Origin of the sequence: Streptomyces xylophagus, assembly GCF_000716435.1 — a bacterium.
GTDB lineage: Bacteria > Actinomycetota > Actinomycetes > Streptomycetales > Streptomycetaceae > Streptomyces > Streptomyces xylophagus.
Genome location: NZ_JNWO01000003.1, coordinates 228,576 through 453,668, shown reverse-complemented (window position 1 = coordinate 453,668; position 225,093 = coordinate 228,576). Strand labels below are relative to the sequence as shown.

The window sequence follows — 225,093 nt, the reverse complement described above, 5'->3', positions numbered from 1 at the left end:
CTCGATCAGAGCCGCAGCGCGGGGTGAGCTCATGCTCGCGCCGCATGTGATTCACCGGGTCGTCGAATGGCTCAAGGATGACGATTTCGATCAGAAACCGGAACCCGATCCCCAGGTCACCGCCCTCACCCAGCGCGAGCGGGAAATACTGCTGCTGGTGGGCGAGGGCCTGTCCGTCAAAGAAATGTCCGTCAAGCTTTTCATCGCCGCCACCACGGTTCGGACCCACATATTTCGACTGCGGCACAAACTCAATGTGCGGGATCGTGCGCAGATGGTCTCGTTCGCCCACACGTCGGGGCTGATGCGGCTGCCGACCGCCATGTGACGTTCACTGGACGCCGGCCGTGGGACCGCGTGCCTCGGCATCGGGCACCGTTGTGGCGGTGCCGACGGACGCCTCCTCCGGTGTCGCCTCCCCGGACGAGGTACCCGAGAGCTCGATCAGATACATCGCGGCCACGACGAGGCCGCCGCCGGCGATGGTGGACATGGTCAGGGACTCCCCGCCGAAGACCACCGCGGAGATACCGGCGAAGACGGGTTCCATGGTCAGCACCACGGCCGCCTGGGTGGGAGTCACGTGCGCCTGCGCCCAGGTCTGCACCATGTAGGCGAAGGCCGACGCCAGGACCGCGGTGATGAGTACCGCCGTCCACTCGCTCCTGCCTCCGGGGGACCGCAGTCCCGGGCCCTGGAAAAGGGCCCCCACGAAGCACATCGCGGAGACGGTGGCCATCTGGATCACCGTCAGCGCGTAGGGATCCCGGCCCGGGGACCAGCGACCGAGCGCCACGATGTGCAGGGCGAAGCAGACCGCGCACAGCAGGGTGAGCAGCGCGCCCGAGCCGAAGGCGACGCCGTTCAGGGTCATGAGCGCCAGGCCCGAGGCGGCGATCACCACCGCCACCCAGACCAGCGGGCGCAGCCGGGTCCGGAAAAGAAGGCACGTCAGGAGGGGGGTGAACACGACGAACAGGCCGGTCAGGAAGCCCGAGACGGCGGCCGACGTGGTCTGGAGCCCCATGGTCTGAGTGATGTACGCGAGGCCCAGCAGCAGACCGATGGCCGCTCCCCGCCCCGCGACTCCGCGATCCATTCGCCGAAGGGCCTGCGGCCGGAGGACGGCCATCAGCACCGCGGCGATCCCGAACCTCCACATCAGGAAATCGAACACGGGCAACCGTGCTGTCGCGTCCTTGACGACCACGAAAGTGGCCCCCCAGATCGCCGTGACGACCAACAGTCCGGCGATGGCCCCCATCTGCGACCGGTTCAGGCGGGTCCGGGCAGGCGAATCCGCCGACAGGTCCGGCGAGTTCGACAGGGGCGGCGAGTCCGGCGGATTCGGCCGGCTCGGTGGGTTCGCAGACAAGACGGTTCCTTCCGCTTGCGGATCCTCGCGGGGGCAGGACGGGAACCGGGTACAGGTCGGTGGGTCCGCGCGCGTCACGGGTTCCCAGCGGGGCGTGGATTACGCGTACCTTGCGCCTGTTCGTCCCGGGCTCGCGGTCACCGACGTGCCTCCCGCGTACCCGGCGAACTCCTCGGCGGCCGAGTGTCGCGCATGGCCGGGGGCGGTCAATCCGTCGGTGACCCGACCGCCGTGGTGCGGACGGGCAGGCAGTGGCGGAGCAACTCCTCGTAGTACGGCACCTGTTGGCGGTGGAGCTCGGCAAGCGGCGGGTGATTGTCCACGGTGAACTCGTACTGACGCGCCGCGCGCTCGAACCCCACGCTCTCACCGGCGTCCTTGTGCCACTCGGCCGCCTTGAGCCACTCCTCCCGTGTCCCGTTCGACCAGTTCAGCGTGCCGGGCAGGAAGGTGAGCCCGACTCGTGCGCAGTACGCCTCGACGGTTTCCGCGGGCCGGTCGAGCAGTCCGTCGGAGTCGATCACCACCGGAACGGTTCCGGTCGCGGCGCGGACCGCCTCGAACAATTCATACAGCCGCCGGAAGCCGATCTCATCGGCCGTGACATCGGGATTGAGTGCGTAGTGCGAGGCGATGACCTCGGCCGGCTTCCGGATGATGAACGTGTGCTGGACCTCCTTCAGAAAGCGCTGGTCCTCGAGTACGCCGGGGTAATAGAAGTCCGTAGTGTCCTTGAAAAAGACCCGCCACCCCGGCGAAAAATCGCGTATGGCCTCGATCAAGTCCTTTTCCGTCTCGATCCTGCGGTCCCCCACATCGGTCGATCCGAAGTCCGAGAGATGGGAGAAGGGTTCATGGAGTGTGACGACGTCGTCGCGCTCCATCATCATTCGCAGGAAGGCGGTGGAACGCGATCGTGGCGCACTCCAGAGTGCGATGACACGCCGTCCGCCGGCCTCGCTCGCCTCTAAATTCGTCGCGACATTCGTCTCGATCATTTTTCCTCCACGGTTTCCTGGGCAAATTGACGTTACCATCCGAGCCCCCGGCTCCGTCGTGACGGAGTACCGGATTCCCTCCGCTCCCGCAGCCAGGGTAATTACCGTGCTCACGGCCTGAACTGGGCTTCTTTCCCAACTACCGGCTCAACCTCCGTCCGGCGTCCCGGAATGTAACTGGTACACGTACACGGTCGTCAACGGTCCGTTGGTCCGGAGGTGGATTCCGTAGCGAAACCTGGAGGTGTCAAGTAATCACCTGGGAGGAAGACGCCCGGTGCCCCGACGCGATTGGATCGTAGCAGTGGAATTCCTTACCGTGAAGGACGTGAAAGGAGAGAGAATTTGACTGCGATACCCGGACCGCCCACCGAAGAGTCACCGTACGATCCCGTCGACCTGACGCCCTGTTTCAACAACACCGGTATATCCCCGGCCTCGGACACCGGGCGCGGATCATTCAACGTCTGGGGCAACTCGTTTCCCGCCGAATCCCTGCCCTCCGGCCGGGCACCGGTCACGGTCGACGGCGTCCCGTTCCGGTTCCCTCCGGTCGGCCGAGGCAATGACAATGTGCGCTGCGCCGGCCAGTTCGTCCCGGTGGAGACCGGGCGCTTCGACTGGCTGCATCTGCTCGCCGCGGCGGAGCGGCGCACCGAGGACACGATGGCCATGCACTTCGAGGACGGCACCGTCGACCCCGAATGGATACGCGTCTCCGACTTCTGGGCGGCACCCGCGCGGTTCGGTGAGACGAAGGCGTTCGAGACCCCGGTGATGCACTACCCGCATCACGTCCAGCAAGGCGTGAGCGCCCTGCTGTGGGCCCAGCGGGTCCCGGTGACGCGCAGAGCGGATCTCAAGGGCTTTCGCCTGCCGCGCAATGTCGCACTCCACATCTTCGCCGCCACCCTGCAACAGACGGCGGTCGTCGCATCGGAGCACAGCCATGCCCAGTGAACTCGCGCATCGACCCGCCATCGTGGCACCCCCGTTGTGGTACCGGGATCCGATCAGCTGTCTCCAGTCGACGTTCGGGACGGTCCTCGCGCAGCACGGCGAGAACCCGCTGTTCGTCCTCGGAGCCGGCTGGGAATTCCTGTACATCCCCGACGACGTCAGGCCGGAGGAGTTCTACTACCCGTGCCGGTACGACGGTGACCTCGGTCGCGCCCTGGCCCCCCACCACGCGCTCAACTCGTCCTGGTGGCGCCCCGCGGACCAGCGCGATCCCCTGCGCGAACTGCGGCGGGCGCTGTCCGAGCAGCGACTCGTCATCGCCGCCGTGGACAACTTCCACCTCCCCTTCCGGCCGGCGTTCGGCGATGTCCACGCCGCGCACCTGCTGGTCGTCCACGGGCTGGACGACGAGCTGGGCCTGATCCATGTGACCGACGCCATGCCGCCCGCCTTCCAAGGGCCCATTCCGGTCGAGGACTTCCTCCGTAGCTGGGGATCGGTCAATCCGCAGGACGAGCAGGACGCGTTCTTCAGCGAATCCCGGATCCAGCAGCGGTGCCTCTCGGTGACGGTGGACGCGCCCTACCCGGACCTGACCCGCGAACGGCTCGCCGGCTGGCTGCGGGCGAATCTGACGGGCTTCGAGCAGCCGGACACACCGGTCGGCTGGGGCGGCTCGGCCGGACTCGACCGCTACACCCGTGACCTTGTGTCCCGGGCACGGGCCGGAGAGACCGGTGCGCTGCAGAGCCTCTACACGTTCGGCTGGGGGATGCAGGCGCAGGCGGCGCTGCACGGCGAGTTGCTCCGGGACCGCGGGGCCGCCTGGAACTGCCCGGGGCTCGCGGAGGCGGGACGGGCGGTGGAAGGCGTGGCCCACGCGTGGACCGCGCTGCGGATGACCGGAGCACACGGATTCGGCGCCCCCGCCGAGGTCGCGGACGACCTGCGGTGGCACGCGGGAGTACTGCGCCGCCGCTACGCCGAGGCGCTCGCGTCCGTCGAACGGGCGGTGGGCGAGCTGTGACCGAACTCCCGGACGCCTCCCGGACCCCGCACCGGAAACTCGCGCTCACCGAACCATGAAGGAGGACCACATGAGCAAACTCGCAGTCCTCGGCGGAACCCCCGCCGTGCCACGGACGCGACGCGCCGTCGAGTGGCCGGTGATCCAGGACGAGGACCGCAAGGCCGTGCTCGACGCGCTCGACGGAGGGCGGCTGGTCTCCGACACCAACGGCGAAACGCCGGTGACCGTGCTGGAGCGCCGGTGGGCGGAGCGGTTCGGCCACGCCCACTGCGTGGCCGTCACCAACGGCACGGCGGCCCTGCAACTCGCCCTGGCCGCGCTGGGCGTAGGGCCGGGGACCGAGGTCATCGTGCCCGCGCTGAGTTTCATCGCGACGGGCCTGGCTCCGCTGCACAACATGGCGGTACCGGTCTTCGCCGACATCGATCCGGTCACCTTCAACCTCGACCCGAGGGACGTCGAACGGCGCATCACACCGAGGACGGCCGCGATCATCCCCGTCCATCTGCACGGCGCGCCGGCGGACATGGACGGGATCACCGACGTGGCCCGCCGCCACGGCCTGGCCGTGGTGGAGGACGCCGCCCAGGCCCCGGGCGCGACCTATCGGGGGCATCCCGTGGGCAGCATCGGCGACATGGGCGCGTTCAGCCTCCAGGTCACCAAGAACATCCCGACCTGCGGCGAGGGCGGTCTGCTGGTGACCGGCGATGCCGGTCTCGCCGAATCCGCCCGCAGGGGACGCCAGTTCGGCGAGGTGATCGAAAGCGGCAGGGACCGGGACTACGTCTCCCACCAACTCGGCTGGAACCACAAGATGAACGGCCTGCAGGCGGCCTTCGCCTGCGCGCAGCTCGACCGCTTCGACCGCTACGAGCAGGCCCGGCAGACGAACGTCACCCGCTTCCTTGCCCGCCTGGAAGGACTGCCCGGCCTCACCGTGCCCACGCCGCTGCCCGGCACCACCCATGTATGGCACATCCTCCGGTTCCGGTTCGACCCGGCCGCGGCCGGACTGCCCGGGATCACCGACACGGCTTTCCGGAAGGCACTGCGCCGCGCACTGCGGGCCGAGGGAGTTCCGATGTCCCAGTACCAACTGATGCCGCTGCCCGACCAGACCGTGTTCCGCGATCACCTCGGCTTCGGCCGCGACTACCCGTGGGCGGCTCTCGAGCCCTCGGCAGAGCCCGTACCGGAGCAGGTACCGGCGGATTCCCGGGCTGAGTATCCGGTTGCCCACGCGGTGATCCGTGATTCCCTCACCCTCCAGAAGCGGCACCTGAGCCCCACGAGCGGTGAGCTGCTGGATCGTTACGCGGAGGCCTTCGAGAAAGTGTGGGAGAACCTCGACACGGTCGCCACGCTCGCCGGGGCCCGATCATGACCGCCACGAGCCCGACCCCGGCCCGCCTCTCGGCCCTGCGCGCCACCGCCACGCGGGTGCGTGAACACGTCGCCGACATGTGCGCGGGCCCCGAAGGAGGGCATCTCGGCGGCTCGTACTCGGCCACCGAAGTACTGACCGCGCTCTACGGCGATGTCATGACCGTGGACCCGGCACGGCCGACAGCCCCTGAACGGGACCGTTTTGTGCTCAGCAAGGGCCATGCCGCGGTGGGCCTGTACGCGATCCTCGCGGAGAGCGGCTTCCTGCCCGTCGAGGAACTGCGTGAATACGGCCATCCCGGCAGCAGGCTGATGGGCCATCCGGTGAGGGCAGTCCCCGGAGTCGAGGCCGCGACCGGCTCACTCGGCCACGGACTCGCCCTGGGATGCGGTTTCGCCCTGGCCGCGCGCCTGGACGGCAGGAGTTCGAAGGCCTTCGTCCTCATGGGGGACGGCGAACTCCAGGAGGGTTCCGTATGGGAGGCCGCCATCGGCGCCGCCTCCCTGGGACTGGAGAACCTGGTCGCCGTGGTCGACCGCAACTCCCTCCAACTGACCGGCCCCACCAACGGAATCGCCGCCATGGAACCACTGGCGGAGCGGTGGCGGAGCTTCGGGTGGGCCGTGCGGGAGGCCGACGGACACGACGTCGGAGAACTCGTCCGGAACCTGGGCAGCACCCCGTGGGAGCCGGGCCGCCCCAGCCTCCTGATCGCGCACACCGTGAAGGGCAACGGCGTTCCGTTCCTGGCGGGCCAGGTCGCGAGCCACTACGTCACCCTCACCGAACGCAAACACACCCGGGTCAGAGCCGTACTGCGCGACGCGCCCGTGTCCCACAACACAGGGAAGGATGAAGTCCGTTGACCACAATCCCGGCCCCGGCGGCGACCCGCCACGCGTACCGCGACCGTCTGATGCGACTTCTTCAGCAGGACCCCCGGCTGATCTGCCTGGACACCGACACCGGCCTCTTCAGCCCGGACGACATCAGCGCCGCCGGCGACCAGTACGTCAATCTGGGGATCGCCGAACACAATCTGATGGGCATGGCGGCCGGGCTCGCGGCCTGCGGGCGGATGCCGTTCGTCAACACCATGGCCGCCTTCGCCAGTGCGCGGGCGCTGGAAGCCGTAGAACTCGACATCGCCTACCCGGCTCTGCCGGTACGCATCATGGCGACGCACGGCGGCCTGGCCGCCGGGCACCTGGGCCCCACTCACCACGCGCTGGCGGATCTGTCGGCGATGCGCACCCTGCCGACGATGACCGTGGTCGTACCGGCCGACGCCGCCGCCACCGAAGCCGTCGTCGAACAGAGCCTGGACCTGCCGGGCCCGTTGTACGTACGGCTGGGCCGCAAGGCCACGCCGGCGATCGACACCGACGAGCCCATGATCATCGGCCGGGCCCAACTGCTGCGCCGGGGAACGGACGTGGTGCTGGTCGGCTGCGGACCGTATCCCGTGGCGGCCTGCGTGGAGGCGGCGCAGCTGCTCTCCGAATGCGGAGTCTCCGCGACCGTGCTCAACATGCACACCCTGCGACCGCTCGACACCGAGACGCTCCTCGCGGCCACCGCACAGGTCTCCCTCGTGGTCACGGTGGAGGAGCACTGGCGCAGCGGCGGACTGGGCGGCGCGGTCTGCGAGGCCCTCTGCGAGGAGCAGCCGACCCGCGTGGTGCGGATCGCCATGCCGGAGAAGTTCGCGGACATCGCCGGCGGCCACGAATACCTGCTGGACCACTACGGCATCAGCGCCGCCCGAACGGCTGCCGCGGTCTGCGCGGCACTCGACACGGACGCGCCCCACACCCCATGGACCGACGAGAAAGAGAGGGAACTGTCATGACGACCGCGACCCAGACGTGCCCCGAATGCGACGGAGCACTGACGATCGACGACTCCGTCCGGATGAGCGAAGTGCTCGAATGTCCCGGCTGCCGCAGCGAGTTGGAAGTGGTGGCGACCGCCCCGCTGCTGCTCGCGCTGGCCCCCGAGGTCGAAGAGGACTGGGGCGAGTGACCTTGGGAAAGCCTTCCACGGCACCCCGGACCGCCCTGTTGGCCTCCAGGATCCGCTTCGAGGAGAAGCGGATCCTGGAGGCCCTGGAGCGCCGAGGAGTCCCGTGCACGCACATCGACACCCGGACCGTACGACACCACATGGAGGGGCCGCCGCCGGCCTGGGACCTGGTGCTCAACCGGGAGATCTCGGCGACCAAGGCCCTCTACGCGGCACTGACCTTCGAGGCGAGCGGCGTCACCGTCGTCAACTCCTCGGCCGCGATCGAGACTTGCGGTGACAAATGGCGGACGTCGCTCGCCCTTCACCGGGCCGGCATCCCCACGCCGCGCGCTTCCCTCGCCCTGACGACCGAGGCCGCCCAGCAGACGGCCGAGGAGATCGGGTACCCGGTCGTCATCAAGCCCCTGGTCGGTTCCTGGGGCAGGCGGGTGGCACTGCTGCCGGACGCCGAGGCGACCCGGACCGTACTGGAGCACTGCGACGCCATTCCCTCGCCGCAGGCACAGATCATCTATCTCCAGCGCTACGTGGACAAGCCCGGCCGCGACATCAGGGTGATCGTCGTGGGTGGGGTGCCGATCGGTGCCGTCTACCGGATGTCCGACGAATGGCGCACCAACGTGGCGAGGGGCAGCCGGACCGAGCCGTGCGCCCTCACCGACGACATCGCCGGCCTCGCCGTGGCCGCCGCCGCACAGACCGGGGCGGAGATCGCGGGCGTGGACCTGGCCGAGGACGTGGACGGCGCCCTGTACGTCCTGGAAGTGAACCACGGAGTCGAGTTCAAGGGCTTCCAAGAAGCCCTGGAGGGCCGGGTCGACGTCGCCGAGGAGATCGCCGACCGACTGGTCACGGAGGTGTGGAAGTGATCAGGACCGCGGTGTTCGGTGCCGCTGGCTACATCGGCGGCGAAGTGCTCAGGCTGCTCCTCGGCCACCCCGAGACAGAGGTGACCGCCGCGGTGTCGTCGCGCTTCCCCGGCAAGCGCGTCGACAGCGTCCATCCCAATCTGCGCTCGGCCACGGACCTCACGTTCTGCGACGCCGAGCAGGTGCCGGAGTGCGATGTCGTCCTCCTGGCGACACCGCACCGGTCGGCCATGGCCCTGGTACGGCAATGGGCGAGCCGTACGGAACTCCTGATCGACCTCTCGGGGGACTTCAGGCTCAAGGACGCCGACGCGTACAAGCACTACTACGGCGTCGCCCACGAAGCTCCGGAACTGCTGGACTCGTTCGTCCCCGGCATTCCGGAACTGCACCGCGACGAGCTGCGCACCGCACGGCTGATCAGTGTGCCCGGCTGCATGGCCACGGCCGGACTGCTCGCGCTGCGTCCGCCGGCCGCCTGCGGACTGATCGCCTCGCGGGTCCTGGTGGACGGGCGTACCGGATCCAGCGGCTCCGGAGCGACGGCCGGCGAGGGCAACCTGCACGCCGAACGCAGCGGCGCCATGCGCGTCTTTGCCCCCGTGGCCCACCGTCACGAGGCCGAGATCGCCCAGCACACCGGCCTCGACGTACGGATGACCGCGACCGGGGTCGAGGCGGTGCGCGGCGTCCAAGTCGTCTGCCACACCGAGCTGGCGCCGGGCGCCGACCACCGGGCGGTGCGCGCGGCCTACCGCGAGGCGTACGCGGACGAGCCGTTCATCCGCATGGTCGCCCACAAGCGGGGCGTCTACCGCTATCCGGAACCCAAGATCCTGCTCGGTTCCAACTTCTGCGACATCGGCCACGCCGCCGACGAGGGCTCCGACCGCCTGGTCGTCATCGCCGCCCTGGACAACCTCGTGAAGGGCGGCGCGGGCAACGCGGTGCAGTGCCTCAACGTCCGCATGGGGTGGCCCGAGTCGTACGGACTCTCGTTCCCGGGGCTGCATCCGATGTAGGGCCCACCCGAACATCCCCGAACACGAACTGACATGACTGGAGGCCGGGTTGAACGCGAACCAAGTACTCGTCGTCAAATGCGGCGGCAACCACGACGTCAACGCGACCGAGATCTGCGCCGATATCGCGGACCTGACCCAGGACGGCCATCAGGTCGTCGTGGTGCACGGCGGATCCGCCGACATCGACAGCCTGGCGCAACGCCTGGACGTCCCGCAGCGCCGGATGGTCTCGCCCGACGGCGTATCGGCCCGCTACACCGACGAGGCGACCATGGAGGTGGTGACGCTGGCCCTGGCCGGGGCCGTGAAGCCGAGGCTGGTGGCCGAACTGCAGCGCAGAGGTGTGCCGGCCGTCGGCATGACCGGGATGGACGCCGGGATGCTGCAGGCGAGCCGCAAGACCGCGCATCGCGCACTGATCGACGGACGCACGGTGGTCGTGCGCGACGACCACAGCGGGCGGATCGGCGAGGTCCGCAGCGAACTTCTCACCACGCTGCTGTCCGAGGGATACGTTCCCGTGATCTCGCCGCCGGCGGCGGACGAGCACGGGTTCCCGGTCAACGCGGACGCGGACCGCGCCGCGGCGGCGCTGGCCACGTCCCTGAACGCGGACCGGCTGGTGCTCCTCACCGGAGCTCCGGGCGTACTGACCGACGCGGACGACGAAGACAGCGTGCTGGACGAGTACGAGGTGTCCGGGACTGCCGCCCCGGGGGAGTTCGCCCGTGGCGGCATGGCGCTCAAGCTCGTCGCCGCGCGCGAAGCCCTCCAGGGCGGGGTCCCGCAGGTGACCGTCTCCGACGGCCGCCACGAGAACGCGGTCACCGACGTCCTGCACGGAGCGGGCACACAGATCGTGCTGACGCCCGGTCAGGAACAGGCTCCGGACCGGAACCCCGAGCAGAACAGGAGCAGTTGATGGGCACCGCGACCGTCCTGCCAGAGGATCTGGGACGAGCCCTCACGGGCGTGGACCCGGTCTCGGCGACGAACATGCTGGAAGCCATGGTGGCGATCCCTTCGCCGTCGGGGGAGGAGAGCCGGCTGGCCGAACATCTCGTCGTCGTCATGCGGGGACTGGGCCTGGCCACCCGGATCGACGAGGCCGGAAACGTGATCGGCGAGACGCCTGATCGCCCCGGCCCGAAGATCATGCTCCTCGGTCACATGGACACGGTCCCCGGCCAGTTGCCGGTGCGGTGTTCGGACGGCCGTATCCACGGACGCGGCTCGGTGGACGCCAAGGGCCCGCTCGCGGCCATGGTGCAGGCCGTCGCGGCGAACCCCGACTTCCCCGGCCGGTTGACGGTCGTGGGGGTGGTCGAGGAGGAAACCCCCCGATCCCGCGGCGCGGTACACGTCGGACGCACACTCGCCCGGCCGGACGCGCTGGTGGTGGGCGAACCGAGCGGATGGTCGGGAGTGGTCCTCGGGTACAAGGGGAAACTCGACCTCTCCTACCGGGTCACCTGTCCCGCCACCCATCCGAGCAACCCCGTGGAGAAGGCGACGGAATCGGCTGCCGCGTTCTGGCACGACGCCCTCGAACTGCTCGGCCCGGACCAGGGCCACGGTTCGTTCGGAACCCCCGGCGCGACCCTGGTCGCGATGCGGGGCGACGCGACGGACGCCGAACTCGAGATCAGCGTCCGCACCCCGGTCGGCTTCGACCAGGACGGATTCGTCACCGACCTCAGGAACCGCGCCCACGGCGGCACGGTCGATGTCCTCAACGGGGTCGCCGCGGTGCGCGTGGAACGCCGCAGTCCCGTGGTCCATGCCCTGTCCGCGGGGATCAGGCGAGTCGGAGGCGTTCCGCGTCCGACGGTCAAGACCGCCACCTCCGACATGAACACGCTCGCGGAGTTCTGGGACATACCGATGGCCACCTACGGCCCGGGGGACAGCGCGCTGGACCACTCGGACGAGGAGCACATCCTGACCGACGACTACCTGCGCGGCATCGCCGTCCTCTCGGCCGCGCTGCGCGAACTGACCACGCTGCCGGTGAGTACGGATCGAGCGGCATCCGAGCCCGCGGTGAGGAGCCCGGCATGACATCCCACTCGTTCTGCACGTGCCGGCCCGGCGCGACCGTATGGCTGACCGGCCTGCCGAGCGCGGGCAAGACCACCATCGCCCACGGGGTCGCCGAGCGGCTACGACATCACGGACGACGCGTGGAGGTCCTCGACGGCGACGAGATCCGGCGATTCCTCTCCGCCGGGCTGGGCTTCAGCCGTGCGGACCGGGACACCAACGTCCAGCGGATCGGCATGGTCGCGGAGGTGCTGGCACGCAACGGCACAGCCGTCCTGGTACCGGTGATCGCGCCGTACGCGGACAGCCGGGACATGGTCCGCGAACGGCACGCGAAGTCCGCGACGCCCTATCTGGAGGTGCATGTCGCGACACCGCTCGATGTCTGCTCGGTGCGGGACGTGAAGGGCCTGTACGCGCGGCAGGCCGCGGGCGCGATATCCGGGCTCACCGGTGTCGACGACCCGTACGAGGTGCCGAAGACGCCGGATCTGCGGCTGGGCACCCGTGCCGAAGGCGTCCCGGAGTCCGTCGACGCCCTGTACACGCTGCTTGTGGAAAGGGAGTTGGCATGACGGTCGTCCACCACCGGTCAGCAGGGGGTTCCACCGGGAGTTCCGCCGGGAGGCCGGCGAATCCCCACCCTTACGCACTGTCGCATCTGGAGACGTTGGAGTCGGAGGCGGTGCACATCTTCCGTGAGGTGGCGGGCGAGTTCGAGCGGCCGGTGATCCTCTTCTCCGGCGGCAAGGACTCCATCGTCATGCTGCACCTGGCACTGAAGGCGTTCGCCCCGGCGGCGGTGCCCTTCTCGCTGGTGCACGTGGACACCGGGCACAACTTCCCCGAGGTGCTCGCCTACCGGGACCGGACGGCGGCCGGGCACGGGCTGCGGCTGCACATCGCCTCGGTGCAGGAGTACATCGACGACGGACGGCTGCGCGAACGTCCCGACGGCACCCGCAACCCGCTCCAGACCGTGCCGCTGCTGGACGCGATCGCCGAGGGCAGGCACGACGCGGTGTTCGGGGGCGGCCGCAGGGACGAGGAGAAGGCGCGCGCCAAGGAGCGGGTCTTCTCGCTGCGGGACGAGTTCGGGGCGTGGGACCCGCGCCGCCAGCGCCCGGAACTGTGGGCGTTGTACAACGGCCGGCACGCGCCCGGCGAGCACGTCCGCGTCTTCCCGCTCTCCAACTGGACCGAGCTGGACGTGTGGCAGTACATCGCCCGCGAGGGCATCGAGCTGCCGCAGATCTACTTCGCCCACAAGCGTGACGTCTTCGCCCGGGACGGTATGTGGCTCGCACCCGGCGCATGGGGCGGCCCGAAGGACGACGAGACCACCGAACGCCGCCGGATCCGCTACCGCACGGTCGGCGACATGTCCTGCACCGGCGCGGTGGACTCGGACGCCGGCACGGTCGAGCAGGTCATCACCGAGATCACCACGTCCCGGATCACCGAGCGGGGCGCCACCCGCGCCGACGACAAACTGTCCGAGGCCGCGATGGAGGACCGCAAACGCGAGGGGTACTTCTAATGACCACGGATACAGACACTGACACCGGCACCGATACGGACAGGGACACGGGCATGAGCAGCGGTGCCGAACGGCTCCCGACCACCACCGCCCTGCTGCGCTTCGCGACCGCCGGTTCCGTGGACGACGGCAAGTCCACCCTGGTCGGACGGCTGCTGTACGACTCCAAGTCGGTCCTCGCCGACCAGTTGGAAGCCGTCGAGGCGGCCTCCGTGCGGCGCGGCCAGGAGACTCCGGACCTGGCGCTGCTCACCGACGGTCTGCGCGCGGAGCGGGATCAGGGCATCACCATCGACGTCGCCTACCGCTACTTCGCCACCACCCGGCGGAGGTTCATCCTCGCCGACACACCCGGACATGTGCAGTACACCCGCAACATGGTGACGGGTGCCTCCACGGCCGAGTTGGCCGTGGTCCTGGTCGACGCCCGCAACGGCGTCGTCGAACAGACCCGCCGCCACGCGGCGCTGGCCGCCCTGCTGCGGGTTCCGCACGTGGTGCTGGCCGTCAACAAGATGGATCTGGTCGACTACGCCGAACCGTCCTTCACCGCTATCGCCGAGGAGTTCACTGCGTACGCTGCCTCGCTCGGCGTACGCGACATCACCGCGATACCGATCTCGGCACTCGCCGGGGACAACGTGGTGACCCCTTCCGCGCACATGGACTGGTACAGCGGCCCGACGATCCTGGAACACCTGGAGACCGTGCCGGTCGGCGACGACCCGACCACCGCCCCGGCCCGTCTTCCCGTCCAGTACGTCATCCGGCCCCGGACCGCCGAGCACCTCGACTACCGGGGCTACGCGGGCCGGATCGCGTCAGGCGTACTGCGGGTCGGCGACGGGGTCACCGTCCAACCGTCGGGCCTGACCAGCACCATCACCGGGATCGACGCGCTCGGTGAGAGCGTGACCACGGCCTGGGCCCCGCAGTCGGTGACCGTGCTGCTCGCCGACGACCTCGACGTCTCGCGGGGCGACGTCATCGCGCCGACCCTCGACGCCCCCACGATCACCCAGGACGTCGAGGGCACCGTCTGCCACCTCCACGAGCGGCCGTTGACGGTCGGCGCCCGGGTGTTGCTCAAGCACGGCACCCGCACGGTGAACGCGATCGTCAGGCAACTGCCTCACAAAGTCGACCTCACACAGGGCCTGACCCGCCAGGACCACCCCCACGAACTTGCCGTCAACGACATCGGCACGGTCGTCCTGCGAACTTCCCAGCCCCTGCCGCTGGATGCCTACGCCGACTCCCGGCTCACCGGTTCCTTCATCCTCATCGACCCGGCCGGCGGCACCACCCTCACCGCCGGCATGTGCCATGACACGACGGCCCGCTCGAGGACGAGCGCCTGAGCGAAGCCGACCGAGCCGACGTCGGCGAACTCCCGCTGCCGGGACCGTATTTCCTGTCGCGTGCCGTGCCGTTGAGCGGAACGGCGGAACACGGCACGCATCGCCGCGATGAGTTCTGGCCGCGGCGCCAGTCTGTTGTGTGGTGACCGTCGTACGACGCCGCCCGGAACGAGACACCACGGAGGACCCCATGACGACCACACCCGGCAACGCGAGCAGTGACAGCCCCGGCAAGCGACCGGCCGTAGACCTGGCCACCTGGGAGGCGGAGCGCGCGGAACTGCTGTTGCGGGAGAAGGCGCACACCCGTGAGGGCGACGCGATCGCCGCGGCCCGGCGTCGGCTGCCCATGGTCGAGCTCGACGGGAAGGTGGAGGTGACCGGCGCCGACGGGCCGGTCCCGTTCCTGGACCTGTTCCAGGGGCGCGACGAACTTGTGGTCTACCAGCACATGTGGCACGACGGCGCGCCGCACCAGGGACAGTGCGAGGGCTGCACCACCACGGCCTGGCACCTGCAGGACGCCGTCTACCTCAACGCCCGGGGCGTCTCGTACGCCGTCCTGACCACGGGCCCGTGGAGCGAGGTGGCTCCCTACGTCGAGTTCATGGGCTACACCCAGCCCTGGTACTCGGTGCGGGGCGTGGACGCGCCGATCGGCGGCGGAATGGGGCACATCGTCTCCTTCCTGCGCGACGGCGACCGTCTGTTCCTCACCTACTCCACGACGGGCCGCGGCAACGAAGTGGTCAACGGCTCCCTCGGCCTGCTCGACATGACGCCCTACGGCCGCAGCGAGGCGTGGGAGGACAACCCCGAGGGGTACCTGCCCGAGAGCCGCCCGGCCTGCTGGTACTGGCGCTCGGACGCCGACGGCGCCCCCACCTGGGGTCCGACCAGCCGCCCCGTCCCGCAGTGGACCCGCCCCGGCGCCACCCCCGTGGAGACCCTGGGCCGGCACGGCCACCACCACTGACGGGAGCCGTTCGCTCTTGACGGCCGTCACACCCGCACCTAGCCTCGACTAAACACGTCTAGACAGGTAGGTCGACGATGGCGGACTCCCAGACTTCCCAGTCCCGGCAGCTCCAGGTCGAGACGCACGGTCTCGACGTGATCGGCGACGCCGAGCGCAAAGGCACCCCACGCACCCTGTTCTGGCCCTGGTTCGGCGCCAACGTCTCGATCCTGGGCCTGAGTTACGGCGCCTTCGCGCTCGGCTTCGGGATCTCGTTCTGGCAGGCGCTCGTCGCCGGCGTCATCGGCATCGTCTTCTCCTTCCTGCTCTGCGGCTTCATCGCGGTCGCCGGCAAGCGCGGCTCCGCGCCGACGATGGTGCTCAGCCGCGCCGCCTACGGCGTGCGCGGCAACCGGCTGCCGTCGGTCATCTCCTGGGTGCTGACCGTCGGTTGGGAGACCGTCCTCACCGCCCTCGCGACGATGGCCACCGCGACCGTCTTCAGCAGACTCAGCTGGGGCGGCGGCACCGAGACCAAGGTGGTCGCGCTGATCATCGTCGGCGCGCTGACCGTCATCGGCGGAGTCATGGGCTTCGACCTGATCATGCGCCTGCAGACGGTCATCACCGTGGTCACCGGCGTCCTCACGATCGTCTACATCGCCCTCGTCGCCGACCACATCCACTGGAGCACGGTCAGCGCCGTACCGGCGGGCTCCGCCCAGGAGTTCATCGGCGCGCTGGTGTTCATGATGACCGGCTTCGGCCTCGGCTGGGTCAACGCCGCCGCCGACTACTCCCGTTATCTGCCCCGGAGTTCGTCCAGCAGAGGCGTGATCGGCTGGACCACCTTCGGCGCCTCCGTCGCCCCGCTGCTCCTGCTCGTCTTCGGCCTCCTGCTCGCCGGCTCCTCCAGCACGCTCAACAAGGCGGTCGCCGCCGACCCGATCGGCGCGCTGACGACGATCCTGCCCACCTGGTTCCTGGTCCCGTTCGCCGTGGTTGCCGTCCTCGGCCTGGTCGGCGGCGCGGTCCTCGACATCTACTCCTCCGGCCTGGCCCTGCTGTCGGCGGGCCTGCGGGTACCCCGCTACGTCGCCGCGCTCGTCGACGGCGTCCTGATGATCGCGGGCTCCGTCTACATCGTGTTCTTCGCCGACAACTTCCTCGGCCAGTTCATGGGCTTCCTCACCACCCTCGGCGTCCCCATCGCCGCCTGGTGCGGCATCATGCTCGCCGACCTCGCCCTGCGCCGCCGCGACTACGACGAGGGCGACCTCTTCCGCCCGAACGGCCGCTACGGCGACGTGGCACTCACACCGCTCCTCCTCACCCTCGCCGCCACCGCGATCGGCTGGGGCCTGGTCACCAACACGGCCGCCAGCTGGCTGACTTGGCAGGGCTATCTGCTCGACCCGTTCGGCCTCGGCGGCAAGTCCGGCTCCTGGGCCTACGCCAACCTCGGAGTCCTGGCCGCCCTCGCCCTCGGCTTCCTCGGCACCCTCGCCCTGGGCCGCGCCCGCGTCCAGCGGCAGGAAGCCGAGGCCGCGAGCCCGGAGGCGGTGGCCGCCGTATGACCACCGCACCCGGCCACCTCGCCGTCATCGACATGCAGCGCGTCTTCGCCGAACCCGACAGCCCCTGGGCCACCCCACGCTTCGGGGAGGCGGCCACGGGAGTACGACTGCTGCTCCCGGCCTTCGGTGAGCGAGTCACCTTCACCCGCTTCGTGGCGCCGGAGAAGCCCACCGGAGCCTGGCGCGCCTACTACGACCAGTGGCCCTTCGCCCTTCAGCCGCCGGATGCCCCGCTCTGGCAGCTGACAGACGAACTCGCCGCGCGGGCGCGGCACTTGGTGGACGCGCCCACCTTCGGCAAATGGACCCCGGAACTCGCCGAACGCGTCCGCCCCACCGGCAGGCTCGTCCTCGCGGGCGTCAGCACCGACTGCTGTGTTCTCTCCACGGCACTGGCCGCCGCCGACGCCGGAGTCGAGGTACTGGTCGTCGCCGATGCCTGCGCCGGCGTGGACGACGACTCCCACGCCAAGGCGCTGCACGTCATGGACCTGTACCGGCCCCTGATCCGGGTGGTCAGCGTCGCCGAGGTGGTCGGGGAGACGTCGTGACCGGTGTCCGGCTCAAACACCAGCGGATCACCGAGGTTCTCGCCAAGGAGATCCGCAGCGGCCACCGCCCCGCCGGCGAGCAACTGCCCGGCGAACACGCCCTGGCCCAACGCTTCGGCGTCAGCCGTACGACTGTCCGCGCGGCCCTCGCCGAACTCAGCGAGGCCGGCCTGATCGCCACCCGCACCGGCAAGGGCTCCTACGTCCTCTTCGACGGCCGCCCCCTGGACGACCACCTCGGCTGGGCCCACGCACTGGCGGGCCACGGCATCGACACCCGTGTACGGACGCTCGTCGTACGGGAGCTGCGCGACGACGAGCTGGCGGCTCAACTCACCCTGAAGGAAGCGCAGTTCGTGTGCGTGGAGCGCATACGCGAGCTGGCCGCGGACGCGGTCGTCGTGTCGTACGAACGCAGCTTCCTGCCCCCCGTACCCGGAGTGCGGGACCTGCCGTCACGCGGACTGGACCAGGAGTCGCTCACCGACGTGATGCTGCGGGCCGGGCTGCGGCCCGACCACGGCGAACAGCGGGTGAGCGGGCGGCGGATCGACGGGCGGGAGGCGGAGTTGCTGCGCCGCGAACCGGGTGACTGGTTCCTCGACACGCGGCGCACCAGCCGGGCCGCCGACGGCTCCTTCGTCGAACATGTCGTGAGCCTCCTCGACCCCGACCACTTCCAACTGACCCTCGCCTTCGGCTGAACCGCCGAACCCGCCCCGGAAAGTACCCATGACCCTCCAGAGCCGCGCCGCCGGAGCCCTCTACGGGCTCGCCCTCGGGGACGCCCTCGGCATGCCCACCCAGATGCTGTCCCGCCCACAAATCACTGCACGCTACGGCCCGTTCCTCACCGGCTTCCACCCTGCCGACCCCGACCATCCCCTCGCCGCCGGGATGCCGGCCGGTGCCGTCACCGACGACACCGAACAGGCCCTGCTTCTCGCCGAGTTGCTGCTCGACGGCAAGGGTCGCGTCGACCCGGCGGAACTGGCCCGGCGCCTGGTCGCCTGGGAGGACGACATGCGGGCCCGCGGCTCCCTCGACCTGCTCGGCCCGTCCACCAAGCGCGCGGTGGAGCAGGTCCTCGCGGGCACCCCGGTGGACGAAGTCGGGCGATACGGCACCACCAACGGCGCGGCGATGCGGATCGCCCCCGTGGGCATCGCGGTGTCCGCCGCCGATCCGGCCGTACTGGTGGACCGGGTGGTGGAGGCGAGCAGCCTGACCCACAACACCGGGGTCGCGCTCGCCGGTGCGGCAGCGGTGGCCGCCGCTGTGAGCGCGGGACTTGACGGAACGTCGGTTCCCGAGGCGGTCGAAGTGGCCGTGTCGGCAGCCCGGTTGGCGGCGGGGCGCGGGCACTGGGTGGCCGCCGCCGACGTCGCCGAGCGGATCGTCTGGGCGACCGGGCTGGTGCGGGGTCTCACGGAGGCCCAAGTCTGCGAGCGGGTCTACGCGTTGGTGGGCACCAGCCTCGCCACGCAGGAGTCCGTGCCCGCCGCCTTCGCCGTACTCGCCGCCTGCCCCGACGACCCCTGGCGTGCCGCACTGCTCGCCGCGTCCGTCGGCGGTGACTGCGACACCATCGCGGCGATCGCGGGCGCGGTCGGCGGAGCGTGCCACGGAGTGGACGCTTTCCCGGCCGACGCGCGGGAGACGCTCGTCCGCGTCAACCCGGCGCTCGACCTGGATGCCACGGCGGCAGCCCTGCTCGGCCTGCGGGAGCGGTCGTGAGTGGGGGGCTCTGGCACCTCGGTACGGTTGTGGTCGTCCGGGATGCCACGGCCATGGCCACGCTCGGCCTGCGGGAGCGGCCATGAGCGCGCGGCTCTGGCACCTCGGCAACGTCGTCGTCGACCTCGTCCTGGAGGTACCCGCCCTCCCCGAACGCGGCGGTGACGTCCTCGCCACCCGCACCGAGCGCACCCCGGGCGGCGGCTTCAACGTCATGGCGGCCGCGGCCCGCCAGGGACTTCCGGTGACCTACGCCGGAGCGCACGGCACCGGCCCCTTCGGTGACCGGGCCCGCGCCGCACTGCACGCCGAGGGCATCGACGTCCTGCTCGCACCGCGCCCGGAACCGGACACCGGCTTCGTGGTCTGCCTGGTCGACGCGGAGGGTGAGCGCACCTTCGTCACCAGCCCCGGCGCCGAGGCCACCCTGACCTCCGCCGACCTGGCCGAACTCCGGCCCGGGGAAGGCGACTTGGTGTACGTCACCGGATACAGCCTGCTGTACGACAGCAACCGGGCCGCCCTGCTCGACCTCCTGCCGCGATTGGACCCGGCCGCCACGCTGGTCACCGACCCGGGCCCGCTGGTCCGTGAAATCCCCGATGCCGCCTTGGAGTTGCTGCTCGCCCGCTCGGACTGGTGGAGCTGCAACGCCCGCGAGGCGGCGCTGATCACCGGCATCGACGACCCGGCCGAGGCTGCTCGCGCGCTCCAATCCCGCCTGGGGCGCGGCTCGGTGCTCGTCCGTACCGGCCCCGACGGGTGTCTCCTGCACCACGACGGGCGCCTCGTCACCGTCCCCGGGTTCGCCGTGGACGCCGTCGACCTCAACGGCGCGGGTGACGCGCACACCGGAGTGTTCATGGCCGCCCTGGCCCAGGGGGTGGACCCGGTGACCGCCGCCCGCCGGGCCAACGCGGGCGCCGCCCTGGCCGTCACCGCGCCGGGCCCGGCGACCGCACCGGACGCGGCACGACTCGACGCCTTCCTGAACTAGGGCCTCTCCTCGGTCAGTTGGCGTCCCGGCGGGAGACCTCGACGTTCTCCAGGATGCCGAGCGCGTCCGGCACCAGGACCGCCGCCGAGAAGTAGGTGCTGACCAGGTACGAGATGATCGCCTGTTCGTTGATGCCCATGAAGCGCGCGTTGAGGCCCGGCTCGATCTCCTCCGGGATGCCCGTCTGGTAGAGGCCGATCACGCCCTGGTCGTCCTCGCCGGTGCGCATGGCGATGATCGACGACGTACGGGAATCGCTGACGGGGATCTTGCCGCACGGCAGCAGCGGCACCCCGCGCCAGGCGGGCAGATGGTGGCCGCCGACGTCGATACCGCTGAAGTAGACGCCCCGTTTGTTGCACTCCCGGCCGAACGCGGAGATCGCCCGCGGATGCGCGAACAGGAAGCGGGTGTCGCGTCGCATGCTCAGCAGTTCGTCCAGGTCGTCGGGGGTCGGCGGCCCGGAGTGGGTGGAGATCCGCTGGTCGTAGTCGGCGTTGTGCAGCAGGCCGAAGTCCCGGTTGTTGACCAGCTCGTTCTCCTGCCGCTCGCGCAACGCCTCGACGGTCAGCCGGAGTTGCTGCTGGGTCTGGTTCATCGGCTGGTTGTAGAGGTCGGTGACGCGGCTGTGCACCTTCAACACGGTCTGGGCGACGCTGAGTTCGTACTCGCGCGGGGCCAGATCGTAGTCCACGAACGTGGCCGGCAGATCGGGCTCGCCCACATGCCCGGCGCTGAGGGAGATCGCCGCCTCGCCGAACGGGTTGAGCGGGCCGGGTTCGTCCGCGCCCCGCGCCTCGACATGTGCGCGCAGCTCCGCGTGCCGGTCCGCGACCGTCCGGTACGCCGTGTGCGGGAGCGTCAGCACCGTGGTGGCCGTCGCCGCGCGGGCCGTGAACTCCCAGGTGCCGTCGGGGTCGGCGAGCACCTGGCCGCCGAAGGTGTCGCCGTCGGCCAGCAGACCGACGACCGCCTCGTCGCCGTAGGGACCCTCGCCGAGCTGCTCCACCTTGCCGTGCGCGATCAGGACCACCTGGTCGGCGGGGTGGCCCGCCTCCGCGATCAACTGCCCCGGTGTGTACTCCCGTTGCTCGAACCGCTCGGCCAGCGCGCCGAGCGCGTCGGTGTCCGTGAAGCCGCGCAGCAGCGGGAGTTCGGCCAACTCCGCTGGGACGACCCGTACTTGGGCGCCGGTCTGGACGAACGTCACCCGTCCGTCGCCCCACGTGTAGGTCAGGCGGCGGTTGACGCGGTAGGTGCCGCCGGGCACGTTCACCCAGGGCAGCATGCGGGTCAGCCACCGGGAACTGATGCCCTGCATCTGGGGTTCGGACTTGGTCGTGGTCGCCAGGGTGCGTGCCGCGGCGGTACCGAGGCTCTGCTGTTCCCGCTCCTCGGCGCCCGCCTCGGGCGCGGTACCGGTCTCGACCGACATGGTGCCTTCTCTCCTGTACGCGCGAGTGACGGAATGCGTGCGTCCCGTCACGTTCCGTGCGTACAGCTACCCGGCATCGGTGGTGATGAGTGATGACTTCGGACGGCGGTCGAGGCACATGCCAACCGCACGTGCTCCCGCACCACCCCCGATTCCTTCACCCTCACCCGTTCGGCGGTATCCGATCCGGGGTGCCTCAGAGGGTCTTGCCGGGATTGAGGATGCCCCGGGGATCGAACGCCTCCTTCAGTCGCCGCTGCAACGCGTGGGCAGTGGGCCCGAGTTCGTCCGCCACCCACTGCCGCTTCAGCACCCCGACACCGTGCTCACCGGTCAACGTCCCGCCGAGCCGCAGCGCCAGCGCGAAGATCTCACCGGCCGCCTCCCAGGCCGCGTCCGGCAGCCGGTCCAGGGCGGGGTCGACCACGATGATCGGATGGAGGTTCCCGTCCGCCGCGTGCGCGAGGGTGTAGACCGGCACGTCGTGCCGCGCCGAGATGGCACGGATCTCGCGGGCCGCTTCCGCCAGCCGGGAGCGGGGCACGGCGATGTCCTCGATCAGCGGCCGGCCCAGCCGCTCCAGCGCGGGCAGGGCGAGCCGACGGGCAGCCAGCAGGGACTCCGCCTCGACCGGGTCCGCCGTGGTCTCCACGCTGGTGGCGGTCGGCGCGAGCACCCGCGCGACCTGCTCCGCCTCGACCGTCGCCCCCGCCCCGTCGCACTGCACCAGCAGCAGCGCCGCCCCGCGCTCGCCCAGCGCCGGATCGACGGCGCGCAGCACCGGCCCGTCGAGCAGTTCCGCGAGCGCCGGTACGACGCCGGCCCGCCCGATCGCGTACGACGCCTCGGCCGCCGCCTCGAACGAGTCGAAGTAGGCGGCCACCGTGGCGGTCGCCACCGGCACCGGGCGCAGCCGCAGCGTCGCCGACGTGATGACGGCGAGCGTGCCCTCGGAGCCGGTCAGCAGCGCGGTGAGGTCGTAACCGGTGACGCCCTTGACGGTACGGCGGCCGGTCGTGACCACCGTCCCGTCGGCGAGCACGGCCTCCAGACCGAGCACGCTGTCCCGCGTCACCCCGTACTTCGCGCACCGCAGCCCGCCCGCGTTGGTCGCGATGTTCCCGCCGATCGTCGAGATCGCCGCGCTCGCCGGATCAGGTGCGTAGCGCAGTCCGTGTTCGCCTGCCGCCCGGTCCAACTCGGCGGTGATCACGCCCGGTTCGACCACCGCGAGCTGGTCGTCGGCCGACAGTTCGAGGATGCGGTTCATCCCGGACAGGTCCAGCACGAGCACCCCCTCGCCGGCCGTCGCCCCGCCCGACAGACCGGTGCCCGCACCGCGCGGCACCACCGGCACGCGCAGCGCGTTCGCGTGCCGGAGCGTCACGGTCACGTCCTCGGTGCGCCGGGCGTGCACCACGGCGAGCGGGACACCGTCAGGCCGGGTGCCCGACCGGTCCGTGGCGAACGCGGCCAAGGTGCGTGGCTCCGTGGCCAGTTGATCGGGCGGCAGATCCCGGGCGAGCAGACCGAGAAGCCGGGCGGCGGCGGTGGTCGGGGGCGCTGTGGTCACGGGTTCCGCACCTTCACCTTCACTGTGCGTGCCGTCATGGGTTCCGTCACAGGTTCAACGCCTTGGTTCCGATCGCGAGCAGGGAGATGTCCTCCTGGGGCGCGTGCACGGGTGCGCACTGGATGTCCCGGAAGTGCCGCTCCAGCGGATTGCCCCGGGCGAGCCCGGGATTGCCCAGTAGCCGTACCGCCAGCTCAACCGACCGCACACCGTTCCGGTCCGCCAACACCCGTGCCCCCAGGGCCTGTTCGGGGGTGTACGTGGAGTCGGCGGCGTCCACCCGGGCGGCTCCGTCGAACACCAGCTGCTCGGCGGCGGCGAGCAGTACCTCGATCTCCCCGGCGGTCCTGCGGAAGCGCTCCGTACGGGCCACCGGATGACCGAGGTTGGCGGGCACACGCTCGTGCGCGAACGTGTGGAAGAAGGACTGCGCCGCCCGCGCCACCCCCAAGTAGAGGGCGGCGAGGGGGAGATGGAGGGCCGCGCCCGCCCGGTTGTCCTGCTCGGCGGACGCGCCGTACGGGCCGATACCGATGACGTGCTCGTACGGGATCTCCACGTCCCGGAACGTCACGTCGTGACTGCCGCTGGCCCGCAGCCCCAACTGGTCCCAGCGGCCGGTGATCTCGATACCGGGGGAGCCACCCGGCACCAGGAAGGTGCCGACACGCGGCTCCCGCTCGTCGGTGGTGGCCCACACGAGGAACCAGTCCAGGCCCTCCGCGCCGGTCACGAAGCGCTTGGTGCCGCTCAGTGACCAGCCGTCGGGGGTGCGCCGGGCGAGCGTCGAGGGGAGTCCGCCGCGCGCGGGGGAGCCCAACTCGGGCTCCACGCGCGCGTGGTTGACGAGCACCGGCCGCTCGAACGACTCCTTCACGACACGCGCGTACAACTCCTCGGGCCAGTGCGGCTGCACGGCCTGCCGCGCGTGCGTGTTGAGGGTCATCGCCGCGATCAGGGCGACGGACGGGTCGCCCCGGCCGATCCGGTGGAGGATGCGCGCGGACTCCTCGACCCGGGCGCCCCGGCCGCCGTACTGCTCACCGATGGTCGCGGTGAGCAGCCCGGCCTCGTGGGCGATGCGGAGGGACTCGGCGGGGAAGGCGCCCGACTGGTCGTAGCCGGCGGCCAGTTCGGCGATGCGCGCGGTCACAGGGCCTTCTTCAGGTCGGAGTTGAGTGCGGTGGTCCAGAAGGACTTCACGTCCAAGTGCTTCTTGAGCGCGCCGAGTTCGGTGAAGGCGTCGGCCACCTTCTGCTGGGAGGCGATCGTGTCGTCGCCGACTGTCCTGGCCTGCGTGGGCCGTTGCTTCTGCGCGGCGATCAGGTCCGACTTGGCCTGCGCCAGCGGCTGATGGGTGGCGTCGGCGGTGACCTTCGCGAAGCCGTCCTCGTGGCCGTCGCGGACGTAGGCGTACGCCTTGGTGATCCGGGCGATCAGGTCGGCCGCGGCGGCCTTCTGGGCGGGGCTCTTCAGGACGCTGTCACGCGCGGACCAGAGGAAGTTGCCGGACAGGATGTCCGCGCCGGAGCCGATGGTGGTGGCGCCCTGCTGATGAGCGGTGATGATCGACGTGCCGTAGGAGGCGAAGGCGTCGATGGAGCCGCCGTTCAGGGCCGCGAGGCCGTCGTTGGGGAGCAGCGGCTTGGCGTCGATGTCCGACCACTTGAGGCCGGCCCGCTTCAGCAGCTCGTACAGGAAGTAGTGGGCGGTGGTGTTCTGGACGTAGCCGACCTTCTTGCCCTTCAGGCCGGCGATGTCGGTCACCTTGGAGCCCTTGGGGACGACGACTTCTTGGTTGAGGGTGGTGCCGCGCTGGACGGCGACGACCTTGAAGTTGGGTTTGCCGTCGGCGGCCGAGAAGAGGGGCGGGATCTCGCTGGAGGAGGCCAGGTCCAGTGCTCCGGCGCGGATCGCCTGGAGTTGCAGGTCGCCGCCCTGGAAGAGGTTCCACTTCACTTTGTACGGGGTGTCGTCGAGGTGGGCGTACTTGAGGACGGCCTCGCTGACCTTCCAGCCGGTGTCACCGACGCGCAGGGTCACGGAGGAGACGTCGGACGAGGACTCGGCCTTCGCGCTCCCTCCGCAGGCCGCGGCGAACGGCAGGAGAAGGGCGAGGGCGGCGGCGGACGCGCGCAGGGTGCTTCGGAACAACACGGAGTCTCCATAGGGGAGTTCGCAATCAGGAAGGGGGAGTGGTTCAGGCGGCCTGTGAGGTCGTCGCCCGGTGGGCGAGTTCCTGGCGGACCAGGGGCAGGACGTGACGGGCGTAGTCGATCGCGTCGTTGAGCGGGTCGTAGCCGCGGATCGACAGCAGGTCGCAGCCGATGTCGACGTAGTCGAGGAGTGCCTGCGCGACGGTCTCGGGCGTGCCCACAAGGGCAGTTGACGCGCCGGCGGCATTCGTGGCGACGGCGGGGGCGGTCCACAGGCAGCGGTCCTGGACCTCGCCGCGCTCGGCGATGTCGAGCAGCCGCTGCGAGCCGACGTTGGCAGGGCGGCCGGTGGTGCGGTAGTGGCGGAGCAACTCGGTGTTCTTCGCCTGGTCCTTGAGGACGCCGAGGGTGCGGTGGGCCTTCTCCCAGGCCAGTTCCTCGGTGGGCGCGATGATCGGGCGGAACGACACCCAGATACGGGGATGGGGGCGCCCGGCGGCGTCCGCGACCGCGTTGACGGAGGCGATCTGCTCGGCCGTCTCCTTGAGCGGCTCGCCCCACAGGCCGAAGATGTCGCCCTGCTGGCCGCCGACCCGGTAAGCGTCCTGGGAGGAGCCGCCGACGGAGATCGGGACCAGCCCGTTCACCGGCTTCACATCGGAGTAGTAGCCCTCGAAGCGGAAGTGCTTGCCCTCGTGCGAGACGGGCCCCTCGGCCTCCCACACCTTCCGCAGGATCTGGATGTACTCGTCCGAACGCTCGTACCGCTCCGCCTTGTTGAGGTAGTCGCCCTCCCGGCGCTGCTCCTCGTCGCTGCCCCCGGAGATGATGTGCAGGGTGAGCCGGCCGTTGCTGATCTGGTCCAGCGTGGCCAGGGCACGGGCCGCGTGCGTCGGGAAGATGACGCCGGGCCGGTGCGCGAGGATCGGGCGGATCCGCTCGGTGTGGGTGGCGACGAACTGGGCGATCTGGAAGGCGTCGGGCGAGGCCGAGTGGTAAGCGACCAGGGTGTGGTCGAAGCCGCCGTCGTCGAGCGCCCGGGCGTACTTGCGCAGGTGGTCGACGTCGAGGCCGGTACGGCTCGACGCGGCGGGACCCGAGGCCCCGGAGTCGGTGTGGACGGCGCTGATGAACTCGACAGACATGAGCAACTCCTAAGAAGCGAAGGTCACTTGAGCAGAGAGGTGTCGGCGGTCTTCGCCACGTCCACGTTCGGGTCGAGGACCCCGATGCTGTTCATGAGGTCGGCCACCTGCTGGACCGTCGTGTTGACGTCCGACGTGATCGGCAGCACCTGGCTGTAGGCGGCGGAGGCGAGCGTCTTCGCCACGGAGGCGTCGGCGCCGTTGCGCTCCTCGATGGCCTTCGCGTAGGCGTCCTTGTGGGTGCTGGTCCACTTCAGGGCCGTGCTCAGCCGCTGGAGGAAGTCGCTCAGGGCGGTCTTCTTCGCGGAGTTCGCGAGGGCCTTGTCGGAGGCGTTGATGTAACCGATGCCGCTGACCCGGCCGTCCCCGCCGTCGACGAGGAGCTTGCCGCCCTGCTCCAGGCCGACGGCCTGGTAGACGCCGAAGGTCGCCCAGATCTTGACCTTCCCGGAGGCGAACGCGGCCTGCGCGTCGGTCGGCAGCAGGTACTGGACCTTGACGTCCTTGTAGCTGAGCCCGTTCTGCTTGAGGACGTTGGCCAGCAGATACTCCGAGACGCTGCCCTTCGCCGAGGACACCACGACCTTCTGGCCCTTGAGGTCCTTCACGCTGTCGATGCCGGAGTCCTTGCGGACGACGATCCCGACGTGCGTGCCGTCGTTCTTGAGGGCGGCGACGTTCTTGATCTTGACGCCACCGCTGAGCGCCTGGAGCGCGGGCAGGTCGGCGGAGAACCCGGTGTCGGCGGCGTCCGCCTGCACGGCCTGGTAGAGCGGGGCAGCACCCTGGAACTCGGCCCACTTCACCTTGTACTTGGCGCCCTTGAGCGCGTCCGACGCGGCGATGATCGTCTGGAGCGTCTTGGCCTGGTCGCCGATGGTGAGAGTGACCTGCTTGCCGGCGGAGGTGTCCGCCGAGGAGTCGGCGCCGCAGGCGCTCAACGCCAGCAGGGAGGTCAGGCTCAGGGTGGCGGCGGCGATTCTGCGGATCACGAGGGGGTTCCTTCCAGGGTGCGGGTCACGCCGAGCCAGTTCAGGAGGCGGGCGCGCAGGGTCACGAACTCGGGGGCGGTCAGGTCACGCGGGCGGGGCAGGTCGACGGTCAACTCGTGGGCGATACGGCCCTCGTCCATCACCAGGACCCGGTCGGCGAGCAGCAGCGCCTCCTCCACGTCATGGGTGACCAGGAGGATCGCGCATCCGTGCAGCCGCCACAGCTCGGCGACGAGCGCCTGCACCTTGCCCCGGGTCAGCGCGTCCAGCGCACCGAACGGCTCGTCAAGGAGCAGGAGTTCGGGCTCACGGACCAGAGCACGGGCGAGGGAGACCCGCTGTGCCTGACCGCCGGACAGCGTCTTGGGCCATACGGTGGCGCGCTCCGCGATGCCGACCTCGTCGAGCGCCTTGAGGGCGAGGTCCCGGTCCGGGCGGCCCGGCAGTCCGAGCACCACATTGCGCCACACCTTCAACCAGGGCAGCAGCCGGGGCGATTGGAAGGCCGCGCTGCGCCGCGCCGGCACGGTCACCTCGCCGCCGATCTCGTCGTCGAGCCCGGCGAGAATCCGCAGCAGCGTCGACTTGCCGCAGCCGCTGTGCCCGAGCAGGGCCACGAACTCGCCCTCACGGATGTCCAGATCGAGTGCGTGCAGCACGGTGTTGCCGTCGAAGGCCCGCGAAAGCCCCCGTATTTCCACGGAGTTGGCCATCTCTACGCCTCGCCCTCGAAGTTGGCCCGCCAGGTCAGCAGGCGGCGCGACAGAATCCGTACGGCGAAGTCGCAGGCGAGGCCGAGCAGCGCGTACACGACGAGGCACAGCACGATGACGTCCGTACGGAAGTACTGCTGGGCGTTGCTCATCAGATAGCCGAGCCCCGCGTCCGCGTTGACCTGCTCGGCGAAGACCAGCGCGAGCCACGCGGTGGACAGCGCGTACCGCAGGCCCACGAGTGCCCCGGGCAGCGCGCTCGGCAGGATGACGTACTTGATCAGACCGAAGCGGCCGAGCCCCATCATCCGTGCGGCCTCGACGAGTTGGGCGTCGGTGGAGCGGATGCCGCCGTAGATGTTGAAGTACAGCGGGTACGTCACGCCGAGCGCCACCAGTGCGATCTTCGGGGTCTCCTCGATGCCGAACCAGACGATGAACAGTGGGATGAGACCCACCCAGGGGATCGCCCGGAACATGCCCATCGAGGAGTCGATGACGTCCTCGCCGAGCCGGAACAGCCCGGCCACCAGCGACAGTGTCAGCGCGACGGTCGCGCCGATGAGGAATCCGATGGCGGCGCGGCGGCCCGACGCGGCGATGGCGCTGGGCAGTTCACCGTTCTTGGTGAGGTCGACGGCCTGGCGCAGGACGTCGACGGGGGAGGCCAGCACGGACTCGGGGAGCACACCGGTGGCCGAGGTCAGGAACCAGAGCAGGACGAGGCCCACAGGTCCGGCGGCCCGCCGCACGGAACGGGGGACGGTGAAACGACGCGAGGTCTTCGCCCTGCCCCGGATCGTGACGCGCGCGGTCGGCTGAACCGTGTCCGCGGGCGCCGACTGCACAGGCAGTACGGCCGCGTTGAGGGGTTTCGTCGTCATGGCCGGTCTCCCGTCGCCGCCGGGCGCGCGGGATCGGCGGACCAGGCGGACCAGGAACCCGGGAAGAGCGTCGCCTCGAACCCGGCGATCTCCAGCGCCGCGATCTGATGGGCGGCGGTGACACCGGACCCGCAGTACACGCCGATGCGCTCCGCGTCCCCGGCCCCCCGCTCCTCGAACCGCTTGCGCAGCAGCTCGGGCGACAGGAACGTCCCGTCCGCCGCGAGGTTCTCCCCGGTCGGCGCGGACACAGCCCCCGGAATGTGCCCGGCACGCGGGTCCACCGGCTCGACCTCACCCCGGTAGCGCTCACCGGCACGGGCGTCCAACAGCAGCCCGGACACGGCGAGTTCGGCGGCACCGTCGGCATCGGTGACCGGCAGCGCACCCGCGCGGAGTTCGACGTCACCGGGAGTCGGATCGGCGGGAATCCCGGACTCCAGTGGCAGTCCCGCTGTCCGCCAGGCACCCAACGCCCCGTCCAGCAGGGTCACTTCGGTGACTCCCGCGTACTGCAGCAGCCACCAGGCGCGTGCGGCGGCCGTGTTGCCCAGGTCGTCGTAGACGACGACGGACCGTCCGTCGCCTATGCCCCAACGGCGGGCGGATTCCTGCAGTTCCGCGAAGTCGGGGAGCGGATGCCGGCCGCCCTCGGGGCTCGGCGGTGCGGCCAGCTCGGTGTCCAGGTCGACGTAGACCGCGCCGGGGATGTGTCCGTCGGCGTAGTGGTCGCGGCCGTACGGATCGCCCAGGGCCCAGCGGACGTCGAGCAGTACGGGCGGTCGCTCGGAGCCGAGGAGCCCGGCCAGCTCGGCGACCGTGGTCGTGACGCGGGCGCTCATGCCAACTCCTCGGCGATCAGGGGCAGTTCGGAGCTGTCGGTGGTGAGCCGGAGTCGTTCGAGGAAGAGCACGACCGTCGCGGCGACGGTGCGGTGCAGGGCGTCGTTGAGGACGTCGTGCCGGCCGTCGTGGAAGACCACGGTGTGGACGCCCGGGTGACCGTCGTAGACGTTCAGTGCCTGGTCCAGGGGGCTCACCGTGTCGTCCTTGCCGTGCAGGGCGAGGACCGGGACGCGCACCAGGTCGAGGCGCGGTTCGGGCAGGTCGGGGGTCTCGCCGATGGCACCGCGCCGGAAGGCGGGGTCGTTGGTGAGGCGGCCCTGATGGGTCGGGCAGGCGGTGCGTGCCGCTGCCTCCTCCTCCCAACTCCCCGATGCCCAGGCGCCGGTGGGCAGCCCGGCCAGGATCAGCGCGTCGACGCCCGCGGTCTGCTCGGCGGCGAGCTGAAGGGCGTAGCGCGCTCCCGTGTCGGAACCGACCAGCACCTTCGGGCCGGGCAGCGACTCGTCGGCGAGCAGCTTGGCGGCCTGCTCCAGTACGGCGGGGTCGGCGGTCGGGTCGCCGAGGGCACGGACGCGGTAGGCGTCGAAGGCGAGCCGGCGGCCGAACCGCTCGTAGACACCGCCGTGTTCGCCCCGCCCGGCCAGCACGATCAACGTGCCGCGCGCGGCGAGGCCTTCGGGTTCGTCCCAGGAGGAGAGGGCGGAAGAGGGCATGGGGTGACAGCTCCCAACGAAGGGAAAGGGGGAAATGAGCAGAGAGGGAGAACAGAGCAGGCCGGAGCCGCCGTCACGTGTCAGTGCGCAGGGCGGACGTGATCAGCGAGAACTCGGGAAGGGTGCCGGAGAACGGCGACAGGTCAACGACAGCGCGCGCTGCACGCCACGCCGAAGTCAATGACTCGGCGCTGCGTCAGAAGGGCAGCGAAAGCGGTCGTGTGCAGCATGCGCCCATCATGACCGGCTACGACCGATCGCGTCCAACGATGATTCCGCATCGAAATCGATCAGGGATCGCGATCGATGACCGAAACAGGCTACCGTCACCGGCATGCCCCAACCTGTCCTCGACATCGTGGCCCTGCGCAGCCTGACCGCGGTGGCCGACTGCGGCGGCTTCCATCGCGCGGCCCGGGCTCTCGCCCTGAGCCAGTCCGCGGTCAGCCAGCATGTGCGCAGGCTGGAGAAGACGCTGGGCCGGCCGATCGTCGAGCGGGAGGGGCGCGGCACCCGGTTCACGACCGAGGGGCGGCTGCTCCTCGAACAGGCCCGCCGCATCCTCGCCGTGCACGACGAGGCCGTACGCACGCTGCTGGATGTGGACGGCGACACCGTCACCATCGGGTCGACCGAACACGCGGCCGACCAGTTCCTGCCACGGCTGACCGCGGCCGTCCAGGAGGTGCGGCCCGGCTGTCGGGTCCGTTTCCGCATCGACCGCTCGGCCCGGCTCGTCGAGGCCGTCGAACGCGGCAGCGTCGATGTCGCGGTGTACGTCACCGAGGCCGCCGCCACCGAGGGCACACCGGTCGGCGGGCTCCCGCTCACCTGGCACGCCACGCCCGGCTGGCAGCCACCGGCCGCGCCCGCGCCCGTCCCGCTCGTCGCCATCGAGGACCCGTGCGCGATCCGCCGCCGCGCCATCTCCACCCTCGCCGCACACGGCGTACCCGCCACGGTCGTCGGCGACGCCGGCTATCTCGCCGGCGTCCTCGACATCGCCCGCACCGGTCAGGGCGTCGCCCTGCTCGCCGCCGTCGGCACGTCCCCCGACGGCCTCACTCCCTACGACGGCCTGCCCTCGGTCACCCCGATCCCCATGAGCGCGCTCGCCCGCCCGGGCGCCGACCCGGCGACGGTCGACGCGGCGTTCGCGGCCGTACGGGATCTGCTGCGCTGAGCCGGGTGGGGTGGCCGGCCTGGACGGAGATCGGCCTGAACTGCCCCCTGCGGTGGGATAGTCCGGCCCGTTTCGGAGGAAAGATCCCTCGGGGGGATTCGCTGGGGTCAGTCGGTGATGTGGCAAGGGGGAGCGATCGTCGTGAGGGTCGTCCTGCTCGGTACCGCCGCCGGGGGCGGATTCCCGCAGTGGAACTGTGCCTGTGCGCTGTGTGCCGCCGCCCGTGACGGGAAACTGCCCTCGCGGACCCAGGAGTGCGTGGCCGTCACCGGCAACGCGCGCGACTGGTGGCTGCTCAACGCCTCACCCGACATCCGCCCCCAGCTCACCGCCACCGCCGCACTCTGGCCGGGCCCCGGCCCGCGCGACATCCCCGTGCGCGGCGTACTCCTCACCGACGCCGAGCCCGACCATGTGGCGGGCCTGACCGTGCTGCGCGGGGCCGCGGGCCTCAAGGTGTACGCCCCGTCACCCGTCCTCACCGCGCTCACCCCGGCCCGGGCCGTCCTCGACCGCTACGCCCCCTGGGAGTGGGCAGACAGCCTGGCCGAGGGCGGGTTCGTACTCGCCGGAGGCCTGGTCGTCACGGCCCACCCGGTGGGCACCAAGGCCCCGAAGTACCTGCCGCCCCGCCCACCGGACGACCACTGGGTGACGGCGTACCGCATCGAGGACCTGGCGACCGGCGGGGCCCTCGTCTACGCACCGTGCGTCGAAGCCTGGACCGACACCTTCGACGACCTGCTGACGACGGCGGACTGCGCGGTGCTGGACGGCACCTTCTTCACTGTCGACGAGATGGGCCCGCCGGTACGCGCAGGCACCGGCGCCGGTCGACCGAGGCCGGCACATCTGCCGGTGTCGGGCCCCGGCGGAAGCCTCGGCCGCCTCGCCGCTCACCCGGGCGTCCGCCGGATCTACACCCATCTCAACAACACGAACCCGCTGCTCGACGCGGGCTCGGCGGCGCGGGGGCAGGTGAACGGGGCGGGCATCGAAGTGCTCATGGACGGAGCCGAATTCGTGGTGTGAGGCGGCTTCGGGGGCGACTACTCCTGCGCGTCGTCCAACATCCGCGCCAGCACGCCCCGTTGCAGGGGCAGCACCTCCGCGTGCAGGTCACGACCCTTGCGGGTGAGCGCGACCCACACCCCGCGTCGGTCCTCCATGCAGACCGAGCGCTCCACGAGGCCGTCCTTCTCCAGGCGTCCGATGAGACGGGAGAGCGCGCTCTGGCTGAGGTGCACCCGCCCGACCAGGTTCTGCACCCGGCACTGGTCGCCCGTTTCGGGCGCCTCGGACGCGAGCATGTCGAGCACCTCGAAGTCGCTCGCACCCAGGCCGTGCGGGTGCAGTACACGGTCGATCTCGCACATCGTGCGCGCGTGCACGGACAGGATGTCCCGCCACTGTTCCTCTAGCCGCCGGGCGCCGGCCGTCTTCACTGCCATATCTGCACGGTAACACCGATCCGGCCAATTATTGAGTGCGCAACTAGTGCACGTGCAAGTAGCGGGCCCGGTGCCACGGCCGGTGCGGCACCGGTGTCAGGCGGCCGGATTCTGTGTGAGCCCGACGAAGTTCCCGTCCGCGTCCTTCACGTATGCGATCAGCTTGCCGCCGCCGACGTCCTGGACGTCCTGCACCAGCTCGGCCCCCGCCTCCACCATGGCCGCGAGCCGCGTTCGGATGTCGTCCACGGTCCAGTACGGCACCGGTCCGGTCATGCCCCTGGAGTGCCCGTTCGGGTCGAGCCCGACGTCCTGTCCGGCGGCCTTGTAGCCGACGTAGTACGGCTCGTCCGCGTACGGTTCGACTCCCAGCAGGGCGCCGAACAGGGCCTTCGCGGCGTCGAGGTCCTTGACGGGGTAGATGATCGTGTTCAGTCCGTCGGTCATGGCGAGCTCCTCCGTGAAGCGTGGTCCGACGGATTTCGTCGGTGAATTCAGGCTAGGGCGGAGGAGGGGGCGGGGGCTTCTTCAATCCTGACCGAGTGCCCCGACCGGCCTGGCGGGCTGCCCGACCGGCGCTGTGCAAGAGGACGGTAAGAACCTCCCGCCACACGCGCCCCTCCTACAACCTTCCGTCCAGCCACCCCGTCCAACTCCCGCCCGGCACCGATCAGTTGCCGGGGTTTCCATTGTCCCAACTGGGGGATTTCATGAGTTCTGTCTCCGTCGGACGCGTGCTGCGTCGCGGGGCCTGTGCCGGGGCCGTGGGGGCGTTGGTCGTCGCCGGTCTCGGGAGCGGGGCGGCCGTCGCCGACGACGTGCCGCAGACCGATGCGCTGGCGATCCATTCGCCGTACGACGTGGCGGCGACCGTCGCCCCGGACGGCGGCACGGCGCAGTACCGGCCGCTGGTGCTGGGCCTGACGCACAGCAACGACGCCTTCACCGTGACCGACGGACAGCTGACCGTCGATGCCTCCGGGCTCGCGGGGGTCGCCGAGGTGGCCTGGCCCGACAACTGCACACCGGACGCCACCGGCACCGTCGCCGTCTGCGACACCGGGGACGTGCCGATCCGCTACAGCGCGCAGGTGCGGCTGAAGGTGCGGGCCGTCACCGGCGCCGCCGTCGGAGCGCAGGGCACGGTCACGTACTCCGCCGAGGCCACCGGCGGCCCCGACGGCACGCTCGTCGCCACGCGCAGCGACGACACCACCGTCACCGTCGGCTCCGGCGTGGACCTCGGAATCCCTGCCCCGCAGGACGCCACCGGCATCGCACCCGGCACCAGCCTCACCGTGCCGTACTCGGTCACCAACACCGGCAACGAGACAGCGCACGGCTTCAGCGTGAGCATGTGGGCGACGTACGGCCTCGACGTCTCCACCCGCTACCCGCAGTGCACCTACACCGGTCCGGACGCCAACGGCACGACCTACGTGACCTGCTCCTTCGACACCGAGATCGCGCCCGGCGCCACCGTGGAGCTGCCGGAACCGCTGCTGCTCGCCGTCACCGACCACGCGCTGTACGACCGGTTCGACTATGAGGTCGAGCCCCTGGCCGACGTCACCGACCTCGACAGCTCGGACAACAGCCGCTCCTGGCACATCACCGCGGACAACACCGCCGACTTCGCCGTCTACGGCACCGTGGCGAGCGGCGCGGCTGGCGACACCGTCACCTCCGGCTTCCGCTTCGTCAACCACGGACCTGCCTGGGCCGGTGACGTCAGCGCCGGCGACCCGATCACCACGATCGACTTCTACGCCCCGCAGGGCACCGTCGCCACGTCCATGCCCAGGACTTGCCACGGCGCCCACACCGCCGGCGACGACCCGACCATCGCCCACTACGCCTGCACCCTGCCGACGTGGGCCAAGCCCGACCTGGACGTCAGTTTCCCGTTCCAACTGCGCATCGACACGGTGGTGCCGGACGCGACGGGCCACGTCACGACCCGGGCCTACAACGGCACGCCCCTCGCCTTCGACACGAACACCGCGAACAACACGGCTGACGTGATCGTCAACCCGTCCGCCTGACGGCCGTGGGGAGGGGCGCGCTCACCACAAGAGCGCGTCCCTCCTACGTCGACTCGCGCTTCACCAGTTCCGTCGGCAGTATCACCGCCGCCGTGTCCTCGCCCCCGATCTGCGCCAGCAGCACCCGCACCATCTCCGCGCTGATCCGGTCGAACGGCTGCCGCATCGTGGTGAGTTCGGGACTGGAGGCCAGCGCGGCGGGGGAGTCGTCGAAGCCGCCGACCGCCACGTCCTCCGGCACCCGCCGCCCGGCCCGCTCCAGTGTGGTCAGCACGCCCCGCGCCATCAGGTCGGAGGCGACGAACACGGCGTCCAGGTCCGGGACTTGGGCGAGCAGTCGCTCGGCGCCGCGTTCACCGCTGAGCCGGCTGTAGTCGCCGGAGACGACGAGATCGTCGTCCACCGCGATACCAGCTTCGGCGAGCACCTCCTTGTAACCGGCGAGGCGCTCGACACCGCCCGGGGTGTCCAGCGGCCCGGTGACCATGCCGACGCGGCGGCGGCCGAGGGAGAGCAGATGCCGGGTCATGTCCCGGGCGCCGTCCCGGTCGTCGGCGGCGACATAGCTGATCTTGGAGCCGAGCCCGATCGGCTTGCCGCACGCGACCAGCGGTACGCCCGCCTCGCTCAGCTCCTCCGCGACCGGGTTCCCGGAGTGGCTGGAGACCAGCAGCACCCCGTCGACGTGCCCGGAGGTGATGTACCGCGTGATGCGCCGTCGCTCGTCCTCGGTGCCGGCCAGCATCAGCAGCAGGGGGATGTCGTGCGCGGCCAGCGCCTGGGTGCAGCCGCGCAGCAGGACGTTGAAGTTCGGGTCCTCGAAGAACTTCTCCTGCGGTTCCGTCAGCAGGAAACCGACCGAGTCCGAGCGCCCGGTGATCAGCGAGCGGGCGTGCCGGTTGACGACGTAACCCGTCCTGCGGATGGCCGCGTTGACGGCCTCCTGCGCGGCCGGGCTCACATAGTGCCCGCCGTTGAGGACCCGCGACACCGTGCCCCGCGAGACGCCCGCCTCGCGTGCCACGTCATGGATCGTCGGCGGCCTGCGCCGACCCCCCGTATTGCTCATGGTCAGACTCTACGGCTCCCGGGGCCGGGGCCAGAAGCACCGTGCTGGGAGCGTTCACAGCAGAGAAACATCAAGGACACTTGTCAGCAGTCACGGGGGTGCGGTTATGTTGGGGCGGCGCCTTCGGGCGCGTTGTGTGCACGTTCCCAAATGATCGACTACGGGAGAGATCCATGCCGGAGACCACCCCCAGGGGCCTCACCAGCCTCGCCTTCGGTGGGGACTACAACCCCGAGCAGTGGCCGGAGAGCGTCTGGCAGGAGGACGTCCGGCTGATGCGGGAGGCCGGCGTCACCATGGTGAGCGTCGGGATCTTCTCCTGGGCCCTGCTGGAGCCCGAGCCCGGTGTGTACGACTTCGGCTGGCTCGACCGGCTCCTGGACCTGCTGCACGAGCACGGCATCCGCGCCGACCTCGGCACCCCCACGGTCGCCCCGCCCGCCTGGTTCTACCGCGCCCACCCCGAGGCCCTCCCCGTCACCGCCGACGGCACCCGCTACGAGTTCGGCTCACGCGGCGCGATCTGCCACAGCAACGCCGACTACCGCGCCGCCGCCGCGAACATCACCACGCGGCTCGCCGAGCGCTACGGCACGCACCCCGCCCTCGCCCTGTGGCACGTCTTCAACGAGTACGGCGTCCCCGTCTCCGCCTGCTACTGCGACAACTGCGCCGCCCACTTCCGCCGTTGGCTGACCGCGGCCTACCGGACCGTCGACGGGGTCAACGAGGCCTGGGGCACCGCCTTTTGGGGCCAGCGCTACGGAGACCTCGGCCAGATCAACCCGCCGCGCCTTACCCCGACCGCCGTCAACCCGGCCCAGGCGCTGGACTACACGCGGTTCGCGGACGCCACCATGCGCGAGAACTTCGTCGCCGAACGGGACATCCTGCACCGCCTCGCGCCCGGCATCCCGGTGACGACCAACTTCATGGCCGCCCTCAGCCAGTGCGAGTCCGTCGACTACTGGGCCTGGGGCCGCGAGGTCGACCTCGTCACCAACGACCACTACCTGATCACCGACGGCCGCCGCACCCACGTCAACCTGGCGATGGCCGCCGACCTGACCCGTTCGGTGGCGGGCGGGGCCCCGTGGCTGCTCCTGGAACACTCCACCTCGGGCGTCAACTGGCAGCCCCGCAACCCCGCCAAGGCCCCCGGCCAGATGGCCCGCAACGCCCTCTCGCACGTGGCCCGCGGCTCGGACGGCGCGATGTTCTTCCAGTGGCGGCAGTCCCGGCGCGGCGCCGAGAAGTTCCACTCCGCGATGCTCCCGCACGGCGGCACCGAGACCCGTGTCTGGCGCGAGGTCGTCCAACTCGGCCAGTCCGTCGAGGAGTTGAGCCGGATACGCGGCACCCGCACGCAGGCCGACGTGGCCGTCGTATGGGACTGGCAGTCGTGGTGGGCGCAGAAACTGGAGTGGCGTCCCAGCGAGGACCACGACGCCCGCGAGCGCGCCGACGCCTTCTACGAGGCTCTCTACGACCGTCACCTCACGGTCGACTTCGCCCACCCGGAAGCCGACTTGTCGGCCTATCCCCTTGTCGTCGTACCGGCGCTGTATCTGATGACGGAAGCGGCCGGGCGCAACCTGAAGCGGTACGTCGAGAACGGCGGCACCCTCGTCGTCTCCTACTTCTCCGGCATCGTCGACGAGCACGACGCCGTCCACGAGGGCGCCTACCCCGGAGCGCTCCGCGACGTACTCGGCCTGACCGTCGAGGAGTTCTCGCCCCTGCTGGCGGGCGACCGCGTCCGTATCACCGGCGCGGACGGCTCCGAACTCACCGGCGACGTATGGACCGAGTTCGTCGTCCCGCGCGGCGCCGAGACCGTGTGGACGTACGCCGAAGGCCTCACCGCCGACCACCCGGCCGTCACCCGGCACCGCCTCGGCGAGGGCACCGCCTGGTACGTGTCGACCCGTCTCGACGCCCACGGCCTGGACGCCCTGCTCGGCTGGGCGACCGAGGACGCCCGGATCACCCCGCGCGCCGACCTGCCGTACGACGTCGAAGTGGTGCGCCGAGAAGGCGAGTCGGGAACCTTCCTCTTCGCGATCAACCACAGTGCCTCGGACGTCAAGGTGCCCCTCGGCGCCGACGGCACCGAGCTGCTGACCGGCGAACGTGCCGCGGGCGGCCTCGCGGTCCCCGCCGGAGCCGTCCGGGTCGTCCGACTCGACGGCTGAGCCGAACTCCCCTCCGCCCGCGCGAGCCGTGAGCCGCGGGTGGAGGGGGACGTCCGCCACCCGGCGCCCGTGCGTTCTTGTTCGGCTACGACGGTGTGCTTCGGCCAACTCCGGTTCCGGAACCCGGAGTTCGTCCCCGGTGGTCTCGCTGCGTCCCGCCCGTTGCCGCACGCCCCAGCGGTGACGGCCGCGCCGAACAGGAACGGTCGGTCCCGGACAAGGTCCCCGAGTCCGGGACGCGGCGGACCGTGCTGCCGAAACCCACCTCGAACTCCTCGTGTCCCTGGGCCTGTTGCGCACCCGGCGGATCCGGCTGCGCACCTACCACCGGCGCGACGAGGTCCGTATCGCCGAGGTGGCCCGGATGTTCGAGAAGGGCTGGTAGCGGGCCAGCCGGGCCGAGCGTCACACCGGGTCCTGCCCGGCGTCCGCTCCCTCCGGTGCCTCCGACTCCGTGCGGAACGACGCCTCCGGGTCCCCGAACCGCTCGCACAACAGCCTGCCCACCAGCGCGCCGCCGTAGAGCACGAAGCCCACGCCGACCAGCCAGGACTCCACCACCAGGACCGTGCCGACCGGGCCGTAGCTGACCGCGTTGGTGACCAGGAGCGGGGTGAACACGAGGTACGAGAACCAGCGCAGGCCGACCAGGCCCGCCATCGTGGCGAGCGCGCCCGGGAGCAGATACCGCCAGCGGACCTGCCGGTTGAGCAGGAAGTGCGGGCCCCACCAGAAGAACAGCAGGCCGGCCGCCATGCTGAGCAGGATGCGGGGCGTGCCCTCGATGACGTTGCGGGTCTGCACCTGCGCGTACAGATAGCCCATCAGCATGACCAGCCAGATCAACTGCCGCCGCCAGATGCGATGCCAGGGCGCGCCGGCCGGCCGCCACACGTGCTCGTAGCCGCTCTGCACACTCGACGCGAAGGACAGGCCGAACAGCGCGAGCAGCGCCACACTCCACGCGCTGGTGGCGCCGATCACCTTGCGCGGCGGCGTGAAGACATCGGTGAGCGCGCGGGCGGATCTGCCGGACAGGTCCATGCCGTCCACCAGCCACAGCGCGAACCCGCCGTGCCCCAGCGGATCCGCGGCGGCCACCACGATCAGCAGCGGCGCCAACGTGACCAGGGCGAGCGTCGCGAACCCCATGGCCCGGTGCAGCAGCTCCAACTCCCGCCCGCGCCGGTTGAGTTCGGCGAGTCCCAACCGCTGCCACATCAGGCGGACCCGTCTCACCGCGGACCTCCCGAACGGCGGGCGGCCGACCACGACATGAGGGCCCCCTTCTCACCGACCGGCAGCGCGCTCCGGGTCACCAGGAATACGCTCGGCAAACGCGACCGTGTGGGCGATGACCGGGAGGAAAAGCAAGCGTACGCGTGCCGACCCGAACCGTGGAGGATTTCATGGACCGACCCGAGGCCCTGCTCGCCCGCCGTTACGTCGCGATCGGCGGCCGCGGCCCGGAGGACGTGGTGGCCGACGCCCGCGGCCGGGTGCTGACCGGCGTCGAGGACGGCCGCATCCTGCGCCTCGATGGTCTGATCGATCCCGAGGCGGTACGGGTGGAGACCCTCGCCGACACCGGCGGTCGGCCGCTCGGCCTCGAACTCCTCCCGGACGACGCTCTGTTGGTGGCCGACGCGGAACGAGGGCTCCTGCGCGTCGACTTGGCGGACGGAACCGTACGCGTCCTCGCCGACTCCGTGGCGGGGGAGCCGCTGCGGGGCGGCAGCAACGTGGTCGCGCTGTCGGACGGCAGTGTGTACTTCACCGTCTTCAGCCTCCGCCACCCGATGGAGCGGTGGATCGGCGACATCGTCGAACACACCGGCACGGGACGGCTGTTGCGCCTCGCACCGGGCGCCGACAGTCCCGAAGTCCTCCTGGACGGACTCCAGTTCGCCAACGGGCTCGCCCCGAGCGCCGACGAGTCCTTCCTGGTCGTCGTGGAAACCGGCGCCCGCCGCCTGACCCGCTACTGGCTCACCGGACCGAAGGAGGGCCGCAGCGAGTCCTTCGTCGACGACCTCCCCGGAATGCCCGACAACCTCTGGCGCGCCGGCCCGGACGGGCCGATCTGGGTGGCGCTGGCCGGCCCGCGCGTCGCGCCGCTCGAGCTCCTCCACCAGGCTTCACCCGCCGTACGGCAGGCCGCGGCCCGTGTCGCCGTGCGCGTGCCCTTCCGCCCCACCGGCACGATCGGAGCCATGGCGTTCGACGACGACGGGACCGTCGTCCATCACCTCGCCGCGCGCGGCTCGGCGTACCGGATGGCCACCAGCGTGTGCGAGGCCGCCGGGCACCTGGTGCTGGGCAGCGTGTGGGAGCGCGGGATCGCGCTGTGCGAGCCGCCCGCCCCGAAGTGACCCCGGCACGCCCCCGGCGTTAACCTGATGCCCGGCCGTGATCAGTTCTCGCGGCGCGGCGGTGGGGCCCGCCGTACCCGAACCGCGGCAGAGGTGCCGCCAACGGTCCCTACTTGTACAGGCGTGTGCCCCCAGGGCCCCCGACGAGTAGGAGACGTACGGCCATGTCAGCCCCCGAAGCCGAGAGCCTGCGCACCCGCCCTCAGGCCCCGCGTCCGTCCGTCTGGCGCGGGCAGGGACCCGTCGTCGCGGTGGTCGCGCTCGGCGGCGCGCTCGGCGCCACGGGACGCTACGCGGCCTCTGTGTGGTGGCCCGCGCAGAGCGGCGGTTTCCCCTGGACGACGTTCTGGATCAACGTCGTCGGGTGTGCCGTGATAGGCGTGTTCATGGTGGTGATCACCGATGTGTGGGCCGCGCACAGGCTGGTGCGGCCGTTCTTCGGCACCGGTGTGCTCGGCGGCTTCACCACCTTTTCGACGTACGCCGTCGACATCCAGAAACTGGTCGACACGGGCCATCCCCGCACCGCGCTGGCCTATCTCGCCGCGACCCTGTTCGCGGCGCTCACGGCGGTGTGGCTCGCGGTGACGGCGGCCCGTCGGGTCCTGAAGTGGAGGCAGCGATGACCAGGCTGACCGGCAGTGCCCTGCGGGTGACGATCTTCATCGGCGAGAACGACACCTGGCACCACAAGCCCCTCTACACGGAGATCGTCCACCGCGCCCACAAGGCCGGGCTGGCCGGCGCCAGCGTCTTCCGGGGCATCGAGGGCTTCGGCGCCTCCTCCCTGATCCACACCACACGGCTGTTGTCGCTGAGCGAGGACCTGCCGGTGGCGATCGTGATCGTGGACACCGAGGAGCGCGTACGGGAGTTCCTGCCGCAGCTCGACGAACTCGTCGGCGAAGGACTGGTGATCCTCGACGAGTGCGAGGTCATACGGTACGTGGGCCGTCTCGACGACTCCGGCGGAACGGGCCGGAAGGGTAAGAGGTCGTTGTGAACTGGCTGTTGGTCGTCGCGGGGGCCGTCGTAGGTGCTCCGCTCCGCTATCTCACCGACCGCGCGGTGCAGACCAGACACGACACCGTGTTCCCCTGGGGCACCTTCGCGGTGAACGTCTCCGGCTGTCTGATTCTCGGCGTGCTGACCGGTGCCGCGTCGGCCGGCGCGGCGAGTTCACATCTCCAACTCCTCGTGGGGACAGGCCTTTGCGGGGCCCTGACGACGTACTCCACCTTCTCGTACGAGACACTGCGGCTGACCGAGACAGGGGCGGGCCTCTACGCTGCAGCCAACGTCGTCGGCAGCGTGATGGCGGGCCTCGGTGCGGCATTTGTCGGGGTGTCGATCGCGCAGGCCCTGTGGGCGTAAGAGATCGGGCGGATCCCGCGCCCGAGCAGGACCGCTCCCAGCGCTATTGTCTACAGCACTGTCGACCAACTCCCAAGAACTGGATCTCATGAGCGTCATCAGCGTCGGTCAGGCCGCCGTCCTCGGAGTCGTCGAGGGGGTGACCGAGTTCCTTCCGGTCTCCTCGACCGGCCATCTGAAGATCGTCGAGGGGCTGATGAAGATCCCCGTCGACGACGATTCCGTCGTCGGGTTCTCGGCCGTCATCCAGGTCGGTGCCATCGCCGCCGTGCTCGTGTACTTCTTCAAGGACATCGTGCGGATCGTGTCCGCGTGGGGCCGTGGTCTGCGCAATCGCGAGGAGCGCTATCACCACGACTACAAGTTCGCCTGGTGGGTGATCTACGCGACGATCCCGATCGTCCTGGTGGGCCTGGCCGCGAAGCCCCTCATCGACGGGCCGCTCGGCTCGCTGTGGGTGGTGGCCGCCTCACTGATCGTCGGTAGTGGTGTCATGTGGGCGGCCGACCAGATGGGCCGCCACAAGCGCGGTGAGGACGACGTCACGTTCAAGGACGCGATGCTGGTGGGCAGTTCGCAGATCCTCGCGCTGCTCTTCCCCGGCTTCTCGCGTTCCGGCGCCACCATGTCCACCGGGCTCATCCTCGACCTGGACCGCGTCGCCGCGACCCGGCTCTCCTTCTTCCTCGGCATCCCCGCCCTCACCGGCGCCGGTATCTACGAGCTGAAGGACGCCCTGGGGGCGGGAGTGGGCGCCGCCCCGCTGGCCGTCGGCACGATCGTGTCGTTCGTGGTGGCCTACGCCTCCATCGCCTGGCTGCTGAAGTTCGTCGCCAAGCACTCCTTCAACGCGTTCGTGATCTACCGGATCGTCATCGGTCTGCTGCTGTTCGGGCTGCTCGGCACAGGTGTGCTCGACAGCTGACAGGCACTGACACCGCGCGGACGATCATCACAGCGGGCGTGAAGCCGGATTTTCAGGCTTCACGCCCGCTGAATTTTTCTTTTCCGATCGCTTGACAGCACTGTCCTGTCACCCGCAGGATCACGTCCGTGAACCTGTCAGACAGCCAGACAGGTGGAGTCGGGCCGCGGCGCGTCAGCGCCATGGAAGCGGTGCTTGTCCACCTCCGCGGCGCCATCGAGCGCGGCGACTACGCCATCGGCGACAAGCTCCCCTCCGAGGCGGAGCTGTGCCGCACCCTGGAGATCAGCAGGCCCGTGCTCCGCGAGGCCCTGCGGGCCCTGCAGACCATGGGGCTGACCGTCTCCAAGACCGGCAAGGGCACCTTCGTGGTGGCCAACGCCGTGGAGGACCCGACCTTCGGCGACTACGCGGCCAGCGACCTGCTGGAAGTGCGCCGCCACGTCGAGATCCCGGTCGCCGGGTACGCGGCGGTGCGCCGCACCCCGGAGAACCTGGACCACCTGGCCCACCTCCTGGACCGCATGGAACGGGAGACGGACACCACCGCGTGGGTCGCGATGGACACGCTCTTCCACCTCGCGGTGGCGGAGGCCGCCCAGAACCCGGTGTTCCGCCGGGTCATCGAGGAGATCCGTGACGCGCTGGCCCGCCAGTCCGCGTTCCTCAACGAACTCGGCGGCCGTCGCGAGCAGTCCAACCGCGAACACCGGGCGATCGTCGAGGCGCTGATCGACGGCAGCGAGGCGGACGCCGTCGAGGCCATGTCCCACCACCTCGACCGGGTCGAGACGACCCTCACCGACATCGTGCGCCCCGCGCGCACGGACACCCCCACGGAAGGCGGACCCGAGGCGTGAGCGAGCAGTCCCTGCACGACAGCGAGCAGCCCCTGCACGACGGCGTGCAGAAACGATCCGGGCATGTCGACGCCGGAGACGCCGGCTACAGCAAGTCCCTGAAGTCCCGGCACGTCAACATGATCGCCATCGGCGGCGCGATAGGCACCGGCCTCTTCCTCGGCGCGGGCGGCCGCCTCGCCGACGCCGGCCCCTCGCTGTTCATCGCGTACGCGGTCTGCGGACTCTTCGCCTTCCTCGTCGTCCGCGCCCTGGGCGAACTCGTCCTGTACCGGCCCTCGTCCGGCGCCTTCGTGTCGTACGCCCGGGAGTTCCTCGGAGAGAAGGGTGCGTACGTAGCGGGCTGGATGTACTTCCTCAACTGGGCCACCACCGGCATCGCCGACATCACCGCGGTGGCCGTCTACACCCACTACTGGGGCATGTTCTCCGACATCCCTCAATGGTTGATCGCGTTGATCGCCCTCGCGGTCGTCTTGACGGTCAACTTGATCTCGGTGCGGATGTTCGGCGAGCTGGAGTTCTGGTTCGCGATCATCAAGGTCAGCGCGCTCGTCGTCTTCATGCTGATCGGCATCTTCCTGCTGGTCACCCAGCACCAGGTCGACGGCACCACCCCCGGCCCGTCCCTGATCACCGACAACGGCGGCATCTTCCCCAACGGCCTGCTGCCCATGCTCCTGATCATCCAGGGCGTCGTCTTCGCCTACGCCTCCGTCGAACTGGTCGGCGTCGCCGCCGGCGAGACCGAGAACCCCGAGAAGATCATGCCGAAGGCGATCAACTCGATCATGTGGCGCGTCGGCCTCTTCTACGTCGGCTCGGTCGTCCTGCTGTCGATGCTGCTGCCGTGGAACAAGTACAGCGCGGGCCAGAGTCCCTTCGTGACCGTGCTGTCGAACATCGGCATCCCGGCCGCCGGCGGCGTCATGAACCTCGTCGTCCTCACCGCGGCCATGTCCTCCCTCAACTCCGGCCTGTACTCGACCGGTCGCATCCTCCGCTCCATGGCGATGTCCGGCTCCGCCCCCAAGTTCACCTCAGTGATGAGCCGCAGCCAGGTCCCCTATGGCGGCATCCTGCTCACCAGCGGCATCTGCGTCCTCGGCGTCGGCCTCAACTTCGTGGTCCCGGCGGACGCGTTCGAGATCGTCCTGAACTTCGCGGCGATCGGCATCCTCTCCACCTGGGGCATGATCATGCTCTGTCACCTCCTCTTCTGGCAGAAGACCGAGAAGGGCGAACTGACGCGCCCCGGCTACCGGTTGCCGGGCTCTCCCTGGACCGAACTCGTGACGCTGGCCTTCCTCGCCTCCGTCCTGGTCCTCATGTACGCCGACGGCGGCGCCGGACGCACCACCGTGCTCTGTCTGCCGCTGATCGCCGCCGCGCTGGTCGCCGGATGGTTCGCCGTCCGCCGCCGCGTGGCGAGCACGTCCACCTCCGCAACCGACGCGTGAGACCCACGTCGTCCTGACCCCGACAGGCAGAGATGTACAGCAGTCCCCTCGCGGACCCACCCCTCGTCCGTGAACCCCTCCACGCACCCGTCGCCCACCTCATACGCGGCGGAATGATCGAGGGCATCCACTACGGCTCGGTCGTCGTCCTCAATGCCGACGGCCAGGTCCAGCTCCAGATCGGCGACATCGAGGCGGCGTTCTATCCGCGCTCGGCGATCAAGCCGGTGCAGGCCGTCGCCATGGTGCGCGCCGGGTTGCCGCTCGACGGTGAGCTGCTCTCGCTCGCCGCGGCCAGCCACTCCGGCGAGGAACGTCACCTCGCCGGGGCCCGGCGGATTCTTGAACTCGCCGGGCTCACCGAGTCCGATCTGCGCAACGTTCCTGACCTGCCGTTCGACCCGGTCGTGCGGGATGTCTGGGTGCGCGAAGGGCGGCCCCCGTCCCGGCTTGCCCAGAACTGTTCCGGGAAGCATGCGGCGATGTTGTACGTGTCGAAGCTCAATGGCTGGTCGCTCGACGACTATCTCGACCCCGGGCATCCGCTTCAGCAGGCGATCGCGGAGATCGTCGAGGATCTCACCGGGCAGCGGATTGCTCGGGTGAGTGTCGATGGGTGCGGGGCTCCTTTGTTCTCCATCTCCCTGCACGGGCTTGCTCGGGCTGTTGCTCGGATCACTACTGCGGAGCCAGGTACGCCTGAGGCGCGAGTTGCGGATGCGATGCGGGAGTATGCCGAGATGGCGTCCGGGGCCGGGCGGGACGTGGCCGCGTTGATGCGGGCCGTGCCGGGGCTTCTCGCCAAGGACGGGTTCGAGGGGGTTGAGGTTGCCGCGTTGCCTGATGGGCGGGCCGTTGCTGTGAAGATCGCGGACGGGGCTAATCGGGCGCGAGTGCCTGTCGCTGCCGCTGGGCTTGCGCGGGCCGGGGTTTCGGCCTCTCTGCTCGGCGAGTTTGCGGGGGAGTCGTTGCTCGGTGGTGGGGAGCCGGTGGGTTGTGTTCGGCCGGTGCGTGCATTGGACCCGGTGTCGCCGTTGTCTGCGTGTGCCTAGATCGGTTATTGGGTCGCTGCGGGTCCGTTGTGGCTGGTCGCGCAGTTCCCCGCGCCCCTAAATGACCTGAACGCTGTTGGAAAGAGGACCCCATGTCTGCTGTTACCCGTCGCGAACATGATCTGCTCGGGGATAGGGACGTACCCGGCGATGCCTACTGGGGTGTTCACACCCTGCGGGCCACCGAGAACTTCCCCATCACCGGGACGCCGATCTCCGTCTACCCGCACTTGATCAATGCTCTTGCCGCCGTCAAGGAGGCCGCCGCTCTCGCCAATGAGGAGTTGGGGCTGCTGTCGCCGGAGAAGACGGCCGTCATTGTCGCCGCCTGTCGGGAGATTCGGGACGGGAAGCTGCACGACCAGTTCGTCGTGGACGTGGTGCAGGGTGGGGCCGGTACCTCGACCAACATGAACGCCAACGAGGTTGTCGCGAACCGGGCGTTGGAGTTGCTGGGGCACGGCAAGGGGGAGTATCAGTTCCTGCACCCGAACGAGGACGTCAACCTTGGCCAGTCAACCAATGACGTGTATCCGACCGCGGTCAAGATAGCGACTGTCTTTGCCGTACATGGATTGATCGCGTCAATGTCTGTACTGCAGGACGCTTTTGCCCGTAAGGCCGTCGAGTTTCGTGATGTGCTCAAGATGGGCCGTACACAGTTGCAGGACGCGGTGCCGATGACGCTCGGTCAAGAGTTCTCGGCGTATGCGGTCATGATTGACGAGGATCGTCAACGTCTTGACGAGGCCGTCAAGTTGATCCATGAGATCAACCTGGGGGCCACAGCCATCGGGACCGGGCTCAATGCACCGGCAGGGTATGCCGAGTCGGCGCGGCGGCACCTCGCCGAGATCACCGGGCTGCCGCTCGTGACGGCGGCCAACCTGGTCGAAGCCACGCAGGACTGCGGGGCGTTCGTCCAGATGTCGGGTGTGCTGAAGCGGGTCGCGGTCAAGCTGTCCAAGAGCTGCAACGATCTGCGGCTGCTGTCCTCGGGGCCGCGTGCGGGGCTGGGGGAGATCAACCTGCCGCCGGTGCAGGCCGGTTCGAGCATCATGCCCGGGAAGGTCAACCCGGTGATCCCCGAGGTCGTCAACCAGGTCGCCTTCGAGGTGATCGGCAACGACGTCACCATCACGATGGCCGCCGAGGCAGGACAGCTCCAGCTCAACGCCTTCGAGCCGATCATCCTGCACTCGCTGTCGGAGAGCATCACGCATCTGCGGGCTGCCTGCCTCACGCTTGCCGAGCGCTGTGTGGACGGCATCACCGCCAACACCGAGGCGCTGCGCGCGAGCGTGGAGAACTCCATCGGTCTGGTGACCGCGCTGAACCCACACATCGGGTACACGGCCGCCACCGACATCGCCAAGGAGGCCCTCGCGAGCGGCCGGGGCGTGGCCGAACTGGTGCTGGAAAAGGGCCTGTTGCCCGCCGAGACGCTTGCCGCCCTGCTGCGGCCCGAGGTCCTGGCCGGCAGTGGATCCGTAGTCGTCTGATCCGCGCTGTCCGATCCACGGACGCGCACCAGGACCCGCCCGGAGGCACAATGGTGATCATGTCCCCATCCATGACCTTCCAGCCGGTCCTGGAGCGCATCGCCGGTGAGATCGAGCGGATGCCCGGCCGTGGCCAGGCCGCCGACTACATCCCGGCGCTCGCGGCCTGCGACCCGCGTCGCTTCGGCATGGCCGTCGCGGAGCTGGACGGCACGGTGTACGGCGTGGGTGACTGGCGGCAGCCGTTCTCCACGCAGTCCATCACCAAGGTGTTCACCCTCGCCCTCGACCTGGCCCGCGAGGGCGACGAGCTGTGGGAGCACGTGGGCCGCGAGCCCTCCGGCAACCCCTTCAACTCCCTTGTCCAGCTGGAGTACGAGAGCGGCATCCCGCGCAACCCGTTCATCAACGCGGGCGCGCTCGTCGTCACCGACCGCCTCCAGACCCGTACCGGCGACGCGGCCGGCGAACTGCTGGCCTTCCTGCGCACCGAGAGCGGCAACCCGTCCCTCGACTTCGACAAGGAGGTCGCCGCCTCCGAGTCCGCGCACGGCGACCGCAACGCGGCCCTCGCCCACTTCATGAAGTCCTACGGCAACATCGACAACGAGGTGCCCGTCCTCCTCGACCAGTACTTCCGGCAGTGCTCCATCATGGCGTCCTGCGCCGACCTCGCCCTCGCCGCCGGTTTCCTGGCCCGGCACGGCAGCCGCGCGGACGGCACCCGGTTGCTCACCCTCACCCAGGCCAAGCAGGTCAACGCGGTGATGCTGACGTGCGGGACGTACGACGCGGCGGGCGAGTTCGCCTACCGGGTGGGCCTGCCCGGCAAGAGCGGGGTGGGCGGCGGCATCATCGCGATCGTCCCGGGCCGGTGCACCCTCGCCGTGTGGAGCCCGGGACTGGACGAGCGGGGGAACTCGGTGGCCGGGGTCGCCGCGCTGGACCGTTTCACGACGCTCACCGGGGTGTCGGTGTTCTGACGGCACCTCGAATTCGTCGGTGCCGAGGCCCGATCACACGGAGGTCATGCGCAGTCCGCCGCCCGGAGAGCGGTACGTCGCTTTCCCGCCATCCTGTGTTGACACGCTGACCGAGTGTTGGCCATGGCTTTTCCTGTCGATCTCCGCCGCTGCCAGGTGCTCGGTCTGGCCGGAACCGCCGTCCTCGCGTTGGGCGGTGAGACGGCCGGAGCGCTCCCGGCCGCCGACCTCTTCTCCCCGGCCTCCGCGCAGGCGGCACTGGGGCTCGTCGGGGTCTACTTCGGCGTCGTCCTGCTGATAGCGGCCTGGCTGCTGTTGGGCAAGCTGATCCGCAGCGCCGAACCGCCCACCCCGCGCTCGCTGTTGCTGGTCCTCGCCGTGTGGGCGGCCCCGCTGCTGCTCGCGCCGCCGCTGTTCAGCCGGGACGTCTACAGCTATCTCGCGCAGGGCGCCATGGTCGACGCCCACATGGACGTGTACGCGCACGGCCCCGCCACGCTCGGCGGTCCCCTCGCCGACGAGGTCGCCCCGCTGTGGCAGCACACCGGGGCGCCGTACGGCCCGGTGTTCCTCGCCATGGCGTCGGGGCTGTCCGGACTGACCCGCGGTGAACTCCCCGCCGGGCTCTTCGGGATGCGGCTCGTCGCCCTCCTCGGGGTGGGTCTGATGGCCGCCGCGCTGCCCCGGCTAGCCCGGCACAGCGGCGCAGACCCGGCGGCCGCGCTCTGGCTCGGCGCCCTCAACCCGCTCGTCCTGCTGCACCTCGTCGCGGGCGCCCACAACGACGCGATCATGCTCGGTCTGCTCGGCATGGGCCTGGTCGCCGCCCTCGGCCGCTGGCCGATCCTGGGCGCCGTACTCGTCACGCTCGCCGCCCTGGTGAAGGCACCGGCCGCGCTCGGTCTCGCCGCCGTCGTGCTCCTCCAGATCCGCGCGGGCCACCGCCCGGCCAAGGCCGTCACGACGACCGTCGTCGCGTCCGCCGCCACCACGGTCGCCGCCACGGCCATCGCCGGCACGGGCTACGGCTGGATAGGCGCCCTCGACACGCCCGTCTCGGCGCACAACTGGGCGCTCACCAGCCTCCTCGGCCGCGCCACCGGCGCCCTGCTGGAGCACCTCGGCAGCGACCTCGCCCCCTTCGCCGTCCCGGCCTGGCACGCCCTCGGACTCGCGGTCACCGGCGCGGCCATCCTCGCCATATGGCTGCGTCTGCGCCCCAGCCCGGTCTACGCCCTCGGCCTGAGCCTCGCCGTCGTCGCCGCCTTCGGCCCGGCGATCCGCCCCTGGTACGCCCTGTGGGGCCTGTTCCTCATCGCCGCCGCCGCACCCAGCACGTCCGTACGACACCGAGTGGCCGCCGTCACGGGCGTCCTCGCCCTCGCCGTCCTGCCCAGCGGCGGCCCCGCCGACATCGGACAACTCGTGCTGGCCGTCTCCGGCGGCGTCCTCGCGATCGTCGTCCTCTGGCAGGCCCGCCAGGCGGCGGAGGCCCCTGCCCTGGGACGTACGGCATGAGAACACCCACCACCGACCGCGGCCGACTCCTCGTGGTGCTGTCCCTCGCCGCAATCGTCACCGTCTTCACGGCGACCGTCCCCCTGCTGCGCGACTGGTTCGACCTGCGCGTCTACTACGGCACCGTCCACACCTGGCTCCACCACGGCGGCCGGATCTACGACTACCAGGTGCCCGGCACGACGTACGGCTTCACCTACCCGCCGTTCGCCGCGGTCAGCATGGCCCCGATGGCGTACGTCGGTCTCGGCACCGCGATCGTCGCCGCGCTGGTGCTCAACCTGGCGGCTCTCGCGTTCGTGCTGCGCATCCTGGTCGGGCCCGGGTGGCGGCGGTACGGCTGGTTCGGGTGGGCGTTGGCGGCCTGTGGGCTGGCGCTGTTCGAGCCGTTGCGTGACACCTTCAGCTTCGGGCAGGTGAACCTGCTGCTGCTGGCTCTCGTGCTCGGCGACGGCTGGCTGCTGTCCTCCGGCCGGGGCCGCTGGGCGGGCGTCGGCATCGGACTCGCGGCGGCGATCAAGCTCACGCCGGCCCTGTTCATCGTCCTGTTGCTGCTGGCCAGACGCTGGAAAGCCGCCGCGGTGGCGACGGCTGTGGCGCTCGCGGCGACCGGGTTCGCCGCTCTGGTGGTCCCGGACGCCTCGCGGTTCTACTGGACCCGGGCGATGTGGGACACCACCCGCGTGGGTCGCCTCGACTACGTCTCCAACCAGTCCCTGCAAGGAGTCCTGGCCCGGCTCGGCGAGACCGGCCGCCCGCTGTGGGCGACGGTCGTCCTGCTCGTGCTGTGCGTGTGGGCGGTACGGGCACGCCGTGCGGTCGTCGCGGGGGACTGGATCGCCGCGTTCGCGCTGACCGGGCTGACCGCTTGCCTGATCAGCCCGATCACCTGGGTGCACCATCTCGTGTGGCTGCTGCCGTCCTTCGCCGTACTGGTCCGCGCCGGGCACCCGCGCATCGCGGGCGCCCTCTACGCGGTGATGTGCACGAGTGTCGTGTGGCTGTGGTTCCACGACGCCTCGGGCATCGACGGCTTCCTCGGCAGCAACACGTACACCTGGATCACGCTCGGCCTGCTGCTGTGGCTGCCGACCGGTCAGGCCCGGGGCAGCCGCGCGCCCCTGAACCGCAACGCCACCACCACCGCACCCGCGCCGAGCACCGCGGCGGCCACGATCGCCGCCGTCTCCGCCCAGCCCGGCCCGTCGTCCGCCACGACCTCGGCGGCGACCGGCACGGCGACGGGACCCGGCCTCGGCCTCGGCCTGGCCCGCAACGCGTCGAGCGATCCCACCGGATCGACCCGCCCGGCGGCCGCGAAACCCCAGTCGAGCAGCTCGCGCGCCTCCTCGTACACGGTGAAACCACCGCCCGCCTGAGGATTCATCACCGTGACGACGAGCGACCGCCCGCCCCGACGCGCCGCCGCGACGAGCGTGTTGCCCGCGTGCGTGGTGTAGCCGTTCTTCACACCGATGAGCCCCGGATACGGCTCGACGCCGTCGTTGCCGGTCAGTAGCCGGTTGGTGTTCTGGATCGCGTACGACGACCCGTCGCCCGGGAACTCTGCCTCGGCGGTGGAGCAGTACTTCGCGAAGTCCGCGTTGCGCAGTCCGGCCCGCCCGAACACCGCGAGGTCGAAGGCGGAGGAGACCTGGCCGTCGGTGTCGTAGCCGTCCGGCGAGATGACATGGGTGTCGAGCGCGCCCAGCGAGCGCGCCTTGGCCTGCATTTCGGCGGCCGTGGCGTCCCAGCCGCCGTTGAGGGCGGCCAGGACGTGCACGGCGTCGTTCCCGGAGTTGAGGAAGACCCCGCGCCACAGGTCGGCTACGCGGTACGTGTGGCCTTCCTCGACCCCGACCAGGCTGCTGCCCTCGCCGATGCCGGACAGGTCCTCCTCGGTGACGCGGTGCCGGAGCCCTCCGGGGAGCGTGGGGAGGACGGTCAGGGCGAAGAGGGTTTTCAGGGTGCTGGCGGGTGGGAGTTTGCGGTGGGCGTCGTGGGCGGCCAGGAGTTCGCCGGTGTGGGTGTCTGCGACCAGCCAGGAGAGGGCGGAGATGTCCGGGAGTTGGGGGGCGCCGGGGTGGGGGTGGACCTGGGTGCTGGGATCCGACCCGGTGTTGGCTGTCGCCGTGGCGGGGGTGAGCGCGAGGACGGCCGTCAGGCAGAGGGCGCAGGCCGACATAGCGGTCCGGGGTGAGAATCCGATTGTCATACCGCAAACGTAGGAACGTCGTCGTTGTTCAGGGTGATGGCGGGGCCGGGCGGGGTGAGTGTGCACCCGGATGCGCTAGTGGTTCGCCTGCGGGCCGGTGGGGGCTGGTCGCGCAGTTCCCCGCGCCCCTAAAAGAACAAGCTCACGTCAGTTGGAAGGCAGCGTGGGCTGGATACGTCGTAGGAACGTTGCATTGTCCGGGGTCTCCCGCATGCGCTCCAGCAGCGTTTCCGTGCTGCTCTGGCCGTCCCTGTTCTGGAGGACGCGGCGCAAGCCCCGCACTGCTGTCAACTCGGCCTGGGTGAGCAGGAGTTCCTCGCGGCGGGTGCCGGACGGGTTGATCTCTACGGCCGGGAAGACCCGGCGGGAGGCCAGCTCGCGGCTGAGGCGGAGCTCCATGTTGCCGGTGCTCTTCAGTTCCTCGAAATAGAAGTCGTCGGCACGGGAGCCGGTCTCGACCAGTGCGGTGGCGAGGATGGTGAGGGAGCCGCCCTCCTCCGCGAGGCGTGCGGCGCCGAAGAACTTCTTCGGGCCGATCAGCGCGGTCGCGTCGACGCCGCCGCTGAGGGTACGGCCGCCGGAGGCCGCCGCGTTGTTGTGCGCCCGGCAGAGGCGGGTGAGGGAGTCCAGGAGGATCACTACGTCCTCGCCGGCCTCGACGAGCCGCTTGGCCCGCTCGATCACGAGCTCGGCCAGCGCGATGTGCTGCTTGGGGGCCTTGTCGAAGGTGGAGGCGTAGACCTCGCCGCGCACGGAGCGCCGCATGTCGGTGACCTCTTCGGGGCGTTCGTCGAGCAGTACCACCATGAGGCGGGCCTCGGGGTGGTTGCCGGCGACGGCTGCCGCGATCTGCTGGAGCAGTACGGTCTTGCCGGTCTTGGGCGGGGCCACGATGAGCCCGCGCTGGCCCTTGCCGACGGGGGCGATCAGGTCGGCGACGCGTCCGGTCAGGCCGGCCGCCGGGTGTTCGAGGTGGAGCCGCTCACGCGGGTGCAGCGGAGTGAGGTCACGGAAGTGGCGTCGGCCACGCAGTTCGTCGGGCGTGTGCCCGTTGACGAACGCGACCTCGGTCAGGGCGCGCTGCCCGCCGCGGACGCCTTCCACGATGTCGCCCTTGCGCAGGCCGTGACGGCGGATCAGCGCGGGGGAGACCTGGAGGTCGGTGGGCGAGGGCTGGCAGTCCAGCGCCCGCAGGTGCCCCTTCCCGTTGCCGTCGATGTCGAGGACACCGGTGGCGGTCTGGGTGCGGGGCTGTTCCTGTACTGGGGGGTGTTCGAGTGTGGTGGTCATGAGAGGTGGTCCTTTCAAGGACGGTTGCATGTGTCATGCGGAAGGAAGGGGGGAGAAGCCGCAGACGGAGGGCGAACGAGCGCTCCTCGGGGCGGCGGGAACATCACCTCGGGTACGGCGGAAACACGCCGGTCGTGAGGTGGTGCGGGAAGCCGGTGTACCGGTCGGAAGTCGACGGGCTGTTCGGCGAAGGTGAAATGAAACTCGCACCGGCGCCCGGAACGGGGCGTACACAAGTGCTGACCGCACCGTAGCACACCCGGCCGGGCTCTGGCTGTGAGGTACGGCTCAGCGGCTCGCCAGCAAGCCGTACAGGAGGGGGATCCGGGGCTCGGGCAGGCGCCACCAGCCACTCGGAGTCCGGACCATCTGCGGCCAGCGCGGCCACGGCAACTCGTCGCTCTCGCGGAGCCGCCGGATGTTCAGTCCTGCCGTCGTCAACGCGTTGATGACCTCGTCTATTCCGTGCATCCACTCGTAGCTGTCGGTCGCCCCTGCCACGGCCGGGCCGTCGGTGTACGTGAACGTGGCGTCCCTGTGCACGGGACCGCCGCCGCCCAGGTAGTCGTGGCGCAGCAGCAGTTCGGGCCCCTCGCCCGGAGCCGGTTTCGGGCCGAGCGAGTTGAGCAGGGGATGGAACTCGACGAGGTACAACAGGCCGCCGGGGCGCAGGAGTCGGGTGACCGTGTCCGCCCAGCGCGGCAGGTCGGGCAGGTAGCACAGGGCGCCCTTGCCGGTGTACACGACGTCGAACTGCCGTTGCCCCAGGGCCTCCACGGCGTCGTACACGTTCGCCTGTACGTAGTCGACGTCGAGGCCCGCCTTCGCCGCGATGCCGGTCGCTGCCGTCACGGACTCGGCGGAGAAGTCGAGGCCCACGGCACGTGCCCCGCGCTGCGCGAACGCGAGGGTCTCGGTGCCGAGGTGGCACTGGAGATGCAGCACGTCACGGCCGGTCAGGTCGCCGAGGTCCTCCCACTCGAAGGCGGCGAACCAGCGGGCCGGGTCCGGGTCGCCGTCGAGGCCGTAGAAACGGCTGGCGAGGTGGACGGGGGTGCGGGCGTCCCAGTTCGCCTGGTTGGCCCGCATCAGCCGTGCCTGCTCGTCGGTGGTCATGGGGTCATCCAACCGTGATCGGGTGGTGGACGGCGGGAAGAACACCGGTTCCGCGCTGGTTGCCCCGAGACGAGTGACCTACGACGAGAGGGGCAAGCCGTGCGTGCACTGATCGTGGATCCGGAGGCGGCGGGTGGGCTGCGACTCGGGGAGGCACCCGACCCGGTGCCGGGTCCGGGCCAGGTGTTGGTGGAGGTCCGGCACACCTCCCTCAACTCGGCCGAGCTGTACTTCGCGGAGCGGGGAGCGCCCGGTGAGGTGATCGGCTTCGACTCCGCCGGTGTCGTCGTGCGGGCCGCCGTCGACGGGAGTGGGCCCGCGGTGGGCAGTCGGGTGGTGGGATTCGGGGAGGGCGGCGGGTTCGGCGCCCTGCGGGCCTTGGACGTCGCCGATGCGGCCGTGGTGCCGGACGGGGTCGACCTCGGCGAGGCCGCCACCCTGCCCGTCGCGGCCGGCACCGCCCTGCGCGCGCTGGAACAGGCCGGGCCGCTCCTCGGGCGCCGGGTGCTGGTCACCGGGGCGTCCGGCGGGGTCGGTGGGTTCGCCGTGCAACTCGCGGCGCTGGGCGGGGCGTACGTCGTCGGTGTGGCCGGTTCCGCGGACGGTGCGCGGTGGGTCGGTGAGTTGGGGGCGCACGAGGTGGTGGCCGGGGTCGACGAGGTGAAGGAACCGGTCGATGTCGTGATCGACAGCGTGGGCGGGGCCCAACTGATGTCCGCGTACGGCCTGTTGGCCCCCGGCGGCAGTCTCCAGAGCGTCGGCTGGGCCGCGGGGCGGGACGCCGTGCTGCCCGTGGGGGTCACACTGGGCAGCAGCACGCCGAAGTCGATCGTCTCGGTGTACAACGGCGTCGGACTCACCGACAGGCAGGCGCAGTTGAGGCGGCTGCTCACGCTGGTCGGCGACGGTCGGCTGCGGGTTCCGGTCGGCTGGCGCGGGTCGTGGGACCGGATCGCCGAAGCGGTGGAGGCGTTGAGCGGTCGTAGCCTGCGGGGGAAGGCCGTACTCGACATGTCGTGACGTTTCCTGTGAATCCTGGGACGGGTCCTCCGCTCCGCGCCTCATACCAGCCATACGAACCCCCGATGGCCCTTCGCTGACCCATTTCTTGTTCTCGCCAATGGCCGTACCTACGCTGCCACCACCGCACCACGGCGGCACGGGACAAGGGACTTGGCAATCATGGGTCGACTGGCCGGGAAAATCGCTTTCATCAGTGGAACGGGGGCAGGAATAGGGCGGGCCGCGGCGCAGATATTCGCGGCGGAGGGCGCCGAGGTTTTCGGCTGCGACATCGACGAGGACAGCGCGGCCGAAACCGTGGAACTCGTCGAGAAGGCCGGCGGAATCATGCGGTCCCTCGCCCCCGTGGACCTGTCCACCCAGGACGGCGCCCGGGAGTGGATCGACGCCGGGATCGCGGCCTTCGGCGGGATCGACATCCTCTACAACAACGCCTCCGCGCTGCGGAACGGCCCGTTCGAAACCATGCCCGCCGAGGACTGGTACTTCACCATCAAGAACGAGCTGGACATCCCCTACTTCTGTACCCAGGCAGCCTGGCCGCACCTGATCGCCCGTGGCGGCGGGGCCGTTCTCAACGTCGCCTCCGTGGCCGCCGTACGCGGGGCGCCGTTCATGCCGATGGTGCCCCACGGGGCCGCCAAGGGCGGGGTGTTGGCGATGAGCCTGCACCTGTGCGCGGCCGGCGCCCCGCATCGCATCCGCGTCAACACCATCGCCCCCGGAATGACCCGCACCTCCGCCACCGCGCCCTTCCTGGACGATCCGGACGGGCCCAAGGCCCAGTTGGAGGCGCGGATCCCGGTCGGGCGGGTGGGACAGCCCGAGGACATCGCGCGGGCCGCCGCCTTCCTCTGCTCCGACGAGGCGGCCTTCGTCAACGGCGCCAACCTCATGGTCGACGGCGGCGACAGCGCGATGGCGGGCTGAGCCGCCGTGACCACCCGACTCGACCACGTGGGCGTCAACGTACGCGACCTGACCGCCCAAACCGCCTGGTACCAGGGCGCGTTCGGCCTGAAGACCGTCTTCGAGTTCCACCTCGAAGGGCCCGGTCTGCAAGGTGTCGTCCTGGAGCATCCGCGGGGCTGGCGCATCGAGCTGCTCGCCAGACCCGGCTCCGCCCCCGGCCTTCGCGCGCCGGACCCGCTGACCGCCGCCCTCACCGAGGGATACGGGCACTTCGCGGTCACCACCCCCGAACTCGACCCCGTCCACGGCGCCTTGGTGGCCCATGGAGCGGGCGAGGTCATGGCACCCGGGCCGTCCCCCGAGCCCGGAGTGCGCATGGCCTGGGTCAGTGACCCCGAGGGAAATCTCATCGAACTCATAGAGAAAAACGCAGAGTGAGGGCACGCACGATGACGGATTCGATCTCCTTGAAAAGACTGGACCCCGGAACGCTCATAGCGTGCTGTCTCGCGGTCGCGGCGGCACAGTTGTGCATTACCGTTCCCTCGCCCATCAATGGGGAAATTCAGGCCGCATTCGGTGCGTCGGGTTCGCAAGTAGCCTGGGTCACCTCCGCCTTCATTCTCCCCACCGCGATTCTGGAACTGAATTTCGGTGTGGTGGGCGATCTCTTCGGCCGCAAGCGGCTCTTGGTGCTCGGCGGCCTCGTCCTGGCGCTCGGCGAGCTCCTCAACGCCACCTCGCAGAACATCACCATGATGTGGACCGGGCAGGCCCTGGCCGGCATCGGTGCCGCCGCGCTGTTCCCCAGTTCCCTCGCGGTCATCGCGGCGGCCACACCGGACGGCAAGGACCGGGCGAAAGCCGTCTCCACCTGGGCGCTGTCCATCTCCCTTGCCTCCGCCCTCGGCCCGCTGTCCTCCGGGATCCTCGCCACGGTCGCCGACTTCCGCTGGGCGTTCGTGCCGCCGGTCGTCCTCGGTCTCATCGTCGCCGTGGCCTCCTGGAAGCTCGTCACCGACTCCAAGGCGCCCGAGGGCCGCGCGCTGGACTGGCCGGGCCAGATCACCATCGCCGTCGGCCTGACCGCCCTGCTCTGGGGCGTCATCGAGGGCGGTGACCGCGGCTGGGGCAGCGCGGCGATCGTGGGCTCGCTGACCCTGGCGGCCGTCGCGCTCGTCGGGTTCGTCGTCGCGGAGACCCGCGCGGCCTCTCCGATGTTCAACCTCGGCCTGCTGAAGATCCCGTCGTTCGCGGCGGCGGCCGTCGTCGCCCTGGCCGGCATGTTCGGGTTCATCGGCACCGCCTACTGCGTCTCGATCCGCCTCGGCGCCGTGATGCACCTGAGCCCGCTGCGGGCCGGAATGCCCTTCGTGATCCTCCAGTTGATCCCGCTGCTGCTGGCGCCCGTGCTCAGCAGGATGCTCACCCGCATCGACGCCCGCTGGCTCCTGATGGGCGGCCTGCTGCCCATGGCGGCGGGACAGTTCTGGATCGCAGCCCTGCCCATCACCACCACCTCCCTCGCCGCCTTCATCGGCCCGGTGCTGCTGCTCGGCGTCGGCTTCATCTGCGTGGTGTCCTCGCTCACCTCCGCCGCCGTGAACGCCGTACCGATCAACATGACCGGCATGGCCAGCGGCGCGACCAGCCTGGTCCGCGAGTTCGGCCAGGGCCTCGGCCCGGCCGTCATCAGCACCATCGCGATGAGCGCCGCGTCCTCCGCCCTCGTCGGCAAGCTCAGCGGGGCCGACGCGGGCATGGAGAAGGCGGCTGGCCCCCTCGCCGTCGTCAACGCGGGCAGCGCCCAGGCCAAGGCCGCCGCGCAGACCGCCCTCGGCCACGGCATGGCCCTCGGCGTGGTGATCTGCGGCTGCGCCTCCCTGCTGGGCGCGGTGGTCACCCTGCTCCTGGTCCGCAAGAACACCGAGCGCGCGGTTGTCGGCGCGGGGGAGCCGTCGGTACAGGCAGCCACCGCGTAACAGGTACGTCGTAGCGGAAGGCCGGGGCCTCGTGGCCCCGGCCTCTTCGTGTTTTCCCGAAGGGAGTGTCGATTCGGCGCGGCACCGTTCGTCGGTGGGGTGTAGGAAGCTCATGAGGACCGGGAGGATCCATGAAGTACATGCTGCTCGTGTGCGGAGACGACACCGCCGACGCCTCCGGGATGGCACCCGTCGAACCCTGGGTTGAGGAGCTGGGCGACCGCGACGTACGGCTGCACGGACACCGGCTCGCGCTGCCCGCCGAGGCCGTCACCGTGCGGGTACGGGGCGGGGAGGTGCTGCGGACGGACGGGCCGTTCGCGGAGACCAAGGAGTACGTCGCCGGATTCGACATCCTGGAGTGCGACACCTTGGAGGAGGCCGTCGAGGCCGCCGCCAAGCACCCCGTGGCCACCATCGGGGCGATGGAGGTGCGCCCCTTCTGGCCGATGGACGGCGAGGAGGACGCCGAGACGGAGATCCGCGCGCTCGACGCCGAACTGATCGAAGCGGTCCGCGAACGGGACGTCGACCGCATCCTCGCCTGCTACGCCCCGGACATCGCGGCCTTCGCGGGCGGCGCCGAGCACTTCGGGACCGCCGCCTTCCGCAAAGCCGTGGAGAACGTTCTCGCGGGCGTGACCGGACCCCTGACCCGCGAGGTGCTGCAGTTCCGAGTCCACGTCGACGAGTCCATCGCCTTCGGCCACGCCCTCGTACGACTCCGCGGCACCCGCATCGACGGCCGGCCGCTGGACGACGTACTGCGCGTGACCACCGGCTACCGCAACGCCGGCCTGCGCTGGCTGATCGTCCACGAGCACCTCTCGACCCCGGCCGAGAAGACCGAGGAGCGGTCATGAAGTACGTCCTGCTGATCTGCACACCCGTGGCCGGCGAGGAACTCAGCCCCGAGGAGATCGCCACAGACCCCCGCTTCACCTCCTACATCGATGAGGTCCGCAGCCGCGACATCATGCGCGGCGGTGCCCGGCTACGGCCCGCCTCCGACGCCACCACCGTGCGCGTCCAGGGCGACGAAGTCCTCCTCAGCGACGGGCCGTTCGTCGAGTCCAAGGAGTATGTGGCGGGCATCGACATCATTGAGGTGGCCGACCTGGACGAGGCGATCTCGCTCGCCTCCCGGCACCCCGCCGCGCTCGCCGGCGGCTCGGTCGAGGTGCGGCCGGTCTGGGAGTGAACGTGCCGGACGTCGAGGAGGCCGTCGCCGCCGCCTTCCGCGAGGAGTGGGGCCAGGTCGTCGCCACCCTGATCCGGGTGACCGGCGACTGGGACCTCGCGGAGGAGTGCGCACAGGACGCCTTCGCCCAGGCACTCGACCGGTGGCGGCGCGACGGAATCCCGCGCCGCCCCGGCGCCTGGCTCACCACGACCGCCCGCAACCGCGCCCTCGACGTCCTGCGCCGGGAGGCGGTCGGGGCGGCGAAACTGCGGGAGGTCGCGGTGCTGGGGCGGGACGAGGGACCGTACGACCCGGAGTACGACGGCGACGACAGCGGGGTCGAGGACGACCGGCTGCGGCTCGTGTTCACCTGCTGCCACCCCGCGCTGCCCATCGAGGCCCGGGTGGCCCTCACCCTGCGCACACTCGCCGGACTGACCACCCCCGAGATCGCCCGCGCCTTCCTCGTCCCCGAGGCGACCATGGCGCAGCGGCTGGTGCGCGCCAAGAAGAAGATCCGCAACGCCGGCATCCCGTACCGGGTGCCGCCCGCGCATCTGCTGCCCGAACGCACGACGGGCGTACTGGGGGTGGTCTATCTCCTCTTCAACGAGGGCTACGCGGCCACCTCAGGCGCCGAGTTGGTCCGCACGAACCTGTGCGCGGAGGCGATCCGCCTGGCCCGCGTGCTGGCCCGCCTGATGCCGGACGAGCCCGAAGTGCTCGGTCTACTGGCCCTGTTGCTGCTGCACGACGCCCGCCGCCGCACGCGCGTGGACGCGGCGGGCGAGTTGGTGACGTTGGAGGACCAGGACCGTACGGCGTGGGACCGGGCCGAAGTCGACGAGGGCGCCGCCCTGTTGGAGACCGCGCTGCGCCGGGGCCGCCCCGGGCCGTACCAGATCCAGGCCGCGATCGCCGCCTGCCACACCACCGCGTCCACGGCCGAGGACACCGACTGGGCCGATATCGCGGGCCTGTACGGCGAGTTGGAGCGCTTCGTGCCCTCCGCGGTGGTGCACCTGAACCGGGCGGTGGCCGTGGGCATGGCCCAACACCCGGATGCGGGGCTGGAGTTGGTGGCCGAGTTGGAGAGGTCGGGCGAACTCGCCGACTATCACCTACTGCCCGCGACCCGCGCCGATCTGCTGCGCCGCAGCGGTCGTACGGCGGAGGCGGTGGTCGCGTACGAACGGGCGCTGGAGTTGGTGGAGAACGCGGCGGAGCGAAGGTTTCTGGAGCGGCGGCTCGCGGAGTGTCGATCCGTCTAGGGGGCGTTCGTCGGTGGGGTGAAAGCAGCTCACGACACCGGAGGTTCCGATGACCGCCCTCGCCCTCGTACTTCTGCGCCGCGCACGGCAGATCCTGGCCCGGTTGGCGGCCGAGGAGCCGGAACCCGGTACCCCTGAGGTCTGGCTCGCGGGGCTCCGGCTGGGCGGTTGACCGGGGGCCGTCCTCAGTGGACGTCGAGCAGGCCCGCGAGGAGTTGGAGTCGCTCGGCGTCGAGGCTGCCCTCGGCGGCGGTGCAGACCATGAGCGCGGGGCCCGGGTTGCCCGGTATCGGGTAGGCGTCCCAGTCCAGGTTGAGTTCGCCGACCCGGGGATGGTTGAGGCGCATCTGGCCGCGGGTCGGCTCCTCCACGTCGTGGAGGGCCCACAGGGCCGCGAACTCGTCGCTGCGGACGGCGAGTTCACCCACGAGTTCGACGGCGCGGGGGTTCCCCGGATCGGCGGCGACCTGCGTCCGCAACATCCCGATCAGCTCGGCGACGGTGGCCGCCCGGTTCGGGCACGTCCGGTCGGCCTGGGGGTGCAGGAACAGCGCCAGCATGTTCCGTTCCTTCTGGGGCTGGCGGGTGAAGTCGCCCAGCAGGGCGCCGCCTAGCGGGTTCCAGGCCAGCACGTCCAGGAAACGGCCGACGACCAGAGCGGGCGAGGTCATGGTGTTCAGCAGTCGCAGCGTGGTGTCGGGTACCTCCTCCGGCTCGTAGGTACGCGGCAGTTGGACCGGGGTACGTGCGGCGGCGGCGAGGCTGTGCAGGTGGCGGGTCTCCTCGGCGGAGAAGTTGAGGGCGCGCGCGAGAGCGTCCAGGACCTGTTCGGAGGGGCGTACGTCGCGGCCCTGCTCCATGCGCTGGTAGTAGTCCGAACTCACCCCCGCCAGCAGGGCCAGCTCCTCCCGCCGCAGTCCCGCGACGCGCCGTCTCGGGCCGGGCTCCAGGCCAACGTCCTCCGGCCGCAGCCGAGTTCGGCGGGTGCGCAGGAACTCCGCGAGTTCGCGTCGGGGGTCGTCGCTCATGGCGTGGGAGGAGTCGTTCACCGCGCCAGTATGCCGTCGGCACGGCCCGCGAGGGTGGGTCTGCCAGACCCAGGAAAAGGAGAACGACCGTGATCTCGCGTGCGGGGTCCACCATCGGATCAACCACACAGCGGGCCACGGAAGGAACAGCGACATGAAGGCCGTTCAGATCACGAGTTTCGGCACGGCGGACGCACTGCAGGTCAACGAGGTCGACCGTCCCGCTCCCGGCGCGGGTGAGGTCCTCGTGTCGGTCGAGGCGTCCAGCGTGAACGGGCACGATGTGATCGTCCGGTCGGGGGAGTTGAAGATGGTGTCGGGGCGCCGGTTCCCGATCGGTGTGGGGCTGGACTTCGCCGGCGTGGTCGCCGCGACCGGCGCCGGTGTCGAGGCCTATCGGGTCGGTGACCGGGTGTGGGGCATGGTGCATCCCCGGCAGCGGCACTCCATCGCCGGTGCGGCCGAGTACGTCGTGGTCCCCGCGGAGCGCGTCTCACACGCCCCGGCGGACCTCTCCTCGGTCGAGGCGGCAGCCCTGGTGGTCGCGGGTTCCACGGCGCTGATCGCGCTGCGCGACAGCGTGCGACTCGCCGAGGGGGAGCGGGTGTTGGTGCGGGGCGCGGCCGGCGGAGTCGGCACGGCCGCCGTGCAGTTGGCGCACGCGATGGGCGGCCATGTGACCGCGCTGGCCCGCGACCGTCACGCCAAGATCCTCACCGACCTCGGCGCCGACGAGGTCCTCGACTACGGCTCCACCACCTCCGACCGGATCGGGCCGTTCGACGTCATCGTCGACACCGTCGGCACCGAACTGCACTGCTACCGGGGCCGATTGGCCAAGGGCGGCCGGATGGTCACCGTCGGACTGTCCCCGTCCGCCATCGCCGCGATCGCCGCTTCGAGCGTGCACGGCTCCCGCCGCATCCGCACCTTCAGCGCCAACCCCGAGACCCCCGTGCTGCGCGACGTGGCCGACCGTGTCACCTCGGGCGCGCTGCGCCCGGTGATCGACAGTGTGTACCCGCTCGCGGACATCGCCGCAGCGCACCAGGCGTTCGAGCGCGGCGGCGTCGTGGGCAAGCACGTGGTGACGGTGCCGCGCAGCTCCGTCTGACGGAGTCCGGTCAGCGGGGCGTGGTGCGCAGGTCGATGCCACGGTCACGGGCGTCGGTGGTCACGATGCGGGTCGCCATGCGGGACAGCCGCTTCCGGTCGGCCTCGGTCAGCGGCGCGACACACCGCTCGATCCGCTCGGCGAACTCGGCGGCGACCTGCTGGACGAACTGCCGGCCCGCGTCGGTGATCGACACCTGGAACGAGCGCCGGTCCACGGAGCTGGCGGTGCGGGTGACCAGACCCCGGCGCTGCGCCCGGTCGACCAGGCCCGTGATCGAGGACTTGTCGAGGCCGAGATGGCGGCCGAGCTGGTTCATCGTCGGCTCCCGGTCCCGCAGTATTCCGAGCATCCGGATCTGGACGACCGACAGGTCGTGCTGCCCGGCGATCTCGGACAGGGCGCTCTGCACCAGGAACGACAGCTGGGCGAGGCCGTCGACCAGGCCGAGATCCTCGTCTGCGGGCGACGGTGCGGGCGGGGGTGGCATGTCGTGGGATGAAGTCACCTCTTGATTCTACTTGCAAAGGTACGTGGCACCTACTAATTTGATTCGTGTCACGTACTAAATCCTCCGTGGCGCCTACTAAATCCTTCGTCCCGCGTACCAAATCTGAGGAGAGCAGCCATGGACATCCACGCCGCGGTGGTCGGCTCGTTCGGCACCCCGCCCCGCTACGAGCCCTTCGACCTGCCCGCGCCGACCGACGAGGACCAGGAAATCGTCGACGTCCTCGCCGTGGGCCTGCACCCCCGGGTGCGCACCGGAGCGTCGGGCAGCCACTACACGAGCACCGGGAAGCTGCCGATGGTGCCCGGCGTCGACGGCGTCGGCCGGCGTGCGGACGGCAGGCTGGTGTACTTCGTCGCCGACGACGAACTGGTCGGCCCGATGGGCACCCGCACCGTCATCGACAGTCGGCACAGCATCCCGCTCCCCGACGGCGCGGACGTCGTGAAGATCGCCGCCGCGATGAACCCGGCCATGTCGTCGTGGGTGGCGCTGCGCCGCCGCGTCCCGATCGAGGCCGGGCAGTCGGTACTGATCCTCGGCGCCACCGGCAACGCCGGACAGATGGCCGTCCAGGTCGCCAAGCGTCTCGGTGCCGGGCGGGTCGTCGGCGCCGGTCGCGACCAGGCCCGCCTGGCGACCCTGCCCGGGCTCGGCGCGGACGCGACCGTCGCGCTCACCGACGACGCTGACGCCACCGCGACGGCGCTGGCCAAGGAGGCCGCCGAAGTCGACCTGGTCATCGACTACTTGTGGGGCAAGCCCGCCGGTGACGCGATCATGGCGGTGCTGCGCGCCCGCTCCGACCGTGGCCGCGCCCTGAACTGGATCCAGATCGGCGCCATGGCCGGCCCGACCATCGAACTGCCGTCAGTGGCACTGCGCTCGGCCAACTTCCGCCTTCAGGGCAACGGCCAGGGCGCCGTGTCGACCAGGACGTACCTGGAGGAACTCCCGTCCCTCGTCGAGGAGATCGAGAGCGGCGGCATCGCGGTCACCGCCAAGGCGGTACCCCTCGCGGACGTCGAGAGCGCCTGGAACGCGCCCGAGGTCCCGGGCGTACGCACCGTCCTGGTGCCCTGAACTCGCCCCGACCGTCGTGCAGTTCGTACCGGAATTACCCAAGGAGCCTGGAGCCATGTCCCCCACCACAGACACCGACGTCATCATCTGCGGCACCGGCGCGGCCGGTCTGACCCTCGCCCTCGACCTCGCCCGCAGGAACATCGCGTTCCTGCTGATCGACAAGGCGCCGCACCCGTTCGTCGGCTCCCGCGGCAAGGGCATCCAGCCCCGCAGCCAGGAGGTGTTCGAGGACCTCGGTGTGATCGACCGGATCGTCGCCTCCGGCGGTGAGTATCCCGTCCAGCGCATCTACACCGCCGACGGGCCCATCGACCAGGTCGGCGTGGAGATGCCGGAGCCGACGCCGGAGGAGCCGTACCAAATACCGCTGCTCGTCCCGCAGTTCCTCACCGAGCGTCGGCTGCGCGAACGCCTCGCCGAGCTGGGCCACGCCCCGCACTACGGCCACGAACTCGTCGGCTTCGACCAGGACGGCGACGGTGTGACCGCGCGCATCGCCACCCCGGACGGCGAACAGGCCGTACGGGCAAGGTACTTGATCGGTGCCGACGGCGGTTCGAGCTTCGTCCGCAAGACGCTCGGGATCGGCTTCCCCGGCAAGACCCTCGGCGTACGGGCGATCGTGGCCGATGTATACGTGGACGGCGTCTCGACGGACGCCTGGCACCGCTGGGGCGAGGACACCGCCGGGCAGGTCTCGATGTGCCCGCTCTACGGCACCGACATGTTCCAGCTCCAGGCCCCCGTCCCCTTCGACGTCGACCTGGACCTCTCGGCCGAGGGACTCACCGCGTTCTTCCGCGAGCGCACCGGCCGCGACGACGTCGTGATCCGCTCCGTGTCCTGGGCGTCCGCGTTCCAGATGAACGCCCGGCTGGCCGACACCTACCGCCAGGGACGCGTCTTCCTGACCGGGGACGCGGCGCACTGCCACCCGCCGACCGGCGGACAGGGCCTCAACACCAGTGTCCAGGACGCCTACAACCTCGGCTGGAAGCTCGCCGCCGTGCTCGACGGCGCCCCGGAATCCCTGCTGGATTCGTACGAGCAGGAACGCCGGCCCATCGCCGAAGCCGTCCTCGGCCTGTCCGAGCAGCTGCTCGAAGCGGCCAAGAACCGCGACATCCACCGGGGCCGCGAGGTCAGCCAGCTCGACCTCGGCTACCTGAACTCGCCCCTGTCACTGCACAGTTCGGCGCGTGACAAGGGCGTGCTGGCCGGAGACCGCGCGCCCGACTCGCCCGTGACCGGCACGGGCGGCCTGCCCACCCGCCTGTTCAGCCTGTTCCAAGGGCCGCACTGGACCCTGCTCGGCCACGACGTCGACGAGGCCTCGGCGCCGGCGGCGCGCCCCGGCCTGCACATCCACACCATCGGCGCCCGGGGCGACATCCTCGACAGCGGCGACCGCGTCCAGAATGCCTACGGACTGTCCTCCGAGCAGTGGGTGCTCGTCCGCCCGGACGGATACGTCGCCGCCGTGGTCGACACCGCCGAACTGGGCGCCGTAGAAGCCTATTTGGACACTGTCGGCGTCCGTCCCCTCGCGGCGACGCGACCCACCACCACGGAAGCGAGCACCGACATGCCCACAGAGACCTCTTCCGAGAGCACAGGCGCTCCCCGCACCCGACGGGAGCACCGACAGGTCCGAACCGCCGCCGAGCAGCGGCTCGCCACCGCCCAACGCGAACTCCACCAGCTTTCCCGCCAGGTCCAGCGCGACCTGCGCAGCGTCCGCCGGCACGGCGAGACAAGCGCCATAGTCGCCCGCTCGAACTTCGCCGAACTCGCGGTCAAGAGCATCAACCGGCTGACCGCCAACTTCCGTACAGACCGCACCGATCAGTAGCGCCACGCTCCTCACCCACGACGGCCGGTGTCGCTCAGGAGCCGGCCGTCACGTGGCGTCGAGGGCGTTCGTGATCGCCTTCACCCCGCCGTGCGCCGCGTATCCGCCGTCGACCGTGATCTCCGCCCCATTGACGTACGACGCCTCGTCCGACAGCAGGTAGACGACCAGCGGCGCGACATCGTCGACCGTGCCGGCCCGACCCTGCGGGGTCAGTGACAGGTGGGCCTGGACGAACACCGGGTTCGCGGACGCCATCAGCGGGGTCTCGATATAGCCGGGGTGGATCACGTTCGTACGGATGCCGCGCGGAGCCAACTCCAGCGCGGCCACTTTGGACAAGCCCCGAAGCGCCCACTTGCTCGCGGTGTACGCGACAGCGTGATGCGCGGTGAGCCCCGCGACCGAGCCGACGTTCACGATGGACGATCCGGCCGGCATCAGCGGGGTGAGCGCCTGGATGCCGAGCAGCGCGCCCGTCGTGTTGACGGCGAACGCCCGGTTCCAGTCGGCGAGTTCGACGTTACCGAGCCGTGCCCGCATGGGAATGCCGGCGTTGTTCACGAGACCGTGCACTTCCGTGAGCGAGGCCGCGAGGTCTGCCCAGTCGTCCTGGGACGACACGTCGAGGTGTCGATAGGTCACGTGGAGGCCCTCGGCGCCCAACGACGCGGCCAGCTTCTCGCCCGCCTCGTCCAGGACGTCCGTCGCGACCACCGTCGCGCCCTCGCGGGCCGCGGCCGCCACCTCGGCGGCTCCCTGGCCCTGCGCGGCCCCGGTGACGACGACGGTACGACCGTCCAGACGCGTGCGGCTCACGGTTCCTCCTGGGGGTGCGGGCTGTCTCCCGTCCACGCTAGGAAGCCGGGGTCAGCTCCGGAAACGCACGATCGGCATGGGTGGCATCCGCGCCGGCGATCTCCCCGACCACCGGCTCGGCCGGCGACAGCACCACCGGGTCGTCCAGGGACGCGCCCACCTTGCGGACCGTCTCCCGCAGCCAGCGGTGCGCCGGGTCCGCGTGCCGGTTGTGGTGCCAGTACATGGCCTCCACCAGCGGTACGTCGGGGAAGGGCGTCGGTACGACGGCACAGCGTGCGAAGCCCTCGTAGCGCCGGGCGAGCCGTTCGGGGACCACGGCGACCAGGTCGGTGCCGCCCACCAGGAACGGCAGCACGTTGAAGCCCGGCGTGCTGACCTGTACCCGGGGTGTGATGCCGAGGGTCTCCAACTGCCGGTCGGCGGGCGTGAGTTTGCCGATGACGCAGGCCGCGTGGGGCATCTCGGCGAGGTCGTGCAGGGAGAGCCGCCCGTCCACCAGACGCGGGTTGTCCGGATCGACGAGACACACGAACCGGTCGTGCATCACCGTCTCGCTGACGCCCGGCAACTGGTAGCCGAGCGGCACGACCATCAGGTCGTGGCAGCGCAGATGCGTCTCCGTCTCCAGCTGCCCGATGACGATCGGGTGGAAGTCGATACGGATGCCGGGCGCCTCCTGCGCGAGGGCCCGCAGCAGCGGTTCCACGAACACCGTCATGACGTAGTCGGACATCACGACCGAGAACCGCTGTCGGCTGCGCGACGGATCGAAGTGCCTGGTCAGTGACAGGGCCTCCTCCGCCTTGTGCAGGGAGGACTGCACGACCGGCAGCAGTCGCTCCGCGAGCGGGGTCAGCTCGTACTCGCGGCCCACCCGCACGAGCAGCTCGTCGTTGAAGTGCCGCCGCAGCCGTGCCAGGGAGCCGCTCATCGCGGACTGGCTGGTGGACAGCCGCACCCCCGCGTGGGTGACGTTCTTCTCCTCCAGGAGGGCTTCCAGAGCCACCAGAAGATTCAGGTCGATTGCTCCCAGACCCATGCGTGTGTCCTTCCGGCCGCATCGTTGAAGCTCGGTGAAACCGGAGCGTAACGACCGGGTTCCCGCCGAGGAAGGGGCCGGGAGGGAAGTCACAGGGATCCGATAGCTGCCATCGGATCCCTGGATGTGTGCAGGTCGGACCGTATGCCGAGAGGGGCTACGGCCGCGGCGTCCGGCCGCGCTTGCGGGCGCGCGGAAGGTATACGTCCGTACGGCCGGGCACGACGCGGTTGGAGAGGGTGCCGAGGCGCTCCACCGCCAGGGTCACCTCGTCGCCGGGCTCGAGCGGCGGCGGGGTGCGTTCGCCGACCCGGCCCCAGAACTCCGCCAGCGCGCCCCAGCCGCAGGTGCCCGAGCCGAGGATGTCCCCGGGGCGCACCCAGGCGTCACGGGAGGCGTAGGCGATCATCTCCTCGAAGGTCCAGGAGACGTTGGCGAGGGTGTCGCGGCCGATCAGCTCACCGTTGAGGGTGACCGTCATCTCCAGGTCCAGGAAGCCGTCCGGGTCGCGCCGGTCCTCGACCTCGTCGGCGGTGACCAGACAAGGACCCAGCGTGTTCGCGAAGTCCTTGCCCTTGGAGAAGCCGAGCCCGAGGTTCTTCTCCGGTTTCTGCAGGTCGCGCGCCGACCAGTCGTTGAAGACCAGATAGCCGACGATGTGCTCGCGCGCCTGCTCCGGCGTGAGATCACGCCCGCTGCGACCGATGACCACGCCGACCTCCAACTCGAAGTCGAGCACCGAGCAGCCCGCCGGGACCGGCACCTCGTCGTGCGCGCCGTATGCCGCATGGGGGTTGGTGAAGTAGAAGTTGGGTGCCCGGTACCACTCCTCGGGCACGTGCTCCAGCCCGTCCAGGGACTTCGAGACCCCCTCGATGTGCGCCTCGAAACCGACGAAGTCCCGGATGGACGGCGGCTTCAGCGGAGGGAGCAGCCTGACCTGATCCACCGTCAAGTCGCTTGGTGCACGCAGTGCTTCGGTTCCGGCCGCGTGCAGCACGTCCTGTTCCAGGAGGGTCAGGACGGTGACTCCCTCGGGCAGCGGGTGAATGGTCCCGTCCCGGACGGCCCCGGCGCGCTCCACGCCCTCGTACTCATATGTCGCGAACCGCATCGCTCACTGCTCCCAGTGGTTGGTGTTGGTGACGGACTCCGTGCTCAGATGGCCGACGAAGAGGCCCTTCGGGTCACGCGCGGCCCGGATCTCCCGCAGTCGCCGCCACTGTTCGTCGCCCATGAACCTCAACTGCCGCACGGTGAAGTCCGAGTCCCCGAGGTACTGGCCGGCGGTGACCGGCTGCATGTCCGCCATCACCTCGTCCAACCAGGTTCGCAACTCGGCGTCCCGTGACGGGTCGTCGTGGATGACGTAGGTGGCGCAGTAGATCTCCGACTGCAACGAGAAGGCCATGTCGGGGAGTTGGCGCAGCGGGGCCATGGAGAACCAGATGGTGAAGGTCTGCCGGGTGGGCTGCTCGGTGAAGACCTTGCGGATCGCCGGTACGACCTCTTCGGCGGGGCCGGTCAGCCAGGCGTTGTCGACCAGGTAGCGGTGGCCCTCGGGGTTGGCGATGCGCTGACCCGCCAACTGCTCGGCGAACGTCGTCTGTTGCGCCTCCACGCGGAACAGTGCTCGGTCCGCGTACGGGTTGGCGTGCAGCGGTGCCAGCGCCTCGGCCGCCTCCTTGGCGGTGTCGGTCATCGACACGCCCGTGACCAGCAGCACCGGCTCGTCCAGGTCGGGTGGTGTCTGGGTGAGCGCGACGATCTCCACCAGGTCCGAGACCGTGTGGTGCATGCCGTGCAGCCAGGTCATGACCTCGTCGAAGAGGTCGAGCGGATACGCGTGCACCGTGTGTCCCAGGTACCGCGGGAGCGGGCGTGTGCGCAGATGGAAGCGGGTCACGATGCCGAAGAAACCGGGGCCCGCGCCGCGCGCCGCCCAGAACAGGTCGCTGTGTCGGGTTTCGTCGGCGCGCACCAACTCGCCCTCGGCGGTGACGACATCGATGGCCACGATGTTCTCCGCCGCCCAGCCCCAGCCCCGCGCGTTCCAGCCCTGGCCGCCCTGGAGCAGGAAGCCGCCGATGCCGACGGACGGGCAGTGCCCGCCGTTGAAGAAGCGGCCGAACTCGCCCAGATACGGGTTGAGTTCGTCGCCGCCCTTCACACTGGGCGTCGCCGTCACGATCCCGCTCTCCGGGTCGTACGCCATCTCGCGGAAGCCGCCGAGGTCGATCAGCAGCGCGTCCTGGCGCACGGACCAGGCGGCCCAACTGTGCCCGCCGGAGCGGACGGCGACCTGCCAGCCCCGCTCCAGGGCGAGCCGTACCCCCTCCACCACGTCCTGCTCGGACTCGGCCATCAGCACGGCGGCCGGTGAACGGTCCGACGGGCGGCGGGCGTTGAAGACCCGGCCGAAGCACGCCGCCTCGAAGTCCTCGTCGCCGGGGAGGTGGAGGGTGCCGGAGAATCGGTTCAGGTTCAAAGGTGTACTCACTTGATCGCGATCGGGTTGACGGGGGCGCCCACCGCGCCGGTCACCGGCAGGGGCGCGGCGACCAGCAGGAACTCGTAGACACCGTCCGCCGCGCAGTCCTCGGCCAGTGCCTCCAGGTCCCACATCTCGCCCAGCGGGAGGCCCATGTTGGGGATCGCTATCTGGTGCAGCGGGGACATCGCGGGCTGGGGGAACTCGTAAGGCCGTACCTCGAGTCCCCAGGTGTCGGAGGCGATCGCCGCGATCTCCGTGCGGTGCAGCCAGCCGAGGGTGGTGAAGGAGAGGCCGGGTGCGTCACCGGCGGCGTAACCGCCCCACGCGCCGACCCGGCGTACGCGGCCGAGTTGCCCGGTGCGGATCAGGACGAGGTCGCCGCGCCGGACCGAACTGGTCGCGCCCTGCGCCTCGATCGTGGCCCGCAGATGCTCCTCCAAAATGGGGAATCCGTCCGGGAGTTCACCGTGCTCGTCGCCGACCGCTCGGCCCACGTCGAGGAGGACCCCGCGGCTGGTGAAGGCGTCCTTCATGTGCTCGATGCCGGTGACCGAGTCGCCGTCGCCGTTGACGATGGTGCACGGACGGCCGTTCCACGCCTGCTTGTTGTCGTAGATGTGGCCCAGACCGTCCCACTGCGTGGAGGCCTGCAAGGGCATCACGATGTGGTCGTCGGCGCCGCCGAAGCCGTGCGGGAAGCCCTGGGTGCCGGCCGCCGCGTCGGAGCCGGTGTCCTTCATGTAGTGGACCGGGTTGATACGGCCGCGGAATCCGCGCTGCGGACCCTGCTCGTTGAACTCCTGGGCGAGCGAGAAGGACCGCCCGCGCCGCACCAGGCCCACCGCGTGGGCGCGGATCGCGTCGTCGATGAAGTTCAGGGTGCCGAGCACGTCGTCCTCACCCCAGCGTCCCCAATTGCGGTAGGCGGAACGGGCCTTGGCGAGTTCCTCCTCGATCGGACCGAGGGCACCGGCGGCGGTCATCGCGTACGTCCTTTCAGCAGCAGGTCGAGGGCGTTGCCCCCGGCGACGGCGGCCCGGTCGGCCGGGGCGAGCCCGGCCGCGTCCAGCCGGGCCACCGGGTCGTCGACGCCCATGTCGAAGGGGTGGTCCGTGCCGAGGACGACCCGGTCCGCGCCCACCGCCTCGACGAGGTGACGCAGTGCGCCCGGGGTGTACACCAGCGCGTCGAACCACATCCGCCGCAGATAGGCGCTGGGCAACTCGGCGCAGCCGCGCGCGTCTTCGCGTACCTGCCAGGCATGGTCCGAACGACCGATGTACGTCGGCAGATAGCCACCGCCGTGCGCCGCCACCAGCTTGAGGCGCGGGAAGCGGTCGAGGACGCCGGTGAAGACGAGGTGGGAGAGAGCGACCGTCGTCTCCACCGGCTGACCGACCGTGTTTCCCAGGTAGTCGGTCGCCAGGCGCTCGCCGAGGGAGCAGCCCCACGGGTGCACGAAGACGATCGCGCCCAGTTCCTCGGCCCGCTGCCACACCACGTCGTGTGCGGGGTCGGCGAGTTCGCGACCGTCGACTGTCGTGGAGACGCTGATGCCGTACAGGCCGTGGTCGTTGACCGCCTGGTCCAGCAACGCGACCGCGAGGTCCGGGTGTTGGAGCGGGACGGTGCCCAGGCCGTACAGCCGGTCGGGTGCGGCAGAACAGTGGGCGGCCACGGCCGCGTTGACGGTGCGGGCGAGGTGGATCGAGAGGTCCGGGTCCGCCCAGTAGTGGTGCATCGGCATCGGGCCCACCACCTGGATGTCGACACCCATCGCGTCGAGGTCCGCGAGGCGGGTGGTGACGTCCGTCAACTTGGGTGCCAGGCGCTGGAGTTGGGCGCGGTTGACAGCGAGGGACGCGGGGGAGTGGGCGCGCTGCTCGGCCGCCAGCTCGGCGGCCAGACCCGGGGTGCCCGCGACCAGGGCGTCGGCCGCGGGGACGGCGAGGTGGCCGTGGAAGTCGACCACGGGCGAGCTGTTCACGCCGCCGCCGTCAGGTTGTCCAGGGTCTCCGACATGATCCGGGCGGGGTCGGCGCCCGGTGTGCCGGGGTTGATCTCCCAGTCGGCGAGCTGGAGGGAGTTCTCCAGGACCATCCGGACGCGGGGCAGGCGCCGGTCCATGAACCGGTCCAGGGCCTTCTCCGTCGGCTCGTCCGCCGTCACCAACTCGGCGAGCAGCACGGCGTCCTCCATGCACATCGCCGCACCCTGCGCGATCAGCGGCGGACAGGCGTGCGCGGCGTCGCCGATGACCATCGCGCGACCGCGATGCCAGGGCTCGTCGACGAGGATCGACTCGATCCAGCGGTAGTCGACCGCCGTGTCGTCGGGCAGCGAGGCGAGGATCTTCCCCCAGGTACCGCCGTACCCGGCGCCGCGTTCGCGCAGCAGGGCGAGGGGTGCGCGGGGGCCGATCAGGGAGGTGTCGAGATTCTCGTCGAGGAGGTAGGCGTAGCACTGGTCCGGCGAGATCGGGCTGTAGCCGGCCTTGAAGCGGGGGCCGCCGTAGTACACCTCGGCGCAGTCCATCTCGGCCGGGCGGTCGGCGACGACCCGGAAGATCGACATGCCGACGGGGCGGGGCTCGGCGTCGATGCCGATCAGCGAGCGCATCGCCGAGTTGATGCCGTCGGCGCCCACGACGAGGTCGTAGCGACCGGTCGTACCGTCCGTGAAGGCCACGTCCACATGGTCCGGCGACTGGTCGAGCCGGTCCACGCTCAGCCCGAGGCGCACCCGCACCCCGTGCGCGTGCACCGCGTCGCAGAGCGCGTCCTGCAGATCCGAGCGCAACGCGCCCGCCGTGGACGGCAGTTCGGGGCCGCCGGTGTGCGGAGTGTTCAACTCGGTGATCAGCCCGCCGTCGGCGCGGCGCAGCCGCATGATGTCGAACGGCACCGCCCGCGCCAGCACCCGGTCCAGGACACCCACGGAACGCAGCGCCTTGAGCGCGTTGCCCTGGACGGTGATGCCATGGCCCACACCGAACCACTGCGGAGAGATCTCGACGAGCTCCACCTCGGCGCCCCGCTGGGCGAGCGCGAGGCAAAGCACGCTTCCGGTGATGCCGCCGCCGACGACGAGCACCTTTTGTACGGGCATGGGCGATCCTTGCGAACGTAGACAGCAGAGTGGGGGCTATCGGGAGAAGCGCGCGCCGAGCTCGTGGAAGTGCTCGACGGTCGGCGGCTCCGCGAAGAACGGTCCGACCAGGGCCCGCCAGCGTGCGAAGGCCTCCGACTCCCGGAAGCCGACCGTGTGGGCCTCGACCGAGTCCCAGCCGACCAGCAGCAGGAAGGTCGTCGGCCGCTCCGCACCGCGCAGCAGCTCGGCCCAGCGGAACCCGTCGGCCTCGGCCAGCACCTCGCGGGCCTTGCCGAACACCTCCGCGAACTCCCGCTCACGACCCGCCTCGACGGTCAGCTCGGCATGCTCGACTATCACGTTCTTCTCCTCGGGAAAGTGGGTGCTCCGAGCCTGCGTGGGCGGCCGACGGACGGTCAACGGATCGAGGCATCGGCAAGGGGGACGTCATGCATCCCGTACGGCGATGGAGCCCCAGTTGAGGGCCTGCGCGGCCGGTGATGGCAGGCATCGCGGATCGCCATTTCCGCCCGGTGCCCGGGCTGCCTAGCGTCGAGGGCGAGCCCCCACCCGTACGAGGAGAGCGCCGTGCCCGATCCACTGCCCACCCATGCCGGACCCTTCGCGCTCGGCACGTTCGCTTCCGGCGCCTCCGGTGAGGAGGTCTTTCCCGGCCTGGTAACTGGCGACCGGGTGCGCGACCTCTCCGACCTCGTGCCGTCCGTCCGCGCGCTCGTCGAGGACTGGGGCGACTGGCTGCCCCGGCTGGGTGACCTCGCCCGGTCGTCCGACGGCACCTGGCACGAGCTGGCCGCGTTGCGCGTCCTGACCCCCGTCGAGCCCGGCCAGATCCTGCAGAGCGGCGCCAACTACCGCAAGCACGTGGTGGATCTGGTCGCCGCCGAGAAGGAGAGCGTGCACGGCGCCACTCCCGAAGAGGCGCGTGCCGACGCCGAGTCGATGATGGACGAACGCGCCCGCAACGGAGTGCCGTACGTCTTCCTCGGCTCCCCGCGCGCGATCAGCGGCCCCTACGACGACATCGTGCTCCCCGCGCTCGGCGAACAGCACGACTGGGAACTCGAACTCGCCCTCGTCATCGGCAAGTCGGGCAAGAACATCCCGGCCGAGGAGGCGATGGAGTACATCGCCGGATACACGATCTCGAACGACCTCACCACCCGCGACCGCCTCTATCGGCCCGACCTCAAGGCCATCGGCACCGACTGGTTCACCGCCAAGAACGCCGACACCTTCCTGCCCACCGGGCCCTTCCTGGTACCGGCGGCCTTCGTCGGCGACCCCGGAGATCTGCGGATCACCCTGCGCCACAACGGAGTTGTCCGCCAGGACGAGTCCACCAAGGACATGATCTTCGACATCCCGAAGCTCATCGCGTACGTCTCCACGACCACCACCCTGCGCCCCGGCGACCTGCTGCTCACCGGTTCCCCGGCCGGCAACGGCGCGCACTGGGGCGTCTTCCTGAAGCCCGGCGACGTCGTCGAGTCGGAGATCACCGGCCTGGGCCACCAGCGCAACACCGTCAGGAGCGGACAGTGACCTTCCAGCCCATCACCCATCTGCGCCATGTCGACCTGGCCGTACCGGACTTCGCCCGCCAGCGCACCTTCTACGGCACCACGTGGGGCCTGACCGAGGTCGCGAACGACAGCGGAGTCGCCTTCTTCGCCGCCGAGGGCAGCCCGGAGCAGTACATCGTCCGTATCCGCGAGGACGAGCGGAAGCGGATGGACCTGGTCGCCTTCGGGGCCGTCTCACCGGCCGCGGTGGACGAGCTGCACGGGCGGCTCGGGCGGGCCGGGATTCAACTCGTCGGAGAACCGGGGGTGTTGGACACGCCGGGCGGCGGCTACGGCTTCCGGTTCTTCGACCCGGACGGGCGGGTCGTCGAGGTGTCGGCCGATGTCGCCACCCGCGCCCACCGGAAGATCGAGGAGCGCGAGGCCATCCCGGTCCGGCTCTCGCACTGCGTGGTCAACTCGCAGGACCCGGAGGGGCTTCGGGACTTCTACGTCCAACACCTGGGGTTCCGGCTCACCGACACCCTGTACTCGACGCACATGGGTGACCTCATGTACTTCCTGCGGTGCAGCCCGCTCCACCACTCCTTCGCGATCGCCCGGGGACCCCATGTCTCCCTGCACCACGCCTCGTTCGAGATGCGCGGGGTCGAGGAGTACATGCGCGGCACCGGGCGGGCGCTGCGCGCCGGGACCCGGCTCACCTGGGGGCCCGGCCGGCATCTCGCGGGCGACAACACCTTCTCGTACTTCCACGACCCGCACGGCAACACCGTCGAGTACACGACCGAACTCGCCGTCCTCGAAGAGGACTTGTGGCACCCGGGCCGCCATGACGTCGACGACCCGATCACCCAGGACCAGTGGGGCACCGCCGACCCGATGAGCGAGTCGGTGGCCAAGGAGCAGTTCAACGACCCCGACGTGCTCTTCGTGGCACCCCCCGTCTGACACCTCCCGTCCGACACCCCCTCTGTCGCGAACGACCTGCAGAAAGGCCGCAGTTGTGGCAACGATCCTGAAGCACGCCGTGCCCAAGTCAGAGGTGACCGCCTCCCTCGACCAGGTGCGCGAGACCGTGACCGGCGTCATCGCGGACATCCGTGCGCGCGGTGACGAGGCCGTGCGCGCCTACTCCGAGAAGTTCGACAAATGGAGCCCCGACTCCTTCCGGCTCTCCGACGAGGAGGTCGAGAAGATCGTCGCGTCGGTACCGCAGCAGGTCATCGACGACATCCGCTTCGTCCAGGACCAGGTGCGCACCTTCGCCCGCCACCAGCTGGACTCCCTGCGGGAGTTCGAGGTCGAGACCCTGCCCGGTGTGAAGCTCGGCCAGAAGCACATCCCCGTGCAGGCGGCGGGTGCGTACATCCCCGGTGGCCGCTACCCGCTCACCGCCTCCGCCCACATGACCATCGTGACTGCCAAGGTCGCGGGCGTGCCCCGGGTGGTCGCTTGTACGCCGCCCATCCACGGCGAGATCCCGGCCGCCACCGTCGCCGCCATGCATCTCGCCGGAGCCGACGAGATCTGGCTGCTCGGCGGAGTGCAGGCCGTGGCCGCCATGTCCGTCGGAACGGACACGATGCGGCCGGTGAATCTCATCGCCGGACCCGGCAACGCCTACGTCGCGGAGGCCAAGCGGCAGCTCTTCGGCGAGATCGGCATCGACCTGTTCGCCGGGCCGACCGAGATCCTCGTCCTCGCCGACGACCAGGCCGACCCGTTCGTGTGCGCCGTCGACCTGCTCTCCCAGGCCGAGCACGGCCCGGACTCCCCGGCCGTCCTCATCACCACCTCCCGCGAGGTCGCCGAGAAGACCATCGCCGAGGTGGAACGCCTCCTGCCCGACATGCCCACCCGCGACTTCGCCGGCCCCGCCTGGCGCGACCACGGCCAGGTCCATGTCGTGGACACCCTCGACGAGCTGTACGCCCTCGCCGACGAATTCGCTTTCGAGCACGTCGAGGTACTGACCGCCGAACCGCGCCTCGCGCTGGAGCGCATGACCCAGTACGGCGCCCTGTTCCTGGGCGAGGGCACCTGTGTGTCGTTCGGCGACAAGGTCATCGGCACGAACCATGTGCTGCCCACACGTGGTGCCGCGCGCTATACCGGCGGCCTGTGGGTGGGGAAGTACCTCAAGACGGTGACCTACCAGGAGGTCACCGACACCGACTCCCAGGCGCTGCTCGGCCGACTGTGCGGGCGGGCGGCCCGCGTCGAGCTGTTCGAGGGGCACGCGCGCTCCGGTGACGTACGCGCCGCGAAGGCCGCGGGTGACGAGCTGCCCTGGAACACCGCGTGAGCTCGGAACACCGGGGGACCTCGGACCGCCGTAGGACCCTCGACGGCCGTGCGGCACTGGTCACGGGCGGCGGTGGACCGCTGGGGCGCGCCTTCGCGCTGGCCCTCGCGGATGCCGGGGCCCGGGTGATCCTGGTCGGCCGCAACGAGACGGCGCTCGCGGAGGCGGCGGCACAGGTGGAGAAGGACGGCGGACAGGCCCGTACGGGAGTGTGCGACGTCTCCGATCCGGCGGCCGTCGATGCCCTGGCCACCGAACTCGCCGACGAGGACGTGTCGTTGCTCGTCAACAACGCCGGGGTCGCGGGACCGGTCCGGCCCCTCGTCGACATCGAGCCGGGCGAGTGGGACGAGGTGTTCGCCGCCAATGTCCGGGGTGTCTATCTGATGTGCCGGGCCTTCCTGCCGCCCATGCTCGCGGCCGGGCGCGGTGACATCGTCAACGTCGCCTCGGTCAGCGGCAAGCGCCCCCTCCTCAACCGCACCCCGTACACCGCCTCCAAGATGGCGCTGCTGGGCCTGACCCGGACCCTCGCCGGGGAGGTCGGCCCGCAGGGGATCGCGGTCAACTCCCTCTCCCCGGGCCCGGTTCGGGGGCCGCGCATGGACCGCAACTTCCGGCTCACCGCCGAACTGACCGGCTGCACGGTGGCCGAGGCCGAACGCGACTTCGCCTCCCGGGCCGCCCTGGGCCGGCTCGTCGAGGAGCACGAGGTCGCGCAGGCGCTGGTGGCGATGCTCGCGATGCCCGGCCTGTGCGGGGCCGACATCGACCTGTCGGCGGGGATGATCGCCCCGGCGTAGCCGAACAGCACGTACCAGAACGGCGAGGTGGACGGCCGGTGAGCCGCCCGCCTCGCCGTCGTGGGTACGGACACGCATCCCCTATGACGACTCTGTGTGACTGCCATGAAATGGTCGGCGTGATCCGAGGCATCGGACTCCCATATGTGTGTGCCGACCGCCTATTCCCTGGTTCTCCTGGCTGCTTCACTCCCTCGTGCGCACCTTCGGTGCCTCCGCCGGGCCGTCCGCATCCCGCGTTCGACGGCCGGCCGGTCACACTGCGCAACGGCGCATCGATCCCTGGGAAGGCAAGCAATGACGCTGATCACCCGACGCTCGGTCCTGATCGCCGGTACCGCCACGGCCGGAGCCGTACTGGTGCCGGCGGTCTCCGCCACCGCCGCGCCGACGACCAAGAAGGCTTCGGGCACGCGGATCTCGGTCGCATCCGGTGAGACGTACACGGTCTCGGCGACCACCCGCGTGAGCGAACTGTCCATCGCGGACGGCGGCACGATCGTCGCCCCGGACGGCGCCGGCCTCTCGCTGACCGTCGACGGCGTGGAGACCGGCCAGCTGCTCACCGCCACCGGCGCCACGGCCACCCTGATCCAGGCCGGCACCTACCGGGGCGATGTCGTCCTGACCGTCACCGCGGCCAACGAGGTGACGTACCAGACGCTCACCTTCCCGTTCCGGCAGGCGGTGTACGTCGACGGTGACGGCGTGGTCAAGGACAAGTCCGTCCTCGCGGCCGTCCTCGGTGGCAAGCTCACCGACGCCTACGCGAAGAACGTGTCGATCACCTCGACCGGCGAGTGCTTCGACGGCGTGTACGTCCAGGACGCCACCTACACGCTGGACCGGCCCTCCATCTCCCTTACGGGCAACGGCCGTTGCGACTTCGCGGGCTACGGCGCCGCGGTCGTCGGCGACGGCTCGGCCACCACACTGGTCGTGGACGGCGCCCGGATCGACAACAAGGGAGTCGTCCGTACCGCCGTCATCGCCAACGACGGCGCCAATGTCATCGTCAAGGACTCCGTCCTCCGCGCCCGCAACGGCGTACTACCTTCCGACTACCAAGCCACCGTCGAGACGCCGTACATGGAGTCCGTGCCCTGGATGCTCGGCCTCGACGGCAATGTCCGGGCCACCAACCTGATCGGCAAGAACACCAAGGCCACCTACCTCAACTCGACCATCTTCTCGGAGACTTGGGGCGCCCTGTCGGTGGAGGGCGGCAGCGGACTCAAACTGACCGCGATCAACAGCCACTTCGGCAACACGGGGGAGTACGGCTACGGCACCTACGCCATCGGTGACGCGACCGTGCGGGTGCTCGGCTCCCGGCTCGACGTCGGCAGCTACGCGACCATCATCGCGGGCCCGGCCGCGGTCGTGCACTACGGCGACAGCACCAGGGCCGCCGTCTCCGCGCTCAACACCGAGCTGGAACTCGGGCTGTCCAAGGCCGAGTTGGCGTCGATACCGGTGCGCAGGACCGTCGTGAACTCCGGGCACTTCGGCTACATGTTCTTCGGGACCGGCCAACTCACCCTGGACGGCGGCACGCAGATCAACTCCGAGCGGGCCACCTTCCTCAACAAGGGCCAGCAGACGACGATCAGCGTCGACGGCTCGCAGGGTGCCCGGCTCAACCCGCGCGACGGCATCATCCTCCAGATGATCGAGCTGGACGACCCGGGCCCGGTCCCGGTCAACGGCAAGATGATGAACGTCGGCGTCTACACCGAGCCCACCGGCGACCCGACGAAGGACGCGACCTTCGACCCGACCGCCGTCCACACCACCGACGGAGCCGCCACCTTCAACTCCATGGCTTTGAAGGGCGACTTCTACAACGGCATGCGCAAGGGCAAGAACATGGTCCTCACCTTCGAGGACGCGAGTGTCGAGGGCGTCATCTCCGCGACGGCGGCCAAGCACCGCGTCTCCAGCATCGACGCGTCGACCTTCTACGAGCTCGGCATCGTCACCAACACCGCGCAGGCCGCCGTCAACAACGGCGCGATCGTGCAGCTGAACAGCGGCTCGACCTGGACGGTCACCGGCACCTCGTACCTGACCCGGCTCGCCCTCGCCGCCGACGCGACCGTCAGGGCACCCCGGGGCAAGAAGGTCACCCTGACGGTCGACGGGACGGCGACGGCCATCACGCCCGGCCAGACGTACGCGGGCGCCCTCACGCTGACCGTCGCGTGAGCGAGGGCGGAGGCGCGGCTCACGCTTCACGCCGGCCGCGCCTCCGCCTCCTTCGCGATCCGCTCGAACTGCCCTGCCATGGCCTCCTGGAGAGCCTGGGCGCCCGACAGGGGGCGGACCATGACCGTCAACTCGTCGATCAGACCGTCCTCGTCGACGTGGATGAAGTCGCAGCCGGTCAGCTCACGGTCGCCGACCCGCGCGGCGAACACCAGCGCGTGGTCGGGGCCGTCCGGGTCGCCGATCTCCCGCTCGTACCGGAAGTCCTCGAAGACCCGCGCCACCCCGTGCAGGATCGCCGCGGTGATCGCCTTCCCGGCGTACGGCTTGAACACGACCGGACTGGTGAAGACCACGTCCTCCGCCAACAGCGCCTCGACGGCGTCCATGTCCTGCGCCTCGACCGCCTCACGGAACGCACGCATCGGCTCACCCCATAGTCAATTAGTTGAGTAGGTGTGGATGAGACTAATCAACGGCTGTTAGCGTGTCCACATGTCCCTCAAGTACGCGGTCCTCGCGGCCCTCCTGGAAGGCGAGGCCTCGGGCTACGAGCTGGCCAAGGTGTTCGACGTGTCGCTGGCGAACTTCTGGCCCGCGACACCGCAGCAGCTCTACCGCGAACTGGAGCGCCTCGCACAGGACGGGCTGATCGAGGCACGGGTCGTACAGCAGGAACGCAGGCCCAACAAAAGGATGTTCACGCTCACCGAGGCCGGTCGGCGCGATCTCGACACCTTCGCCGCCGAGCCGCCCCGGCGACCGACCGCCATCCGCGACGAACTCCTCATCAAGATCCAGGCGATGGACGGCACGGACCCCGCCGTCACCCGCGAGCTGATCGAAGAACGCAGGTCATGGTCGCGCGGCAAGCTCGACCGCTACGAGCGCGTACGGGACCGTCTCCTCGGCGGTCGGACCGAGGAGGACTACCTCCGGGACGCCGACCGCATCGGGCCGTACCTCACGCTGATGGCCGGGATCACCTTCGAGGAGGAGAACCTGCGCTGGTGCGAGCGCGTTCTCGCCATCCTCAAGCAGCGGGTTGCCCTAGGCTGACCCGGATGTTCAGCCCCGAAGGTCCCAGTCTGCGCGAACTCGCCGTCCAGGCACTGTCGTCCGTCGAGCACGGCTACGACCGCCTCGCGCCCAAGTTCGACCACACCCCCTTCCGGACACCGGCCCCGCTGCTCGACGCGGTCGCCGCGATGCTGCGGCGCATCGGCCCCTTCGACGACGGACTCGACCTGTGCTGCGGCACGGGCGCGGGTGCCGAGGTGCTGACGAAGGTGTGCCGGGAGAGCGTCACCGGCGTCGACTTCAGCGCGGGCATGCTCGCGGTCGCGCGGGAGCAGGTACGGAGCAGCGGACCCCGGGTGGCGTGGGTGCGCGGCGACGCCCGGGCCCTGCCGTTCGCGCCCGCCTTCGACCTCGTGGTCAGCTTCGGGGCGTTCGGCCACTTCCTGCCCGGCGAACTGCCGGGGTTGTTCGCACAGGTGCACTCGGCACTGCGGCCCGGCGGATGCTTCGCCTTCCCGGTCATCGCACCGCCGCGTCCCACATCCCCCGCGTACTGGATGCTGTCCGGCTTCGATGCGGCGATGAAGGTGCGCAACGCCGTCTGGCGACCGCCCTTCGTCATGTACTACCGGGACTTCCAACTCGGATTCGTGCGACGGGAGTTGGAGCGGACCGGCTTCGCCATCGACCTCTACGCCCTGCCCGAGTTCGGGAGTCGCGGCGATGGCAGCCCCCGCGTCCGTATGGTCGCGGCGCGACGGCTGCCGTAGCCGATGGGGCGGTATCGGGTTCAGGCGTAGCGGCGCACGAACGACAGGGCGGTGTCCGCGACTTCCTGCCAGCCGTGGTCGATGGTCAGCGCGTGACCCCGGTCCTTGATCTCGGTGATCTCGGTGACGCCCTTGTTGCGCTGCTGCTTCTTGTAGGAGGCGTTGGCGATCGACCAGGGCACAGTGTGGTCCTTCTCGCCCGAGATGATCAGGAGCGGGCCGCGATCGGGGTTCTCCGTGTCGACCTTCGCCTCGGTCCACGGGTTGAGGTTCGCCGTGGCCGCCTGGAACAGCGGGGCACCGGGCGCGGGCACCGCGAACGTCTCGTACAACTCCCGCGCCTCCTCCTCACCGACGGCGTTGGCGAAGCCGTAGCGGAACTGGTCGTAGGTCAAGGGGACCGCGCGGTTGCGGTTGGCGGGGTTGCTGAGGACCGGTGCGGAGGAGCGCAGCGCGGACACCGGCAGTGGCAGCACGCCCCGGAACGGCGCCGGGTCGATCGCCACGGACACGGCGGACAGTCCGCGGCCAGCGAGGATCTGAGTGAGCAGTCCGCCGAAGGAGTGGCCGACGATCGCCGGCTTGCGCGTGAGTGTGCCGATCAACTCCGTGAGGTGGTCGGCGACTTGGCCGACCGTCTTGCCGGCCATGACCTCGGGGTGCTCGTTGGCCTCCTTGACCGTGTCAGGGTCGTCGGGCCAGGACAGGGAGACCGGCGCGTACCCGGCCTGCTCGAAGTGGGCCGCCCAGCGGTCCCAACTGCTCGGCAACAGCCACAGACCGTGGACGAAGACGACCGGAGTACGTTCGACGGCGTTCGCCCGCTCGATCTGTTGTACGTCGGTGTGGGTCATGCCCGAAGTATGCGTCCGCGGAATCCTGGAGTCTGTCGTATGGCCGCACTTGGTGGCGGATGGCGCCATTGTCGCCACATGGGTGATCTCCTACGCTGAGCGTCGAGTGGTCAAAGGTGTTGTCCGGGAACGGAGTTGCGGATGCTCAGCAAGGGTGAAGCCGGCGAAGCCGTCCGACAGGCCAAGGTGAAGACCGGTGTCACATGGGCCCAGTTGGCCGAGGCAGTGGGCCGGCCGCTCGCGTGGACCACGGCGGCCCTGCTGGGTCAGCACCCCATGACCAAGGACGAGGCGGCGACGGCCGCGTCCCTCCTCGAACTCGGCGAGGACGCAGCCCTCGCCTTCCAACTCCAGCCGACCCGGGGCGCGTTGGACGCGGCCGTGCCCGTGGACCCCACGATCTACCGGCTGTACGAGGTCATCCAGGTCTACGGTCCCACCATCAAGGAACTGATCCACGAGCAGTGCGGCGACGGCATCATGAGCGCCATCAACTTCCGCCTCGACGTCAGCCGCGTCCCCGACCCCGCCGGTGACCGGGTCGTCATCACCCTCGACGGCAAGTACCTGCAGTACCAGTGGGAGTGACCACGAGATGCTCCTCGGCCCAGACGGCCAGCGCGGCGAGGGGGATCAGGAAGGCGTTCCCGTGCGGGGTGAGGGCGTAGGAGGAACGCAGCGGCGGGCCGTGGCGCACGGTGCGGGTGAGGAGGCCGGCGGCGGCCAGTTCGTGGAGGCGGTCGGCGAGCATACGATCGCTGATGCCCGGCACCCGTTCGCGCACCTCGCCGAAGCCCGCGGGGCCCTTGGCCAGCGCGGCGAGGACCAGGCCGCTCCAGCGTTTGCCGACCAGGGCGAAGGCGCGGGTCAACGCGTCGACGGGCGGCGGGAGTTGAGGGCGCCGAGGCGCCGCTGAGGTGGGTTGGTTCGTCATGCTGGACTCCAGCGGCGCGAAGACCGCGTCCGCGGTCTTCGCGCCGGTTCGACGCGGTGGTGCCTGACTGTGTGGGCTCAGCCCATGTGGACCGGTGCTGCGCCTTCGGTGTGTTGCTGCCGGTCGGCGTTCACTGCGAACACGGTCACGGCGGCACCGGCCACGAACACCACCCCGGCGGCGACGAACGCCATCGTGTAGCCGTGCGTCAAGGCGTCCCCCGCCTTCGAGACGAGTCCCAAGTCCTTGGTGGCCAGGCCCCGGTAGAGGGCGCCGGCCGCTTGAGGCAGCTTGTCGTCGGCAGCTGAGGTCGAGATCGTCGACAGGACGGCGAGGCCCAGGGCGCCACCGATCTGCTGCGCGGTGTTGAGCAGGGCCGAGGCGATACCGGTGTCCTGGTGGGCGACACCGCTCACCGCGCCGAGCGTCATCGGGACGAAGCTCATGCCCAGGCCGAGCGCGGTGACGAACATGGCCGGCATGAGGTGCCCGGCGTAGGACGAGTCCGGCTCCAGGGTGGCGAACCAGAACATGCCAACTGCCGCTACCAGGAGGCCCGGTGCGGCGATGAGCCGGGGCGCGATGTGGGCGACGAGCTTCGAGCTGATGCCCGCCGCTGCCGCCATGCCGAAGCTGAACGGCAGGTAGGCGAAGCCGGTCCTGATGGGGCTGTAGCCGAGGATCAGCTGCATATAGAGGGTCAGGAAGTAGAAGAACGCGAACATGCCGGAGCCGATGAACAGCATGGTGGCGTAACTGCCCCACCGATTACGGTCCTTGAAGAGTCGCAGCGGCATCATCGGGTCCGGCGTACGGGCCTGGAGGAACAGGAACGCCACCAGGAGGACGGCAGCGACCGCGAAGCAGCCCAGGGTGAGGCCGTTGGTCCAGCCGTGCTCGCCGCCGCGCGTGATGCCGTAGACGAGGGCGATCAGACCGCCGGTCCCGGTGACGGCACCCGGTACGTCCAGGCGGCCGGGGTGGCGCTGTGCCTCGACGAGGCTGCGGGTGCCGGCGAGGACGGCGAGACCGATGGGGATGTTGACGAAGAACACCCAACGCCAGTCCAGCACATCGGTGAGCAGACCACCGAGGAGCAGGCCGACCGTGGCACCCAGACCGCCCATCGCGGCGTACACGCCCATCGCCCGGTTGCGCGGCTTCCCCGCCGGGAACGTCGTGGTGATCAGCGCCAGCGCGCTGGGTGCGGCGAGTGCCGCGCCGACGCCCTGGAGAATGCGTGCGCCGATCAACAGGCCCTCGTTCGGGGCCAGTCCACCGAGCAGGGACGCCAGGGTGAAGACGGCAATGCCCACTTGGAACATCCGGCGGCGGCCGAACAGATCCCCGGCCTTTCCGCCGAGCAGCAGCAGACCGCCGAAGGCCAGCGCGTACGAGTTGACGATCCACGCCAGATTCGCGTCGGAGACGCCGAGGTCGGTCTGGATGGCGGGCAGGGCGATATTCGTGATGGTGGCATCGAGGATGACCATCAACTGGGCCGCCGCGATGACGAACAGGGCGAGACCGAGATGCCGGTCTCTGGGGGAGGCACCGGAATGCTCCGGTGCCGTGGAGGTGACGGTGGCCACGCTCTCAGCAGACATGGTTCAAGAACTCCAGGGAGTGCCGCGAACAGGGAAAGGTGAGAGTGAACGGAATCCGGTGAGAAGCGGAACACTCGCTGTGCAATTCGAGGTCAGGGTGCCGATACGGCACATCGCTCGGCCTCGGGACGAGTGCTCACCGTAGCAGCGATTCGCAGCCTTTCGTGACGCGACAACTCCCTTTCCGGTGTTGCGAATATCGCCCTTGACGAACTCTCCTCGGGTGTGGGCAACGGGAATGGGAGAGGTCCGAGAATTGCCCACACTCATCGAGAAAAAGCAAATAGCTCAGAGAGATCCGCGGGTATTGAGCCGGGCCGCCTGACGGGTCAGGTGGTCGCGCTCGGCGAGGTTGGGGGCCTTGTGCGCGGCCTCGGCGTACAGCCGGGCCGCAGTCCTCAAGTCGCCGTCGCGTTCGTGCAGATAGGCCACCACCGCGGTGTACCGGGGGAGCGAGTCGTCCAGTGCCGCGAGTGCGGCCAGACCGGCGCGCGGACCGTCGGCCTCGCCGACGGCCACGGCGCGGTTGAGGCGGACGACCGGGCTGTCGGTCAGGCCGACGAGTTCGTCGTACCACTCGACGATCTGCACCCAGTCCGTCTCCTCGGCGGCGGGCGCGTCCGCGTGGAGCGCCGCGATCGCGGCCTGGGCCTGGAACTCGCCCAACTCGTCGCGGTTAAGCGCAAGTTGGAGGATCGTGACACCCTCGGCGATCGCCTTGGTGTCCCACCGGCCGCGGTCCTGCTCGGCGAGCGGCACCAGGCTGCCGTCGGGCGCGGTCCGGGCGGCGCGCCGGGCGTGGTGGAGCAGCATGAGGGCGAGCAGCCCCGCCACCTCGGGGTGGTCGATCGCGGCGGCGAGCTGCCGGGTGAGCCGGATGGCCTCGGCGGCGAGGTCGACGTCACCGGAGTAGCCCTCGTTGAAGACCAGGTAGAGCACGCGCAGCACGGTCGCGACATCGCCGGGCTGGTCGAACCGCACCCCGGAGACGGTGCGCTTGGCCCGGCTGATCCGCTGCGCCATCGTCGCCTCGGGCACCAGATACGCCTGCGCGATCTGGCGCGTGGTGAGCCCGCCGACGGCACGCAGGGTGAGCGCGACCGCCGACGACGGCGTCAACGACGGGTGGGCGCACAGGAAGTAGAGCTGCAGGGTGTCGTCCGTCGCGGGGGCGGGGCCGGGAGCCGGCTCCTCGTCGAGACGGTCCTCACGCCTCCGGCGGGCGGTGTCCGCCCGCGTCGCGTCGAGGAACCGCCGCCAGGCCACCGTGACCAGCCACCCCTTCGGGTCGCGCGGCGGATCGTCCGGCCACACCCGCACCGCCTCGACCAACGCCTCCTGTACGGCGTCCTCGGCCGCCGCGAAGTCTGCTCCGCGGCGGACGAGGATCCCGAGCACACTCGGCGTGAGGCTCCTCAGCAGAACCTCGTTCACTTAAAGGTGCACTCCGTAGTCGTGGAATGCGTGCCCAGGAACGGGCGCAGCTCCAGCCACTCGTGGATCGGCTTGCCCCCGGCCCCGGGGGCGGCCGACAGCTCGCCGGCCAGTTCTACGGCGCGCTCGTAGCTGTCGACGTCGATCACCATCCAGCCGGCGATGACGTCCTTGGTCTCGGCGAACGGCCCGTCGGTGACCGGAGGGCGCCCCTCGCCGTCGTAGCGGACGAACGTCCCCTCGGGGGAGAGTGCCTGGCTGTCGACGTACTCGCCGGTCTTCTCCAGCCGGGCCGCGAAGTCGTTCATGTACTGCACGTGGGCTGTGATCTCCTCGGGCGCCCACTGGTCCATGGGGACGTCGTTCACGGCGGCGGGAGCGCCGCGGTAGTGCTTCAGCAGCAGGTACTTGGCCATGGTCGTTCTCCTCGGTGCTGGTGCGACCCATTGTGGGCGCGTTCACCTCGGGGACGGAGCCGGACGCGGGTTCTCGACATGGTCGGCGGATTTTTTCGCCGCGAGTTTCGCGAGATCCGGAGGGAGGGCGGAAAGGGAGGCGTACCCACTCCTCTTCCCTTCTTAACGTATAGCGCACCGGGGGGCTTGCGGCAAGGCCCCCGTCGTGCCGCAGAATGTCCGGCCTGAGGCCATGACCTGCGGAAACGGGAGTCGCGGAATGCGTGTGTTGTTGTCGACGTGGGGATCGCGCGGGGATGTCGAGCCCATCGCGGGACTCGCGGCCCGTCTGCTGGAACTCGGCGCGGAGGTACGTGTCGCCGCGCCGCCGGACGAGGAGTTCGTGGAGCTGCTGGCCAGGGCCGGTGTGCCGTTGGTGCCGCTCGGCCCGTCGGTGCGCTCGGTGGTGACCGCGGCGAAGCCGCCCTCGGCGGAGACCGCGTTCCGGCTCGCGCCCGAGCTGGTCGCCGCGCGGTACGAGACGTTGATGCCGGCGGCCGAGGGGTGTGACGTGCTGCTGGCGAGCGGCCTGATGCCGACCGGCGCGCGCTCGGTGGCCGAGAAACTGGGCATCCACTACGTGTTCGCCTGTTTCCACACGGCCGGGCTGCCGTCGTCCAGGCACCGGCCGCCGTCGCGGCCCGGCCATCAGTCCTCGCCGGAGGAGAAGGACATCAAGGTGCTGTGGGACGAGGACGCCCAGCGGGTGAACGCGCTGTACCGCGAGGCGGAGAACCGGCACCGGGCGGCGATCGGCCTGCCGCCGGTCGACAACGTCCGCGACCACGCGTTCACCGAGCGGCCGTGGCTGGCCTCGGACCCGGACCTGTTCCCGTGGCAGGAGCAGACGGATCTCGACCTCGTGGTGACCGGATCGTGGATCCTGCCCGACGGGCGTCCGCTCCCGGCGGATCTGGAGGCGTTCCTGGACGCCGGCGAGCCGCCGGTGTACGTGGGCTTCGGCAGCATGGCCCTGCGCACCTCGCCGGACGTGGCCAGGGACGCCGTCCAAGCGGTCCGGGCGCAGGGCCGCCGTGTCGTTCTCGGCCGCGGCTGGGCGGAGCTGGCCCCGATCGACGATCGGGACGACTGTTTCGTCGTGGGCGAGGTCAATCACCAGGCGCTGTTCGGGCGGGTGGCCGCGGTCGTGCACCACGGCGGTGCGGGCACCACGACGGCGGCCACGCTGGCCGGGGCGCCTCAGGTGGTCGTGCCGCAGATCGTGGACCAGCCATACTGGGCGGCACGGGTGGCCGAGCTGGGCATCGGAGTGGCACACGACGGTCCGACGCCGACCTACGACTCCCTGTCGGCCGCGCTCACCACTGTCCTGGCCCCCGAGACCCGGACCCGGGCACGGACCGTGGCCGGCCTGCTCCGCACCGACGGGACGACGGTGGCCGCGAAGATGCTCCTCGACATGGCCGGCGGGGAAAGGCCGCCCACGCGCGCGTGAACCGGCCCGACCACGCACACGAGAACCCGTACGCACCGGTCCGCACGGCCTGCCGCCCGCACGGCCGTGAGCGACCTCAGATCGGAATTGATGCCGTGAACCCCCTCACCGCCAGCGCCTTCGACCTCCCCGACCGCCTCTCCGCCAAGGCCGACCCGACGCAGATCGCCGGCGACGAGCAGCACTTCGCGGCCATCGCGGAGAGCCTCGACCGGTCGATCGCGGAACTGACCGAGCGCCTCGACGCCGAGCGCAGGGCGCCCGGGGGCATCGGCCGAGCGGCGATGGACCGGGACACGGAGATCCACCGGCTGACCACACGGCTGCGCGCACTACGCCGTTTCGGCCTGGACCTGTGTCTGGGCCACATGGTCGACGCCAACACATCCGAGCCCGTCTACATCGGGCGGCTCGGCCTCACCGACAGCACGGGCCGACGTCTGCTGCTCGACTGGCGCTCGCCCGCCGCCGAGCCGTTCTTCGGGGCCACCCACGCCAACCCGATGGGCCTCGCGAGCCGCCGCAGGTACCGCTGGACCCGAGGCCGGATCAGCGACTACTGGGACGAGGTGTTCACGGCGGACGGTTTCGTCGGCCACGCCGCCCTCGACGACCAGTCCGCCTTCATCGCCAGCCTTGGCGGCAACCGGTCGGGCCGGATGCGCGATGTGCTCGGCACCATCCAGGCCGACCAGGACGCCATCATCCGCGCGGGATCACGCGGCGCCCTCGTCGTAGACGGCGGCCCGGGCACCGGCAAGACCGTCGTCGCCCTGCACCGCTCCGCCTACCTCCTCTACTCCGACCCGCGCCTCGGGCACCGCAGGGGCGGCGTCCTGTTCGTGGGTCCGCACCGGCCCTACCTGGACTACGTCGCCGACGTCCTCCCCAGCCTCGGCGAGGAGGGCGTGCAGACCTGCATCCTGCGGGACCTCGTCGCCGAGGGCGCCGCCGCGGCCGTCGAGGCCGATCCGGAGGTGGCCCGGCTGAAGTCGTCCGTGGAGCTGGTGCGGGCGATCGAGCCGGCTGTCCGGTTCTACGAGGAGCCGCCCACCAAGGGGATGAACGTCACCACGCACTGGTCCGACATCTGGCTGAGCGCCGAGGACTGGGCCGTGGCGTTCGAGGCGGCCGAACCCGGCACCCCGCACAACGAGGGACGTGAGCAGGTCTGGCAGGAACTGCTCACGATCCTGGTGGACAAGCACGAGGACACCGCCTCCGCTCCGGACGGCGCGGTCACCCCCGCCCTGCTCCGCAAGTCGCTTCGGCAGAACAGGGAACTGCTCACGGCCTTCAACCGCGCGTGGCCGCTGCTCGAGGCGGCCGACCTCGTCGGCGACCTGTGGACGGTACCGGCCTACCTGCGCAAGTGCGCCCCCGCACTGAGCCGCGACGACGTCCAGCGGTTGCAGCGCGCGGACGCCCAGGCCTGGACGGTGTCCGACCTGCCGTTGCTCGACGCGGCGCGGCAACGCCTCGGCGACCCGGAGGCGGCGCGCCGCAAGCGCCGCCAGGAAGCCGCCGTCGCCGCCGAACACGCCCGCAGGACCGACGTCATCGACAGCCTGCTTCAGAACGTCGAGATCGACGAGAGCGAGGGCGCGATGGGCATGCTGCACGGACAGGACGTCCGCGACGCCCTCATCGACGAGGCCGCCCAGCCCGGCATCGAACCCGACCTGCTCGCCGGGCCGTTCGCGCACATCGTCGTGGACGAGGCCCAGGAACTGACCGACGCGGAATGGCAGATGCTGCTCCTGCGCTGCCCGTCCCGCAGCTTCACCGTCGTCGGTGACCGCGCCCAGGCCCGGCACGGATTCACGGAGTCGTGGCAGGAACGGCTGAAGCGGATCGGTCTCGACCGGATCAACCTGGCTTCGCTGACCGTCAATTACCGCACCCCGGAAGAGATCATGACGGAGGCCGAGCCGGTCATCCGTGCCGTGCTCCCGGACGCCAACGTGCCGACCTCCATCCGCAGCAGCGGCATCCCTGTCGTCCACGGCCCCACCTCGGACCTGGAGTCGGTCCTCGACACCTGGCTGGCCGCGCACGCCGGCGGGATCGCCTGCGTCATCGGAGATCCGACGTTCCGGGCGACTTCACGCGTCCGGTCGCTGACTCCCGAACTGTCGAAGGGACTTGAGTTCGACCTGGTCGTGCTCGTCGACCCGGAGACGTTCGGCGAAGGCATCGAGGGAGCCGTCGACCACTACGTGGCGATGACCCGGGCGACCCAGCAGCTCGTCGTCCTCACGAGCGAGTAACACCGGGCGGCGCGCGGCGAGTTCGGCATCGGCCCGCCGCGCGCCATGGTCCGGCCCGGGCTTCAGCCTGCCGAGGGCACCGTGAACTCGTAGATCAGGGCGTCCTGTTGGGCCTCCACGACCAGATCGGTGATCTCCAGCGGGCGTGCGTACTGGTCGTGGACGCGGCGCGTCACCCGGACCGAGGGCGCGTTCGCGACCTGGGTGATGGCGTCCCGATGGTGCAGGGTCAGACCGGCCTGGCGCATCCAGTCGTAGGCGCGCCGGAGTTGGGCGGACGCGGAGCCGTCGGCGCGGTCGCGGTAGCGGGCCAGTTCCTCCACCTCGGCCAGCGCCACCGCGGAGAAGGACGTGACGGCCGTACGCAGTCCGCTGCCGTCGGCCGCGGCGGACGCGTACCGGTGCACCAGTGTCGGCCGGTTCGGGGCGATTCTCAGGGCCTCCGCGTGTTCGGGCGGTGGAGTCTCCCAGGTCACGGTGGTCCGGTCGAAGCCGGTCGGGTCCGTGCTGCGGGCGCCGACCGGGAAGGTGAGGGAAGACGGGGTCTCGACGGGCAGGCCCGACAGGGTGGCGTGGCTGCCGCGCCGGTCGGTGGCGACCAGACCGTCCCTGCGCAGTACCTCCAGCGCCTGCCGTACGGTCTCCCGGCTGACCTGGAAGTGTTCGGCCAACTGCCGTTCCGCGGGCAGGCGTTCGCCGGGCGGGATGGTGCCGTCGTGGAGTTCGGCGAGCAGCTGGGTGGCGACCTTCCCGTAGAGGGGCTGGTCGTCGGCGGTCGGGTGGTGGGGGGTGGTGCGGGCCATGCCGCGCCTCCTGTTGGTGACAAGACTGAGGGCAGAACTGGTGACAAGACGTAGCCGTGCGGGCTCGTTGCGCGACCAGATCTAGCATTGGTCTAAACCACCAGGGAAGGGCGGCAGGGCAGTTAGGCCGAAATCGACCCGTGGTGATCACCCGTCACAGTGCCCCGTACAGGGCGTCGACGAGCGCCATCTTCCGTGGGTCGTCGGCGATATGGGGCCCCATCCGGTTCATCACATAGCCCAGCGACACCCCCGCGTCCGGGTCGGCCAGACCGCAGGAGCCACCGAAGCCGTCGTGTCCGAAAGCCCTCGGGTCGGGACCGTACGAGCCGTTCGCCCCGCTGAGCCAGAGGCCGAGCGCGACCTCCGTCTCGTGCGCGAAGCCCGCGCCCAGCACCAGGTCGCGGCAACTGCCCTGCCCTTCGCGCACCCGCTCGGCCGCCTCCGGGGAGAGGACGCGGTGGCCGGCGTAGGAACCGCGCCCGGCGAACACGCCGTAGAGGGCGGCGATCGCGCGTGCCGTGCCGTGGCCGTTCGCGGCCGGGATCTCCGCGGCGCGCCACTCCGGGGTGTTGGCCTCGGTCGCGCCCACGATCGGGTTGGTCAGCGCGGCGATGGCCACGGGCGCCAACTGGCTGAAGATCGCGGCCTGTTCACTCGCCGACGCGGCGGGCGGATGCACCAACTCGGCCGCCCGGTCGGCCTCCTTCTCCGGCAGCCCGATGGTGAAGTCGATCCCGAGCGGGCCGGTGACCTCCCGCTCCAGGAACGCCCCCGGGAGCAACCCCGAGACCCGGCGCACGACTTCGCCGACGAGGAAGCCGTAGGTGAACGCGTGGTACCCGGACCGCGTCCCCGGCTCCCACCAGGGCTCCGTGGCCGCGAGCCGCCGCGTGGTCAACTCCCAGTCGTAGAGCTGCGCGAGGGAGTGCGGCTCGCGCAGACCGGCCAGTCCCGCGCGGTGCGACAGCAGGTGTCGTACGAGAACGTTCTCCTTGCCGGCGGCGGCGAACTCCGGCCAGTACGTGGCCACCGGGGCGTCGAGGTCGAGCAGGCCCCGGTCGGCGAGGATGTGGGCGCAGAGGGCCACCGGGCCCTTCGTGGTGGACCAGACATTGACCAGCGTGTCCTGCTCCCAGGGGCGGGTGCGGGCCGCGTCGGCCCAGCCGCCCCACAGGTCGACCACGGTCTCGCCGTCCACCGTGACGGTCACCGCGGCGCCCAGCTCGTCCCGGTCCCGGAAGTTCTCCTCGAACGCCGTCCGCACCGCCGTGAAGCGGGGGTCGCAGTGGCCGTCGATGGCTGGCTGGTGCTCGGACATGGTGCCTCCGTGGTCCGCCGTGAGCCCGGGCCGCGACGCTGCGACCCGGGCCGTCCGAACATACCGACTGGTCGGACTGGGGGGAAGGTGTGCGACGCGGGGCGTCATGACCGGGACGTCGGTAAACCGGGCTCCATTACCGTGGAGTTTCGCAGGGAAACACCTGCCTCACCTGTATCCCGAACTAATAGAGGATGCCGAACCGTTGTGCCCGAGGTGCCCGTTTCCGGCGTTTCCCTTCCTCGGTCACAGGGGCAGGCGCATAATCCTGCTACCGGTCGGCCGAGTGCCGCCGGGAGGGGGAAGAACGATGACGGGGACAACGTATTTACGGCGCTCTTTGTCTGTGATCGCGGCGGCTGCGCTGGCGACCACCCTCAGTTGTGGAACCCCCGGGCAGAACCGGTCCACCGCAGGCTCTTCGGACACGGTGGGCACTGCGAGCGGTGTCCTGTCGGCGGGGACGACCACGACCGCAACCTCTTCCACGGGCTCCAGCGGGCCGGGGCCCGGACCTGGGACACCAGTCCCCACCACGGCGCAGAAAAGACCTCGCATAGGCGTGAGCTGGCCGGGTTTCGGACCGAGTTCAGAGCCGACCCAGTCCTCGACCTCGCCGTCCTCGCCGGTCGAGAGCAGCTCGGACGAATCCAGCTCCGAGGAAAGCGGCCAGGATCTCTCGGGCGCCGCAGTGCGGGAATTCTCCCTGGACTGGTACACACACCTGGTCGACGCAGAGTGTGATCAGATCCAGGACGAACAGGCGCAGGACGGCCTGGCTGTTCTGCTGCGCGGTCTGCGCGCCGCCTGCCCCGCCATCACCCCCGACGGCGCCGCGGACTGGAATTCCGCACAGGACGCCTATGACGCGCTGTCCGCCGCCGGGGGAGTGACGGGCGAAGGGTGCGAAGGGCAGAACGGATATCTGCTGCTCGAGGAACTGGTGACCCTGCACCGCGCCCACCCGAACGCGAACTTCCAGATCGCCACGGGCGAGACCGGCCCCTACAGTGGTTGCTAGCCGCCGCCCATGAGCACTCCCGGACCGCCGCAGCCCGCACCGCGTGGACCCGCGTCCATCAGGTCCTTCGTTCTCCAGGCGGGAGCAGCTGTCGCCGCGCAGGTGTCACTTCTCGCGGCGCTGCTGTTCTATTTCGGCTGGAAGCGGAACCAGGCGTTCGCCGATTATCTCGGCTACGCGGAGAGCCAGCTCAATTCCTCGGCCCAGAGATATGTGCTCAGCAGCATTCCCGCACTCTTCGATCCGCTGCTGATCGCCGTCGGCGTCGCGCTGGTCTGGCGGATCGCCGATCCCGTGCTGGTGGGCCTGTGCACGGACAGCAGGAGATTCCGCAGCCGACTGTGTCTGGGACTGGTGTCGTGCGTCGTGACGGTTCCGCTCGGCACCTGGGCGTTCCTCAGGCTTTCTCCGGGGTGGTGGGAACTGGGGCTCCCCGCCTCGCTCACCGTCGGGGTCCTGCTGGCCTGTTGGGGTGGCGCCCTGTGGTCGAGAACGCCGGAGAGCCCGGACTCCGACGACACCTCTGACGGGGATGACGAGGGCTCTCCGGCGTCCCGGTGGGTGCTCTGGAGCGCCTCGACGGGCCTCTACGTCCTCGGGCTGGTCGTCGTCCTGCTCTTCTGGACGGCCGGCACCTTCGCCGAGATCCAGGGCCGAGGGGCCGCCGAGAGCCTCGTGGCCGGCCTCGGCCATCGCGTCAGCGTGACCGTGTTCAGCGACAAGAACCTGCGGCTGGACGGTCTCCCCGGTGTCCGCCCCACCACGTTCCCCACCCCGGGGGCGTACCGCTTCCGCTACGAGGGACTCAAACTCGTCGCCTACTCCGACGGGAAGCTCTTCCTGATCCCCAGCGGATGGACGTACGACCACCCCGACGTCATCGTGCTGCCCGAACAGAACGGCATCCGCGTGGAGTACGTCTATCCATGACCTGTCCGGGCCGAACACGACGCACCCCTCAGACGTACGACCGCAGCCAGTCCAGCTTGGTCGCCTCCTGGTAAGGGCCGCCGCCCTCATGGTCGTTGAAGTCGTACACCTCGATCTTCTTGTCCTCGTGCGCCCACGCGTTGAACGCGGCGAACACCGTGGAGGGCGGGCAGGTCTGGTCCTCCAGGGCCGTCGAGAAGAGGGCGGGGGCGCGGCCCCGGGACGCGAAGTGGACGCCGTCGAAGTACGAGAGCGTGCGCAGGGCGTCCTCGGTGCGGCCGCGGTGGGTCTTGAGGTAGCTGCCGATCTCGCGGTACGGGTGGCGGTCCGTGAGGGTCGCGGCGCGCGGGTAGTCGCACAGGAACGGCACGTCCGGCGCGATCCCGGCCAGGTCGCCGACCAGCCCGCCCACGGCGAGGGTGATGCCGCCGCCCTGGCTCGCGCCGAGCGCCACCGTGCGCGCGGGATCGACCAACGGGTGCGAACGGGCCGCCTCGACGGCCCGCACGCCGTCCGTGAACACCCGGCGGTAGTAGTAGTTCTCGGGGGCGTCGATGCCCCGGGTCATGAAGCCGGGGTACGCGGGCGCGCCGCCCACCGGGTCCGGGGTGCCACCGCCGCCGCCCCACGCGCTGCCCTGCCCGCGCGTGTCCATGATGAAGTGCGTGCGGCCCGTCGACGCCCACAGCAGGTTCTCGTGCGGGAGGCCCCGCCCGCCGCCGTAGCCGACGAACTCCACGACCAGCGGCAGGGGTCGGGCCGCGTCGGCCGGCAGCCGCAGCCAGCCCTTCACCGGGTGACCGCCGAACCCGGCGAACGTCACGTCGTACACCTTCACCGTGGACAGTCCCGTGTCGACCGGTTCGAAGCGGGCGTCCAGATCGTGCTCGCGGGCCTCCTGGAGGGTCTTGGACCAGAAGGCGTCGAAGTCCTCGGGCTCGGTGGACGCGCTGCGGTACTCGCGGAGTTCGTCGAGCGGAAGGTCGAACAGGGCCATCGATGACCGCCTTTGTGAAGGGTGAGTGCGGATGATCACACCGTACGTGTGACATCGGAGGACTCGCCAGGCTCGTGCGGCGTCCCGCGCCTACCATGTCGGCATGTCGTCAGCCGTGGATCTGCTGGTCAAGGATGCCGAACTGCTCGTCGTGGACGGTGAGCGGGAGATTCCGGGCGGCTGGGTCGCCGTCACGGGTGGTCGGGTCACCGCCGTCGGCCCGGGAGGTTCCGAACCTGAAGCCGCTACGACCGTCTCGGCAACCGGGCGGCTCGTCACTCCCGGCCTGATCAACACCCATCACCACATCTACCAGAACCTCACCCGCTCCTACGCCCCCGCCGTCAACGGCACCCTCTTCGACTGGCTGACCACGCTCTACCCGCTGTGGGCGAGCCTGGACGAAGAGGCCGCGTACGTGTCGGCGTACGTCGGTATGGCGGAACTCCTCATGGGTGGCTGCACCACATCCTCCGACCACCTCTATGTGCATCCACGCCCCTACCTGGTCGACGCCGAGATCCGCGCCGCCCGCGACATCGGCTTCCGCTTCCACGCGACGCGCGGTTCGATGACCCGGTCCGTCGAGGACGGGGGACTGCCGCCGAGGAGCGTCACGCAGAGCACCGACGAGGTGCTCGCCGACAGCGAGCGGCTGATCAAGGCCCATCACGACCCGGAACCCGGCGCGCTGATCCGGGTCGCGCTCGCACCCTGCTCGCCGTTCTCGGTCACCAAGGACGTGATGACGGCGACCGCGGAACTCGCCGAGCGGTACGACGTGCGGCTGCACACCCACCTCGCCGAGGACCGGGATGAGGACACGTACTGCCTTGAGACCTACGGCTGCCGGCCCGTCGAGTACTTCGAGGACACCGGCTGGATGAGCGACCGCACCTGGGTCGCGCACTGCATCTACCCCAACGACGACGAACTGCGCCGGCTTGCCGCCGCGGGCGTCGGCGTGGCGCACTGCCCCAGCTCCAACATGCTCATCGGGGGCGGCACGGCCAGGGTGAAGGAGATGCGTGAACTCGGCCTGCCCGTCGGCATCGGCTGCGACGGCTCCGCCTCCACCGATCACGCCTCGCTCTGGATGGAGACCCGGGGCGCCCTGCTGCTCGGCCGCTACCGGGGCGGACCGGGTGCGATGACCGCGCGCGACGCCCTCGACATCGCGACCCGCGGTTCGGCGCGCTGCCTGGGCCGCGCCGACGAGTTGGGGCACCTGCGGCCGGGCGCGTGTGCCGACCTGGTCGTCTGGGACCTGCACGAGGTCGCGCTGGCCGGGGCGCTCAGCGATCCCGTCGAGGCGTGGCTGCGGTGCGGGCCTGCGCGGGCGTGGACGACGGTCGTCGGCGGGCGGGTCCTTGTCGAGCGGGGTGAGCCGGTGTTGGCGGCGTTGGGGGATGTGCTGCGGGATCATGGGCGGGTTGCGCGGAGGATGCAGCGGGGGGTGGAGTAGCGGCCGAGGGGCGCTCTACTGCGGATGGCTCAACTTCCTTGCAAGGATGTGCTGTTGAGCTTCGTCGGTGCGTACTGGTGCCGTCATGATGCGTGTTTCACGCCCGCCGCCGAGTCCACTCCGGTTCCGTCAGTGCCCAGTCCCGCTCCCACTCGGCCAACCGGTGTCGCAGCGCGACCCGTCGGATCACGGCGGACGCGAGGAGGGCAAGGCCGACCACGCCGCCCGCGACCCACACGCCGACCGTCAACGTGTGCTGCCAGACGGCCACTTCACCCACGGGCGGGGACACGGTGTGACCCTTCGCGTCGAGCCACACGTCCACCACGTCACCCCGTGCCGTACCCGCCGGGACCTCGGCCGTGGCCGTACGCGGCCCGTCGCCCGGCTGCGTCCAGCGCACCGTCACCCACACGGAGCGCTGGCGGGTGTCCTCCACCGAGGTGAGTGCGGCGGGCGGTTTTCCGATGACCTGGGCGTGGACGCGATGGCGGTCGGCGCGCTGGGTGGCGGCGATCGTGCGGGCCTGCTCGTGGGCCCACAGGCCGGCGGTGGCGCCCGCCAGGGGTGCGCCGACGAACAGGATGACGGTGACGGCCAGTGCCGTCCACGTCTGCACGACATCCGACCGGCGCCGCAGCGGATTGTGCCGGCGTCGACTCCGTACCCGGGTCCGCATAACGACCTCCTCGCCGTCACCGGAGCCGAGGAACGGAGGACCGGAAGCCCCGGGTGGGGCCGGTAGGCCGCTGCCTCGACGCCGCGCACGCATGCGAGCGTCCACACAGAAGTCGTACCCCCTCCGAGGCACTTCCCTCAACCGGAGCGGCTACCGCAGCCGTGCGGATCGATCACCGGTCCCGGTTGCGCCCCCGAACGAACCTCAGCCGAAGCGCTCGATGCGGATGCGGTCCACGGGCTGCCCCGCCTCGACCAGCAGCCGCGAGGCGTGCTCGGCGAACCCGTTGGAGCCGCACACATAGGCCTCCCACCCACCAGCAGGCTGCTCGGCCAGGAGCGGTGCCACATGTGCGGCGGCCATACGTCCCACCGGCACACCCTGTGGCGCGCTGCGCGTGAACACGGCCGTCGTCTCCGCGCCGTACTCCCGCGCGTAGATCAACTCCTCGGGACTGCGCGCCGACACCACCAGTCGCAGCGGCACGGACAGACGTCGCGCCCGGTGCTGCCGGATCATCGACATCAGCGGTACGACACCGGAACCCGCGCCCAGCAGCAGTGCGGGCCGGTCGCCGGGCCAGGCGAAGAAGCCGCTCAGCGGGCCGCGCACCTCGACCTCGTCACCGGGCTCGGCCACCGTGTGGAACCAGCCGGACACTTCGCCGCCCTCGACATGGTCCAGGGTCAGCTCGACGTGCCCGGCGTCGTCCGGGTGCGAGGCGATCGAGTAGTGGCGCTGCGCCACATAGCCGTCCTCGGCCCGCAGCCGCAGCATCAGGTGCTGGCCGGGCAGATGTCCGGCCCAGCCGGGCACGGCGAAGCGGAACGTCGAGGCGTACGGGGTCTCCCGGCGGATCTCGGTGAGCGTGGCCGTCTGCCACACGGCGGCGGCGCGGTTGCTCACGGCGATGCGTCCCGGCACCGCGAACCTCGTGGTGGGCGCGAAGGTCTCAGTCACCGGAGTACCGCTGTTCGTCCCAGGGGTTGCCCCGGGCGTGATAGCCGTTCTGCTCCCAGAAGCCCGGCTCGTCGTGGTCGAGGAGCCGCAGGCCCGCGATCCACTTGGCGCTCTTCCAGAAGTACAGGTGCGGCACCAGCAGCCGGGCGGGGCCACCGTGCTCGGCGGGCAGCGGCTTGCCGTCGTACTCCCAGGCGATCCAGGCACGTCCGCCGGTCACGTCCTCGAGCGGGAGGTTCGTGGTGTACCCGGTGTGCGAATACGCGACCACATGTGTGGCGGACACATGGGGTCGCACCACATTGAAGAACGCGTCCAGCGAGACGCCCCCGAAGCGCACCCCGAACTTCGACCAGCTCGTCACACAGTGGATGTCACCCTCGTAGGCGGAGGCCGGCAGTTCGTGCGCCTCCGTCCAGTTCCAGGTGCGCGGCTGGGCCACCAGTCCGTCGACGCGGAACGTCCAGTCGGCCGGTGCCAGGTCGGGGGTGACCTCGGCGGACAGGACGGGCCAGTCGTCGCCCGCGTCGTACTGGCCGGGCGGCAGTCCGGCGTCGGGGACACGGGGGCGTCCGGTGAAGCCTCGGGTGACGTGCATACGGGTGGAGCCTCCAGGCCGCTGCGGCGCGGGTCCGCCGGGCGAGCGTGATCAGTGGTTTCTCGTTTCAACGGTACGCGTCCACGAGGTATGCCCAGGTCCGAGGGTGACCGCCGATCATTGCGGCCGTATGAACTCTGCGCGCCCGAGGGAATAGCCGCCCGGGGGTCGACCTTGGTCTTCAGTGCGGCTTGAGTGCGGACAGCCCGTGGTCGTGCTGGTGTGATGAGCATCGGTGATCACCACCGGTGATCCGGTGACTGCGAAGGAGAGTGAGGGACCAGATGCCGAAGGCGTACGTCTTCACGCGTTACGGGGGACCCGAGACCGAGGCGCTCGTCGAGGTCGAACGGCCCAGCCCCGGCCCCGGTGAAGTCCTCGTCGCCGTGCGCGCGGCCGGGGTGAACCCCGTCGACTGGAAGCAGCGCACCGGCTACCGCCGCCCCGGCGAGACCGACTCGCGAGTCTTCCCCGCCGTCTTCGGCAACGAGGTCTCCGGGGTCGTGGAGGAGATCGGCGCCGGAGTGGACGGACTCGCCGTCGGCGACGAGGTGTTCGGCAGCGCCCTGACCGGCGGATACGCCGAGTACACCCTGCTGCCCGCTACGGTCACCGCGCACAAGCCCGCCGAGCTGTCCTTCCTCGACGCGGCCACGCTCCCGGTCGCCGCGGCGACCGCATACGACGGCGTCCGCCAGCTCGACCTGCCCTCCGGCTCGACCGTGCTGGTCACCGGCGCGGGCGGCGGGGTCGGCTCCGCGGCCGTGCAGATCGCCCGCGCCCTCGGGCTGCGCGCCGTGGGTGTGGCGAGCGAGGGCAAGAAGGACTTCGTGGAGTCGCTGGGCGCGGTCCACGTCCCGTCCGGACCGGACCTGGCCGCGCGGGTACGGGCAGCCGCCCCGGACGGCATCGACGGCGTCTACGACCTCGTCGGCGGCGACGTGCTCGCCGAGGTCGCCACCCTCCTCACCGACCGCACGAAACTCGTCACCGCCGGAGCCCCCGCCCCCGTGGTCGAGAAGCTCGGCGGCGCCCGTGTCGAGCGCGCCCGCAACGCCGCAGTCCTCGATGAGGTCGCGCAGCTCGTGGTCAGCGGCCGACTGGACCCGCACGTGACACAGACCTTCCCGCTCGACGAAGCCGGCGACGCCCTGCGCACCGTCGAGGAAGGCCACGCGCGCGGCAAGATCGTGATCGAGGTCGCCGCATGAGTGCCGTCGACGAGAGCGTTCTCGACAACCCCGCCCGTGCCGCCCTCACCGGCCCGCACGCCCACTTCGCCGAGCGGCGCGGCCGTATCCTGCGCTACCCGGTCGACGTGACCCCGTGGCTGGCCCTGCCCGACGAGCCCGACGCCGAGGACTGGGCCGACGTGGCGGCGCTCTCCGGACCGGGCGCCGAGATCCCGCTCCTCGGCTTCCGAAACCGGGTGCCGGACGACTGGGAGATCACCTTCCACATCGACGGCGTGCAGATGGTCGACGACGGACTGGCCGCCGCGCCGGACCCGGAGGCGGTCCGCCTCGGCCCGGCCGACGTCCCCGAGATGCTCGACCTGGTGGAACGGACCAAGCCCGGCCCCTTCCTGCCCCGCACCATCGAACTCGGCACCTACCTCGGCATCCGCCGCGACGGCGCACTCGTCGCCATGGCCGGCGAACGGCTCCACCCGCCCGGCTGGACCGAGATCAGCGCCGTCTGCACCGACCCCTCCGCCCGCGGCGAGGGCCTCGCCAGCCGCCTCATCCTGGCCGTCGCCCACGGCATCCGCGAACGCGGCGAGACCCCGTTCCTGCACACCGGCGCGGGCAACGCCACCGCGATACGGCTCTACGAGTCCCTGGGCTTCCGCCTGCGCCTCAACACAGCGTTCCTCGCCGCACGGGCGCCGGAACACCTGACCCAGACACGGGCCGTCGGGGTGTCGTAGGGCCGAACCCCTCAGCCCTCCTCGGCCGGCACCTCGCCCGACCACGCGTTGTACCGCTCCAGATAGCCGGCGAACCTTGTCAGATCCTCCTCCGGCCAACCCGCCAGCCGTTCCCGGAAGGCGGCCTGGCGGTTTTCGGTGACCTGGGCGAGGATCCGTCGGCCGGCGTCGGTGAGGTGCAGTACCTGGACGCGGTGGTCCTCGGTATCGAGGCGGCGCTCGATGAGGTCGGCGCGCTCCAGGGCGGCGACCTGACGGCTGACCGTGGACTTGTCGAGGGCGTAGTGCGCGGCCAGGTCGGTGGCCCGACACCCGTCGCGCTCCTCCAGGTGCCCGAGCAGGGTGTACGACACCAGCGACAGCTCGGGGTGGAGGCGGCCCGCCGAGGCGCGGGCGCGGCGGGCGAAGGTGGTCATCTCGCGCTGGATGGTCTCCACGGCCTGGTCCGCTCGCACCGGAACCTCCCTGAGTTCTCCTGGTTGCACAGTACAACTCACGGAGGGAGTCGGCTCCTCGCGGGCCGTGCGGTTCGGGTACTGTTCCCTTCGGTCGCGGACGATCCCGGCCCTGAACTCCCTGGGAGGTGAGACCCATTACCGCTGTGTCAGGTCGGGTGCTCTCTCCTCAGGACAATTCGGATCACCGGTAGTAGGTGACCGCGAGAGCATCCTTCGGCTAGCTTCCGAAAGGCTCTCGGCTTTCATGCCCTCTCTTTCCCCCGCCTCCGTCGTCGCCGCGCTCCGTGCCGCGGGCTGTGTCTTCGCCGAGGACGAGGCGCGACTGATTCTCACCGCCGCCCGCACCCCGGACGAACTCGCCGCGATGGTGGACCGCCGGGTAGCGGGCCTGCCCCTCGAACACGTCGTCGGCTGGGCTGAGTTCAGCGGTCTGCGCATCACCGTGGAACCGGGCGTCTTCGTGCCCCGCCGCCGTACCGAGTTCCTCGTCGAACAGGCCCTCGCGCACGCCCCGGAGGCGTCCGTCGTCGTGGACCTGTGCTGCGGTTCCGGCGCGGTCGGCGCGGCTCTGGCCGCCGCCCTCGGCCGGGTCGAACTGCACGCCGCCGACATCGACCCCGCCGCCACCCGCTGCGCCCGCCGCAATATCGCCGCCTTCGGTGGGCACGTGCACACGGGCGACCTGTTCACCGCGCTGCCCGACGCGTTGCGCGGCCGCGTCGACATCCTCGCGGCCAATGTGCCCTACGTCCCCACCGACGAGGTCGGTCTGCTGCCCGCGGAGGCGCGCGAGCACGAACCGCTGGTCGCCCTCGACGGCGGCACGGACGGCCTCGACATACTCCGCGCGGTCGCCGCCGGGGCGCCCGACTGGCTCGCCCCCGGCGGCTGCCTGCTCGTCGAGACGAGCGAACGTCAACTCCCGTCAGCGGTCGAGGCGTTCACGCGTGCGGGGCTCGAGACACGGTCGGTCGCATCGGAGGAGTTGTACGCGAACGTCGTGATCGGTGTCAGGCCGGTGCGGCCGGTCAGGTCGTAGCGCCGCTGCCGGACGGGCTGGGCGAGGCGCTCGGGCCGCGGGCGCCGTGTCCCCAGGGACCGTGGCCGCCGCCCGGGAACCCGCTCGGGGCCCCGCTCGGCCGGTCGCCCGGGCCCTTGCGGTCGAAGGTGCCCGTGAAGGCGCGGTCGGCGGTCCGGGTGCCGTCGTCGGAGCGGGTGCCGATCAGGGAGGCCGTGTCGCCCTTCTTCAGGGTGCTGGAATCCTGGGCCGTGGCGTCGGAACCCACGGTCCAGGTCCACGAGGTCCCGTCGTCGCTCTTGACGGTGACCTGGTCGCCGTCCACCTTCGTGACCGTTCCGCGCTGCCAGATCCGTACGACCCACTTGCCGGTGGAGTCGTCCTTGACCGTCGCCTCGCCGTGCACGGCCTTGCCGCCGACCCCGAACCCGAACCACATCCCGCCCCCGTGCCGGGAGCCGGGCCCACCGGGCGAGGGCGAACCGGACGGGGTTCCCGCGGCGGCGGGCAACGCGTCGCTCCCCGAACTCCCGGAGGTCGCCGCGTAGGCGACGGTCCCGCCGAGTGCCAGTACACCCACGGTGGCCGCGGCGATCACCGCACGGGCCCGCCGCGACCGCTGCCGCCACAACCGGTCGAGACCGTGATCGCGCTCCGCGCCACCGGGTCCCGTGAGCACCTCCATCTCGGGTGCGTGGTCGGGCATCGGAGGCACCGCCGGGTTGTCGCCGGCTTCGTGCTCAGGATCGTGCGTCACGGCTCGCTCCCTAGGCCACGCGCGCGCGGCATCCCACCGGCACGCCTGTCCTCGATTCTCGGGTGCGACGAATAAAGAACCGGTAATGGAACCCTGTGAATCCGGCGCGGGCCCGGCCGCCCTCGATTATGCAACTAGTTGCACAAACACCTGTCCGTCCTCTACAAAAGAGGCACGACACCGCGCACGGAGGGCCCCATGAGCCGTTACCCGCACCTGCTGAACCCGCTCGACCTGGGCTTCACCACCCTGCCCAACCGTGTCCTCATGGGCTCCATGCACGTGGGACTGGAGGAGGCCGAGCGCGGTTTCGAGCGCATGGCGGAGTTCTACGCGGCACGCGCGCGTGGCGGAGTCGGCCTGATCGTCACCGGCGGCATCGCGCCCAACGAGGCCGGCCGGCCCTACGAGGGCGGCGCCAAGCTGACCACCGACGCCGAGGCCGCGCAGCACGCAGGGATCACCGCCGCCGTGCACCGCGAGGGCGGGCGGATCGCGATGCAGATCCTGCACTTCGGCCGCTACGCCTATCACCAGGACCTCGTCGCGCCGAGCGCCGTGCAGGCGCCGATCAGCCCGTTCCCGCCCCGCGCGCTCACCGACGCCGAGGTCGAGCAGACCGTCGAGGACTACGTCCGCGCGGCCCGCCTCGCCCGGCAGGCCGGGTACGACGGCGTCGAGATCATGGGCTCCGAGGGTTACCTCATCAACGAGTTCATCGCCGTGCAGACCAACCACCGCGACGACCGCTGGGGCGGCTCCTACGAGAACCGCATGCGCTTCCCGGTCGAGATCGTGCGCCGGGTGCGCGAGGCGGTCGGCGAGGACTTCATCATCGTCTACCGGCTGTCGATGCTCGACCTCGTGCCGGGCGGTTCCACGCTCGACGAAGTCATCAGCCTGGCCAAGGCAGTTGAGGCCGCCGGGGCGACCATCATCAACACCGGCATCGGCTGGCACGAGGCCCGCATCCCCACCATCGCGACTTCTGTGCCGCGCGGGGCGTACACCTGGGTGACCAAGAAGCTCATGGGTGCCGTCTCGATCCCGCTGGTCACCACCAACCGCATCAACACCCCTGAGTTGGCAGAGCAGTTGCTCGCCGACGGGTACGCCGACATGGTGTCGATGGCCCGCCCGATGCTCGCCGACCCGGACTTCGTCGCCAAGGCCGCGGCCGGCCGCTCCGACGCCATCAACACCTGCATCGGCTGCAACCAGGCCTGCCTCGACCACACCTTCAGCGGCAGGATCACCTCCTGCCTGGTCAACCCGCGCGCCTGCCACGAGACCGAACTCGTCCTGGCACCGACGCGGTTGCGTAAACGGGTCGCGGTGGTGGGCGCGGGTCCGGCAGGTCTGGCCTGCGCGATCTCGGCCGCCGAACGCGGCCACGAGGTGACGCTGTACGACGCCGCGAACGAGATCGGCGGGCAGCTCAACGTCGCCCGACAGGTCCCCGGCAAGCAGGAGTTCGACGAGACGCTGCGCTACTTCCGCACGCAGCTCGACGAACACGGAGTGGACGTACGCCTCAACACGCCCGTTGCGGCAGGGGACTTGGGTGACTACGACGAGGTCGTCGTCGCCACCGGCGTCACCCCGCGCACCCCCGACATCCCCGGCGTCGACCACCCCAGCGTCGTCGGCTACCTCGACGTCCTGCGCGACCGCGTCCCCGTCGGCGACCGCGTCGCGATCCTCGGCGCGGGCGGCATCGGCTTCGACGTCGCCGAGTTCCTCACGGACGGCGGCGACAAGGCGAGCGAGGACCCGGCGACGTACTTCCGCGCCTGGGGCGTCGACATGGACTACGCGGGCCCCGGCGGCCTCGCCGCACCCGAGCGGCCCGCCCCGCCGCGCAGCGTCCACCTCCTCCAGCGCAAGGCGACCAAGGTCGGCGCCGGACTCGGCAAGACCACGGGCTGGATCCACCGCACCGAACTCAAGCACCGGGGCGTCACCATGGTCCCGGGCGTCCAGTACGACCTGATCGACGACGCCGGACTGCACGTCACCGTCGACGGCACGAGCACCGTCCTGGAGGTCGACACGGTCGTCCTGTGCACCGGCCAGGACCCGCGCCGCGACCTCTACGACGAACTGGCCGCCGCCGGACGCAGCGTGCACCTGATCGGCGGTGCCGACGTGGCCGCCGAACTGGACGCCAAGCGGGCCATCAAGCAGGGCACCGAGGTCGCGGCCGCCCTCTGAGGGCCGTCCCTAGGATGACCCCATGTCACTCCCGCACGCGATCCTCACCGCCCTACTGGAGAAGCCGTCCTCGGGTCTCGAACTGACCCGGCGCTTCGACCGGTCGATCGGTTACTTCTGGTCGGCGACGCACCAGCAGATCTATCGCGAGCTGGGAAAACTGGAGGCCGAGGGCCAGATCAGGGCCCTCGCGTCCGAACAGCCGGCCCGCGGCCAGAAGAAGAGTTACGAGGTCCTGCCCGCGGGCCGCGCCGAACTGGCCCGCTGGACCGCGTCCTCCCAGGACCCCAAGCCGCTGCGCGACACCATGCTGCTGCGACTGCGCGCGGCGGCCGTGGTCGGCACCGACGGCATCGAGGCCGACCTGCGCCACCATCTCGCCCTGCACCAGCGGCAGTTGACCGAGTACGAGAAGATCGAGAAGCGCGACTTCCCGCCCGACCGGGACAGCCCCCAGGACCGGCTCCGGCATCTCGTGCTGCGCGCGGGCATCGACCTGGAGACCTTCTGGACGCAGTGGCTCACGCACGCGATCGAGGAGTTCGCCGAGCTGCCGTAGGGCATGAGTGAGCCGTAGGACATGAGTGAGGGGCCGTCCCGGGCTGGGCGGCCCCTCATGGTTCTGGACGATCAGAGGCGGTACGGCTTCGCGCGTCTGCGCAGGAACCAGGCCGTCGCGATGACGCCGACTCCCACCAGGCCGCCGCCGGCCGCCAGGGTGAGAGGGCCGTAGTCCTTGGTGGCCCCGCCGAGGCCGCCCATGACGCCGCGCGAGGGCGAGGCCGTGACGGTGGGGGTAGTGGTGCTGGACACGATCACGGACTGGGTGCCCGCGGGTGTGCTGACGTTCTGGCACATGACGATGACGGTGTAGGTGCCCGGAGTGACGTTGGTCCAGGCGGTGGACTGGCTGACGGTGGTCCCCGCCAGGGTGGCCTTGCGGCCCTCGGCGAAGCTTCCCTGGCTGCTGGTGAGCAGGGAACCGGTGCCCCAGACGCCGGTGGTGCGGTTCTGGGAGCACGCGCTGGTCGTGACCGAGACCGTGGTCCCGGTCGTGCTCACGGAGATCCCCGAAGCCGCACCGGCGGTTCCGGCGGTCAGGGCGAGCGGAAGAGCGACGGCGGCTGTCACGGTCAGGCCGGAGCGGAGTAGTAGCTGAAAAGTGCGCATGGGACTGCCCTCCGGCGGCACGGTTGGCGGAACATCCCTTGCGCCGCCGGGATCGGGAAACGGCCGTGCTGCCTCCAAGGAAGCCAACGCGCCCCCGGCCCGTCCCGCATGCGGACGGCGACCGGGCAGGTGACGGATTCCTTCGTCCGGCTCAGGGATGAGGCGCCGTCAGGGTCGCGCGCGTGCTCACCAGGCGGGCGCCGCCCGCAGCAGCCGCTCCCTTACGAGCGTGACGTGCGGGTTGTCCGGCGCACCGGGGCGCCGGGTGAGGTACGACGTGTTGATCGGCGGGTCCTCGGGGACCAGCAGCGGCACCAGCGCCCCGGACGCCAGCTCGTCCAGGCACAGATAGCGGGGGAGCACGGTGAACCCGGCACCGGCCACGACCGCCGCCAGCACCCCGCGCAGATCGGGCACCGTGATCGCGGCCTGCCCGCCGAGCCGGGTACCGAAGACGTGCCGCCAGTAACGGCGCGCGATCGGCAGATCCTCCGCGTACGACACCAGGGGCACTACGTGCAGCGCGGCGGGCCCCTCGGCCGCGACCCGCCCGGTGCCGACGCGCTCCGCCCACGCGGGCGAGGCGACCAGCACGAACTCCTCGTCCGCCAACGGCTCCCAGGTCAGCGTCCGCCCGCGCGGCCGGGCGGTGGCGATCACCAGGTCGAAACGGCCGCCCCGCAGCCCGTCGAGGAGGTCGTCCGTCAGCCCCGGACTGACCCGCAGCCGTACGCCCTCCTCGGTCAGCGGTGCCAGGGCGGGCAGGACGCGGGTGCACCGCAGCTCGGCCGGGCCCGCCACGTGCACGGGCTCCGGCGGCTGGTCCGCGCCGAGGGCGCCGCGGTCCGCCACGACGGCCAGCGCGTCCAGGGGCCCCGCGACCTGCGCGGCCAACTGGTCCGCCACCGAGGTCGGCACGACACCCCGCGACCGCCGCTCGAACAGCTCCCGCCCCAACTGCTCCTCCAACGACCGGATTTGAGTCGTCACCGTCGGCTGCGACAACCCGAGCAGCCGCGCAGCCGCAGTGAACGAACCGGCCCGGTGCACGGCGAGGAACGTCCGCAGGAGGGAGAGGTCCAGCGGCGTGGCGGGTGTGGCGGGCCCCGGCGAGCCATTGGAATTCCCATGGATCATGGGATTCATCCTAGAGAACAGCTATGGCTTGGCGGCGCCCGTCGTCACCGTCCGCTGCGCCGAGAAACCGCCCCACGTACCGTCCGGCAACCGCGCCCTGAGCCGTACCCGGTGGCTGACCCCGGCGTCCCCGCCCGCGTAGAAGCTGTACGTCGCATGGTCGCGCGGCGCGGTCCCGCCCCAGATCAGTGAGGTGGCCGGCTGTCCGTCGAGGTTGATCTGGTACTCCGTGACCACCCCGTCCGTGCGCGGCGGTACCCAGGACAGGTCGATGTAGTACGCCCCGTCGTCGCCCCGGTGAGTCGTCGCGCGGAAATCCGTGGGGGCGGTGCCCTGCCCGTCGTCGCTGCCCGGCGCGGTGGTCAGCGGGACGGCCGTGCTCGCCGGGGAGAGGTTGTCGGCGGCGTCACGGGCCCGCACGGTGAAGGAGTAGCGCGTATGGGGCCGCAGACCGGTGACCACGGTCGCGGTCTGTGCCCCGCCCACACTGTGGATCTTCGCCCCGCCCTGATAGATGTCGTACGACACCACACCCCGGTCGTCCGTCGAGGCACCCCAGGACAGCTGGACCGCCCGGCTGCCGATCGCCCTGCCCTGCGGTGCGCGCGGACGGGTGGGCGCCGAGTGGTCCGCCGCGACGGCGACCGGTGTCCGCGCCCGGACCTCCCGGCTGCGCGGTCCCAGGCGGCCGTCGGTGTCCCGGGCCCGCACGGTGAAGGCGTACACGGTGGCGGGCCGGAGCCTGGTGACATCCACCATGTGCTCGGAACCCGGCACTTCCTTCACTTTCGTGGTGCCCCGATATATCTCGTAGGTGCCGACGCCCGGGTTCGCCGTCACCGCGTCCCACATGACGTGCACGCTGGTCGCGCTCCCTGCCGCCGCCGTGACTCCGGCCGGGGCGCCGGGAGCGTGGCCGTCCTCCTCGACGCCGGTGCCGCAGGAGGCGAGCAGCAGGAGCGCGGCGCACGTCAGGACGGTACGGGGGAGGGCGAGGGCGGCACGGACGCGTCGCACGATTCTGCCTCCCCGGCATTACGTGGGCACCACACGACGGAAAAGGTCCGGACCAATATGACCCGGGTGGTGCGACCGCATCAAGAGGGGCGCCGTTGCCGACCCGCCGGGAGGGTTACGTATGCTGGTGCTCTCACGGCTGAACTGGCCCCTGGGAGTGGGTAGTTCATGCCGGTGGCGCGGACCGCTGTCGTCGCTGATCCCGCGCCGGCGCGGGCGGCCGGGTGGCCGGGGTCGACACAGGCTCGGGCCCCCGGTCCCCGTCGAGAGCGGCGCGGGTTCGGAGCCGCGGTTTCCGTCAGGAGTGACAGGGGCTCGGCTTCCGTCAGGAGTGACGCGAACTCAGGGTCTCCGCTTCTCTCGGGAGTTCGGGGTGTGCACCGTCCGGCCCCCTACCGGTGGCCGCGTGATCGGACCGGTACCAGGGTGGGCTGAGTGTCCGTCAGATCCCCCAGGAGAGGGTCCTCTATCGTGCGTGTCCAGTCGCTGACGCTGGCTGCGGCCGGCGCCGCCCTGCTCGCCCCGACCATGCTTCCTTCCGCACCTGTCGCCTTCGCGCGGCCTCAGTCGGGGCCGGTGGCGCTGCGTGAGGGTGATGTCGCCGCCGCCGACCTGCTGGCCAAGGTGCGGGACTGCGCCCCCGTCTCGCGCGGCCGGTACCGCAGCGACGACGGGGAGCCCGCGACGATCCCGGTCTGCGGCACCAAGGAGGCCGTCTTCTGGAAGGCCGACATGGACATCGACTGCGACGGACAGGCCGGCGCCCGCTGCAACGGGCGCACCGACCCGCTCTTCTCGTCCATGACGGCGTACCAGCAGTCCGACGGCCGCTATCTGAACGCCGAGCAGCTCCCCTACATCGTGGTCCCCGCCGCGAGCGCCCTCTGGAACCACCGGGACCACCGCGTCGGCGGCGGTTCGGTGGCCGCCGTGATCTACCGGGACCGGGTGCAGTACGCCGTCGTAGGAGACGTCGGTCCGCACGACATCATCGGCGAGGCGTCGTACGCGACAGCCAAGGGTCTCGGTATCCGTGCCGATCCGCGCGGCGGCGGAACGGACACCGGGGTCACCTACATCGTGTTCAAGGACTCGCGGGTGAAGCCCATCGAGGACCACGCGGCCGCCGTGGAGACGGGGCAGCGGCTCGCGCGGCTCTTCGTGCAGGGTGCTGCCGAGCGTCCGGAGTCGTAGGGCGCAGCCTGTCGAGCCCTCCGGGGCGGGGTCGTCAGACCGCCGACCAGCCGTCGTCGACGGGCAGGATCGCGCCGTTGATGTTGCTCGCCGCGTCCGAGGCGAGGAACAGGATCGCCGCGGCCTGCTCCTCGGGCTGGGCAAGGCGACCGACGTTGACGAAGTGCGGGCCGAGCGCCGCCGGACCGAGGGCGGCCCGGTCGGCGTCCACGGTGATGCCGGTCGCCGTGCCGCCCGGGGCGATGGCGTTCGCGCGGATGCCCTGCTTGCGGTACATGACGGCGAGGGACTTGGTCAGGCCCACGACCCCGTGCTTAGAGGCCGTGTACGCGGCGCCCGCCGCGCTGCCGCGGAAGCCCGCCTCGGAGGCGGTGTTCACGATCACGCCCTTGCCCGCCGCCAGCATGTGCGGCAGCACGGCGCGGGTGAGCAGGAAGGGCGCGGTCAGGTTGACCCGGATGACCCGCTCCCACTCCGCGTCGTCCACGTCCGCCAGCGCCGACATGCGGTCCATGATCCCGGCGTTGTTCACCAGCACGTCGACCCCGCCGAACCGCTCCACGGCGGTCGCGGTCACCTCGTCGACGATCGCTTGCTCGCTCAGGTCGCCCGTGACGGCGACGGCGGTGCCGCCCGCCTGCGCGATCTCCTTGACGACCGCCTCGGCGCCGTCGGCGTTGAGGTCGGCCACCACGACCTTGGCACCCTCCGCGGCGAAGGCCAGCGCGGCGGCGCGCCCGATGCCCGAACCGGCTCCGGTGACGATGACGCCGCGTCCGTCGAATCCACTGGCCATGAGGTGCTCCTGTTCGTCGTGCGGGGGCTCCGCGCCCCGTTGTCCCCTCACCATACGACTTAATGTCGTCGAGTGACATAAAGTGACGGCGGGGCCATGGTGCAGAATTCCGGGAGGTCACGACCGCAGCCGGAGGGGAACTGATGACCGCACCCAGCGGACGCACGGGACGACCGCCTCTCACCGAGGCGCGCAAGGCCGAGATCCGGCTGGAGATCGCCCGGGCCGCGGTGGAGCTGTTCGTCACCCAGGGCGTGGCTGCGACCACCGGCGAGCAGATCGGCCAGGCGGTCGGCGTCTCCGCACGCACGGTGTGGCGGTACTTCCCGAGCAAGGAGAACTGCGTACGGCCGCTGTTCTCGGCCGGTATCGACGTGATCGCCGCGAGGCTGCGGGAGTGGCCGCCTGGCCGCCCCCTCGAAGAACTCTTCGACCCGGGCCTCGCGGCCGGCCTCCTCGCCGCCACCGGCCCCGACGGCGCCACCGGCAGCGCCCTGGTCCGCCTCACCCGCACCGAGCCGGGCCTGCGCGCGATCTGGCTCCAGACCTACGCCGAGGCGGAACCGGCCTTCGCCCGCGCCCTCGCCGACCGCGCCGGCCTGCCAGCCGACGACCTGCGCCCCATGATCCAGGCCGCGATGCTCAACGCTGCGCTGCGCGCGGCGGTCGAACGGTTCGCCTGGCGCTCGCTCGAGACCGGGACGGACGCGGCGCCGGGGGACGCCGAGGTGGCGGAGACGCTGCGTTCGGCGCTGGCGATCGCGGCGGAAGGGGTGTCGTAGGGGAGGGGTGGTGCTCGGGGTGGGTGAGGCGCGGGCGAGGGTCGGGCGAGGCATGTGGGGCCGGTGCGCGGGTCCGTGTCGGGCGGTGCGACTCTCCGGTGTGCGGCCGGAGTTGGGCAGCGCGACCCGCCAGTGCGCGGATCAGTGTCCGACGGAGTGACCCGCCGGCGCGCGGAGGTGGCGGTTCGCAGCGGATGCGCTCCGACGAGCGGTGCGCAGCGGGCACGCTCGGCCAGGGGGGCTCAACCGGAGGTGTTCAGCGGGCGCGCTCTGCCGGAAGCGCTCGGCCCATGGCCCCCGCCTGCACCGCAGGCCTTCCGCCACGCCCCCGCCTCACCCCGCCCGACAGACAGGCGTGTGCCTCACACCTTCCGATAGCTGTACGCCTCCACCGCCGCCGCCTCCACCGCGTCCAGGTCCGCTCCCGTCGACGCCGTGACGACCGCGGCCACCGCGCCCTCGACGAACGGGGCGTCCACCAGGCGGGTGCCGGCCGGGAGTTCGTCGCCCTCGGCGAGCAGGGCCTTCACGGTGAGTACGGCGCTGCCGAGATCGGTGAGGACGGCGACCCCGGCGCCGCGGTCGACGGACGCGGCCGCCGCGGCGATGAGTTCGGAACTGGTGCCGAGCCCGCCGCCCTCGGTGCCGCCGGCCGGTGCGAGCGGGACCGCCGCGCCGCCGCCCGCGAGGCCCCGCGCCAACTCGGCCACGGAGGCGGCGACTTCGGCGCTGTGCGACACCAGCACGATCCCCACGAGCTTGTCGCCGCTCACGTCACTCACCGGTCGCCTCCGCGGCTTCCTGGAGCGCGGCGATCAGCAGCGCCGAGGAAGTGGCGCCCGGGTCCTGGTGCCCGATGCTCCGCTCCCCGAGGTAGCTCGCCCTGCCCTTGTGGGCCTGCAGGGGCGTGGTGGCCACAGCGCCCTCCTCGGCGGCGGCCCGCGCCGCGGCGAAGCCGCCCGGGAGCGCGTCGACCGCCGGTACCAGGGCGTCGATCATGGTCTTGTCGCCGGGCGCGGCCCCGCCGAGCGTCATGACCGCGTCGACTCCGGTGCGCAGCGCGGCGGCGAACTCCTCCTCGCTCACCTCGGCGGCGTCCCCGAGCGCCTTGCCGGTACGGCGCAGCAGCGTGCCGTAGAGCGGTCCCGACGCTCCGCCGACCGTGGAGATGAGCTGCCGTCCGGTGAGGGTGAGGACGGCGCCCGGGGTGTCCGGCGCCTCCTTCTCCAGGGTGGCCGCCACGGCGGTGAACCCGCGTTGCAGGTTCGCGCCGTGGTCGGCGTCGCCGATGGGGGAGTCGAGGTCGGTGAGGTGTCCCGCCTCGCGGGCGACGGAGGCGGCGGTCGCCGTCATCCAACGGCGGAAGAAGTCGGCGTCGAGCACTGGATCTCCTTGCGTGGTGGGTGAGTTGGCCGGACGTACCGCCGTGTCACATGCCCCAGCGCAGTCCCGGCGTCCTCACCGGCGCGTCCCACAGCCGCAGCAGCTCCTCGTCGATCTGGCACAGGGTGACCGAGGCACCCGCCATGTCGAGGGACGTGACGTAGTTGCCGACCAGTGTGCGGGCGACGGCCACCCCGCGCTCGGCGAGCACCCGGTGCACCTCGGCGTTGAAGCCGTACAGCTCCAGGAGCGGGGTCGCGCCCATGCCGTTCACCAGGACCAGGACCGGATTGCGCGGCGTCATGTCCTCCAGGATCGCGTGGACGGCGAAGTCGGCGATCTCACCGGAGGTCATCATCGCCCGCCGCTCCCGGCCCGGCTCGCCGTGGATACCGACGCCCAACTCCAGCTCGCCCGGCGGCAGATCGAAGGTGGGGCTGCCCTTGGCCGGGGTGGTGCAGGCGCTGAGCGCGACGCCGAAGCTGCGGGAGTTCTCGTTGACCTGCCGGGCGATGGTCGCCACCCGGTCCAGCGGCTGCCCCTCCGCCGCGGCGGCACCGGCGATCTTCTCGACGAACAGCGTGGCGCCGGTTCCGCGACGCCCGGCGGTATAGAGGCTGTCGGTGACGGCGACATCGTCATTGACCAGCACCTTGGCGGTCTGGATGCCCTCGTCCTCGGCGAGCTCGGCCGCCATGTCGAAGTTGAGCACGTCCCCCGTGTAGTTCTTCACGATGAACAGCACCCCGGCCCCGCTGTCCACGGCAGCCGCGGCCCGCACCATCTGATCGGGCACCGGCGACGTGAACACCTCACCGGGACAGGCCGCGGTCAGCATCCCCGGTCCCACGAATCCGCCGTGCAACGGCTCGTGCCCCGACCCCCCACCGGAAATCAGCGCCACCTGCCCGGCCACGGGAGCGTCCCGCCGTACGATCACTCGGTTCTCCACGTCCACGGTCAACTCGGGGTGGGCGGCCGCCATGCCTCGCAGCGCGTCCGTGACGACGGTCTCCGCGACGTTGATGAGCATCTTCATGGGTACCTCCTGGCGAGACTGGCAGATGAGCCTGTGGCCTGTGTCTTTGCTGCTCGGAGTGGGTTACGTCAGTTGTCGGTCTCGGTGGTCCTGAGCGGTCGGTGGCGGTCGGTCGTGGTCGGAAGCGGGTGCCGGCGGAGTACCCCTGTGGAAAGTATCGACCTTGCAGCGGTGAAGGTCACGGGCTCGGACGCGCACGGGCGTGCCAGGCGGGAGAGCGGCGTCCTCGTCGAGCGCGAGGTGGCCGCCGCCTACCGTTCCGTGGCCCCGGGACGGTCATCGAGCCAGGACAAGAACACGCTGACGAGGGCAGGCTGTCGGAATGAGATCTCGAACCGGTGGCATGTGGTGGGGAACGACGATCGAGGCACCGGACCCCAGCGGCTTGGCGACGTTCTACGCCGAACTCCTTGGCTGGAACATCGGACACGAAGAGCCGGGAACGGCCATCGTCGCCGCCTCCCCGCAAGGACCGTTCTTCGTGTTCCAGCAGGCGGACGGCTATCAGGCTCCCGTCTGGCCTCCGATCGACGGGGAACAGCGCCCCATGATGCACTTCGACTTCCAGGTCGGCGATCTGGACTCGGCGGTCGCCGAGGCGATCGCCCTGGGCGCCACCGTGGCGGACGTCCAGCCGCAGGAGAACGTCCGGGTGCTGTTCGACCCCGCCGGACATCCCTTCTGCCTGTGCTTCGAAGAGACATGACCAGGCGGGCCTGACTGATCAGAACAACTGCACCACCTCCTCAGGCGTGACTCACGTCGTCCGTTTGTAGTCCCTCTATGAACGCGGGCCCCCAGACCACTCAACAACTTCACATTGGCGGCGGAAAGGAAGACCGCACCTCGCGGAGCTGCCATGCTCGCAACCCCCGAAGGAGGTGGCTGTGACCTCGACCGCGGAAACCCTGGGATCGCCCGTGCCCGTCGCGCGTACAACGGCGGCACGTCTCGCGGACCTCGCCGCCCGACAGCAGCGGGCCCTGGCGGGCGGCTCCGCGTCGGCCGTCGCCCGGCAGGCCGCTCGTGGCCGGCTCACGGCCCGTGAACGTGTCGCCCGGTTGCTGGACCGGGGGTCCTTCGTCGAGACCGGCGCGTTGGTACGCGCTCGCACTGGTGCCGATGACACGGCGTACGGCGACGGTGTGGTCACTGGCTCAGGCACCGTCGGCGGGCGCCCGGTGTGTGTCTTCGCGCAGGACGCCACCGTCTACGGCGGCAGCATGGGCGAGGCGTTCGGGGAGAAGGTCGTCAGCACGATGGACCTGGCCCTGAAGACCGGGTGCCCCATCATCGGCCTCAACGACTCCGGTGGCGCCCGCATCCAGGAAGGCGTCGCCTCGCTCGCCCTCTACGCCGAACTCGCCCGCCGCAACGTCGAGGCCTCGGGCGTCATCCCGCAGATCTCCGTGATCATGGGCCCGTGCGCGGGCGGCGCCGCCTACTCGCCGGCGATCACCGACTTCACCGTCATGGTCGACGGGACTTCGCACATGTTCGTCACCGGCCCGGACGTCATCGAGGCGGTGACCGGTGAGCGTACGACGGCCGAGGAACTGGGCGGCGCCCGCGCCAGCAACTCCGGCAACGGCAACGCCCATTTCCTCGCCGAGGACGAGGACGACGCCCTGGACATCGTCCGCGTCCTGCTCGCCTACCTTCCGGCGAACAACCGTGACATCCCACCCGAGTACGCCTTCACGCCGCGCACCCTCGACCCCACCCCCGACGACCTGCGCCTGGACGGACTCATCCCCGACCGTCCCGAGACCGCGTACGACATGCGCGAGATCCTGCGCACGGTCGTCGACGACGGCGAACTGCTCCAAGTGCACGAGCTGTTCGCGCCCAACATCGTCTGCGCCCTGGCCCGGGTCGAGGGCCGTTCCGTCGGAGTCGTCGCCAACCAGCCCCTGCACAGTGCCGGCGCGCTCGACATCGACGCCTCCGAGAAGGCCGCTCGCTTCGTCCGCTTCTGCGACGCGTTCGGCATTCCGCTGCTGACCTTCGCCGACGTTCCCGGCTACCTCTCGGGCACGCAGCAGGAGCAGACCGGGATCATCCGGCGCGGCGCCAAGCTGCTGTACGCCTACGCCGAGGCCACCGTCCCCAAGGTCACCGTCGTGGTCCGCAAGGCCTACGGCGGCGGATACGCCGTCATGGGCTCCAAGCACCTCGGCGCCGACGTCAACCTCGCCTGGCCCACCGCCAGGATCGCCGTGATGGGCGCCGAGGGAGCGGTCACCGTCCTGTACCGCCGTGAACTCGCCGCGGCAGCCGCAGTCGGCGAGCAGGCCGCGGCGGACCTGAGGGCGAAGCTCGTGGAGGAGTACGAGACGGCCTGGGCCACCCCCTACGCGGCTGCCGCACGTGGCTACATCGACGCGGTCATCGCGCCGAGCACCACCCGGGCGCACATCACCCGGGCCCTGCACACGCTGCGCACCAAACGTGCCGCCGTCCCCGAGCGGCGGCACGGCAACATCCCGCTGTGAGTGAAGCGAAGCCGTAACCGCATCACCCCGGACGGGGACACCACCTGTGACGTGAGGAGTTCCCCCATGCCCGCGCACGCCCTTCCGCACGCCCCCGGCACATCCTCAGCAGCACCGGACCGCCCGACCACGCTCCCCGCCCACGTCGCGCACTGGGCCCAACACGCCCCCATCCAACCGGCGTTCACCTTCGTCGACCACACGTCGTCCGGGTTACGGCGCAGCCACCGCACCCTCACCTGGCAGCGCGTCGACGTACGGACCCGGGCGGTCGCCGCCCGGCTCGCGGACACCGTGGCTCCCGGCGAACGCGTCGCCGTTCTCTGTCCCCAGGGCACCGAATACGTCATCGGCTTTCTCGCCGCACTGACCGCCGGCACCGTCGCCGTACCCATGTTCACCCCCGATCTGCCCGGACACGGCGACCGCCTGGCCGGAGTCCTGGACGACGCGCAACCCTCGGCCGTGCTCACCACCAGCGCCGCGGCCGAGACCGTAGGCACTTTTCTGGACGCGCACGGCCTGCGCCACCGTCTGATCGTCACCGACTTCGTCTCAGATGATCAGGCCGACGCATGGCAACCGCCCGTTCTGGACGAACAGTCGACCGCGTATCTCCAATACAGCTCCGGATCGACCCGGTTTCCCACCGGCGTCGAGATCTCGCACGCGAACGTCGTCGCCAACGCCCGCCAGGCGCTCACTGCGTACGGCGCCGACGACCGTCGCCTCACCATGGTCGGCTGGCTGCCGCTCTACCACGACATGGGGCTGGTGCTCAGCGTCGCCACTCCCGTCGTACGCGGACTGCTGTCCGTCCTGATGGATCCCCTCGCCTTCCTCCAACGGCCCGCCCGCTGGCTGCAGTTGCTGTCCGAGCACCCCAATGCCCTCAGCGCCGCACCGAACTTCGCCTACGACTACTGCGCGGCCGTCGTCACCGAGGAGGAGAAGGCAGGGCTACGGCTGGACCGGATCGCCGCGCTCATCAACGGCAGTGAACCCGTGCGGCCCGAAACCGCCGATCGGTTCGGCGCGGCCTTCGCCGGACAGGGCCTTCCGGCCGACGTCCACTGCCCGTCGTACGGGCTCGCCGAGGCCACCGTCTTCGTCAGCGCCCACCGGCCCGGTCAACCGTTGCGCCGCTACGCCCTGGACCGGGAGGCCCTGGCGGCCGGCAAGGCCCTGGCCGTTCCGCCCGGTGACCCCGCCGCGGTGCTGCTCGCCGCCTGCGGTGAACCCGTCGGTCAGGCGGTGCGCATCGTCGACCCCGTCACCGCCACCATGCTGCCCGCGGGGGAGGTGGGCGAGATCTGGGTGCAGGGACCCAACATCGCGCGTGGATACCTGGAGCACGGCGCGCAGCATCGCAAGACCTTTCAGGCCCGACTGGCGCACGCCCCCGGCTACTGGCTGCGCACCGGCGACCTCGGCACGGTCCTCGACGGACAACTCCTGGTCACCGGGCGCCTGAAGGACCTGATCATCGTCGACGGACGCAACCACTACCCGCAGGACATCGAGAACACCGCACAGGCCGCCCACCTGGCGATACGCCCCGACCGACTGGCGGCCTTCGCCGTACCCGCCGGGCACGCTCCCGGCGCCGGAGCCACCATCGTGGCGGAGGGCGCCGTGATCATCGCCGAGTACGCGCGCGGTCTGGATGAGCCGGCCCGTGACCCCAAGGAGGTCGCCGCCGCCGTGCGCGCCGCCGTCTCCGCCCGGCACGGCCTGCGACTGGCCGAGGTGCTGCTCCTCCCACCAGGCACGGTGCCCCGCACCTCCAGCGGCAAGATCTCCCGCACGCTGACCCGCGCCCGCTACCTCGACGGTTCCTACGACCGCCCCGAGGGAGGCACGGAGTGAGCGCGATGCCGGCCGATGCCGCCGACCTGCGGCGCCTGGTCGTCGAACGGATCGCCCACTGGTCAGGAGTCCCCGGCGCGGACATCGCCGTGGACCGGCCGCTGGCCGAACTCGGCATGTCCTCCCGCGACGCGGTCGTGATCGCTGCCGAACTCTCCCACGCACTCGGCCGGGACCTGCCCCCCACCCTGCTGTGGGAGACGTCGACCGTCGACGGTCTGGTCGCTCTGCTCAGCAACAGCCTGGAGCCCGTTCCGGAGACCGCGTTCGTCCCCCGGGAGATCGCCGTCGACGACGACGAACCGGTCGCCGTGGTCGGCGTCGGCTGTCGCCTCCCCGGCGGTGTGCGAGGGCCCGCTGACTACTGGCGGCTGCTCGTCGAGGGCGCCGATGCCATCGGCCGGGTACCCGAGGGACGCTGGCGGGACTTCGCCACGCAGGTCCCGCCGGACGCCAACACCTGGGGCGGATACCTCGACGACGCCACCCTCACCGGGTTCGACTCCACCTTCTTCCGCATCTCCCCGCGCGAGGCCGACGCGATGGACCCGCAGCAGCGCATGCTGCTGGAGGTCACCCAGGAAGCCCTCGACCACGCGGCCATCCCCGCCGCGTCCCTGGCGGGCACCGCCACCGGGGTCTTCGTCGGTATCTCGGCCCACGACTACGGCCACCTCACCGGCGCCGACCCGGCGACCGTCGACCCCTGGGCGACCACCGGAGCCGCCACCTCGGTCTCGGCGGGCAGGCTCAGCTACGTGTACGACCTGCGCGGCCCCAGCGTCGCCGTCGACACCGCCTGCTCGTCCTCCCTCGTCGCCGTCCACCAGGCCTGCACCGCATTGCGCGGCGGTGAATGCGACACGGCGCTCGTCGCCGGGACCAACGTGCTGCTCTCACCCGCCGTCACCGTCGCGTTCGGCCGCGCCGGAGCCCTGGCGCCCGACGGCAGGTGCAAGCCGTTCTCCCAGTCCGCCGACGGCATCGGCCGCGCCGAGGGCTGTGCCGTGGTGGTTCTCAAACGGTTCAGCGACGCGCTGCGCGACGAAGACCGGGTCCTGGCCGTCATCACAGCCACCACCGTCAACTCCGACGGCCGCTCCAACGGCCTCATGGCACCCAACCCGACGGCCCAACGCGCGCTCCTGGAAGCGGCCTACGCGCGAGCCGGCCTCGACCCGGCGACCGTGGACTACGTCGAGGCACACGGCACCGGCACACCCCTCGGCGACCCCATCGAGGCGGGTGCGCTGGCCGACGTCCTGGGCCGCGACCGCCACCCGGACCAGCCGCTGCTGCTCGGCTCGGTCAAGAGCAACCTCGGCCACCTGGAGGCAGCCGCCGGAGTCGCGGGGCTGGTCAAAACCGTCCTCGCCCTCCACCACGGCATCATCCCCGGCTCGTTGCACTGCGACCGGCCCGCCCTGGACGACGAGCGGCTGCGGGTGGTCACCGAACCCGAACCCTGGCCCCGCTACGGCGGGACCGCGACCGCCGGAGTCTCCGCCTTCGGCTTCGGCGGCACCAACGCGCACGCCGTACTGGAGGAGTGGCAGCCCACCCGGCCCGCCGAACGCGCCCTCAACTCCCATGGTTCCGCAGGCCTGTTGCAGCTCAGCGACGCCGATCCGGCCCGGGTCCGGGACACAGCCGCCGGGCTCGCCGACTGGCTCGACACACCCGCCGGGAGCGCCGCCCGGCTCCAGGACGTCGGACGCACACTCGCCGGACGCACCGGCCGCGGCCCCGCCCGCGCGGCCGTCGTCGCCCACGACCGCGACGGCCTCACCACCGCCCTCCGCGCACTGGCGGCCGGCCGCCCCCACCCGCGCGTCAGCACCGGCGACCGGGACCGACTCGGTCCCGGCCCGGTCTGGGTCTTCTCCGGCTACGGCACCCAGTGGGCCGCGATGGGACGTCAACTCCTCGGCCGGGAGCCCGCGTTCGCCGCCGCCGTGGAGAAACTGGAACCGGTGCTCGCGGCCGCGTGCGGCATCTCCCTGTACGAAATGCTCGACGACTGCACGGACGACGACCTACGCCAGGTGGAGACCGCCCAACCCCTCCTCTACGGAACCCAGTTGGCGCTCGCCGAACTCTGGCGCTCCTACGGCGTCGAACCCGCCGCCGTCATCGGACACTCCATGGGCGAGGTCGCGGCGGCCGTCGTCTCCGGGGCACTCGATCCCGCCGAAGGCGCCCACATCATCGCCGTACGGTCCCGGCTGCTCGCCACACTGCGCGGCGGGTCGATGGCCGTCGTGGACCTGACCGACGACGAACTCGACGACCTGGAGCGGGAGTTCCCCGGTGTGCACCTCGCCGTGGACTCCTCGCCCGCACAGAAGATCGTCACCGGCGAGGCAGCCGCCGTGGCGGGGTTCGTCAAGCATCTCTCCGTACAGGGCCGCGAAACCCGCACCATGCCCGTCCGGGGCGCCGGGCACTCGCCCCAGGTCGAACCGCTGCTGCCCGAACTGACCGCCGCCCTCGGCGGGATCGGGGGCCGGAGCGGCGGCACCGTCCGCGTCTACTCCACCGTCCACGACGACCCCACCCGACCTTGTGTCTTCGACGCCGGGCACTGGGCGGAGAACCTGCGCCGCCCGGTCCGGTTCGCGGGTGCGGTGGCCGCCGCAGCGGCCGACGGGCACACCGCGTTCATCGAGATCTCCCCGCACCCCGTACTCCTGCACGCCCTCGCCGAGACCCTGCCCGACGCCCTCCACCTGCCCACCCTGCGCAGAGGCAACGACCCCGCCCTCACCTTCCGCCTCCAACTGGCCGCCCTGCACGCCGCGGGCCATCCCCTCCCGACCCGCCTCCTCCACCCGCACGGCGAAGTCATCGACGTCCCCCTCCCGGCCTGGCGCCACACCCGCCACTGGTGGACGGCCGAGCGACCCCTGCTGGACGGCGGGCGCAGACTCCCCGAACTGCCCGCCGCACCGGTCCCGTTGGCCGTCGACGGCACTGTCACCGAGCGGCTCATCCGCCATATCGCCGCTGTCGCAGGCCACTTGCCGGAGCGGATCACCCCCGACACCCCGCTCACCGACCTGGGCCTCGACTCGCTCATGGCCGTCCGCCTGCGTGCCGCCGTGGAGCGCGAGTTCGGCGCCGCACCCTCGACGCGCGACCTGATGCAGGCCTCCACCGTCCAGGCCGCCGCCGACGCGATCACCCGCGTCGCACACCACGACGAGTTGGAACACAGGCCCCCGTCCGCCGCGATGGTGTCTGCTCCGGCCGACCGTCGCATGCCGTACCCCTTACGCGTGCTGCGTCCGGCAGGCGACCGCCCGCCGCTGATCCTGGCCCACGCGGCCGGCGGCACCCCGGACGTCTACCGGCCGCTCGCCGGGCTGTTGGCACCGGACGTACCGGTGTACGGGCTGGACCGTGTCGAGGAAGCGGACACCGTCGCCGCGAAGGCGAGGCTGTGCGCGGAGGCGATCCGGAAAGCGTGGCCCGACGGCCGCTATTGGATCGGCGGATGGTCGTTCGGCGGGTTCGTCGCCCAGGAGACCGCCCGGCTGCTCGCCGCCGAGTACGCACCCCCCGAGGCGGTGGTGCTCATCGATGCCGTACGTCCGCTGCCCCGACCGCTCGGACGGACTGCATGGGACGTGGCGCGGCAGCACTTCGAAGGATTCGCCGCGTACGCGTCCCGCACCTTCGACGTACAACTCGACCTGCCCTACGGGGAGTTGGCAGGCCTGGACGACAGGGGCCGTATCGACCTGGTACTGGAGACGCTCAGCTCGGTCGCCGACATCCCGCCCGCCGCGCTCCGTCACCAGCGCGCCTCCTACCTGGACCTGCGGACCGGCGAGGCGCACACCCCTCGTTCCTACGACGGCCGGGTGATCCTCTACCGCGCCACCGAGCCCGCGCCGCACACGGTGCGTGACCCGGCGTACGAGCGCACGGACGACGCCCTCGGCTGGGACGAGCTGTGCCCGGACCTGGAGATCGTCCGCATCCCCGGACACCACCTGTCGCTCCTCGACCCGCCGCACGCCCAGGCCATCGCCGACCACCTCAACCGGGTGCTCGGCTGAACACCCCGCTCCCCGCCGCCACTTCACAAGGAGCCGCCCGCCATGTCCGACCACCCGTCCCTCCCCCGCCGAGGTCCGTCCCGTCGCACTGTCGCCATGGCCGCGGCCCTCGGTGTCGCGGGCGTGCTGACCGGGGCCTGGAGAGCCTCGGCCGCCGACGTCACCGTCACCCAACTGGGGCCCCGCACCTATGACTTGGGCGTCCCCTCCGCCGCACTGGGCCGCACCGCGCCGGTACGGATCATCCTGCCGACCTCGTACGCCGCGCGGCCCGATGCCACCTGGCCGGTGCTCTATCTGCTGCACGGCGCGCACGACGACTACAACTCGTGGACCCGAGAGACCGACATCGAGGCGTTCACCGCGAACCGGGACCTGATCGTCGCCATGCCGGACGGAGGGCCCACCGGCATCCCCACCCGCTGGCAGACCGGCCTCGACTACGAGACCTTCCAGCTCCAGGAAGTGCCGGCGGTCCTGCGCGCCGGATACCGGGCCTCCACCGTGCAGGCCGTCGCCGGGGTCTCGACCGGCGGATACGGCGCCATGGCACACGCGGCCCGCCACCCGGGAACGTTCGTGGCCGCCGCGTCGTACAGCGGAATCCCCGACACCACCACGACGACGATGCCCACGATCATCGAGGCGATCGTGGGCCGGGAGAACCTCAACCCCCTGTCGTTGTGGGGCGACCCGACGCTCAACTCCGCCACCTGGCAGGACTTCAACCCCCTGACGCACGCGAGCGCCCTGCGCGGTACCGCGCTCTACGTCTCCGTCGGCACCGGCAGTCTCAGTGGAGGGCTCGGCACCATCCTCGCGCTCGCGCAGCTCATCAGCAGCGGCATCGGCTCCCTGCTGCCCGGGGTCCTGGAGAGTCTGGTGGCACCCTCCACGCAGAGCTTCGTCACCGCGCTCGGGCAACTGGGCGTCCCGGCCACCCAGCACCTGTATCAGGGCGGCGGACACCAATGGAGCGACTGGAAGCGGGAGTTCGCCACCTCGTGGCCGGTTCTCGCCGGAGCGCTCGGTCTGCCGGCCTGACCCGTACGGGGTTTGTCACGCACGGACAAAATCGCAGCGCCGCCTTGTAACTCGCGTACAGGCCAACGGAGTTCGGCGGGGGATATCGTCATCGTTCGGGCCGCCTTGACCGAGCGGTAGGAGCACGCCACATGGATCCTTTCGTCGCCGTTCCCCAGCGACTGGCAGAATTTCTGCGCCCCCATCTCGACGACATAGCCGCGGAGGTGGCGCGCGAGGTACAGCTTCAGGTACCCGAGTACACAAGACCGGCCGACGACGCCTACGTGCGCACGATCAGAGCCGGAGTCCGCCAGGCACTGACCCTCTTCGTGGACCGCATCGCCGACACCGGCCGCGAAGGGAAACACGTCGTCCACACCTACCAGCAGATCGGGCGTGGCGAAGCCGGCGAAGGACGCGGCCTCGAAGTACTCCAGGCCGCGCTCAGGCTCGGCGGACGGGCCGCCTGGCGGCGGATGATGAAAGCCGCCGAGGAACTGGAGCTGGACTCGAGCGAGGTGGCCGCACTCGCGGACGCGGGCTTCACCCACATGCACGAGATCATGCAGGCGGCCACCGAAGGCCACACCGAGGCCCAACTGCGCAGCACGGGCGAGTTGCAACGGCGCCGGATGCGCCTGCTGGACCTGCTGTTCGCCGATCCGCCCGCCTCCGCGGAGGCCGTCGCGGAACTCGCCCGCACCGCGAGCTGGCCCCTGCCGCAACGGGTCGCCGTCATAGCGGTGGGCGGTACCGAGCAGCAGCAGGGTGACGAACTGCTGCTGCCCACCGCGGTGTTGGCCGACATGACCGCCCGCCCGGCGCGCCTCGTCATCCCGGACCCGGACGTGCCCGGCTCCTCGCGCGGACACGCTCTCGCCTCGGCGCTGCGGGGTCGGCCCGCCGCGGTCGGGCCGACGGTCCCGCTCTCGCAGACCGCGGACTCCTTACGCCTGGCCGCCCGGGCCCTCTCGCTCATGCGGCGCGGTGTGCTGCCCGGCGAGGGCGTGCTCCGGTGCGCCGACCACCTCACGACGCTGATCCTCTACGCGGACGAACCGTTGGTCCGGGCGCTGTCGTACCGGGTCCTGGCACCGCTGGCCGGAATCCCGGCGCCGCAGCGCGACCGGCTGGCGGAGACGTTATTGGCATGGCTGCAGTGCGAGAGCAGCGTCAACAGCACCGCCCTGCGACTGCACATCCATCCGCAGACGGTGCGTTATCGCATGCGTCAGTTGGAGAAACTGTTCGGTGAGACCCTGCAGGATTCAGAGACCCGTTTCGAACTGGAACTGGCCCTGCGGGCGAATTCCGCCTCCGCGTCGGAATCGGCTCGCCCATTGCTCACGGACGAACAAAAACCGGGCTCGACTTTGTCACGCCACTGACTAACTCCATTCGCCATTTTTTGCATTCCTGGCAGCTATCTCTCGTGACGGCCCGTCGGTTCATCCGACGGGCCGTTTCTGCTGTTCAGGGCATGATCGAGGCAAGTATTCAGCAGGTTCCAGACACTCTTTTGCGGTATGGACCAATGGTATTCGGGGGGTGCGGTCGCCGGGGTTGCCCGACCATGGAATGGCGCGCTGACCTGCATTTAAATCCTCGCGCCCATCCCGTCCCATCGGCACCCCTGAAGTGAAAACGTCCGAATTGGTTTCCGGTCAATCCGTCGAGTGCATCGATTTTCCGCCACGGTTCACAAGATGGACACAAGACGCGCACAGTCTCTCCACTACATTGGCGCACCAGAAAGCGGTTACGGCCGGGCCCTTCGCGGGATACCGGCGTCCCGCTAGGGAGTACGTCCGCTCCCCGAGAGCCGTACTCACCCCCCATGCCTGGAGAGGGAACTGCACCGCATGAAGCGGACCACACGCACTGCCGTCCTGACGGCGGGCGCGCTCATCGCCGCGCTCGGCCTCCCCGCCGGTACGGCACAAGCCGCCGTGACGCCCCGAGTGGACCTGCGGGTTCTCGTGGTGAGCGACGGAGGACCGGCGACCGACGCCATCACGGCGGAACTCGACACCGCCGGCACGCCCTACACCGAGATAGACCTCACCGCGGCCGGCCGGCCGACCATCAACGCGGCGTTCCTCGCGGACACCGTGCTCGGCGTACCCCGCGCCAAGTTCCAGTCCGTCGTCCTGCCCAACGACAACCCGTTCCCGGCCGGTTCGGCCGAGATGGCGGCGCTCGCGGCCTACGAGCAGACATACGCGATCCCGCAGGTCGACGCGTACACCTACGCCCGCCCGGCGGCGGGACTGCAGGACGCCGCCCAGGGCGGCTACTCCGGCACCGTCGACGGCGTACAGGCCGCGGTGACCACCGCAGGCAAGGCGGGCCCCTTCGGCTACCTCGACGGCCCGGTCCCCTTCGAGAACAACGACCCGGCGGTGAGCGAGAGTTACGCCTACCTGTCGACCCCCGCGGCGGGCGCCGACTTCACGCCGTACGTGGACGCCGCGATCCCCGGGAAAGCGACGCGGGGCTCGCTGGTGGGCGAGTACCGGCACGACGGACGACGGGAGTTGGTCGTCACCTTCGTCTACAACCAGTACCAGCAGCAGTTCCGCCTGCTGGCGCGCGGCATCGTGGAGTGGATGACCGGCGGGGTCCATCTCGGCTCCACCCGCAACTACTTCGCCGTGCACGTGGACGACGTGTTCGCGTCCGACGACCGCTGGAACAGCACCCTCAACTGCACGCCCGGCGACGTCGACTGCACCGACCCGAACGCCACCCCGGACCCGATCCGCATGAACGCCGCGGACGTCACCTTCGCGGCCGACTGGCAGACCCGGCAGGGCATCACCTTCGACCTGGCCTACAACGCGGTAGGCACCGTCGACCAGCGCGCCGACAACAACAACGTGGACCTCCTGGCCGACGCGCTCCTGGCCAAGAAGACCCAGTTCCGCTGGATCAACCACACCTACACCCACGCCTTCCTGGGCTGCGTGCAGAACATCACCGTGGTGCCGTGGAAGTGCGACACCGTGGGCACCGCCATCAAGTGGGTCAGCACGGCCGACATCTCCAACGAGATCGCCACCAACCGCACCTGGGGCCAGGCCAACGGACTCCCGCTGAACACCAAGGAGTTGATCACCGGCGAGCACTCCGGCATGAAGGTGCTGCCGCAGCAGCCGGTCGACAACCCCAATCTGTCCCTCGCCCTCAGCCTGAACGGCGTCACCTCGCTCGGCGCGGACAACTCCCGTGAGCCCGCCCAGCGTCAGCTCGGCCCCGCCCTCACCGTCCCGCGCTACCCCGTCAACGTCTTCTACAACGCGGGCCGCGCGGCCGAGCAGGTCGACGAGTACAACTGGATCTACACCAAGCGCGCCCAGGGCGGCAGCGGCATCTGCGAGGACAACCCGGCCACCAGCACCTGCCTGCCGGCACCCCTCAACACGGCCACCGGGTACACCGGTTACATCGTGCCGCTGGAGACCCGCGCCGCGCTCGGACACGTGCTCTCGGGCGACCCCAAGCCGCACTTCATCCACCAGTCGAACCTCACCGAGGACCGCCTCGCCTACCCGGTCCTCAACGGTGTCGTCGACGGCTACCGGGCCCTGTTCGCGGACAACACCCCTTTGGTGAACCTGCGGATGGAGGACATCGGCATCGAGCTCCAGCGCAGGGCCGCCTGGCAGACCGCCCTCAGGGCCGGTCAGGTGACCGCCTACCGCATCGGCAACGCCGTCACCATCCAGGCACCGTTCGGGCTGGCGGTCAACGGCTCCGCGCCGATCGGGACCACCATGGGCGGCGTCACCGTCGGCACGGCGTACGCGGGCAGGCTCTCCGGCTGGAACATCTCCAACGGCCTCCCGGTCACGCTCACCCTCCCGGCCTCCGCCACGGCCACGGCCGCCGTCACCTCCTCCGGAAGTCTCGCGGCGACGAAGCCCGCCCCGGCCACCCGCGTCCCCGCGGGCGTCACCGAGCAGGTTCCGGACACCGCGGCCAACTGAACGGCGCACCGACCGACTGCACAGGACCGAACGGTGCGCCCCTCCACCAGGGGCGCACCGGGCGGGAGCCACCCCCACACCTCGGCCGTGGAGCCCATCGATGTACGTTCCCTACGACGCGCGACGCCCCAGCAGCGGGGTACGCGTCACCCTGCTCACCGAAGGCACCTACCCGCACAGTCACGGCGGTGTGAGCGTCTGGTGCGACCAACTCGTCCAGGGCATGCCCGAGATCGACTTCGCCGTCATCGCCGTCACCGGCACCGGACGCGAACCGCTCGTCTGGGAGCTGCCCACGCATGTCTCGCAGGTCCTGTCCGTCCCGATGTGGGGCGACCCGCCCGCGGGCCGCGCGCCCCGGGGGAGTGCCCGCGCCCGACTGAGCGACGCCTACGAGGAGTTCCTCACCGCGCTGCTCGACCCGCGCGCCGAGGCCCGCTTCCCGCGCGCCCTCTATGTGCTGGCCCGGGCGGCGGCGGGCCGCACCCTCAGTCCCTTCCTGCGCGGCGACAAGGCGATCGCGATCCTCACCTCGGTGTGGAACCGTCCGGGACTGGCCGTCCGCGAGGCCGCCCCGAGCCTGCACGACGCGCTCACCGCGACCTCCCTCCTGGAACACGCCCTGCGCCCGCTGGCCGTACCGCTCCCACGCACCGGTGTCACGCACGCGGTCAGCGGAGGCCTCGCCACCCTGCCGGGCCTCGCGGCACTCGATCAGCACGGGGTGCCCCTGCTGCTGACCGAGCACGGCGTCTACCTGCGCGAGCGCTACCTGGGCTACCGCATCGCGCCCTACCGCTGGCCGGTGAAGGCGGTCGTGCTCGGCTTCTTCCGGCTCCTCGCACAGGAGGGCTACCGGCGGGCCGCCCTGATCACCCCCGGCAACCGGTACAACCGGGTCTGGGAGGAACAGGGCGGCGCGGCACCGGAGTCGATCCGCACGGTCTACAACGGCGTTGACCCGACGGCCTTTCCCCCCGCCGGACCCGAGCCACAGGGGCTCACCCTCAGCTGGGCCGGCCGGGTCGACCCGATCAAGGACCTGGAGACCCTGATCCGCGCCTTCGCGCTGGTACGGGCTCAACTCCCGCACACCCGGCTGCGGTTGTTCGGCGGTACACCGCGCGGCGGCGAGGCCTACCGGGAGCGCTGCGAGGCGCTGGCCGCCGCACTCGGGCACGCCGACGCCGTCACCTTCGAGGGCCGCGTCGACGACATCCGGGACGCCTACGCGGCCGGCAACGTGGTGATGCTGTCCAGCATCAGCGAGGGCTTCCCGTTCACCCTGATCGAGGCCATGTCGTGCGGACGGGCGACCGTCTCCACCGACGTGGGCGGAGTGCGCGAGGCGGTCGGCGACACCGGGTTCGTGGTGCCACCGCGCGATCCCGCGTCGATGGCCGCGGCCACGCTGGAACTGCTGGGCGACCCGGAGCGGCGCCGGGCGATGGGCGAGGCGGCGCGTCTACGGGTCATCGAACAGTTCACGCTCCGCCACACCATCGACACCTTCCGCGCGATCTATCGCGAACTGCCCACGCTGGAGCGGCAGTCCGAGCGCATACCGGTCCTGGCGGAGCACTTCGTCGCGGTCGCCGGATGAGCGGGCCCATGTCCCTGGAGCCCAGCGGTTCCGAGCCGGACACGCTGATGTTGCGCCTCTCCGACATCCATCCGCCACGCGGTCGACCGCGCTGGGCCGTCAACGACTCCACGCTCACCATCCGGCTGCCCTGGCACGGTCCCGACCAGGAGGCGGTCAACTGGCTCGCCGCCGAACTCGCCGACCGGGTCGGACCCGCCGTCCACCCGTACGAGGTGGCCGCTCTCTTGGAGGCGGAGGGCCTGACGGCGCCGATGGTCAGGGAACGGTACGGCCATCCCAACCTGTTCTCGCTCGCCGCCGCGCTGTACGAGCAGGTGCCGCGAACCTTCCCGGAACCGGCCCCGGCGGCCGACCCATGGCGCCCGGACACCGTGCGCTGTCTGCTGCGGGGTGTGCTGTTCGCCCTCCCGGGCCTCGCGTACCTCCTCACCGCTCCGCTGTGGAACGTACGGGAGCACGCCTCTCCGCTGATCGTGGCGGGGCTCGTCTCCTGGGCCTGGGGCCAGGCCCTCGGGCACCGCGCCCACCTGCGGATGGCTACCGGACGGCGGGAAGGAGCCCGTACGCTGCTGGTCGGCGCACCCCTGGGCGCACTGGTGGCCACCGCAGCGGCCGCACCGCTCGCCGGCAGCGGGCTCCTGCTCCTGGCTACGGCAGCGCAGTCGGTGTATCTGGCGGCGGCCGGGGTGCTGCTGGTGCTGGCCCGCGAGCGGCTGCTGCTGGCCGCGCTCTCCCCGCTGGTCGCCGGGGCCGCCGTACTGCCCTGGTGGGAACCTGGCGACCTCGCGAGGGCCGAGCTGCCGACGCTGACCCTGGTGGCGACGATCTTCGCGGCCGCCTGGGCGCTCAGGGAGCCCCTCGCGGCGCCCGCCGTGCCCGGCGCGGCCCTGCCGCCCGTGCTGTCCTCCCTGCCGTACGGCCTGTTCGGGCTGGCGGCCGGGGTGCTGGTGCTGCTGGAGGCGCGCCGGGAGCCGTACGCGGTGATCGTGCTGACCGTCAGCATGGGGCCCGCGGAGTGGCTGCTGTACCGCTACCGCGGTCTCTCGGTGGCCGCACTGCGCGCCGCCAGGACACCGGCCGGGTTCCTGCTGCGCTCGGTCGACAACCTCACGCTCTGTCTGCTCGGCTACCTGCTGCCGCTGTGGCCGGCGGCCCTGCTCACCGGCGTCGGACCGGTCGCGCTGCTCGCGCTCGGGGCGGCCCTGTGGACCGCCCTGCTGCTCCAGGCGTTCGGGGCGGCCTGGCTGTCGGCGCTCGTCTCTCTCGCAGCGGCGGGAGGTGCCGGGGCGGTGACGCTCCTTGATCTGCCGCCGGGCCCGGTGGCCGCGCTCACCCTGTGCAGCGCCGCCGCCGCGCTGTGTCTGTACGCGTCCGTGCTGTGGCTGCTCGGCCGTCCCGCGCCGCACGCGTAGGCGGCTCACCCCGCACACGTTCACCTTCACCCCCCACCACGCATCAACTCATGGGAAGGACAACCGAGTTGACCTCCGCACCACTCGCCGCCGTCACCGGAGCCGAGGGGTTCATCGGCTCCCATCTCACCGAGGCGCTGGTCGCCTCCGGGCACCGGGTACGAGCCATGGCCCAGTACAACTCCTTCTCCTCCTACGGCTGGTTGGAGACCCTGCACCCGGACGTCCTCGACCAGGTGGAGATCGTCCTCGGTGACGTCCGCGACCCGGGCTCGGTCCGCGGTCTCCTCGAAGGCGCCGACACCGCCTACCACTTGGCCGCGCTGATCGCGATCCCGTACTCCTACCAGGCGCCGCACAGTTACGTGGACACCAACGTCACCGGCACCCTCAACGTGCTGGAGGCGGTACGCGCGTTGGGAACGCCCCGACTGGTGCACACGTCCACCAGCGAGACGTACGGCACCGCCCGGACCGTACCGATCACCGAGGACCACCCCATCAACACCCAGTCCCCGTACGCCGCTTCGAAGGCGGGCGGCGACCGGCTGGCCGACAGCTACCACGCGAGCTTCGGGACGCCCGTGGTGACACTGCGGCCCTTCAACACCTTCGGGCCGCGTCAGTCGATGCGGGCCGTCATCCCCACAGTCATCGGCCAAGTGGCCGCCGGGGAACGGACGATCACCCTCGGCGACCTGCGCCCCACCCGGGACTTCACCTACGTCAAGGACACCGCACAGGCGTTCCTCGCGGTCGGCACCGCGCCCGCCGAGCAGGTGGTGGGGCGCACCTTCAACGCCGGTACCGGCGGCGAGATCTCGGTCGGCGACCTGGTCGCGCTGATCGGCAAGGTGATGGACACCGCACTCGACATGCGCGAGGACACCGCGCGCATCCGGCCCGCCAACTCCGAGGTGATGCGGCTGGTCGCGGACGCGAGCCGGCTCACCGCCGCGACCGGCTGGCAGCCCGCGCACACCCTGGAGGAAGGGCTCGCGCACACCGTGGAGTTCTTCCGCGACCCGGCCAACCTCGCCCGGTACAAGACCGGCATCTACAACATCTGACCGTCGGGCACCGCCCTCACGAACCCCACTCATCTCACGAAGGAGGAGTCCCATGCACGCGGTGATCCTGGCGGGAGGCAAGGGTGTCCGGCTGCGGCCCTACACCACGGCGCTGCCCAAGCCGCTCGTCCCCATCGGCGACCAGCACGCCATCCTGGAGATCGTGCTGCGCCAGCTGGCCACGGCCGGCTTCACCCATGTCACCATCGCCATCGGCCACTTGGGCGAGATCATCCGCGCCTACGTCGGCGACGGCTCCCAGTGGGGCATGGACATCGACTACGCCACCGAGGAAAGCCCGTTGGGCACCCTGGGCCCGCTGCTCACCCTGCGCGAGAAGCTGCCCGAGACGTTCCTCGTGATGAACGGCGACGTCCTGACCGACCTCGACTACGCGGACATGCTGCACACGCACGAGGAGTCGGGGGCACCGCTGACCATCGCCACGTACGCCCGCAAGGTGCACATCGACTTCGGGGTGCTGACCACCGACCTGTCCAGGGTGGTCGCCTTCACCGAGAAGCCGAGCATCGACTACCGCGTCTCCATGGGCGTCTACGGCGTCTCCCGCGACACCCTGGACGGCTACACGCCCGGGCTGCCGCTGGGCTTCGACGAGCTGGTCCTGGACCTGATACGGGATCAGAACCAGCCGCACGCCTACGACTTCGGGGGCTACTGGCTCGACATCGGGCGCCCCGACGACTATGACCGGGCCAACGCCGAGTTCACCTCCCGCAAGTCCCATCTCCTCAAGGGGGCTTGAGCACCCCATGCGCATTCTCGTCCTGGGCTCCACCGGCTATCTCGGAGCCCATGTCGCCGAACGGCTGCGCGCCTTGTCGGACGCGCAGGTCCTTACCGCCGGTCGTTCCCCCGACGCGGACCACGGCGTCGACCTCGCCTCCGTCCGTCCGGAGGAACTGGCCAAGACCCTGGCCTCGGTCGCGCCCGACGCGGTGGTCAACTGCGCGGGCGCGACCGGCGGCGACGCCGTGGCCCTGGCCGAGCTCAACTCCCGTGGCCCGGCGGTACTTTGCGCCGCGCTGCGGGAGGGGGCCCCGGCGGCCAGGCTGGTGCACCTGGGCTCGGCCGCCGAGTACGGGCCGGGCGAACCGGGGATCCCGGTGACGGAGTCCGCGGCGACCCGCCCGGTCGGCCCGTACGGGGCGACCAAGCTGGCGGGCACGGCCGTGGTCACCTCGTCCGGGCTCGACTCGGTGGTGCTGCGGGTGGGCAACCCGGTGGGCCCCGGAGCGCCGACCGCCGGGCTGCCGGGCCGTATCACCGCGCTGCTGCGGCAGGCTGGCCCCGACACAGTGCTGCGGCTCGGTGACCTGTCCGCCCACCGCGACTTCGTCGACGTACGCGATGTGGCGCGGGCGGTCGAACTCGCCGTCACCGCGCCCCCACCGCTGTTACCGGTGCTGAACATCGGCTCCGGCCGGGCCGTCCCGGTGCGTGAACTCGTGCACGGCCTGGCCGAGTTGGCCGGTTTCCGGGGCCGCACGGAAGAGAACGCGGAGGGCGGAGGCTCGATCCGCTCGGGCAAGGTGTCCTGGCAGTGCTCCGCGATCGGCGCCGCGGAGGAGGCCCTGGGCTGGCGCCCCCGCCACACCCTCGACGAGGCGCTCGCCGCCCTGTGGGAAGCCGACGGCTCACCGTGAGCCTGCTCGTTCCGCTGTATGTGCACCCCGCCGAAGACCCGGGCGCCTGGCACCAGTTGATCCAGGCGGCCGGGCGCACCTACGGCGTGGTCCTCAACCCCGCGAACGGGCCCGGCGAGCGCCCCGACCCCGCGTTCACCGCGGCGGCCGGTGCCCTCAAGGACGCGGGCGCTCGACTCCTCGGCTACATCGACACCGACTACGGGACACGCGCACGGGCCGACGTCGTGGCGGACCTGCGTCGGCACCAGGAGTGGTACGCGGCCGACGGCTGCTTCCTCGACCGGGTGACGGCGACACGGCACGCGCTGCCCGCCTGCCGCCGGCTGGTGCGGACACTGCGCAAGCTGGGCGCCGGGACGGTGGTCCTCAACCCCGGGATGCACCCGTCGCCCGGCTACGCCCGGCTGGCCGACGTGACCGTCACCTTCGAGGGCCACTGGTCGACGTATGTCTCGGTGTTCAGCCGCCCGTCATGGGCCATGCGCCTGCCACCCGAGCGACTGTGCCATCTCGTCTACGGCGTCCCCGCGGTGCTGGTGCCGCTCGCGGTGCGCACAGCGCGTCAGCGGGGCGCCGGGATCAGCGGCCCCGTGACCGGCGAACTACCCAACCCCTGGGCAGAGTTGACGCCCGCCCTGACCGGAATGGATCGATGAGGTACACGGCACGAGTGATCCTGTTGGCGCTGACCCTGGCACTGGCGGGCTGTTCCGGCTCGGAGCCGGAAGGGAGCCGCTGGCAGCCCCACCCCGGGCTGGCCTGGCAGTGGCAGCTCGACACCAGGGTGGACCCGTCGGTGGACGTGCCCGTCTACGACATCGACGGCTTCGAGAACGCGAAGGCGGACGTGGCCCGGCTGCACCGCGACGGGCGCAAGGTCATCTGTTACGTCAACGTCGGCGCGTGGGAGAACTTCCGGCCCGACAAGGCCGACTTCCCCCGCTCGCTGCTCGGCAAGGAGAACGGCTGGGCGGGCGAACGCTGGCTGGACATACGCAAGTTGGCCGTACTACGGCCGATCATGGAGCGGCGCTTCGACATGTGCCGCGACAAGGGCTTCGACGCGGTGGAGCCCGACCTGGTGGAGGGCTACAGCAACGACACCGGGTTCCCGCTCACCGCCGCCGACCAGCTCCGCTACAACCGGATGATCGCGTCGATCGCCCACGAACGCGGGCTGTCCGTGGGCCTGAAGAACGACCTGCCGCAGATCGCCCAACTCCTCCCCGATTTCGACTTCGCGGTCAACGAGGAGTGCGCCCAGTACCACGAGTGCGCGGAACTCACCCCGTTCATCGCGGCCGACAAGGCGGTGTTCCACGTCGAGTACGCCGTACCGACGGGCCGTTTCTGCGCCGAGTCGCGGAAGCTGAGGCTGTCGTCGATGCAGAAGAAACTGGAGCTGGGGGTGTGGCGCAAGCCGTGCTGAAGCGGGTGCGAACGCGAACAGGTTCCTCGGATCAGACGTCCGGGGTCAGACAGGCGGCGGCGCGTTCCGGGCCCAGGAAGGGTGCCAGCACGGAGAAGGTCAGACCGGGCAGCAGGCCCGGCAACTCCGCGGCCCGGCCCGCGGCGATCCGCCGGTAGATCGCGGAGTACACCCCACCGACCACCGTGTCGATCAACTCCTCGGTGGGGATGGGCAGTTCCGTCTCCGGCAGGTCGGTGAAGAAGTCCCGGAAGCGGGCCAGCAGCCCCTCCCGCGCCTCTCGCCCGGCGGGGCCGACCGCGTCGATCTCCACGATGGCCATGACCGCGAACGCGGGCGCGTCGGCGAGTATGCCGAGCAGCGCGCCGAGCCCGGCACGCACCGCGCTCGGCCAGTCCGGGGCCTTGGCGTGGGCCTCCTCCATGGCACCGATGACCATGGTCGTGCCGTACCGGTGCGCGGCGAGGAAGGCGTCCTCCTTGCCCTTGAAGAGGTCGTAGAAGACCGGCCTGGTCACGCCCGCCGCCTGGCAGATGTCGCTGACCCGGGTGTGGGCGTAGCCGACCTGGGCGACGGTGCGGACGAAGCCGTCGAGCAGCCGGTCGCGCTGGTTGGCGGCGACCACCTCCGGTGAGGTGCGCCTCGGCCCTCGCCGCAGCGAGCGCTCAGGGTCGCGTGCCATGCGGGTACCGGGCAGCACGAGCGCGGGCGGCACCGACGGGCCTGTCGCCATTCCACGTCCTTCCTCGCGAACTTCCCCGCATTGTATTGACTTGAATACCCGTCAGGTTTACAACTCTCACAGGTTTTCTTCTTGCGCGGACCTGCGGCGGGACGCCGCCGGAGCCGTCAGTGTCACGTACCCGCAAGGCCGCCAACAAGTGCCCTCGCGCCCCTGACGTCAGGTCAGAGGCGTGCACCGGTCCGGTGGTTCCCGCAGTCCGGGAACCACCCTGCGCGGGTCGCTGCCTTCACCCCTGAGCCGGGGGAGCGACCCGTCCTCGCCACCCACACCCCTGTATGTCAGAGGACCCCGCATGCGCAGAAACACCGCTTCCGCCCTCGCCGCCACCGCTGCCGTCGCGGCCCTGGCGCTCCTCCCCGCCACCACCGCCTCGGCGGACAGCGCCGTGCTCACCTACGGCAGCGCCGCCGGCACCGCCGTCTCCGTCGGCGACGTACTCACCGCCTCCCTGGCCAGCGGCACCAACGCCACCCTCGCCACCAGCAGCGGCGGCACATCAGGCATCACCTGCACCGGTTCGACGCTCTCCGCCACGGTGACGGACAACCCCGCCGCCCCGGGCACCGCCACCGAGTCCGCGACCGCCCAGACCTTCAGCGGCTGCACCAGCAACGTCCTCGGCGTCACCGGGGTGCGGAGCATCACCGTCAACAACCTGCCCTACAGCACCGCCGCCTCCTCCGACGGCACCGTCACGGTGACCCCGGCCTCGGGCAGCACGATCCAGACCACGGTGGTGCTCTCCACCCTGCTGGGCTCCGTCACCTGCGTCTACCGGGCGCCCAGCCTCGCCGCCGTGAGCTCCAACAGCGCCACCAGCCTGAGCTTCACCAACCAGGCGTTCACCAAGTTCTCCGGCTCGGTGCTGTGCGCGGGCAACGGCTACTTCACGGCCACCTACGCCCCCGTGGTCGACAGCAGTGTCAGCGGCGCCCCCGCCATCTACGTCAACTGACAGCGCGTCCGGGAGGACTTCCGTGAAACTGCTCCGCCCCCGAGCGCTCATGACGATCCTCGCGATCGTCGCCTCGATCGCCCTCGGCTTCATCGCCCCCGCCCAGGCCGCCGCCGGCAATCCCTACCAGCGCGGCCCGGCCCCGACCCTGGCGAGCGTCACCGCCGAGACCGGGCCGTTCACCGTCGCCTCGGTCGTCGTCCCCTCGGGCAGCGGCTCGGGCTTCAACAACGGCACCATCTACTTCCCGACCGACACCAGCCAGGGCACCTTCGGCGCCGTGGTCATCATGCCGGGCTTCGTCGCACCGCAGGCGGAGATCGCCTGGTACGGGCCCCGGCTCGCCTCCCAGGGCTTCGTGGTGATGACCCTGGACAGCAACGCGCTGTGGGACTTCCCGACCGACCGCAGCAACCAACAACTCGCCGCGCTCAGCTACTTGACGACCAAGAGCGCGGTGAAGAACGAGATCGACCCCACCCGGACAGCCGTGATGGGCTGGTCGATGGGCGGCGGCGGCACGCTGGAGAGCGCGGCGAGCACCCCGTCGCTCAAGGCGGCCATCGCGCTGGCGCCCTGGGACGTCGTCAACGTCGGCGACCAGATCACCGTGCCCACCATGATCTTCGGCGCCGACGGGGACACCGTCGCCCCGGTCGACACCTTCACCCTGCCCGCCTACAACGCCCTGACGAACGACCACGACAAGGCGTTCATCGAGCTGAGGAACGCCGACCACTTCACCTTCGCCAGCCCGAACACCACGGTCGCCGAGTACAGCATCGTCTGGCTCAAACGCTTCGTCGACAACGACACCCGCTACGACCAGTTCATCTGCCCAACTCCCAACGACGCCAACACCGTTGCCTTCCAGAACACCTGCCCGATGTAGGCCTCCCCGGAGAGCGCGGCAGGCACGGGCCCTGACGGCCACCCGTGCCTGCCGCGCCACCACGTCCGGAGCGGTTACCTCTCCGACAGCGGGGTGACCGCGAGCTGGTCGATCACCGGTGCGTACGGGGACCGTTGGTCGTACTGGTTGTAGGTGTCGCCGTTGAAATCGGGCAACTCCTCGGCCGTGAAGGTGAGTTGGTTGGTCCCCTTCTTCAGCGTCACCGGGACGGTCAGCTCCCGGAAGGCGTTGAAGTGGAAGGTGGTCGGGAACAGCACCCGCTTCGCCGGTCCGCCGTTGACCGAGAGGTCGGCGTGACGGGTGATCGGGTCGGGGTTGTAGTGCGTGGCCGGTGCCTGTTCGGCGTTGGAGTAGCGGATGGTCACCGCGTGCCGTCCGGCCCGCTCGGCGAAGACGTCGACGGTGAGGGCGTTGGCCTTGCCGTCCCCGATGCCGGTGACCGCCTTGCCGCCCTTGGCGAACGTGTACGCGTCGGTGACCTTGGCGGCTCCACTCGGCGTGCCGTCCTCCGCCTGGTACACCTTCGTCGCCGACGAGTCGCTGGAAGGTGCGACCCGGAGCCGGTCCAGCACAACACCGTGGGAGGCGCCGGTCACGGTGACCTTGTTGATGCCGCCGGACAGGAACGCCCGCACCACGTCAGTGCCCTTCTTCCCGTGGCCTGCCTTGGCAACACCCAGCTTCTCGCCGTTGAGGGACAACTCCGCCCGCCCGTCGCCGAGTTGGTCGAGCGCCAGGGTCGCTTCACCGTCGGTGGGGGAGTAGACCCAGAAGGTCGCGGACGCGCCCTTGGACAGGGGTACGGCGCCCGGTCCGGAGGCACCCCGGTACGTGTACTGCGGCCGGGTCCCGGTGAGAGTGGCGTACTCGGCCTCGTAGATCGCGGGGCTGGTCACGTTCTTGTCGCGCAGGGACAGGTCCATCTTGTCGATGATCGCGTCGCCCTTCGTGACGCCCAAGTCGGCGTCCTGCGCCGAAAGCGTGATCCGGTGCCGGCCGGCGGTCAACTGCACGGTGGTGTCGGTGTGTCCCCAGACCACCCACTTGTAGCCGAGCGGCAGGAGCAGTTCCTGCGGGTCCGTGCCGTCGACGCGCAGGAAGACGTTGGTGGGGCCCTGCTCCTGCACCAGGCCGTACAGGTTGTAGGAGTTGGCGAAGACACTGAGGTCGTACGTGCCGTCCTTCGGGACGTCCACGTCGAAGGCGAGCACCCCGTCCGATCCGGTGCGCAGACCGCCGACGTTGTAGTTGCCGCTGGTCGCGAACCCGCCCACGTTCGAGGGTGTGCCCTCGGGCCCGTTCTTGGAGTAACCCTTGCCGGTGTAGGTGGCGTTCTCAGCCTCGTACGTCCCCCGCCAACTGACCGAAGGCTGGGCCGACGTCCCGCCGTGGCCGCCGGGGGAGAGGATGACCTGGTAGGCGGACATCTCGTTCATGCCGGTCATCGGCAGGGTCACCGAGCCGTCCTCGCCGACGGCGACCTCCTGGTCCGCGAGCCGCAACGGCTGCGCCGAGTCACCTACCTGTCCGGTCCACGGGATCTCCTGCACGGTGGCGTGCACCGTCGTACCGAACAGCTTGGGGTCGATGTTCCGGAAGACGACGTCGGCGTCTCCGCTCTTGCCGCCGAAGAGGGCACGCGACTGCTTCTTCTTCGTGTCCAGCGTGGCCACGCCCTGCAGGGTGTACTGCTGGTTGGGGTGCGGGGCGGTCACCTGCACGGTGTGTCCGGACATCTGGCCGTAGGCGTTGAACAGCCACCACTGGCCGTTGCCCCGATTGGCGTCGACGGCAGAGTCGTTGAGGTTGCCGTCGATGTTCCAGTAGGCCAGGTCCGCGTCGATCTTGGACTCCTCGATGGCGGAGACCCACTGGACGACCTGGCCGGGCACGGAGAGGTGGTAGTTGTGGCCGTACTCGTTGACGTTGATCGGCAGCGGGCCGATGCCCGCGTCCTTCTCCCACTGCCGGTACTTGGTCACGTTCGTACGGACCGCGGCGGGTGAGGACAGTTCGTGCCAGGTCATCACGTCCGGGACGACGTCGTTGGCCTTGGCGTACTGCAGGAAGCCCTTGACCTGGTCGTAGAGGATCGAGGTGTTCGGGCCCGCGATCCTGGCGTCCGGGTCCTCGTCCTTGATGAGGTGGTAGACCTCCTTCCAGGCCGCGAAGAAGTACTGCGGGTCGTTGAGCCAGGAGACGTTGTTGTAGCTCCACGCGCCCGAGCCGAACATGTTCCCCTCGGGCTCGTTGAAGGGGACGTAGACGACGTGGTCCTTGTAGGCGCCCATCGTCCTGACCTGGTCGACCTGCTTCTTGATCTTCGCCTTGAAGTCCGCGAGCCGCTCGGGGCCGCTGTCGCCCGGCCACTGGTACGGGAAGCCGCGGTAGATGTCGGTCATGTAGATGTAGACGTCCTTGCCGCCCGAGTCGACGAGCGGTGGCAGGACCTCCAGCGCGTCCGCGCCCGGGTGCTGGGGGCCGTCCTGCGCTTTGGTGGACACGGTCTGAAGGTGCATGCCCTCGATGAGGTTGCGGCTCGGGGCCCCGTCGCCGTAGATCCCGTACAGCGAGCCGGCTGCGCCGCCGTGGAAGGCACCGGTGTCGGCGGCCAGATCGATGGAGAGGCGTTCCGCGTCGGCGGCGTGAGCGGTGCCGGCGGAGGGGGCGGCGAGCAGGGTGGCGAGGATCGCCGCCACCGCGGCGCCGGCTCCCGTCGTTCTCTTTCGTCTTCGTCGCACTGGGGTCTCCGTGGTTTCCGTGCGGGTGCGGACACCGGACGAGCGTTGTCGAACCGGTTCGATAGTGCTGGGCCGGGAAGCTAGCACCGCGGAAATCCGGCGGCAATACCTCTGACGCGAGGAGTCGTGTCAGCTCACCCTGGATTCCAGGGGAGTTACGAGAAGATGCGGTGCGAGGTGTTGACAGCCGCCGGGGTTGTTCCTACCTTCACTTCACGCGAACCGGTTCGATGACCGGCTGTCGCCCTACGCAACGTCGAACCGGTTCGATCCATCCAGGGAGTGCCCGTGAACATCGGTGAGATCGCCCGGCGGGCCGGTGTCTCGCGGAGCACCGTGTCCGTCGCACTGAGCGGCAAGCGCCCGGTGTCGGAGGAGACCCGCCGGAAGATCCAGCGTGTCATCGACGAGCTGGGCTACCGGCCCAATGCCAGTGCGCGCGCCCTGGCCAACGGCCGGACCAACACGATCGGCCTGGTCTTCCCGCCGGCCGGCAATCACTACACCGGTATGCAACTCGACTTCATCGGCAGCGTGGTGGAGGCCGCCGCGGCCCACGACTACGACGTGCTGCTGTCACCCAGCGGCGTCGACAGCGACCGCTCGTTCCAGCGGATGCTGGGGGAGCGGCGGGTCGACGGCGCGATCCTGATGGAGATCCGGCTGGAGGACGACCGGGTCGATCACCTGGCCGCCCTCGGCTTCCCCTCCGTCGCCATCGGCCGCACCGCGCATCCCGAAGGCACCTGGTGGGTCGGCCTGGACCACACCGCGCTGGCGGCGGCCTGCGTGCACCACCTCGCGGACCTCGGCCACCGCAGGGTCGCCTTCGTCAATCGTCCCGAGCAGTTGCTGCGGGCCGGATACGAGTCGGCCCACCGCGGGTTGGACGGCTTCACCAAGGCCGCGGCCGAGCGCGGGCTGACCGTGCGGACGTACTGCTGTGGGGACGACGCCGCGTCCGGCCAGGCGTGCCTGGAACAGATCCTGCTCGACGACCCGGCCACCACGGCCCTGGTCACCCTCAACGAGGCCGCGCTCGGCGGCCTTTACCGCGGACTGGCCCAGGCCGGCCGTCATGTACCGCGCGACTTCTCCGTCACCGGAGTCGTGGCCGGCCGGTGGGCGGAGACGGTGACCCCGCAGCTCACCGCGGCGGACGTACCGGCGGAGGAGATGGGCCGACACGCCGTCGACCTCCTCGTCGAGCGGATCGACCAGCCCGACGCGCCGCCCCGGCACCACCTGCTCGCGCCGCCGATCTCGCTCCGTGCCAGCACGGGGCCCGGCACCGGTACGCCGTCCACCGAGACGCGCTGACCTCGACCCCCGACACCACTTTCTGATCACCTTTCACGGGCGTACTCCCCCCTCACCGTGGCTGTTCGGCATGCCCGCTTCCCCCCTCGTCACCCTCCCTCGGCACACCCGTGCCAAAAACGAAGGAACGCGCAATGCACAGCTCCCTCAGACGACTCCGCCTCACCGCCGCGACCGTGACGGTCCTGGCCGTCGCCGGCACCGCCACCGCCTGTTCCTCCGGTTCGGGCAGCACCGGCACGAAGGCCGCGGACACCGGCACCTACACGATCTGGGACCCGTACCCGCAGTTCGACAAGACCTCTGCCTGGGCGAAGCTGCTCGACGCGTGCGGCACCAAGGCCGGGGTGAAGATCAAGCGGACCGCGTTCGACACCAGTGACCTGGCGAACAAGGCGCTGCTGGCCGCCCAGCAGGACAACTCCGCCGACGTCCTCATCGTCGACAACCCCGTGGTGTCGACCCTGGCCGAGGCAGGCGTCCTCACCACGACCGCGGACAACAAGCTGGACACCTCGAAGGTGAACCCCAACCTCCTCGCCGCCGGACAGGCGGGCGGCAAGACCTACGGCATGCCGATCGGCGCCAACACCCTTGCCCTCTACTACAACAAGGCGGTGCTGAAGAAGGCCGGAGTGGACATCGCCTCGGTCAAGGACTGGAAGTCGCTGACGGCGGCGCTCGCGAAGGTCAAGAAGGCGGGCAAGAAGGGCATCACGTTCTCCGCGATCGGCACCGAGGAGGGCACCTTCCAGTTCCTGCCCTGGTTCTGGGGATCCGGCGCCGAGCTGACCGCGGTCGACTCCGACAAGGCGGTCTCCGCCCTGACGCTGTGGAAGGACTGGCTGAAGAACGGCTACGCCCCGAACTCGGTCCTCAACAACACCCAGACGACCAGCTGGCAGGAGTTCGCGACCGGCGACTACGCGTTCAGCGAGAACGGCACCTGGCAGCTCGCCAACGCCAAGAAGGCCGGCTTCGAGTACGGGGTCGTCCCCGTTCCCGCAGCCGACGGCGGCAACGCGGCGGCCCCGACCGGCGGCGAGTTCGTCACCATCCCCGTGCAGGGCAAGACCGACCGCTACGCCACCTCCCAGAAGATCGTCACCTGCCTGACCAGCACCGACAACCTCCTCAACACCGACACCACACTGTCGTACGTGGCACCCACCACCGAGGTCCAGGACAAACAGATCGCCGCGAACGCCGAGTTGAAGCCCTGGGTCGACGCGGTCAAGGCCGCCAAGGGACGCACCAGCGACGACCTGGGCACCAAGTACCCCAAGATTTCAGAGCAGTTGTGGAAGGCGGTCCAGTCCGCGCTCAGCGGTTCGCAGTCGCCGAAGGACGCACTGTCCGCCGCCCAGTCGGCCGTCAAGTAACCAGAGACCAGGGCCAGTTGATGAGTCACATGACCCAAGTGCCACACCGACGGCCCGTGCGCCACCACAGCGGTGCGGCCCCCACCGCACCGCCCCGGGCACGGCGTCGCCCCACCTCCCAGCAGTGGGCCGCCTGGGGCTTCCTCACCCCGGTGACCCTCTACCTCGTCCTCTTCTACGCCTATCCCCTCTACCGCAACATCGACCTGAGCCTGCGCAACTACACGGTCCGGTCCTTCGTCCAGGGCGACGCACCCTTCACGGGCCTGGCCAACTACCGCACGGTCATCGACGATCCGACCTTCGCCCCGGCCCTGCTGCACACCGTGGTCTTCACCACCGTGTGCCTGGTCTTCCAGTACGCGATCGGGCTGGCCCTGGCGGTCTTCTTCAACCAGCGCTTCCGGCTCTCCGCGACCCTGCGGGCCCTCTTCCTCGTACCGTGGCTGCTGCCGCTGATCGTGTCGGCGTCCACCTGGTCGTGGATGCTCAACAGCGACTCCGGTGTCGTCAACGCCGTACTGCACGCCGTCGGCATCGGACCGGTCAACTGGCTGACCGCACCGGGCTGGTCGCTCGCCTCGGTGATCATCGCGAACATCTGGATCGGCGTCCCGTTCAACCTGGTGGTCCTCCATAGCGGCCTCCAGTCCATCCCCGCGAGCCTCTACGAGGCCGCGGCCCTCGACGGGGCGAACGCCTGGCAGCGGTTCTGGCGGATCACCTTCCCGCTGCTGCGCCCGGTGTCCGCGATCACCCTCCTCCTCGGCCTCGTCTACACGCTCAAGGTCTTCGACATCATCTGGATCATGACCAAGGGCGGCCCGGCCGACTCGTCCACCACCTTCGCCACCTGGTCCTACCAGCTCGGCTTCGGCAACCTGCTGCCGGCCTTCGGACCGGGAGCGGCCGTAGGAAACCTGCTCGTGGTCGCCGCCCTGGTGTTCGGCCTGGTCTACGTCCGAGTCCAGCGGAAGCAGGCACTGTCATGAGCGGCACTGTCATCAACCGACGCACCAACCGCACGTGGTGGCAGACGGCCATCGGCGTCCTGTTCACCGCGGTGATGCTCTTCCCGGTCTACTGGATGCTCAACGTGTCCTTCACCCGCGACCAGGACATGCGCAAGAGCCCACCGGACCTGATCCCCCTGCACGGCACCCTGGCGGGCTACCGAGCCGTCCTGGACCAGCAGTTGCCCTACCTCGGCACCAGCCTCGTCATCGGCCTCGGCACGGTCGTCGTCACCGTGGCACTGGCCGCACCCGCGGGCTACGCACTCGCCAAGCTCCGCCCGCGCGGCGGCGGTGTGCTCAGCTTCCTCTTCCTGGTCGCCCAGATGATCCCCGGCATCATCATGGCGATGGGCTTCTACGCCATCTACCTCAGCCTCGGTCTGCTCCAGTCGGTGCCAGGGCTGATCGTCGCCGACTCCACGCTGGCCGTGCCGTTCGCCGTGCTGATCTTCACCGCGTTCATGTCCGGCATCCCCGGCGAACTGCTCCAGGCCGCACAGATGGACGGCGCCGGACCTGTGCGTACCTTCCGGTCGATCGTGTTGCCGATGAGCCGCAACTCCATCGTCACGGTGTCGCTGTTCGCGTTCCTGTGGTCCTGGTCCGACTTCGTGTTCGCCAGCACCCTCGCCAACGGCGGCGCACACGAGCCGATCACCCTCGGCATCTACCACTACATCGGCAACAACAACCAGGAGTGGAACGCCATCATGGCGACCGCCGTCGTGGCCTCGCTGCCCGCCACGGTGATCCTGGTCCTCGCCCAGCGCTACGTCGCCGCCGGCGTCACCGCGGGCGCCGTCAAGGACTGACGTCTCCCTGATTCCTGCTCGCCCGTGTGCCGATCACCCCTGCCCACGTGCCGATCACCCCTGCTCCAGAAACGAGTCACGCTGCATGACCGCCGCCCCGTCCGGCCCGGCCTTCTCCGTCCACGACATCCCGTTCAGCACCCGCGGGTCATGGTTCGGTATCTCGCCCGTGGTGGCGGAGAAGACGATCGCCGACGACCTTCATCTCGTCTCGCACCAGAACGGCATGCATGCCGTGCTGCGTCTGGTCCCGTTCGACCCGACCACCGGGGACCGCGCCGACACCGGGCCGCACGCGACCCCGAGCCTGCTCAGTTGGGTCAGTGCTGACGGCCGCATCGACCTCGCCTACGAGTCGCCGGACACGGTACGGCTGCGCGGTGACGGGCTGGGCCTGCACATCGGCGCGGCGGCGACCACACTCACGCCGTTCAGCGGCACCTATTTCTACCCCGAACCCGGCACCGGGGCCTATGTGTTCACCTCGTACGAGACCGGGCGGCGCTACCGCGTCACCGTGCTGTCCGGGACCGTGACCGAGGCGTCCGGCACACAGAGCCTGGGCAGCGCCACGCGAGGTGTCACGATCGGCCCCGAAGCTGGCGCGGTCTGGGAGATCGCGGTCGAGGAGTACGAGGCCGCCCGCCGCCCGTACGCGTCCTCGGCATCCTTCGACGCGGTCGTGGACGCCGCGCACGACGACTTCGCTTCCTTCGTCGACACCGTCGCACCCTGGCGCTCGTCCAGGACGCCCGCCGCCGAACTCGCCGCCTACGTACTGTGGTCGGCGACCGTCCGGCCCCGCGGCTTCGTCACCCGGCCCGCCGTGCTGATGTCGAAGCACTGGATGGACAAGGTGTGGAGCTGGGACCATTGCTTCAACGCCCTTGCCCTGGCGCCCGGTTCGCCCGGGCTCGCCCTGGACCAGTTCTCGTTGCCCTTCGACCACCAGGACGAGACCGGCGCGCTGCCCGACTCGGTGACCCACTCGGAGATCCTCTACAACTTCGTCAAGCCACCCATCCACGGCTGGGCACTACGCCACCTGCGCAGACGACTGCAAGAGCCGCTAGGCGAGGCGGAGTTGACCGAGGTCTACGACCGACTCGCCCGCTGGACGGACTTCTGGCTCACCATGCGGCGCGCACCCGGTTCCGCCCTCCCGCACTACCAGCACGGCAACGACAGCGGCTGGGACAACGCCACCACCTTCGACCCCGAACGCGTGATAGTCAGCGCGGACCTGGCCGCCTTCCTCATCCTCCAACTGCGCGAACTCGCCGTACTGGCAGAGGAGTTGGGGCTGCCGGACGACACGCGCAAGTGGACCCGGACAGCCGACGCGACGCAGGCGGCGCTGTTCGACGAGCTGTGGACCGGCGACCGGTTCGTCGCCCGCTCGGCACACAGCGGGACCACCTGGACCAGCTCCAGCCTGCTCGACCTGATGCCCGTGGTGCTCGGCGAGCACCTGCCCGAGCACATCGGCGACGCGCTGGCCCAACGTATCGAGGCCCACCTCACCGCGCACGGCCTCGCCACCGAACTGCCCACCTCACCGCACTACTTGGACGACGGCTACTGGCGCGGACCGATCTGGGCCCCGTCCACCGTCCTGATCGAGGACGGTCTGCGCCGCGCGGGACACGACCGTCTCGCGGACGAGATCAGCAACCGATTCCGGGCGCTGTGCGAGACCTCGGGTTTCGCGGAGAACTTCGACGCCCTCACCGGCGCGGGCCTGCGCGACCGCGCCTACACCTGGACCGCCAGCAGTTATCTGCTCCTCGCCGAGGCCCACGAGCTGAGGCGCGCCGAGGCCACGGAGGCCGTCGGCTGACAGACCCCCTGGGCGAGCCGCGCCCAGGAAGTTCCCCCTTCGGGAGACCCGCACATGCGTATACCTCGCTTCCTTTCCCCAGCCGGACGCACCGGCAGACCACCCGTCCCGAGAGGCCGCAGGACGGCCGTGGTCGCGGCGATCCTCGCCTCCTTCGCCGCTCTCACGCTCCCCGCGACCACGGCCCACGCCGCGGACACCTCCGTCACCGTCGACTTCTCCACCGCCGGCGGCGCCCCCACCTACCACGCCTCCGGCATGATCTACGGGATGACCCCGGACGGCTCGCTGCCGCAGGACCACTTCTTCACCGACATCAAGTGGCACTTCATGCGGGCCGGCGGCGCCCAGCTCAACAGCGGCGGCTACGCCACCAGCCTGGCCGACTACCAGACCCGGTGGGCCTCAACTCTCGCCCAGTACAAGCGAACCGCAGCCCTCGGCGGCACCTTCGTCCTCCTCCCGCACGACCTGTGGGGCGCCGATGGCACCACCAGTCAGGGCTGGCCCGGTGACAACGGCGACTGGACGCAGTTCGACGCCTTCGTCACCCAGCTCATCAGTGACGTCAAGGCCAACAACATGACGGTCCAGTGGGACCTGTGGAACGAGCCCGACGGCAGCGGCTTCTGGGGTGCGTCGCAGACGCAGTACCTGGCGATGTGGTCGCGTTTCTACGCCAAGGTGCGCGCCGCCTTCCCCGCCCAACTCATCGTCGGCCCGAGCATCGCGGGCCAGCCGAACTCCTCCAACAGCTGGTGGACGACGTACCTGACCTACGTCAAGGCGAACAACGTCGCCCCCGACATCTACAGCTGGCACGACGAGCCCGGTGACCCCGCCACCGACGTCGGCCGCGCCAACTCCACCCTCGCGACAGCCGGGTTGACCAACACCCGCGCCTACCAGATCAACGAGTACGCCACCCTGTCCATGCAGTCCCCGGGCGGCGGCGCCTGGTTCATCGGCCGCCTGGAACGCGCCGGCGCCGACGGTTTGCGCGGCAACTGGGCCTCCGGCACCGCACTGCACGACAACGAGGCCAACCTGCTCACCAAGAACAGCGCGGGCCAGTACCTGCCGCTCGGCGAGTGGTTCATGTACCGCTACTACGGCTCGCAGACCGGCAACATCGTCAAGCTCACCGCCGGTACGGGTACCGACGGCCTGGCCACCAAGGACAACTCGGCAGGCAACGCAAAGGTGTTGCTCGGCAGCAGCGGCAACACGGGCACCGTCACCGTCAACCTGACCGGGCTCAACACCACGTCCGTCGTGACGAACAGCCAGGTCCGCGCCGTCGTCCAGCGCATCCCGTACAACAGCGGAGCCGCGGTGACCGGCCCTGAGACGATCTCCGACACGACCCTCACGGTCAGCGGCAACGCCGCCTCGGTGAGCCTCCCTTGGACGAACGCCAAGGACGGCTACACCGTCACCCTGCTGCCCCCGTCCAACACCACCGTCTCCACGGTCGCCGTCAGCCAGAACAGCGGCCAGTGCCTGGACGACACGGGTGTCAGTACCGCCAACGGCACGCAGTACCAGCAGTACTACTGCGAGGGCGGCTACCAGCAGATGCTCGACCTCAAGCCGGTCAGCGGTACGACCAACACCTACACGGTCGTCGACGAGTTGAGCGGAAAGTGCCTGGACGTCTCGGGCGCGTCCACCGCCGACGGCGCCGCCGTCATCCAGTACACCTGCAACGGCGCCACCAACCAGCAGTTCACCCTCAACCCCGTCACCGCGCTCGGCAACAGCCACGACTACCAACTCGTCGCCGTCCACAGCGGCAAGTGCGTCGACGTCACCGGCGTCTCGACCACCGCCGGCGCGCTGATCCACCAGTGGACCTGCGACGCGGCGAGCGCCCTGAGCACCAAGAAGAACCAGATCTGGCGGCTGCTCGGCAAGAGCTGACCGCTGTCACGTATGACGATGTGGAGGGACGGTTCACCTGTCCCTCCACATCGTTCGACCGGAACAGATCTTGATTCGCCTCGGGATCCGATGACTATACATTGAGCGTATACGTCATGTGTATAGTACGCGGTCATGGCTACCACAACCGCGTCCCGACGTGACGCCCCTGCCACCGTCCTTGCCGCGACCGTGGCCTTCGGGCTGCTGCTCGGCTGGGCGACGTACGACCTGCACGGGGCGACACCCCTACTGGAGCGGGCGACCAACTCGGTGTCCACCTGGATCATCTGGACCGCCGTGGCCGGTGCGCTGATCCGCGCCCGGCAACTCGCCGTCTGGGGCGGCGCGTTGATGATGCTCGCCACCTGCGGCGGCTACTACGGGGCGTCCACGCTCGGGGACACCTTCGGAGCCGGAGGGCTCGGAACCGCCGCGGTGTGGTCGGCGGCCGGGGTGGCCGGAGGACCGTTGCTGGGCTGGGCCGGATGGACGGTGCGGCGTGGGCGGGGGGACATACGGGCCGTGGCCGGGGCGGCCATCGCGATGGTGGTTCTGGGGGAGGGGCTCTGGCTGGGGTTGGCGCTCCACTACTGGGGAGAGGCGGCCGTCTTTCTGGCAGTCGGCGCGCTGATCACCGTTGTCCTGACCGTCTGCCTGGCGCGCGCCGGGGTGCACCGTTACTGGCTGTGCGCCGTGCTCGCTCCCGTGAGTGGTCTCGCCTTCTACCTCGCCGAGGAGGGCATCCTCAACGGCCTGCTCGGCTCGCTGTGAATCCGGCGGATCGGCAGAACGATCGCGGAAGGGCGAGCGGGGTCGTGGAAGACCTGCTGGTCGGCCGGGCGGAGGGTGACGGCGGTGGCGCGGGGTTCACCGGTGCCGGGGTTGCGGTTGAAGCGGGGGAACGCGCCGCTGGAGACCTGGACGCGGATGCGGTGGCCGCGCTTGAACAGGTAGGCCGTAGGCCACAGTTGTACCGCCGCGCACGTCGTCTCGTCGGAGTCGGCATCGGTGAGGCTGATCAGGCCGTCGCAGACGTTCGTGGACTTCTCCTTCTCGTCGACGTCGCACAGGCGGACGAAGACGTCGGCGTACGGCAGGCTGGAGCGGAAGAAGATCTCCGCGCTCACCTCGCCGACTACCTCAACATCCTCTTGTAGCGGGGGAGTTGTGTACGTCAGGACGTCGGACCGCGCCTCCAGCTCGGCGTTGTCCACACGGCCGTACTTCTGCAGGGTCCACATCCGTACACCGCCGAGCGCGGGGGTGGGGTCGGCCGGGTCGTAGCGGTACTCGTCCGGGGTGGACTCGCCGGGCAGGTCGGCGGCCAGGGCGCCGCCGGGCTGGAGGTGGAAGCGCTGCGGCTCGTATCCCGGGGGCGGCCAGGCGGGGAAGTCGCGCCACTTGTCCTCGCCCATGACGAACAGCCGTACCGGAGCGCGCTCCGGCGGTGTCTCGCCCTTGGCGAGGGCCAGGCCCCACTCCAGCGCCTCGCGGGTGGCCAGTCCGTCCATCGCCATCGCCCAGTGCGCCCAGGGGCCGATCGTGACCCGGTGCGGGGTGTCCGGGCTGGTCCGGCGCAGGGTCTGGAAGTCGCGCAGTTGGTTGGGCAGGAACAGGTCGTACCAGCCGCCCACCAGACTCGCCGGGACGGTGATGTCGGCGACCTTGTCGACATGGTCGGCCGCCTGCCAGAACGGGCCGTCGCCGTCGTGGTCGAGGACGTTCTGGAAGTAGCTGTTGCGGTGCCCCAGGAGTCCGACGTCGGCCTGGCTCAGCGGGAGGGTGCGCATGGCGCGCAGGATCTCGCGCTCCTCGAGCGCGTTGCGCACGTTGGCGAACCGGCGTTCCTGCCGTTCGACCTGGACCGCCCAGGTGAACGGGGTCTCCAGGGCGAAGCCGCCCTCGCGGTTGAACGCCATGGTGAAGGTGGCGTTGGACACCACCGGAACCATGGCCTTGACCTGCGGCGGTACGGCGTCCGCCACCGACCATTGGGTATAGCCGACGTAGCTGGCGCCGACAAGCACGATCGAGTCACCGGCCCACGGCTGCTTGACCACCCAGTCCAGGACGTCCAGACCGTCCTTGCGCTCGCACAGGAACGGGTTGAACGGGCCGTCGGAGCCGAAGGTGGCCCGCGAGCTCACGATCAGCGCCTGGAAACCGCGCTCGACCAACGGCTTGGCCGCCCCCAGTGCGAGCGTGCCGGCTCGGCCGTACGGGGTACGGATCAGCGCGATCGGCAGGCCGTCACCGCCGCCCTTCGGACTCCAGCGGTCGGCCAGGAGGACGGCGCCGTCCCGCACGGGCACGGGCAGATCGCGCTCGACGGCCAGGTCCCGGGTCTGTGGCGGGGGGAGTTTCTGGAGGTACTGGGTGACGTAGCTGTTGAGGTTCATGGGGGAGGCCCTGTTGTTCGCGGTGGTTCGGATGGGGCAGGTGCGGGGTGAAACGCGAAGGGGAGGCAGCCGGCGAGATCAGCCGGATCAGCGGGTTGCATGCCGTCAATCAGGGAGATTGTCACGATCAGGCCCGTCCTGCCTGCGCAGAACTGACGGGTCACTCGGGAACAGGGCGCGAGCGCGGTCCGGGTCGGGCGAGACGAAGACACCGTCTGCGGTGACCACGACGGTCGACGGGTCCTCCTCGGTGCTGATCGAGCCGGCTACGAAGACCTTGCGGCCCTCGGTGCCCGTGACCCGGGCGTGGACCCACAAGGGCGTCTCCAGGGGGACGGGCCGGCGGTAGCGCACCTGGAGGGAGACCGTCATGCCGGGTAGTCCGGCGGCGATGCAGGCCCGGCCCATGAGTTCGTCCAGCAGCATGGCGCTCATGCCGCCGTGCCCGTAGCCGGGCGGTCCTTCGTGGGCGATACCGAGGGTGCAGCGGCCCACGGCGCCACCGCTGTCAGCGGTCACCTGCATGGGCGGAGCGAGCGGGCTCCCGGCTCCCGTCACGGGGCTGTACATCCGTATCTCTCCGGGGAACTCGTCGACGGCAGGGATCTCCGCCCTGGTACGTCGCCGACCGGTCAACTGCCCCCTGAGAAGGCGGACTTCGTCCGCGATCCGGTGCAGGACCTCGACCGGGGCCGCGGTGCGTACGGTGGCGTCCACGAGGGCCCGCAGTTCGTGGCCGAGGGCGGCAATGGCCTCCCGTTGGAGGTCCAGCTCCGCTCCTGTCGTGCCTGCTGTGTCGTGGGTCGTCGCCGGGAATTCGGTCGGTATCGCGTTCATCAAGTTTCTCGGTCGGGGTGTCGTGGTCGCGACGCGGTCAGCCGTCGGCGCGGACGAAGACGGGCTTGAGGCGCCTCTCGGGCAGTTCGTCGGGGAGCTGTTCCCAGTCGAGGACGTGGGAGACGACCCGTGCCGGGTCGACCTTGCCCGAGGCGGCCAGTTCGAGGGCGTCGGGGATGTGGTTGCGGACGTTGTCGCGGGCGATGCGCAGGGTGACGCCGGTGAGGTACATGTCGAGCAGGGGCAGCTCGCCGGGCCGGAAGTGGTTGCCGGCGGACTCACAAATGCCTTCCGGAGCAAGGGACTTGACGGCCAAGGCGAGCTGCTCGACGCGGCCGGTCGCCTCTACGGCGATGTCGAAGCCGTGCCGGACCGGCTCCAGCGTCTCGGCGGTGGCGGCGCCGTAACTGCGGGCGAGTTCGCGGTGTTCGGGGTCCGGGTCGACGTACAGAACGTCCGAGGCGCCGAGCGCGCGGGCGATGTCGCACACGTACAGGCCGATGCTGCCGCGGGCGACGACCAGGACGCGGGCGCCGGGCTTGTTCTTGAGGTGGGGTGCCACCAGGCGCCAGGACAGGGACCAGTTGTCGCTGGCCGAGGCCATCGCGACCGGGCTGAGGCCCTCGGGCAGGGGCACCAGCATGGCGTCCGCGTACGGGACCCGGACCAGGTCGGAGAAGAGACCGCCCCAACTGCCGCCGATCGGCGCGCCGTACATCGCCATGTGCGGTACGGCCGAGCAGTGCGCGGTGAGTCCGGCACGGCAGTGGTCGCAGGTGCCGCAGTTGATGGACCAGGGGACGACCACCAGGTCGCCGGGGGATACGGCCGTCACCGCGTCGCCGATGTCGACGACCCGGGCCACGCACTCGTGGCCCAGGGCGAAGGGCGGTTCGATGAAGCCGTGTCCGGCCAGGATCGCGGAGTCGACGTCACAGGAGGTGGCCGCGACCGGGGCGACGATCGCCTCCTGGTCGGACTGGAGCTTGGGGTCGGGAGCCTCGCGCCATTCGACGGTGCGCTTCGCGACGTAGGTCAGTTCACGCATCGGCGCGCTGCCCCTTCGCGAGGGCGACGAGGTCGGCGTAGCGGATGACCGAGCCGCCCGCGCCCCAGGTGCCGTCGGGCTGTTCGTGCACCAGCACCCACACGCGCAGTGCGTCGTCCGGGGTGAGTCCGGCGGCGGCCAGCACGGTCTTCGTCGCGTCCTCGACCAGGCCCGCCTTGCGGCGCTCCGACAGCGCGCCCTGCGGGACGGTGACGTCCACGAGGAAGCGGGGCGCCTCGTCCTCCGCGGTGGTCTGCGCGCCTTCGGGGAGTTCGACGAGGTAACTCCACGCCTGGGCGCGGAAGAACGCCGTGTCGGGCGCTCCCTCCCAGCGGAGCAGGACGGCGGCCAGGTCGCGCTGGACTGTCTTGCGGCCCTCCTCGGTCAGCGAGGCGGGCGGGACGGTGAGCCGGATCATCGGCATGGCGGAGTCTTCCCTTCGGTGGACACACGGTCTATGACGAGCGTTATAACCGGAGATCAAGCTAGACTATGACGAGCGTTATATCCAGATGGGAGTGCGGCCTTGGCCAAATCCAGCGCGCCGTCGCGTGAGCGCATCGTGGCCGGTGCGGCCGACATGATCAGCAGGCGCGGCCTGAGTGCCACGAGCATCCGGGACCTGGCCAAACACGCCAAGGCGCCGCTCGGTTCGACGTACCACTACTTCCCCGAGGGCAAGCAGCAGTTGGTGACCGAGGCGGTGCGGTATGCGGGGGGAGCGGTTGCCCGCATTCTGCGTGCCGAGCTGAAGGCGGGTCCGGTCGCCGGCGTGCGCGCCTTCCTGGGACTGTGGCGCGGCATCGTCGTCGAGAGCGATTTCCGCGCCGGCTGTCCCGTGCTGGCCGTCTCCGTCGAGGAGCCGCCGCTGGACGAGGTCTCACCGGCACTCACTGCCGCCGCCGAGGCGTTCGAGGGCTGGGAGCGGCTGCTCGCCGAGTCGCTGAGGGAGCACGGAGTGACCCGCGACCGGGCCGAGGGTCTCGCGGCCCTCATCGTGGCATCGGTCGAGGGCGCCACCGCCATGTGCCGCGCCAAGCGCAGTGCGCAGCCCCTGGACCAGGTCGCGCAGCAGCTCGAGGAGCTGATCGTCGGCGCGATCGACCGTCCGGCCTGACGGTGGGGGAGCGGCTCCGGGGCTCAGCCGTCGATCGCCGCGCGGATCGCCTTGGCCTTGTCCTCCGTGAACACGCCGCTTTCGAGGAGCGAGAGGACGGAGAGTACGCCGCCGCCGGCGCCCCAGCTGCCCTCGTCGATGACACGGAAGGTGACCCACCAGGCCGGTGACGGCGCCGGCAGCCGGCAGGCCTCGGCAAGCGCTGCCAGGACGCGCTCGATGACCTCGGCCCGGACCTCCCGGCGCCAGTCCCCGTCCATGACCGCCACGTCGATCACCATGACGTCGAGCCCCGGACCGGTGTCCGCCAGCAGACGTCCGCCGATGGCCATCATGTCGGGCTCACGCTCCACGAAGTGCACCTGGAACCCGACCCGCGCGGCCGGCGCGAACCGACCGACCTCGGGCACGAGCACCGCGTCCGTCAACGTCTCGGCCAGCGCGCGGCGCTCCTCAAGGCTCAGGCGCCCTTTGGGAGTGTTGACGGTGATGACGGTCACGGCTGCCTCCTATGACGATCGTTATAGCGTGACTCTACATCAGCTCTATAACGAGTGTTCTACTCGCTGGGCTCGCCGGGCCCGCTGCGCGATCAGGCCCGGGGTCGGGCGACCCGAACTGTCCCGCCGCTGCCGAGCAGGCTCGGGCTGACGGCGAAGAGCTCCCGCAGCGCGGCGGTCGCCGCCTCGACGGCCGCCGCGGGCACGCCGTCGAAAAGGGCGTCGTGAGCGGCCGCGTTCGCGAGGACCGCCCGCTCGGCCAGCGCGACGCCGTCCGGTGTCAGCCGGAGCCAGGTGCTGCGGGCGTCGTCCGGGTCGTCCTCCCGCTCGACGACGCCGCGCGCCACCAGGCGGTGGGTGACATTCGTCGTGCCGCCGGTGGTGAGCATCACGGAGCGGGCGAGCTGGTTCGGCTTCATGCGGTACGGCGTACCGGACCGGCGCAGGGTCACCAGCACGTCGAACTCGGCCGGTGTCAGCCCGAGTTCGGTCAGCTCGCGCCGCATGACGCCGTCCAGTACGCCGGACATGAACATGATCCGTTTGGTCAGTTCCGAGGAGGAGCGTTCGACCTCGGGCAGTTCCGCACGCCATGAGTCCATCCAGGCGTCCACGGGATCCGGTGTTGTCGTCACGGTTGCATGCTAGGTCACTGTCGATATAGCTTTCGAGATAGCTTTTCAAAAAGCTACTGCTCGAGAGAGGTTGGCAGCGCCATGCCCGACACCCGCATCCTGATCCGCAACGGCCACGTGATCGACACCGAGCCGGAACCGATCGCCCACTCCGGTACCGACGTTCTGATCGAGGGCGGCCGGATCACCGCCGTAGGACGCGACCTGGCCTCGGAGGGCGCCACCGTCATCGACGCCACCGACCGGATCGTGCTCCCGGGCTTCGTGGACACCCACCGGCACCTCTGGCAGTCGGCGCTGCGCGGCGCGGCCGTGGACACCGATCTCGGTACCTACCTCGGCCTCCTGGCGCGGTGCGGCCCACGGATGCGGCCGCAGGACGTGCACATCGCCACCCTGGCAGGCGCGTTGGAGTGCCTCGACTCCGGTATCACGACCCAGCTGGACTACTCGCACATCGCGTACTCGCCGGAGCACGCGGACGCGGCCATCGACGCCCTGCACACGGCCGGGCTGCGCGCGGTCTACGGCTACGGCACTCCGGTCACCGGGGGCGGCGACCTCGGCGACGTCCGCCGCCTGCGCACCGAGCGCCTGTCCGACGACAGCGCGCTCGTCACCATGGCGTACGCCCCGCTCGGACCGTCGTTCGCGCCGATCGAGACGGTGACCGAGGAATGGCGCATGACGGACGAGCTGGACCTGCCGCTGACGTTCCACGTCGCCAGTACCCCTGTCAGCCCACAGCCGATCTCCGCCCTGCGCGATGCCGGCCTGCTCCGCCGGAAGATCCTCTACGTGCACGGCAACACGCTCGCCGACGACGAACTGAAGCTGATCGCCGACTCGGGTGCCACCGCCTCGGCAGCCCCCGGCGCGGAGGCGATGCTGGGCAACAACGCACCGGTGGCGGGCCGTCTGCGGCGCGCCGGCGTCACCACCGGTCTCGGCGTCGACGCCGTCACCTCGGCCCCCGGTGACATGTTCTCCCTGATGCGGGCGGCACTGCTCGCCAGCCAGATCGCCGACGACCCCAGGATGACCGTCGGGGACGTACTGCGGATGGCCACGCTGGACGGTGCCGCCGCGCTGGGCCTGGCCGACCGGATCGGCTCACTGCGCCCCGGCAAACAGGCCGACGTCGTCCTGCTCCGCCTGGACGACATCAACCTGCTCACCGCAGAGCGTGACCCCATCGCGGCCGTGGTCACGGCGGCGCACCCCCACAACGTGGACACGGTCCTCGTGGCAGGACGGGTCGTGAAGGCCGCGGGCCGCCTGCTCCACGGAGACCTTGCCCGGACCGCCCGGGCGCTGCGGGACACCGCGGCCACCGTCGCCGGCGGCTGAGTTCCCCCTCGGACCCGATCCATCAGAGCAAGTCCGTCAAAAACTAAGGGAGTTGTGTCATGGCTGGACGTCTGACCGGTAGGACCGCCGTGGTGACCGGTGGGAGCGCCGGAATAGGCCGAGTGATCGTGCAGAAGCTGTCCGCCGAGGGCGCCGACGTCGCCGTCGCCGATCTCGACCCGGCGGACGAGACGCGGGCGCTCGTCGAGGCGAACGGGCGCCGCTTCTTCAGCGCGAAGGTCGACGTGTCCGACGAGGCCCAGGTGAACGCGTTCGCCGCGCAGGTCCACGCGGCACTGGGCCCTGTGGACATCGTGGTGAACAACGCGGCCGTCGCCATGCTGCGCGACTTCGAGAACACGTCGTTCGAGCAGTGGAGCAACCTCTTCTCCATCAACGTGAACGGCTACTTCCTCGTCACCAAGGCCTTCCTGGCGGACGTCAAGAAGTCACCGGCCGGTCGCGTGATCAACATGTCGTCGTCGAGCTACTGGGAAGCCCCGCCCATGTTCCTCGCGTATGTCTCCGCGAAGGGCGCCGTCAACGGCTTCACCCACGCGCTGGCGACCGACCTCGCGCGCTACGACGTCACGGTCAACGCCCTCGCCCCGAGCGTCGTGCGTACTCCGACCACGCTCCGCGAGCTCGACGACGACTTCTTCGCGCATCACGCGCAGTTGCAGAACCTGAAGCGGGAGCAGACGCCCGAGGACGTGGCGAACCTGGCCGCGTTCCTCGCCTCCGACGAGGCCGCGTTCATCACCGGTCAGGTCATCCTCGTCGACGGTGGGCTGATCCGCCGCTGATGGAGATTCCGCACGCGCGCGACCTCGGCCGTACCGAACACAGGTGAATTGCAGGTCCGTAGGCGTGAGCGGAGAATGTGGGGGCAGACGGCAGTTCGGAGGTTGACAATTATGATTCCCCTGATTCTTGTTCTTCTGCTGGCCCTCATTCTCTTCGGTGCGGGTTTCGCGCTGAAGATTCTGTGGTGGGTCGCGATCGTCGTGCTGGTTCTTTGGCTCGTCGGATTCGTTGCTCGTCCGAAGGGCGGCAGTGGCCGTTGGTATCGCTGGTAGTTGCGGATTCTTTCGTGAATACGGGGCGTGCGACCCCGGATGACGGGCACCCGCAACTGTGGCTGTCGAATAAACCGAGGAGTTGTTTTCGCGTGACTGAGAATGTGTGGAGTTACAAGTCGACCGCGGGTCGTCTGGCGGACGCCGACCTCAGTGGATACAAGGTCGAGGCGACCGACGGCGGTATCGGCAAGGTCGACAAGCACTCCGACGAGGTCGGTGACGCCTATCTGGTCGTCGACACCGGTGTGTGGATCTTCGGCAAGGAGGTTCTGCTCCCGGCGAGCACGGTCGTGAGCATCGACCCGAGCGAGAAGAAGGTCTTCGTCGGCCTCACCAAGGAACAGATCAAGGACGCCCCCGACTTCGAGCGTGAGAAGCACCTCGGCGACCGGGGTTACCACGACCAGGTGGGCACGTACTACGGCACGGGCGGCGGCGGCCCCTTCGGCGGCCCGCGCGTCTGATCCGGCGTCTGCCGCGAGCACCACGGCCCCGGGATTCCGCAAGGAGCCCCGGGGCTCTCGCGTGCCCAGGGTTACGAGTTCGCCCGCCGACGAGGCTGCCCGCCTACGAGAACAGGGCAGCGATCAGGGCGATGTCGTCGTCCTTGTTGTGTCCGAACCGGGCGAGCAGCAGATCGCACAACTCCTCCAGATCGGCCGGGCCTTCGGCGACGGCGGTGCTGAACTCGCCGAGTGTGGTGTCGAGATGAGCGGTGCGTACCTCCACGAGGCCGTCCGTGACCAGGAGCAGGCGGGTGCCGGGCGGGGCCGGCAGGACGGTGGGCGGCGGATGCGGGAGACCCAGGCCGAGCAGCGGACCGTGGGGGTGGTGGAACCGGGGTCCGCTTCGCGGGTCGATCAACAACGGGGGGATGTGACCCGCGTTGGCGATGTGCAGGTGGCGGTCCTCCGCGGTGACGAGGACCAGGCAGAGGGTGACCGTGACACCGGGTTGCGACTGGCCCAGCAGGGTTTCCAGCCGGTCCAGGATGTGGTGGGGAGGGTGGCCCTCGATGGCGTAGGCGCGCAGGGCGTGTCGTACCTCGCCCATGACGGTCGCGGCCGTCACCGAGTGCCCGACGACGTCTCCGATGGCGAGGAGCAGGCCGTTGACCGTCCGCACCGCTTCGTAGAAGTCCCCGCCGATCTCGGCGTGTTCGGAGGCGGGGAGGTAGCGGAAGGCAAGCTCGACGCCGGGGACCGTCGGCAACTCCTTGGGGAGGAAGGAGCGTTGCAGGGCCAGGCCCAGGGCGTGTTCCTCGTTGTATGTGCGCAGGGCCTCCAAGGCCAGGGCGCTCGCGTTGGCCAGTTGCTGGAAGAGCTGCTCGTCGTCGGCGCTGCCCAGGGCGGACGCGGGGACGGCGAGGCAGACGGGGGGACGGCCGCGTTTGGTGCGGGCGACCGCGAGCGCGATCTCGCCGGACAGGTGGTCGGCCGGCAGCAGGGCTCGCCACCGGTCGTGCGGGACACGGACGACCGCGACCCCGGTGTCCTGCTTCAGGCCCTGCGCCGCCAACTGGTCCAGGAGACCGGGATGGGCGGCAAGGGTGCGTACGGGGGTCCGCGGGTCGTCGATCATGCTGTGCACGGCCTGCGCCTGGGGCGACAGGAACACCGCGCTGGCCGGACTCTCCAGGACTCCGGCCGCGCCGCCGGTGGCCGCCGAGGCGAAGGAGTGGAAGCCCACGGCGCTGTAGACGTCCAGCGTCGCCGCGTTCAGCGCGATGAGGCGTTGCGCGAGCCGTTCGGCGCGCTGGCGGGCCCTGGCGTAGCGCAGGGTGGCGGTGACGGTGGCGAGGAGTTCGCCGGGGTCGATGGGCTGGTCGAGATAGGCGTCCGCACCCCGGCGAAGTCCCTCGGCGTGGTCGTCCGCGCTGGTGGCGGCGGCCGAGATCTGGATGACCGGCAGATGGACCGTCCGCGGGCTGTCCTTGAGGCGTTCGCTGACCTCGAAGCCGCTCATGTCGGGCAGCCGCACATCGATGATCGCGAGGTCCGGAAGCGCGCTCTCCGTGGAGTTCAGCCGTGCGAGCCCCTGTTCGCCGGTGGCGGCGCCGATCACCGTGTGTCCCGCGCGCCGGAGCCAGCTGGTGAGGACGTAGCGGTTCGTCTCGTTGTCGTCGATGACCAGGACGGTCGCGGGGGAAGGATCCTGGACGCTATCGGTCATGGCCCGACCCTCCGGTTTCCGGTTCTTTCGCGGGTTCCCGGCCGAGATCCGGCAGGCGTACCTGTACCCGGGTGCCGACCCCCACGGTGCTGGTGAGGGTGAGGGAGCCGCCGAGCAGTTCGGTGAGTGTGCGGGCGTAGGGCAGGCCCAGGCCGGTACCGGGGCGTCCCCTCTGGTGCGGGCCGCGGACCTGGTAGAACGCCTCGAAGACCCGCCCGAGTTCGTCGGGAGGTATCCCCACTCCCGTGTCCGTGACGGTGAACAGGAGGGCGTGCGGCGGCAGTTCGGGGTCGACGGCGACGTCCAGGCGTACCTCGCCCCGCTCGGTGAACTTCAGGGCGTTGGACAGGAGGTTGCGCAGGACGCGGATCAGCAGCGTCTCGTCGGTCACCAGGTCCGGCTGCTGTTCGAGACCAGGGGTGACGAGGGTGACCTGGTCGTGGTGGGGGCTGTTCCGAAGGAGGCTGCCGAGGTGGGCGAACAGCAGCCGTAGATCCACCGGTTGAGGATGGATGTCGAGGTGGCCGGCCTCGGCCTTGGCGACGTCCAGCAGGTCGTTCACCAGCGACAGGAGGGTGTGGCCGGAGGACGCGATGAGGTCTACTTGTTCCCGCTGCTCCTCGGTGAGCGGTGGTGAACCGGTCGCCAGCAGCAGGTGGGAGAGCGCGACCACGGAGTTGACCGGAGTGCGCAGTTCATGGCTGATGTTGGTCCAGAACCGGGTCTTGGCCTCGCTCGCCTCCAGCAACTGGTGCCGCTTGTCCTCCAGTTCGGAGTGCAGGGCCAGCACACCGCTGTTGGTGGTCTCCAGTTCCTGGGTCAACTCCGAGTAGAGCGCGAGCACTCCGCGGTTGGTCTCCTCCAACTCCTCGTTCAGCTGGAGGAGTTCCTCGCGCTGGGCGCGCGTCTCCTCCAGCGTGGCGACCAGGTCGCGGGTCTGGGCGCGCAGATCGTCCGCCTCGGTGGACCGGGCACCGCCTGCGAGCACCTTGACCAGACGTGCGCGCAGTTCGGCGGCCGTCAGCCCGTGTGCGGTGAGCGGCTGGGTGACGACGATACGGCTGACCGCGGCACCGGCCTCGTGGTCGACCCGCACGAGCTTGGCCGCCAGGTCGAGCGTTTCCTGGGCCGGCGGCGGTCCGCCGATCCAGACGAACGTGATGACGAGGGCCATCGGCTGCGCCGTGACGTCCAGGCCGAAGGCGACCTCCAGGCCGCGGCAGCCGAGCCGGTCGCGGCCCAGTTCGCTCAGCGCGGTGGCCAGCCGGACCTGGTCCTGACGGTCCAACGCCACGGCTGCCGCGGCCTGTTGGGCGCTGCGCCGAAGACCGAACACGTCCTGGGGCGTGGCGAGACCGAGGGCCGCCACCCGTCCGACAGCGTCCGGCGAGCGGTCATGGCGTACCGCCCCGCCGCGCGGGCCCGGCTCAGACGCGTCGGTCGGCATGCCCGCTCCTCTCCCCGGTCACCAGGCGCCCTTGACCACGACCACACACGCGTCGTCCAGCCGCACCGCCGCCTCGCGCAGCAACTGGCCTGCCATGACGAGCGGTGAGTGACCCAGAAGGCCCGGCAGGACTGCCGGATCCCAGCGTTCGGTCAGCCCGTCGGAGTGCATGACCAGGGCGCCGTGCGCGGGAAGGGGCTCCTCGAACGTCCGCAGTCGCCGCATGTGCGCGCCCACGATTCCGGGGGCCGACAACAACGCACGGCGCCCGCCGTCGTGGACGAGGAAACCGCTGACGTTGCCGATCCCGCAGTACAGCACCCGTCCTGCGGCGGGCTCGATCCGTGCCACCGCGACCGCCCCGCCACGCGTCCCGCTCAACGCACGGTGAACGGCGCCGAGGACACCCTCCGGACTGAGATCGTGCGCGGCGTGGAACGCCCTGACCGCGGCCTGACTCGCGCGCTGCGCGAGCGGCCCGTGGCCCAGACCGTCGCACAGCATGACCAGGAGCGCGGGGTGACCTCCGTCGCCGTCACCGGCCACCGTGCGTACGGCCCAGGCGTCCCCGCACACGATCTCCCCGCTGATCGGCCTGGTCACACCGGCGGCGGGGGAGTCGCCGGGGGAGGCCACGACGGCCCTGCCGTTCCCTCCGCGCGGCCAGAACCGGGCTGCCATGACCGTTCCGCGGCCGGGAACGGAGTGCAGGTCGAAGTGGTCCGCAAGGCGGGAGACCGCGCCAAGGCCGATGCCCAGGGTGCCCGCGCTGGACGCCCCGTCGGCGAGGGCGGCGGGGACGTTCGTCATCCCGGGTCCCGAGTCGACGGTGAGGAACTCCACCCCGGCCTCGTCCCCGGAGCGCACCGCGCGCAGCAGCAGGGCGCCGTCGACCGCGTGTCGCTGTACGTTCGTCGCGGCCTCGGTGACGGCGAGGGCGACCTCGGCCGCCCGATGGTCGCTGAGGCCGATGCGCCGGGCCAGCGCGGTGGCCGCGCCCCGGGCGGCCACCGAGAGGGACGGCCCGTCCCGGAACCAGGCCAGGTCCTCGGACTCCAGGGGGGTCGTGGTACTCATCGCGCCCACTTGATGATGGTGACGGCCGTGCCCTCGCCGGGCGCGGTGCGGAGCCGGAAGTCGTCGACGAGCCGCTTGGCACCGCTGAGGCCCAGCCCCAGCCCGCCGCCCGAGGTCCAGCCGTCCGTCATCGCCTGTTCGACGTCGGGGATTCCCGGGCCGGTGTCCTCGAAGACCGCGCCCACTCCCCGTCTGCTGTTCGCGCTCACCAGCCCGGCCCTGACCGTGCCCCCGCCGCCGTAGGTCAGCGTGTTGCGGGCGAGTTCACTGGCCGCGGTGATCATCTTCGTCTGGTCGACCAGGGACAGACCGCACCGCTGGGCCAGTGCCCGGATCGCCTGGCGGACGTGGACGAGATCACCGCTGCGCTCGACGGCGTAGACCTGCGGCTCTTCGTCGGCTGTCCAGGGCGCTGTCACCTGGGGCCCGTACTGGTGGACCGGCTCAGTTTCGCCAGCCCCTTCTCCAGATCGAGAGCGGTGCTGACGCCACCGAGCGAGAGACCCAGCTCGACCAGGGTGATGGCGACGGCCGGACGCATGCCCACGACCACCGTCCTGGCGTCGAGCACCCGCGAGATGGCCGCCACCGTCGCCAGCATGCGCCCCACGAAGGAGTCGACGATCTCCAGAGCGCTGATGTCGATGATGACGCCCTGGGCCGACTTCGCCACGATCTGGTCGGCGAGATCCTCCTGGAGATTGAGGACCGTCTGGTCCTCCAGGTCGAACTGGACGGACACCACAAGGATGTCCCCGATCCGCAGGATCGGAATGCGGTCGCTCATCGCTGCGCACCGGTGTGCGCGACCAGATCCACGCCGGACCTGCGCAGGGCCAGCTTGAGGGCGTCCGCCAGACTCGCCTTCGTCACGATGCCGTCGAACTCGATCCCCAGCGCCACGATGGTCTGCGCGATCTGCGGACTGATGCCGGACACCGTGCACTCGGCGCCCATCAGCCGGGCGGCGACGATGGTCTTGAGCAGGTGCTGGGCGACCTGGGTGTCCACCGCGGGAACCCCCGTGATGTCGATGATCGCCTGCTCCGAACCGGTGTCCACGAGCGCCTGCAGCAGCTTCTCCATCACCACCTGGGTCCGCGCCGAGTCCAGCGTGCCGACCAGCGGTACGGCGATGACGCCGTCCCACAGGCGCACCACCGGCGTGGACAGCTCCAGCAACTGCTCGGCCTGCGCGGTGATCAGCTCGTCCCGGGTCTGCGTATAGGTCTCGATCGTGAAGAGTCCCAGACTGTCGAGTATTCGGGCGAGCCGCAGATAGGCGCGGATCTCGTCGGCGGTGCCCTTTTCCAATACGGGTTCCAGGACGCGTTTCAGCGCGAAGACACTGACGGCGGTCTCACTCGGCGAGAATCCCTGCCGGGCCCGATTCCTCGACAATTCTGTCAAATGGGCGCGGACTTCGGACATGTGCTCCGAGTGGACGTCCGTGGCGCCCTTTCGCAAAGCCTCCACCAGGGCTTCGTACAGCTCTCGCAGTTCACGGTTGAGTTCTGCCGCGCCGACGCGACCGCCGAGTGATCCTGTCACCTCTCCGACCCATGAAGCGGCCAGATCCTGCCCTTCGACCGACAGGAGCCCCACCAGGTCCACGGCATTGTCTCGCTTCACCATTCAGGTACTCCTTCGATATTCACGTGTAGGTATTCACATGGAGGTGTCAGGATTGACCGGCGCAGACTACGGCACATGTGTGGAGGTGATTTCTCGAGCGCCAGGTGCAAGGTGTCCCGGCAGGAAATAAGGGCGACGGTCCGCGGTGGGACGTCGCCGGCCGGCGGCCTCAGCGCCTCCTCGGCGAAGTCCCGCGCCGCATGGTCGAGTTCGCCGCGCAGGGCGACGATCCGGACGCCGTCCCGCGCGAGGTGACGGGCCGTCAGATATCCGGGCTGGGGTGGGTGTACGTCTGTCACCGTGTCCTCGACCGCGTTCGCCGGCAATTCGACTGGCAAGAACATGAGGTACGTCGTGCCGGGTAGGCGTCGGCCGACGAGGGGAACGAAGGTGACGCAGAGTGGAGCCTGCCGACAATGACGGCGACGGCGAGCCGAGCACTCGCCCCATGACCATCGCCGTCCCGCTGAGCGGCGACGACACCTGCATCGCCGAGGCACGCCACCTCGCGGCGGACTTCCTCGGCCGTGCCGTGGCGGAACGCGGGGTGACCGTCTCCACCCGGGCCATGGACCTCACGCGGCTGGTGGTCAGCGAACTGGTCACCAACGCCCGCAAACACGCCCCCGGCCCGCTGTGGATGGAACTGCGCATCCTGGACGACGCGGTGGAGGTGACCGTAAGGGACACCGCCCGTGTGCAGTTGCTCGCCCGCCGGGTCGATCCGCGCAGGGTCGGTCAGCACGGCCTGGAGATCGTCATGGCCGTCGTGCAGGCCTTCCAGGTCCGCCTCGAACCGACCGGCAAGACCGTCACCGCCCGCATCGCCCTGGGCGACGGGGTGCGCCGCACCGACTCCCCGCCCGGCGATTTGTGAGACTCGTGTGCTCATCCGGCCAGCAGTCCGCTGCGGAGTTTGGTGAGGGTGCGGTTCAGCAGGCGGGAGACGTGCATCTGGGAAACGTGCAGTTCGCGGCCGATCTCGGCCTGGGTCAGCTCCTGGCCGAAGCGCATCTCGATGATCGCTCGTTCCCGGTCGTCGAGCTGTTGCAGCAGCGGGCCGAGCGTGTGCAGGTCCTCGAACAGCTCCAGGGCGGGGTCGGCGTCGCCCATGGTGTCCGCGTACTTCGGCGCGCCGTCGTCGGTCTCGGCCTCTCCGCCCGGGGTGTCGATGGACCCGGCGACATAGCCGTTGGCGGCCACGATGCCCTCGATGACCTCGGCGTCGGTCAGATCGAGGTGGGTGGCGAGCTCCTTCACGGTGGGGTTGCGGTCCAGCGTGGAGGTGAGTGCCTCCCTGCTCTTGGCGAGGTCGACACGGAGTTCCTGGAGGCGCCGGGGGACGTGTACGGCCCAGGTGGTGTCACGGAAGAAACGCTTGATCTCGCCGACGATGTAGGGAATCGCGAACGAGGTGAACTCGACCTCGCGCGACAGGTCGAACCGGTCGATGGCCTTGATGAGGCCGATCGTGCCGACCTGGACGACGTCCTCCATGTCACCGCTGCCGCGGTTGCGGAAGCGGCGGGCGGCGAAATGCACCAGGGACAGGTTCATCTCGATGAGCGTGTTGCGCGCGTACTGGTACTCCTGGGTGCCCTCCTCCAGGTTCCGCAGCCGGTCCAGGAACAGCCGGGACAGCACGCGTGCGTCCTTGGGGGCGACCTTGCCGCCCTCCTCGATCCAGGGCAGGTCGTTCGTCACTTCCGGGGTTTCCGAGGTGACGGCGACGGTCGGTCGGCGGACATTCACGGGATGGGTCACGGTGCCGCCTCAGGTGGAAAGCAGGATGGGCATCTCCTGCCCCCGCCGACCGCATACATGTTCGGGCGGCTGCGAGGGACAGGGAGCGGAGATCACTTGTGCCGCTGATGGCCGCCGCCGTCGCCCCGTTTCCGCACGCGACCGACGCCCCGGACGGGAACCGCTACTCGTCCGATTCATCCGATACGGCAGCCTGCGCGTCCTTCTCAGAGGGCTGCCCCTCGCCGCTGTCCGACGCGGAAGCCTCCTCCGGTGTGCGGGGACGTACGGCTTCCTCCGCCTCTTCCCGGGCCTCCGGGTCGCCGCTCTCCCCGGGCGCCTGCGACGGAGGGGTGGGCCGTGCGTGCTCGTGCTTGGTCATCGTTGCTCCAGGTGGTGCGTGAGGGCTGTCCGACCCGGGTGCGGGCCGCCGTGCCGAGGACTACCAGCGGTACCAGCGGCCCCGGCTTCCGCTCGCGCTCGTTCCGCGCATCAGGAACCCGAGCAGCCAGAGGACGAGGACGACCAGAGCGATCCACCAGAGAATCTGGACCGCGAAACCGGCGCCGAAGAGAATCAGCACCACGAGCAACACCAGCAGGATGGGAATCATGAGCGAACCTCCTGGTCGCCGAGTGCCCTGAAACCGTCCGGTCAGACGCCCGGACGGCAGTTGATCCCGGCAGGCGGCGGCGACAGGTAGGTCGCGGATATGTGGGCACTCGGCCGTCAGCCGTCGTCATGTCCCCCGGGGGAATGTGATGGTCAGGCCCTTCCGGTTCGGACCGTGTGCCGGAGGGGTCGCCCTCGACGGCCACGCCCGCGAGGTTGTCCCGGCGGCCCCGGGGTACCCGGCACCGATGAACACACCGAACACGGAAATGGTCGCGTCGAGCGGAGCGGCCCTCGGAGTCTTTCCGCTGGTCGCCGGTTTGATCCTCGTCGTCGGACTGGTCTGGGCCGTACGGCTCGGGATCAAGGCCCGCCGTCGGGAGTCGGCGCCGCCGCGCCCGGAGGAGCAGCCCCGGCTGCCGGAGTCCGGGCCGACCCACGAGGTCCAGGAGATGCGCGAGCCCGACGAGATGCCGCACGCGAAGGACGACAGCGAGCGGCTGACCCCGCAGCAGCTGTCCGGGGGCGGGAGGTCCGGCGGCAGGCGCAGCGAGGACCAGCGGCGACCGCGGTGGGGTTCGCGTTCGGGGTGACCACGGGTTCCCCATGTGGAGTGTCCGCCGAGTGTGCGGAGCCTCCATGTGTGCCAGGGGCACTCCTCCGGCGTAGACCATGGAGTGTACGAAGCCACCATGTGCGCCGGGAACACTCCTCCGCCACGGACCGTGTCAGTTCATGCGGCGCTGGTCCTCCTCGCTCCAGGCACGGGTGTCACGGGGCGGGAGGTAGGGCTCCGCATCCTTCGGGAGTCCGCCGGCGACGGCACGTTGACGTGACAGCTCCGCGTCGAACTCGAGCCCGAGCAGGACCGCGATATTGCTGAACCACAGCCACATGAGGAAGACGATCACGCCGGCGAGCGTGCCGTAGGTCTTGTTGTACGACGCGAAGTGCGCCACGTAGAAGGCGAAGCCGCCCGAGGCGATCATCCAGACCACCAGGGCCAGCACACTGCCCGGAGTGACCCAACGGAAGCCGCGGCCCTTCACGTTCGGCGCCGACCAGTACAGAATCGCGATCATGAGCGTGACCAGGACGACCAGCCCCGGCCACTTCGCGATCGACCACACCGCCAGCGTGGCGTCCCCGACGCCGAACGCGGAACCGGCCGCGCGGGCCAGGCCGCCGGTGAACACCACGATCAGCGCGCTGACCACGGTGAGGACCAGCAGGACAACGGTGACGCCGACGCGGATGGGCAGCACCTTCCACAGGGGGCGTCCCTCGGGCATGTCGTAGACGACGTTGGCGCTGCGGATGAAGGCCGCGATGTAGCTGGAGGCCGACCACACCGCGAGCACGATGCCGACCACGGCGACGATCGACCCGAGGCCGCCGGGTGCCTGGAGCTGCCGTACCGCGTCGCGGATGATGTCCCGGGTCGAACTCGGCGCCAGTTTCTCGATGTTGTCCAGCACCTGCTGGGTCGTCGACCGGCCCGCGACACCCAGCAACGAGACCAGGACCAGCAGCGCCGGGAAGAGCGACAGCACTCCGTAGTACGTCAACGCCGCCGCGCGGTCGGCGAGTTCGTCGGCCTGGAACTCCCTGATGGTGCCCTTCAGTACCGCCCACCACGACCGCTTCGGCAGTTGGGTGGGCCGGTCCGGCGCGTCGCCCTGGTGATCCGGTATCGGTGTCCGTGCCATACCACTGGGGTTACCCGGCTCGGCCCGACCATGCGTCGGCGACGCCCCCGCCGTTCACCACCCGCTCACCGCCCGCCGCGTGCCCCACACGGCGAACGCCCCGATCAGCGCGGCCAGCGCGCCCATGACGAATTCCTTCGAGCCCACTGCGCGGATGAACACCAGCCACAGCAGGGCGAGTAAGGCCCACCAGGCCAGAACCTCGGCCACGCCGAGGAGTGTTGTACGCCGGTTCACCTGACACCTCCACCGGCGAGGCCAACTCGCCCTGTTCGATTGGTTGTTCCGCTGCGTCGTCCGAGCGGCGCGCGACGACCTGGCAACCGAAGTGCCCTGAGAGGGCGAAAGGAAACCGGTCGGGGTCTCAGGCCGCGTCGTGCATCACCTGATCACGCAGTCGGTCGCAGCAGAGGCCGAGCAGCCGGGAGACGTGCATCTGTGAGATGCCGAGCCGCTCGGCGATGCCGGCCTGTGTCATGTCGCCGAAGAACCGCAGATAGAGGATGACCTGATCGCGTTCCGGGAGATCGTGGAGGCCGGGTTTGACGGCCTCACGGTCGACGACGATGTCGAGGGCCGGGTCGGGTGCCCCGAGGGTGTCGCTCAGGGAGTAACCGTCCTCGCCGCCGGCCAGCTCCGCGTCCAGCGAGAGGGCGGTGAAGCTCTCCATGGCCTCCAGCCCGACCAGGACGTCCTCCTCGCGCAGGCCGGCCTGCGCGGCGATCTCGGCGGTGGTGGGCCGCCGGCCCGGAACGGTCTGCGACAGATCCTGTACGGCGAACCGCACCTGGTTGCGCAACTCCTGTACCCGGCGCGGCACATGCACGGTCCACATGTGGTCGCGGAAGTGCCGTTTGATCTCGCCGGTGATGGTCGGCACGGCATAGCTCTCGAACGCGTTGCCGCGCGCGGGGTCGTACCGGTCGACGGCCTTGAGCAGGCCGAGGGCCGCGACCTGACGCAGATCCTCGGAGCTCTCACCCCGGTTGCGGAACCGCCCGGCGAGCCGGTCGGCCATCGGCAGCCAGGCCTCCACGATCTCCCCGCGGACGGTGTCGTGCCGCGGTCCGGGGGCGAGGAGCGCGAGCGCGCGGAAGGACTCCGCGGTGTCGGGGGCGTCGTCGTGCGGATGCTGCTTCGTGCTCAGTCGAGCGGGCATGGTGCCTCACGCTTCCCCTGCTCTGGGGTGGTGGACGGTCACCGTGGGGAGCGCACCGGTCACACGGAGGGGCACACCCGGCGCGACGGTTCGTCGCTCCCACGGACGTGCCTACTTCTCCGAAGCACTTACCTGGCGACTACCCCCCTCCCTCCAGGCCAAACCCCCGGCCGGACCCGCGGCGGACAGCGCCCTTCTGCGGCCCGACGTTAGGCACCCCGATCACCGGGAACCCGGCCCAAGGCATCCGAGCGGCCTCCGCGAAGGGGCGAAGACGAGAGGAACTCCCGTGTCCATCAAGGTGTCCGACTACGTTCTCCAGCGGCTCCGCGAATGGGACGTCGATCACGTCTTCGCCTACGCCGGTGACGGCATCAACGGCCTGCTCGCCGCCTGGGGCCGAGCCGACAACAAGCCGAAGTTCGTCCAGTCGCGGCACGAGGAGATGTCCGCGTTCGAGGCCGTCGGCTACGCCAAGTTCTCCGGCAAGGTCGGTGTCTGCGCGGCGACTTCGGGCCCCGGGGCGATCCATCTCCTCAACGGGCTCTACGACGCGAAGCTCGACCACGTGCCGGTCGTCGCGATCGTCGGGCAGACCAACCGCAGTGCCATGGGCGGCAGTTACCAGCAGGAGGTCGACCTGCTGAGCCTCTACAAGGACGTGGCCTCCGCGTACTGCGAGATGGTGACCGTCCCCGAGCAACTCCCCAACGTCATCGACCGCGCCATGCGCACCGCGTACGCCAAGCGCACGGTGACCGCGGTCATCATCCCTGCCGACGTACAGGAGTTGACCTACTCGGAGCCCACCCACGCCTTCAAGATGGTGCCGTCCAGCCTCGGCCTGACGCACTCGGCGCCGGTCCCGCCCGTGGCTGAACTCGCGCGCGCCGTCGAGGTGTTGGACGAGGGCGAGAAGGTCGCGATCCTGATCGGGCAGGGCGCGCGCGGTGCCCGGGCCGAGGTGGAGGAGATCGCCGACGTGCTCAGCGCCGGGGTGGCCAAGGCGCTGCTCGGGAAGGACGCCCTGCCCGACGATCTGCCGTACGTCACCGGATCGATCGGCCTGCTCGGCACCCGCGCCTCCTACGAGATGATGCGGGACTGCGACACGCTGCTCGTCGTCGGCTCCAGCTTCCCGTACACCCAGTTCCTGCCGGAGTTCGGGCAGACCCGGGCCGTGCAGATCGACATCGACCCGTTCATGATCGGGCTGCGCTACCCCTTCGAGGTCAACCTCGTCGGGGACGCGAAGGAGACGCTTCGGGCACTGCTGCCGCACCTGAAGCGCAAGAAGCACGGCTCGTGGCGCAAGAAGACCGAGATGGCGACGGCCCGTTGGTGGGACGTCATGCAGCGGCGGGCCGCCGTGGACGCGGACCCGATCAACCCCGAGTACGTCGTGCACACCCTCGACGCGCTCCTGCCCGACGACATCATCCTGGCCGCGGACTCCGGCTCCGCCGCCAACTGGTACGCACGGCACCTGCGGATGCGCGGAAACATGCGTGGCTCCCTGTCCGGCACCCTCGCCACCATGGGGCCCGGTGTGCCGTACGTCATCGGCGCCAAGTTCGCCCATCCCGACCGTCCGGCGCTGGCGATCGTCGGGGACGGGGCCATGCAGATGAACGGCATGGCCGAACTCATCACCGCCGCCAAGTACTGGCCCGAGTGGGAGGACCCGCGGCTGATCGTCGCGGTCCTCAACAACCAGGATCTGAACCAGGTGACCTGGGAGATGCGCGCTCTGGCCGGCGCCCCGCAGTTCCTGCCCTCGCAGGCCCTCCCGGACGTGCCGTACGCCGACTTCGCCCGCTCGATCGGGCTCGACGGAGTACGGGTGGAGAAGCCGGGAGAAGTGGAGGAGGCCTGGCAGCGGGCCCTCGGCGCCGACCGGCCGTTCGTCATCGACTTCCGCACCGACCCCGCCGTACCGCCGATCCCGCCGCACGCCACCCTCGAACAGATCGAGGCCGCCGCCTCGGCCGTCCTCAAGGGCGACAGCGACCGCGTCGGCATGATCCGCCAGGGCCTGAAGGCGAAGGTCCAGGACATGCTCCCCGGCGCCAGGCAGCGCCAGGACAATCCGGGGGAGTGACGGGCCTGGGGGTTGTCCCGACGGCCGGCTCGGTCGGCCGGGTGTGCGGCTGCGGCGCCTGGATGATCGTAGAAGTGTCCGTTGTGCGGTGTGAGGGGCGTTTCGCCGGGCACTCGGAGCTGTGACGCATTGGTCGGGTGTGCCCTGTGAGGTTCGCCCGTGAGGCGCCCCCTCGCATTGAGCCACCCGGACGGGTGCGTCCGGTGACACGCTCGGGGCGCGGGCTGCGAGGTGTACGTGTGTTTGACCTGATGACCCGGAACGACAGTGAGGGCGGTTCGGTGCTGGCCCCGTGGCGGGTGTACACCCCCCAGCACGACACCCAGCTGTTGACCCGGGCCCTGGACCGGGAGCACGTACCCGCTGGAGCCGCCGTCCTGGACGTGGGAACCGGTACCGGGGCCCTCGCCCTGGCCGCGGCCCGGCGGGGCGCCCACGTCACCGCCGTCGACAGGACCTACCGGGCCGTCCTCACCACCCGGCTCAACGCCCGGCTCGCCCGGCTGCCCGTCGAAGTCCTCCACGGCGATCTGTTCGGGCCGGTAGGCGGCCGCCGCTTCGACCTCGTCGTGAGCAATCCGCCCTACGTCCCGACGCCCGGGGCCGACCCGCGCCGTCACCGTGCCGCGGTGGCGTGGGACGCGGGCGTTGACGGACGTCTCCTGCTGGACCGGATCTGCCGGAGCGCGCACACGTCGCTGCGTCCCGGCGGCGTGCTGCTGCTCGTGCACTCCGCCCTGTGCGGCATCGCATCGACGCTGGCCGCGCTGGAGCGGTCGGGGCTCGACGCCCGGGTGACCGACCGGTGTCTCGTGCCGTTCGGTCCCGTGCTCCGCTCACGAGGGGCGTGGCTGCGGGACCGGGGACTCGTCGACGCCGACGAGGAGAAGGAAGAGCTGGTGGTCATCCGTGCCGAACGCATCCGCTGACCAGCCGAACGCCCCCGGTGAACAACCGCGCCGCGTCACGCTGGCGAATGACGGGCCGCTCCTCGTCGAAGGGCCGGTCGAGGTCGTACTCGACGACGGCAGCACCGCGCGCTCGGACCGCTTCACCGTCGCGCTCTGCGTCTGCCGGCGCAGCCGGTCCTACCCCTGGTGCGACACCAGCCACCGTCCCCGGGACAAGAGGCGGACCGCATGACCACCACCGCACCGCTCGCCCGTGGCCAGACAACCGGCCCCGCGCTGCCGCGCAGCAGGGGCGAACTCTCCCGCACGGTCCGCCAGGCACTGACCCGGCCCGCCGGGACACCGTTCCCGCAACGGGTGACGGCAGCGCACGCCGAGCCGTACGGCGACGATCTCCAACTGGCGCTCTACCTCTGCTACGAACTGCACTACCGAGGCTTCGCCGGTGTCGACCCCGGGTGGGAGTGGGAGCCCGGACTGCTGCGGCTGCGCGCGGAGCTGGAACAGCGCTTCCTGACCGCGCTCCGCGCCGACGCCGGCCCGCCGAGAACGGCCGGGGACGCCCTCGCGGACCTTCTCGTGGAACCCGTCGACGGCGACGGCCCCTCCCACTTCCTCGCGGAACAAGGGGAGTTGTGGCAGTTCCGCGAGTACGCCGCCCAACGCTCCCTCTATCACCTCAAGGAAGCCGACCCGCACGCCTGGGTCATCCCGCGGCTGACGGGACGCGCGAAGGCCGCGATGGTCGCCGTGGAGTACGACGAGTTCGGCGCAGGACGGCCCGAGCGCATCCACGCTCAGCTGTTCGCCGACCTGATGGCGGACCTCGGCCTGGACACGGCGTACGGACAGTACGTCGACACCGCCGGCGCGGAGATGCTGACGAGCGTCAACCTCATGTCCCTGTTCGGGCTCCACCGGGCGCTGAGCGGAGCCCTGGTGGGCCACTTCGCGGCCGTGGAGACGACCTCGTCGCCCGGCTCGCGACGCCTCGCCAACGGACTGCGACGGGTCGGCGCGGGCTCTGCCGCCGTCCACTTCTACGCCGAACACGTCGAGGCCGACGCGGTCCACGAACAGATCGTCCGCCGGGACGTCGTAGGCGGCCTCCTCGAAACCGACCCCTCCCTCGACGAGGACATCGCCTTCGGCGTCGACGCCACCGAACGGACCGAGAACCGGCTCGGCAACCACCTCCTCACGGCCTGGCGCGCCGGCCGCACCTCCCTGCGCACACCGCTGTGACCCACCGGCGGCGGCCGGGACATGGCCGTTGACGCCGGTCGACGCCCACAGCGGGCGCTGCGGATGCGCGCCGTCCGCCGCGAGCCGGTGCCCCTTCGCAGTGCGGATGCCCGGCCCTGGACGCCGTACGAGCGGAGTGCCTGGGTACCCGGCGACGGTGCCACCGTTCGAGACAGTCGAGGAGAGGCGTCGCGATGTCTGCGCAGTCCGAGCCCGAGTCCGCTCGGGAGGAGCACGGCACGCCGGAAGGGACGGGCGTGAACGGCTCGGACCCCGGAACGGCGGACGGCGTACAGGCGCAGGCGCCCTGGAAGCCGCCGCACCAAGAACCACGCGGCGGGCGCAGGCGGTCATGGGTGACCGTGGGGTTCGCTCTGGGACTGGGCGCGAGCCTGGCGTGGCTCGCCGTGCAGACCGTCATGCGGGTCAGTTCGATGCTGACCTTGCTGCTGCTGGCCGTGTTCATCGCGATCAGCCTGGAACCGCTCGTCCTCTGGTTCACGCGCCGGGGTCTGCGGCGCGGCTGGGCCGTCGCGATCGTGCTGACCGGCTTCCTCGTCGTACTGGGCGGATTCCTGGCCCTGGTCATTCCACCGGTGGCCAAAGAGATCACGGCACTGGTCGACGCGGTGCCCGGCTGGCTGGAGCAGGTCCACAACCACCAGTCCACGCTCGGCCGCCTGGAGGACCGCTACCACCTCGTCGAGAAGGCCAAGCAGCAGATCGGCTCGGGAGGCGGGGCGAGCGGCCTGGCGGGAGGTGTCCTGGGCGCGGGTCAGATCGTCCTCAGTACCGTCACGTCCACGGCGATCGTGATCACGGTGACCCTGTACTGCATGGCGGCCCTGCCGACCATGAAGCAGTTCGGCTACCGCTTCGTGGCGGCCAGTCGCCGTGAGCGTGTCGAGGGCGTCGCCGAGGAAATCATGAACCGGATAGGCAAGTTCATGCTCGGCAACCTCGTCACCTCGGGCATCGCCGGAGCGGCGACCTTCGGCTGGTGCGTGGCCACCGGCGTGCCGTACGCCGCCGCGCTGGGCGTCTTCACCGCCCTGATGGACCTGATCCCGATCGTCGGCTCCACCCTGGCCGGAGTCGTCGTTAGCCTCGTCGCACTCTCCGTGTCCCTGCCCATCGCGATCGCGACCGCGGTCTTCTACGTCGTCTTCCGGGTCGCCGAGGACTACCTCATCGTGCCCAGGGCCATGAAATTCGCCGTCGACGTCCACCCGCTGGTCACCGTCCTCGCGGTGCTGGTCGGCGGGGCGCTCCTCGGCATCATCGGCGCCCTCGTCGCCATCCCGGCGGCCGTCGCTGTCGGCCTGATCCTCGACGAGTACGTCTTCCCGAAGAAGGAGCAGGGATGAGGCGGAGCTGGCTCCCGGTGACCGCAGTCCGGACCCGGTATGCGGCCTCACCAGCATCATCGTCGGCGTCCGGGGTACTCGCGCCTCATGTCCCGGGCAACCTGTGCCAGACGAACCGCCCGGCTGACGCCCGACCACCCACGTCCCCGCTCCACGCAAGGAAAGTGACCTCGATGGCCACCGTGTCCCTCACCGGAGCGTCCAAGGAGGACGCCGCCACCGTCTTCGGCGTGCTACGGACGGCGTTCCCCACCGACCGGCCCGCAGACGACGTGCCCCAGGAGCAACCGGGCGACAACTCCGTCGTGTGGACCGCGGAGTTCGAGCCGACGCCGGAGTGGATCCCGACGGATCCGATGCCATTGGAGGGCTCGGTCTCCGCCACGCTCCAGGGCGGCTATGTCGCCGTGGACCAGCTGTTCGAAGCGCTGAGCACCGCGTTCGCCGTGGACCACTGGGGCGCGGCGTCGGGCGACCAGGAGAAGGAGGTCGACCTGCGCCTCGGCACCAAACAGTGACGGGACGGGAGACCGTAGGCACGCGACCGACCCACGAGGAGACGAGCGGCATGGTGCGGATCGGGTACACGACGATGACCGAGCAGGCCGGTCCGCGAGAACTCGTCGGTCACCTGGCCGACTTGCTGATCGCCACCGAACCCCGGCCGGAACCGATCTCCGCGTTCGCGGGCGCGCCCCAGTTCGTACGGCCCGAGGATCCCAGCGCCTTCACCGACAGGGAGTGGCCGGAGGCGGCGGAGGCAGGGCCGGTGCACAGGGAATCTTGAGACACGCTTTACACGGCGTACGCAACTGCGGCCCCGTCCTTTGATGTCTGACAGTGAGTCGGGCCCGTCAGGGCCGAAGAGCTAGAGAGAGTGGGGCAAGTCGTGGGACGGCGCAAGGGCAGCATAGGGATCGCACTCGTCACGGGTGCGATGCTGGTGGGCGCGAGTGCCTGCGGCGGGGGGGGCAGTGCCAAGGCGAGCGGCAGCGACGACGCGAAGGCGTCGGGGAAGCCGAGCGCGAGTGCCTCGCCCTCACCGACGAAGCCCTTGGGCCCGCCGATGCTGCTGGACACGATCACCCCACAGACCGGTACCACGGTCGGCGTGGCCATGCCCATCTCGGTGATCTTCACGAACCCGGTGGCGTCCAAGGCGCGTGCCACCGTCGAGAAGCACATGAAGGTGAGCGCCTCGCAGTCCGTGGTCGGCGCCTGGCACTGGATGGGCGACAAGCGCGTCGACTGGCGCCCGAAGACGTACTGGCCCTCCGGCACGACGGTGAAGATCGACGCCGACATGAAGGGCGTCAGCAACGGCAACGGCCGCTACGGCGTGCACAGTTACACACACACCTTCAAGATCGGCGACGACGTCCGCGCGGACGTCTCCGTCACCAACCACACCATGAAGGTGACCAAGAACGGCGCGGCGGTGCGCACCCTGTCGATCAACGCGGGCAGCGCCGAGTACCCGACGTGGGACGGCACGATGGCCGTCATCGACAAGCAGGAGAAGGTCCACATGACCTCCTGCAGCGTCGGCATCAGCTGCGACAAGGGCAGCCCCAACTACTACGACCTGACGCTGCCCTGGGACATCCACCTCACCCAGTCCGGCACCTACGTGCACTACTCGACCGGCGACCCGAACCCGGGCAGCGGCAGCGCCCGCGGCTCGCACGGCTGCGTCCACCTCTCCCTGTCGGACGCCAAGTGGTTCTACGGCCAGGTCAAGCAGGGCGACCCCATCACGATCACCGGATCGCCCCGAGGCAAGGCCCCGGCCGACAACGGCTACGCCGACTTCAACCTCGGCTGGGACCAGTGGCTCGCGGGCAGCGGCTCCGGCGAGGGGACGACCGCGGCGCTGTGACGCTCTGACGCACCACGACGACGGCGCCGGCCGGCATCTCGATGATGCCGGCCGGCGCCGTCGTGACGACAGGTGCGCGTCAGCAGGTGCGCCCGGCGTAGTGGGCGCCCTGGATCTTGCGGGCGGAGCCCAGCCACGTCGTACCGTGCCCGACACACCGCTCGTAGTCGCGTGCCCGGGCGACCTCGACCTTGATGACGACCCGCGAGTCGTCGGTGGTGCAGTGGCGGTAGAAGGCGTCGGAGCCGGTCTCGTAGAACCCGCACGGACCGGTGGTCGCCGGACTGGCGGCGGCCACCGTGCCGAAGGACGTGAGCACGAGTGCGACGGAACCGAGGGCGCTGGTCACCAGACGACGAACACGCAAAGGGAGACTCCCAGGTCAGTGGCGGGACAGTCCTGAATGGCCTGTGCCCGCCGATCAGTTGGACGCGCGCCCCAGGATCGCCGCGCTGACCTGCGCGGTCGGTCGAATGCCGTGACGTTCACCCGGCGAATCGATTTGTCGCTACATCAATCGGATGGTTCCGACCTCTAGCCGCGCGCCAGTCGCCCTCTAGTCGCGCAGGAAGCCCAGCACCTGCTGGACGAACAGGTCGTGGTGCTGGAAGAGCGCGCCGTGCCCGGAGTCCGGGTAGATGCTCAGCTCGGCGTCGGGCAGTTGGTGCGCGAGGTGGAACGAGCTGATCGTCGGGATCATCGTGTCGTCGTCGCCGTTGACCACGAGGACGGGCCGGTGGACGTCGGCGAGACCGGCGCTGGAGCTGCTCTTCTCCCACTTGGCCAGGGCGGTCACCTGGGCACCGATGGTCTCGTTGGTCACCTCGGTGTCGCGGTCCTGGGTCCGCTGCTCCAGGCGGCCCAGGAAGGCGTCGGCGGCGGCCTGACTGGTCGGCGTGGGCGAGAAGAACAGGAAGTGCTTGGGGTGCTTGCCCTCGGCCGTCGCGTTCTGGATGGCGTTCTGCAGCACGGTGAACGTGTTGGCGGGGCCCGCGTCGCCCGCGGGGGAGGTGCCGGCCAGGACGACCCGGCGGACCAGGTCGGGTCGCCGCTGCACGATCTCCTGAGCGACCATCCCGCCCAGTGAGAAGCCGAGCAGGTCGACCGTGGTCAGCCCGAGGGCCTCGATGAACGCCACCGCGTCGGCAGCCATGGCCTCGACGCTGTCGGGCGTGGTGCCGCCGGAGGCGCCGACACCCCGGAGGTCGACCAGGACGACGCGGCGCGCGGCGGCCAGGCCGTCGACCACGGCGGGGTCCCAGTCGTCGAGCACCGCGGTGAAGTGGTGCAGGAGCACCAGCGGGGTGCCCGTGGAGGCGCCGACCTCGCGGTAGGCGAAGGGAGTGCCGTCGACGTCGACGGTCCTGGTGACGGCTTCGTTGTGGGTAGCGGTCGCAGACATGATCGTGCTCTTTCCGTGGAGGACTTCGTGCTGATGACAGGGGTCGACGCCATGGCGTAGCGATCGTTATATAACGAGCGCTACGCTACGATGTCATGGAGCGGAACGCAAGCAGGCGAGGGACGAGGAAGGACGGGCGAGGGCGCGCGATGCGGTACCCGAAGGACCACAAGAAGCAGGCCAGGGCGGCGATCCTGGCCACGGCGGCGCACACGCTGAAGGAGAAGGGATTCCAGGGCGTGGGGGTCGACGGTCTCGCCGCCTCCGCCCAGGTCACCTCGGGCGCCCTCTACTCGCACTTCGGCAGCAAGGAGGCGTTCCTCGAGCAGGTCGTGGACGCGCAGCTCGGCGCCGAGTTCACCGTCGTCGACGACCCCGACCCGGCCGAACGGCGGCGCAGGCTCGTCGAGTTCCTCGGCGTCTACCTCAGCGACGACCACCGCGAGGACGTCGCCCACGGCTGCGTCATGCCGGCGCTGAGCGCGGACGTGTCCCGGGCGGGAGACTCCGTCCGCGAGGCCTACCAGCGCCGCGTACTCGACGTGGTCGCGCTCCTCGCCCCCGCCATGCAGGGCACGGCGGAAGAGCGGGAGGAGCGGGCCTGGGCCATGGTCGCCGCGATGGTGGGCGCGGTCACTCTCGCACGCGCACTACCTGCCGGCGAACAGGCCAAGAGCGTCCTCGACGCGGTACTTCAGGCCACCAGGAAGGCCGTTACGGATTCTCCGGCAGCCTGAAGCCGCCGGGCCGGTGAGCCTCGCCCACCTGGTGTCGCGCGCCCGTGCCGAGGGCCGGGTGCGCTCCGACGCCGATCCCGAGGACCCGGGGCGCCTGCTCCCGGCCGCGCTCCAGGGCGGCGCCACGCTGGCCCACGTCCATCGGCGGCCGACCGCCCTGGAACGCTCCCTCGACACCGCGGTCGCGGGACTCACGGCGCGTTATTCGCCGGTGAACTCCTCCACTACGCAACGGACCGTGCCGCGCACCAGGCCGATCTCCGGCTCCGCCCAGCGCAGTCCGCCGCCGACGGAGGAAAGCGGTGTGAGCGGCTGTGGCGCGGACCCTTCGACGTCCGGTCGGTACAAGTACAGCCGTTGGTCCGGGAGTTGGACGATCGCCACCAGCACACCGTGGTCGTCGGCTGCCGTCGCCCAGGGGCGTCCGCCGTACTCGATGACGCGGCTGCGGATGTTTCAGGGCTCCGGCAGCACGGTCTCGGCTGCGGCATCCGGGCGCTTGCGTACGAGGGCGGAGCGTCCGCCTTCCTGCGGGCGGGGCTCGATCCACCACAACTCCTCGCCCTGGAAGCCGACACAGGACGGTGCCGCGATCTGGCCCGCGGTCATTCCGCGCGAGGCCAGGTCCGCTGTGATCGGTGAGGTCCAGGAGCCGTGGGGGAGAGGGGTGTGCGGCACGTCTCGTATCCGTCCGTGGAGGGAGGGTCAGACCAGCCCCGCGTAGTGCACGGTCAGGGCGATCTGGACGCGGTTGGTGTGTTCCAGCTTGGTGAGGATGTGGGAGACATGGGCCTTGACGGTGGCCACGCTCATGTACAGCTCGGCCGCGATCTCCGCGTTGGTCCTGCCCTGCCCCACGGCTACGGCGACTTCGCGCTCCCGGTCGCCCAGCCGGTCGAGCCGGACGCGTGCTTCGGCGGCCTCCGGTCGGCGCGGGGTCGTTCCGTCGCCCTGGGTGACCCGGGCGATGAGCTGCTCGGTCACCGCGGGGGAGAGCACCGGCTCGCCCGCCTTCACCCTGCGGACCGCCGCGACGATCTCGGCGGGCGGGGTGTGCTTGAGGAGGAAACCGGCCGCGCCCGCGCGCAGCGCGCCGAGGACCTGTTCGTCGTCCTTGAAGGTCGTCAGCATCACGACGGCCGGGGCGCCGGGGCGGGCGCGGAGCAGTTCGGTCGCCTTGAGGCCGTCCACGCCGGGCATGCGGATGTCCATCAGCACCAGGTCGGGGGCGTGCTCCTCGACCAGGGCGAGAACGTCGCCGCCGTCCGCGGCCTCGGCCACGACCTCGATGTCGTCGGCGCCGCTGAGCATCAGCCGGAGTCCTGAGCGGACCAGCGGGTCGTCGTCGACGAGGAGCACACGGATCATGCCGGCCAGGGTAGCCAGGCCCGGAGCACGTAATCCGCTCCGGCCCTGCCGTGACGGAATGTGCCGCCCGCCAGCGCGACCCGCTCCTCGATGCCGATCAACCCTTGCCCGGCCCCCGGTATGCCGTCGCGCACGGCACCTCGTCCGGCCGGATTGGCCAGCTCCAGGGTGAGCCCGTCGCCGGGGCCGCCCTCCGCCGTGATCCTGACCGGCGCACCGGGGGCGTGCTTTCTGGCGTTCGTGAGTCCTTCCTGGACGATCCGGTAGGCCGCGAGCCCGGCGATGCCCGTCGGACCGCCCGGTCCGACGCCGCGCATGTCGAGGTCGACCTTCATACCGACGTCCTGCGACTCCCTGACCAGGTCGGGCACCTCGGCGAGACCGGTCTGCGCGGGGCGGGTGCTACCGTCCGCGCCCGGACTCCCGTCCGGCGACCGCAGTACCTGGAGCACCACCTGAAGATCTTCCAGCGCCTGGTGCGAGCTCTCCCTGATCACGGCGGCGGCACGGGTGGTCTCCTGCGGGGACGCGCCCGCGTTGAACTCCAGCGCACCCGCGTGGACGCTCAGCAGCGACAGCCGGTGCGCCAGCACATCGTGCATCTCCCGCGCGATGTCCTCCCGAGCCTCGCGCTGGGCGCGCTGGGCCCGCAACACCGCCTCCGCCTCGGCCCGTTCGGTGCGCTCGCTCAGGGAGCGGACGAACAGACCCCAGCCGATCGCGGCGGCGATCAGGACCGTGAGGATCACCGTGTTGGCGATCGGCACCCCGGAGACGTAGGGACTGGTCAGGAAGTGGACCGGGATCGGCAGCAGTGCCAGCAGTGCGACGGTGAGGAGGGTGCGCGGGGGCCTGAGGACGGCGACCGTGAAGAGCGCCACGATCAACGGCACCACAGCCGGAGTGATCATCGCGGCCCCTATCGCCACGACGGCGACAGCGGTCGGCCATCGCCTGCGCCACCACAGCATCCCGATGGCGACCAGGGAGACCGGGTTCACCGCCCAGGTGAAACCGAGCAGCAGCGGCGACGTGAAGCTCAGCCGGTCGAACGGCCAGGTGCCGGAACCCAGTCCAGGGCTCAGCGCCAGATCGCCCCTGATCTGGACCAGGGAGAGGGCGGCCGACAGCACAAGGGCCAGCACCACCATGCCGAGGTCGATCGTCTTCTCACGCCGGTAACCGCTCACAAGCGACAAATGTAGAGCGGTCGCAGACGGGAGCCCCACAGACTTTGGTCTAGAGACTTTGGTCGGTACGGGGAGACGCGAGTACCGACTTTGGGCCGAAGCCGGCCGTGGACCGGCGCTTCTAGCGTTCCGGCATGACCGAAAGAACCGATCTCACCGATCCACGAGAGAGCCCGGCGCTGGAGGCGGTCGGCCTCGGCAGGCGGTACCGGCGTGGCTGGGCTCTGCGGGACTGCACGTTCCGGCTGCCGGCCGGGCGGATCTGCGCGCTGGTCGGTCCGAACGGCGCCGGCAAGACGACCCTGCTGTCGCTGACCGCCGGCCTGTCGGAACCGAGCACCGGCACCGTCCGGCTGGGCGGGCACCCGGCCCGGTCCGCGGAGGCCCGCCGGCACACCGCCTTCCTCAGCCAGGAGAAGGCGCTCTATCCGCGCTTCCGGGTGTCCGACACGCTGCGCATCGGCCGTGAGCTGAATCCGACCTGGCACCAGGAGACCGCCGAACGCATCGTCGCGGCCGGAGACATCCCGATGGACGCCAGAGTCGGTACCCTGTCCGGCGGTCAGCGCACCCGGGTCGCCTTCGCCCTGGCCCTGGGGAAGCGGCCACGGCTGCTGCTCCTGGACGAACCGATGGCCGACCTGGACCCGCTGGTCCGGCGACAGATGATGGACACGCTGATGGCCGAGGCCGCCCAGCACGGTGCGACCGTCGTGATGTCCTCCCACCTGGTCTCCGAACTCGACGGCGTCTGCGACTTCCTGGTGCTGATCGGCGGCGGCAAGGTCAGACTGGCCGGCGATGTCGCCGAACTGATCGGCGCCCACCGGACCGTCTCCGCCCCCGATGCCCAGGCCCACCGACTGGCAGGCCTGCCCGGCCAGTTGACCGTCGACACCCGCAGCGCGGGCGGCCGCACCACGGCACTGATCCGCCCCCAGGGCCCGCTTCCGGCAGACGCCGAGCCGGTCCTGCCGAGCCTGGAGGAACTGCTCCTGGCCCATCTGCGGACGGACGACGTGCCCCCTCTGATCACCTCCGCCGCACGTCCCGGCGCGCACCACGAGGTGATGGTGTGAGCGGCGCCCTGATCTCCAACCGCCCCTCGGCCCGGACCAGTTGGCGACCACGACTGCGCGGGCTGACCTGGCTGGTCTGGCGGCAGAACCGGCTGGCGTTCTGGATCGGCCTCGGCGTCGCGGCCGTTGTCGCGGTGTACGCGATCGTGCGGCACCAGGAGATGACGACCGCCATCGCCCAGGGACATCTCGACGCCTGCCGGGGCACCACCGTCCCGGCCGGGGACTGCTCCCACAAGCTCAACTCCTTCACGCAGACCTACCAGTTCCCGATGCGCAGGCCCCTCCAGGCCATGCTGGCGCTGCCGTTGGTCTTCGGCATCTTCCTCGGCGGCCCGCAGCTGGCACAGGAGTGGGAGTCCGGCACTTACCGGACCGTGTGCGCGCAGTCCGTCACTCGGACGCGCTGGTTCGCGGCCAAACTCCTCGTCCCCGTGGCCCTGACGGTACTGATCAGCGGGACGATCGCCGCCGCGATGACGTGGTGGTGGCAACCCGCGGGGTCCCTGCTGGGCGCCTGGTTTCCCTGGTGGCAGTGGTATCCGTACGACGGGATCGGCCCCGTGGTGGTGGGCCTGTCCGTGCTGTCCCTGCTGATCGGCGTGACCGCGGGCCTGATCCTGCGCCGTACCGTCCTGGCGATGGGCGCGACCGTCGTCCTGGGCGCGGGCGCGCTGTATCTGCTGGAGTCGGTCCGGGGTCAGCTGCTGCCCACCACCCTGGCCACGGTTCAGCGCACGACCGGCTCCGCCGCTCCCTCGAACGCGTGGGTGCTCCACGAGGGGCTGGTCGGCGCCACCGGGCGACGGGTCCCGGACCTGGTCGGCTGCTACGCGGCCGACGACTACCCGAAGTGCCTTGCCCAGCACGGCAGGACGGGCCGCTGGGCGGAGTTCCATCCGGCATCCCACCTGTGGCCCCTGCAGTGGGCGGAGACCGGCCTGTGTCTGCTGCTGGCGGCCGGGCTGGCCGGCCTGTGTTTCTGGTGGATCCGCCGCCGCCCGTCCTGAACCCCTGCCCCGCACCCGACCCAGGGAAAGGTCTCCCATGCCCTTCTCCGCGCGAATACGCCGATCGCGGCTGCTCGTCGCCCTCGCGGCAACGGCGATCACCGCCCTCGCCGTGACTGTGACACTGGCCCTGACGGTCACGACGTACGACCACACCTCGCCGCGCGCCGCCCGGAACAAGGCGTCCGGAACGGTCGCCGCCGGCGCCGTCGACTGCCGCAGGGCGAAGTGTGTCGCCCTCACCTTCGACGGCGGCCCCAGTCCTACGACCCCTCGCCTGCTGGACATCCTCAAGCGGGACCATCTGCACGCGACGTTCTTCCTCCAGGGCAAGGGCCATATCGCCAAGTACCCGGAGATCATCCGGCGGATCGCCGACGAGGGACACGAGATCGGCAACCACACCTGGAACCACAAGGTCCTCACCCGGATCGACGCGGCCGACGCCCGCGAGGAGTTGACCCGCACACAGGACGCCATCGAGAGGATCACCGGCACCAGACCCGTCCTGATGCGTCCGCCGGAGGGCCGCACCAACCGCAAAGTGGCCGAGATCTGCCGGGAGTTGGGCCTGGCGCAGGTGCTGTGGAGCGTCACGGCCAAGGACTACGAGACGACCGACTCGGCCCTGATCACCAAGAGGGTGCTCGACCAGACCCACCGCGACGGCATCATCCTCCTGCACGACCTGCACAAGGGGACCGTGCCCGCCGTCCCGGGCATCATCAAGGCACTTGAGCAGCGCGGTTACACCATCGTCACGGTGTCCCAGCTGCTGGCCCCCGCCGAGCCCCGGCCGGGGATGGTCTACCGGCCCTGAACAACCGGGGTGGTCTCGATGCCCAATTCGGTGCGCAGTCGCTCCACGGTCGCCTTGTCGAGTTCGGTGTGGCGCAGGTCGGCCGCCTCCAACTGCCGTAGTGCGAAGAGGGATTCGGGGAGGGTGCGGAGTTCGTTGAAGGACAGGTTGACGCGGCGCAGCCCGGGCATGCGGGCGAACGCGTCGTCGGGCAGGGCGGTGAAGGCCGTGCGCACGACCTGACCGCCCTGGGTCTTCTCGCCCCAGCCGTCGATCTCCAGGTGTTCCAGGGTCGTGATCTCCCAGACGCCGGCGAGGAGTTCACGGCCGGGCTCGGGCTGGAAGGACCAAGGGGTCCTGCCGCTCAGCCGCAGGACCCGCAGACGGGGCAGCCTCGCCAGGTCGGGCAGACGCGGCAGCAGGGCGGACAGGGAGCCGCGCAGGTCCAGTTCCTCCAGGGCGGTCAGGGCCAACAGGTCGTCCGGGACGGTCTCCAGGAACACCTGGGAGAGGTTGAGGGAGCGCAGTGCGGGCAGCCGCGTCACGGGTGTCGGGAAGGCGACCAGGGAGTTGTACTCGCCCGGTTGGAGGTTCGAGAGGTCCAGTTCGCGCAGGGTGACCAGGCGGGCAATGGCCTCGGGGACGGGGCAGGTCAGCCGGGCGGCGCGGAGCACTTCGAGCCGGGGCAGGTCGCCGAGTTGCTCGGGCAGGGTCGTGAAGGCGTTGCCGGAGATGTTCAGGACACGCAGGTTGCGCAGCCGTCCGACGGACTCCGGCAGACCCGTCAACTCCGTCCCGGAGACGTCGAGTTCCTCCAGGGCGGTCAGTTCGCCGATGCGCTCGCCGAGTTCGCCGATGGCGTCGTTGTCCGCGAGGGACAGCACGCGCAGGTTGGTGAAGGCGTAGAGCTGCTCGGGGAATCGGCGGAGTTTGCGGTCGGACAGGTCGAGCTCGGTGACCTCCGCCGCGCGCGGGAGCAGCGCGTCGAGCTCGTCCAGTGCCAGCAGGTGGCTGGGCCGGATGCCGGGGCGCAGGACGGGCTGTCCCGCCCGCAGCGCGGCGCTGATCGCGCGTTCGTCGGCGGTCTCGTCCTTGGCGAGGAGCCCGGGCAGGACGAGGTCGTCCAGTTCCTCATCGGTGAAGTCGACGGGGTGACTGGTGCGGTGCGGGTCGGCGATGAGCAGTGCCTCCGGCTGCCCGGCGAAGTCCATGTTGAAGTAGAGACTGCTGATCACGGCCTCGGCACGGGTGCGGCCACCCACGGTGAGGAAACCACCGTCGTCGCCGTAACTGCCCTGGATCACACCGGAGATACTCACATCGCCCCGCACGACCACGCTCGGGCAACCGGACAGCAGCACATGGCGAGCCCGCAGATCACCGGTGACCAGCAGGAAGTTGCCGCTCTGGGAATCCCACCACTCCACATCCCCGCCGACGGTCAGATCGCCGTCCACGATCGTGTTGTACGGCACCCAGTCGCCGTCCGGCTCGGCCTCCAGGCCGCCCGCGACCGTCAACCCGCCCTCGTAGAGCCGTATTTCCTGCTCGTCGGCGAAGTCCTGGTACGGATGGCTGACATCGGCGGAGACACCGAAGCGCTCTTCGGCCTCTTCCACGGTGATGACGCGGTAGCCGGTCGGTGAAGTGGTCGTGGTCATGCGCCGGATGGTAGGCGGTGCCACCGACAACCCGGGCAAGTAGGTTCCGTCCATGGGCGAACACCGTGAAAGGAACGACGACGTGCGGCACATGAGGGCAGTCCCGTTGGACGAGGCCGACGAGCGCTTCGGAGTGCGGTCGTTGTTCCACCTCGGGGCGAACGCCGACGCGGAGGTCGTCGTCTTCAGCGGTGACGCCGCGCTGGAGCAGCTGCCGCTCGACTTCTCCCACCTGGATTCCTGGACCGGGCTGGCGAAGGCGTCACCGGACATGTTCCTGGGTGTCGTCGTCGACGGAGGCCTCACCGTCACCGACTGGATCACCAACTGGGAGTGGGATTTCGGCCCGTTCCTCCTGGTGCGCGGCGACGTACGGGCCAAGAACCTCGCCACGGCGGGCAGTGAGGTCCTGGTCGAGGGAGACCTCGACGTGACGCAGACCCTCGCCGGGATCTACAACCACGGGCACACCGTCATCAAGGGCGACACCCGTGCCGAAGTCGTGCTGACCGACCAGCACTTGACCGAGTTCCACGGCGGCCTCCGCGCCGAACTCGGCGTCGCCGGCAACTTCCTCCGGGTCGCGGACCCGGCGACGGTCCAGGTCAACGGCTGGGCAGGGTATGTCTGCGACCTTCGGGGGCAGATCCTGCCGGGCCTCGGTACGCGGTCGACCCGGGCACTCCGTGCCCTCGACCCCGACTTCCGGGAACTGGACAGCAGGTCGATCCTGAAGGCGGTCGAGGCCGGACGCTCCCTGCTGCACACCCCCGATCCCCTCGGCGTCAGGACACCGGCCGACGAGATCCGCGACGCACTGCGCCTCGCCGGGCTCCGGGAGCACGACCGCTGGGACGACGGTTTCGTCGTCGGCGCCGGTCAGGACGGGGAATCGTACGAGGTCTACTTCTGCGAGGCCGACGAACCGGAGGAGCCTGGTGTGCAAGAAGCGCTGAACTCTGCTGTGGAGATGGTCCGTTACGCCGAGGCCCTGACCGCTGCCGGATACGAGGTGACCGTCGATCTCCACGAGGAGGACGTGTTGCTGGTCCGCCGCTGAGCGGTGTGCGGGGTGTGATGCCGCCGGACGGACATCGAAGCGCGGGCTCGGGGCACGCGACAGGACGGGACGCGAACCGTGCGCCCGCATCTCGGCTCGTCCAGTGTTTCCAGGAAAGGCATCATGACGTCGTCTCATACGCACAAGTGGGGGCTGCGGAACGGGAGTTCCAACAACCGGAGCCATACGCCGGGAAAGGCCGAGGGGAAGCAGGCGCTGGCTGTCACCGGGCGCGCCGGATTCGTCGCACGCGGCGTCGTCTACGTCCTCGTGGGCGCTCTCGCCCTGCAGATCGCGTTCGGCGGCGGTGGCCGGGAGGCGGACCGGCAGGGGGCGTTGCAGCAGGTCGCGGCGCAGCCCTTCGGGAAGGTCATGCTGTGGCTGCTCGTCGTCGGCTTCGGCTGCATGACGATCTGGCGGGCATCCGGGGCGATCCTCGACAACGGGCCCTCGCGCAAGGTCGGTTCGCGGTTGCTCGACGGAGGCCGGGCCGTGTTCTACGGCTTCGTCTGCTGGGGAACGGCGTCCTTCGCCGCCGGGACCGGTGGATCGTCCGGCAGCGACGCGAAGTCGCAGGACTGGACCGCCTCGGCGCTGAAGCTGCCGGCCGGTCAGGAGCTGGTGGGTCTTGTGGGCTGCGTCCTGATCGGTGTCGGCGCGACCCTCGCCGTACGGGCGGTGATGCGGCGTTTCCTGAAGAAGCTGGAGACGGAGAAGATGAGCCGCCGGGTACGGCAGGTCGTCACCGGTCTGGGCGTGGGCGGCGGGGTGGCGCGCGGTGTCGTGTTCGCCGGCGTGGGTGTCTTCGCGCTGATCGCGGCCGTCCGCTTCGACCCCCACCAGGCCAAGGGCATGGACGCCACGCTGCGCACCTTCGCGCACACTCCGGCGGGCCCCTGGCTGCTGGTCGCCGTGGCGATCGGGCTGGTCCTCTTCGGCGGTTTCTCCTTCGCGTCGGCACGCTGGCGCCGCCTGTGAACCGGCGCCCGAAACCGTCGTAGAACAGACAGCGGGGGTGGGAGAAGGCGCGATCTTCACGTGTTGGCGGAATCGTGAGGTCCGCGTAGACATGCTTGCGCGCGAAGGGGGCACGCGACGTTCGACCTGTTCCCCAGCTAAGGCGGCATCGTGGCTTCCTCCGTGAACGCCCTCGACGCAACTGCTCCTTCCCGCACGGGAGCACCGGAGGTCGTGGACGACCTGCCGTGGATCGAGGACGGGGGCAAGGTCGCTCCCAAGGACGCGCGCGTGTTGTCCCGGCTGTTCCTGGACCGGCTGCAGGAGTTGGAGGAGGGCACCCGCGAGTACCAGTACGCGCGGAACACGCTGATCGAGATGAACCTGTCCCTGGTGGCCTTCGCGGCGCGCCGGTTCCGCAACCGGGGCAGCGGTGACATGGAGGACGTGATCCAGGTCGGCACGATCGGCCTGATCAAGGCCATCGACCGGTTCGACCTGTCGCGCGAGGTCGAGTTCACCTCCTTCGCGATTCCCTACATCGTCGGCGAGATCAAGCGTTTCTTCCGTGACACCACCTGGGCCGTGCACGTGCCCCGGCGCCTGCAGGAACTCCGCGTCGACCTCGCCAAGAGCAAGGAGACCCTCGCCACCCGGCTGGGCCGCAACCCGACGGTGAAGGAACTCGCCGCCCACCTGGAGCTCACCGAGGACGAGGTCATCGAGGGCCTGGTCGCCGCGAACGGCTATGTCGCGGGCTCGATCGACACCCCGAGCGGGGACGACGAGGCCGACAGCGCTCCCAAGTACGCGGACACGATGGGTGACGCCGACCCGGCCCTGGAGCTGTTCGAGGATCTGCACACGCTCGGTCCGCTGCTGCAACAGCTCGACGCGCGGGAGCGGACCATCATCGAGATGCGCTTCGGCCAGGAGCTGACCCAGGCCGAGATAGGCCGCGAACTGAACCTCTCGCAGATGCACATCTCCCGCCTGCTGAACCGCACCCTCAAAAAGCTCCGCACCGGCCTCCTCCCCACCTGATCCCGCACCCGCACGGCACCGAAAGGACCACCAGGGATGAGCGCCGCCCACGATCCCCTGCACCAGCCCTCCGCACCGATCGTCACGGAGCCGGTCCCGGACCTCCAACTGCAGATGCTGGTACGGCTGATCGGCCAGGACGCGACCGCCGCCCTGCCCGTCACCCTCACCGTCGGAGGCTCCTTCCTCCACGGCGACCTGATCTCCCACGAGGCATGGACCACCGAGTGGGCGCACACCCTGCACGGCGTCGACGGCCCCGGCGCGCAGCTGCTGGAGCGGTTCCCGCAGCAGGTCGACGAGGCGGTCGAGGACAAGCAGGGACGGCACACACCGCAACGGCTGCCGCAGTGGATCCACCTGCGCGATGCCATCGGCGTCGCCGGAGCGGGCGGGTCGGTGGTCATGCCCCTGTGGCGCGGGCGGCTCACGGACGTGTCCGGCTGGTCCCTGGGCAAGCCGAAGTAGGCGGCGCCGACGGGTGCCACAGGGTGGGCACAACGGGTGGACAGGGAAGCGGTCTGTGAGGATGAGCCGCATGAGCGCGCTGAGCAGGAACCATGTGACGGTGTCGGGCCGGCCCGGAGGGCCCGTGGTGATGCCGGCCCACGGGTTCGGGTGCGACCAGCACATGTGGCGACTGGTGGTGCCGCTCCTGGAACGCGAGTGCACGGTGGTGCTCTTCGACCATGTGGGCGCCGGACGCTCCGATCTCTCGGCGTGGAGCCGGGAGCGCTACTCCACACTGGACGGCTACACCGAGGACGTGCTGGAGATCTGCGACGAACTGGCGCTCGGCCCGGTGACGTTCGTGGGGCACTCGGTGAGCGCGATGATGGGTGTCCTCGCCGCGGCGCGCGAGCCGAAGGCGTTCAGCGGTCTGGTGCTGCTCGCCCCCTCGCCGTGTTTCATCGACGATCCCGCCGTCGGCTACCGCGGCGGTTTCAGCGCCGAGGACATCGACGAGCTCCTGGAGTCGCTGGACGCCAACTATCTGGGCTGGTCCGGCGCCATGGCACCGGTGATCATGGGCAATCCCGAGCGCCCGGAACTGGGGGAGGAGCTGACCAACAGCTTCTGCCGCACCGATCCCGACATCGCCCGCGTCTTCGCCCGTGTCACGTTCCTTTCCGACAACCGCGAGGATCTCGCCGCGGTCACCGTGCCCACTCTGGTCGCGCAGTGCTCCGGGGACGCGATCGCGCCCCCGGAGGTCGGAGCCTTCGTCCAGGCCCGGATCCCGGGCAGCCGGCTGGTCACCCTGAACGCGACCGGGCACTGCCCCCAGCTCGCCGCACCGGAGGAAACGGCCGCCGCGATCACCGACTTCGTGGCAGCCACGCGCTGATGAGCACCGGCGGCGACAGCGAGAACGGCGAGCACCGACATCCCGGGAAGCAGCCCGGCGAGGACCACGCGGCGTTCTCCGCACTCCTCGAGGACAGCGCCGAGGACCTGTACGAACACGCGCCGTGCGGTTACCTCTCCACACTGCTCGACGGCACGATCGCGAAGATCAACAAGACCCTGCTCGACTGGCTCGGCTACGACCACGGCGACCTGGTGGGCCGCAGGACCTTCTCCGACCTGCTGACCGTGGGCGGCCGTCTCTACCACGAGACCCACTTCGGCCCGCTGCTGCGTATGCAGGGCGAGGTCAGCGGAATCGCCCTGGAACTCAAGGCGACCGACGGCAGCCGGCTGCCCGTACTGGTGACCTCCACGGTCAAGACCGGCGGCGACGGGCAGCCGCTGCTGATCCGCACCACCGTCTTCGACGCCCGCGACCGCCGTGCCTACGAGACGGAACTGCTGCGCGCCCGGAAGGAGGCCGAACTCGAACGCGAGGAACTCAAGCGCCTCAACGCCACCCTCCAGCAGACCCTCCTGCCCCCAACTCTCGTGAACGTGCCCGGACTTGACGTCGCCGCGCACTACCACGTCGCCTCCACCGACATGGTCGGCGGCGACTTCTACGACCTCTTCCCGCTCTCCGCCGGGGCCTGGGGGCTGTTCCTCGGGGACGTGTGCGGCAAGGGCGCCGCGGCGGCGGCCGTCACCTCGCTGGCCCGCTACACGCTGCGCGCCGCCGCCGTCTACGACCCCGACCCGGCCGCCGTCCTGGGCAACCTCAACACCGTCCTCAACCACGAGTACAACGGCCACGACCCGCGCTTCTGCACCGTCGTCTTCGGACTGCTCACCCCTGAGGGCGATCGCGGAGGCTTCCGCATCACCTTGGCCAGCGGCGGCCACCCGCCGGCCCTGCTGCTGCGCGCCGACGGCAGTGCCGACCACCTGCACACCCCGGGCGGACAGCTCATCGGTGTCCTGCCCGACGCCCACATCGCCACCGCCACCGTCCACCTGGCGGCGGGCGACACCCTGCTGCTCCACACGGACGGACTCACCGAGGCCCGCCCGGCCCGCAACAGCGACGGCGACCGCTACGGCGACGAAGCCCTCCTCGACTTCGCGCGCGCCCTGGCGCCCACCACCGCCTCCGCCGCCGTCGCCGCGATCCGCGACCTGCTCGACACCTTCGGCACCGGCGTCGACGACGACACCGCCGTCCTCGCCATCAACGTGCCCCGACCGACCAGCGAAGAGCAGCCGTGACCCGACTCGCCGTCCACACCCGGACCACCCCCGCGGGGCCCGTCGTCGAACTCACCGGAGAGCTCGACTACGACAGCTCCTCCCAGGTGCGCGATCTCCTGCCCGCGCTGGCACTCCAGGACGGCCAGCAACTCGTCGTCGACATGACAGGTGTCACGTTCTGCGACTCCAGCGGCATCACCGCCCTGCTCGCGGCCCGCAACCACGCCCTCGCCGCGCGGGCAGGCATCGCCCTGGCGGCGGTCCCCGACCGCGTCAGCCGTATCTTCCAGATGGTCGGTCTTGACCAGGTCTTCCCGACCCACCCCACCGCTCAGGCGGCCGAAGCGGCCTGGACACCTCCGGCGACCCGCCCTTGAGACGTCGTCAACGGGCGAGGTAGAAACGGATGGTGGTGCTGTCCGGGGCCGTGTGGAGGCGGACGAGATCGGCGACGTAGTGCACCAGGAGGAGACCGCGCCCGCCGGGCTGGTCGCGTGAGGCGGGGCGGCGGCCGGCCAGCGGATCGCTCAACCGGCCGTGGTCCTGGACCTCGCAGACGATCTGCTCGCCCTCGGCCCAGATCCGCAGCGTCCCCGACCCGCCTCCGTGCAGCACGCTGTTGGTGGTCAACTCCGCGACGGCCAGGGTCAGATCCTGCAGTCGCGCGCCCGCCAGGCCCAGCCGCTCGGCCTCCTGGACCGCGAACCAGCGGGCCTTGGGGAGATCTCCCGTGTCGAACGCGAGGGTGGACGCGCCCGGTGGGTAGGGGAGCGGCTTGTTGTAGCGGGCGATCACCCGCTGCGGATCGTAGGCCTCGCTGGGCAGTTCACGGTCTTCGTCGATGACGACCGGATGGGTGGCCCAGGCGTCGGCGAGCACCTGCGGCTCCAGTCGGTCCGCGTCGTACGGGCACAGGATCGTCGCCTCGCGCTCCCCGAACGCGGCGTTGATCAGCGCCTCGTGCTGGACGCACGCCGGGTACTCGACGGCGGTACGGCCGGGCCAGATCGGTTCCCCGATGATCCGCACCCGGCGGCCCGAGTGGGAGTCGGCGAAGGCCCGCAGCACACCGGGGATGATCCGCCCCGGATTGCGGCCGACCTCGGTCATGTCGAGGAACCGCACACCGGCGCCGCTCGATCCGAGTCCGGCCCTGATCAGTTCGAGGCGGGGCCCGGGGACGGCGACCGCGACGGCCTCTCCGGCGGCCAGTCCGTCCCGGAGGAACGGCACCGTACCGGCCGTGTACTGTTCCTCGCCCCGGTAGAACAGCGCGGGATGCGCGAACGGTTCACCGTGGGTGGCCGTACTCATCGCGCCGCCACCTCGATCCTTGTCAGGCCGGGCCAGGACATGTCCACGACGCGCGGCAACAGGGCGGACGGCGGGTCACCGCACGGGCAGTCTACGGGGGTAGCGCGACGGGTGGTGGGCACTGGCTCCATGCCGGTGCCCACCACCCGTCGCGCTGCGCCTGGAGACAGGCGCAAGTGTCCACGCGGCTTCAGCTCACGGTGAAGTAGTAGTCGTAGGGCGCCAATGCGATGCCGGAGCGGGTCGTCGCGTGGACCGTGAGGTCGTAGTCGCCGCTCGCGGTCGGGGTCCAGTCGACGCTCGCGGTGTGGTGTGCGTCCGCGGTGACCGTGACTTCCGGGTCCCCGTTGACGGAGTAGGTGTAGCTCGCGACGTCCTCCACCTTCGGTGTGAACGTGAAGGTGCCGGGGACGCCCGCGCCGCCGCCGGAACCGTTCTCCGGGTAGACGTCCGAAGCGATGGTCGGCGTGGTGTCGTAACTGATGCCCCAGAAGGCCGTGTCACTGACCCAGCCGTCGGCGCTCGTGCTGCTCACCCGGAGGGACTCGCCGTAGATTCCGTCCAGTGCGAGCTCGACGCTCGCCGTGCCGTCCGGCCCGGCCTGGACGTCGACGGTCTTGTCGCCGCCCTGACCGCCGACGGTCTCGACGGAATAGCTGACGACCGGACTCGTCGACTGGAGGCCCGCGCCGGGGCGGAGCGTGAACGTGGTCGGTGTGTCGAACTCGGGCGACGCGACGGCCGGGGTGACGGTGGGCGCCGTGGAGTCGAGGAAGAACGAGTAACTGGTGACCGCCGACCCGTTGTAGGCCCGGTCGAGGCTGCGCACCCACAGTCTCGTCAGGCCGGAGGAACCGCTCGGCGGCAATAGGCTGATCGTGGCCGAACCGCCCGGGGCATCGGCGCGGGTGAAGTATCTCGGGTCGGCGTACGGGTCGACGAACTGCGGAACGCCGTGGTCGCCGATGGTCGCGGAACCGGCGATCGGGAGGTCCTGCTGCCAGGAGTACTCGAACCCGGTGACATCGTCGTCGCCGTCGGCGTTCAGCGTGAACTCGACCGGGCTTCCGCCCTGGTCCCCCCTGCCCTCCGGGTAGTTCGACGAGGAGACGTCGGGAGCGTTCGCCGGAGGCGTGTTGTCGATCGCGATGTAGCAGGGATCGGACCACTCCGAGGCCGCGTCCCCGGCGACGGTCTGTGCCCGCCACGCGTAGGTCTGCCCGTCGGGGAGGGCGTCGGCGGGCAGGTTGGCGGTGGCCTCGAATCCGGGGAGGGCGTTGGCGCGGGTGACCGTCGTGGTGTGCGTCGGGTCGGTGACCGGCCAGACCTGGTACTGCACGTTCACCAGGGAGGTGCTGGTCGTGTCGGTGGTTCCCGGAATGCCCTCGACGGTGAGGCCGTTGCCGGCCCAGAGGTAGGTGGGCCGGTCCGCGTCGGTCGAGCAGCTCTGGTAGCCGTTGAACAGCTGGGTCGGTGTGACGGGCGTCGCGTCGGCCGCGCTCGCGGGGGACACGGCGGCGGCCAGTGCAAGGCCGGCGGCGCCGAGAGAAGCGAGGACGGCGCGCGAACGCGCGCCGAAGGACATGGTCAAGTGATCCCTCCCGTTCGGGTGCCCGCAGCACGGAGCCCGGATGCGCACTGGTGTGCGGGCAGCGAGGGGATCGTATGAGGTGGCGCGGGTCGGCGCACGGGAATTGTCCCGGACATCGCAGGGGCGCCCACTGCCCGAACTCGGTTACAGGGCAGGCCTGTTCAGGTCGAGTTGTCCGATGCGGGCCACGTTCCCCCGGTCGTCGGCGTCCTCGCTGGCCTCCGCGGCGAACCAGGCGTCGAGGATCTCCTTCAGCAGCGGTTCGGACGTCAACCGCAGGCTGAGGGCCAGGACGTTGGCGTCGTTCCAGCGGCGTGCGCCGTCCGCCGTGTACGCGTCCGCGCACAGGGCCGCTCGTACGCCCGGCACCTTGTTCGCGGCGATCGACGCGCCCGTACCGGTCCAGCAGCACACGACCGCCTGGTCCGACGTCCCGTCGGCGACCTCGCGGGCCGCGGCCTCCGAGCAGACCGCCCACTGCGGGTCGTCCCCGGGGCGCAGCGCGCCGTGCGTCACCACCTCGTGGCCACGTCCGCGCAACTCCGCGACGAGGGAGCGGGCAACGGGTTCGTCCATGTCCGAGGAAACAGAGATCCGCATGTCCCGGAGGCTACCCGAACGCCGAATTGTCGCCGAGCCCCGATCAGCGGACGACGTCGAGGACGTTCAGCTGCAGGCCGTTGGCGTACACGGCGTGCTCGACCAGCTTCAGCTTCTGGGTGTCCTTGTCGGTCGCCGGGAACAGGCGCTTTCCGGCGCCGAGCAGCAGCGGGTAGACGAGCAGGTGATAGCGGTCGACCAGGCCGGCGTCCGCGAGGCCGTGGTTGAGGGCGGCGCTGCCGTGGACGATGATCGGGCCGCCCTCGGTGTCCTTGAGGGCGGCGACCTCGTCGAGGGAGCGCAGGATGGTGGTCTCGCCCCAGTTCGAGACGAGCCCGTCGTCGGTGAGGGTGGTGGAGACGACGTACTTCGGCACGGTCTTGTAGTGCGCGAACTCGTCCATGTCCGGCCACACCGGGCTGAACGCCTCGTAGCTGGCCCGGCCCATCAGGATCGCGGTGGACTCCTCCTGCTCCCGCCCCTTGATGTCGTACGCCTCGGGCAGGAACTCGACGTCCTTGAAGGTCCATCCGGAGTTGCGGTAGCCGGGTTCGCCGCCCGGTGCCTCCATGACGCCGTCGAGGGAGATGAAGGCGGTGCTGATCAGGGTGCGCATGGTGGCTCCTCATGGGGCGGCCAGGTAATCGGGACTTCTCCAGAATCCATCCGACAAAAAAATTTGTCAAGGCGATAGGAGTTGTCGGCTCGTGTTGAGGCGGTACTGCGCGACCAGCCCGAAGGTCGCGGCGACCAGCACCGCGACGCCGTAGCCGAGGACGGTGTTCAGGAGGCCGACCGGGGCGATGAGGAGGCCCGCGATGATCGCCGGTACTCCGAAGCTGAGGTAGGCGACCAGGTAGATGGCCGCGAACAGCCCTGCCCGTTCGTGGGGTTGGGCCAGCGGGGCGATGCTTCGGACGGCGCCGGAGAACGAGGCGCCGAAGCCCACGCCGCCGATGATGCCGCCGACCCAGAGCAGGGAGAGCAGTCCGGCGGCGACGCCCGCCTCGATCACCGCGGTGCCCAGCAGTACGCCCGCGCCGCCGATGGCGATGGTGTGGCGCGGGGTCAGGCGGCCGAGGAAGAGGCCTGCGACGGCGGCTGCCGCCGGTTCGATGAAGGCCGTGGCGCCGTTGAGGAGGCCGCTGTGCAGACCGAGGAGGTCGCGGATGATGGTCGGTACGAGGCCCATGAAGAGCCCGGCCAGCATCCACGCGGCCAGGTGGACGGGGATGCTCGCCATGAATTCACGGCGTGCGGCCGGGGGGACCGAGACGCGCGGGATCAGGGAGCGCGCCGCTCCGGGACGGGGGGAGGCGGTCTCCGCCGAGAACGCGGCCACCCCGGTGCCGATGACCATGATCACCGCGAGGGTCGTGAACACGATCAGGGTCGCGTGGCTGCTGAACTGGACCGCCGCGCCGGTCAACAGTGCTCCCAGTCCGAGTCCGCCGGCCGGGGCGACGCTGGTGACGATGGTGCCCAGCTTCTTGTGGCGTTCCGGGGCGTGTTCCACGACCGAGGCGGAGAAGGCGCTCGTGGCCGCGCCGGTGGCGATGCCCTGGACGGTGCGGGCCGCGATGACCCAGCCGATGTCCGGGGCGAAGACGAACATGAGCATCGCCCCGAGCTCCACCACGAGTGATCCGACCAGGACCGGCCGGCGGCCGATGTGGTCGGACAGTGATCCGGCGACCAGTAGGGCCGCCAGCAGGCCGAGCGCGTAGGAGGCGAAGGCGACGGTCAGTACCCAGGCGGGAAAGTGCCACTGCTGCTCGAAGACGACGAGGAGAGGGGTCGGCGCGCCGGCGGCCAGGTAGAGCGCCGCGAAGACGGCGGCCGATCCGGCGAACGCGGCGGAAGAGGGGAGCAACCTGCGGGACCGGGCGGGCGCGGAGGTCGCGAGGTCGGGGCTGCCGCAGTCGTGCCTTGCTTCGGTGACGGACACCGCGAGCCTCCTAATGCCAAGCTCTGTGCGTTAGCTTGCGGAGTTCGAGAGTAGACCCGGCGGCTCCTTAATGCCAAGTGTTGTGCGTTACAGTGGGGGCATGGCTGGAGAATCGGGAGAATCGTCCCCTCGGCGGCGCACCGGTGGCCGGAGCGCCCTAGTGCTGACCTCGATCCGGAATGCCGTCGAGGAACTGATCGCCGAGCGGGGCAGCGACGCCGTCACCATCCCGATGGTCGCGGAGCGTGCGGGAGTGAATCACTCGAGCGTCTACCGGCGCTGGGGCGACGCGCGGACCATGATCAACGACCTGGCGACCTACCGGCTCGACCCGGATCGCGGGCTTCCCGACACCGGCGACCTGCGTGCCGATCTCACCGCGTGGGCACGGGAGTTGATCAGTCACTACAGCGTCCCGGTGAACGCCGCCCTTCTGCGGGGCGGGGCCGCCGCGGCCGGTGAGAGCGAGTCGGACTGCCTGCGCGACCGACGGGCTGAAGCCGCCGAGTTCGCCGCCCGGCCCGGCAGTACGTTCAGCGGCGACGACGTGCTCGACAGGGTGGTGGCGCCCATCATCTACCGGGTGATCTTCCTGCCCTGGACCCTGCCCGAGGTGGATGCGCGTACGTACGTCGACGAACTCTGCGCGCGCAAGCGCTAGTCACCGGGCGGTGCGGCCTCCCGTGCGTGGAGTGCGTTCGCCAACTGGACCCGTGAGTGCACGCCCAGCTTGGCGAAGATCGAACGGACGTGAGTGCCGATCGTGTTGGGGGAGAGCCCCAGGTCGTCGGCGACCGCCTTGTTGGTGAGCCCGGAGCCGATGAGACGGGTGACGGCGAGTTCCGTCCTCGTCAGGGACTGCCATCCCGACGTGGGACGCGCCGTGTCCGTCGTCCACTTCGCGTGTCGAACTCCCGCTCCGCGCAAGGTCTCTTGGACGGAGAGCATGGACGGTCTGATGCCGATGTCGTGGTACAGCTGCCAGGCGCGCTCGAGGTGGGTGATTCCCTCGTCGCGCTGTCCCTCGGCGAGGAGTGCCCGGCCCAGGTCGGCGGCGACGCCCGCGCGAGCCGTCAGGCGCGGGGTGGCCTTCAGGACGTCCGCCGCCGCCTGGAGCACCTTCCGATCGCCGTCCACCAATCCACGTACGTGCAGGGCCAGGCCTTCGAAGGTCGGGACGCCGGGGTTGCGGGCGGCGCCCTCCTCGGCGATCGCGGCCGCCTCCTCCGCGAACCGGGCATCGCCTGCCGCGAGGCCCATGTGCGCGAACACCGGCATCCATCCCGGCCACCAGGGCCACCAACTCCGCCCGTCGCGCGCCGAGTGGAGCAGTGGGCCGAGGACGGCCAGCGCCTGCGTGATGTCGCCCTCCGCGGCGGCGAGCCAACCCCGCATGAGAATCAGGCCCGGTGAGCGTACGGCGTCGTCGACCTTGGTGTAGGTGAGGTACGGCGTGAGGAGTTCTCGCGCCGTCGCGACCTCGCCGCGATACAACTCCATCGTGCTGAGGAGGGAGACGGCGTCAAGTTCGTAGACGTGGTTGCCGAGTTCGGCGCCCAAGGTCACCAACTCGGCTGCGTCGGCCTCGGCTTCCTCCAGACGCCCGCCGTAGAAGTCCTGCCACATCCGCGCGTGCACCATCGACGGCAGCACCGCCTCGGCCTGGCTGTCGGAATCCTGGCGGGCGGCGTCGAGGAGCGCCTGGGCCTCGGCGTACCGGTCGAGCAACTGCAGGACGAGAATCTCCGCCGGGAGGTACGCGGCACCGGCGATGGAGCGCAACTCCCGGAAATAGGACAGGGATTGGGCGTGGTGACCCGAGTTCTTGGTCAGTTCGGCGAGCGCCTGGAGCGAGACCTCGAGCGCCTCGCGGTCGCCCGTGGCGCGAGCGAGGGCGAGGGCGGCTTCGGCTTCCACCCGGGCACTCTCCGCGGGCTCGGCGCGCGTGATCGCCAGGGCGCGCGAGGCCCGTAGCCGAGCGTGCACGGGGGCCGACACCCGCCCACCGGACAGCACGGCGTCGATACGGCCGACCGACTCCGTCAGCCTGCCCGTCAGCCACAGCGCGCGGGCGGCGAACACCTCGATGCGCGCGGCCTCCTCCGTCGGCGGTCCCTTGCCGAGCAGGGAGTCGGCGGTCTGCACGGCCTCGGTGGCGCGTTGGGCCCGACTCAGGATGTCGACGCACCGGACCCCCAGATCCCAGTAGCCGGGCTGGTCGGGGCCGGTCAGCGCCAGAGCGGAGAGGATCAGGTCACCGGCCGTGTGCGGCATGGAGGCCAAAGCCTCGTCCGCCGCCGTGCGGAGGATGGCCACGGCGCTGCCGTCCGCGCTCCTGCCACCCGCCGCCGCATGCGGGGCCGCGCTCAGGGCGCCGTGTCCCGCGTCCATCAGATGGCGCGCGCACCGGTGATGCATCCGGCGGCGCGTGACATCGGAAAGGTCCGCGTAGAGGGTCTCCCGGACGAGATCGTGCCGGAAGGCGATCAAGGGGCCGCGCGGCTCGAAGAATCCTGATGCCGCGATCGCGTCGATCAGCTCGGACACCGTCACCGGAGGTCGGTCCGGCAGCAGGCCGAGGGCGTCCTCGAACTTCAGGGGACGGCCCAACACCGCGGCCAGGCGTACGAGTTCGGCGGCCCCGGTCGGCAGCGCGGCCAAGCGGCGGCGGACTCCCGCCACGAACTCGGCCGGCACCTCGTCCTCGCTCTCCCCGCAGGCGCGGGCCCGGCTGATGCCCTCCAGGATCTGCACGGCGAAGAAGGGCGTACCGGCCACGCCTTCCAGCATGCGGCGCGTGCCACCGCTCGGAGCGGAGCCGAGCCAGTCCCTCGCGATCTCCAAGAGGGCAGTGAGATCAAGCGGGTTGAGAGTGATCTCCTCGACCGGGACACCGGAGAAGCGGCCCCCGGAGAACTCCTCGGCGGGACCGCCCGTCCTGTCGCGGGACGTGAACGCCCAGACGATGGGAAGGCCCGCCAGCCGCGCCGGCAGCACGCGAAGCGCCAGCCGGCTCAGGCGGTCGATCCACTGGATGTCGTCGATCGCGAGGAGAACAGGCGAACGGCTCGCCACCTCCTCCAGCAGCGCGCAGAGCCGGTCGATGAGCAGCAGCGGCTGATCCACCAGCGTGAGCACGTCCTCGAACTCCTTTGAGGACAACAGCGGTTGACGGCCGGACCGCAGCGCGAGCAGAACCGGCATGCCGGGCGCGACATGATCGACCTCGTCCGCCTTGCTCGCCCCCACGACGAACCCGGCGGTGCCGGCCTCCGCGCGCACGGCGTCGAGCACCGCGGTCTTCCCGATGCCTGCCTCACCCGTGATCAGAATGATCCCGCCCTGGCCCGAACGCCTCGCCCGCTGTACGACCCGCAGGGCGCCGGCCATCGGTTCGGCTCGGCCGCGCAGCACATGGACTCTCACAGGTCAGTTCCGCCGATCGGACCGGTCCCGCTCACCCACGGGGAAGTGAGAGGCGGGTGACGAACGCGCTGATGTGGGAGGCGACTTGGCCGGGCACCTCCAGTGGGGAGAGGTGGCCGGTGCCGTCGAGTTCGGTGAGGGTGGCGGTGGGGATCAGGGGAAGCAGGTGTGCGCGGAGGACCTGGGGAGGATCCACCTTGTCGTCGCTGCCGGCCAGCACCAGTACGGGAACGTCGATGGCGCCGACCCTGTCCGAGAAGTCCTCCACCATCGCCTGCCGGGGCCACGCCAGACGGGCCGCCTCACCCGCACGGGAGCTGTCCTCGTGGACCCGGCGGCGGGCCTCCGCACCCAACTCGCCGTTGGTCAGCACCAGTTGGATGCTCTGCTCGATGGTCTCGTCCTTGTCGTAGGCGTGCGACAACGCCTCCTGGAGCTCGGGCGTCACACCGACCGGCGCCGGTGGGGCGGGTGCGACGAGGACCACTCCCTTCAGGCCGGTGGGGCGGCGGGAGGCGAGTACCTGGGCCACCTTTCCGCCCATGGAGTGACCCACGACGACGTAGGCGTCGTAGCCGAGTTCGGCGATGACCCGCTCGGCGTCGTCCGCGAGCTGCTCGATGCCGTAGGGGCCGGGCACCTCGGTGGACTCGCCCCAGCCTCGGTGGTCGTAGGAGACGAACGCCTGGGTGGGGCCGAGGAGTTCGAGGACCGGGCGCCAGGTGCGGTGGGAGCCGCCCCAGTAGTGGAGGAAGACCAGGGCAGGGCCGTCGCCCTCGCGGACGTGGCCGTAGAGGCGTCCGCCCTGGACGTCGAAGTAGCGGCCGATGGGTGTAGGTGTGCTGCTCATGGGTCGATCGTCTGCCGACCCCTGGTGATCAACCACAGGCTCGTGTGCCACTGTCCGCAACTTCCGGGACAGGTTCGCGCTCGGTGGACGTGCGCAGGGGTGGCGGGAAAGCTGTGGTCGTAACATTGAGGTCATGGCTCCTCATCGCGTCGCGGCCCTGGTGCTGCCCGGCGTTCTGCCCATCGATCTGGGCATCCCCACCCAGATCTTCAACGCGCGGGCCAACACCCCGTACGACCTCACGGTGTGCGGCGCGGCCCCTGGCAGTGTCACGACCAGCACCGGGTTCACGGTCGGTGTCACCGCCGGGCTGTCGGCCCTGGCCCGGGCGGACACGATCATCGTGCCCGGGTACTGGGACTTTCAGCGGCCACCGGCGCCCGAGGTGACGGCGGCGCTGCGACACGCCTTCAGCCGGGGCGCCCATATCGCCTCGATCTGCACGGGCGCCTTCGCGCTCGCGGCGGCCGGGCTGCTCAACGGCCGTACGGTGACCACGCATTGGGCCAGCGCGGACGAACTCGAAAGGCTGTATCCCGAGGTGCGCGTCGACCGTGACGTCCTCTACATCGACGACGATCCGCTGCTGACCTCCGCGGGCGTGACCGCGGGAATCGACCTGTGTCTCTACATGGTCCGCAAGGATCTCGGTGCCGCCGTCGCCAACGAGATCGCCCGCGAACTGGTCGCCGCACCGCACCGCGACGGCGGCCAGGCCCAGTACATCGACCGAGCCTTGCCCGAGCCGTCCGCCCACACCCTCGCCGACACCCGCGAGTGGTCCCTGCGCCACCTCGACGAACCCCTCACCCTCGACGTGCTCGCCCATCACGCACGCGTCTCCACCCGCACTCTGGTCCGCATGTGGCGCCAGGAGACCGGTGTCACCCCGCACCAGTGGCTGCTCACCGCCCGCGTCAACCACGCCCGCGAACTCCTCGAAATCACCGGTCTCGGCGTCGAACAGATCGCCGCCCAGAGCGGCCTCGGCTCCGGCACCAATTTCCGCGCCCGGTTCCGCGATGCCCTGGGTACGACGCCTACGGCATATCGGCGGACCTTTCAACGGACGGTCAGCGCCTGAGAGTTCAGAGGCCCGTGCCCTGAATTCCGTCGAGCGCCTCCGCGTTGGTGGCGAACCACGCGGTCTCGCCTCCCGGGTGCGGAAGGATCAGCCCGTACTCCATCGAGGTGTCCGAGTCGATCTCGCTGATACCGGCCAGAACTTGCTTCTCCGGCTGACCGGTGATCGCCGACCAGGACGCCACGATGTTCTTGAGGAGTTTCTGTTTCACCTCCAGGGGGCGGCCGGCGCGGATCGCACCCTGGATGCCCGAGATCTTCGTGTCGATCTCACCGGCGCTGTACGCGACGCCCGGAGGCAGCTCCTGGAAGAACACGTGCACGAAGACGCGCGGGGCGCCGGTCGCCTCGACATGGGCGTCGGTGATGGCGGCGGCGATCTCCGACTTCATGGAGTCGGTGAGTATGCCGACGGGCGCGGAGCACTGGTAAATGGGCATGCGGTCAACTCCGGTGGGTCGCTTGGCCGGTGCGGTTGTGGTCAGGCCTTGCCGAGCAGTTCGCGCACGTGCTGGACGATCTCGTCGTTCGTGTAGGAGTGGCCGCCGATGCCCCAGCCCCCGGGGACCGCCTCGGTCAGGGCGACCCAAGTGCGGTCGGCGAGCGAGGCGTCGCCGGCCGCCGTGGCGACGAGTTCCGAGATCTCCTTGACCAGGCCGAGCTGTTGCTCCCGGTCCAACGCCCCCGCGTTGGTGGTCACGTTGACGCGGATGTGGGCGCTGTTGCCGCCGGCGTCGGAGAAGGAGTCGGCGTCGAGTTCGTGCACGAAAGCGGCCGTGTTGTCGGTGAAGAAGGGGATCGCCGGGACCTTCTCCCAGCGCATGATGGCCTGTGCCAGGTCCTGGGCGAGCTGCTTGCGGTCCTTGATGGTTCCCTTGGCCGCGTAGACGTCGATCATGGGCATGGCGGTGTCTCGATTCCCTGAATGCGACTGTGCGATGTTCCGAGCGGTGTTCCGGCGGAACTGTGTCGCGAGTCTTCCTGCGGGGCGCCGCGGTGGAATCACGTGCGGCACGTGGTCGTAGGGACGGGGGCACTACGTGGTGTGCGGTGCCGCCCCCTGTGCGGGGCCTACAACGGTGCGATCAGACCGCGGCGGTCGGCGAGCTCGCGGCGGGAGCGGACGTCCAGTTTTCGGAAGACCTTGCGCAGGTGGTAGTCGACCGTGTGGGTGCTGAGGAACAACTGGGCGGCGATCTCCGCGTTGGTCGCGCCGGAGGCCGCCAGGTGGGCGACCCGGGCTTCCTGGGCGGTCAGTTCGTTGCCGGTGCGGGGTGTGTCCCGGAGTTCGACCGGGGCGCCGGCCGCGGAGAGTTCCAGTGCCGTGCGCGCCGCGTATCCGTACGCACCCATCGTCTCGAACAGCCGGTGTGCTGTGCGGAGTTGGGAGCGTGCCTCCTTGATCCGGCGTTCCCGGCGCAGCCACTCGCCGTAGAGCTGGTGGCTGCGTGCGCGGCGGCCGGGGCCCCGGGTGTTCTCGTGGTGCTTGACGGCCTCCAGGTGGAGCCGCTCCTTCTCCGCCGGGTCCATGCTGGTCAAGGCCTGTGCGCGGGCGAGGTCACCGAGCAGAGCGGGTACCGGGGACCACTCGGTGAGCCGGCCGAGGTGCTCGCACAGTTCCGCGGCCTCCTCGTCCTTGCCGGATCTGACCGCCGCCTCGACCAAGTCCACGAGTGCGAACTTGAGTTGGGACAGCTCCCCGATGCGGTTCTCCAGGCTGAGGTAGGCCTCGCGGTAGTGCCCTCGGCCGAGTTCGAGGACGCACTGGGCGTAGGCGCGGAACACGAGTTGGTAGCCCTGACCGGTGCGCGCCGCGTGTTCGTCGACCGCGTCCATGAGCCGGCGCGCCCGGTCGACGTCTCCGCGCCAGGCGGCCAACAGGAGGGCGCCCAGGTGGAGTTCGCCACCACGGGCCTCCTCCAGGGCCGCGCGTCGGTCGAAGAGACGCTCGGCCTCGGCGAGGCGGCCGACGACGAGTTCGGACAGGGCCGTGTGGCTGAGGGCCAGCGCCCGGGGGATGACCATGCTCTGCCGTCGGGCCTCGGACTCCATCCGCCAGGCGAGTTCGTGCAGGGCGATGTCGTCGCCGAGGACGGTGGCGTGCGAGCAGGCCGCCGCCAGCCACTGGAAGAGTTCCGGCGCCGACGACTCCTCGCCGCGAGCCGCCGCGATCGCCTCCTTGAGCAGGGGCGCGGCCACGGCCAGTCCCTCCAGGTGGACCGTCGCGTCGGCCTCCAGGATCAGGTCGCCGGTGGTGGCGGGCAGGTCCGCAGGCAGGGGCAGGGCGCGGATGGCCTCCGCCACACTGCGCCGGGTCGCGCCGCGCGGGGCGAGCGCATCGCTGATCTGCGCCTGGACCAGGGCCTCGACCAGCACGTCACGGGCCACGCGGATGTCGACCGGGCCCAGCTCGCGCGCCGCCGCGAGCAAGGAGCCGGTCGCCGCGGCGGGGGCGCCCATGAGGCGGTGGACGCGCGCCTGGGTGCGCAGGACCGACCCCTTGTGGCACGGGTCGTCGCGGTCGGCGGCGGCTTCGTCGAGCAGGGTCTGCGCCCGGCCGGGAGCGCCGGCCACCGCGCTCGCCTCGGCGGCGGCGAGGAGGCGACGGCTGCGGGTGGGGAGGTCGGAGGTCAGGGTGGCAGCCCGTGCCCACAGGGTGGAGCTCGCGGTCCAGCCGCCCCGGTCCCGGGTGCGTTCGGCGGCGCGCTCCAGCTCCGAGGCGACCGTCTCGTCGGGATCGGTGGCGGCCGCCGCCAGGTGCCAGGCCCGTAGCTCGGCCTTGTCCAGGTCGCCGGAGACGTCGGCCAGGGCGGCGTGCACGCGGGCGCGCCGGGCGAGCGGAGCGCCGTAGTAGATCGCCGAACGGATCAGCGGGTGGCGGAAGCGGACGGTGTCCCGGATGGTGAGGAGGCCGCGTTCCTCGGCGGCCGCCGCGTCGGTCGCCGTGAAGCCGAGTTCCGTGCCGGCGCGCCAGAGCAGTGCGGGGTCGCTGGTGGGGTCGGCCGCGGCGGTGAGGAGCAGGACGCGGGTGCGGGGCGGCAGGGCCAGTACCTCGCGCAGGTAGCCGCGCTCCAACTCCTGCCCCAGGGGGACGAGTTGGGGGAGCGGGGTCTCGCCGCTGAGCTGGTCGGGACGGAGTTCCCGGGCGGCCTCCACCAGCGCCAGGGCGTTGCCTCCCGTACCCGCGACGATGCGGGCGCCGACTTCGGGGTCGAGGTTCCCGTCGACGGCCGACGCGAGCAACCGGCCCGCCGACTCGGCATCCAGACCGGCGACCGGGAGGCGGGGGAGTCCTGCCAGGCGGTCGACGCGGTCCGTCGTGTCACGTTCCGCGAACACCATGGCGGCCGAGTCCGCGTGCATCCTGCGTGCGACGAAGGACAACACCTCGGCGGAGTCGTCGTCCAGCCAGTGCGCGTCGTCCACCAGGCACAGCAGGGGCCGGTCGGCGGACCGCGTCGCCAGCAGGGCGAGTGCGGCCACGGCGACCAGGAAACGGTCCGGGGGTGTCGTCCGTTTCTCGAGTCCGAAGACCTGGCCGAGGGCCTCGCGCTGCGGCTCCGGCAGTTCGTGGAGGTGGGGCAGGTGGGGGAGGAGGAGCTGGTGCAGAGCGGCGTAACCGAGTTCCGCCTCGGACTCCACGGCGTCGAAGCGGACGACCTCGAACTCCGGTTCCGCCACGCGGTGCACGTAGTCCACGAGAGCGGTCTTGCCGGTGCCCGCGCCACCGCGCAGGACGACGACCGCGCTCATCCCGCGCCGGGCATGATCGAGGACGGCCCGCAGCCGGGCGCGTTCCTCGTCACGGCCGAAAAGCTCACCCACGCGTCAACCTTCTGTCGGACGGACCCCGAGCGAGATGGTCGATCCGGACCTCCTCGGTACGGAACCCTCATGCGCCGCGCCCTCGGACATCACCGGTACCCGTGGCTGCCGACCGGGCCCGGAGATTCCCAGGTTAGTCGCACCGGCGGGTTCGGCGGAGTTCGTCACGGATGCGACCGTTCCCGAGCAGAGCGCTCGGCCGGTGGAGTCCCGGCCGAGCGCCTGCCGCAGCGGCCCGGCGCACCCGGCGCCACCCCCGCGAGCCGCCGAGAGACCTGGCTACGGCCTCGCCAGCGTCTGTCCCTCGTCGCCGACGACGACGGGCACGTCCGTCACCGGAATGGGATCCGCCGGCATCACGTCGTGCGGCGGCTCCGCGCCGGGCACCTCGACGAGCGTGACACCGGTGTCCTCGGCCGGGCCGCCGTCGCCCGAGGCCGCCGCGACAGCGACCCCGCCCGAGGCGAGGACGACGGCCACCGCACCGGCCAGCACCAAGCCCCGTCGGCGGGAGACGCGGCTCCAGCGCGTCTTCCCGGGATCGGTCACGGGGTCGGTCAGGGGATTCGTCATGGGATCAGCTCCTTCATGAGTCTGAGTGGCCGGGACACGGAGAAGCCGGTGTCGGACCAGCCGCGTGTCCCGCCGGGAACGAGTACGGGGCAACTCTCGGCCCCACCCGCTGAAGGCCCGCTGAACGTCCTGAAGATCCTCTTCAGCTGTCGGCGCGAGGGGTGAGGCAAGGTGGAGGGCATGCGCGTGCTGGTGATGGACGACGATGCCCGACTCGTGGAACTGCTCCAACAGGGCCTGCGGGCCGAGGGGTTCGCGGTCGACGCGGCGAGCGACGGCCTCGCCGGGCTGGCCAGGGCCACGGACGACAACTACGACGTGATCGTCATCGATGTCATGATGCCCGGTCTGAACGGCTACAAGGTCTGCGCCCACCTGCGCGCGGCCGGCGACAACACCCCGATCCTGATGCTGACCGCGAAGGACGGTGAGTACGACGAGGCGGAAGGACTGGAGACCGGGGCCGACGACTACCTGACGAAGCCCTTCTCGTTCGTCGTCCTGAACGCCCGACTGCGGGCCCTGATCCGCCGGGCCCGCCCCGAGCGGCAGATCGTGCGGCACTTCGGGGACCTGGAGACCGACACCGGCGCCCGCCGCTGCCGCCGTGCGGGCAAGGACATCGCGCTCACCGCCCGCGAGTTCGACATCCTGGCGCTGCTCGTGGACACCCCGGACGTCGCCGTCAGCAAGGCCGCCATCCTCGACCAGGTGTGGGACAGCGCCTACGAGGGCGGGCCGAACATCGTGGAGGTCTACATCAGTGCGCTTCGCCGGAAGATCGACAAACCCTTCGGCCGGGCCAGTATCGAAACCGTGCCCGGTGGTGCCTACCGCCTCCGCTCCGACGGAGGCTGACCGCCCACGCCGGCGTCGGTCACGGCTGCGGTCACGGCTCTGGCCGCGGACGGTACGCGGCCGTGCCACCGTCGCCGTGGCGCTGGTGGCCAGTCTCGCCCTTGCCGCCTGCTCGGCGGTCCTGCTCTACGCCGTCCACACCGACCTGGTCGACTCGGCCCAGGTCGCGGCCCGCGACCACGTCGAGCAGGCTGCCCGCCGACTCGGTGCCGGCATACCTCCGGCCGAGGTGAAGGCCGCCCTGCCGGACGTCACCCTGGACTCCGCGTCCCCCACCAGCCCCAGTGGCTCCTCTGGCTCCTCAGATCTCACCGGTTCCTCCGGCACGACCCGATCGCAGGGCCGGGGCGCCAGTGCCGCTGTCGTCACCTCGTCCGGAACGATGCTGATACAGGCCTATCCCGATCTCGCTCCCGCGCGTACCGCCGTCGTGGCCCTGACCTGGGCCCTGGTCCCCTGCACCACGCTGCTGGTGCTGCTTGTCGTCTGCCTGACCTGGTACGCGATGGGCCGGGCGCTGCGACCGGTCGAGGACATTCGTGTCGAGTTCGCCGACATCACCGCCAGCAGTCTCCAGCGGCGGGTCCCCGTGCCCGACGCCGACGACGAAGTCGCCCTGCTGGCGGCCACGATGAACGACACCCTCGATCAACTCCAGCGTGCCGTCGGCCGTTTGAGGACGTTCACATCCGACGCCTCCCACGAACTGCGCGGCCCCCTCACTACGTTGAAGGCGCGCCTCGAACTGGCCACGGCCCGTCCCGAGCGGGCCGACTGGACGACCGTCGGTGACGAGGCCCTGCGCGACACCAACCGTCTCGAAGAGGTCGTCGCCGATCTGCTGCTCCTCGCCCGGCTGGACGCGCGCCGGCCCCTGAAGCTGCGGCCGTTGAGCGTGCCCGACCTCCTGCGGCGGACCATCGCCGAGGGTTACGCGCACCACCCCGTCGTGCTCGACATCCACTCCGCGCCCGACACGGCCGTCCTCGGCAGCCGCACGGCACTGGCCCGCCTGTTCACGAACCTTCTGGACAACGGTCTGCGTCACGCGAGCAGCACCGTGACCGTCGAAGTGCGCCGGAACGAGGGCGAGTTGGTCGTCGAGGTCGGCGACGACGGTCCGGGCATTCCCGCCCAGGACCGGGAGCGGATCTTCGACCGCTTCACGCGCCTGGACAACGCCCGCACGCGCGGCGAGGGCGGTACCGGCCTCGGCCTGGCCATCGCCCGCGACATCGCGACCGCCCACGGCGGAACCCTCACAGCCCGGGCACCCCGGGCCGGTGACCCCGGTGCCCGCATGGTGCTGACCCTGCCCCTGCCCGCGCCGGGAACGGACAGCGTGCCGCCGCCGGACCTCCCTCACCCATTCATGTGAGAGACAAGCGGCCGACGGTTCACCGACCCTGTTCCCGGATCGCGGGCGTGAACGCACACGGGTGCGCCGACGTCGCCGCCCGCGACCGTATGTCCAGTGAGAGGTGGATCCGATGGACGGGACGGCCCCGAGCTACTCCCTGGCGCCGACCAGGAAGGTGACCGCCGCCAACGGCATCGAGTACGCGTACCGCGAGACCGGCGAGGGAGGAGTGCCGCTGGTCCTGCTGACGCACTTCAGGGGCAACCTCGACAACTGGGACCCCGCACTGGTGGACGCCCTGGCCGCCGACCGACGCACCGTGGCCTTCGACAACACCGGCGTCGGCGCGTCCGGCGGCACCACACCCGGCACCGTCGCGCAGATGGCGCAGGACGCGCTCGCCTTCGTGGACGCACTGGACCTGGAGCAGGTCGACATCCTCGGGTTCTCGCTGGGTTCGTTCGTCGCCCAGGACATCGCGTTGATCCGGCCCGCGCTCGTCCGCCGTCTCGTGCTGGCCTCGTCGGCGCCCCAGGGCGCACCCGGCATGCACGGGTGGGCGCAGTGGGTCATCGACTCGGTGGGCGGGCGCGAACTCGCCCCGGCCAAGATGCTCGACGTCTTCTACACCCGGTCCGCGGAGAGCCGCACAGCCGGTGAGAAGGCGCTCGGCCGCATGTTCTCCAGGAACGACCCGGACACCCCGACGACATGGCAGACCCGCCAGGCGCAGTACGACGCCGTGTGCGCCTGGGGAGTTCCCCACGTGTCGCTTCTCGAGCGGGTGACCGCGATCCGGACACCGGTGTTCGTCGCCAACGGCGACAGCGACCCCATGATCCTCCCTCGCTACTCCCACCTGCTGGCCGGACTCATCGACGGCGCGGAGCTGACGATCTACCCGGACGCGGCCCACGGCTTCCTCTTCCAGCACCACGAACAGTTCGCGCGTGACGTCGCGCGCTTCCTCGACCAGCCGCGTTAGCGAGCGCACTCCGAAGGAGAGAACCGTGTCCGACGACGACACCGCCCTCGGCTACGACGTCTTCGTCGCCGACCCGCTGCCCCTGAACGTCTCCGCGCCGCTGCCCAACGGGGAACCGCGCCACTATCAGCCCATCGCCGTCACCCTGATCCACGGCGTACGGGACGCCGTGCTCGTCGACCCGCCCCTGACGACCGAGCAGGCGCAGCGGGTCGGGGACTGGGTGGAGGCGAGCGGCAAGCGGCTGACGCACGTCTTCGCGACCCATGGGCACGGTGACCACTGGTTCACCGCCGGCGTGCTCGCCGAGCGCTTCGGCGCCGAGGTGGTGGCCACCGCGGGAACCATCGAGCAGATGCACGCCAACGTGTCCTTCCGGGAAGCGCTGTGGGACACGCTGTTTCCCGGGCAGATCCCGCCATCGCCCGTCACCGCGGTCACGGTCCCCGGAAACCGCCTCACCCTCGAAGGGCACGACCTGACCGTCGTGGAGGTGGGCCACGCCGACACCGACGGCTGTGCCGTGCTGCATGTACCGGACCTCGACCTGGTGGTGGCAGGCGACGTCATCTACAACGGCGTGCACCAGTACCTGGGTGAGACGGCCGACGGCGACTTCGGCGCCTGGCGCAAGGCCATCGACACCGTCGCCGCGCTGGAGCCGCGCCGGATCGTCGCGAGCCACCAGAACAAGAACCTCGACGACGACGCGACACGCCTCATCGCCGAGACCCGCCGGTACTTCGACGACGCCGAGGAGTTCCTGGCGGCGCACGACACCCCGGCCGAGTTCTTCCACGCGATGCTCGACCGCTACCCCGACCGCATCGGCGCGACCGTCCTGTGGATCGGCGCGCGAGCCCTCTACCTGGGGCGCGAGGGCGGCGACCCGGTGCAGAACCTCGGCACCGCCTGGCTGCTGTAGGCCGCTCGGAGCCCGACCCCGCCGACGCGGGGCGAGAGGTGAAGGCCAACCGGCTGAAGCACCGGCGCGGCACCGCCCCTCGCCACGACCATTCCCAGGGAGACTCCCGGCATGACCACAGTCGCCGCCTACGCGGCACCCTCCCCCAAGGCTCCGCTGGAGCGCACGACGATCGAGCGGCGCGCGGTCGGCGCACACGACGTACTGATCGACATCAGGTTCACCGGCATCTGCCACTCCGACATCCACCAGGTCCAGGAGGGCTGGGGCGAGGGCATCTTCCCGATGGTCCCCGGCCACGAGATCGCCGGCGTCGTCTCCGAAGTCGGCCCGGCAGTCACCCGGTTCACCGTCGGCGACCGGGTGGGCGTCGGCTGCATGGTCGACTCCTGCCGCGTGTGCGAGAACTGCAAGGCCGGCCTGCAGCAGTACTGCGTCCGCCGCCCGACCTGGACCTACAACGCCGTCGGCAAGGACGGCGAACCGACCTACGGCGGCTACGCGCAGAGGATCGTCGTCGACGAGAACTACGTCCTGCGCATCCCCGACGGCCTGCCCCTGGACGTCGCCGCGCCGCTGCTGTGCGCCGGCATCACGACGTACTCCCCGCTCAAGCACTGGAACGTCGGCCCCGGCAAGAAGGTCGCCGTCGTGGGCTTCGGCGGGCTCGGCCACATGGGTGTGCGGATCGCGCACGCGCTGGGTGCCGAGGTGACGGTCCTGTCGCAGTCCCTGCGCAAGAAGGACGACGGCCTGCGGCTGGGCGCCGACCACTACTTCGCCACCGGCGACCCGGCGACCTTCGACACGCTCCGGGGCACCTTCGACATGGTCCTCAACACGGTCTCGGCACCGCTCGACTTCGGCGCCTTCCTGGGACTGCTGCGCACGGACGGCGCGATGGTGAACCTCGGCCTTCCCGACGAGCCGGTCCAGATCCCCCTCTCCGCGGTCCTGGGCGACCGGCGCAGCCTGACCAGCTCGGGCATCGGCGGCATTCCCGAGACCCAGGAGATGCTCGACTTCTGTGCCGAGCACGGTCTGGGTGCCGTGATCGAGGTGATCCGCGCGGACCAGATCAACGAGGCGTACGAGCGGGTGGTCAGGAGCGATGTCCGCTACCGGTTCGTGATCGACATCGCGACGATCTGACCCTGTTCTCCAGGAGTCTTCATCGTTCCCCAGGAGTCTTCACCGACCGGATCGGACCAAGTGATGTCTGTGCATGTGATCGTGCTGCCGGGCGGCGGCTATGTGCAGCACGCCGCACACGAGGCGGAGCCGATCGTCAGGTGGCTCAACGGACTTGGGCTTGCGGCGAGCGTCTTCCGGTATCCGCTCAATGTGCGGCATCCGGAACCGCTCGAGGCGCTGCGCACCGAGATCGGCCGTCTGAGAGCCGACGGCGCCGGCACGATCGGGCTCGTGGGGTTCTCGGCCGGCGGGCACCTCGCAGGCCTGGCCGCCCTCGCTCCGCAGGTGTCCGAGCGGACGGCGGTGCAGTTCGCCGTGCTCGGCTACGCAATCACCTCGATGGAGACCGAGACGTACCGCCCTTCGCGACTCGTCCTGCTGGGGGAGGACGCGACACCGGAGCTACGCCGCGCGACCTCGCTCGACGCGCTGGTGACCGCGTCGGCCCCACCGTTCTTCCTGTGGCACACGGCGGAGGACCCCTATGTGCCGCCCGAACACACCTACCGCCTCGCCACCGCCCTGGCCGCCCACAACGTGCCCCACGCGGTGCACGTCTACCCCCACGGCCCGCACAGCCTGGGCCTCGCGAAGGGGGCGGGAGAAGCGGAGACATGGACGCGATCTGCCGCGTCCTGGCTCGCGGAGTACACGTAAGGGCATGCGCGGCTGAGTGCCCGACAGGTGGCACTACGCCACCGGCCCCGCCGTTCCCTCATCGGGCGTCCCGCTCCAACTCCGGTATGCGGCCACGGCCGTTGGGAGCGTCGGGAAGATGTGGTCGGTGCCGATCGAGTCGACCAGCCCGTACGTCTCCAGGTCGTCGAGGAGGTCCTGCTTCACCCGCGCCAGGGCGAACACGATGCCACGGTGGGCGAGTTCGCGGCGGAGTTCGTCGACCGCGTCCAGGGCGGTGATGTCCACCTCCACATTGGCCTCGGTGTTGAGGACGAACCACCGCACCGGGACGGCCTGTTGGGCGACGGCGGCCAGGGCGCGGCGGCGGAAGTTCTCCGCGTTGGCGAAGAAGAGCGGCGAGTCGTAGCGGTAGACGAGCAGGCCGGGGATCGTGCGGGCCTGCGGGAAGTCGTCCACGTCGTGCATGCCGGCCACACCGGGGACCAGGCCCTCGACGGCGTCGTGCGGGCGGGCCACCCGGGTGAGGAGTTCGGCCACCGACAGGCCCACGGCGACGATCACGCCGTAGAGGATGTCCAGGGCCAGTACGCCGGTCAGACAGCCGAGTGCCAGCAGGAGTTCGCGGCGGCGGAAGCCGGCGAGGCGGTGGAAGCCGGTGAGGTCGATCATGCGGACGGCGGCGTAGACGACGAGGGCGCCGAGGACCGCCGAGGGGGTGCGGGACAGGAGGGGGCTCAGGAAGAGGAGGACGGCCAGGACCACCGCTCCGGCGACCAGGGAGTACGCCTGGCTGCGGGCGCCCGTCGAGGAGGCCAGCGCGGTGCGGCTCGCGCTGCTGCTCACCGGGAAGCCGTGGAGGACGCCGGCGCCGAGGTTGGCCGCGCCGAGCGCCAGGAACTCCTGGTCGGCGTCGAGACCGGGGCCGTCGTCCTCGTCGCCGCCGGTGAAGGCGCGGGCGGTGAGGATGAAGTCGGTGTAGGCGACGAGCAGGACACCGAGGGCGGGCAGCACCAGGTGGGGGAGTTCCGTGAGGTCCGGCAGGCCGACCGCGGGAAGTCCCGCCGGGACGTGGCCGATCACCTTGATGCCGTACCGGTCGTCGAGGTCGAGGAGGACGACGGCCGCCGTGCCCAGCACCACTGCCAGCAGCGGGCCGGGGATCGTCCGGGACGTGCGCGCCACCGTGAACAGGAACGCGAGCATGACGGCGGCGAACAGCAGCGTGGGCGCGTGGAGTTGGCCCAAGTGTCGTAGGAAGGACCAGAGTTGGGGGAAGAAGGCCGTGCCCGTCGTCCGTACGCCGGTGAGTTTGGGCAGTTGGTCCACGATCATGATCAGGGCAACGCCCGCGAGATAGCCGATCAGCACCGGGCGGGAGAGGAGGTCGGCGACGAAGCCCAGCCGTACCGCCCACGCGGCGAGGCACAGCAGACCGACCGTGACCGCGAGGGCGGCGGCGAGGGTGGCGTAGCGGCCGGGGTCGCCTGAGGCGAGCGGGCCCACGACGGTCGCCGTCATCAGCGCGGTCGTCGACTCGGGGCCGACCGAGAGCAGCCGTGAGGAGCCCAGTACGGCGTACAGGGCGAGCGCGGGCAGGATCGCCCACAGTCCGGCGACCGGCGGGAGCCCCGCCACCCCGGCGTAGGCCATCACCTGCGGGACGAGGTACGCGGCCACCGTGACCCCCGCCAGCAGGTCGCCGCGCAGCCAGGAACGCCGGTATCCGGCCAGCGCGGCGATCCCGGGCGTCAGGCGGCGCCACCCCGAGGCGTGCCCGCCCGGTGTGTGGGTGGTCAATGGGGCTCCTTGCCCTGGCCGGCTCAGAGGCTCGCCGCGTGGTCCGGGACGTAGGTCTGCAGGTCGCGGGGCGGGCGTTCGTAGCCGGTGGACGGCGGGCGGGGCGGGAGTTCGAGGACCGGCGGGGACACCTCGTGGTAGGGGAGCGAGTCGAGCAGGTGGGCGATCATGTTCAGGCGGGCCTTGCGCTTGTCGTCACTCTCGACGACGTACCACGGGGCCTCCGAGATGTCGGTGTGCACCAGCATCTCGTCCTTGGCCCGGGAGTAGTCCTCCCAGTGGGTGATGGACTCCAGGTCCATCGGCGAGAGCTTCCAGCGCCGCAGCGGATCCTCCAGGCGGCGCCGGAACCGGTCCTGCTGCACGGCGTCGCTCACCGAGAACCAGTACTTGCGCAGCACGATCCCGTCCTCCACGAGCATCCGCTCGAAGATGGGGCACTGGCGCAGGAACAGCTGGTATTCCTCCTTGGTGCAGAAGCCCATCACGCGCTCGACGCCGGCCCGGTTGTACCAGGAGCGGTCGAACAGCACGATCTCCCCGGCGGCCGGCAGATGCTCGACGTACCGCTGGAAGTACCACTGGGTGCGCTGCCGGTCGGTCGGCTTCGGCAGCGCGGCGATCCGGGCGACACGCGGGTTGAGATGCTCCGACACGCGCTTGATGGTGCCGCCCTTGCCCGCCGCGTCCCGGCCCTCGAACACGATCACCAGCCGGGTGCCCTCGGCCCGCACCCACTCCTGGAGCTTGACCAACTCCGTCTGCAGGCGCAGCAGTTCGGTCTCGTACGTCCCGCGCGGCAGCTTTGCCGCCTTCTTGCCGGCCATGCCGCCTCAACCCCTCGATGACGTGCGCAGTCTGCTCGTGTCCAAGGTCGAACACCTGGACAGCACCGTACTGACCGGCGGACTCCCGCGCACCCCGGACGCCCGCCGTACCGGGTTTGCGGCGGGCGCCGGCGGCAACCCGAACTCCGTGACAGCGATGACAACCCAGCAGGAACTCGTCCGGTTCCTGGAGGACCGCTTCGCCTGCGCCCAGGCCTGCACCGAGTGCGCGCGGGCCTGCGTCCTGCGCGTCAGCCGCTCGGATCCGGACGCCATCGACCACGAGGCACGCGTACGAAGCAAGGCGCTCCTCTGCGCGGAGGTCTGCGACGCGACCTGCCGCATGCTCGCCGAACAGCACCTCCAGGACGAGCCCGCCCTCCGCCTCCAGACCAAGTGGTGCCTGCTCGTCTGCCTGGAATGCGCGCAGGTCTTCGACGAGTGGCCGGGCGCGGAGGCGGACGCGCGGGCCTGCCGGGACTGTGCGCGGGCGTGCGAGGAGTTCTTGACCACGTTGAACTGACGGGCAGTTGCGCCTTCTTGCCCGGCATCGCCGCCTCGCCATTCCCAATTTCTGGAACACGTTCTACGGTGTGCGCCGTCAGGACCGGCCTTGGGGAGCCTGGAGGCGCCGTGCATCTCGAATACACGCCCGAGCAGCAGCGGCTGCGTAACGAACTGCGCGCCTACTTCGCCGAGTTGGTGCCCGACCACGTCTACTCCCGCTACGCCGACCCGGCCGCCCAGAAGCGCTACTACCGCGAGACGATCCGCCGGCTCGGCACGGACGGTTGGCTCGGTGTCGGCTGGCCCGAGGAGTACGGCGGGCGCGGGCTGACGCCGATGGAGCAGTTCATCTTCTTCGACGAGGCCGCGCAGGCCGGCGTACCGCTGCCGCTGATGGCCCTCAACACCGTCGGCCCGACGATCATGCAGTTCGGTACCGACGAGCAGAAGGCGTACTTCCTCCCGAAGATCCTCTCCGGCGAGATCGACTTCGCGATCGGCTACAGCGAGCCCGAGGCCGGCACGGACCTCGCCGCGCTCAAGACACGCGCCGTACGGGACGGCGACGAATACGTCGTCAACGGGCAGAAGATCTGGACCACCAACGGCGACACCGCCGACTGGGTCTGGCTCGCCGTCCGCACCGACCCGGACGCCCCGCCGCACAAGGGCATCACCATGCTCCTGGTACCGACCGCCGACCCCGGCTACTCCTGCACGGTGATCAACACCCTCGCCTCGCACGACACCACCGCCAGCTACTACGAGAACATCCGCGTCCCCGTCACCCGCCGCGTCGGCAAGGAGAACCAGGGCTGGCGCCTGATCACCAACCAGCTCAACCACGAACGCGTCACCCTCGCCGCCCACGGCACGATGGCCATCCGCGCCCTGCACGACGTCCAGCACTGGGCCATGGAGACCAAACTCGCCGACGGCCGCCGCGTCGTCGACCTCCCCTGGGTCCGCCGCCTCCTCGCCCGCACCCACGCGAGGCTCGACGCGATGAAACTCCTCAACTGGCAGATGGTGAACGCCGTCCAGGAAGGCGCCCTCACCCCCCAGGACGCCTCCGCCGTCAAGGTCTACGGCTCCGAGGCCCGCCGCGACGCGTACGCCTGGCTCATGGAGATCGTCGCCGCGGCCGGCGCCCTGCAGGAAGGCTCCGCAGGCGCCGTCCTGCACGGCGAACTGGAACGCGGCTACCGCTCCGCCGTGATCTTCACGTTCGGTGGCGGCAACAACGAGATCCAGCGGGAGATCATCTCGTGGATCGGGCTGGGGATGCCGAGGGTGCGGCGTTAGCCCGCTGTGACCACGGACTCCAGTTGTCACATACTGCGGATGGTTGGCACCAGGATTCTGCGTGATCGAGATAGCCGCTGGGCCGTGACAAGACAGTCGGTGCTCCGCCACGACGACACGAGTCGGGTTTGCTCGCGCTCGGACTCGGCGCGAACATGGTGCTCCACTACGGCAAGGTCGGCGCCCTGACCGGCCCGGACACGGAGCACGCCGAGACGTCGATGCTCGCCCTGCACCTGCTCCGGTCCGCGCTCGTGCATGTCAACACCCTGCTGGCGCAGCAGGTCCCGGCCGAGCCGGCGTGGGCGAAGAAGCTCACCGGCGAGGACCGGCGCGGCCTGACCGCCCTGTTCTGGTCCAACGTCAACCCGTAGGGCACGTTCCGCCTCGACATGGACGAGCGCCTCGACCTGGGGCTGCTCACTGCCGTGCCCCACCCCCGCACTACCCCCTCCGCCCGATCGACCACGGAGCCACGATGAAGGACTTCGCCGACCGCACCGACCCGCGTCAGGTCGAGGCCGCGTGGCGCGCCCTCGACCTGACGCGCGCCTACGTCGCACGCGACCGCACCGCAATCGTCGAGCACCTCGCGGACCTGGAGGAGAACCAGCTGGCGTTCGCCGGAGGTGTGCTCATCACGACGTACTACGAGACCCGTGAGGTCCCGCGGAACACCGGGCGCCCGCACAATCCGGCGACCGTGGTGCGCGAGGTCGACGCGGTGGCCCGGTTCGCGCCGACCGAACGCGAGTTCGCCGTCACCACGGCCGCCCGGCGCAAGCTCTTTGGCCTCGCCACCGCAGACGTCCGTCTTGCTTGACCTCTTGCGCGTCAGTCCGGCAGCCAGTGCAGCTCGTGCGCCAGGGTTTTGGCGAGGGCACGGATGCGGCGGTGTAGCGGCGACTGCTCGCGTGGGAGGACCAGGTGGATCGTCAGGCTGGGCGCGCCCCGCAGCGGTCGCCAGGTGAGACCGGCCGGTGATGCCGTGACCGCGGCTTCTCCGGCCGGGGCGAGGGTGACCCCGTCGCGCAGGTCGCGCTGAGACATGTCGAAAGAGACTGCGGGCGTGTGGAACCGGGGGTGTGGTCGGGTGTCTCGGAACAGTGCGGACAGCTGATCGTGGATCACGGGGTTGGCCGCACGGTCCAGGAGTCGCAGCGGATACGCGGCCGCGTCGGCGATCTCGATCTCCGGGTGTTCGGCCAGCGGATGGTGCTGCGCCAGCTGGACCCCGACGCGCTCACGCCGCAGCAGGAACCGGCGCACGCCACGGCCCGGCTGTTCACCGCGGGTGATCCCGGCATCGATGCGGCCGTCGGCGACCGCGGGGGAGATCTCCGGTGTCGCCATCGGGACCGCGCCGACCTCGAGTCCGCTGTTGCCGCGAATCAGCCTGTCCACCAGGGCCGGTGCCGTCTCGGCCCCGACGCTGAGGCTGTATCCGATGCGCAGCGTGCCCAGTTCACCGGCCGCCGCGCTCCGGGCGGTGTCCCATGCCCGGTCCAGCGCCGCCAGCGCGGGCGGCGCGGACTCCGCCAAAGCCGCACCGGCCGTGGTCAATACGACGCTACGCGTGTTGCGGACCAGCAGGGCCGTACCGAGTTCCGTCTCCAATCGGCGCATCCGGGCGCTGAGTGCGGGCTGTGCGATACCGATCCGTGCGGCCGCGCGGGTGAAGTTCAACTCCTGCGCCAGCACCAGGAAGTAACGCAGGCTCACCGTATCCGGCGCCACGTGCCCTCCCTGCCGATTGATAACGATCCGTTCTGAGTCTATCCCGTACCGGTCTTTCCCCCGACCGCACATCAAGCCCTAACCTGCGCATATGACGATTCAACTGACCGCAGGATTAGACATCGCGCTCACGCACACCGCCGATTTCGAGTCCGCCCTCACGCCTCTCGCGAAGGCCGCGGCAACCCAGCCCGGTGCGCTCGACTTCCGTCCTCACCCGGATCCCGATACTCCGCACCTGGCGAGGTCGGCGGCAGTTCTTGGCAGGAGCTCCCAGGTCACCCGGAGAGTTACGGTCTCGCCTCTCGACGGAGGTCGTCATGCATAAGTTGGTGGTCCTGTATTCCAAGCCCGCCGACCCTGACCACTTCCGCGACTACTACGTGACCAACCACCTTCCACTGGTCATGAATTGGCCCGGCCTGCTTGCGTGGCGCTACAGCTTCGACGTGGCGGCGACCAAGGGAGAAGCGCCGTATTTCGCGGTCTTCGAAGGCGACTTCGCCGACGCCGCCGCCATGGCCGCGGCGCGGGCGTCGCCGCAAGGCCGGCGGGTGGCCGCCGATGTCGCCAACTACGCCACCGGCGGTGCGGTCGTCATCCACTATCCGGTGCAGGACGGCACCGGCTGAGGCAGGCCGGCACGCTCCGGGACGCGTTCGGTCGGCCGTTGCGGCCAGGTCCGGCCATCGGCGGACGCCGTTCGCGGGTGCCGGTTCGTTGAGCGTCAAAGGTGGGCCGATGTCCTGGCCGGATGTCACGGTGGTTGATGCGTGCGTGCGGCGCGACGGCCGGGGCGGCAGCGCCACGCCCGTCACCGACGACGACCCGGCGGCGACGGACGCGGACCGGCGTGCGGTCGCTGCTGCGGACGGCACCTCGCACGCGGCGTTCCTCGGCCCGGGGCGGACGCCGGACGATGGCTGGCCGGTCCGGTTCTTCACCGCCACCGCCGAACTGTCCGGCTGCGGCCACGGCACCATTGCCGCGCAGGCCGTCCGGTTGACCCGCACCGCGCTGGGCGAGCTGAACGACCGCCAACACACCGGCGGGCGCACGTTCGACACCGTCGCGATCCGCCGCCCCGCCGGCATCGAGGTGTGGTTCGACCAGGGCCTCGTCGCGCTGCGTCACCCGGCACCGGACGAGCGCGCCGCGATCGTCGCCGCGCTCGGGCTCACCGCGGACGACCCGCATCCGACCGACGCGCCACTGATCGCCGCGCCCGGCGTACCACGCATGCTGGTACCGGTCCACGACCGGTCGGCGCTGCTCCGAGTCCACCCACACCTCGGCAGGCTGACAGCGGCGTGCCAGTGGTACGGGCTCCTCGGCTGTTTCGTGTACGCACCGCCGGTGGGCGACCGACCGGGTGCGGCGCGGATGTTCACGCCGGCGATCGGTGTCGACGAGGACGTCGCCAACGCCAACAGCACCGGCTGCCCGGCCGCCCACCTGCTCGACACGACAGGGGCGCAGACGGTCGCGATCGAGGTGGAGCAGGGCGACACCCTCGGTCGACCGGCCGGCGTGCTCACTTCGGCCCGACGCGGGCCGGCGGGCATCACGACCCGGGTCGGCGGGTTGGCGTTGGTCCGCGACGGACACTGAGGCGACGACTGGACCGTCCTCTTCCGCGATCCGCGATCCGCGATCCGCGATCTGCGCATGGGGCTGGGGCTGTCCGCTGGGGTCAAGCGTTGGCACCCGGTGGCGGGCGTCAGCGGGACGCGGTGTCGAGGGCGCGGCTGAGTGTCCATCGGGAGACGCGTAGCTTGGCGGCGACGACGGTTCGGGTGTGTCCGGCGCCGAGCAGGATGCGGGCGTCGGTGATCTGTTCGGAGGTCAGGGCGCGAGGGCGGCCGCCGACGCGGCCTCGGGCGCGGGCGGAGTCGAGGCCTTCGCGGGTGCCTTTGACGATCTGCTGACGTGGGAACTTGGCGATGGCGGCGAACACGGTGAAGATCAGTTCGCCGCACATGTCGTCGCTGGTGTCGAGCACGATGCAGTCGAGGGTGCGGAAGTGGCGGCCGTTGGCGTGCAGGTCGTCTTCGACGATGACGAGGAGTGCGTGCCGACCATCCTTCCGGCCGCGTGTATGGCCCTGCACCGCTTCGGGGCATCTGAGGAGCGGCATTCGGGGCGGGGCGTTGACGTGAGCCCGCACCGCCCGGCCGTTTCATAGGTGTTCGCTCATGAAACAGTTCGGGGTGTGGGCGACGGCTTCCGGCCACGGATCCCGGGATTTTTCGGATCGTGGCCGGGCCCTTCACCCGCACCGGGCGCCTGTCCCCACGGACGGCCGATGCGGACCGGACGCGCGCTCCGCTTGAGTACGCGCGACCGGAGTCGCGGGCGCAGGAGGCAGGCCGGAGTTGCCTGCCCGATGGCCTCGTTGCTCTCTGACTGTGGTGTCCTCAGCTCTTGACGGTGCTCAGGACTGCGGTGGCCATGCCCTGTTCGCCCCGTTCGTTGGGGTGGACCATGGCGGCGGGGCTGCTGGGCTTGAGGGGTTCGATCCATCGGGTGGCCGCCGGGGAGCAGGCGTCGTGGCCGGCGGACGGGGTGAAGGTGTCGACGTACGTGGCTCCTGCGGCTCGCGCGCGTTCGCCGAGCATGGTGTTGAGTTCCTGCTGTTTCTGGCGCAGGAACGTGACGTCGCCGGGGGCGATGGGCAGGCCGCGACCGCAGTGTGTGCCCTTGGCGGGCAGGATCGACGGGTAGCCGACGACGTAGACCCGGGCGTCGGGCGCACGGCGTTGGATCTCGTTCAGTGCGCGGGTGAGGCGGTCACCTGCGGTGCGGATCTTCTGGGCCACCTTGTCGGTGCCGCCGGAGGTGTACTTCTCCGCGCAGGGTGCCTTGTCGGTGATGTCGGTGATGCGCTCGGCCAGTTTGAAGAGCGTTCCGGTGCCTACGCACTTGGTGATCATCGAGCTGAAGCCGATGTCGTTGCCGCCGATGCCGAGCGTGACCAGCCGCGTGTCGGTGGTCAGCGCGGAGAGTTGTGCGGGGTTGGTGCCGTTGCCGGTGGACTGAGGGGTGGTGAGGTCGGAGATGGTGGCGCCACTGCAGCTGACGTCACGGAAGTCGGCAGCCTTCAGGCCGAGTTCCTTGGCGACCAGGGCCGGGTAGTTGCGGCCGGAGCGGTCGCAGCCGGCCGGAGTGCCCGTCTGAGGAGGGATCTTGGGGCCCGAGGTGTACGAGTCGCCGAGTGCGACGTACGGCCCCTTGGATATCTCCTTCACTTTGGTCTTGGCGCTGCTGTCGGCGCTCTGTCCGATGCTGACGGCGGTGATCAGTACCCCGCAGGCAAGGGCCACGCCCATGCCGGTTCGTGCCAACGGTCCCATTGCTGTGTCCTGTTCTTCGTTGCGGATGCTGGGCTGCGGGGACGTGGCGGTACACATGGAGCGGTGTCGGTGTGGCCCTTGGGGGTCGGGCGAGCGGGGCGGGGCGCGGTTTACGACGGGCGGACGAGTCCGGTGTCGTAGGCGAAGATGACGGCCTGCACGCGGTCGCGGGCGTCGATCTTCGTGAGGATGCGGCCGATGTGGGATTTGATCGTGGATTCGGCGAGGTGGAGACGCTCGGCGATCTCCTGGTTCGTCCAGCCGGTGGCCATGGCGGTGAGGACTTCGCACTCGCGTTGGGTCAGGTCGTCGAGTCGGCGCTGCTGCTGAGGGCTGTGCCCGGGGAGGCGGTCGCTGAAGGCGTCGATCAGTTTGCGGGTGAGGCCCGGGGAGATGACGGCGTCGCCGGCGGCCACCGCCCGTACCCCGGCGACGAGTTCGTCGGGCTGGGCGTCCTTGAGCAGGAAGCCGCTGGCTCCGGCACGCAGGGCGTCGTAGGCGTATTCGTCGAGGTCGAAGGTCGTCAGCACCAGGATGCGCGAACGGCCGCCGGACTCCACGATGCGGCGGGTGGCCTCGATGCCGTCCATGCCGGGCATCCGGACGTCCATGAGGACGACGTCGGGCCGGAGTTCGGCAGTCATACGGACCGCTTCACCGCCGTTGGTGGCCTCACCGACGACGTTCATGTCGGACTGGGCCTCCAGGAGCATGTTGAAGCCCATCCGTTGCAGGGCCTGGTCGTCGACGATGAGGACGGTGGTCATGAGGGGTGCTTCTCCGGGGAGTTGGGCTGCGGGCTGGGGACGAGAAGGGCGCGGACGGACCAGCCGCCGTGAGCGTTGCGGCCTGCGGTGACGGTGCCCTGGTAGAGGGCGGCGCGTTCGCGCATGCCGACCAGGCCACGGCCACCGCCCGCGCGGGGACGGTTCGCCGAGG

General features: G+C 70.4%; 224 protein-coding genes and 2 pseudogenes (2 of these 226 running past the window's edge). 131 read left to right on the top strand and 95 right to left on the bottom strand.

Annotated elements, in window-relative coordinates:
- Positions 1-328: the 3' portion of a LuxR C-terminal-related transcriptional regulator gene (locus OO70_RS51770; protein ID WP_078651309.1), read on the top strand. It extends 488 nt beyond the left edge of the window; 328 of the gene's 816 nt are visible here — the last part of the coding sequence; its start codon lies off the left edge, out of view; it ends in the stop codon at positions 326-328.
- A gap of 3 nt (positions 329-331) precedes the next feature.
- Here the strand turns inward: OO70_RS51770 and OO70_RS09090 are convergent, their stop codons facing one another.
- The gene (locus OO70_RS09090; protein WP_234336791.1) at positions 332-1,375 is read right to left on the bottom strand and encodes a DMT family transporter; all 1,044 of its coding nucleotides are present in this window, start codon (positions 1,373-1,375) and stop codon (positions 332-334) included.
- A 206-nt stretch (positions 1,376-1,581) separates the two neighbouring features.
- Positions 1,582-2,373, bottom strand: coding sequence for a sulfotransferase-like domain-containing protein (locus OO70_RS09085; RefSeq protein ID WP_051740936.1), 792 nt, complete (start codon positions 2,371-2,373; stop codon positions 1,582-1,584).
- Positions 2,374-2,718: 345 nt separating this feature from the next.
- Here OO70_RS09085 and OO70_RS09080 point away from each other — a divergent pair, with 345 nt between their 5' ends.
- The 19 genes from OO70_RS09080 (at position 2,719) to OO70_RS08990 (ending at position 20,439) form a co-directional block, all read left to right on the top strand.
- Positions 2,719-3,333, top strand: coding sequence for a hypothetical protein (locus OO70_RS09080; protein WP_234336790.1), 615 nt, complete (start codon positions 2,719-2,721; stop codon positions 3,331-3,333).
- A complete protein-coding gene (locus OO70_RS09075) occupies positions 3,323-4,360 on the top strand; it encodes a BtrH N-terminal domain-containing protein (protein WP_043666574.1) in 1,038 nt (345 codons plus the stop codon). The genes OO70_RS09080 and OO70_RS09075 overlap by 11 nt, the downstream gene beginning before the upstream one ends.
- 70 nt (positions 4,361-4,430) lie before the next feature.
- Positions 4,431-5,750, top strand: a complete 1,320-nt coding sequence (locus OO70_RS09070) for a DegT/DnrJ/EryC1/StrS family aminotransferase (protein ID WP_043666571.1) — start codon at positions 4,431-4,433, stop codon at positions 5,748-5,750.
- Positions 5,747-6,619, top strand: coding sequence for a transketolase (locus tag OO70_RS09065; RefSeq protein ID WP_078651308.1), 873 nt, complete (start codon positions 5,747-5,749; stop codon positions 6,617-6,619). The genes OO70_RS09070 and OO70_RS09065 overlap by 4 nt, the downstream gene beginning before the upstream one ends.
- Positions 6,616-7,605: a transketolase family protein gene (locus OO70_RS09060; protein ID WP_043666568.1), complete on the top strand. Its 990-nt coding sequence runs from the start codon at positions 6,616-6,618 to the stop codon at positions 7,603-7,605. The genes OO70_RS09065 and OO70_RS09060 overlap by 4 nt, the downstream gene beginning before the upstream one ends.
- Complete coding sequence (locus OO70_RS09055) at positions 7,602-7,778, top strand: lysine biosynthesis protein LysW (RefSeq protein WP_043666566.1); 177 nt, start codon at positions 7,602-7,604, stop codon at positions 7,776-7,778. The genes OO70_RS09060 and OO70_RS09055 overlap by 4 nt, the downstream gene beginning before the upstream one ends.
- A complete protein-coding gene (gene lysX, locus OO70_RS09050) occupies positions 7,775-8,650 on the top strand; it encodes a lysine biosynthesis protein LysX (RefSeq protein WP_199827287.1) in 876 nt (291 codons plus the stop codon). The genes OO70_RS09055 and lysX overlap by 4 nt, the downstream gene beginning before the upstream one ends.
- A complete protein-coding gene (argC, locus tag OO70_RS09045) occupies positions 8,647-9,672 on the top strand; it encodes an N-acetyl-gamma-glutamyl-phosphate reductase (protein ID WP_043666563.1) in 1,026 nt (341 codons plus the stop codon). The genes lysX and argC overlap by 4 nt, the downstream gene beginning before the upstream one ends.
- Positions 9,673-9,721: 49 nt before the next feature.
- Positions 9,722-10,597, top strand: a complete 876-nt coding sequence (locus tag OO70_RS09040) for a [LysW]-aminoadipate kinase (RefSeq protein ID WP_043666558.1) — start codon at positions 9,722-9,724, stop codon at positions 10,595-10,597.
- Complete coding sequence (locus OO70_RS09035) at positions 10,597-11,736, top strand: M20/M25/M40 family metallo-hydrolase (RefSeq protein ID WP_078651306.1); 1,140 nt, start codon at positions 10,597-10,599, stop codon at positions 11,734-11,736. The genes OO70_RS09040 and OO70_RS09035 overlap by 1 nt, the downstream gene beginning before the upstream one ends.
- Entirely contained in the window at positions 11,733-12,293 is a 561-nt protein-coding gene (gene cysC, locus OO70_RS09030) for an adenylyl-sulfate kinase (protein ID WP_043666553.1), read from the top strand. The genes OO70_RS09035 and cysC overlap by 4 nt, the downstream gene beginning before the upstream one ends.
- On the top strand, positions 12,290-13,258 hold the full coding sequence (gene cysD / locus OO70_RS09025) for a sulfate adenylyltransferase subunit CysD (protein WP_051740929.1): 969 nt from the start codon (positions 12,290-12,292) through the stop codon (positions 13,256-13,258). The genes cysC and cysD overlap by 4 nt, the downstream gene beginning before the upstream one ends.
- A 53-nt stretch (positions 13,259-13,311) precedes the next feature.
- On the top strand, positions 13,312-14,619 hold the full coding sequence (locus OO70_RS09020; protein ID WP_051740990.1) for a sulfate adenylyltransferase subunit 1: 1,308 nt from the start codon (positions 13,312-13,314) through the stop codon (positions 14,617-14,619).
- A 190-nt stretch (positions 14,620-14,809) separates the two neighbouring features.
- Positions 14,810-15,595, top strand: a complete 786-nt coding sequence (locus tag OO70_RS09015; RefSeq protein WP_043666551.1) for a DUF899 family protein — start codon at positions 14,810-14,812, stop codon at positions 15,593-15,595.
- Between the two features lie 77 nt (positions 15,596-15,672).
- Positions 15,673-17,154, top strand: a complete 1,482-nt coding sequence (locus OO70_RS09010) for a purine-cytosine permease family protein (RefSeq protein WP_043666546.1) — start codon at positions 15,673-15,675, stop codon at positions 17,152-17,154.
- Positions 17,151-17,705, top strand: coding sequence for a cysteine hydrolase family protein (locus OO70_RS09005; protein ID WP_043666543.1), 555 nt, complete (start codon positions 17,151-17,153; stop codon positions 17,703-17,705). Before OO70_RS09010 ends, OO70_RS09005 begins: the two co-directional genes overlap by 4 nt.
- The gene (locus OO70_RS09000) at positions 17,702-18,409 is read left to right on the top strand and encodes a GntR family transcriptional regulator (RefSeq protein ID WP_043666538.1); all 708 of its coding nucleotides are present in this window, start codon (positions 17,702-17,704) and stop codon (positions 18,407-18,409) included. Before OO70_RS09005 ends, OO70_RS09000 begins: the two co-directional genes overlap by 4 nt.
- A gap of 28 nt (positions 18,410-18,437) precedes the next feature.
- A complete protein-coding gene (locus OO70_RS08995) occupies positions 18,438-19,442 on the top strand; it encodes an ADP-ribosylglycohydrolase family protein (protein WP_043666536.1) in 1,005 nt (334 codons plus the stop codon).
- Positions 19,443-19,524: 82 nt separating this feature from the next.
- A complete protein-coding gene (locus OO70_RS08990) occupies positions 19,525-20,439 on the top strand; it encodes a PfkB family carbohydrate kinase (RefSeq protein WP_043666533.1) in 915 nt (304 codons plus the stop codon).
- A 13-nt stretch (positions 20,440-20,452) separates the two neighbouring features.
- On the opposite strand, the gene OO70_RS08985 is transcribed toward OO70_RS08990, so the two are convergent.
- The 10 genes from OO70_RS08985 to OO70_RS08940 form a co-directional block, all read right to left on the bottom strand.
- Positions 20,453-21,874, bottom strand: coding sequence for a family 2B encapsulin nanocompartment shell protein (locus OO70_RS08985; protein ID WP_043666531.1), 1,422 nt, complete (start codon positions 21,872-21,874; stop codon positions 20,453-20,455).
- A 196-nt stretch (positions 21,875-22,070) separates the two neighbouring features.
- On the bottom strand, positions 22,071-23,447 hold the full coding sequence (locus tag OO70_RS08980) for an FAD-binding oxidoreductase (RefSeq protein WP_043666528.1): 1,377 nt from the start codon (positions 23,445-23,447) through the stop codon (positions 22,071-22,073).
- Positions 23,448-23,493: 46 nt separating this feature from the next.
- On the bottom strand, positions 23,494-24,600 hold the full coding sequence (locus OO70_RS08975; protein ID WP_043666525.1) for an acyl-CoA dehydrogenase family protein: 1,107 nt from the start codon (positions 24,598-24,600) through the stop codon (positions 23,494-23,496).
- Positions 24,597-25,604, bottom strand: coding sequence for an ABC transporter substrate-binding protein (locus OO70_RS08970; protein WP_043666522.1), 1,008 nt, complete (start codon positions 25,602-25,604; stop codon positions 24,597-24,599). The genes OO70_RS08975 and OO70_RS08970 overlap by 4 nt, the downstream gene beginning before the upstream one ends.
- A gap of 43 nt (positions 25,605-25,647) precedes the next feature.
- On the bottom strand, positions 25,648-26,748 hold the full coding sequence (locus tag OO70_RS08965; RefSeq protein WP_043666519.1) for an LLM class flavin-dependent oxidoreductase: 1,101 nt from the start codon (positions 26,746-26,748) through the stop codon (positions 25,648-25,650).
- A 23-nt stretch (positions 26,749-26,771) separates the two neighbouring features.
- Positions 26,772-27,740 (bottom strand): ABC transporter substrate-binding protein, encoded by a 969-nt coding sequence (locus OO70_RS08960; RefSeq protein WP_043666517.1) that lies wholly within the window; start codon positions 27,738-27,740, stop codon positions 26,772-26,774.
- Entirely contained in the window at positions 27,737-28,453 is a 717-nt protein-coding gene (locus OO70_RS08955) for an ABC transporter ATP-binding protein (protein WP_043666515.1), read from the bottom strand. Before OO70_RS08955 ends, OO70_RS08960 begins: the two co-directional genes overlap by 4 nt.
- A 2-nt stretch (positions 28,454-28,455) precedes the next feature.
- On the bottom strand, positions 28,456-29,337 hold the full coding sequence (locus OO70_RS08950; protein WP_078651305.1) for an ABC transporter permease: 882 nt from the start codon (positions 29,335-29,337) through the stop codon (positions 28,456-28,458).
- Positions 29,334-30,179, bottom strand: a complete 846-nt coding sequence (locus tag OO70_RS08945) for a sulfurtransferase (protein WP_043666513.1) — start codon at positions 30,177-30,179, stop codon at positions 29,334-29,336. Before OO70_RS08945 ends, OO70_RS08950 begins: the two co-directional genes overlap by 4 nt.
- Positions 30,176-30,895: an alpha/beta hydrolase gene (locus OO70_RS08940; protein WP_043666511.1), complete on the bottom strand. Its 720-nt coding sequence runs from the start codon at positions 30,893-30,895 to the stop codon at positions 30,176-30,178. Before OO70_RS08940 ends, OO70_RS08945 begins: the two co-directional genes overlap by 4 nt.
- Before the next feature lie 334 nt (positions 30,896-31,229).
- Between OO70_RS08940 and OO70_RS08935 the strand changes: the two genes are divergently transcribed.
- Together OO70_RS08935 and pqqB are read left to right on the top strand one after the other, a co-directional pair.
- The gene (locus OO70_RS08935; protein WP_043666508.1) at positions 31,230-32,078 is read left to right on the top strand and encodes a LysR family transcriptional regulator; all 849 of its coding nucleotides are present in this window, start codon (positions 31,230-31,232) and stop codon (positions 32,076-32,078) included.
- A 141-nt stretch (positions 32,079-32,219) separates the two neighbouring features.
- Entirely contained in the window at positions 32,220-33,110 is an 891-nt protein-coding gene (gene pqqB / locus OO70_RS08930; RefSeq protein WP_043666910.1) for a pyrroloquinoline quinone biosynthesis protein PqqB, read from the top strand.
- 17 nt (positions 33,111-33,127) lie between these two features.
- Here the strand turns inward: pqqB and OO70_RS08925 are convergent, their stop codons facing one another.
- Together OO70_RS08925 and OO70_RS08920 are read right to left on the bottom strand one after the other, a co-directional pair.
- Positions 33,128-33,529: a MarR family winged helix-turn-helix transcriptional regulator gene (locus OO70_RS08925; RefSeq protein WP_043666506.1), complete on the bottom strand. Its 402-nt coding sequence runs from the start codon at positions 33,527-33,529 to the stop codon at positions 33,128-33,130.
- 96 nt (positions 33,530-33,625) lie between these two features.
- Positions 33,626-33,976 carry a VOC family protein gene (locus OO70_RS08920; RefSeq protein WP_043666504.1) on the bottom strand — a complete coding sequence of 117 codons (351 nt, stop codon included), beginning with the start codon at positions 33,974-33,976 and terminating at the stop codon, positions 33,626-33,628.
- 263 nt (positions 33,977-34,239) lie between these two features.
- On the opposite strand from OO70_RS08920, the gene OO70_RS08915 reads away from it, so the two are divergent.
- Positions 34,240-35,574 (top strand): COG1361 family protein, encoded by a 1,335-nt coding sequence (locus tag OO70_RS08915; RefSeq protein ID WP_199827276.1) that lies wholly within the window; start codon positions 34,240-34,242, stop codon positions 35,572-35,574.
- A 43-nt stretch (positions 35,575-35,617) separates the two neighbouring features.
- Here the strand turns inward: OO70_RS08915 and OO70_RS08910 are convergent, their stop codons facing one another.
- Positions 35,618-36,649 carry a LacI family DNA-binding transcriptional regulator gene (locus tag OO70_RS08910; RefSeq protein ID WP_043666499.1) on the bottom strand — a complete coding sequence of 344 codons (1,032 nt, stop codon included), beginning with the start codon at positions 36,647-36,649 and terminating at the stop codon, positions 35,618-35,620.
- Between the two features lie 167 nt (positions 36,650-36,816).
- Between OO70_RS08910 and OO70_RS08905 the strand changes: the two genes are divergently transcribed.
- Positions 36,817-38,838 (top strand): beta-galactosidase, encoded by a 2,022-nt coding sequence (locus OO70_RS08905; RefSeq protein WP_043666496.1) that lies wholly within the window; start codon positions 36,817-36,819, stop codon positions 38,836-38,838.
- Positions 38,839-39,085: 247 nt separating this feature from the next.
- Positions 39,086-39,223 (top strand): annotated as a pseudogene (locus tag OO70_RS08900) (ArsR family transcriptional regulator); the annotation flags it as partial.
- Between the two features lie 20 nt (positions 39,224-39,243).
- Here OO70_RS08900 and OO70_RS08895 read toward each other — a convergent pair.
- Complete coding sequence (locus OO70_RS08895) at positions 39,244-40,059, bottom strand: ribonuclease BN (protein ID WP_051740927.1); 816 nt, start codon at positions 40,057-40,059, stop codon at positions 39,244-39,246.
- Between the two features lie 188 nt (positions 40,060-40,247).
- On the opposite strand from OO70_RS08895, the gene OO70_RS08890 reads away from it, so the two are divergent.
- The 12 genes from OO70_RS08890 to OO70_RS56815 all read left to right on the top strand — a co-directional run bounded on the left by OO70_RS08890 (position 40,248) and on the right by OO70_RS56815 (position 52,263).
- Positions 40,248-41,210 (top strand): SMP-30/gluconolactonase/LRE family protein, encoded by a 963-nt coding sequence (locus OO70_RS08890; RefSeq protein WP_043666488.1) that lies wholly within the window; start codon positions 40,248-40,250, stop codon positions 41,208-41,210.
- A 164-nt stretch (positions 41,211-41,374) separates the two neighbouring features.
- Entirely contained in the window at positions 41,375-41,836 is a 462-nt protein-coding gene (gene crcB / locus OO70_RS08885) for a fluoride efflux transporter CrcB (RefSeq protein WP_043666485.1), read from the top strand.
- Positions 41,833-42,213 carry a DUF190 domain-containing protein gene (locus OO70_RS08880; RefSeq protein ID WP_043666481.1) on the top strand — a complete coding sequence of 127 codons (381 nt, stop codon included), beginning with the start codon at positions 41,833-41,835 and terminating at the stop codon, positions 42,211-42,213. The genes crcB (OO70_RS08885) and OO70_RS08880 overlap by 4 nt, the downstream gene beginning before the upstream one ends.
- Complete coding sequence (crcB, locus tag OO70_RS08875) at positions 42,210-42,584, top strand: fluoride efflux transporter CrcB (protein ID WP_043666478.1); 375 nt, start codon at positions 42,210-42,212, stop codon at positions 42,582-42,584. The genes OO70_RS08880 and crcB (OO70_RS08875) overlap by 4 nt, the downstream gene beginning before the upstream one ends.
- A gap of 88 nt (positions 42,585-42,672) precedes the next feature.
- Positions 42,673-43,509 (top strand): undecaprenyl-diphosphate phosphatase, encoded by an 837-nt coding sequence (locus OO70_RS08870; protein ID WP_043666475.1) that lies wholly within the window; start codon positions 42,673-42,675, stop codon positions 43,507-43,509.
- Between the two features lie 182 nt (positions 43,510-43,691).
- The gene (locus OO70_RS08865; RefSeq protein ID WP_043666473.1) at positions 43,692-44,369 is read left to right on the top strand and encodes a FadR/GntR family transcriptional regulator; all 678 of its coding nucleotides are present in this window, start codon (positions 43,692-43,694) and stop codon (positions 44,367-44,369) included.
- Positions 44,366-45,829, top strand: coding sequence for an amino acid permease (locus OO70_RS08860; RefSeq protein WP_043666470.1), 1,464 nt, complete (start codon positions 44,366-44,368; stop codon positions 45,827-45,829). The genes OO70_RS08865 and OO70_RS08860 overlap by 4 nt, the downstream gene beginning before the upstream one ends.
- Positions 45,830-45,861: 32 nt before the next feature.
- A complete protein-coding gene (locus OO70_RS08855; RefSeq protein ID WP_043666467.1) occupies positions 45,862-46,881 on the top strand; it encodes an asparaginase in 1,020 nt (339 codons plus the stop codon).
- Positions 46,882-46,973: 92 nt separating this feature from the next.
- Positions 46,974-48,383 carry an aspartate ammonia-lyase gene (gene aspA / locus OO70_RS08850; RefSeq protein ID WP_043666464.1) on the top strand — a complete coding sequence of 470 codons (1,410 nt, stop codon included), beginning with the start codon at positions 46,974-46,976 and terminating at the stop codon, positions 48,381-48,383.
- Positions 48,384-48,433: 50 nt separating this feature from the next.
- The gene (locus OO70_RS08845; RefSeq protein ID WP_043666461.1) at positions 48,434-49,366 is read left to right on the top strand and encodes a glutaminase; all 933 of its coding nucleotides are present in this window, start codon (positions 48,434-48,436) and stop codon (positions 49,364-49,366) included.
- Positions 49,367-49,489: 123 nt separating this feature from the next.
- The gene (gene mptB / locus OO70_RS08840; protein WP_043666457.1) at positions 49,490-50,884 is read left to right on the top strand and encodes a polyprenol phosphomannose-dependent alpha 1,6 mannosyltransferase MptB; all 1,395 of its coding nucleotides are present in this window, start codon (positions 49,490-49,492) and stop codon (positions 50,882-50,884) included.
- Positions 50,881-52,263, top strand: coding sequence for a glycosyltransferase 87 family protein (locus OO70_RS56815; protein ID WP_043666455.1), 1,383 nt, complete (start codon positions 50,881-50,883; stop codon positions 52,261-52,263). Before mptB ends, OO70_RS56815 begins: the two co-directional genes overlap by 4 nt.
- 59 nt (positions 52,264-52,322) lie before the next feature.
- Here OO70_RS56815 and OO70_RS55870 read toward each other — a convergent pair.
- From OO70_RS55870 to OO70_RS08825, 3 genes and pseudogenes are all read right to left on the bottom strand, one after another.
- Positions 52,323-53,069, bottom strand: a pseudogene (locus tag OO70_RS55870) (D-alanyl-D-alanine carboxypeptidase family protein); the annotation flags it as partial.
- Positions 53,070-53,246: 177 nt separating this feature from the next.
- A complete protein-coding gene (gene rho / locus OO70_RS08830; protein ID WP_043666452.1) occupies positions 53,247-54,389 on the bottom strand; it encodes a transcription termination factor Rho in 1,143 nt (380 codons plus the stop codon).
- Positions 54,390-54,677: 288 nt separating this feature from the next.
- The gene (locus OO70_RS08825) at positions 54,678-55,505 is read right to left on the bottom strand and encodes a class I SAM-dependent methyltransferase (RefSeq protein WP_043666450.1); all 828 of its coding nucleotides are present in this window, start codon (positions 55,503-55,505) and stop codon (positions 54,678-54,680) included.
- A 99-nt stretch (positions 55,506-55,604) separates the two neighbouring features.
- Here OO70_RS08825 and OO70_RS08820 point away from each other — a divergent pair, with 99 nt between their 5' ends.
- The 8 genes from OO70_RS08820 (at position 55,605) to OO70_RS56635 (ending at position 62,048) form a co-directional block, all read left to right on the top strand.
- Positions 55,605-56,525 (top strand): zinc-binding dehydrogenase, encoded by a 921-nt coding sequence (locus OO70_RS08820; protein WP_043666446.1) that lies wholly within the window; start codon positions 55,605-55,607, stop codon positions 56,523-56,525.
- A 162-nt stretch (positions 56,526-56,687) separates the two neighbouring features.
- Positions 56,688-57,458, top strand: coding sequence for an SDR family NAD(P)-dependent oxidoreductase (locus tag OO70_RS08815; protein ID WP_078651303.1), 771 nt, complete (start codon positions 56,688-56,690; stop codon positions 57,456-57,458).
- Between the two features lie 6 nt (positions 57,459-57,464).
- A complete protein-coding gene (locus OO70_RS08810; protein WP_043666443.1) occupies positions 57,465-57,878 on the top strand; it encodes a VOC family protein in 414 nt (137 codons plus the stop codon).
- An 11-nt stretch (positions 57,879-57,889) separates the two neighbouring features.
- Entirely contained in the window at positions 57,890-59,422 is a 1,533-nt protein-coding gene (locus tag OO70_RS08805) for an MFS transporter (RefSeq protein WP_043666440.1), read from the top strand.
- 131 nt (positions 59,423-59,553) lie between these two features.
- Positions 59,554-60,285 (top strand): nuclear transport factor 2 family protein, encoded by a 732-nt coding sequence (locus OO70_RS08800; protein WP_043666437.1) that lies wholly within the window; start codon positions 59,554-59,556, stop codon positions 60,283-60,285.
- The gene (locus OO70_RS08795; protein WP_043666434.1) at positions 60,282-60,623 is read left to right on the top strand and encodes a YciI family protein; all 342 of its coding nucleotides are present in this window, start codon (positions 60,282-60,284) and stop codon (positions 60,621-60,623) included. Before OO70_RS08800 ends, OO70_RS08795 begins: the two co-directional genes overlap by 4 nt.
- Positions 60,620-61,876: an RNA polymerase sigma factor gene (locus tag OO70_RS08790; protein WP_043666431.1), complete on the top strand. Its 1,257-nt coding sequence runs from the start codon at positions 60,620-60,622 to the stop codon at positions 61,874-61,876. The genes OO70_RS08795 and OO70_RS08790 overlap by 4 nt, the downstream gene beginning before the upstream one ends.
- A gap of 49 nt (positions 61,877-61,925) precedes the next feature.
- Positions 61,926-62,048: a hypothetical protein gene (locus OO70_RS56635; protein ID WP_267881212.1), complete on the top strand. Its 123-nt coding sequence runs from the start codon at positions 61,926-61,928 to the stop codon at positions 62,046-62,048.
- Between the two features lie 13 nt (positions 62,049-62,061).
- Here OO70_RS56635 and OO70_RS08785 read toward each other — a convergent pair whose 3' ends face one another.
- Positions 62,062-62,904 carry a helix-turn-helix transcriptional regulator gene (locus OO70_RS08785; RefSeq protein WP_043666428.1) on the bottom strand — a complete coding sequence of 281 codons (843 nt, stop codon included), beginning with the start codon at positions 62,902-62,904 and terminating at the stop codon, positions 62,062-62,064.
- Between the two features lie 154 nt (positions 62,905-63,058).
- Between OO70_RS08785 and OO70_RS08780 the strand changes: the two genes are divergently transcribed.
- Entirely contained in the window at positions 63,059-64,018 is a 960-nt protein-coding gene (locus tag OO70_RS08780; RefSeq protein ID WP_043666425.1) for a quinone oxidoreductase family protein, read from the top strand.
- A gap of 10 nt (positions 64,019-64,028) precedes the next feature.
- Here the strand turns inward: OO70_RS08780 and OO70_RS08775 are convergent, their stop codons facing one another.
- Positions 64,029-64,526 (bottom strand): MarR family winged helix-turn-helix transcriptional regulator, encoded by a 498-nt coding sequence (locus tag OO70_RS08775; RefSeq protein WP_234336789.1) that lies wholly within the window; start codon positions 64,524-64,526, stop codon positions 64,029-64,031.
- A gap of 120 nt (positions 64,527-64,646) precedes the next feature.
- On the opposite strand from OO70_RS08775, the gene OO70_RS08770 reads away from it, so the two are divergent.
- Positions 64,647-65,612 (top strand): quinone oxidoreductase family protein, encoded by a 966-nt coding sequence (locus OO70_RS08770; RefSeq protein WP_078651302.1) that lies wholly within the window; start codon positions 64,647-64,649, stop codon positions 65,610-65,612.
- A 55-nt stretch (positions 65,613-65,667) separates the two neighbouring features.
- Positions 65,668-67,467 (top strand): FAD-dependent oxidoreductase, encoded by a 1,800-nt coding sequence (locus OO70_RS08765; RefSeq protein WP_043666420.1) that lies wholly within the window; start codon positions 65,668-65,670, stop codon positions 67,465-67,467.
- A 48-nt stretch (positions 67,468-67,515) separates the two neighbouring features.
- On the opposite strand, the gene OO70_RS08760 is transcribed toward OO70_RS08765, so the two are convergent.
- The 8 genes from OO70_RS08760 to OO70_RS08725 all read right to left on the bottom strand — a co-directional run bounded on the left by OO70_RS08760 (position 67,516) and on the right by OO70_RS08725 (position 75,272).
- Positions 67,516-68,286, bottom strand: a complete 771-nt coding sequence (locus tag OO70_RS08760) for an SDR family NAD(P)-dependent oxidoreductase (protein ID WP_043666417.1) — start codon at positions 68,284-68,286, stop codon at positions 67,516-67,518.
- Between the two features lie 37 nt (positions 68,287-68,323).
- Positions 68,324-69,328, bottom strand: a complete 1,005-nt coding sequence (locus OO70_RS08755; RefSeq protein WP_043666415.1) for a LysR family transcriptional regulator — start codon at positions 69,326-69,328, stop codon at positions 68,324-68,326.
- A gap of 157 nt (positions 69,329-69,485) precedes the next feature.
- On the bottom strand, positions 69,486-70,442 hold the full coding sequence (locus OO70_RS08750; protein WP_043666413.1) for a fumarylacetoacetate hydrolase family protein: 957 nt from the start codon (positions 70,440-70,442) through the stop codon (positions 69,486-69,488).
- 3 nt (positions 70,443-70,445) lie between these two features.
- Positions 70,446-71,816: an FAD-binding oxidoreductase gene (locus OO70_RS08745; protein ID WP_043666411.1), complete on the bottom strand. Its 1,371-nt coding sequence runs from the start codon at positions 71,814-71,816 to the stop codon at positions 70,446-70,448.
- Positions 71,817-71,824: 8 nt separating this feature from the next.
- Positions 71,825-72,805, bottom strand: a complete 981-nt coding sequence (locus tag OO70_RS08740) for a cyclase family protein (protein ID WP_043666409.1) — start codon at positions 72,803-72,805, stop codon at positions 71,825-71,827.
- The gene (locus OO70_RS08735; RefSeq protein WP_043666407.1) at positions 72,802-73,809 is read right to left on the bottom strand and encodes an amidohydrolase family protein; all 1,008 of its coding nucleotides are present in this window, start codon (positions 73,807-73,809) and stop codon (positions 72,802-72,804) included. Before OO70_RS08735 ends, OO70_RS08740 begins: the two co-directional genes overlap by 4 nt.
- Positions 73,806-74,930 (bottom strand): FAD-dependent monooxygenase, encoded by a 1,125-nt coding sequence (locus OO70_RS08730; RefSeq protein WP_043666405.1) that lies wholly within the window; start codon positions 74,928-74,930, stop codon positions 73,806-73,808. Before OO70_RS08730 ends, OO70_RS08735 begins: the two co-directional genes overlap by 4 nt.
- 36 nt (positions 74,931-74,966) lie before the next feature.
- A complete protein-coding gene (locus OO70_RS08725) occupies positions 74,967-75,272 on the bottom strand; it encodes an antibiotic biosynthesis monooxygenase family protein (RefSeq protein WP_043666403.1) in 306 nt (101 codons plus the stop codon).
- Between the two features lie 228 nt (positions 75,273-75,500).
- Between OO70_RS08725 and OO70_RS08720 the strand changes: the two genes are divergently transcribed.
- The 5 genes from OO70_RS08720 to OO70_RS08700 all read left to right on the top strand — a co-directional run bounded on the left by OO70_RS08720 (position 75,501) and on the right by OO70_RS08700 (position 81,775).
- Positions 75,501-76,475, top strand: a complete 975-nt coding sequence (locus OO70_RS08720) for a fumarylacetoacetate hydrolase family protein (protein WP_043666401.1) — start codon at positions 75,501-75,503, stop codon at positions 76,473-76,475.
- Complete coding sequence (locus tag OO70_RS08715) at positions 76,472-77,407, top strand: VOC family protein (protein ID WP_043666399.1); 936 nt, start codon at positions 76,472-76,474, stop codon at positions 77,405-77,407. Before OO70_RS08720 ends, OO70_RS08715 begins: the two co-directional genes overlap by 4 nt.
- Before the next feature lie 79 nt (positions 77,408-77,486).
- Complete coding sequence (gene hisD / locus OO70_RS08710) at positions 77,487-78,764, top strand: histidinol dehydrogenase (RefSeq protein ID WP_234336788.1); 1,278 nt, start codon at positions 77,487-77,489, stop codon at positions 78,762-78,764.
- Positions 78,761-79,567: an SDR family NAD(P)-dependent oxidoreductase gene (locus tag OO70_RS08705; protein WP_051740924.1), complete on the top strand. Its 807-nt coding sequence runs from the start codon at positions 78,761-78,763 to the stop codon at positions 79,565-79,567. The genes hisD and OO70_RS08705 overlap by 4 nt, the downstream gene beginning before the upstream one ends.
- 297 nt (positions 79,568-79,864) lie before the next feature.
- Positions 79,865-81,775: a hypothetical protein gene (locus OO70_RS08700; protein ID WP_043666394.1), complete on the top strand. Its 1,911-nt coding sequence runs from the start codon at positions 79,865-79,867 to the stop codon at positions 81,773-81,775.
- A gap of 26 nt (positions 81,776-81,801) precedes the next feature.
- Here OO70_RS08700 and OO70_RS08695 read toward each other — a convergent pair whose 3' ends face one another.
- Positions 81,802-82,200 (bottom strand): nuclear transport factor 2 family protein, encoded by a 399-nt coding sequence (locus OO70_RS08695; RefSeq protein WP_043666390.1) that lies wholly within the window; start codon positions 82,198-82,200, stop codon positions 81,802-81,804.
- A gap of 70 nt (positions 82,201-82,270) precedes the next feature.
- On the opposite strand from OO70_RS08695, the gene OO70_RS08690 reads away from it, so the two are divergent.
- Positions 82,271-82,834 carry a PadR family transcriptional regulator gene (locus OO70_RS08690; protein ID WP_043666388.1) on the top strand — a complete coding sequence of 188 codons (564 nt, stop codon included), beginning with the start codon at positions 82,271-82,273 and terminating at the stop codon, positions 82,832-82,834.
- Between the two features lie 5 nt (positions 82,835-82,839).
- Entirely contained in the window at positions 82,840-83,565 is a 726-nt protein-coding gene (locus OO70_RS08685; RefSeq protein ID WP_043666385.1) for a class I SAM-dependent methyltransferase, read from the top strand.
- Between the two features lie 20 nt (positions 83,566-83,585).
- Here OO70_RS08685 and OO70_RS08680 read toward each other — a convergent pair whose 3' ends face one another.
- Positions 83,586-84,419 (bottom strand): alpha/beta hydrolase, encoded by an 834-nt coding sequence (locus OO70_RS08680; RefSeq protein WP_043666382.1) that lies wholly within the window; start codon positions 84,417-84,419, stop codon positions 83,586-83,588.
- Between the two features lie 141 nt (positions 84,420-84,560).
- Here OO70_RS08680 and cynS point away from each other — a divergent pair, with 141 nt between their 5' ends.
- Entirely contained in the window at positions 84,561-85,007 is a 447-nt protein-coding gene (gene cynS, locus OO70_RS08675) for a cyanase (protein ID WP_043666379.1), read from the top strand.
- On the opposite strand, the gene OO70_RS08670 is transcribed toward cynS, so the two are convergent.
- The 4 genes from OO70_RS08670 to OO70_RS08655 all read right to left on the bottom strand — a co-directional run bounded on the left by OO70_RS08670 (position 84,967) and on the right by OO70_RS08655 (position 88,810).
- Positions 84,967-85,353, bottom strand: coding sequence for a winged helix-turn-helix transcriptional regulator (locus OO70_RS08670; protein WP_078651301.1), 387 nt, complete (start codon positions 85,351-85,353; stop codon positions 84,967-84,969). The two genes, cynS and OO70_RS08670, sit on opposite strands and share 41 nt — an antisense overlap.
- Before the next feature lie 77 nt (positions 85,354-85,430).
- Positions 85,431-86,960, bottom strand: a complete 1,530-nt coding sequence (locus tag OO70_RS08665) for an MFS transporter (RefSeq protein WP_043666377.1) — start codon at positions 86,958-86,960, stop codon at positions 85,431-85,433.
- A 288-nt stretch (positions 86,961-87,248) separates the two neighbouring features.
- Positions 87,249-88,394, bottom strand: a complete 1,146-nt coding sequence (locus tag OO70_RS08660) for an RNA polymerase sigma factor (protein ID WP_043666374.1) — start codon at positions 88,392-88,394, stop codon at positions 87,249-87,251.
- Positions 88,391-88,810, bottom strand: coding sequence for a YciI family protein (locus OO70_RS08655; protein WP_043666371.1), 420 nt, complete (start codon positions 88,808-88,810; stop codon positions 88,391-88,393). The genes OO70_RS08660 and OO70_RS08655 overlap by 4 nt, the downstream gene beginning before the upstream one ends.
- Positions 88,811-89,069: 259 nt before the next feature.
- Here OO70_RS08655 and OO70_RS08650 point away from each other — a divergent pair, with 259 nt between their 5' ends.
- Positions 89,070-90,305 (top strand): glycosyltransferase, encoded by a 1,236-nt coding sequence (locus tag OO70_RS08650; RefSeq protein WP_043666368.1) that lies wholly within the window; start codon positions 89,070-89,072, stop codon positions 90,303-90,305.
- A gap of 95 nt (positions 90,306-90,400) precedes the next feature.
- On the top strand, positions 90,401-92,575 hold the full coding sequence (gene helR, locus OO70_RS08645; RefSeq protein ID WP_043666365.1) for an RNA polymerase recycling motor ATPase HelR: 2,175 nt from the start codon (positions 90,401-90,403) through the stop codon (positions 92,573-92,575).
- Between the two features lie 62 nt (positions 92,576-92,637).
- Here helR and OO70_RS08640 read toward each other — a convergent pair whose 3' ends face one another.
- Positions 92,638-93,378 (bottom strand): GntR family transcriptional regulator, encoded by a 741-nt coding sequence (locus OO70_RS08640; protein WP_043666362.1) that lies wholly within the window; start codon positions 93,376-93,378, stop codon positions 92,638-92,640.
- 154 nt (positions 93,379-93,532) lie between these two features.
- Positions 93,533-94,699 carry an EstA family serine hydrolase gene (locus OO70_RS08635; protein WP_043666359.1) on the bottom strand — a complete coding sequence of 389 codons (1,167 nt, stop codon included), beginning with the start codon at positions 94,697-94,699 and terminating at the stop codon, positions 93,533-93,535.
- Positions 94,700-95,261: 562 nt separating this feature from the next.
- Between OO70_RS08635 and OO70_RS08630 the strand changes: the two genes are divergently transcribed.
- Both OO70_RS08630 and OO70_RS08625 read left to right on the top strand, forming a co-directional pair.
- Positions 95,262-95,720: a hypothetical protein gene (locus OO70_RS08630; protein ID WP_043666358.1), complete on the top strand. Its 459-nt coding sequence runs from the start codon at positions 95,262-95,264 to the stop codon at positions 95,718-95,720.
- 9 nt (positions 95,721-95,729) lie between these two features.
- Positions 95,730-96,650 (top strand): hypothetical protein, encoded by a 921-nt coding sequence (locus OO70_RS08625; protein ID WP_158711427.1) that lies wholly within the window; start codon positions 95,730-95,732, stop codon positions 96,648-96,650.
- Between the two features lie 28 nt (positions 96,651-96,678).
- On the opposite strand, the gene OO70_RS08620 is transcribed toward OO70_RS08625, so the two are convergent.
- Positions 96,679-97,647 carry an acetylxylan esterase gene (locus OO70_RS08620; RefSeq protein WP_043666354.1) on the bottom strand — a complete coding sequence of 323 codons (969 nt, stop codon included), beginning with the start codon at positions 97,645-97,647 and terminating at the stop codon, positions 96,679-96,681.
- A gap of 103 nt (positions 97,648-97,750) precedes the next feature.
- Between OO70_RS08620 and OO70_RS08615 the strand changes: the two genes are divergently transcribed.
- Positions 97,751-99,112: an 8-oxoguanine deaminase gene (locus OO70_RS08615; protein ID WP_043666352.1), complete on the top strand. Its 1,362-nt coding sequence runs from the start codon at positions 97,751-97,753 to the stop codon at positions 99,110-99,112.
- Between the two features lie 97 nt (positions 99,113-99,209).
- Here the strand turns inward: OO70_RS08615 and OO70_RS08610 are convergent, their stop codons facing one another.
- The 3 genes from OO70_RS08610 to OO70_RS08600 form a co-directional block, all read right to left on the bottom strand.
- The gene (locus OO70_RS08610) at positions 99,210-99,791 is read right to left on the bottom strand and encodes an Rv1733c family protein (RefSeq protein ID WP_199827275.1); all 582 of its coding nucleotides are present in this window, start codon (positions 99,789-99,791) and stop codon (positions 99,210-99,212) included.
- Positions 99,792-99,995: 204 nt separating this feature from the next.
- Positions 99,996-100,751: a ferredoxin reductase gene (locus OO70_RS08605; protein WP_043666348.1), complete on the bottom strand. Its 756-nt coding sequence runs from the start codon at positions 100,749-100,751 to the stop codon at positions 99,996-99,998.
- Positions 100,744-101,349, bottom strand: a complete 606-nt coding sequence (locus OO70_RS08600) for a sulfite oxidase-like oxidoreductase (RefSeq protein WP_043666346.1) — start codon at positions 101,347-101,349, stop codon at positions 100,744-100,746. Before OO70_RS08600 ends, OO70_RS08605 begins: the two co-directional genes overlap by 8 nt.
- 284 nt (positions 101,350-101,633) lie before the next feature.
- Between OO70_RS08600 and OO70_RS08595 the strand changes: the two genes are divergently transcribed.
- Both OO70_RS08595 and OO70_RS08590 read left to right on the top strand, forming a co-directional pair.
- Complete coding sequence (locus OO70_RS08595) at positions 101,634-102,560, top strand: NADP-dependent oxidoreductase (protein WP_043666344.1); 927 nt, start codon at positions 101,634-101,636, stop codon at positions 102,558-102,560.
- Positions 102,557-103,279 (top strand): GNAT family N-acetyltransferase, encoded by a 723-nt coding sequence (locus OO70_RS08590; protein WP_043666342.1) that lies wholly within the window; start codon positions 102,557-102,559, stop codon positions 103,277-103,279. The genes OO70_RS08595 and OO70_RS08590 overlap by 4 nt, the downstream gene beginning before the upstream one ends.
- Positions 103,280-103,290: 11 nt before the next feature.
- Here the strand turns inward: OO70_RS08590 and OO70_RS08585 are convergent, their stop codons facing one another.
- Positions 103,291-103,695, bottom strand: coding sequence for a MarR family winged helix-turn-helix transcriptional regulator (locus OO70_RS08585; RefSeq protein ID WP_051740984.1), 405 nt, complete (start codon positions 103,693-103,695; stop codon positions 103,291-103,293).
- 286 nt (positions 103,696-103,981) lie between these two features.
- Here OO70_RS08585 and OO70_RS08580 point away from each other — a divergent pair, with 286 nt between their 5' ends.
- A complete protein-coding gene (locus tag OO70_RS08580; protein WP_043666338.1) occupies positions 103,982-104,776 on the top strand; it encodes a putative protein N(5)-glutamine methyltransferase in 795 nt (264 codons plus the stop codon).
- Here the strand turns inward: OO70_RS08580 and OO70_RS08575 are convergent.
- Complete coding sequence (locus OO70_RS08575) at positions 104,766-105,512, bottom strand: hypothetical protein (RefSeq protein ID WP_043666336.1); 747 nt, start codon at positions 105,510-105,512, stop codon at positions 104,766-104,768. The two genes, OO70_RS08580 and OO70_RS08575, sit on opposite strands and share 11 nt — an antisense overlap.
- A 198-nt stretch (positions 105,513-105,710) precedes the next feature.
- Here OO70_RS08575 and OO70_RS08570 point away from each other — a divergent pair, with 198 nt between their 5' ends.
- Together OO70_RS08570 and OO70_RS08565 are read left to right on the top strand one after the other, a co-directional pair.
- Complete coding sequence (locus tag OO70_RS08570; protein ID WP_043666334.1) at positions 105,711-107,726, top strand: NADPH-dependent 2,4-dienoyl-CoA reductase; 2,016 nt, start codon at positions 105,711-105,713, stop codon at positions 107,724-107,726.
- A gap of 22 nt (positions 107,727-107,748) precedes the next feature.
- Positions 107,749-108,285 carry a PadR family transcriptional regulator gene (locus OO70_RS08565; RefSeq protein WP_043666332.1) on the top strand — a complete coding sequence of 179 codons (537 nt, stop codon included), beginning with the start codon at positions 107,749-107,751 and terminating at the stop codon, positions 108,283-108,285.
- A 71-nt stretch (positions 108,286-108,356) separates the two neighbouring features.
- Here OO70_RS08565 and OO70_RS08560 read toward each other — a convergent pair whose 3' ends face one another.
- From OO70_RS08560 to OO70_RS08550, 3 genes are all read right to left on the bottom strand, one after another.
- Complete coding sequence (locus OO70_RS08560; protein WP_043666330.1) at positions 108,357-108,896, bottom strand: hypothetical protein; 540 nt, start codon at positions 108,894-108,896, stop codon at positions 108,357-108,359.
- Positions 108,897-109,082: 186 nt separating this feature from the next.
- Positions 109,083-110,033, bottom strand: a complete 951-nt coding sequence (locus OO70_RS08555) for a LysR family transcriptional regulator (protein ID WP_051740921.1) — start codon at positions 110,031-110,033, stop codon at positions 109,083-109,085.
- Between the two features lie 21 nt (positions 110,034-110,054).
- Complete coding sequence (locus OO70_RS08550; protein WP_051740918.1) at positions 110,055-111,050, bottom strand: fibronectin type III domain-containing protein; 996 nt, start codon at positions 111,048-111,050, stop codon at positions 110,055-110,057.
- Positions 111,051-111,521: 471 nt separating this feature from the next.
- On the opposite strand from OO70_RS08550, the gene OO70_RS08545 reads away from it, so the two are divergent.
- A complete protein-coding gene (locus OO70_RS08545; RefSeq protein WP_043666329.1) occupies positions 111,522-112,244 on the top strand; it encodes a glycoside hydrolase family 75 protein in 723 nt (240 codons plus the stop codon).
- A gap of 34 nt (positions 112,245-112,278) precedes the next feature.
- Here OO70_RS08545 and OO70_RS08540 read toward each other — a convergent pair whose 3' ends face one another.
- The gene (locus OO70_RS08540; RefSeq protein WP_043666328.1) at positions 112,279-113,040 is read right to left on the bottom strand and encodes an SDR family NAD(P)-dependent oxidoreductase; all 762 of its coding nucleotides are present in this window, start codon (positions 113,038-113,040) and stop codon (positions 112,279-112,281) included.
- Positions 113,041-113,183: 143 nt separating this feature from the next.
- On the opposite strand from OO70_RS08540, the gene OO70_RS08535 reads away from it, so the two are divergent.
- Positions 113,184-113,822 carry a TetR/AcrR family transcriptional regulator gene (locus OO70_RS08535; RefSeq protein WP_043666327.1) on the top strand — a complete coding sequence of 213 codons (639 nt, stop codon included), beginning with the start codon at positions 113,184-113,186 and terminating at the stop codon, positions 113,820-113,822.
- A 362-nt stretch (positions 113,823-114,184) separates the two neighbouring features.
- Here the strand turns inward: OO70_RS08535 and OO70_RS08530 are convergent, their stop codons facing one another.
- Genes OO70_RS08530 through dhaK form a run of 3 tightly spaced genes read right to left on the bottom strand, consistent with a single transcriptional unit; the run spans position 114,185 to position 116,244 of the window.
- Positions 114,185-114,595, bottom strand: a complete 411-nt coding sequence (locus tag OO70_RS08530; RefSeq protein WP_043666326.1) for a PTS-dependent dihydroxyacetone kinase phosphotransferase subunit DhaM — start codon at positions 114,593-114,595, stop codon at positions 114,185-114,187.
- Position 114,596: 1 nt separating this feature from the next.
- A complete protein-coding gene (gene dhaL / locus OO70_RS08525; protein ID WP_043666325.1) occupies positions 114,597-115,205 on the bottom strand; it encodes a dihydroxyacetone kinase subunit DhaL in 609 nt (202 codons plus the stop codon).
- A gap of 46 nt (positions 115,206-115,251) precedes the next feature.
- Positions 115,252-116,244: a dihydroxyacetone kinase subunit DhaK gene (dhaK, locus tag OO70_RS08520; protein WP_043666324.1), complete on the bottom strand. Its 993-nt coding sequence runs from the start codon at positions 116,242-116,244 to the stop codon at positions 115,252-115,254.
- A 322-nt stretch (positions 116,245-116,566) separates the two neighbouring features.
- On the opposite strand from dhaK, the gene OO70_RS08515 reads away from it, so the two are divergent.
- The 14 genes from OO70_RS08515 to OO70_RS08450 all read left to right on the top strand — a co-directional run bounded on the left by OO70_RS08515 (position 116,567) and on the right by OO70_RS08450 (position 136,874).
- Positions 116,567-116,950: a VOC family protein gene (locus OO70_RS08515; protein WP_043666323.1), complete on the top strand. Its 384-nt coding sequence runs from the start codon at positions 116,567-116,569 to the stop codon at positions 116,948-116,950.
- Positions 116,951-117,131: 181 nt separating this feature from the next.
- Complete coding sequence (locus tag OO70_RS08510) at positions 117,132-118,739, top strand: acyl-CoA carboxylase subunit beta (RefSeq protein ID WP_234336787.1); 1,608 nt, start codon at positions 117,132-117,134, stop codon at positions 118,737-118,739.
- A gap of 66 nt (positions 118,740-118,805) precedes the next feature.
- A complete protein-coding gene (locus OO70_RS08505) occupies positions 118,806-120,608 on the top strand; it encodes a fatty acyl-AMP ligase (protein WP_043666322.1) in 1,803 nt (600 codons plus the stop codon).
- 5 nt (positions 120,609-120,613) lie between these two features.
- Positions 120,614-124,672 carry a type I polyketide synthase gene (locus OO70_RS08500; RefSeq protein ID WP_043666320.1) on the top strand — a complete coding sequence of 1,353 codons (4,059 nt, stop codon included), beginning with the start codon at positions 120,614-120,616 and terminating at the stop codon, positions 124,670-124,672.
- Between the two features lie 42 nt (positions 124,673-124,714).
- Positions 124,715-125,716: an alpha/beta hydrolase gene (locus OO70_RS08495; RefSeq protein WP_043666317.1), complete on the top strand. Its 1,002-nt coding sequence runs from the start codon at positions 124,715-124,717 to the stop codon at positions 125,714-125,716.
- A 131-nt stretch (positions 125,717-125,847) separates the two neighbouring features.
- On the top strand, positions 125,848-127,086 hold the full coding sequence (locus OO70_RS08490; RefSeq protein WP_043666314.1) for a PucR family transcriptional regulator: 1,239 nt from the start codon (positions 125,848-125,850) through the stop codon (positions 127,084-127,086).
- A gap of 474 nt (positions 127,087-127,560) precedes the next feature.
- Positions 127,561-129,687, top strand: coding sequence for a hypothetical protein (locus OO70_RS08485; protein ID WP_043666311.1), 2,127 nt, complete (start codon positions 127,561-127,563; stop codon positions 129,685-129,687).
- A gap of 100 nt (positions 129,688-129,787) precedes the next feature.
- Complete coding sequence (gene pelF / locus OO70_RS08480; protein ID WP_051740912.1) at positions 129,788-131,290, top strand: GT4 family glycosyltransferase PelF; 1,503 nt, start codon at positions 129,788-129,790, stop codon at positions 131,288-131,290.
- Complete coding sequence (locus tag OO70_RS08475; RefSeq protein WP_043666307.1) at positions 131,287-132,705, top strand: hypothetical protein; 1,419 nt, start codon at positions 131,287-131,289, stop codon at positions 132,703-132,705. The genes pelF and OO70_RS08475 overlap by 4 nt, the downstream gene beginning before the upstream one ends.
- A 68-nt stretch (positions 132,706-132,773) precedes the next feature.
- Entirely contained in the window at positions 132,774-133,775 is a 1,002-nt protein-coding gene (locus OO70_RS08470; protein ID WP_043666304.1) for a GDP-mannose 4,6-dehydratase, read from the top strand.
- A gap of 52 nt (positions 133,776-133,827) precedes the next feature.
- Positions 133,828-134,541 (top strand): nucleotidyltransferase family protein, encoded by a 714-nt coding sequence (locus tag OO70_RS08465; RefSeq protein ID WP_043666300.1) that lies wholly within the window; start codon positions 133,828-133,830, stop codon positions 134,539-134,541.
- Between the two features lie 7 nt (positions 134,542-134,548).
- Positions 134,549-135,442, top strand: a complete 894-nt coding sequence (locus tag OO70_RS08460) for an NAD-dependent epimerase/dehydratase family protein (protein ID WP_043666297.1) — start codon at positions 134,549-134,551, stop codon at positions 135,440-135,442.
- Positions 135,439-136,101 carry a spherulation-specific family 4 protein gene (locus OO70_RS08455; RefSeq protein ID WP_043666294.1) on the top strand — a complete coding sequence of 221 codons (663 nt, stop codon included), beginning with the start codon at positions 135,439-135,441 and terminating at the stop codon, positions 136,099-136,101. Before OO70_RS08460 ends, OO70_RS08455 begins: the two co-directional genes overlap by 4 nt.
- Positions 136,098-136,874: an endo alpha-1,4 polygalactosaminidase gene (locus tag OO70_RS08450; protein WP_043666291.1), complete on the top strand. Its 777-nt coding sequence runs from the start codon at positions 136,098-136,100 to the stop codon at positions 136,872-136,874. The genes OO70_RS08455 and OO70_RS08450 overlap by 4 nt, the downstream gene beginning before the upstream one ends.
- A gap of 31 nt (positions 136,875-136,905) precedes the next feature.
- Here OO70_RS08450 and OO70_RS08445 read toward each other — a convergent pair whose 3' ends face one another.
- Positions 136,906-137,607 carry a TetR/AcrR family transcriptional regulator gene (locus tag OO70_RS08445; protein ID WP_043666288.1) on the bottom strand — a complete coding sequence of 234 codons (702 nt, stop codon included), beginning with the start codon at positions 137,605-137,607 and terminating at the stop codon, positions 136,906-136,908.
- A gap of 304 nt (positions 137,608-137,911) precedes the next feature.
- Between OO70_RS08445 and OO70_RS08440 the strand changes: the two genes are divergently transcribed.
- Together OO70_RS08440 and OO70_RS08435 are read left to right on the top strand one after the other, a co-directional pair.
- Positions 137,912-138,574, top strand: coding sequence for a hypothetical protein (locus tag OO70_RS08440; protein ID WP_043666285.1), 663 nt, complete (start codon positions 137,912-137,914; stop codon positions 138,572-138,574).
- 49 nt (positions 138,575-138,623) lie between these two features.
- Positions 138,624-139,466 (top strand): dienelactone hydrolase family protein, encoded by an 843-nt coding sequence (locus tag OO70_RS08435; RefSeq protein ID WP_051740909.1) that lies wholly within the window; start codon positions 138,624-138,626, stop codon positions 139,464-139,466.
- A gap of 74 nt (positions 139,467-139,540) precedes the next feature.
- Here the strand turns inward: OO70_RS08435 and OO70_RS08430 are convergent, their stop codons facing one another.
- The gene (locus OO70_RS08430; protein WP_043666279.1) at positions 139,541-142,228 is read right to left on the bottom strand and encodes a carbohydrate-binding protein; all 2,688 of its coding nucleotides are present in this window, start codon (positions 142,226-142,228) and stop codon (positions 139,541-139,543) included.
- Between the two features lie 288 nt (positions 142,229-142,516).
- On the opposite strand from OO70_RS08430, the gene OO70_RS08425 reads away from it, so the two are divergent.
- The 7 genes from OO70_RS08425 (at position 142,517) to OO70_RS08395 (ending at position 151,295) form a co-directional block, all read left to right on the top strand.
- A complete protein-coding gene (locus tag OO70_RS08425) occupies positions 142,517-143,548 on the top strand; it encodes a LacI family DNA-binding transcriptional regulator (protein WP_043666278.1) in 1,032 nt (343 codons plus the stop codon).
- Between the two features lie 134 nt (positions 143,549-143,682).
- Positions 143,683-144,930, top strand: coding sequence for a sugar ABC transporter substrate-binding protein (locus OO70_RS08420; protein ID WP_043666276.1), 1,248 nt, complete (start codon positions 143,683-143,685; stop codon positions 144,928-144,930).
- A 20-nt stretch (positions 144,931-144,950) separates the two neighbouring features.
- Positions 144,951-145,922 (top strand): carbohydrate ABC transporter permease, encoded by a 972-nt coding sequence (locus OO70_RS08415; protein WP_043666274.1) that lies wholly within the window; start codon positions 144,951-144,953, stop codon positions 145,920-145,922.
- Positions 145,919-146,758, top strand: coding sequence for a carbohydrate ABC transporter permease (locus tag OO70_RS08410; RefSeq protein ID WP_234336785.1), 840 nt, complete (start codon positions 145,919-145,921; stop codon positions 146,756-146,758). Before OO70_RS08415 ends, OO70_RS08410 begins: the two co-directional genes overlap by 4 nt.
- 85 nt (positions 146,759-146,843) lie before the next feature.
- Positions 146,844-148,598, top strand: a complete 1,755-nt coding sequence (locus OO70_RS08405) for an amylo-alpha-1,6-glucosidase (RefSeq protein ID WP_043666271.1) — start codon at positions 146,844-146,846, stop codon at positions 148,596-148,598.
- A gap of 129 nt (positions 148,599-148,727) precedes the next feature.
- Positions 148,728-150,521 carry an RICIN domain-containing protein gene (locus OO70_RS08400; RefSeq protein ID WP_043666267.1) on the top strand — a complete coding sequence of 598 codons (1,794 nt, stop codon included), beginning with the start codon at positions 148,728-148,730 and terminating at the stop codon, positions 150,519-150,521.
- A gap of 135 nt (positions 150,522-150,656) precedes the next feature.
- Positions 150,657-151,295, top strand: coding sequence for a DUF6518 family protein (locus OO70_RS08395; protein WP_043666264.1), 639 nt, complete (start codon positions 150,657-150,659; stop codon positions 151,293-151,295).
- Here OO70_RS08395 and OO70_RS08390 read toward each other — a convergent pair.
- The 4 genes from OO70_RS08390 to OO70_RS08375 all read right to left on the bottom strand — a co-directional run bounded on the left by OO70_RS08390 (position 151,247) and on the right by OO70_RS08375 (position 155,232).
- Entirely contained in the window at positions 151,247-152,923 is a 1,677-nt protein-coding gene (locus OO70_RS08390; protein ID WP_051740903.1) for a CocE/NonD family hydrolase, read from the bottom strand. The two genes, OO70_RS08395 and OO70_RS08390, sit on opposite strands and share 49 nt — an antisense overlap.
- A gap of 105 nt (positions 152,924-153,028) precedes the next feature.
- Positions 153,029-153,760 (bottom strand): PaaI family thioesterase, encoded by a 732-nt coding sequence (locus OO70_RS08385; protein ID WP_051740900.1) that lies wholly within the window; start codon positions 153,758-153,760, stop codon positions 153,029-153,031.
- 37 nt (positions 153,761-153,797) lie between these two features.
- A complete protein-coding gene (locus tag OO70_RS08380) occupies positions 153,798-154,808 on the bottom strand; it encodes a zinc-dependent alcohol dehydrogenase (RefSeq protein WP_043666262.1) in 1,011 nt (336 codons plus the stop codon).
- Entirely contained in the window at positions 154,801-155,232 is a 432-nt protein-coding gene (locus OO70_RS08375; protein ID WP_043666260.1) for a tautomerase family protein, read from the bottom strand. The genes OO70_RS08380 and OO70_RS08375 overlap by 8 nt, the downstream gene beginning before the upstream one ends.
- A gap of 102 nt (positions 155,233-155,334) precedes the next feature.
- On the opposite strand from OO70_RS08375, the gene OO70_RS08370 reads away from it, so the two are divergent.
- Positions 155,335-155,925, top strand: coding sequence for a TetR/AcrR family transcriptional regulator (locus OO70_RS08370; protein ID WP_043666257.1), 591 nt, complete (start codon positions 155,335-155,337; stop codon positions 155,923-155,925).
- 23 nt (positions 155,926-155,948) lie between these two features.
- Here the strand turns inward: OO70_RS08370 and OO70_RS08365 are convergent, their stop codons facing one another.
- Entirely contained in the window at positions 155,949-156,425 is a 477-nt protein-coding gene (locus OO70_RS08365; protein ID WP_043666255.1) for a tautomerase family protein, read from the bottom strand.
- Between the two features lie 92 nt (positions 156,426-156,517).
- A complete protein-coding gene (locus OO70_RS08360; protein WP_234336784.1) occupies positions 156,518-157,060 on the bottom strand; it encodes a MarR family winged helix-turn-helix transcriptional regulator in 543 nt (180 codons plus the stop codon).
- Positions 157,061-157,141: 81 nt separating this feature from the next.
- Between OO70_RS08360 and OO70_RS08355 the strand changes: the two genes are divergently transcribed.
- From OO70_RS08355 to OO70_RS08340, 4 genes are all read left to right on the top strand, one after another.
- Positions 157,142-158,410: an amidohydrolase family protein gene (locus OO70_RS08355; protein WP_043666252.1), complete on the top strand. Its 1,269-nt coding sequence runs from the start codon at positions 157,142-157,144 to the stop codon at positions 158,408-158,410.
- A gap of 59 nt (positions 158,411-158,469) precedes the next feature.
- Positions 158,470-159,216: an SDR family NAD(P)-dependent oxidoreductase gene (locus tag OO70_RS08350; protein ID WP_199827274.1), complete on the top strand. Its 747-nt coding sequence runs from the start codon at positions 158,470-158,472 to the stop codon at positions 159,214-159,216.
- A gap of 111 nt (positions 159,217-159,327) precedes the next feature.
- Positions 159,328-159,489, top strand: coding sequence for a hypothetical protein (locus tag OO70_RS08345; RefSeq protein ID WP_043666884.1), 162 nt, complete (start codon positions 159,328-159,330; stop codon positions 159,487-159,489).
- A gap of 92 nt (positions 159,490-159,581) precedes the next feature.
- The gene (locus OO70_RS08340) at positions 159,582-159,956 is read left to right on the top strand and encodes a hypothetical protein (protein WP_043666247.1); all 375 of its coding nucleotides are present in this window, start codon (positions 159,582-159,584) and stop codon (positions 159,954-159,956) included.
- A gap of 103 nt (positions 159,957-160,059) precedes the next feature.
- On the opposite strand, the gene OO70_RS08335 is transcribed toward OO70_RS08340, so the two are convergent.
- Genes OO70_RS08335 through OO70_RS08310 form a run of 6 tightly spaced genes read right to left on the bottom strand, consistent with a single transcriptional unit; the run spans position 160,060 to position 165,823 of the window.
- Positions 160,060-161,664, bottom strand: a complete 1,605-nt coding sequence (locus tag OO70_RS08335) for a SpoIIE family protein phosphatase (protein WP_043666244.1) — start codon at positions 161,662-161,664, stop codon at positions 160,060-160,062.
- Positions 161,654-163,111 carry a sensor histidine kinase gene (locus tag OO70_RS08330; RefSeq protein ID WP_051740897.1) on the bottom strand — a complete coding sequence of 486 codons (1,458 nt, stop codon included), beginning with the start codon at positions 163,109-163,111 and terminating at the stop codon, positions 161,654-161,656. The genes OO70_RS08335 and OO70_RS08330 overlap by 11 nt, the downstream gene beginning before the upstream one ends.
- Positions 163,112-163,129: 18 nt before the next feature.
- The gene (locus OO70_RS08325; RefSeq protein ID WP_043666876.1) at positions 163,130-164,188 is read right to left on the bottom strand and encodes an ATP-binding SpoIIE family protein phosphatase; all 1,059 of its coding nucleotides are present in this window, start codon (positions 164,186-164,188) and stop codon (positions 163,130-163,132) included.
- A complete protein-coding gene (locus tag OO70_RS08320; protein WP_043666241.1) occupies positions 164,185-164,607 on the bottom strand; it encodes an anti-sigma regulatory factor in 423 nt (140 codons plus the stop codon). Before OO70_RS08320 ends, OO70_RS08325 begins: the two co-directional genes overlap by 4 nt.
- The gene (locus tag OO70_RS08315; protein ID WP_043666239.1) at positions 164,604-164,975 is read right to left on the bottom strand and encodes an STAS domain-containing protein; all 372 of its coding nucleotides are present in this window, start codon (positions 164,973-164,975) and stop codon (positions 164,604-164,606) included. Before OO70_RS08315 ends, OO70_RS08320 begins: the two co-directional genes overlap by 4 nt.
- Complete coding sequence (locus OO70_RS08310) at positions 164,972-165,823, bottom strand: STAS domain-containing protein (protein ID WP_043666236.1); 852 nt, start codon at positions 165,821-165,823, stop codon at positions 164,972-164,974. The genes OO70_RS08315 and OO70_RS08310 overlap by 4 nt, the downstream gene beginning before the upstream one ends.
- Before the next feature lie 400 nt (positions 165,824-166,223).
- Here OO70_RS08310 and OO70_RS08305 point away from each other — a divergent pair, with 400 nt between their 5' ends.
- On the top strand, positions 166,224-166,700 hold the full coding sequence (locus OO70_RS08305; protein WP_407702753.1) for an ATP-binding protein: 477 nt from the start codon (positions 166,224-166,226) through the stop codon (positions 166,698-166,700).
- 11 nt (positions 166,701-166,711) lie between these two features.
- On the opposite strand, the gene OO70_RS08300 is transcribed toward OO70_RS08305, so the two are convergent.
- From OO70_RS08300 to OO70_RS08290, 3 genes are all read right to left on the bottom strand, one after another.
- Entirely contained in the window at positions 166,712-167,575 is an 864-nt protein-coding gene (locus OO70_RS08300; RefSeq protein WP_043666869.1) for an RNA polymerase sigma factor SigF, read from the bottom strand.
- A gap of 175 nt (positions 167,576-167,750) precedes the next feature.
- Entirely contained in the window at positions 167,751-167,948 is a 198-nt protein-coding gene (locus OO70_RS08295; RefSeq protein WP_043666232.1) for a hypothetical protein, read from the bottom strand.
- A 60-nt stretch (positions 167,949-168,008) separates the two neighbouring features.
- Entirely contained in the window at positions 168,009-168,179 is a 171-nt protein-coding gene (locus OO70_RS08290; protein ID WP_043666229.1) for a hypothetical protein, read from the bottom strand.
- A 247-nt stretch (positions 168,180-168,426) separates the two neighbouring features.
- Here OO70_RS08290 and OO70_RS08285 point away from each other — a divergent pair, with 247 nt between their 5' ends.
- Positions 168,427-168,771, top strand: coding sequence for a DUF6479 family protein (locus OO70_RS08285; RefSeq protein WP_063749696.1), 345 nt, complete (start codon positions 168,427-168,429; stop codon positions 168,769-168,771).
- A gap of 135 nt (positions 168,772-168,906) precedes the next feature.
- On the opposite strand, the gene OO70_RS08280 is transcribed toward OO70_RS08285, so the two are convergent.
- The 3 genes from OO70_RS08280 to OO70_RS08270 form a co-directional block, all read right to left on the bottom strand.
- On the bottom strand, positions 168,907-169,887 hold the full coding sequence (locus tag OO70_RS08280) for a YihY/virulence factor BrkB family protein (protein ID WP_051740890.1): 981 nt from the start codon (positions 169,885-169,887) through the stop codon (positions 168,907-168,909).
- 54 nt (positions 169,888-169,941) lie between these two features.
- Positions 169,942-170,124: a hypothetical protein gene (locus OO70_RS08275; protein WP_043666227.1), complete on the bottom strand. Its 183-nt coding sequence runs from the start codon at positions 170,122-170,124 to the stop codon at positions 169,942-169,944.
- 127 nt (positions 170,125-170,251) lie between these two features.
- On the bottom strand, positions 170,252-171,046 hold the full coding sequence (locus OO70_RS08270) for an RNA polymerase sigma factor SigF (protein ID WP_043666225.1): 795 nt from the start codon (positions 171,044-171,046) through the stop codon (positions 170,252-170,254).
- 289 nt (positions 171,047-171,335) lie between these two features.
- Here OO70_RS08270 and OO70_RS08265 point away from each other — a divergent pair, with 289 nt between their 5' ends.
- The 8 genes from OO70_RS08265 (at position 171,336) to OO70_RS08230 (ending at position 178,549) form a co-directional block, all read left to right on the top strand.
- Positions 171,336-173,147: a thiamine pyrophosphate-requiring protein gene (locus OO70_RS08265; protein ID WP_199827273.1), complete on the top strand. Its 1,812-nt coding sequence runs from the start codon at positions 171,336-171,338 to the stop codon at positions 173,145-173,147.
- 251 nt (positions 173,148-173,398) lie between these two features.
- On the top strand, positions 173,399-174,076 hold the full coding sequence (locus OO70_RS08260; protein WP_051740976.1) for a HemK2/MTQ2 family protein methyltransferase: 678 nt from the start codon (positions 173,399-173,401) through the stop codon (positions 174,074-174,076).
- Positions 174,057-174,290 (top strand): CDGSH iron-sulfur domain-containing protein, encoded by a 234-nt coding sequence (locus OO70_RS08255; protein ID WP_043666223.1) that lies wholly within the window; start codon positions 174,057-174,059, stop codon positions 174,288-174,290. Before OO70_RS08260 ends, OO70_RS08255 begins: the two co-directional genes overlap by 20 nt.
- Positions 174,287-175,303, top strand: coding sequence for an iron-containing redox enzyme family protein (locus OO70_RS08250; protein ID WP_051740888.1), 1,017 nt, complete (start codon positions 174,287-174,289; stop codon positions 175,301-175,303). Before OO70_RS08255 ends, OO70_RS08250 begins: the two co-directional genes overlap by 4 nt.
- 194 nt (positions 175,304-175,497) lie before the next feature.
- The gene (locus OO70_RS08245; protein WP_234336783.1) at positions 175,498-176,670 is read left to right on the top strand and encodes an AI-2E family transporter; all 1,173 of its coding nucleotides are present in this window, start codon (positions 175,498-175,500) and stop codon (positions 176,668-176,670) included.
- 173 nt (positions 176,671-176,843) lie between these two features.
- On the top strand, positions 176,844-177,188 hold the full coding sequence (locus tag OO70_RS08240) for a hypothetical protein (RefSeq protein WP_043666220.1): 345 nt from the start codon (positions 176,844-176,846) through the stop codon (positions 177,186-177,188).
- A 50-nt stretch (positions 177,189-177,238) separates the two neighbouring features.
- Positions 177,239-177,457, top strand: coding sequence for a hypothetical protein (locus OO70_RS08235; protein WP_158711426.1), 219 nt, complete (start codon positions 177,239-177,241; stop codon positions 177,455-177,457).
- A gap of 150 nt (positions 177,458-177,607) precedes the next feature.
- Positions 177,608-178,549 (top strand): L,D-transpeptidase, encoded by a 942-nt coding sequence (locus OO70_RS08230; protein WP_051740974.1) that lies wholly within the window; start codon positions 177,608-177,610, stop codon positions 178,547-178,549.
- A 79-nt stretch (positions 178,550-178,628) separates the two neighbouring features.
- Here OO70_RS08230 and OO70_RS08225 read toward each other — a convergent pair whose 3' ends face one another.
- Together OO70_RS08225 and OO70_RS08220 are read right to left on the bottom strand one after the other, a co-directional pair.
- Positions 178,629-178,916 (bottom strand): DUF6355 family natural product biosynthesis protein, encoded by a 288-nt coding sequence (locus OO70_RS08225; RefSeq protein WP_043666210.1) that lies wholly within the window; start codon positions 178,914-178,916, stop codon positions 178,629-178,631.
- A 189-nt stretch (positions 178,917-179,105) separates the two neighbouring features.
- Positions 179,106-179,951 (bottom strand): alpha/beta fold hydrolase, encoded by an 846-nt coding sequence (locus OO70_RS08220; protein WP_043666207.1) that lies wholly within the window; start codon positions 179,949-179,951, stop codon positions 179,106-179,108.
- A 149-nt stretch (positions 179,952-180,100) separates the two neighbouring features.
- On the opposite strand from OO70_RS08220, the gene OO70_RS08215 reads away from it, so the two are divergent.
- Positions 180,101-180,688 (top strand): TetR/AcrR family transcriptional regulator, encoded by a 588-nt coding sequence (locus tag OO70_RS08215; protein WP_043666205.1) that lies wholly within the window; start codon positions 180,101-180,103, stop codon positions 180,686-180,688.
- Between the two features lie 201 nt (positions 180,689-180,889).
- On the opposite strand, the gene OO70_RS57005 is transcribed toward OO70_RS08215, so the two are convergent.
- The 4 genes from OO70_RS57005 to OO70_RS08195 all read right to left on the bottom strand — a co-directional run bounded on the left by OO70_RS57005 (position 180,890) and on the right by OO70_RS08195 (position 183,246).
- Positions 180,890-181,072, bottom strand: coding sequence for a hypothetical protein (locus tag OO70_RS57005; protein ID WP_158711425.1), 183 nt, complete (start codon positions 181,070-181,072; stop codon positions 180,890-180,892).
- Positions 181,073-181,144: 72 nt separating this feature from the next.
- Positions 181,145-181,366: a hypothetical protein gene (locus tag OO70_RS57000; RefSeq protein ID WP_043666201.1), complete on the bottom strand. Its 222-nt coding sequence runs from the start codon at positions 181,364-181,366 to the stop codon at positions 181,145-181,147.
- Positions 181,367-181,393: 27 nt separating this feature from the next.
- Entirely contained in the window at positions 181,394-182,056 is a 663-nt protein-coding gene (locus OO70_RS08200; protein ID WP_043666196.1) for a response regulator, read from the bottom strand.
- Entirely contained in the window at positions 182,053-183,246 is a 1,194-nt protein-coding gene (locus OO70_RS08195; protein ID WP_051740883.1) for a sensor histidine kinase, read from the bottom strand. The genes OO70_RS08200 and OO70_RS08195 overlap by 4 nt, the downstream gene beginning before the upstream one ends.
- A gap of 134 nt (positions 183,247-183,380) precedes the next feature.
- Here OO70_RS08195 and OO70_RS08190 point away from each other — a divergent pair, with 134 nt between their 5' ends.
- From OO70_RS08190 to OO70_RS08180, 3 genes are read left to right on the top strand one after another with little or no spacing between them, the layout of a single operon-like run.
- Positions 183,381-184,325: an ABC transporter ATP-binding protein gene (locus OO70_RS08190; RefSeq protein WP_043666193.1), complete on the top strand. Its 945-nt coding sequence runs from the start codon at positions 183,381-183,383 to the stop codon at positions 184,323-184,325.
- Entirely contained in the window at positions 184,322-185,335 is a 1,014-nt protein-coding gene (locus OO70_RS08185) for an ABC transporter permease (RefSeq protein WP_234336782.1), read from the top strand. Before OO70_RS08190 ends, OO70_RS08185 begins: the two co-directional genes overlap by 4 nt.
- Positions 185,336-185,372: 37 nt before the next feature.
- Positions 185,373-186,155, top strand: a complete 783-nt coding sequence (locus OO70_RS08180; RefSeq protein ID WP_078651299.1) for a polysaccharide deacetylase family protein — start codon at positions 185,373-185,375, stop codon at positions 186,153-186,155.
- Here OO70_RS08180 and OO70_RS08175 read toward each other — a convergent pair.
- Positions 186,143-187,795: a leucine-rich repeat domain-containing protein gene (locus OO70_RS08175; RefSeq protein WP_158711424.1), complete on the bottom strand. Its 1,653-nt coding sequence runs from the start codon at positions 187,793-187,795 to the stop codon at positions 186,143-186,145. The two genes, OO70_RS08180 and OO70_RS08175, sit on opposite strands and share 13 nt — an antisense overlap.
- Positions 187,796-187,847: 52 nt before the next feature.
- On the opposite strand from OO70_RS08175, the gene OO70_RS08170 reads away from it, so the two are divergent.
- The 7 genes from OO70_RS08170 to OO70_RS08140 all read left to right on the top strand — a co-directional run bounded on the left by OO70_RS08170 (position 187,848) and on the right by OO70_RS08140 (position 193,834).
- Positions 187,848-188,855, top strand: a complete 1,008-nt coding sequence (locus OO70_RS08170; protein ID WP_158711423.1) for a hypothetical protein — start codon at positions 187,848-187,850, stop codon at positions 188,853-188,855.
- A 123-nt stretch (positions 188,856-188,978) separates the two neighbouring features.
- Complete coding sequence (locus OO70_RS08165) at positions 188,979-189,833, top strand: DUF1206 domain-containing protein (protein WP_078651298.1); 855 nt, start codon at positions 188,979-188,981, stop codon at positions 189,831-189,833.
- A 162-nt stretch (positions 189,834-189,995) separates the two neighbouring features.
- A complete protein-coding gene (locus tag OO70_RS08160; RefSeq protein ID WP_043666185.1) occupies positions 189,996-190,856 on the top strand; it encodes an RNA polymerase sigma factor SigF in 861 nt (286 codons plus the stop codon).
- A 36-nt stretch (positions 190,857-190,892) separates the two neighbouring features.
- Positions 190,893-191,324 (top strand): hypothetical protein, encoded by a 432-nt coding sequence (locus OO70_RS08155; protein ID WP_043666182.1) that lies wholly within the window; start codon positions 190,893-190,895, stop codon positions 191,322-191,324.
- 70 nt (positions 191,325-191,394) lie between these two features.
- The gene (locus OO70_RS08150; RefSeq protein WP_043666180.1) at positions 191,395-192,204 is read left to right on the top strand and encodes an alpha/beta fold hydrolase; all 810 of its coding nucleotides are present in this window, start codon (positions 191,395-191,397) and stop codon (positions 192,202-192,204) included.
- Positions 192,204-193,475, top strand: coding sequence for a PP2C family protein-serine/threonine phosphatase (locus OO70_RS08145; RefSeq protein ID WP_043666179.1), 1,272 nt, complete (start codon positions 192,204-192,206; stop codon positions 193,473-193,475). The genes OO70_RS08150 and OO70_RS08145 overlap by 1 nt, the downstream gene beginning before the upstream one ends.
- On the top strand, positions 193,472-193,834 hold the full coding sequence (locus OO70_RS08140) for an STAS domain-containing protein (protein WP_043666175.1): 363 nt from the start codon (positions 193,472-193,474) through the stop codon (positions 193,832-193,834). The genes OO70_RS08145 and OO70_RS08140 overlap by 4 nt, the downstream gene beginning before the upstream one ends.
- A gap of 7 nt (positions 193,835-193,841) precedes the next feature.
- On the opposite strand, the gene OO70_RS08135 is transcribed toward OO70_RS08140, so the two are convergent.
- From OO70_RS08135 to OO70_RS08115, 5 genes are all read right to left on the bottom strand, one after another.
- On the bottom strand, positions 193,842-194,771 hold the full coding sequence (locus OO70_RS08135) for an anti-sigma factor RsbA family regulatory protein (RefSeq protein ID WP_043666172.1): 930 nt from the start codon (positions 194,769-194,771) through the stop codon (positions 193,842-193,844).
- A 190-nt stretch (positions 194,772-194,961) separates the two neighbouring features.
- Complete coding sequence (locus OO70_RS08130) at positions 194,962-196,356, bottom strand: hypothetical protein (protein WP_043666169.1); 1,395 nt, start codon at positions 196,354-196,356, stop codon at positions 194,962-194,964.
- Between the two features lie 150 nt (positions 196,357-196,506).
- Complete coding sequence (locus OO70_RS08125) at positions 196,507-196,962, bottom strand: RpiB/LacA/LacB family sugar-phosphate isomerase (RefSeq protein ID WP_043666166.1); 456 nt, start codon at positions 196,960-196,962, stop codon at positions 196,507-196,509.
- A gap of 43 nt (positions 196,963-197,005) precedes the next feature.
- Complete coding sequence (locus tag OO70_RS08120; RefSeq protein ID WP_043666163.1) at positions 197,006-197,578, bottom strand: dihydrofolate reductase family protein; 573 nt, start codon at positions 197,576-197,578, stop codon at positions 197,006-197,008.
- A gap of 66 nt (positions 197,579-197,644) precedes the next feature.
- Complete coding sequence (locus tag OO70_RS08115) at positions 197,645-198,910, bottom strand: MFS transporter (RefSeq protein WP_051740881.1); 1,266 nt, start codon at positions 198,908-198,910, stop codon at positions 197,645-197,647.
- Positions 198,911-199,010: 100 nt separating this feature from the next.
- On the opposite strand from OO70_RS08115, the gene OO70_RS08110 reads away from it, so the two are divergent.
- Positions 199,011-199,571, top strand: coding sequence for a TetR/AcrR family transcriptional regulator (locus tag OO70_RS08110; protein WP_043666160.1), 561 nt, complete (start codon positions 199,011-199,013; stop codon positions 199,569-199,571).
- Here the strand turns inward: OO70_RS08110 and OO70_RS08105 are convergent.
- Entirely contained in the window at positions 199,568-202,336 is a 2,769-nt protein-coding gene (locus OO70_RS08105; protein ID WP_158711422.1) for a helix-turn-helix transcriptional regulator, read from the bottom strand. The two genes, OO70_RS08110 and OO70_RS08105, sit on opposite strands and share 4 nt — an antisense overlap.
- 31 nt (positions 202,337-202,367) lie before the next feature.
- Positions 202,368-203,186: an alpha/beta fold hydrolase gene (locus tag OO70_RS08100; protein ID WP_063749690.1), complete on the bottom strand. Its 819-nt coding sequence runs from the start codon at positions 203,184-203,186 to the stop codon at positions 202,368-202,370.
- Positions 203,187-203,319: 133 nt separating this feature from the next.
- On the opposite strand from OO70_RS08100, the gene OO70_RS08095 reads away from it, so the two are divergent.
- Positions 203,320-204,270 carry a GlxA family transcriptional regulator gene (locus tag OO70_RS08095; RefSeq protein WP_043666153.1) on the top strand — a complete coding sequence of 317 codons (951 nt, stop codon included), beginning with the start codon at positions 203,320-203,322 and terminating at the stop codon, positions 204,268-204,270.
- 4 nt (positions 204,271-204,274) lie between these two features.
- Here OO70_RS08095 and OO70_RS08090 read toward each other — a convergent pair whose 3' ends face one another.
- The 4 genes from OO70_RS08090 to OO70_RS08075 form a co-directional block, all read right to left on the bottom strand.
- Entirely contained in the window at positions 204,275-204,709 is a 435-nt protein-coding gene (locus tag OO70_RS08090) for a tautomerase family protein (protein ID WP_043666151.1), read from the bottom strand.
- A gap of 41 nt (positions 204,710-204,750) precedes the next feature.
- Complete coding sequence (locus OO70_RS08085; protein WP_043666148.1) at positions 204,751-205,173, bottom strand: tautomerase family protein; 423 nt, start codon at positions 205,171-205,173, stop codon at positions 204,751-204,753.
- 167 nt (positions 205,174-205,340) lie between these two features.
- Positions 205,341-208,094, bottom strand: a complete 2,754-nt coding sequence (locus tag OO70_RS08080; RefSeq protein ID WP_043666145.1) for an AAA family ATPase — start codon at positions 208,092-208,094, stop codon at positions 205,341-205,343.
- Between the two features lie 279 nt (positions 208,095-208,373).
- Positions 208,374-208,667, bottom strand: a complete 294-nt coding sequence (locus tag OO70_RS08075; RefSeq protein ID WP_043666143.1) for a hypothetical protein — start codon at positions 208,665-208,667, stop codon at positions 208,374-208,376.
- 180 nt (positions 208,668-208,847) lie between these two features.
- Here OO70_RS08075 and OO70_RS08070 point away from each other — a divergent pair, with 180 nt between their 5' ends.
- The 6 genes from OO70_RS08070 (at position 208,848) to OO70_RS08045 (ending at position 214,646) form a co-directional block, all read left to right on the top strand.
- On the top strand, positions 208,848-209,525 hold the full coding sequence (locus OO70_RS08070) for a response regulator transcription factor (protein ID WP_043666140.1): 678 nt from the start codon (positions 208,848-208,850) through the stop codon (positions 209,523-209,525).
- Between the two features lie 85 nt (positions 209,526-209,610).
- The gene (locus tag OO70_RS08065; RefSeq protein ID WP_158711421.1) at positions 209,611-210,903 is read left to right on the top strand and encodes a sensor histidine kinase; all 1,293 of its coding nucleotides are present in this window, start codon (positions 209,611-209,613) and stop codon (positions 210,901-210,903) included.
- A gap of 112 nt (positions 210,904-211,015) precedes the next feature.
- Positions 211,016-211,870, top strand: coding sequence for an alpha/beta fold hydrolase (locus OO70_RS08060; RefSeq protein WP_043666138.1), 855 nt, complete (start codon positions 211,016-211,018; stop codon positions 211,868-211,870).
- A gap of 25 nt (positions 211,871-211,895) precedes the next feature.
- The gene (locus OO70_RS08055; protein WP_063749689.1) at positions 211,896-212,795 is read left to right on the top strand and encodes an MBL fold metallo-hydrolase; all 900 of its coding nucleotides are present in this window, start codon (positions 211,896-211,898) and stop codon (positions 212,793-212,795) included.
- Between the two features lie 111 nt (positions 212,796-212,906).
- Positions 212,907-213,947, top strand: coding sequence for an NAD(P)-dependent alcohol dehydrogenase (locus OO70_RS08050; RefSeq protein WP_043666136.1), 1,041 nt, complete (start codon positions 212,907-212,909; stop codon positions 213,945-213,947).
- A 63-nt stretch (positions 213,948-214,010) separates the two neighbouring features.
- Complete coding sequence (locus OO70_RS08045; RefSeq protein ID WP_043666134.1) at positions 214,011-214,646, top strand: alpha/beta hydrolase; 636 nt, start codon at positions 214,011-214,013, stop codon at positions 214,644-214,646.
- A 33-nt stretch (positions 214,647-214,679) separates the two neighbouring features.
- On the opposite strand, the gene OO70_RS08040 is transcribed toward OO70_RS08045, so the two are convergent.
- Both OO70_RS08040 and ppk2 read right to left on the bottom strand, forming a co-directional pair.
- The gene (locus OO70_RS08040) at positions 214,680-216,425 is read right to left on the bottom strand and encodes a SulP family inorganic anion transporter (protein ID WP_043666131.1); all 1,746 of its coding nucleotides are present in this window, start codon (positions 216,423-216,425) and stop codon (positions 214,680-214,682) included.
- Positions 216,426-216,448: 23 nt separating this feature from the next.
- Complete coding sequence (gene ppk2 / locus OO70_RS08035) at positions 216,449-217,252, bottom strand: polyphosphate kinase 2 (protein ID WP_043666129.1); 804 nt, start codon at positions 217,250-217,252, stop codon at positions 216,449-216,451.
- Positions 217,253-217,409: 157 nt separating this feature from the next.
- Between ppk2 and OO70_RS08030 the strand changes: the two genes are divergently transcribed.
- From OO70_RS08030 to OO70_RS08015, 4 genes are all read left to right on the top strand, one after another.
- Positions 217,410-217,775 (top strand): ferredoxin, encoded by a 366-nt coding sequence (locus tag OO70_RS08030; protein WP_043666826.1) that lies wholly within the window; start codon positions 217,410-217,412, stop codon positions 217,773-217,775.
- Positions 217,776-217,885: 110 nt separating this feature from the next.
- Complete coding sequence (locus tag OO70_RS08025; protein WP_043666127.1) at positions 217,886-219,064, top strand: acyl-CoA dehydrogenase family protein; 1,179 nt, start codon at positions 217,886-217,888, stop codon at positions 219,062-219,064.
- 128 nt (positions 219,065-219,192) lie between these two features.
- Complete coding sequence (locus tag OO70_RS53655; protein ID WP_199827272.1) at positions 219,193-219,438, top strand: Tn3 family transposase; 246 nt, start codon at positions 219,193-219,195, stop codon at positions 219,436-219,438.
- 104 nt (positions 219,439-219,542) lie between these two features.
- Entirely contained in the window at positions 219,543-219,887 is a 345-nt protein-coding gene (locus OO70_RS08015) for a hypothetical protein (protein ID WP_051740873.1), read from the top strand.
- 11 nt (positions 219,888-219,898) lie between these two features.
- Here the strand turns inward: OO70_RS08015 and OO70_RS08010 are convergent, their stop codons facing one another.
- Entirely contained in the window at positions 219,899-220,801 is a 903-nt protein-coding gene (locus OO70_RS08010) for a LysR family transcriptional regulator (protein ID WP_043666125.1), read from the bottom strand.
- A 320-nt stretch (positions 220,802-221,121) separates the two neighbouring features.
- On the opposite strand from OO70_RS08010, the gene OO70_RS08005 reads away from it, so the two are divergent.
- On the top strand, positions 221,122-221,433 hold the full coding sequence (locus OO70_RS08005; RefSeq protein WP_043666123.1) for an EthD family reductase: 312 nt from the start codon (positions 221,122-221,124) through the stop codon (positions 221,431-221,433).
- A gap of 109 nt (positions 221,434-221,542) precedes the next feature.
- On the top strand, positions 221,543-222,412 hold the full coding sequence (locus tag OO70_RS08000) for a PhzF family phenazine biosynthesis protein (protein WP_051740870.1): 870 nt from the start codon (positions 221,543-221,545) through the stop codon (positions 222,410-222,412).
- A gap of 109 nt (positions 222,413-222,521) precedes the next feature.
- Here OO70_RS08000 and OO70_RS07995 read toward each other — a convergent pair whose 3' ends face one another.
- From OO70_RS07995 to OO70_RS07980, 4 genes are all read right to left on the bottom strand, one after another.
- A complete protein-coding gene (locus OO70_RS07995; RefSeq protein WP_051740867.1) occupies positions 222,522-222,911 on the bottom strand; it encodes a recombinase family protein in 390 nt (129 codons plus the stop codon).
- Positions 222,912-223,218: 307 nt separating this feature from the next.
- A complete protein-coding gene (locus tag OO70_RS07990; RefSeq protein ID WP_043666120.1) occupies positions 223,219-224,154 on the bottom strand; it encodes an SGNH/GDSL hydrolase family protein in 936 nt (311 codons plus the stop codon).
- A 110-nt stretch (positions 224,155-224,264) separates the two neighbouring features.
- Complete coding sequence (locus tag OO70_RS07985; RefSeq protein ID WP_043666117.1) at positions 224,265-224,921, bottom strand: response regulator; 657 nt, start codon at positions 224,919-224,921, stop codon at positions 224,265-224,267.
- Positions 224,918-225,093 carry the 3' end of a sensor histidine kinase gene (locus OO70_RS07980; RefSeq protein ID WP_043666115.1) on the bottom strand. 1,129 nt of this gene lie beyond the right edge of the window, so 176 of the gene's 1,305 nt are visible here — the last part of the coding sequence; its start codon lies beyond the right edge, outside the window — the gene reads right to left on this strand; its stop codon occupies positions 224,918-224,920. The genes OO70_RS07985 and OO70_RS07980 overlap by 4 nt, the downstream gene beginning before the upstream one ends.

What these genes read in the sequence shown, in the direction of transcription:
- OO70_RS09085 (WP_051740936.1), bottom strand. Translation starts at nt 2,373, where the DNA reads ATGATCGAGACGAATGTCGCGACGAATTTAGAGGCGAGCGAGGCCGGC.
- OO70_RS09075 (WP_043666574.1), top strand. Translation starts at nt 3,323, where the DNA reads ATGCCCAGTGAACTCGCGCATCGACCCGCCATCGTGGCACCCCCGTTG.
- OO70_RS09070 (WP_043666571.1), top strand. Translation starts at nt 4,431, where the DNA reads ATGAGCAAACTCGCAGTCCTCGGCGGAACCCCCGCCGTGCCACGGACG.
- OO70_RS09065 (WP_078651308.1), top strand. Translation starts at nt 5,747, where the DNA reads ATGACCGCCACGAGCCCGACCCCGGCCCGCCTCTCGGCCCTGCGCGCC.
- OO70_RS09055 (WP_043666566.1), top strand. Translation starts at nt 7,602, where the DNA reads ATGACGACCGCGACCCAGACGTGCCCCGAATGCGACGGAGCACTGACG.
- OO70_RS09035 (WP_078651306.1), top strand. Translation starts at nt 10,597, where the DNA reads ATGGGCACCGCGACCGTCCTGCCAGAGGATCTGGGACGAGCCCTCACG.
- cysC (WP_043666553.1), top strand. Translation starts at nt 11,733, where the DNA reads ATGACATCCCACTCGTTCTGCACGTGCCGGCCCGGCGCGACCGTATGG.
- cysD (WP_051740929.1), top strand. Translation starts at nt 12,290, where the DNA reads ATGACGGTCGTCCACCACCGGTCAGCAGGGGGTTCCACCGGGAGTTCC.
- OO70_RS09020 (WP_051740990.1), top strand. Translation starts at nt 13,312, where the DNA reads ATGAGCAGCGGTGCCGAACGGCTCCCGACCACCACCGCCCTGCTGCGC.
- OO70_RS09015 (WP_043666551.1), top strand. Translation starts at nt 14,810, where the DNA reads ATGACGACCACACCCGGCAACGCGAGCAGTGACAGCCCCGGCAAGCGA.
- OO70_RS09010 (WP_043666546.1), top strand. Translation starts at nt 15,673, where the DNA reads ATGGCGGACTCCCAGACTTCCCAGTCCCGGCAGCTCCAGGTCGAGACG.
- OO70_RS09005 (WP_043666543.1), top strand. Translation starts at nt 17,151, where the DNA reads ATGACCACCGCACCCGGCCACCTCGCCGTCATCGACATGCAGCGCGTC.
- OO70_RS08995 (WP_043666536.1), top strand. Translation starts at nt 18,438, where the DNA reads ATGACCCTCCAGAGCCGCGCCGCCGGAGCCCTCTACGGGCTCGCCCTC.
- OO70_RS08990 (WP_043666533.1), top strand. Translation starts at nt 19,525, where the DNA reads ATGAGCGCGCGGCTCTGGCACCTCGGCAACGTCGTCGTCGACCTCGTC.
- OO70_RS08985 (WP_043666531.1), bottom strand. Translation starts at nt 21,874, where the DNA reads ATGTCGGTCGAGACCGGTACCGCGCCCGAGGCGGGCGCCGAGGAGCGG.
- OO70_RS08965 (WP_043666519.1), bottom strand. Translation starts at nt 26,748, where the DNA reads ATGTCTGTCGAGTTCATCAGCGCCGTCCACACCGACTCCGGGGCCTCG.
- OO70_RS08955 (WP_043666515.1), bottom strand. Translation starts at nt 28,453, where the DNA reads ATGGCCAACTCCGTGGAAATACGGGGGCTTTCGCGGGCCTTCGACGGC.
- OO70_RS08950 (WP_078651305.1), bottom strand. Translation starts at nt 29,337, where the DNA reads ATGACGACGAAACCCCTCAACGCGGCCGTACTGCCTGTGCAGTCGGCG.
- OO70_RS08945 (WP_043666513.1), bottom strand. Translation starts at nt 30,179, where the DNA reads ATGAGCGCCCGCGTCACGACCACGGTCGCCGAGCTGGCCGGGCTCCTC.
- OO70_RS08940 (WP_043666511.1), bottom strand. Translation starts at nt 30,895, where the DNA reads ATGCCCTCTTCCGCCCTCTCCTCCTGGGACGAACCCGAAGGCCTCGCC.
- OO70_RS08935 (WP_043666508.1), top strand. Translation starts at nt 31,230, where the DNA reads ATGCCCCAACCTGTCCTCGACATCGTGGCCCTGCGCAGCCTGACCGCG.
- OO70_RS08925 (WP_043666506.1), bottom strand. Translation starts at nt 33,529, where the DNA reads ATGGCAGTGAAGACGGCCGGCGCCCGGCGGCTAGAGGAACAGTGGCGG.
- OO70_RS08920 (WP_043666504.1), bottom strand. Translation starts at nt 33,976, where the DNA reads ATGACCGACGGACTGAACACGATCATCTACCCCGTCAAGGACCTCGAC.
- OO70_RS08915 (WP_199827276.1), top strand. Translation starts at nt 34,240, where the DNA reads ATGAGTTCTGTCTCCGTCGGACGCGTGCTGCGTCGCGGGGCCTGTGCC.
- OO70_RS08905 (WP_043666496.1), top strand. Translation starts at nt 36,817, where the DNA reads ATGCCGGAGACCACCCCCAGGGGCCTCACCAGCCTCGCCTTCGGTGGG.
- OO70_RS08895 (WP_051740927.1), bottom strand. Translation starts at nt 40,059, where the DNA reads ATGTGGCAGCGGTTGGGACTCGCCGAACTCAACCGGCGCGGGCGGGAG.
- OO70_RS08890 (WP_043666488.1), top strand. Translation starts at nt 40,248, where the DNA reads ATGGACCGACCCGAGGCCCTGCTCGCCCGCCGTTACGTCGCGATCGGC.
- crcB (WP_043666485.1), top strand. Translation starts at nt 41,375, where the DNA reads ATGTCAGCCCCCGAAGCCGAGAGCCTGCGCACCCGCCCTCAGGCCCCG.
- OO70_RS08880 (WP_043666481.1), top strand. Translation starts at nt 41,833, where the DNA reads ATGACCAGGCTGACCGGCAGTGCCCTGCGGGTGACGATCTTCATCGGC.
- OO70_RS08870 (WP_043666475.1), top strand. Translation starts at nt 42,673, where the DNA reads ATGAGCGTCATCAGCGTCGGTCAGGCCGCCGTCCTCGGAGTCGTCGAG.
- OO70_RS08865 (WP_043666473.1), top strand. Translation starts at nt 43,692, where the DNA reads ATGGAAGCGGTGCTTGTCCACCTCCGCGGCGCCATCGAGCGCGGCGAC.
- OO70_RS08855 (WP_043666467.1), top strand. Translation starts at nt 45,862, where the DNA reads ATGTACAGCAGTCCCCTCGCGGACCCACCCCTCGTCCGTGAACCCCTC.
- aspA (WP_043666464.1), top strand. Translation starts at nt 46,974, where the DNA reads ATGTCTGCTGTTACCCGTCGCGAACATGATCTGCTCGGGGATAGGGAC.
- OO70_RS08845 (WP_043666461.1), top strand. Translation starts at nt 48,434, where the DNA reads ATGGTGATCATGTCCCCATCCATGACCTTCCAGCCGGTCCTGGAGCGC.
- mptB (WP_043666457.1), top strand. Translation starts at nt 49,490, where the DNA reads ATGGCTTTTCCTGTCGATCTCCGCCGCTGCCAGGTGCTCGGTCTGGCC.
- OO70_RS56815 (WP_043666455.1), top strand. Translation starts at nt 50,881, where the DNA reads ATGAGAACACCCACCACCGACCGCGGCCGACTCCTCGTGGTGCTGTCC.
- rho (WP_043666452.1), bottom strand. Translation starts at nt 54,389, where the DNA reads ATGACCACCACACTCGAACACCCCCCAGTACAGGAACAGCCCCGCACC.
- OO70_RS08825 (WP_043666450.1), bottom strand. Translation starts at nt 55,505, where the DNA reads ATGACCACCGACGAGCAGGCACGGCTGATGCGGGCCAACCAGGCGAAC.
- OO70_RS08815 (WP_078651303.1), top strand. Translation starts at nt 56,688, where the DNA reads ATGGGTCGACTGGCCGGGAAAATCGCTTTCATCAGTGGAACGGGGGCA.
- OO70_RS08805 (WP_043666440.1), top strand. Translation starts at nt 57,890, where the DNA reads ATGACGGATTCGATCTCCTTGAAAAGACTGGACCCCGGAACGCTCATA.
- OO70_RS08800 (WP_043666437.1), top strand. Translation starts at nt 59,554, where the DNA reads ATGAAGTACATGCTGCTCGTGTGCGGAGACGACACCGCCGACGCCTCC.
- OO70_RS08795 (WP_043666434.1), top strand. Translation starts at nt 60,282, where the DNA reads ATGAAGTACGTCCTGCTGATCTGCACACCCGTGGCCGGCGAGGAACTC.
- OO70_RS56635 (WP_267881212.1), top strand. Translation starts at nt 61,926, where the DNA reads ATGACCGCCCTCGCCCTCGTACTTCTGCGCCGCGCACGGCAGATCCTG.
- OO70_RS08785 (WP_043666428.1), bottom strand. Translation starts at nt 62,904, where the DNA reads ATGAGCGACGACCCCCGACGCGAACTCGCGGAGTTCCTGCGCACCCGC.
- OO70_RS08780 (WP_043666425.1), top strand. Translation starts at nt 63,059, where the DNA reads ATGAAGGCCGTTCAGATCACGAGTTTCGGCACGGCGGACGCACTGCAG.
- OO70_RS08770 (WP_078651302.1), top strand. Translation starts at nt 64,647, where the DNA reads ATGGACATCCACGCCGCGGTGGTCGGCTCGTTCGGCACCCCGCCCCGC.
- OO70_RS08765 (WP_043666420.1), top strand. Translation starts at nt 65,668, where the DNA reads ATGTCCCCCACCACAGACACCGACGTCATCATCTGCGGCACCGGCGCG.
- OO70_RS08755 (WP_043666415.1), bottom strand. Translation starts at nt 69,328, where the DNA reads ATGGGTCTGGGAGCAATCGACCTGAATCTTCTGGTGGCTCTGGAAGCC.
- OO70_RS08750 (WP_043666413.1), bottom strand. Translation starts at nt 70,442, where the DNA reads ATGCGGTTCGCGACATATGAGTACGAGGGCGTGGAGCGCGCCGGGGCC.
- OO70_RS08740 (WP_043666409.1), bottom strand. Translation starts at nt 72,805, where the DNA reads ATGACCGCCGCCGGTGCCCTCGGTCCGATCGAGGAGGAACTCGCCAAG.
- OO70_RS08730 (WP_043666405.1), bottom strand. Translation starts at nt 74,930, where the DNA reads ATGCCCGTACAAAAGGTGCTCGTCGTCGGCGGCGGCATCACCGGAAGC.
- OO70_RS08700 (WP_043666394.1), top strand. Translation starts at nt 79,865, where the DNA reads ATGACGCTGATCACCCGACGCTCGGTCCTGATCGCCGGTACCGCCACG.
- OO70_RS08695 (WP_043666390.1), bottom strand. Translation starts at nt 82,200, where the DNA reads ATGCGTGCGTTCCGTGAGGCGGTCGAGGCGCAGGACATGGACGCCGTC.
- OO70_RS08690 (WP_043666388.1), top strand. Translation starts at nt 82,271, where the DNA reads ATGTCCCTCAAGTACGCGGTCCTCGCGGCCCTCCTGGAAGGCGAGGCC.
- OO70_RS08685 (WP_043666385.1), top strand. Translation starts at nt 82,840, where the DNA reads ATGTTCAGCCCCGAAGGTCCCAGTCTGCGCGAACTCGCCGTCCAGGCA.
- OO70_RS08680 (WP_043666382.1), bottom strand. Translation starts at nt 84,419, where the DNA reads ATGACCCACACCGACGTACAACAGATCGAGCGGGCGAACGCCGTCGAA.
- cynS (WP_043666379.1), top strand. Translation starts at nt 84,561, where the DNA reads ATGCTCAGCAAGGGTGAAGCCGGCGAAGCCGTCCGACAGGCCAAGGTG.
- OO70_RS08670 (WP_078651301.1), bottom strand. Translation starts at nt 85,353, where the DNA reads ATGACGAACCAACCCACCTCAGCGGCGCCTCGGCGCCCTCAACTCCCG.
- OO70_RS08665 (WP_043666377.1), bottom strand. Translation starts at nt 86,960, where the DNA reads ATGTCTGCTGAGAGCGTGGCCACCGTCACCTCCACGGCACCGGAGCAT.
- OO70_RS08655 (WP_043666371.1), bottom strand. Translation starts at nt 88,810, where the DNA reads ATGGCCAAGTACCTGCTGCTGAAGCACTACCGCGGCGCTCCCGCCGCC.
- OO70_RS08650 (WP_043666368.1), top strand. Translation starts at nt 89,070, where the DNA reads ATGCGTGTGTTGTTGTCGACGTGGGGATCGCGCGGGGATGTCGAGCCC.
- OO70_RS08640 (WP_043666362.1), bottom strand. Translation starts at nt 93,378, where the DNA reads ATGGCCCGCACCACCCCCCACCACCCGACCGCCGACGACCAGCCCCTC.
- OO70_RS08635 (WP_043666359.1), bottom strand. Translation starts at nt 94,699, where the DNA reads ATGTCCGAGCACCAGCCAGCCATCGACGGCCACTGCGACCCCCGCTTC.
- OO70_RS08625 (WP_158711427.1), top strand. Translation starts at nt 95,730, where the DNA reads ATGAGCACTCCCGGACCGCCGCAGCCCGCACCGCGTGGACCCGCGTCC.
- OO70_RS08620 (WP_043666354.1), bottom strand. Translation starts at nt 97,647, where the DNA reads ATGGCCCTGTTCGACCTTCCGCTCGACGAACTCCGCGAGTACCGCAGC.
- OO70_RS08615 (WP_043666352.1), top strand. Translation starts at nt 97,751, where the DNA reads ATGTCGTCAGCCGTGGATCTGCTGGTCAAGGATGCCGAACTGCTCGTC.
- OO70_RS08610 (WP_199827275.1), bottom strand. Translation starts at nt 99,791, where the DNA reads ATGCGGACCCGGGTACGGAGTCGACGCCGGCACAATCCGCTGCGGCGC.
- OO70_RS08600 (WP_043666346.1), bottom strand. Translation starts at nt 101,349, where the DNA reads ATGCACGTCACCCGAGGCTTCACCGGACGCCCCCGTGTCCCCGACGCC.
- OO70_RS08595 (WP_043666344.1), top strand. Translation starts at nt 101,634, where the DNA reads ATGCCGAAGGCGTACGTCTTCACGCGTTACGGGGGACCCGAGACCGAG.
- OO70_RS08590 (WP_043666342.1), top strand. Translation starts at nt 102,557, where the DNA reads ATGAGTGCCGTCGACGAGAGCGTTCTCGACAACCCCGCCCGTGCCGCC.
- OO70_RS08585 (WP_051740984.1), bottom strand. Translation starts at nt 103,695, where the DNA reads ATGACCACCTTCGCCCGCCGCGCCCGCGCCTCGGCGGGCCGCCTCCAC.
- OO70_RS08580 (WP_043666338.1), top strand. Translation starts at nt 103,982, where the DNA reads ATGCCCTCTCTTTCCCCCGCCTCCGTCGTCGCCGCGCTCCGTGCCGCG.
- OO70_RS08570 (WP_043666334.1), top strand. Translation starts at nt 105,711, where the DNA reads ATGAGCCGTTACCCGCACCTGCTGAACCCGCTCGACCTGGGCTTCACC.
- OO70_RS08565 (WP_043666332.1), top strand. Translation starts at nt 107,749, where the DNA reads ATGTCACTCCCGCACGCGATCCTCACCGCCCTACTGGAGAAGCCGTCC.
- OO70_RS08560 (WP_043666330.1), bottom strand. Translation starts at nt 108,896, where the DNA reads ATGCGCACTTTTCAGCTACTACTCCGCTCCGGCCTGACCGTGACAGCC.
- OO70_RS08555 (WP_051740921.1), bottom strand. Translation starts at nt 110,033, where the DNA reads ATGATCCATGGGAATTCCAATGGCTCGCCGGGGCCCGCCACACCCGCC.
- OO70_RS08540 (WP_043666328.1), bottom strand. Translation starts at nt 113,040, where the DNA reads ATGGCCAGTGGATTCGACGGACGCGGCGTCATCGTCACCGGAGCCGGT.
- OO70_RS08535 (WP_043666327.1), top strand. Translation starts at nt 113,184, where the DNA reads ATGACCGCACCCAGCGGACGCACGGGACGACCGCCTCTCACCGAGGCG.
- dhaK (WP_043666324.1), bottom strand. Translation starts at nt 116,244, where the DNA reads ATGAAGATGCTCATCAACGTCGCGGAGACCGTCGTCACGGACGCGCTG.
- OO70_RS08515 (WP_043666323.1), top strand. Translation starts at nt 116,567, where the DNA reads ATGAGATCTCGAACCGGTGGCATGTGGTGGGGAACGACGATCGAGGCA.
- OO70_RS08505 (WP_043666322.1), top strand. Translation starts at nt 118,806, where the DNA reads ATGCCCGCGCACGCCCTTCCGCACGCCCCCGGCACATCCTCAGCAGCA.
- OO70_RS08500 (WP_043666320.1), top strand. Translation starts at nt 120,614, where the DNA reads ATGCCGGCCGATGCCGCCGACCTGCGGCGCCTGGTCGTCGAACGGATC.
- OO70_RS08495 (WP_043666317.1), top strand. Translation starts at nt 124,715, where the DNA reads ATGTCCGACCACCCGTCCCTCCCCCGCCGAGGTCCGTCCCGTCGCACT.
- OO70_RS08490 (WP_043666314.1), top strand. Translation starts at nt 125,848, where the DNA reads ATGGATCCTTTCGTCGCCGTTCCCCAGCGACTGGCAGAATTTCTGCGC.
- OO70_RS08485 (WP_043666311.1), top strand. Translation starts at nt 127,561, where the DNA reads ATGAAGCGGACCACACGCACTGCCGTCCTGACGGCGGGCGCGCTCATC.
- pelF (WP_051740912.1), top strand. Translation starts at nt 129,788, where the DNA reads ATGTACGTTCCCTACGACGCGCGACGCCCCAGCAGCGGGGTACGCGTC.
- OO70_RS08475 (WP_043666307.1), top strand. Translation starts at nt 131,287, where the DNA reads ATGAGCGGGCCCATGTCCCTGGAGCCCAGCGGTTCCGAGCCGGACACG.
- OO70_RS08465 (WP_043666300.1), top strand. Translation starts at nt 133,828, where the DNA reads ATGCACGCGGTGATCCTGGCGGGAGGCAAGGGTGTCCGGCTGCGGCCC.
- OO70_RS08460 (WP_043666297.1), top strand. Translation starts at nt 134,549, where the DNA reads ATGCGCATTCTCGTCCTGGGCTCCACCGGCTATCTCGGAGCCCATGTC.
- OO70_RS08450 (WP_043666291.1), top strand. Translation starts at nt 136,098, where the DNA reads ATGAGGTACACGGCACGAGTGATCCTGTTGGCGCTGACCCTGGCACTG.
- OO70_RS08445 (WP_043666288.1), bottom strand. Translation starts at nt 137,607, where the DNA reads ATGGCGACAGGCCCGTCGGTGCCGCCCGCGCTCGTGCTGCCCGGTACC.
- OO70_RS08440 (WP_043666285.1), top strand. Translation starts at nt 137,912, where the DNA reads ATGCGCAGAAACACCGCTTCCGCCCTCGCCGCCACCGCTGCCGTCGCG.
- OO70_RS08435 (WP_051740909.1), top strand. Translation starts at nt 138,624, where the DNA reads ATGACGATCCTCGCGATCGTCGCCTCGATCGCCCTCGGCTTCATCGCC.
- OO70_RS08420 (WP_043666276.1), top strand. Translation starts at nt 143,683, where the DNA reads ATGCACAGCTCCCTCAGACGACTCCGCCTCACCGCCGCGACCGTGACG.
- OO70_RS08415 (WP_043666274.1), top strand. Translation starts at nt 144,951, where the DNA reads ATGAGTCACATGACCCAAGTGCCACACCGACGGCCCGTGCGCCACCAC.
- OO70_RS08410 (WP_234336785.1), top strand. Translation starts at nt 145,919, where the DNA reads ATGAGCGGCACTGTCATCAACCGACGCACCAACCGCACGTGGTGGCAG.
- OO70_RS08405 (WP_043666271.1), top strand. Translation starts at nt 146,844, where the DNA reads ATGACCGCCGCCCCGTCCGGCCCGGCCTTCTCCGTCCACGACATCCCG.
- OO70_RS08395 (WP_043666264.1), top strand. Translation starts at nt 150,657, where the DNA reads ATGGCTACCACAACCGCGTCCCGACGTGACGCCCCTGCCACCGTCCTT.
- OO70_RS08390 (WP_051740903.1), bottom strand. Translation starts at nt 152,923, where the DNA reads ATGAACCTCAACAGCTACGTCACCCAGTACCTCCAGAAACTCCCCCCG.
- OO70_RS08385 (WP_051740900.1), bottom strand. Translation starts at nt 153,760, where the DNA reads ATGAACGCGATACCGACCGAATTCCCGGCGACGACCCACGACACAGCA.
- OO70_RS08380 (WP_043666262.1), bottom strand. Translation starts at nt 154,808, where the DNA reads ATGCGTGAACTGACCTACGTCGCGAAGCGCACCGTCGAATGGCGCGAG.
- OO70_RS08375 (WP_043666260.1), bottom strand. Translation starts at nt 155,232, where the DNA reads ATGCCGATGATCCGGCTCACCGTCCCGCCCGCCTCGCTGACCGAGGAG.
- OO70_RS08355 (WP_043666252.1), top strand. Translation starts at nt 157,142, where the DNA reads ATGCCCGACACCCGCATCCTGATCCGCAACGGCCACGTGATCGACACC.
- OO70_RS08350 (WP_199827274.1), top strand. Translation starts at nt 158,470, where the DNA reads ATGGCTGGACGTCTGACCGGTAGGACCGCCGTGGTGACCGGTGGGAGC.
- OO70_RS08345 (WP_043666884.1), top strand. Translation starts at nt 159,328, where the DNA reads ATGATTCCCCTGATTCTTGTTCTTCTGCTGGCCCTCATTCTCTTCGGT.
- OO70_RS08335 (WP_043666244.1), bottom strand. Translation starts at nt 161,664, where the DNA reads ATGACCGATAGCGTCCAGGATCCTTCCCCCGCGACCGTCCTGGTCATC.
- OO70_RS08330 (WP_051740897.1), bottom strand. Translation starts at nt 163,111, where the DNA reads ATGCCGACCGACGCGTCTGAGCCGGGCCCGCGCGGCGGGGCGGTACGC.
- OO70_RS08325 (WP_043666876.1), bottom strand. Translation starts at nt 164,188, where the DNA reads ATGAGTACCACGACCCCCCTGGAGTCCGAGGACCTGGCCTGGTTCCGG.
- OO70_RS08315 (WP_043666239.1), bottom strand. Translation starts at nt 164,975, where the DNA reads ATGAGCGACCGCATTCCGATCCTGCGGATCGGGGACATCCTTGTGGTG.
- OO70_RS08310 (WP_043666236.1), bottom strand. Translation starts at nt 165,823, where the DNA reads ATGGTGAAGCGAGACAATGCCGTGGACCTGGTGGGGCTCCTGTCGGTC.
- OO70_RS08295 (WP_043666232.1), bottom strand. Translation starts at nt 167,948, where the DNA reads ATGACCAAGCACGAGCACGCACGGCCCACCCCTCCGTCGCAGGCGCCC.
- OO70_RS08290 (WP_043666229.1), bottom strand. Translation starts at nt 168,179, where the DNA reads ATGATTCCCATCCTGCTGGTGTTGCTCGTGGTGCTGATTCTCTTCGGC.
- OO70_RS08285 (WP_063749696.1), top strand. Translation starts at nt 168,427, where the DNA reads ATGAACACACCGAACACGGAAATGGTCGCGTCGAGCGGAGCGGCCCTC.
- OO70_RS08280 (WP_051740890.1), bottom strand. Translation starts at nt 169,887, where the DNA reads ATGGCACGGACACCGATACCGGATCACCAGGGCGACGCGCCGGACCGG.
- OO70_RS08270 (WP_043666225.1), bottom strand. Translation starts at nt 171,046, where the DNA reads ATGCCCGCTCGACTGAGCACGAAGCAGCATCCGCACGACGACGCCCCC.
- OO70_RS08260 (WP_051740976.1), top strand. Translation starts at nt 173,399, where the DNA reads ATGACCCGGAACGACAGTGAGGGCGGTTCGGTGCTGGCCCCGTGGCGG.
- OO70_RS08250 (WP_051740888.1), top strand. Translation starts at nt 174,287, where the DNA reads ATGACCACCACCGCACCGCTCGCCCGTGGCCAGACAACCGGCCCCGCG.
- OO70_RS08245 (WP_234336783.1), top strand. Translation starts at nt 175,498, where the DNA reads ATGTCTGCGCAGTCCGAGCCCGAGTCCGCTCGGGAGGAGCACGGCACG.
- OO70_RS08240 (WP_043666220.1), top strand. Translation starts at nt 176,844, where the DNA reads ATGGCCACCGTGTCCCTCACCGGAGCGTCCAAGGAGGACGCCGCCACC.
- OO70_RS08235 (WP_158711426.1), top strand. Translation starts at nt 177,239, where the DNA reads ATGGTGCGGATCGGGTACACGACGATGACCGAGCAGGCCGGTCCGCGA.
- OO70_RS08230 (WP_051740974.1), top strand. Translation starts at nt 177,608, where the DNA reads ATGCTGGTGGGCGCGAGTGCCTGCGGCGGGGGGGGCAGTGCCAAGGCG.
- OO70_RS08220 (WP_043666207.1), bottom strand. Translation starts at nt 179,951, where the DNA reads ATGTCTGCGACCGCTACCCACAACGAAGCCGTCACCAGGACCGTCGAC.
- OO70_RS08215 (WP_043666205.1), top strand. Translation starts at nt 180,101, where the DNA reads ATGCGGTACCCGAAGGACCACAAGAAGCAGGCCAGGGCGGCGATCCTG.
- OO70_RS08200 (WP_043666196.1), bottom strand. Translation starts at nt 182,056, where the DNA reads ATGATCCGTGTGCTCCTCGTCGACGACGACCCGCTGGTCCGCTCAGGA.
- OO70_RS08190 (WP_043666193.1), top strand. Translation starts at nt 183,381, where the DNA reads ATGACCGAAAGAACCGATCTCACCGATCCACGAGAGAGCCCGGCGCTG.
- OO70_RS08180 (WP_078651299.1), top strand. Translation starts at nt 185,373, where the DNA reads ATGCCCTTCTCCGCGCGAATACGCCGATCGCGGCTGCTCGTCGCCCTC.
- OO70_RS08175 (WP_158711424.1), bottom strand. Translation starts at nt 187,795, where the DNA reads ATGACCACGACCACTTCACCGACCGGCTACCGCGTCATCACCGTGGAA.
- OO70_RS08170 (WP_158711423.1), top strand. Translation starts at nt 187,848, where the DNA reads ATGGGCGAACACCGTGAAAGGAACGACGACGTGCGGCACATGAGGGCA.
- OO70_RS08165 (WP_078651298.1), top strand. Translation starts at nt 188,979, where the DNA reads ATGACGTCGTCTCATACGCACAAGTGGGGGCTGCGGAACGGGAGTTCC.
- OO70_RS08155 (WP_043666182.1), top strand. Translation starts at nt 190,893, where the DNA reads ATGAGCGCCGCCCACGATCCCCTGCACCAGCCCTCCGCACCGATCGTC.
- OO70_RS08150 (WP_043666180.1), top strand. Translation starts at nt 191,395, where the DNA reads ATGAGCGCGCTGAGCAGGAACCATGTGACGGTGTCGGGCCGGCCCGGA.
- OO70_RS08145 (WP_043666179.1), top strand. Translation starts at nt 192,204, where the DNA reads ATGAGCACCGGCGGCGACAGCGAGAACGGCGAGCACCGACATCCCGGG.
- OO70_RS08135 (WP_043666172.1), bottom strand. Translation starts at nt 194,771, where the DNA reads ATGAGTACGGCCACCCACGGTGAACCGTTCGCGCATCCCGCGCTGTTC.
- OO70_RS08130 (WP_043666169.1), bottom strand. Translation starts at nt 196,356, where the DNA reads ATGTCCTTCGGCGCGCGTTCGCGCGCCGTCCTCGCTTCTCTCGGCGCC.
- OO70_RS08125 (WP_043666166.1), bottom strand. Translation starts at nt 196,962, where the DNA reads ATGCGGATCTCTGTTTCCTCGGACATGGACGAACCCGTTGCCCGCTCC.
- OO70_RS08120 (WP_043666163.1), bottom strand. Translation starts at nt 197,578, where the DNA reads ATGCGCACCCTGATCAGCACCGCCTTCATCTCCCTCGACGGCGTCATG.
- OO70_RS08110 (WP_043666160.1), top strand. Translation starts at nt 199,011, where the DNA reads ATGGCTGGAGAATCGGGAGAATCGTCCCCTCGGCGGCGCACCGGTGGC.
- OO70_RS08100 (WP_063749690.1), bottom strand. Translation starts at nt 203,186, where the DNA reads ATGAGCAGCACACCTACACCCATCGGCCGCTACTTCGACGTCCAGGGC.
- OO70_RS08095 (WP_043666153.1), top strand. Translation starts at nt 203,320, where the DNA reads ATGGCTCCTCATCGCGTCGCGGCCCTGGTGCTGCCCGGCGTTCTGCCC.
- OO70_RS08090 (WP_043666151.1), bottom strand. Translation starts at nt 204,709, where the DNA reads ATGCCCATTTACCAGTGCTCCGCGCCCGTCGGCATACTCACCGACTCC.
- OO70_RS08085 (WP_043666148.1), bottom strand. Translation starts at nt 205,173, where the DNA reads ATGCCCATGATCGACGTCTACGCGGCCAAGGGAACCATCAAGGACCGC.
- OO70_RS08075 (WP_043666143.1), bottom strand. Translation starts at nt 208,667, where the DNA reads ATGACGAATCCCCTGACCGACCCCGTGACCGATCCCGGGAAGACGCGC.
- OO70_RS08070 (WP_043666140.1), top strand. Translation starts at nt 208,848, where the DNA reads ATGCGCGTGCTGGTGATGGACGACGATGCCCGACTCGTGGAACTGCTC.
- OO70_RS08060 (WP_043666138.1), top strand. Translation starts at nt 211,016, where the DNA reads ATGGACGGGACGGCCCCGAGCTACTCCCTGGCGCCGACCAGGAAGGTG.
- OO70_RS08050 (WP_043666136.1), top strand. Translation starts at nt 212,907, where the DNA reads ATGACCACAGTCGCCGCCTACGCGGCACCCTCCCCCAAGGCTCCGCTG.
- OO70_RS08045 (WP_043666134.1), top strand. Translation starts at nt 214,011, where the DNA reads ATGTCTGTGCATGTGATCGTGCTGCCGGGCGGCGGCTATGTGCAGCAC.
- ppk2 (WP_043666129.1), bottom strand. Translation starts at nt 217,252, where the DNA reads ATGGCCGGCAAGAAGGCGGCAAAGCTGCCGCGCGGGACGTACGAGACC.
- OO70_RS08030 (WP_043666826.1), top strand. Translation starts at nt 217,410, where the DNA reads ATGACAACCCAGCAGGAACTCGTCCGGTTCCTGGAGGACCGCTTCGCC.
- OO70_RS08015 (WP_051740873.1), top strand. Translation starts at nt 219,543, where the DNA reads ATGAAGGACTTCGCCGACCGCACCGACCCGCGTCAGGTCGAGGCCGCG.
- OO70_RS08005 (WP_043666123.1), top strand. Translation starts at nt 221,122, where the DNA reads ATGCATAAGTTGGTGGTCCTGTATTCCAAGCCCGCCGACCCTGACCAC.
- OO70_RS08000 (WP_051740870.1), top strand. Translation starts at nt 221,543, where the DNA reads ATGTCCTGGCCGGATGTCACGGTGGTTGATGCGTGCGTGCGGCGCGAC.
- OO70_RS07990 (WP_043666120.1), bottom strand. Translation starts at nt 224,154, where the DNA reads ATGGGACCGTTGGCACGAACCGGCATGGGCGTGGCCCTTGCCTGCGGG.
- OO70_RS07985 (WP_043666117.1), bottom strand. Translation starts at nt 224,921, where the DNA reads ATGACCACCGTCCTCATCGTCGACGACCAGGCCCTGCAACGGATGGGC.